At 67.7% G+C, this 202608-nt stretch carries 184 protein-coding genes, 5 tRNA genes and 1 riboswitch (1 of these 190 cut by a window edge); of the genes, 84 read left to right on the forward strand and 105 right to left on the reverse strand.

The genetic code is table 11. The features are described from left to right. On the forward strand, positions 1-282 hold the final stretch of the coding sequence (locus tag ODR01_RS02515) for an ankyrin repeat domain-containing protein (protein ID WP_316976010.1). The gene continues 612 nt to the left of window position 1, outside the view; the window shows 282 of its 894 coding nt (coding positions 613-894); its start codon lies off the left edge, out of view; it ends in the stop codon at positions 280-282. A 6-nt stretch (positions 283-288) separates the two neighbouring features. On the opposite strand, the gene ODR01_RS02520 is transcribed toward ODR01_RS02515, so the two are convergent. Beyond that, a complete protein-coding gene (locus tag ODR01_RS02520; protein WP_316976011.1) occupies positions 289-513 on the reverse strand; it encodes a DUF6471 domain-containing protein in 225 nt (74 codons plus the stop codon). Positions 514-676: 163 nt separating this feature from the next. Between ODR01_RS02520 and ODR01_RS02525 the strand changes: the two genes are divergently transcribed. Continuing rightward, positions 677-1579 (forward strand): IS1595 family transposase, encoded by a 903-nt coding sequence (locus ODR01_RS02525; RefSeq protein WP_316976012.1) that lies wholly within the window; start codon positions 677-679, stop codon positions 1577-1579. A 915-nt stretch (positions 1580-2494) separates the two neighbouring features. Here ODR01_RS02525 and ODR01_RS02530 read toward each other — a convergent pair. Continuing rightward, positions 2495-2770 carry a hypothetical protein gene (locus ODR01_RS02530; RefSeq protein ID WP_316976013.1) on the reverse strand — a complete coding sequence of 92 codons (276 nt, stop codon included), beginning with the start codon at positions 2768-2770 and terminating at the stop codon, positions 2495-2497. 548 nt (positions 2771-3318) lie between these two features. Here ODR01_RS02530 and ODR01_RS02535 point away from each other — a divergent pair. Together ODR01_RS02535 and ODR01_RS02540 are read left to right on the forward strand one after the other, a co-directional pair. Beyond that, positions 3319-4554 (forward strand): UbiH/UbiF/VisC/COQ6 family ubiquinone biosynthesis hydroxylase, encoded by a 1236-nt coding sequence (locus ODR01_RS02535; protein WP_316976014.1) that lies wholly within the window; start codon positions 3319-3321, stop codon positions 4552-4554. 21 nt (positions 4555-4575) lie between these two features. Beyond that, positions 4576-5415 carry an oxidoreductase gene (locus ODR01_RS02540; RefSeq protein WP_316976015.1) on the forward strand — a complete coding sequence of 280 codons (840 nt, stop codon included), beginning with the start codon at positions 4576-4578 and terminating at the stop codon, positions 5413-5415. A gap of 66 nt (positions 5416-5481) precedes the next feature. Here ODR01_RS02540 and ODR01_RS02545 read toward each other — a convergent pair whose 3' ends face one another. The 5 genes from ODR01_RS02545 to ODR01_RS02565 all read right to left on the reverse strand — a co-directional run bounded on the left by ODR01_RS02545 (position 5482) and on the right by ODR01_RS02565 (position 8271). Further along, positions 5482-5850, reverse strand: coding sequence for a DUF971 domain-containing protein (locus ODR01_RS02545; protein ID WP_316976016.1), 369 nt, complete (start codon positions 5848-5850; stop codon positions 5482-5484). Next, a complete protein-coding gene (locus ODR01_RS02550) occupies positions 5847-6059 on the reverse strand; it encodes a Trm112 family protein (protein WP_316976017.1) in 213 nt (70 codons plus the stop codon). The genes ODR01_RS02545 and ODR01_RS02550 overlap by 4 nt, the downstream gene beginning before the upstream one ends. Before the next feature lie 31 nt (positions 6060-6090). Then, the gene (locus ODR01_RS02555) at positions 6091-6762 is read right to left on the reverse strand and encodes an LON peptidase substrate-binding domain-containing protein (RefSeq protein ID WP_316976018.1); all 672 of its coding nucleotides are present in this window, start codon (positions 6760-6762) and stop codon (positions 6091-6093) included. Further along, positions 6759-7685 (reverse strand): co-chaperone YbbN, encoded by a 927-nt coding sequence (locus ODR01_RS02560; RefSeq protein WP_316976019.1) that lies wholly within the window; start codon positions 7683-7685, stop codon positions 6759-6761. The genes ODR01_RS02555 and ODR01_RS02560 overlap by 4 nt, the downstream gene beginning before the upstream one ends. Positions 7686-7779: 94 nt before the next feature. Further along, a complete protein-coding gene (locus ODR01_RS02565; RefSeq protein ID WP_316976020.1) occupies positions 7780-8271 on the reverse strand; it encodes a prolyl-tRNA synthetase associated domain-containing protein in 492 nt (163 codons plus the stop codon). A gap of 131 nt (positions 8272-8402) precedes the next feature. Here ODR01_RS02565 and ODR01_RS02570 point away from each other — a divergent pair. Together ODR01_RS02570 and ODR01_RS02575 are read left to right on the forward strand one after the other, a co-directional pair. Then, a tRNA-Gly gene (locus ODR01_RS02570) sits at positions 8403-8477 on the forward strand. Between the two features lie 148 nt (positions 8478-8625). Continuing rightward, a complete protein-coding gene (locus tag ODR01_RS02575) occupies positions 8626-9435 on the forward strand; it encodes a hypothetical protein (RefSeq protein WP_316976021.1) in 810 nt (269 codons plus the stop codon). Positions 9436-9619: 184 nt separating this feature from the next. On the opposite strand, the gene ODR01_RS02580 is transcribed toward ODR01_RS02575, so the two are convergent. Then, the gene (locus ODR01_RS02580) at positions 9620-9994 is read right to left on the reverse strand and encodes a hypothetical protein (protein WP_316976022.1); all 375 of its coding nucleotides are present in this window, start codon (positions 9992-9994) and stop codon (positions 9620-9622) included. 194 nt (positions 9995-10188) lie between these two features. Here ODR01_RS02580 and ODR01_RS02585 point away from each other — a divergent pair, with 194 nt between their 5' ends. Continuing rightward, positions 10189-15030 (forward strand): NAD-glutamate dehydrogenase, encoded by a 4842-nt coding sequence (locus tag ODR01_RS02585; protein WP_316976023.1) that lies wholly within the window; start codon positions 10189-10191, stop codon positions 15028-15030. A gap of 10 nt (positions 15031-15040) precedes the next feature. Then, complete coding sequence (locus ODR01_RS02590; RefSeq protein ID WP_316976024.1) at positions 15041-16372, forward strand: MFS transporter; 1332 nt, start codon at positions 15041-15043, stop codon at positions 16370-16372. Here ODR01_RS02590 and ODR01_RS02595 read toward each other — a convergent pair. From ODR01_RS02595 to ODR01_RS02615, 5 genes are all read right to left on the reverse strand, one after another. Continuing rightward, positions 16338-16742, reverse strand: a complete 405-nt coding sequence (locus ODR01_RS02595; RefSeq protein ID WP_316976025.1) for a response regulator — start codon at positions 16740-16742, stop codon at positions 16338-16340. The genes ODR01_RS02590 and ODR01_RS02595 overlap by 35 nt on opposite strands. After that, positions 16735-18480, reverse strand: a complete 1746-nt coding sequence (locus ODR01_RS02600) for a PAS domain-containing sensor histidine kinase (RefSeq protein WP_316976026.1) — start codon at positions 18478-18480, stop codon at positions 16735-16737. Before ODR01_RS02600 ends, ODR01_RS02595 begins: the two co-directional genes overlap by 8 nt. An 89-nt stretch (positions 18481-18569) precedes the next feature. After that, complete coding sequence (gene purH / locus ODR01_RS02605) at positions 18570-20141, reverse strand: bifunctional phosphoribosylaminoimidazolecarboxamide formyltransferase/IMP cyclohydrolase (RefSeq protein WP_316976027.1); 1572 nt, start codon at positions 20139-20141, stop codon at positions 18570-18572. Between the two features lie 47 nt (positions 20142-20188). After that, the gene (locus tag ODR01_RS02610) at positions 20189-22105 is read right to left on the reverse strand and encodes a polysaccharide biosynthesis protein (RefSeq protein ID WP_316976028.1); all 1917 of its coding nucleotides are present in this window, start codon (positions 22103-22105) and stop codon (positions 20189-20191) included. 154 nt (positions 22106-22259) lie between these two features. Further along, positions 22260-23276, reverse strand: a complete 1017-nt coding sequence (locus tag ODR01_RS02615) for an MraY family glycosyltransferase (RefSeq protein ID WP_316976029.1) — start codon at positions 23274-23276, stop codon at positions 22260-22262. A gap of 123 nt (positions 23277-23399) precedes the next feature. On the opposite strand from ODR01_RS02615, the gene ODR01_RS02620 reads away from it, so the two are divergent. After that, positions 23400-24683, forward strand: a complete 1284-nt coding sequence (locus ODR01_RS02620; RefSeq protein WP_316976030.1) for a nucleotide sugar dehydrogenase — start codon at positions 23400-23402, stop codon at positions 24681-24683. Between the two features lie 15 nt (positions 24684-24698). Here ODR01_RS02620 and ODR01_RS02625 read toward each other — a convergent pair whose 3' ends face one another. The 3 genes from ODR01_RS02625 to ODR01_RS02635 form a co-directional block, all read right to left on the reverse strand. After that, a complete protein-coding gene (locus ODR01_RS02625) occupies positions 24699-26354 on the reverse strand; it encodes a heparinase II/III family protein (protein WP_316976031.1) in 1656 nt (551 codons plus the stop codon). A 234-nt stretch (positions 26355-26588) separates the two neighbouring features. After that, entirely contained in the window at positions 26589-27935 is a 1347-nt protein-coding gene (locus ODR01_RS02630) for an RsmB/NOP family class I SAM-dependent RNA methyltransferase (RefSeq protein ID WP_316976032.1), read from the reverse strand. Further along, positions 27932-28597: a cyclase family protein gene (locus ODR01_RS02635; RefSeq protein ID WP_316976033.1), complete on the reverse strand. Its 666-nt coding sequence runs from the start codon at positions 28595-28597 to the stop codon at positions 27932-27934. The genes ODR01_RS02630 and ODR01_RS02635 overlap by 4 nt, the downstream gene beginning before the upstream one ends. Positions 28598-28825: 228 nt before the next feature. On the opposite strand from ODR01_RS02635, the gene ODR01_RS02640 reads away from it, so the two are divergent. Continuing rightward, positions 28826-30229, forward strand: coding sequence for a tetratricopeptide repeat protein (locus ODR01_RS02640; protein WP_316976034.1), 1404 nt, complete (start codon positions 28826-28828; stop codon positions 30227-30229). A 149-nt stretch (positions 30230-30378) separates the two neighbouring features. Here ODR01_RS02640 and acs read toward each other — a convergent pair whose 3' ends face one another. The 7 genes from acs to tsaD all read right to left on the reverse strand — a co-directional run bounded on the left by acs (position 30379) and on the right by tsaD (position 38178). Then, entirely contained in the window at positions 30379-32316 is a 1938-nt protein-coding gene (gene acs, locus ODR01_RS02645) for an acetate--CoA ligase (protein WP_316976035.1), read from the reverse strand. A gap of 252 nt (positions 32317-32568) precedes the next feature. Continuing rightward, positions 32569-33069 (reverse strand): hypothetical protein, encoded by a 501-nt coding sequence (locus ODR01_RS02650; RefSeq protein ID WP_316976036.1) that lies wholly within the window; start codon positions 33067-33069, stop codon positions 32569-32571. A gap of 103 nt (positions 33070-33172) precedes the next feature. Further along, on the reverse strand, positions 33173-33586 hold the full coding sequence (locus ODR01_RS02655) for an EVE domain-containing protein (protein ID WP_316976037.1): 414 nt from the start codon (positions 33584-33586) through the stop codon (positions 33173-33175). A gap of 21 nt (positions 33587-33607) precedes the next feature. Further along, positions 33608-34609 (reverse strand): NAD(P)H-dependent glycerol-3-phosphate dehydrogenase, encoded by a 1002-nt coding sequence (locus ODR01_RS02660; protein WP_316976038.1) that lies wholly within the window; start codon positions 34607-34609, stop codon positions 33608-33610. After that, on the reverse strand, positions 34606-35358 hold the full coding sequence (locus ODR01_RS02665; protein ID WP_316976039.1) for a creatininase family protein: 753 nt from the start codon (positions 35356-35358) through the stop codon (positions 34606-34608). Before ODR01_RS02665 ends, ODR01_RS02660 begins: the two co-directional genes overlap by 4 nt. Positions 35359-35547: 189 nt before the next feature. Continuing rightward, positions 35548-36810: a serine hydroxymethyltransferase gene (locus ODR01_RS02670; RefSeq protein ID WP_316976040.1), complete on the reverse strand. Its 1263-nt coding sequence runs from the start codon at positions 36808-36810 to the stop codon at positions 35548-35550. A 43-nt stretch (positions 36811-36853) separates the two neighbouring features. Further along, positions 36854-36939: riboswitch (ZMP/ZTP riboswitch) on the reverse strand. Between the two features lie 180 nt (positions 36940-37119). Beyond that, positions 37120-38178, reverse strand: a complete 1059-nt coding sequence (tsaD, locus tag ODR01_RS02675; RefSeq protein WP_316976041.1) for a tRNA (adenosine(37)-N6)-threonylcarbamoyltransferase complex transferase subunit TsaD — start codon at positions 38176-38178, stop codon at positions 37120-37122. Between the two features lie 92 nt (positions 38179-38270). Between tsaD and hemC the strand changes: the two genes are divergently transcribed. The 5 genes from hemC to ODR01_RS02700 all read left to right on the forward strand — a co-directional run bounded on the left by hemC (position 38271) and on the right by ODR01_RS02700 (position 43510). Next, entirely contained in the window at positions 38271-39212 is a 942-nt protein-coding gene (gene hemC, locus ODR01_RS02680) for a hydroxymethylbilane synthase (RefSeq protein ID WP_316976042.1), read from the forward strand. 3 nt (positions 39213-39215) lie between these two features. Beyond that, complete coding sequence (locus ODR01_RS02685) at positions 39216-41210, forward strand: uroporphyrinogen-III synthase (RefSeq protein WP_316976043.1); 1995 nt, start codon at positions 39216-39218, stop codon at positions 41208-41210. A gap of 5 nt (positions 41211-41215) precedes the next feature. Further along, positions 41216-42637 carry a heme biosynthesis protein HemY gene (locus ODR01_RS02690; RefSeq protein WP_316976044.1) on the forward strand — a complete coding sequence of 474 codons (1422 nt, stop codon included), beginning with the start codon at positions 41216-41218 and terminating at the stop codon, positions 42635-42637. Between the two features lie 17 nt (positions 42638-42654). Then, positions 42655-42729: transfer RNA gene (locus ODR01_RS02695), tRNA-Thr, on the forward strand. Positions 42730-42871: 142 nt separating this feature from the next. Continuing rightward, complete coding sequence (locus ODR01_RS02700) at positions 42872-43510, forward strand: SEL1-like repeat protein (protein WP_316976045.1); 639 nt, start codon at positions 42872-42874, stop codon at positions 43508-43510. A 116-nt stretch (positions 43511-43626) separates the two neighbouring features. Here the strand turns inward: ODR01_RS02700 and ODR01_RS02705 are convergent, their stop codons facing one another. From ODR01_RS02705 to ODR01_RS02740, 8 genes are all read right to left on the reverse strand, one after another. Beyond that, positions 43627-43875 (reverse strand): hypothetical protein, encoded by a 249-nt coding sequence (locus ODR01_RS02705; RefSeq protein WP_316976046.1) that lies wholly within the window; start codon positions 43873-43875, stop codon positions 43627-43629. A gap of 144 nt (positions 43876-44019) precedes the next feature. Then, positions 44020-44469, reverse strand: a complete 450-nt coding sequence (locus ODR01_RS02710; RefSeq protein WP_316976047.1) for an RT0821/Lpp0805 family surface protein — start codon at positions 44467-44469, stop codon at positions 44020-44022. Between the two features lie 28 nt (positions 44470-44497). After that, positions 44498-45457 (reverse strand): glucosaminidase domain-containing protein, encoded by a 960-nt coding sequence (locus ODR01_RS02715; RefSeq protein WP_316976048.1) that lies wholly within the window; start codon positions 45455-45457, stop codon positions 44498-44500. 204 nt (positions 45458-45661) lie between these two features. Continuing rightward, complete coding sequence (locus tag ODR01_RS02720; protein ID WP_316976049.1) at positions 45662-47155, reverse strand: sensor histidine kinase; 1494 nt, start codon at positions 47153-47155, stop codon at positions 45662-45664. 5 nt (positions 47156-47160) lie between these two features. Next, a complete protein-coding gene (locus ODR01_RS02725) occupies positions 47161-47916 on the reverse strand; it encodes a response regulator transcription factor (protein WP_316976050.1) in 756 nt (251 codons plus the stop codon). Beyond that, entirely contained in the window at positions 47913-48362 is a 450-nt protein-coding gene (locus ODR01_RS02730) for a hypothetical protein (RefSeq protein ID WP_316976051.1), read from the reverse strand. Before ODR01_RS02730 ends, ODR01_RS02725 begins: the two co-directional genes overlap by 4 nt. Before the next feature lie 151 nt (positions 48363-48513). Continuing rightward, entirely contained in the window at positions 48514-49278 is a 765-nt protein-coding gene (locus ODR01_RS02735) for a class I SAM-dependent methyltransferase (protein ID WP_316976052.1), read from the reverse strand. Between the two features lie 8 nt (positions 49279-49286). Continuing rightward, positions 49287-50189, reverse strand: coding sequence for a ChbG/HpnK family deacetylase (locus tag ODR01_RS02740; RefSeq protein ID WP_316976053.1), 903 nt, complete (start codon positions 50187-50189; stop codon positions 49287-49289). 122 nt (positions 50190-50311) lie between these two features. Here ODR01_RS02740 and ODR01_RS02745 point away from each other — a divergent pair, with 122 nt between their 5' ends. The 5 genes from ODR01_RS02745 (at position 50312) to ODR01_RS02765 (ending at position 53708) form a co-directional block, all read left to right on the forward strand. Next, complete coding sequence (locus ODR01_RS02745) at positions 50312-51334, forward strand: glycosyltransferase family 2 protein (protein ID WP_316976054.1); 1023 nt, start codon at positions 50312-50314, stop codon at positions 51332-51334. Between the two features lie 50 nt (positions 51335-51384). Beyond that, positions 51385-52749: a hypothetical protein gene (locus tag ODR01_RS02750; RefSeq protein WP_316976055.1), complete on the forward strand. Its 1365-nt coding sequence runs from the start codon at positions 51385-51387 to the stop codon at positions 52747-52749. Between the two features lie 87 nt (positions 52750-52836). Then, complete coding sequence (locus ODR01_RS02755; protein ID WP_316976056.1) at positions 52837-53031, forward strand: hypothetical protein; 195 nt, start codon at positions 52837-52839, stop codon at positions 53029-53031. A 79-nt stretch (positions 53032-53110) separates the two neighbouring features. Continuing rightward, a complete protein-coding gene (locus ODR01_RS02760) occupies positions 53111-53302 on the forward strand; it encodes a hypothetical protein (protein WP_316976057.1) in 192 nt (63 codons plus the stop codon). Between the two features lie 91 nt (positions 53303-53393). Beyond that, positions 53394-53708, forward strand: a complete 315-nt coding sequence (locus ODR01_RS02765) for a hypothetical protein (RefSeq protein WP_316976058.1) — start codon at positions 53394-53396, stop codon at positions 53706-53708. Between the two features lie 19 nt (positions 53709-53727). Here the strand turns inward: ODR01_RS02765 and ODR01_RS02770 are convergent, their stop codons facing one another. From ODR01_RS02770 to ODR01_RS02795, 6 genes are all read right to left on the reverse strand, one after another. After that, a complete protein-coding gene (locus tag ODR01_RS02770) occupies positions 53728-54453 on the reverse strand; it encodes an SDR family NAD(P)-dependent oxidoreductase (protein ID WP_316976059.1) in 726 nt (241 codons plus the stop codon). A gap of 89 nt (positions 54454-54542) precedes the next feature. Continuing rightward, positions 54543-55391 (reverse strand): universal stress protein, encoded by an 849-nt coding sequence (locus ODR01_RS02775; protein WP_316976060.1) that lies wholly within the window; start codon positions 55389-55391, stop codon positions 54543-54545. A gap of 692 nt (positions 55392-56083) precedes the next feature. Further along, positions 56084-57910 carry a sigma 54-interacting transcriptional regulator gene (locus tag ODR01_RS02780; RefSeq protein ID WP_316976061.1) on the reverse strand — a complete coding sequence of 609 codons (1827 nt, stop codon included), beginning with the start codon at positions 57908-57910 and terminating at the stop codon, positions 56084-56086. Beyond that, entirely contained in the window at positions 57903-58295 is a 393-nt protein-coding gene (locus ODR01_RS02785; protein WP_316976062.1) for a response regulator, read from the reverse strand. The genes ODR01_RS02780 and ODR01_RS02785 overlap by 8 nt, the downstream gene beginning before the upstream one ends. Further along, positions 58292-62302 carry a PAS domain S-box protein gene (locus ODR01_RS02790; RefSeq protein WP_316976063.1) on the reverse strand — a complete coding sequence of 1337 codons (4011 nt, stop codon included), beginning with the start codon at positions 62300-62302 and terminating at the stop codon, positions 58292-58294. The genes ODR01_RS02785 and ODR01_RS02790 overlap by 4 nt, the downstream gene beginning before the upstream one ends. Then, on the reverse strand, positions 62299-63528 hold the full coding sequence (locus ODR01_RS02795; RefSeq protein ID WP_316976064.1) for a tetratricopeptide repeat protein: 1230 nt from the start codon (positions 63526-63528) through the stop codon (positions 62299-62301). The genes ODR01_RS02790 and ODR01_RS02795 overlap by 4 nt, the downstream gene beginning before the upstream one ends. Positions 63529-63668: 140 nt before the next feature. On the opposite strand from ODR01_RS02795, the gene ODR01_RS02800 reads away from it, so the two are divergent. Continuing rightward, positions 63669-64679, forward strand: a complete 1011-nt coding sequence (locus tag ODR01_RS02800; protein ID WP_316976065.1) for a cobalamin biosynthesis protein CobD/CbiB — start codon at positions 63669-63671, stop codon at positions 64677-64679. A 13-nt stretch (positions 64680-64692) separates the two neighbouring features. On the opposite strand, the gene ODR01_RS02805 is transcribed toward ODR01_RS02800, so the two are convergent. From ODR01_RS02805 to ODR01_RS02825, 5 genes are all read right to left on the reverse strand, one after another. Beyond that, positions 64693-65376: a lipid-binding SYLF domain-containing protein gene (locus ODR01_RS02805; protein WP_316976066.1), complete on the reverse strand. Its 684-nt coding sequence runs from the start codon at positions 65374-65376 to the stop codon at positions 64693-64695. A gap of 76 nt (positions 65377-65452) precedes the next feature. Beyond that, on the reverse strand, positions 65453-66259 hold the full coding sequence (locus ODR01_RS02810; RefSeq protein WP_316976067.1) for an ABC transporter permease: 807 nt from the start codon (positions 66257-66259) through the stop codon (positions 65453-65455). Continuing rightward, on the reverse strand, positions 66256-67035 hold the full coding sequence (locus tag ODR01_RS02815; protein ID WP_316976068.1) for an ABC transporter ATP-binding protein: 780 nt from the start codon (positions 67033-67035) through the stop codon (positions 66256-66258). Before ODR01_RS02815 ends, ODR01_RS02810 begins: the two co-directional genes overlap by 4 nt. Positions 67036-67042: 7 nt before the next feature. Further along, positions 67043-68287: an EAL domain-containing protein gene (locus ODR01_RS02820; RefSeq protein WP_316976069.1), complete on the reverse strand. Its 1245-nt coding sequence runs from the start codon at positions 68285-68287 to the stop codon at positions 67043-67045. 3 nt (positions 68288-68290) lie between these two features. Continuing rightward, complete coding sequence (locus tag ODR01_RS02825; RefSeq protein ID WP_316976070.1) at positions 68291-69535, reverse strand: EAL domain-containing protein; 1245 nt, start codon at positions 69533-69535, stop codon at positions 68291-68293. Positions 69536-69763: 228 nt separating this feature from the next. Between ODR01_RS02825 and ODR01_RS02830 the strand changes: the two genes are divergently transcribed. The 3 genes from ODR01_RS02830 to ODR01_RS02840 all read left to right on the forward strand — a co-directional run bounded on the left by ODR01_RS02830 (position 69764) and on the right by ODR01_RS02840 (position 71988). After that, positions 69764-70525 carry a metallophosphoesterase gene (locus tag ODR01_RS02830; protein ID WP_316976071.1) on the forward strand — a complete coding sequence of 254 codons (762 nt, stop codon included), beginning with the start codon at positions 69764-69766 and terminating at the stop codon, positions 70523-70525. An 86-nt stretch (positions 70526-70611) separates the two neighbouring features. Next, positions 70612-71553 carry a UDP-glucuronic acid decarboxylase family protein gene (locus ODR01_RS02835; protein WP_316976072.1) on the forward strand — a complete coding sequence of 314 codons (942 nt, stop codon included), beginning with the start codon at positions 70612-70614 and terminating at the stop codon, positions 71551-71553. Positions 71554-71586: 33 nt separating this feature from the next. After that, entirely contained in the window at positions 71587-71988 is a 402-nt protein-coding gene (locus tag ODR01_RS02840) for a Crp/Fnr family transcriptional regulator (RefSeq protein WP_316976073.1), read from the forward strand. 67 nt (positions 71989-72055) lie between these two features. On the opposite strand, the gene ODR01_RS02845 is transcribed toward ODR01_RS02840, so the two are convergent. Further along, entirely contained in the window at positions 72056-72973 is a 918-nt protein-coding gene (locus tag ODR01_RS02845) for a hypothetical protein (protein WP_316976074.1), read from the reverse strand. 192 nt (positions 72974-73165) lie between these two features. Here ODR01_RS02845 and ODR01_RS02850 point away from each other — a divergent pair, with 192 nt between their 5' ends. The 3 genes from ODR01_RS02850 to ODR01_RS02860 are packed head-to-tail and all read left to right on the forward strand — an operon-like array spanning position 73166 to position 75292. Then, positions 73166-73708, forward strand: a complete 543-nt coding sequence (locus ODR01_RS02850; RefSeq protein ID WP_316976075.1) for an RNA polymerase sigma factor — start codon at positions 73166-73168, stop codon at positions 73706-73708. Then, a complete protein-coding gene (locus tag ODR01_RS02855; RefSeq protein ID WP_316976076.1) occupies positions 73695-74333 on the forward strand; it encodes an RT0821/Lpp0805 family surface protein in 639 nt (212 codons plus the stop codon). Before ODR01_RS02850 ends, ODR01_RS02855 begins: the two co-directional genes overlap by 14 nt. Further along, positions 74330-75292, forward strand: coding sequence for a hypothetical protein (locus ODR01_RS02860; RefSeq protein ID WP_316976077.1), 963 nt, complete (start codon positions 74330-74332; stop codon positions 75290-75292). Before ODR01_RS02855 ends, ODR01_RS02860 begins: the two co-directional genes overlap by 4 nt. Before the next feature lie 24 nt (positions 75293-75316). On the opposite strand, the gene ODR01_RS02865 is transcribed toward ODR01_RS02860, so the two are convergent. Then, positions 75317-75982, reverse strand: coding sequence for an ArsR/SmtB family transcription factor (locus ODR01_RS02865; RefSeq protein WP_316976078.1), 666 nt, complete (start codon positions 75980-75982; stop codon positions 75317-75319). A 90-nt stretch (positions 75983-76072) separates the two neighbouring features. Between ODR01_RS02865 and ODR01_RS02870 the strand changes: the two genes are divergently transcribed. Together ODR01_RS02870 and ODR01_RS02875 are read left to right on the forward strand one after the other, a co-directional pair. After that, entirely contained in the window at positions 76073-76426 is a 354-nt protein-coding gene (locus ODR01_RS02870; protein WP_316976079.1) for a DsrE/DsrF/TusD sulfur relay family protein, read from the forward strand. 3 nt (positions 76427-76429) lie between these two features. Beyond that, entirely contained in the window at positions 76430-77572 is a 1143-nt protein-coding gene (locus ODR01_RS02875; protein WP_316976080.1) for a cysteine desulfurase family protein, read from the forward strand. Positions 77573-77612: 40 nt separating this feature from the next. Here ODR01_RS02875 and ODR01_RS02880 read toward each other — a convergent pair. From ODR01_RS02880 to ODR01_RS02890, 3 genes are all read right to left on the reverse strand, one after another. Further along, positions 77613-77689, reverse strand: a tRNA-Arg gene (locus ODR01_RS02880). A gap of 72 nt (positions 77690-77761) precedes the next feature. Beyond that, entirely contained in the window at positions 77762-78754 is a 993-nt protein-coding gene (locus ODR01_RS02885; RefSeq protein WP_316976081.1) for an alpha/beta hydrolase, read from the reverse strand. Next, positions 78751-79710: an ABC transporter ATP-binding protein gene (locus ODR01_RS02890; protein WP_316976082.1), complete on the reverse strand. Its 960-nt coding sequence runs from the start codon at positions 79708-79710 to the stop codon at positions 78751-78753. The genes ODR01_RS02885 and ODR01_RS02890 overlap by 4 nt, the downstream gene beginning before the upstream one ends. Positions 79711-79831: 121 nt before the next feature. Here ODR01_RS02890 and ODR01_RS02895 point away from each other — a divergent pair, with 121 nt between their 5' ends. Both ODR01_RS02895 and polA read left to right on the forward strand, forming a co-directional pair. Beyond that, positions 79832-80011, forward strand: coding sequence for a zinc-finger domain-containing protein (locus ODR01_RS02895; protein WP_316976083.1), 180 nt, complete (start codon positions 79832-79834; stop codon positions 80009-80011). Positions 80012-80050: 39 nt separating this feature from the next. Continuing rightward, a complete protein-coding gene (gene polA / locus ODR01_RS02900) occupies positions 80051-82825 on the forward strand; it encodes a DNA polymerase I (protein WP_316976084.1) in 2775 nt (924 codons plus the stop codon). Positions 82826-82914: 89 nt separating this feature from the next. On the opposite strand, the gene ODR01_RS02905 is transcribed toward polA, so the two are convergent. Continuing rightward, positions 82915-83889, reverse strand: a complete 975-nt coding sequence (locus ODR01_RS02905; RefSeq protein ID WP_316976085.1) for an MBL fold metallo-hydrolase — start codon at positions 83887-83889, stop codon at positions 82915-82917. A 177-nt stretch (positions 83890-84066) separates the two neighbouring features. Between ODR01_RS02905 and ODR01_RS02910 the strand changes: the two genes are divergently transcribed. Together ODR01_RS02910 and ODR01_RS02915 are read left to right on the forward strand one after the other, a co-directional pair. Further along, positions 84067-84495: a VOC family protein gene (locus ODR01_RS02910; protein WP_316976086.1), complete on the forward strand. Its 429-nt coding sequence runs from the start codon at positions 84067-84069 to the stop codon at positions 84493-84495. 163 nt (positions 84496-84658) lie between these two features. Continuing rightward, complete coding sequence (locus tag ODR01_RS02915; protein WP_316976087.1) at positions 84659-87127, forward strand: hypothetical protein; 2469 nt, start codon at positions 84659-84661, stop codon at positions 87125-87127. Between the two features lie 54 nt (positions 87128-87181). On the opposite strand, the gene ODR01_RS02920 is transcribed toward ODR01_RS02915, so the two are convergent. The 5 genes from ODR01_RS02920 to ODR01_RS02940 form a co-directional block, all read right to left on the reverse strand. Then, a complete protein-coding gene (locus tag ODR01_RS02920) occupies positions 87182-87502 on the reverse strand; it encodes an HlyU family transcriptional regulator (RefSeq protein WP_316976088.1) in 321 nt (106 codons plus the stop codon). Positions 87503-87659: 157 nt separating this feature from the next. Next, complete coding sequence (gene mbfA / locus ODR01_RS02925) at positions 87660-88616, reverse strand: iron exporter MbfA (protein ID WP_316976089.1); 957 nt, start codon at positions 88614-88616, stop codon at positions 87660-87662. An 84-nt stretch (positions 88617-88700) separates the two neighbouring features. After that, complete coding sequence (locus ODR01_RS02930; protein WP_316976090.1) at positions 88701-89330, reverse strand: protein-methionine-sulfoxide reductase heme-binding subunit MsrQ; 630 nt, start codon at positions 89328-89330, stop codon at positions 88701-88703. 29 nt (positions 89331-89359) lie between these two features. Beyond that, positions 89360-90304 (reverse strand): protein-methionine-sulfoxide reductase catalytic subunit MsrP, encoded by a 945-nt coding sequence (gene msrP, locus ODR01_RS02935; RefSeq protein WP_316976091.1) that lies wholly within the window; start codon positions 90302-90304, stop codon positions 89360-89362. Between the two features lie 25 nt (positions 90305-90329). Further along, a complete protein-coding gene (locus ODR01_RS02940; RefSeq protein WP_316976092.1) occupies positions 90330-90839 on the reverse strand; it encodes a YHS domain-containing (seleno)protein in 510 nt (169 codons plus the stop codon). 293 nt (positions 90840-91132) lie between these two features. Here ODR01_RS02940 and ODR01_RS02945 point away from each other — a divergent pair, with 293 nt between their 5' ends. After that, positions 91133-91801, forward strand: a complete 669-nt coding sequence (locus ODR01_RS02945) for a glutathione S-transferase family protein (RefSeq protein ID WP_316976093.1) — start codon at positions 91133-91135, stop codon at positions 91799-91801. 5 nt (positions 91802-91806) lie between these two features. Here the strand turns inward: ODR01_RS02945 and ODR01_RS02950 are convergent, their stop codons facing one another. Next, positions 91807-92301 (reverse strand): hypothetical protein, encoded by a 495-nt coding sequence (locus ODR01_RS02950; protein WP_316976094.1) that lies wholly within the window; start codon positions 92299-92301, stop codon positions 91807-91809. Next, the gene (locus ODR01_RS02955; protein ID WP_316976095.1) at positions 92294-93061 is read right to left on the reverse strand and encodes a tetratricopeptide repeat protein; all 768 of its coding nucleotides are present in this window, start codon (positions 93059-93061) and stop codon (positions 92294-92296) included. The genes ODR01_RS02950 and ODR01_RS02955 overlap by 8 nt, the downstream gene beginning before the upstream one ends. 93 nt (positions 93062-93154) lie before the next feature. Here ODR01_RS02955 and ODR01_RS02960 point away from each other — a divergent pair, with 93 nt between their 5' ends. Next, on the forward strand, positions 93155-94042 hold the full coding sequence (locus ODR01_RS02960) for an SDR family oxidoreductase (protein ID WP_316976096.1): 888 nt from the start codon (positions 93155-93157) through the stop codon (positions 94040-94042). Here the strand turns inward: ODR01_RS02960 and ODR01_RS02965 are convergent. Beyond that, positions 94039-94668 (reverse strand): hypothetical protein, encoded by a 630-nt coding sequence (locus ODR01_RS02965; RefSeq protein WP_316976097.1) that lies wholly within the window; start codon positions 94666-94668, stop codon positions 94039-94041. The genes ODR01_RS02960 and ODR01_RS02965 overlap by 4 nt on opposite strands. A 170-nt stretch (positions 94669-94838) precedes the next feature. Continuing rightward, entirely contained in the window at positions 94839-95615 is a 777-nt protein-coding gene (locus ODR01_RS02970; protein ID WP_316976098.1) for an alpha/beta hydrolase, read from the reverse strand. Positions 95616-95647: 32 nt separating this feature from the next. On the opposite strand from ODR01_RS02970, the gene ODR01_RS02975 reads away from it, so the two are divergent. The 9 genes from ODR01_RS02975 (at position 95648) to ODR01_RS03015 (ending at position 107038) form a co-directional block, all read left to right on the forward strand. Then, the gene (locus ODR01_RS02975; protein ID WP_316976099.1) at positions 95648-96871 is read left to right on the forward strand and encodes a glycosyltransferase family 4 protein; all 1224 of its coding nucleotides are present in this window, start codon (positions 95648-95650) and stop codon (positions 96869-96871) included. Further along, positions 96871-97815 (forward strand): glycosyltransferase family 9 protein, encoded by a 945-nt coding sequence (locus ODR01_RS02980; protein WP_316976100.1) that lies wholly within the window; start codon positions 96871-96873, stop codon positions 97813-97815. Before ODR01_RS02975 ends, ODR01_RS02980 begins: the two co-directional genes overlap by 1 nt. A gap of 303 nt (positions 97816-98118) precedes the next feature. Continuing rightward, positions 98119-100068, forward strand: a complete 1950-nt coding sequence (gene thrS, locus ODR01_RS02985) for a threonine--tRNA ligase (protein ID WP_449441445.1) — start codon at positions 98119-98121, stop codon at positions 100066-100068. Between the two features lie 114 nt (positions 100069-100182). Beyond that, on the forward strand, positions 100183-100704 hold the full coding sequence (infC, locus tag ODR01_RS02990; protein ID WP_316976102.1) for a translation initiation factor IF-3: 522 nt from the start codon (positions 100183-100185) through the stop codon (positions 100702-100704). Positions 100705-100902: 198 nt separating this feature from the next. Beyond that, the gene (rpmI, locus tag ODR01_RS02995) at positions 100903-101100 is read left to right on the forward strand and encodes a 50S ribosomal protein L35 (RefSeq protein WP_316976103.1); all 198 of its coding nucleotides are present in this window, start codon (positions 100903-100905) and stop codon (positions 101098-101100) included. 13 nt (positions 101101-101113) lie between these two features. Further along, on the forward strand, positions 101114-101479 hold the full coding sequence (rplT, locus tag ODR01_RS03000) for a 50S ribosomal protein L20 (RefSeq protein ID WP_316976104.1): 366 nt from the start codon (positions 101114-101116) through the stop codon (positions 101477-101479). Between the two features lie 94 nt (positions 101480-101573). After that, positions 101574-102653, forward strand: a complete 1080-nt coding sequence (gene pheS / locus ODR01_RS03005) for a phenylalanine--tRNA ligase subunit alpha (RefSeq protein WP_316976105.1) — start codon at positions 101574-101576, stop codon at positions 102651-102653. Next, on the forward strand, positions 102650-105058 hold the full coding sequence (gene pheT, locus ODR01_RS03010) for a phenylalanine--tRNA ligase subunit beta (RefSeq protein WP_316976106.1): 2409 nt from the start codon (positions 102650-102652) through the stop codon (positions 105056-105058). Before pheS ends, pheT begins: the two co-directional genes overlap by 4 nt. 153 nt (positions 105059-105211) lie before the next feature. After that, positions 105212-107038 (forward strand): adenylate/guanylate cyclase domain-containing protein, encoded by a 1827-nt coding sequence (locus ODR01_RS03015; RefSeq protein WP_316976107.1) that lies wholly within the window; start codon positions 105212-105214, stop codon positions 107036-107038. A 21-nt stretch (positions 107039-107059) separates the two neighbouring features. On the opposite strand, the gene ODR01_RS03020 is transcribed toward ODR01_RS03015, so the two are convergent. Further along, positions 107060-107992 carry a complex I NDUFA9 subunit family protein gene (locus ODR01_RS03020; protein WP_316976108.1) on the reverse strand — a complete coding sequence of 311 codons (933 nt, stop codon included), beginning with the start codon at positions 107990-107992 and terminating at the stop codon, positions 107060-107062. Positions 107993-108195: 203 nt separating this feature from the next. Between ODR01_RS03020 and ODR01_RS03025 the strand changes: the two genes are divergently transcribed. The 9 genes from ODR01_RS03025 to ptsN all read left to right on the forward strand — a co-directional run bounded on the left by ODR01_RS03025 (position 108196) and on the right by ptsN (position 115498). Continuing rightward, positions 108196-108282, forward strand: a tRNA-Leu gene (locus ODR01_RS03025). Positions 108283-108317: 35 nt separating this feature from the next. Further along, positions 108318-108944, forward strand: coding sequence for a ribonuclease D (locus tag ODR01_RS03030; RefSeq protein ID WP_316976109.1), 627 nt, complete (start codon positions 108318-108320; stop codon positions 108942-108944). Between the two features lie 183 nt (positions 108945-109127). Further along, positions 109128-110123 carry a KpsF/GutQ family sugar-phosphate isomerase gene (locus ODR01_RS03035; RefSeq protein WP_394356800.1) on the forward strand — a complete coding sequence of 332 codons (996 nt, stop codon included), beginning with the start codon at positions 109128-109130 and terminating at the stop codon, positions 110121-110123. A gap of 9 nt (positions 110124-110132) precedes the next feature. Then, on the forward strand, positions 110133-110867 hold the full coding sequence (gene lptC, locus ODR01_RS03040; RefSeq protein WP_316976110.1) for an LPS export ABC transporter periplasmic protein LptC: 735 nt from the start codon (positions 110133-110135) through the stop codon (positions 110865-110867). Next, complete coding sequence (locus tag ODR01_RS03045) at positions 110864-111715, forward strand: LptA/OstA family protein (RefSeq protein WP_316976111.1); 852 nt, start codon at positions 110864-110866, stop codon at positions 111713-111715. Before lptC ends, ODR01_RS03045 begins: the two co-directional genes overlap by 4 nt. Before the next feature lie 13 nt (positions 111716-111728). After that, complete coding sequence (gene lptB, locus ODR01_RS03050) at positions 111729-112529, forward strand: LPS export ABC transporter ATP-binding protein (protein ID WP_316976112.1); 801 nt, start codon at positions 111729-111731, stop codon at positions 112527-112529. A gap of 153 nt (positions 112530-112682) precedes the next feature. Further along, the gene (gene rpoN / locus ODR01_RS03055) at positions 112683-114236 is read left to right on the forward strand and encodes an RNA polymerase factor sigma-54 (protein ID WP_316976113.1); all 1554 of its coding nucleotides are present in this window, start codon (positions 112683-112685) and stop codon (positions 114234-114236) included. Positions 114237-114442: 206 nt separating this feature from the next. Continuing rightward, positions 114443-115024, forward strand: a complete 582-nt coding sequence (gene hpf / locus ODR01_RS03060) for a ribosome hibernation-promoting factor, HPF/YfiA family (protein ID WP_316976114.1) — start codon at positions 114443-114445, stop codon at positions 115022-115024. A gap of 9 nt (positions 115025-115033) precedes the next feature. After that, entirely contained in the window at positions 115034-115498 is a 465-nt protein-coding gene (ptsN, locus tag ODR01_RS03065; protein ID WP_316976115.1) for a PTS IIA-like nitrogen regulatory protein PtsN, read from the forward strand. Between the two features lie 45 nt (positions 115499-115543). On the opposite strand, the gene ODR01_RS03070 is transcribed toward ptsN, so the two are convergent. From ODR01_RS03070 to ODR01_RS03120, 11 genes are all read right to left on the reverse strand, one after another. Further along, positions 115544-115783 carry a DUF1150 family protein gene (locus tag ODR01_RS03070; RefSeq protein ID WP_316976116.1) on the reverse strand — a complete coding sequence of 80 codons (240 nt, stop codon included), beginning with the start codon at positions 115781-115783 and terminating at the stop codon, positions 115544-115546. A gap of 94 nt (positions 115784-115877) precedes the next feature. Further along, complete coding sequence (locus tag ODR01_RS03075; protein WP_316976117.1) at positions 115878-116345, reverse strand: Hsp20 family protein; 468 nt, start codon at positions 116343-116345, stop codon at positions 115878-115880. Positions 116346-116496: 151 nt separating this feature from the next. Continuing rightward, entirely contained in the window at positions 116497-116835 is a 339-nt protein-coding gene (gene grxD / locus ODR01_RS03080; protein WP_316976118.1) for a Grx4 family monothiol glutaredoxin, read from the reverse strand. A gap of 25 nt (positions 116836-116860) precedes the next feature. Continuing rightward, on the reverse strand, positions 116861-117202 hold the full coding sequence (locus ODR01_RS03085) for a HesB/IscA family protein (protein ID WP_316976119.1): 342 nt from the start codon (positions 117200-117202) through the stop codon (positions 116861-116863). 18 nt (positions 117203-117220) lie between these two features. After that, positions 117221-117631 (reverse strand): DUF59 domain-containing protein, encoded by a 411-nt coding sequence (locus tag ODR01_RS03090; RefSeq protein WP_316976120.1) that lies wholly within the window; start codon positions 117629-117631, stop codon positions 117221-117223. Positions 117632-117651: 20 nt separating this feature from the next. After that, positions 117652-118119, reverse strand: a complete 468-nt coding sequence (gene sufU / locus ODR01_RS03095; RefSeq protein ID WP_316976121.1) for a Fe-S cluster assembly sulfur transfer protein SufU — start codon at positions 118117-118119, stop codon at positions 117652-117654. Then, positions 118116-119384, reverse strand: coding sequence for a cysteine desulfurase (locus ODR01_RS03100; protein ID WP_316976122.1), 1269 nt, complete (start codon positions 119382-119384; stop codon positions 118116-118118). Before ODR01_RS03100 ends, sufU begins: the two co-directional genes overlap by 4 nt. Beyond that, a complete protein-coding gene (sufD, locus tag ODR01_RS03105) occupies positions 119381-120712 on the reverse strand; it encodes a Fe-S cluster assembly protein SufD (RefSeq protein ID WP_316976123.1) in 1332 nt (443 codons plus the stop codon). Before sufD ends, ODR01_RS03100 begins: the two co-directional genes overlap by 4 nt. Before the next feature lie 11 nt (positions 120713-120723). Continuing rightward, positions 120724-121470, reverse strand: a complete 747-nt coding sequence (gene sufC / locus ODR01_RS03110) for a Fe-S cluster assembly ATPase SufC (protein WP_316976124.1) — start codon at positions 121468-121470, stop codon at positions 120724-120726. Positions 121471-121508: 38 nt separating this feature from the next. After that, positions 121509-122963 (reverse strand): Fe-S cluster assembly protein SufB, encoded by a 1455-nt coding sequence (sufB, locus tag ODR01_RS03115; RefSeq protein ID WP_316976125.1) that lies wholly within the window; start codon positions 122961-122963, stop codon positions 121509-121511. Beyond that, positions 122947-123456 (reverse strand): SUF system Fe-S cluster assembly regulator, encoded by a 510-nt coding sequence (locus tag ODR01_RS03120; RefSeq protein WP_316976126.1) that lies wholly within the window; start codon positions 123454-123456, stop codon positions 122947-122949. The genes sufB and ODR01_RS03120 overlap by 17 nt, the downstream gene beginning before the upstream one ends. Positions 123457-123645: 189 nt before the next feature. Between ODR01_RS03120 and ODR01_RS03125 the strand changes: the two genes are divergently transcribed. Both ODR01_RS03125 and ODR01_RS03130 read left to right on the forward strand, forming a co-directional pair. Further along, the gene (locus ODR01_RS03125) at positions 123646-125520 is read left to right on the forward strand and encodes a 2-oxoacid:acceptor oxidoreductase subunit alpha (protein ID WP_316976127.1); all 1875 of its coding nucleotides are present in this window, start codon (positions 123646-123648) and stop codon (positions 125518-125520) included. A 1-nt stretch (position 125521) separates the two neighbouring features. Then, positions 125522-126571, forward strand: a complete 1050-nt coding sequence (locus ODR01_RS03130) for a 2-oxoacid:ferredoxin oxidoreductase subunit beta (protein WP_316976128.1) — start codon at positions 125522-125524, stop codon at positions 126569-126571. Between the two features lie 20 nt (positions 126572-126591). On the opposite strand, the gene ODR01_RS03135 is transcribed toward ODR01_RS03130, so the two are convergent. The 4 genes from ODR01_RS03135 to ODR01_RS03150 all read right to left on the reverse strand — a co-directional run bounded on the left by ODR01_RS03135 (position 126592) and on the right by ODR01_RS03150 (position 132068). Then, positions 126592-128421 carry a cyclic nucleotide-binding domain-containing protein gene (locus ODR01_RS03135; RefSeq protein ID WP_316976129.1) on the reverse strand — a complete coding sequence of 610 codons (1830 nt, stop codon included), beginning with the start codon at positions 128419-128421 and terminating at the stop codon, positions 126592-126594. 187 nt (positions 128422-128608) lie between these two features. Further along, the gene (locus ODR01_RS03140; RefSeq protein ID WP_316976130.1) at positions 128609-130105 is read right to left on the reverse strand and encodes an ATP-binding response regulator; all 1497 of its coding nucleotides are present in this window, start codon (positions 130103-130105) and stop codon (positions 128609-128611) included. A 13-nt stretch (positions 130106-130118) separates the two neighbouring features. Then, a complete protein-coding gene (locus ODR01_RS03145; protein ID WP_316976131.1) occupies positions 130119-131165 on the reverse strand; it encodes a sensor histidine kinase in 1047 nt (348 codons plus the stop codon). Between the two features lie 270 nt (positions 131166-131435). Then, positions 131436-132068: a peroxiredoxin gene (locus tag ODR01_RS03150; RefSeq protein WP_316976132.1), complete on the reverse strand. Its 633-nt coding sequence runs from the start codon at positions 132066-132068 to the stop codon at positions 131436-131438. Between the two features lie 260 nt (positions 132069-132328). Between ODR01_RS03150 and ODR01_RS03155 the strand changes: the two genes are divergently transcribed. After that, the gene (locus ODR01_RS03155) at positions 132329-132760 is read left to right on the forward strand and encodes an NUDIX hydrolase (protein WP_316976133.1); all 432 of its coding nucleotides are present in this window, start codon (positions 132329-132331) and stop codon (positions 132758-132760) included. On the opposite strand, the gene ODR01_RS03160 is transcribed toward ODR01_RS03155, so the two are convergent. Further along, the gene (locus ODR01_RS03160; RefSeq protein WP_316976213.1) at positions 132757-133662 is read right to left on the reverse strand and encodes a DUF1194 domain-containing protein; all 906 of its coding nucleotides are present in this window, start codon (positions 133660-133662) and stop codon (positions 132757-132759) included. The genes ODR01_RS03155 and ODR01_RS03160 overlap by 4 nt on opposite strands. A 175-nt stretch (positions 133663-133837) precedes the next feature. Here ODR01_RS03160 and ODR01_RS03165 point away from each other — a divergent pair, with 175 nt between their 5' ends. The 3 genes from ODR01_RS03165 (at position 133838) to ODR01_RS03175 (ending at position 137668) form a co-directional block, all read left to right on the forward strand. Beyond that, on the forward strand, positions 133838-134782 hold the full coding sequence (locus tag ODR01_RS03165; protein ID WP_316976134.1) for a phosphoglycerate dehydrogenase: 945 nt from the start codon (positions 133838-133840) through the stop codon (positions 134780-134782). A 125-nt stretch (positions 134783-134907) separates the two neighbouring features. Beyond that, entirely contained in the window at positions 134908-135852 is a 945-nt protein-coding gene (locus ODR01_RS03170) for a TAXI family TRAP transporter solute-binding subunit (protein WP_316976135.1), read from the forward strand. 37 nt (positions 135853-135889) lie between these two features. Beyond that, the gene (locus tag ODR01_RS03175) at positions 135890-137668 is read left to right on the forward strand and encodes a TRAP transporter permease (RefSeq protein ID WP_316976136.1); all 1779 of its coding nucleotides are present in this window, start codon (positions 135890-135892) and stop codon (positions 137666-137668) included. An 85-nt stretch (positions 137669-137753) separates the two neighbouring features. Here ODR01_RS03175 and ODR01_RS03180 read toward each other — a convergent pair. Both ODR01_RS03180 and ODR01_RS03185 read right to left on the reverse strand, forming a co-directional pair. Further along, positions 137754-137829 (reverse strand) — tRNA-Ala (locus ODR01_RS03180). Positions 137830-137938: 109 nt separating this feature from the next. Next, a complete protein-coding gene (locus ODR01_RS03185) occupies positions 137939-138379 on the reverse strand; it encodes a TIGR02300 family protein (protein WP_316976137.1) in 441 nt (146 codons plus the stop codon). 185 nt (positions 138380-138564) lie between these two features. Between ODR01_RS03185 and aroA the strand changes: the two genes are divergently transcribed. The 13 genes from aroA (at position 138565) to ODR01_RS03250 (ending at position 150780) form a co-directional block, all read left to right on the forward strand. Then, on the forward strand, positions 138565-139914 hold the full coding sequence (gene aroA / locus ODR01_RS03190) for a 3-phosphoshikimate 1-carboxyvinyltransferase (RefSeq protein ID WP_316976138.1): 1350 nt from the start codon (positions 138565-138567) through the stop codon (positions 139912-139914). Continuing rightward, complete coding sequence (gene cmk / locus ODR01_RS03195) at positions 139911-140552, forward strand: (d)CMP kinase (RefSeq protein WP_316976139.1); 642 nt, start codon at positions 139911-139913, stop codon at positions 140550-140552. Before aroA ends, cmk begins: the two co-directional genes overlap by 4 nt. A gap of 153 nt (positions 140553-140705) precedes the next feature. After that, a complete protein-coding gene (gene rpsA, locus ODR01_RS03200) occupies positions 140706-142664 on the forward strand; it encodes a 30S ribosomal protein S1 (RefSeq protein WP_316976140.1) in 1959 nt (652 codons plus the stop codon). 102 nt (positions 142665-142766) lie between these two features. Next, the gene (gene sppA, locus ODR01_RS03205; protein ID WP_316976141.1) at positions 142767-143678 is read left to right on the forward strand and encodes a signal peptide peptidase SppA; all 912 of its coding nucleotides are present in this window, start codon (positions 142767-142769) and stop codon (positions 143676-143678) included. Between the two features lie 57 nt (positions 143679-143735). Continuing rightward, positions 143736-144014, forward strand: a complete 279-nt coding sequence (locus tag ODR01_RS03210; protein WP_316976142.1) for an integration host factor subunit beta — start codon at positions 143736-143738, stop codon at positions 144012-144014. Positions 144015-144063: 49 nt separating this feature from the next. Further along, positions 144064-144411, forward strand: coding sequence for a lipopolysaccharide assembly protein LapA domain-containing protein (locus tag ODR01_RS03215; RefSeq protein WP_316976143.1), 348 nt, complete (start codon positions 144064-144066; stop codon positions 144409-144411). A gap of 25 nt (positions 144412-144436) precedes the next feature. Beyond that, on the forward strand, positions 144437-145147 hold the full coding sequence (gene pyrF, locus ODR01_RS03220; protein ID WP_316976144.1) for an orotidine-5'-phosphate decarboxylase: 711 nt from the start codon (positions 144437-144439) through the stop codon (positions 145145-145147). Then, the gene (locus tag ODR01_RS03225) at positions 145147-145788 is read left to right on the forward strand and encodes a phosphoribosylanthranilate isomerase (protein ID WP_316976145.1); all 642 of its coding nucleotides are present in this window, start codon (positions 145147-145149) and stop codon (positions 145786-145788) included. Before pyrF ends, ODR01_RS03225 begins: the two co-directional genes overlap by 1 nt. A 140-nt stretch (positions 145789-145928) precedes the next feature. Continuing rightward, the gene (gene trpB / locus ODR01_RS03230) at positions 145929-147140 is read left to right on the forward strand and encodes a tryptophan synthase subunit beta (protein ID WP_316976146.1); all 1212 of its coding nucleotides are present in this window, start codon (positions 145929-145931) and stop codon (positions 147138-147140) included. Continuing rightward, the gene (trpA, locus tag ODR01_RS03235; RefSeq protein ID WP_316976147.1) at positions 147137-147985 is read left to right on the forward strand and encodes a tryptophan synthase subunit alpha; all 849 of its coding nucleotides are present in this window, start codon (positions 147137-147139) and stop codon (positions 147983-147985) included. The genes trpB and trpA overlap by 4 nt, the downstream gene beginning before the upstream one ends. Further along, the gene (gene accD / locus ODR01_RS03240; RefSeq protein WP_316976148.1) at positions 147982-148965 is read left to right on the forward strand and encodes an acetyl-CoA carboxylase, carboxyltransferase subunit beta; all 984 of its coding nucleotides are present in this window, start codon (positions 147982-147984) and stop codon (positions 148963-148965) included. Before trpA ends, accD begins: the two co-directional genes overlap by 4 nt. Beyond that, positions 148916-150238, forward strand: coding sequence for a bifunctional folylpolyglutamate synthase/dihydrofolate synthase (locus ODR01_RS03245; RefSeq protein WP_316976149.1), 1323 nt, complete (start codon positions 148916-148918; stop codon positions 150236-150238). Before accD ends, ODR01_RS03245 begins: the two co-directional genes overlap by 50 nt. 20 nt (positions 150239-150258) lie before the next feature. Continuing rightward, positions 150259-150780, forward strand: coding sequence for a GNAT family N-acetyltransferase (locus ODR01_RS03250; protein WP_316976150.1), 522 nt, complete (start codon positions 150259-150261; stop codon positions 150778-150780). Between the two features lie 69 nt (positions 150781-150849). Here the strand turns inward: ODR01_RS03250 and trxA are convergent, their stop codons facing one another. The 15 genes from trxA to ODR01_RS03325 form a co-directional block, all read right to left on the reverse strand. Continuing rightward, positions 150850-151167: a thioredoxin TrxA gene (trxA, locus tag ODR01_RS03255; RefSeq protein WP_316976151.1), complete on the reverse strand. Its 318-nt coding sequence runs from the start codon at positions 151165-151167 to the stop codon at positions 150850-150852. 108 nt (positions 151168-151275) lie between these two features. Further along, complete coding sequence (gene addA, locus ODR01_RS03260; RefSeq protein WP_316976152.1) at positions 151276-154716, reverse strand: double-strand break repair helicase AddA; 3441 nt, start codon at positions 154714-154716, stop codon at positions 151276-151278. After that, positions 154713-157727 (reverse strand): double-strand break repair protein AddB, encoded by a 3015-nt coding sequence (gene addB, locus ODR01_RS03265; RefSeq protein ID WP_316976153.1) that lies wholly within the window; start codon positions 157725-157727, stop codon positions 154713-154715. The genes addA and addB overlap by 4 nt, the downstream gene beginning before the upstream one ends. Further along, complete coding sequence (locus tag ODR01_RS03270) at positions 157724-158521, reverse strand: nucleotidyltransferase family protein (protein WP_316976154.1); 798 nt, start codon at positions 158519-158521, stop codon at positions 157724-157726. The genes addB and ODR01_RS03270 overlap by 4 nt, the downstream gene beginning before the upstream one ends. Beyond that, a complete protein-coding gene (locus ODR01_RS03275) occupies positions 158500-159576 on the reverse strand; it encodes an aminoglycoside phosphotransferase family protein (protein WP_316976155.1) in 1077 nt (358 codons plus the stop codon). Before ODR01_RS03275 ends, ODR01_RS03270 begins: the two co-directional genes overlap by 22 nt. Next, entirely contained in the window at positions 159569-160057 is a 489-nt protein-coding gene (tsaE, locus tag ODR01_RS03280; RefSeq protein WP_316976156.1) for a tRNA (adenosine(37)-N6)-threonylcarbamoyltransferase complex ATPase subunit type 1 TsaE, read from the reverse strand. Before tsaE ends, ODR01_RS03275 begins: the two co-directional genes overlap by 8 nt. A gap of 151 nt (positions 160058-160208) precedes the next feature. After that, the gene (locus ODR01_RS03285) at positions 160209-162413 is read right to left on the reverse strand and encodes a sensor histidine kinase (RefSeq protein ID WP_316976157.1); all 2205 of its coding nucleotides are present in this window, start codon (positions 162411-162413) and stop codon (positions 160209-160211) included. Between the two features lie 130 nt (positions 162414-162543). Further along, complete coding sequence (ahcY, locus tag ODR01_RS03290; protein ID WP_316976158.1) at positions 162544-163941, reverse strand: adenosylhomocysteinase; 1398 nt, start codon at positions 163939-163941, stop codon at positions 162544-162546. 126 nt (positions 163942-164067) lie between these two features. Beyond that, positions 164068-165831 carry a phosphoenolpyruvate--protein phosphotransferase gene (gene ptsP / locus ODR01_RS03295; protein ID WP_316976159.1) on the reverse strand — a complete coding sequence of 588 codons (1764 nt, stop codon included), beginning with the start codon at positions 165829-165831 and terminating at the stop codon, positions 164068-164070. A gap of 20 nt (positions 165832-165851) precedes the next feature. Then, positions 165852-166157 carry an HPr family phosphocarrier protein gene (locus ODR01_RS03300; protein ID WP_316976160.1) on the reverse strand — a complete coding sequence of 102 codons (306 nt, stop codon included), beginning with the start codon at positions 166155-166157 and terminating at the stop codon, positions 165852-165854. Continuing rightward, positions 166154-166561, reverse strand: coding sequence for a PTS sugar transporter subunit IIA (locus ODR01_RS03305; protein ID WP_316976161.1), 408 nt, complete (start codon positions 166559-166561; stop codon positions 166154-166156). The genes ODR01_RS03300 and ODR01_RS03305 overlap by 4 nt, the downstream gene beginning before the upstream one ends. Before the next feature lie 41 nt (positions 166562-166602). Further along, positions 166603-167565 carry an RNase adapter RapZ gene (gene rapZ, locus ODR01_RS03310; RefSeq protein WP_316976162.1) on the reverse strand — a complete coding sequence of 321 codons (963 nt, stop codon included), beginning with the start codon at positions 167563-167565 and terminating at the stop codon, positions 166603-166605. Between the two features lie 18 nt (positions 167566-167583). Beyond that, positions 167584-168018 carry an HPr kinase/phosphorylase gene (locus tag ODR01_RS03315; RefSeq protein ID WP_316976163.1) on the reverse strand — a complete coding sequence of 145 codons (435 nt, stop codon included), beginning with the start codon at positions 168016-168018 and terminating at the stop codon, positions 167584-167586. Between the two features lie 65 nt (positions 168019-168083). Next, positions 168084-169709, reverse strand: coding sequence for a stimulus-sensing domain-containing protein (locus ODR01_RS03320; RefSeq protein ID WP_316976164.1), 1626 nt, complete (start codon positions 169707-169709; stop codon positions 168084-168086). 7 nt (positions 169710-169716) lie between these two features. Beyond that, entirely contained in the window at positions 169717-170412 is a 696-nt protein-coding gene (locus ODR01_RS03325; protein WP_316976165.1) for a response regulator transcription factor, read from the reverse strand. Positions 170413-170858: 446 nt separating this feature from the next. Here ODR01_RS03325 and ODR01_RS03330 point away from each other — a divergent pair, with 446 nt between their 5' ends. The 5 genes from ODR01_RS03330 (at position 170859) to ODR01_RS03350 (ending at position 180275) form a co-directional block, all read left to right on the forward strand. After that, positions 170859-172466 (forward strand): phosphoenolpyruvate carboxykinase, encoded by a 1608-nt coding sequence (locus tag ODR01_RS03330; RefSeq protein ID WP_316976166.1) that lies wholly within the window; start codon positions 170859-170861, stop codon positions 172464-172466. 116 nt (positions 172467-172582) lie between these two features. Next, complete coding sequence (locus ODR01_RS03335; protein ID WP_316976167.1) at positions 172583-172939, forward strand: hypothetical protein; 357 nt, start codon at positions 172583-172585, stop codon at positions 172937-172939. Between the two features lie 350 nt (positions 172940-173289). Further along, positions 173290-177912 (forward strand): glutamate synthase large subunit, encoded by a 4623-nt coding sequence (gene gltB, locus ODR01_RS03340; RefSeq protein ID WP_316976168.1) that lies wholly within the window; start codon positions 173290-173292, stop codon positions 177910-177912. 6 nt (positions 177913-177918) lie between these two features. Continuing rightward, a complete protein-coding gene (locus ODR01_RS03345; protein ID WP_316976169.1) occupies positions 177919-179361 on the forward strand; it encodes a glutamate synthase subunit beta in 1443 nt (480 codons plus the stop codon). A gap of 101 nt (positions 179362-179462) precedes the next feature. Beyond that, positions 179463-180275, forward strand: coding sequence for an undecaprenyl-diphosphate phosphatase (locus ODR01_RS03350; RefSeq protein WP_316976170.1), 813 nt, complete (start codon positions 179463-179465; stop codon positions 180273-180275). A gap of 9 nt (positions 180276-180284) precedes the next feature. Here the strand turns inward: ODR01_RS03350 and ODR01_RS03355 are convergent, their stop codons facing one another. Genes ODR01_RS03355 through ODR01_RS03385 form a run of 7 tightly spaced genes read right to left on the reverse strand, consistent with a single transcriptional unit; the run spans position 180285 to position 188272 of the window. Next, a complete protein-coding gene (locus ODR01_RS03355; protein WP_316976171.1) occupies positions 180285-181220 on the reverse strand; it encodes a 2-hydroxyacid dehydrogenase in 936 nt (311 codons plus the stop codon). Positions 181221-181264: 44 nt separating this feature from the next. Further along, positions 181265-182890, reverse strand: coding sequence for an ABC transporter ATP-binding protein (locus ODR01_RS03360; RefSeq protein WP_316976172.1), 1626 nt, complete (start codon positions 182888-182890; stop codon positions 181265-181267). Beyond that, the gene (locus ODR01_RS03365; RefSeq protein ID WP_316976173.1) at positions 182887-184002 is read right to left on the reverse strand and encodes an ABC transporter permease; all 1116 of its coding nucleotides are present in this window, start codon (positions 184000-184002) and stop codon (positions 182887-182889) included. Before ODR01_RS03365 ends, ODR01_RS03360 begins: the two co-directional genes overlap by 4 nt. 4 nt (positions 184003-184006) lie before the next feature. Further along, positions 184007-185110: a microcin C ABC transporter permease YejB gene (locus ODR01_RS03370; protein ID WP_316976174.1), complete on the reverse strand. Its 1104-nt coding sequence runs from the start codon at positions 185108-185110 to the stop codon at positions 184007-184009. Positions 185111-185116: 6 nt separating this feature from the next. After that, positions 185117-186955: an extracellular solute-binding protein gene (locus ODR01_RS03375; protein ID WP_316976175.1), complete on the reverse strand. Its 1839-nt coding sequence runs from the start codon at positions 186953-186955 to the stop codon at positions 185117-185119. 4 nt (positions 186956-186959) lie between these two features. Further along, on the reverse strand, positions 186960-187745 hold the full coding sequence (hisN, locus tag ODR01_RS03380) for a histidinol-phosphatase (RefSeq protein ID WP_316976176.1): 786 nt from the start codon (positions 187743-187745) through the stop codon (positions 186960-186962). Beyond that, a complete protein-coding gene (locus tag ODR01_RS03385) occupies positions 187742-188272 on the reverse strand; it encodes a c-type cytochrome (RefSeq protein WP_316976177.1) in 531 nt (176 codons plus the stop codon). Before ODR01_RS03385 ends, hisN begins: the two co-directional genes overlap by 4 nt. Positions 188273-188454: 182 nt before the next feature. On the opposite strand from ODR01_RS03385, the gene ODR01_RS03390 reads away from it, so the two are divergent. Then, positions 188455-189219 carry a 3-deoxy-manno-octulosonate cytidylyltransferase gene (locus tag ODR01_RS03390; protein ID WP_316976178.1) on the forward strand — a complete coding sequence of 255 codons (765 nt, stop codon included), beginning with the start codon at positions 188455-188457 and terminating at the stop codon, positions 189217-189219. Between the two features lie 11 nt (positions 189220-189230). Further along, positions 189231-190100: a prephenate dehydratase gene (locus ODR01_RS03395; RefSeq protein WP_316976179.1), complete on the forward strand. Its 870-nt coding sequence runs from the start codon at positions 189231-189233 to the stop codon at positions 190098-190100. Positions 190101-190300: 200 nt separating this feature from the next. Here the strand turns inward: ODR01_RS03395 and ODR01_RS03400 are convergent, their stop codons facing one another. From ODR01_RS03400 to ODR01_RS03410, 3 genes are all read right to left on the reverse strand, one after another. Then, entirely contained in the window at positions 190301-191755 is a 1455-nt protein-coding gene (locus ODR01_RS03400; RefSeq protein WP_316976180.1) for an MFS transporter, read from the reverse strand. A gap of 113 nt (positions 191756-191868) precedes the next feature. After that, on the reverse strand, positions 191869-192183 hold the full coding sequence (locus ODR01_RS03405; RefSeq protein ID WP_316976181.1) for a putative quinol monooxygenase: 315 nt from the start codon (positions 192181-192183) through the stop codon (positions 191869-191871). A gap of 228 nt (positions 192184-192411) precedes the next feature. Continuing rightward, positions 192412-193353 carry a sigma-70 family RNA polymerase sigma factor gene (locus ODR01_RS03410; protein WP_316976182.1) on the reverse strand — a complete coding sequence of 314 codons (942 nt, stop codon included), beginning with the start codon at positions 193351-193353 and terminating at the stop codon, positions 192412-192414. A 237-nt stretch (positions 193354-193590) separates the two neighbouring features. On the opposite strand from ODR01_RS03410, the gene ODR01_RS03415 reads away from it, so the two are divergent. The 4 genes from ODR01_RS03415 to ODR01_RS03430 all read left to right on the forward strand — a co-directional run bounded on the left by ODR01_RS03415 (position 193591) and on the right by ODR01_RS03430 (position 196853). Continuing rightward, on the forward strand, positions 193591-194820 hold the full coding sequence (locus tag ODR01_RS03415; protein WP_316976183.1) for a BaiN/RdsA family NAD(P)/FAD-dependent oxidoreductase: 1230 nt from the start codon (positions 193591-193593) through the stop codon (positions 194818-194820). Positions 194821-194912: 92 nt separating this feature from the next. Continuing rightward, positions 194913-195539 (forward strand): TetR/AcrR family transcriptional regulator, encoded by a 627-nt coding sequence (locus ODR01_RS03420; protein ID WP_316976184.1) that lies wholly within the window; start codon positions 194913-194915, stop codon positions 195537-195539. A 24-nt stretch (positions 195540-195563) separates the two neighbouring features. Next, complete coding sequence (locus ODR01_RS03425; RefSeq protein ID WP_316976185.1) at positions 195564-196007, forward strand: SRPBCC family protein; 444 nt, start codon at positions 195564-195566, stop codon at positions 196005-196007. 36 nt (positions 196008-196043) lie between these two features. Then, on the forward strand, positions 196044-196853 hold the full coding sequence (locus tag ODR01_RS03430; protein WP_316976186.1) for a glutathione S-transferase family protein: 810 nt from the start codon (positions 196044-196046) through the stop codon (positions 196851-196853). Here ODR01_RS03430 and ODR01_RS03435 read toward each other — a convergent pair. From ODR01_RS03435 to ODR01_RS03445, 3 genes are all read right to left on the reverse strand, one after another. After that, entirely contained in the window at positions 196850-197752 is a 903-nt protein-coding gene (locus ODR01_RS03435) for a DUF6414 family protein (protein ID WP_316976187.1), read from the reverse strand. The genes ODR01_RS03430 and ODR01_RS03435 overlap by 4 nt on opposite strands. A gap of 67 nt (positions 197753-197819) precedes the next feature. Beyond that, a complete protein-coding gene (locus ODR01_RS03440; protein WP_316976188.1) occupies positions 197820-198314 on the reverse strand; it encodes a hypothetical protein in 495 nt (164 codons plus the stop codon). A gap of 397 nt (positions 198315-198711) precedes the next feature. Further along, positions 198712-199437: an SDR family oxidoreductase gene (locus ODR01_RS03445; protein ID WP_316976189.1), complete on the reverse strand. Its 726-nt coding sequence runs from the start codon at positions 199435-199437 to the stop codon at positions 198712-198714. Between the two features lie 146 nt (positions 199438-199583). On the opposite strand from ODR01_RS03445, the gene ODR01_RS03450 reads away from it, so the two are divergent. Further along, positions 199584-200474 carry an AraC family transcriptional regulator gene (locus ODR01_RS03450; protein WP_316976190.1) on the forward strand — a complete coding sequence of 297 codons (891 nt, stop codon included), beginning with the start codon at positions 199584-199586 and terminating at the stop codon, positions 200472-200474. Between the two features lie 116 nt (positions 200475-200590). Here the strand turns inward: ODR01_RS03450 and ODR01_RS03455 are convergent, their stop codons facing one another. Next, on the reverse strand, positions 200591-201919 hold the full coding sequence (locus ODR01_RS03455) for a hypothetical protein (protein ID WP_316976191.1): 1329 nt from the start codon (positions 201917-201919) through the stop codon (positions 200591-200593). Positions 201920-202608 lie beyond the last annotated feature (689 nt).

Here is a 202608-nt window from a genome sequence, read left to right on the forward strand (position 1 = left end):
TCGCCTGACCACGGGAACATAACTCCGCTCATGGCGGCCATAGCACGAAGCAAGTGGGACGTTGCTGAGTCGCTGATTGATAAAGGCGCAAGCGTAACGAAGTCTGATAGCGATGGGGCGTCTGTCATGGACTATTCGTCAGCATTCCAAGCGCCAGAAACCGTCGTTAAAAAAATTCGCGATGGAGGAGGGCGCTCCACAACGCCGCGGCTCAAATCTACAGGCCAAGGATTCTCCCGTGCAGGCCACCTCCGTGTTACATGGAAACGCGAACCCGCCTAATGAGGCTCACCCTAGCCGAACCTCTTGAACTTCCAGCGCCGCAAGTGCTTGAAGAAAAAACGCAGCCGTGAATTTCCCCCGGCTCACCTTGTTTCTCAGGTTTCGTTCATCCTCTTTCACGCCGATGGTGTCCAGTTTCTCGACTAGCTGGGCGTAGCCTACGCCTTGCCGGGCCATCTCGCCCCGGACTATTCCGCGTGCCTTGGATTCCCAATCTGTGCGTTCCGGCATATGTCATGCTCCATGATGATAGCGTCATCATATGCGATGCTTTTGCTATTGACAAGATGATAGTATGTCATTAGTTTTGGTGTTTAAGCACTAAGGATGATGACAAAGGGCACAACACTTCCTCCTATCCTCCAAGGCCCGCACCCTTAGCCTGGCTAAGGTGATGCGCCTTTCCGAGAAAGAGGCTTACGAGACGTTCAAGCAAATCCGTTGGTCCGCGAACGACGGCGAGCCGATTTGCCCGCGTTGCGGTTGCGTGGCCGTCTACCACTACCGGACCCGGCGCGTCTTCAAATGCGAAGCGTGCGAGGCGCAATTCAGCGTGACGACGGCAACAATCTTCGCCAGCCGCAAGCTGCCGATGCGCGACCTGCTGGCGGCTATTGCCATCTTCGTGAACGGGGCCAAGGGTATCAGCGCATTGCAACTGAGCCGTGACCTGGATTGCCAGTACAAGACGGCTTTCGTGCTGGCCCACAAGCTGCGGGAAGCGATGGGCGCTGGCATGCCTCGGACGGTTGGTGGTCATGTCGAAATCGACGGGGCCTATTTCGGCGGTTACGTGAAGCCTGAGAACCGCAAGGAAGATCGCAAGGACCGTCGCCTTTCCGAGAACCAATCCGGTAAGCGCCGCATCGTTGTCATCATGCGCGAGCGCAAGGGCCGTTCGTTGCCGTTCGTGTTCGACAGTGAGGCGGCTTCACTTCCCACGATCCAGGCGCGCGTCAAGCTCGGCACGACGGTTTATGCCGATGAGGCTAGTTGCTGGGATGACCTACACGCCCGGTTCATGGCCCATCGCATCAACCACTCGGTGGCGTTCAAGGACGAAGAGGCTTGCACCAATCAGGCGGAAAGCTACTTCTCCCGGCTGCGGCGGGCTGAGATCGGCACGCACCACCACATCAGCGGCCGGTATCTTCACTCCTACGCTCGCGAAATGGCGTGGCGCGAGGATAACCGGCGGCAGCCGAGCGGGACGCAATACGCCATGGTGGCGAGTGCCGCGCTCGGGCATCCGGTGTCGCGGGAGTGGAAGGGCTATTGGCAGCGGACGGCCAACTAAGAATAGCAACTACGTGTTGTGGCCTCGCCCACAAAACTGTCCATATCCGGTATTTTTCTTGACTCTTACAGCCATGAGTGATCTTTTGATTTTCGTGGACACGGCACTTCATGCCGAGACCCTGGACGCTCCTGAAGCCTTGTACCGGCGGGGCGTATGGGGCGCTTCGGGGGATAGGACCAGCCTATCGCCTTGGCATAGGAGGCCATTATGGCAGCCATGTCCCGTTTGCCCTGGGGGCGCGCCGTCTATGTACGGTCGTACTTCAGGGTTAGGTACAGAAAAAGGGAGCGTGTAAGCTCCCACTTCCGGAGGTGGCCGGGCTAGGACCACCTCAAACCATCTCTGAAACTCGGCGGCCCCTTTGGGGCCGTCCTTTTTTTAATCTTTGAGAGTTTAATCAAATTGGTTGGGAAGTCAACATGATTGTACAATCATGTACCAAGAGATACCATCTGGCGCATTATGGCGCCAAAATCGAAAGACAGCCGAACGCGATTCCTTGAGCCGCTAGCAACTGACGTCGCCGCCTTTCGTGAAGCAATGGGAATGGGCGTCACGGAAATTGGCCTAATCCGGGATGCAGTGCGTGCGTTCATCAATCTCAAGATCGGAAAAGATGACGAGTTACGGGAGAGATACGAGGCCGAGCGCAAGAGACTTATGGCACTCAAGATTCAACCCATTCGACTTGTGAAGCCAGATGATAGAACCAAGTCGTGAGTTTAGGACGTAACGCGCAAATTTTCCGTCACGCGTGACGGAAAATCTCCCAAATCTGATACTGCCCCGGCCCCTGATCCGACCTAACCGCGCCCTTGTCGCGCTGCATCCTGAGCGCCACGCCTACGCGCTTCGTCATCAACCGCAATAGCCGCTGATCGTCCTTGTCCAGCGTGCGGGACACTAGCAGTTTCAGTGCGATATCCCGCGTCGTGAGCGGTTCCGCCGCTTGCCTGAGTATGGCAGGATGATGCGGGACATCTGGCCTCGGTTGGCCCAATCCTTGGGCGGGCGAAACGCCTTGGGCCTGATGGCCTCGACCTGATGGGACGGACCGAATTGCAGAATGGTCGCGTCGATATGCTCAAGGTCGGCTAGAAGCTGGCGCAACTTGTCGTGTGTGGCTTCGATCTCGCCCGCGATGTCCGCACGGCGCTTCACAAGGCCGGTAAGCACGTAATCGGTCATGGTGATTCTCCCGTTGTGTGGGAGAACGGTAGCAAGGAAGGCAGGGTAGGCCGACAGGCTGCTTGGTGCGTTTGCTACCTAATGCCGGAAAATCCTGCAGGCGCGACAGGGAGTCTCCGATAAACTCCACCGGCTTCATCGCGGCGGTATATCCATATGGATAACGCGCCGCAAGGCCGAAACGAGGGCTTGCCGGTAGGGGGATTGACAAACGACCGACATAGGACTATAGTCTGTTCAAAGGCATTTACACCCGACCCTCTGACGATCTATCGGGCGTTCGGGGGATGGAAACGGCGGGCTGGCGGGGTCGGCAGCCATCAAGCCCTTGAAACGAAAGAAGAAAAGGGCAAAATGACGAGAAATGACGATGTTTTTTTCCGTAACAGCCCCGCCCAGCCGGTCGAAAGGCCTTTCTTATCAAGCCGTTGCACACGGCAAGCCGGAATCGGCCAGGGGCAGGAATCTCGTCATTTCAGGGCACCGTCGGCCGCCTGCGGCATGGCGGGGCTGGACAAACGCCCCATAAGCACAGACATGATGGCGTCATGACCGCCTCGCCCGCCTCCCCCGCCCCCCTCGAAACCGACGTGCTGATCGTCGGCGGCGGGCTCGTCGGCGGCGCGCTGGCCTGCGCGCTGGCCTCGGCCGGCATCGCCTCGGCGGTGATCGAGAAGGACGACCCGGCCAACCACCTCACGGCGGCCTTCGACGGCCGCGCGTTCGCCACCGCCTACGCCACCCGGCGCATGCTCGAAGCCCTCGGCCTGTGGCAACGCATCGCGCCCGAGGCCTCGCCCATCCTCGACATCCGGGTGTCGGAGGGGGGGTCCCCCTTCTTCCTGCACTTCGCCCACGGCGAGGGCGGGGACGAGCCCTTCGGCCATATGGTCGAGGCGCGCACCATGCGCCGCGCCATCCACGCCCGCATGGCCGAATGGCCGGCGATCCGCCTCATCGCCCCGGCCCGGGTGGTGTCGCTGGCCCGCCAACCCGGCGGCGTCGAGGCGGTGCTGGCCGATGGCAGGCGGCTTCGGGCCGCGCTGGCCGTGGCCGCCGACGGCCGCGGCTCGCGCCTGCGCGCCGAGGCCGGCATCCGCACCACCGGCTGGCCCTACGGCCAGCACGGCATCGTCTGCACGGTGGCCCACGAACGGGGGCACGGCAACGTGGCGCACGAGCATTTCCTGCCCTCCGGCCCGTTCGCCATCCTGCCTTTGACCGGCAACCGCTGCTCGCTGGTGTGGACCGAGCGCAGCGATCTGGCGCCCCACCTGATGGGCCTCCCCGAGGCCGACTTCGCCGCCGAGGCGGCGCGGCGCATCGGCGATTTCCTGGGTCATCTCGAGGTGGTCGGCCCGCGCTGGTCCTATCCCCTCGGCCTGCAGTTCGCCGAACGCGCGCACGACCGCCGCCTGGCCCTGGTTGGCGATGCGCTGCACGCCATGCACCCGATCGCCGGCCAGGGGCTCAACATGGGGCTGCGCGACGCCGCCACCCTGGCCGAGGTGCTGACCGACGCCCGCCGCCTCGGCCTCGATCTGGGCGACGGCGCGGCGCTGGCCCGCTACGACCGCTGGCGGCGCTTCGACAACTTCATGATGCTGGTGGCCACCGACGGCCTGACCCGCGTTTTCGCCAACGACATCCGGCCGCTGAAAGCGGCCCGCGACCTCGGGCTGGCCGTGGTCGGGCGCATCGCGCCCCTCAAGCGCCTCATCATGCGACACCACATGGGCACCCTGGGCGAGCTGCCGCGCCTGCTGCGCGGCGAGGCGTTGTAGCGACGATACAGAGGAGGAACGATGGCGGATAACCAGGATCGGGTCTGGCTCATCACCGGGGCCACCACCGGCTTCGGCCGTTCGCTGGCGCGGGAAGCCCTGGCCCGCGGCGGCCGGGTGGCGGCGACGGCGCGCGATCCCGGGCGGCTCGATGCGGCCCTGAAGGCAAGCGATCGCGTGCTCGGCCTCACCCTCGACGTCACCGCCGCCGGTGAGTGCCGCGACGCGGTGGCGGCGACGCTCACGGCCTGGGGGCGCATCGACGTGCTGGTCAACAATGCCGGCTACGGCTTGGTCGGTGCCGTCGAGGAGGTCAGCGACGCCGAGGCCCGGGCGGTCTTCGACACCAACGTCTTCGGCCTTCTCAACGTGCTGCGCGCCGCGCTGCCGGCGATGCGCCGGGCCGGCCGGGGCACCGTCGTCAACATCGGCTCGGTCGGCGGCCTGCTGGCCCGCTCGGGCATCGGCGTCTATGCGGCGACCAAGTTCGCGGTCGAGGGCATCAGCGAGGCCCTGCACCAGGAGCTGAAGCCGCTCGGCATCGGCGTGACGGTGGTCGAGCCGGGGCCCTTCCGCACCGATTTCTCCGGTCGCTCGCTCGTCGATTCCGCCGTCGTCCTGGAGGCCTATGCCGGGACGGCCGGCGAACGGCGGGCCGAGCTGCGCGGCAAGCACGGCGCCCAGCAGGGCGACCCCGACAAGGCGGCCCGCGTGATCATCGACGCCATCGACGCGCCGGCGCCGCCGTTCCACCTGGTGCTGGGCAATCCCGCCATGGCGCGGGCCACCGAAAAGCTGAAGGCGCTGCTCGAAGAAATCGAGCGCTGGCGCGGCCCCAGCGCGGCCACCGATTTCGACTGACGGGGAGACGCCCTTCTTCGGCCGCCATCGCCCGGCGAAGTCCGGGCAGGGGCCCTCGCCGAACGGTTACGGGTCGCGGCTGAGGCCGAGGGCGGCCAGGGCGTCGAGATAGGTCTGCCAGATCTCGTCGTGGCGCGCCCCGAGGTCGTAAAGGGTGTCCCACGAATAGATGCCGGTGTCGTGCAGGTCGTCGAAGGCGATGCGGATGGCGTAGTTGCCGACCGGCTCCAGCCGGGTGATCGCCACCAGCTTGCGGCCGGGGACGATGCGCTTGTCCTGGCCGTGGCCCTGCACCTCGGCCGACGGGCTTTCGACCCGAAGATATTCGGCCGGATAGCGGAAGCGCTGGCCGTCCTCGAAGTCGACTTCGAGCGCCCGCTCCTCCTTCTTGAGGCGGATCTCGGCCGGCCTGTGGCGCATGCCGAAGCCGCTCATGGGGCCTTGCTCCGGACGCCCACGGGATTGCCGTCGAGCGGCCGCGCCTCGTCGACCAGCATGATCGGGATGCCGTCGCGGATCGGATAGGCCAGCTGGGCCTGGTCGCTGATCAGCTCCTGGGCCTCGGCGTCATAGCGCAGCGGCCCCTTGGTCAGCGGGCAGACCAGGATTTCAAGCAGTTTGGGGTCGACGGTTCTCTGGCTCATGGAAACCTTTCCACTCCGACCGCGGGCGGATTCAATGGCGAAGCTTGGATGTCTCCTCATCGCCCGCGCGCGTCACGATTTCAAGCAGATTCAACAGGAACTCTCCGCGTTCCGCCAGGCCCCGGCATTCGAGCAGGGCCTGCTTCTCGGTCGGCTCCAGCGGGCAGACCATGGCCAGCGCGCTGACCAGGGTGTCGTCGGCGATCGCCTCCAGGGCCGGCCAGTCCGCCTCCATGCCGTTCTTGGCGAAGAAGGCGCGCACCGTGGCCAGCAGGCGCTCGCGCCCCGCCACATGGCCGGTCTCCTCGGCAAGATCGTCGGCGAACCGCCGGTAGTCGACGGCCGCCCGGCGATAGCCGCGCACCATCGCGAGCTCGCGGGTGACGACGAACCGGCTGATCCCGGAGAGCGTGATCAGGTAACGCCCGTCGTCGGTTTCGGAAAAGGACGTGATGCGCCCGGCGCAGCCGATATCGTAAATGGGGGCGTCGTCGGGCACCGGATGTTCGAAGGCGCCGCGCGGCTGGACCATGCCGATGGTGCGCAAGCCGGCCAGCGCGTCCTCGACCATGGTGAGGTAGCGCGGCTCGAAGATGTTGAGCGGCAGCTTGGCGCGCGGCAGCAACAGCGCGCCGCCCAGCGGGAAGATGGGAAGGTTTTCGGGCAGCGCCGGACCGCTGCTGTCGGGAATGCCGGCGGTCATGAGAAGAGGATCGATGACAGGCGCCGACGGCCCGTCGCCGTCAGCGGATGGGCCGGCCCCAGCGCGTCGAAAAGCTTGACCAGCTGCTTGCGCCCGGCGTCTTCGTTCCAGGCGCGGTCGCGCCGGATCAGTTCCAGCAGCTCCTCGATCGCCGCCTCCGCCTGGCCGCCGGCGTAAAGCGCCATCGCCAGGTCGAGGCGGGCCTGATGATCGTTGGGCTCGGCCTCCAGGCGCCGCTTGAAGGTGTCGACGTTCCCGGCGCCGCCGGCCTGCTCGGCCAGATCGAGCGCCGAAACCGCCGCCGCCACCTCGTTGTTCGCGGCCAGTTCGGCGGGCAGGCGGCCGACGGCCTGGCGGGCCTCCTTGAGGTCGCCGGTGGCGACCAGGCAGCGGATCATCCCGGCGACGGCCCCGGGGTGGGTCGGGTCGTGCGCCAGGACCTGGGCGAACACCTGGCTGGCGCCGGCCGGGTCGCCGGAATCCAGGGCGGCGCGGGCCATCTCCAGGGCCTCCTCGAGGGGCGGCTTGGCACCGCCGGTCAGGCGGTCGATGAAGCTTTTGATCTGGCTTTCCGGCACGGCGCCGGCGAAGCCGTCCACCGGGCGGCCCTGGCGGAAGCCGAACACCGAGGGGACCGAGCGGACGTTCATCTGCGCCGCCAGGTCCTGGTTCTCGTCGACGTTGATCTTGACCAGGCGCACCAGCCCGCCGGCCAGGCGCACCGCCTTTTCCAGGGCCGGGCCCAGGGTCTTGCAGGGGCCGCACCACGGTGCCCAGAAGTCGACGATGACAGGCGCCTCCATCGACGCCTCGATGACGTCGGCGACGAAGGTGGCGGTGCTGCCCTCCTTGACGAGATCGCCGTTGCCGCCCGTCGTGCCCGCGGCCGGCGTCGGCGCGCTGGGGTCAAGGATGAAGGCCATGGTCGTTTCTACCCCGCTTTTTTTGGAACCGGCTATTAAATGGCCGTTTCGGCGGGGTCCCGCAAGCCCCGTCGGCGCCCCCCGCGCCGCTCTTTCAGAGGTCGACGACCAAGGGCTCGTGGCCGCCGGCGCGGATGAAGGCCAAGAGGCCGTCGGCGGCGATGGACGTGGTGGCGGCATTGGTCAGCGGATGGAAATTGAGCGGCCCCGTCCCCTCCATCATCCCCCGTTCGAGGGCGACGCGTACCGCCCGCGCACCGTCGTTGATCAGCGCGAACGGCGTCACCTCGCCGGGGCCGACGCCCAGCGCCTCGCGCAGGCGTTCGGGCTTGGCGAAGGACAGCCGCCCCGAGCCGAGCCGGCCGCGCAGCGCCTTCATGTCAAGCGGCGTGTCCTCGCGGGCCACCACCAGCCACAGCAGGCCCTTGTGGTCGATCAGCAGCAGGTTCTTGCAATGGGCGCCGGCGATGTCGCCGCGCAGCCGCTTGGCTTCTTCCACCGTGAACACCGGCGGGTGGCGGTGGGTCTCGGTGGCGATGCCCAGCTCGGCCAGGCGGGCGAACAGGTCTTCGGGGCGGGCGGGCATGGCGGGACCTCCTGCGCGGGCGTGGATCGACGGGCCGCCGAGAGGGTTACCCGATTTGCCGGCGAAAGCAAAGTTGGGGCTTGCAAACGGGTCCTTTTTGCGTATGATCGCGCGCCCATGACGACCGGAGCGCGGGCGTAACTCAGCGGTAGAGTGCAACCTTGCCAAGGTTGAAGTCGGGAGTTCGAATCTCCTCGCCCGCTCCAGTCCTTCCCAACCCAATTCATCGATGACCGTCTGCGTCGGCGATGCCGTGCCTGGGCGTGGCGGGGCCTTTGCTGCGCCCCTAATCCGCTTGCCGGGACCGGCAGCCAAAGGGCAAGATGGGCATGGGGTTGCCGGGTGGGGTAAGGCATGGCCAAGGGGCGACTGTCGGGGGTCTTGCGCTCCCTGTTCGGCGGCGGCCGGACGGGGCGGGAAAGCGCCTCGCTGGAATCCGCCGTTCCCGCCTACGCGCCGGTCCGGGCCGTCGAGCAGGCCGGGGTGCTGAGCGAAGACGCGGGCCTGTTCGGCAAGGTCTATATCCTGAGCCTGGTCGAGTTCTTTGACGCCATCGGCGGGCGGGGCGGGCGTTTGGCCGACTCGCTCTTCGTCATCTGCGACACCGTCTTCGACAAACACATCGGCCCCGGCGACGGCTTCGCCAGGGTCGGCGACGACCGCTACGTCTTCCGCTTCGGCGGCCGCGACGACCGCCGGTCGCTGATGCGGGCCGCCGCCATCGTCGAGGACATCGGCAGCAAGCTGCTGGGCGAGCACTTCGTCAAGTCCGGCCGCTTCAAGGCCATGCTCGCCGCCGTCGGCATCGGCGATCTCGTCGGCGTAGACGGCGACATCGATCCGGCCCGCATCGACGCCGCGTTTGCCGCCGCCCGCGCGCTGCCGCCGCAGCCGGCGGCCCCCGAGGAACCGGCCTGGGTGCGCTTCAGCGAGGCCGGCCGGGTCGACGGCGGCCAATGGGCGGCGGTGCCGGGGGGAAGGGACCGGCCGGCCGAATGGTCGTCGCTCGCCTACACGCCGAAAAAACGGGAAGCCCGCTGGGAAGCCATCGAACCGCCGAAGAAGAAGGGCGGCGATCTGCGCTGGGAAGAGCTGCGCCGCGACCGCAGGGCGGACGAGGCTGCCCCGGCCTGGCAGCCCCTGGTGCGCGACAGGAAGGAATAGCCGAGCGTTCGGCGGGCGGAACGCCATTGCGTCCCGGCAGGCTTCGGAATAGGCTCGGGAGCCTCGCCCCCAACCCTTCGGTGCACGGGACGAAGACGTTCATGGGCATGGCTGATCGCACGTACCCCGAATGGATTGACGACAACCGCCTGGTGGCGGGGCGCACGGCGCCGGCCGATCCGTGTCAGATTTCCAGGATGGCGCTTTGCAGCGCGATGGCCAGGAAGGCGGCCAGCAGGAACAGCACAGCCAGACCCAACGCGAAAACGACGTTGCCCAGGGTATGCAGCGGGTGGCGGGTGCGCTCGACCGCCAGGCGTTCGGCGCTGCGGCGCTCGATGCCGGCCATCAGCGCCACGTACACCCGCCATCTCGCCGGGCCGATGCTGAAGCGCAGATTGACCGGCGCCCGGCCGGGCGGGACGGTGACGGCATCATGAAGGGCGTGGCGTTGTTCGGCTGTCAGGCTGCCGGCCACCCGCTCCGGCAGGCGGGAAACCAGCCAATTGTCATCGGGCTCCAGGAAACCGATACCGCCGGCGGAAGCTTGCGTTTCCATGACCGGTACTCCTCCATGCGCGGGCCCATCCTACTCCCGGGCCTGCCGTTTGTTGACTCCCATTTTCCCGTCGGAGGTGCCAACCGGGGGTCCCTCCGACCCGCCTCGCGCCGTCCCTTCGGCGCCCGTCGATCGGGCGCCGGGACCGCGCGCCGGCGGCCTTTTTCCCCCTGACACATAGAGGATGCGTCCACATGTCTCGCGGTGCCGACGAACAAAAAACGGATCTGATCAACGGACTGGTAGCCGAGGCGACGGAACGACTTGGCGCGGCGGAAGGGGCTGCCGTCGCCGGCTTCATTCGCCGCTATTACGATCGCGTGCCCCCCTCCGATATCGCCGAGCGCAGCCGGGCCAGCCTGTTCGGGGCGGCCCTGGCCCATTGGAAGTTCGGGGCGAAGCGGGCCCGCGGCCAGGCCAAGGTCCGGGTCTACAACCCGACGCTCGAGGACCACGGCTGGAAGTCCGACCACACGGTGATCGAGATCGTCAACGACGACATGCCGTTCCTGGTCGATTCGGTGACGGCGGAGTTGCGCCGGCGCGACATCGGCGTGCTGCTGATCGTCCATCCGATCCTGACGGTCAAGCGCAAGGGCGGCGCGCTGGCGGCCGTCGTCGCGCCCGGCAAGGCCGCCGCCGACGCGGCGCTGGAATCCTTCATGCATGTGGAGATCAGCCGCCAGGCTTCGGCGACGCTGAAGGACATCCAGGCCGGCCTCGAGGCGGTGCTGGCCGACGTGCGGGTCGCGGTGGCCGACTGGCACCCGATGCTGGACCGGGTGGCCGCCGCGGCCGACGAACTGGACCGCAAGCCGGGCCCGCTGGCGGCCGAGGAGGCCGCCGAGGCCCGCGACTTCCTGCGCTGGGTCCACGACCACAACTTCGCGCTGTTGGGCTATCGCGAGTTCACCGTCACCGGCGGCGGCGCCTCGACGCGCATCGCCATCGTTCCCGACTCCGGCCTCGGCATCCTGCGCGACACCGCCTTCAGGGTGTTCGACGAGTTCGCCGACCTCGACGGCCTGCGCCCCGAGATTCGCGCCTTCGTCAGCCGGCCGCAGGCCCTCATCATCAACAAGACCGACCGCGTTTCCACCGTGCACCGGCCGGTGTTCATGGATTCGATCACGGTGCGCCGCTTCGGGCCGAAGGGCCGGGTGATCGGCCAGCACCTGTTCGTCGGCCTGTTCTCGGCCGCCGCCTACAACCGCAGCCCGCGCTCGATTCCGCTGCTGCGCCACAAGCTCCAGCGGGTGATCGAACGGGCCGACCTGCCGCCGGCCAGCCATGACGGCAAGGCGCTGCTCAACATCCTGGAGACCTTCCCGCGCGACGAACTGTTCCAGGTCACCGAGGACCACCTGTTCTCCACCAGCCTCAGCGTGCTCAACCTCCAGGAGCGCCAGCGGGTGGCGCTGTTCCTGCGCCGCGACGACCTGGATCGCTTCATGTCGTGCCTGGTCTACGTGCCGCGCGACCGCTACGACACCGATCTGCGCCGGCGCATCCAGGCGATCCTGGAGGAGGCCTTCGCCGGCACCGCCGGCGACTGGTACACCCAGCTCGACGTGACGCCGCTGGCCCGCGTCCATATGTTCATCCGCACCCGGCCCGGCGCCATTCCCGACTACGACGCCGACGCCCTGGAGCGGCGCCTGGCGGCGGCCTCGCGCTCGTGGGCCGACCTGTTGCAGGAGGCGCTGATCGCCGCCCATGGCGAGGAGACGGGGCTGGCCCTTTACCGGCGCTACCAGCACGCCTTCAGCCCCGGCTATCGCGAGCGCTTCAACGCCGACTCGGCCATCGCCGACATCCGCCTGGTCGAGGCCACGCTGAAGGACGGCGACATCGGCATGAGCCTGCGCCGGCCGCTGGAAGCCGCCGAGTGCGAGATGCGCTTCAATCTTTACCATCCGGACAGCCCGATTCCGCTGTCCGACGCCCTGCCGATGCTGGAACACATGGGCCTGCGCGTGATCGACGAACTGCCCTACGCCATCCGCCCGGCCGGCACCACGGGCGTCATGATGCACGACTTCGGGCTGACCACGCGCGACGGCCGGCCGATCGACCTCGAGGCCATCCGCGAGAACTTCCAGGAGGCTTTCCTGAGGGTGTGGCGGGGCGAGGTGGAAAGCGACGGCTTCAACGGCCTGGTGGTGCGGGCCGGGCTGTCGTGGCGCGAGGTGGTCATTCTTCGCGCCTACTGCAAATACCTGCGCCAGACCGGCATCGCCTACTCGCAGGCCTACATGGAGCAGACGCTGCTCGAGAATCCGCGCCTGGCGGCGCTCGTCGTGCGCCTGTTCCTGGCCCGCTTCGACCCCAAGGGCGGGGCCGGTGCCGGCAAGCGGGAGGCGGCCATCCTGGGCGAGCTCAACGCCGGGCTGGAGACGGTGACCAACGCCGACCAGGACCGCATCCTGTGGCGCTTCGTCAACCTGGTGCAGGTGACGCTGCGCACCAACTACTTCCAGAAGGCCCCCGACGGCGGGCCCAAGCCCTACCTGTCGTTCAAGCTGGACAGCCGGGCCATCGAGGAACTGCCGCTGCCCCGGCCGCTCGTCGAGGTGTGGGTCTATTCGCCACGCACCGAGGCCATTCATCTGAGGGGCGGCAAGGTGGCGCGCGGCGGCATCCGCTGGTCGGACCGCCGCGAGGACTTCCGCACCGAGATCCTCGGCCTGATGAAGGCGCAGATGGCCAAGAACGCGGTGATCGTGCCGGTCGGCTCGAAGGGCGGCTTCGTCTTGAAGCAGCCGCCGGCGCCGGGCAACCGCGAGGCCACCCTGGCCGAGGGGATCGAGTGCTACAAGATCCTGATGCGCGGGCTCTTGGACATCACCGACAACCTCAAGGGCAGCGCCGTGGTGCCGCCCGTGGACGTGGTGCGGCTTGATCCCGACGATCCCTACCTGGTGGTGGCCGCCGACAAGGGGACGGCCAAGTTCTCCGACATCGCCAACGGGGTGTCGGCCGACTACGGCTTCTGGCTGGGCGACGCCTTCGCCTCGGGCGGCAGCCAGGGCTATGACCACAAGAACATGGGCATCACGGCGCGCGGCGCCTGGGAAGCGGTCAAACGCCACTTCCGCGAGATCGGCGTCAACACCCAGGAGCAGGACTTTACCGTGGTCGGCGTCGGCGACATGTCGGGCGACGTGTTCGGCAACGGCATGCTGCTGTCGCCCCACATCAAGCTGATCGGCGCCTTCAACCACCTGCACGTCCTGGTCGACCCCAATCCCGACCCGGCCAAGAGCCTGGCCGAGCGCCAGCGGCTCTACGACCTGCCCCGCTCGTCGTGGGGCGATTACGACGCCAGGCTGCTGTCGAAGGGCGGCGCCGTCTACGAGCGCAGCGCCAAGACGGTCAAGCTGTCGAAGGAGGCGCAGGCCCGCTTCGGCCTCCCGGGCGACACGGTGACGCCGAACCAGCTGATCAACGCCATGCTCAAGGCCGAGATCGACCTCTTGTGGTTCGGCGGCATCGGCACCTATGTCAAGGCGTCCACCGAATCCTCGCTCGACGCCGGGGACCGCGCCAACGACGCGGTCCGGGTCAGCGCTCCCGAACTGCGCTGCAAGGTGATCGGCGAGGGGGCGAACCTGGCCATCACCCAGCGCGGCCGCGTCGAGTTCGCGCTTCGGGGCGGGCGGCTCAACACCGACGCCATCGACAACTCGGCCGGCGTCGACACCTCTGACCACGAGGTTAACATCAAGGTCCTGCTGGGCGCCGTGGTCGACGCCGGCGACATGACCTTGAAGCAGCGCGACGCGCTGCTGGCCAGCATGACCGGCGAGGTGGCGCTGCTGGTGCTGCGCGACAACTATCTGCAGACGCAGGCGATCTCGCGGGCGACCAGCCAGGGCACCGAGTACCTGGACGACCAGGCCCGCCTGATGCGCCGTCTCGAACGCGAGGGCCGGCTGGACCGCGCCGTCGAGTTCCTGCCCGACGAGGAGGCGCTCAAGGAGCGCTTCGCCGCCAAGCAGGGGTTGACCCGGCCGGAGACGGCGGTGCTGATGGCACACGCCAAGATGTGGCTCTACGACGTGCTGCTGGCCTCCGACCTGCCGGACGATCCCCGGCTCTTGAACGATCTGGTGCGCTATTTCCCGGAACCCGCGCAGGGGCCCTATCGCAAGGCCATCGAAAGCCATCGCCTGCGGCGCGAGATCATCGCCACCAGCATCACCAACAGCATGGTGAACCGGGTGGGGGGCACCTTCATGATGCGGATCATGGAGGAAACTGGCATGCCGCCGGCCGAGGTGGCCCGGGCCTACACCATCGTGCGCAAGGTGTTCCTGATGCGCGACCTGTGGACGCGCATCGAGGCGCTGGACAACAAGGTGCCGGCGGCCGTGCAGATCGCCATGCTGCACGACATCAACCGGCTGCTCGAATCGGCCACCCTGTGGTTCCTGCACAACGGCGCCCGGCCGCTCGACATCAACACCCAGGTCGACGCCTTCCGCGGCGGCGTGGCGCGGTTGATGGAGCGTATTGACCAGGCCCTGCCCGAGGCTCACATGAAGGGCCTGATGGCCCGGGCCAAGCCGTTGATCGGCCAGGGCGTGCCCAAGGAGGTGGCGGTCGAGGTGGCGGCCCAGGTCAACCTGCTCTCGGCGCTCGACATCGTCTCGCTGGCCACCGCCCGCAAGATGGACGTCGTCGCCGCGTCCCGGCTCTACTTCTCGGTCGGCGGCCGCTTCCGGCTGGGCGACCTCCGGCGGGCGGCCGGGGGGCTGGCCTCGCAAACCCACTGGCAGAAGCTGGCCATCCGCGCCGTCGTCGACGAACTGTTCGCCCACCAGAAGGCGCTGGCCGCCCAGGTGCTCGACGTCGCCGCCAAGGAGAAGGACCCCGAAAAGGCCATCGAGAAGTGGTCCAGGCGCAACCCCGAGGTGTTCGCCCGCACCGAACAGATGCTGGCCGAGCTGTGGGCCGCCGAGGTCGACGACCTGGCGATGATCCAGGTCGCCAGCCGCCAGCTCCGGGCGCTCGCCGCCCCGGCCGGCGCGTAGCGGATACGGCGTGGCGGACGCCGTTCCCCAGGAAGACGGGCGCGGGGCATCCCCCCGCGCCCTGCTTTCCTGGTGCCTCTACGACTGGGCCAACTCCGCCTTTCCGACGGTGATCACTACCTTCGTCTTTGCCGCCTACTTCACCCGGGCGGTGGCCGCCGACGAGGTCGCCGGCACCTCGCAGTGGGGCGCCGCCATGAGCCTGTCGGGCTTGGCCATCGCGCTGGCCGGGCCGGTGCTGGGGGCCATCGCCGATCGCGGCGGGCGGCGCAAGCCGTGGATCGCCGCCTTCACCGCGCTGTGCGTGGCGCTCACCGCGCTCTTGTGGTTCGCCCGCCCCGACCCCTCCTTCGCCCTCTACACCCTGGTGCTGGTGGCCTCTGCCAACTTCGCCTTCGAGATGGGCGGTGTCTTCTATAACGCCATGCTGCCCGGCCTGGCGGCCGAGGGCCGCCTGGGGCGGCTTTCCGGCTGGGCCTGGGGGGTCGGCTACGCCGGCGGGCTGGCCTGTCTGGTGGTGGCGCTGGTCGGCTTCGTGCAGGCCGAAAATCCCCTGTTCGGCCTCGATCGCGACGCTGCCGAGCACGTGCGGGCGACGGCGCCGCTGGTGGCGCTGTGGTTCGCCCTCTTCTCGCTTCCCCTCTTCCTGTGGACGCCGGACGTTCCGGCTACCGGGGTCGGCCTTATCGAGGCGGCCAGGCGGGGCGTCGCCACCCTGGCCGGCACGCTCAGGCGCGTCGGCGAATACCGCATGGTCGCCCGCTTCCTGCTCGCCCACATGATCTATGCCGACGGCCTCAACACCCTGTTCGCCTTCGGCGGCATCTACGCGGCCGGCACCTTCGGCATGGAATTCGCCGACATCATCGTCTTCGGCATCGGGCTCAACGTCACCGCCGGGCTGGGGGCCGCCCTCTTCGCCTGGGCGGACGACGCGGTGGGGCCGAAGCGCACCATCCTGGTCGCGGTGGCCGGGCTGGCCGGCTTCGGCGCCGTGCTGGTGCTGATCGACTCCGTGACGCTGTTCTGGATTTTCGGGCTGGGGCTCGGCGTTTTCGTCGGCCCGGCCCAGGCGGCCAGCCGCTCGTTCATGGCGCGCCTGGCGCCGCCCCATCTCAGGGCCGAGATGTTCGGCCTCTACGCGCTGGCGGGCAAGGCCACCGCCTTCGTCGGTCCGGCTCTGCTGGCCTGGGTGACGGCGGCTTCCGGCAGCCAGCGCTGGGGCATGGCCACCATCCTCGGCTTCTTCGTCATCGGCGGCCTGCTGCTGCTGGCGGTAAAAGAGCCGGCGAACCGGCGCGATCCGGTTACCCCGCAAGGATCGCCAGGAGCTTTTCCTTAAGTTCGTTGTTGGAGTAGGGCTTGGTGATCAATCCGATGCCGTCCTGGTTCAACAGCGAAGGGTCGATGTAGGCCTGCGAGTAACCGGTGGTCAGCAGGACTTTCAGGCCGGGACGGCGGCGGCGCGCCTCGCGGGCCAGTTCGACCCCATTCATCGCGCGCGGCATCACCAGATCGCTGAACATGAGGTCGATTCCCGCCTCCTTCTCGAGGGCGTCGAGTGCGCTCGGCCCGTCCTCGGCTTCCCGGATGTCATAGCCGAACAGCCGCAGGACCCACACGGCGGCCTGGCGGACGGCGGGGTCGTCCTCGACCACCAGGATGGTGGCTTTCGCCGGACTTCCGGCGTTCTCTCGCTCTCGATTACGCATCGCTCGGTTCCTTGGCCGCCGTTGGAAGCATCAGGCAGACGCGGGTTCCCCGCCCCGGTTCGCTCTCAAGCGTGACGATTCCGCCAGACTGGCGGGCGAAACCGTAGACCATGCTGAGCCCTAAACCGCTGCCCTCGCCCACCTCGCGGGTGGTGAAGAATGGCTCGAAGGCGTGCTCCAGGACGTCCGGGGTCATTCCGCAGCCGGTATCGGTCAGGTTTATTTCCACATAATCGCCCGCCGGCGGGCTGTCAGCCCCCCCCGCCCCCGCGATTTCCTGCTCGACGTGCCGGCGGCCGGCCGCGATGGTCAGTCGGCCGCCGTCCGGCATCGCCGCCTTGGCGTTGAAGGCGATGTTGACAAGGGCGTTCTCCAGGCCGTGGGGATCGATCCTGACGGTGGGAAGGTCCCTTTCCAGCCGGGTCTCGACCTCGATGGTCTCGCCTAAGGAGCGGCGGATCAGGTCGAGCAGACCCTCGATCAGGGCGGCCGGCCGGACGATTTCGGGATTGAGGGTTTCCTTGCGCGAGAACGACAGCAGCTGGTGGGTCAGGCGCCCGCCCCTCCTCGCGGCCTCCATCGCATTCTCCAGGTAGATGTGGATGCGGTCGTCCTTGTCGAGCTGGCTTTGCGCCAAGTCGATGCTGCTCTGGATGATTTGCAGCAGGTTGTTGAAATCGTGCGCGGTGCCGCCGGCCAACTGGCCGACCACCTCCATCTTCTGGACATGGCGCAGCCGGCGCTCCATCGACTGGCGCTCGGTGATGTCGTGGAAGACCAGCAGAAGGCGGGGCTCGCCGCCGATCTCGATGGTCTCGCCAGCCAGAAGGACGGTACGCTCCTGCCCGCCTTTGGTCAAAAAGATGGCCTCGAAATCGCGGATAGAGCCGTCCCGCTTCAGGCGTTCGACGAAGATCGCCCGCTGCTCCAGGTCGGCCCAGTTGTGCAGTTCGACGGCGGTCTTGCCGATGGCCTCGCCGCGCGTGAACCCCCACAGCGACAGCCACATGGCGTTGGCGTCGAGAAGCCGGCCGTCGTCGATCTCGGAAATGGCCATGGCGGCGGGGCTGGCCTGGAAGGCCTTGGCAAAGCGAGCCTCGCTTTCGCGCACCGCCGCTTCGGCTTGCTTGCGGGCGGTGATGTCGCGGTCGATCCCCCGGTATCCGCGGAAGGCGCCCCGTTTGTCGAAGATCGGCACGCCGCTGGTTTCCATGAACACGCGGTGGCCGTCCCTGTGCAGGGTGACGTTCTCAAGCAGCGAGAACGAGCGGCGTTCCGACGTGATGGCGGCGAACTCCTTGGCCATGCGGGCGGCCTCATCGGGCGGCATCAGGTCGAACGGGGCCTTGCCGATCACCTCCTCGGGCGTGTAGCCCAGGAAATCGTGGACCCTCGAGCTGGCATAGGTATAGACGCCGGTCTCGTCGATTTCCCACACCCAGTCGGGATTCTCGGCGAAGGCTTTCAGCCGCTCACGGGATTCGGCCAAGGCCTCCTCGGCGCGGGCCTGGCGGGCTCCGAGGTGGTTGAAAAGCCAGAGCGGCGCGATCAGGGAGACGACCGACGCGCCCACCGCGACGGCGACGTAGCGCCAGTGTTCGTCGGCGGTTTCCGCGACGTAGCCGGGGTTAAGCCGGGCCAGAACGCGGTCTTCCAGCAGGAACTCCCAAAGGCCGGCAACGGCGAACACCGTCAGGACGATCAATCCACCAATGGCGTAGACCTGTCGAGACCGCATGGCGTCCCTACTCCACCGTCGCCCGGCGAGCAACCCAGGCGCACCTTTTGGTAGCACAGACGCCGGCCGGAGTCTCCGGCGCAGACGGCCTAGTGGCGGAAGTGGCGCATGCCGGTGAACACCATGGCAAGGCCTTTCTCGTCGGCCGCCTTGATGACCTCTTCGTCGCGCATCGAGCCACCCGGCTGGATCACCGCGGTGGCCCCCGCCTCGGCGGCGGCCAGCAGGCCGTCGGCGAAGGGGAAGAAGGCATCCGAAGCCACCACCGAGCCGATGGTGCGCGGTTGCGATTCTCCCGCCGCGGCCGAGGCCTCCTTCGACTTCCAGGCGGCGATGCGCGCCGAATCGACCCGGCTCATCTGCCCGGCGCCGCCGCCGACCAGGGCGCCGTCCTTGACGTAGACGATGGCGTTGGACTTGACGTGCTTGCAGATGGCGAAGGCGAACAGCAGGTCCTTCATCTCCTGGGCGCTTGGCGCCCGCTTGGTGACGACCTTGAGTTCGGCCGAGGTCACGGCGTCGTCGCGGGTCTGCAGCAGATAGCCGCCGGAGAGCGAGCGCAGCGTCATGCCGGGCGCCTTGGGGTCGGGCAGCCCGCCGGTCTCGAGCACCCGCAGGTTCTTCTTGGAGGCCAGCACGGTGCGGGCCTCGGCGCTGATCTCCGGCGCGATCACCACCTCGGCGAACAGCTTGGCGATTTCTTCCGCAGTGGCGCCGTCGAGCGGCCGGTTCAGCGCGACGATGCCGCCGAACGCGCTGACCGGGTCGCAGGCCAGGGCCTTGAGGTAGGCTTCCTTGACGCTGGCCCCGTGGGCGCAGCCGCAGGGGTTGGCGTGCTTGATGATGGCGCAGGCGGTTTCTTGGAACTCGGCCACCAGTTCGAAGGCGGCGTCGGTGTCGTTGTAGTTGTTGAAGCTCAATTCCTTGCCCTGCAACTGCCGGGCGGTGGCGACCCCCGGCCGCGCCTCGCCACTGACATAGAAGGCGGCCTGCTGGTGCGGGTTCTCGCCGTAGCGCAGTGTCTGCTTGAGTTCGCCGGCGAAGGCGGCGCGCTTCGGGAAGGGCTCGTTCAAGACACGCGCGAACCAGCCCGAGATGGCGGCGTCGTAAACGGCGGTGCGGGCATAGGCGGTGGCGGCCAGCTTCTTGCGGAATTCCAGCGTGGTGGCGCCTCCGTTGGCCTTCATCTCTTCCATGACGGCGGCGTAATCGGCGGCATCGACGACGACGGTGACGAAGGCGTGGTTCTTGGCGGCGGCGCGGATCATGCCGGGGCCGCCGATGTCGATGTTCTCGATGCAGGTCTCGTAGTCGGCGCCCTTGGCCACGGTGGCCTCGAACGGATAGAGGTTGACCGCCACCAGGTCGATGGGGGCGATGCCGTGCTCCTTCATCGCCGCCTCGTGCTTGGCGTTGCCGCGAATGGCCAGCAGGCCGCCGTGGATCTTGGGGTGCAGGGTCTTGACCCGGCCGTCCATGATCTCGGGGAACCCGGTGTGCGCCGACACCTCGGTCACCGGCACGCCGGCGTCGGCAAGCGCCTTGGCCGAGCCGCCGGTCGACAGGATCTCGACGCCGCTTGCGGCCAGGAATTTCCCGAACTCGATGAGCCCGGTCTTGTCGGAAACGGAAATCAGGGCGCGGCGGATGGGGCTCGACATGGGAATTCCTCCGGAATGTTCTCAATGATCTTGGCGGGCGGGGCGGGTCATTGGGCCGCCGCCTTCTCGGACACGGCGGACCCGCGGTATTCGGGAACCAGGGTGTGCACGACGGCGCCCACGGCGTCGGCATCGGCCCGTGCGCAGGCCTCGCCCAACACCTTGAGCGCCCGGCGGATCTCGTCGGCATCGGCGGTGCGGGGCGCGGCGGCCATGACGCCGGCGTATTCGGTCGCGACCAGGGCCTCGCCGGAGTGGAACAGCTCCTCGTACAGTTTCTCGCCTGGGCGCAGGCCGACGACCTCGATCTTGACGTCGACGTCGGGCCTTAGCCCGGCCAGGCGGATCATCTGGCGCGCCAAATCCAGGATCTTCACCGGCTGGCCCATCTCGAGCACGAAGATGCGTCCCGCGTGTTCGGCACGCGCCGCCCCCAGGGCGGAGGCTTCGAGCACCAGCTCGACGGCCTCGCGGATGGTCATGAAATAGCGCGTCATCTCGGGGTCGGTGATGGTCAGCGGGCCGCCGCCGGCCAGCTGGCGCTGGAACAGCGGCACCACCGAGCCGGTCGAGCCCAGCACGTTACCGAAGCGCACGGTGACGAACCGGGTGTCGCCGTCGGCACCTCGCCGGAGATCGAGGGATTGGCACACCTGCTCGGCGATGCGCTTGGTGGCGCCCATGACGTTGGTGGGGTTCACCGCCTTGTCGCTGGAAATCAGCACCATGACGGCCACCCCGGCGGCGCGGCAGGCCTCGGCGACGTTGGCGGTGCCGACGACGTTGGTCATCAGTCCTTCGAAGGGGTTGATCTCGACCAGCGGCACGTGCTTCAGCGCGGCGGCGTGGAACACCAGCTCGGGCCGGGTTTCGGCCATGAGCGAGTCCAGGCGGGCACGATCGCGCACGTCGGCGATGACGGCACGCCGGGCCAAGGTGGGGTGTTTCTCCCCAACCTCCAGATCGATCTGGTAGAGATGGTATTCGGAGCTGTCGAGCAGCACCACCTGGGCCGGCCCGAAGCCGCAGACCTGGCGCACCAGTTCGCTGCCGATGCTGCCGCCGGCGCCGGTGACCAGGACGCGCCGGCCGGCGATCAGGCCGCCCATGGCGTCGCGGTCGAGCGGCATCTGGGGGCGGCCCAGCAGATCCTCCACCGCGATCGGCTTGATCTCGACCCTGTCCTCGACACCGGCCTTGAAATCGGTGAGGCGGGGGATGCGGGCCAGCGTCATGCCCAGCGCGTGTGACTCATCCAAAAGCCGGCGCACCCGGGCGCCGTCCGTCCGCTCGTCGGTCAGCACCAGGCGCTGTGGGCGCCGCCCCCGTTCGGCCAGCCGGCCGACCACGGCGGTCAACTCGTCGGTGGTGCCGATCACCTCGATGCCATGGATGACGCGCCCGACCCGCGTGAAGTTGCGCTCGGCGAGGATGCCGACCACCTGGTAGGCGCCGTTGCGTTGCCGGGAAACGGCGCGGATGAACAATTCGGCGCCGTCGCCGGAGCCGACCAGCAGGACCGGGATGCGCTGCAACCCCTGCTGGTCGCGGCGCAGTTCGATGCGGCCGTCCTTATAGAGGCGATAAAGAAAGCGCGGCCCGCCCAGCAGCGCGATGAGGACGAACCAGTTGATGAAGGGCAGCGAACGCGGCAGGCCGTCCAGGCGCGTCCACATGAACATCACCGCCAGGAAGACCAGGATCACCAGGGTGGCCGCCCGGGTGACGGCCAGAAGCTCGTTCAGCGAGGCGTAGCGCCAGACGCCGCGATAGAGCCCCATCAACCGGAAAACGACGGCCGCGATCAGGGTGAAGGTCACCACCCCCTGGATCAGCAAGTCGGTCGGGTAATAAAGCAGAATGTCGCTGGCCCGCAGATAGAGCGAGACGACGAACGCCACCGCCGCCATCACGAGGTCGTGGGCATACGCGATCGTGGCCCGGGAGATGATCCTGGTCAGCATCGGGCGAACTTGTCGAGCTCCTCAAGGGCGGGACGGCGGCCGCTGCCGGCTGCCGTTTCGCGCAGACCTTCTACCACGGAGAAAGGCGGATGCCACGTGCGATTTTGGCGATTTCGCGGCGCGGCAAGCCGAACGGAAACGACGCCCGGAGGGATCAGGACGCCGGTCCGCGCGCGGCGCCGGCGCCCCGCTTAAGGAAGACCAGCAGGGCGGCGACGACAGGAACGGCCCCTGCCAGCGCCAAGCCCTCCCACCCCAGCGCGGCCGCCGCCGCCAGGCCGACGAGCAGGCCGTCGACGACAAGGACCGAGACCGACACCCGGGCGTGGCTGGCGCCCTCGCCCACCGCCCGCTGATAGAAATGCTCGCGGTGCGGCCGCCAGATCCTTTCGCGGCGCAGCACGCGGCGCCCCAGGGTCAGGGTGGCATCGGTCAGATAGTAGAGCGCCAAGATGAGGGCGGCGGCGGCCTGCCCGTGGGCGGCCATGGTCAGCAGCAGCCAGCCGATCGCGAAACCCAGCGGCACGCTGCCGACGTCGCCCAGGAAGATGCGGGCCGGCTGCCAATTCCACCACAGGAAGCCGACGGCCGCCGCCGCCAGGGTCAGGCCGAAGGCCGGCAGCGCCGGGCCGAGCCCGACCAGCGTCGCCACCACGGCGACGCCGGCTCCGGTGGTGGCCGCCTCGACGCCGCTCAGGCCATCGATGCCGTCCATGAAGTTGAAGAGGTTGATGTACCAGATCCACAGCAGGCCGGCGGCCGCGGTGTCGAGCGGCCCCGGCAGCAGGCCGCCGAAATAGGGCCCGGGCGGCGGGACGGCAATGAGGGCGACGGCGACGGCGGCGGCCTGTCCAAGCAGGCGCCACACCGGCGGCAGGCTCTTGAGGTCGTCAACCCAGGAGAGGGCGCCGAGAGCCAGCGCGAGGCCGCCAAGCACGAACACCGGCGCCGGCGGCGCGACGCCCCATGCCGCCGCTCCGATCCATGCCGCCACCAGCACAGGCACCACCGCGAGGCCGCCGCCGCGCGGCGTCGGCACCCGGTGGCTGCTGCGCTCGTTGGGATGGTCGAGGATGGCGCGCCGGCGCAGGGTGGCGAGGACCAGCCGGGTCCCCGCCAGAACGGCGGTCAGCACGGCAAGGCAAAGGGCGGCAAGGGCGAACGGCGACATGGGCCGGACTGTAGCGCGAAGCCGACGCTCCGCCACGGGGAAAATGCACCCCGGGACGGCGCCGGTTGACAGGCGTCGGCGGGGCCGATAGAGCTTTCGCGGTCCGCAACGAAAGAAACAACAATGACCAAACCCCGCATCGCCGTCATCGGCCTCGGTTACGTCGGCATTCCCCTGGCGGTCGCCCTGGCCCGTCATTTTCCGGTCGTCGGCTACGACATCAAGTCCCGGCGAGTGGCTGAACTCAAGGGCGGCATCGACCGTACCGGCGAGGTCGATTCCCCGGTGCTGCGGGCGTCGTCGCTCATGCTCACCGACCGCGCCGCTGACATGGCCGGCTGCGACGTCCTCATCGTCACCGTGCCGACGCCGGTCGACGCCGACAACCGGCCCGACCTCGGCGCCGTCCGCTCGGCCTGCGAGACGGTGGGAAGCGTGCTGGGCCAAGGGGCGATCGTCGTGCTGGAAAGCACCGTCTACCCAGGGGTGACCGAGGAGATCTGCGGGCCGATCCTGGAGAAGGCCTCGGGGCTTAAGTGCGGTCGCGATTTCTTCCTCGGCTATTCGCCGGAACGGGTCAATCCGGGCGATCGCACGCATACGGTCGAGCGCATCACCAAGGTGGTGTCGGGGCAGACCCCGGACGTGACCGAGCGTTTGGCCGCCGTCTACGGCGCCATCACCGAGGGCGGCGTGTTCCGGGCCCGCGACATCCGCACGGCGGAGGCGGCCAAGGTGATCGAGAACGCCCAGCGCGACATCAACATCGCCTTCATCAACGAGGTGACGCAGATCTTCCAGAAGGCCGGGCTTTCCGTCTTCGACGTGCTGGCGGCGGCCAACACCAAGTGGAACTTCCTCGATTTCAAGCCCGGCCTGGTCGGCGGACACTGCATCGGCATCGATCCCTTCTACCTGGCGCGCTGGGCACAGGACCTGGGGCACAACCCCGAGATCATCCTGGCCGGGCGACGGCTCAACGACGGCATGGGCGACTTCGTGGCGGAGCGCATCGACGAGCGCTTGGCCAAGCTGTTCCCGAACGGCAAGGCCGGCGAGATCCTGATTCTCGGCCTGACCTTCAAGGAAGACGTGCCCGACCTGCGCAACTCCAGGATCGTCGACATCGTCAGGGGGCTGACCGGCCGCGGGCACACCGTGCGTGTCCACGACCCCATGGCCGACCCCGAGGAGGCAAGGGAGTACTATGGCCTCGACCTGCTGACCTCGCTCGACGGCGTCAAGGATTGCGCCTGCGTGGTGGGTGCGGTGCGCCATCGCGCCTATTTGGCGTACACGCCCGACGTCCTGGGCCGGCTGGTGCGTCCGGGCGGGCTCGTCGCCGACGTCAAGGGCCTGTGGCGCGACCTCCCCATGCCCCAGGGGCTTCATCGCTGGCAGCTGTAAGGGGTCGGATGCCGGTCAGGCGCGGTTCAGCCGCCACTTGACCAGCGCGCCCTGGCCGTCAAGGCCGCCTGTCACCATGATCTGCCGGGTCCGGCGGGGCGTTCCGTCGCCCAGATAGACGCTGTCCTCGAGCGAAACGGCGCCGCCCTCGGCGCGGAATTTCCAGCCGTGACCGGCCGCGGTGCGCAACAGGACGCCCGTGCCTTCCGCCAGCAGGGAGGCCTGGATTCGCGGATGCAGGTGGAAGCGGATGGCGAAGGTCTTGCCGCCCGGCCCCGTCAGTTCGTCCTCGCCGCGCACGTCCTCGCCGTCGGCGGCCAGAAAGACGGCGCGGCGGTGGATCAGGCCGAACGGCCTGCGATAGCCGTCGTGGCTGGCTTCGATCAACAGGCTGCCGTCGAATTCCCGGCGCCCGGTGCTGACGTCGACCGGCCGTCGGCCGAGGCCGCCGCCGGGGACAAGATCGGCCGAGTTGACGTCGTCGACGACCAGCGCCGAGTGGGCGGCGGTGGCCCGAAGCGCGCCCTGCCAATGGGCCTCGGCCTCGGGATGGGCGCCGCAGTTGACGACGATGCGCTCGCGCCCGACGCTGAACTCGAAGCTGAGCGTACCGGCGTGGGCCTTGCGGTCGGCGCCCGGCGGCGGCGGCGGACCGGCGTCGACGATGACGACGGCGCGCCCGGCCGCCAACCGGTGAAAGCCGGTGTGCGGCGCGCTGGACAACGGTTTGCCCCGGGCCCTGGCCTGGGCGAACAGGGCATCCAGGCGTTCGCGCTCGCCCTCGTTGCCGCCGTTGAAGAGGGCCAGGCCGCCGTCGCCGTGGCGCAGCGCGCGCAACAAGGGCGGCATGCGGTCGATCGCCCCTTGCAGCCAGTCGGGGACGTCCTGGTCGCCGGCCAGCAGCAGGGCCCGAAGATCCAGGCAGTCGCCCAGAACGTCGGCCTGGATGGCCGGGCAGCGCTCGATATGGCCGCCGTCGGGCCAGACCTGGCGGGCGATCTCCTGTTCCAGGCCCCGCATCGTGGTCTCGAAGTGCCGCTCGAAGCCGGGCAGGCTGAGCGCCGCATAGCAAAGCCCCTTCAGCGCGCGCAGGCTGCGGGCGTTGGGCGGCCGGCGCTTGACCGTGCGCCGCAGGTGGCGGGTCTGGACGGCCAGCGAGCCCAGCAGGCGCGCCGTGAAGGCGGCGTCGGCGTCGGCGGCGAGGAAGCGGAAATGGCTGAGCCAGGCGACCAGGCGGTCGGCCAACACGTGCGGGGCCCAAGCCCCGGCCCGCCAGTGGCCATAGTGCGCGAGCCAGCCGTCGATGAGGGCGCGGGCGCGGGGAGCCGCATCCTCTCCGCCGTAGGCGCGAAGGTCCCGCAGCCAGACGAAGCCATGCAGGAAATCGCTGGCCGTCCCCGACAGTTCAGGCGGCAGCGCCTCGAACCCGGGAATGGCGAGGGTCTTGCCCGCGAAGGGGAAGCGGCCACCGGCGATCCGTGCCCCCTTCTCGCGATCGCCCGACCACAGATCGGGCGGCACCATCCGGAGCGCCCGCGGGGCGCGCCCGCCGAGGGTCAGGGGATAGAGCGGCAGCGAGAACAGCCACTCGGCGACGCCCCGCCTCGGGGTGCCGATCCACCGGGCGCGGCGCGATCCGCCGCCGACCCATGCGCTGTCCTTGATTGCCATCTGCTCCATTCCGCAAGCGGTACGGGCGGTCGTGTTCCCAGGCGCTGCGGATGGTGCCCCAATCGCCAAGGCTCGGCAAGGGGCGCCGGCAGGATTGCCCGCGGAAGGGGGTCAATCCCCCTCGAAGGCGGTCCGGTAGTCGCGCCTGCGGGCCGCGTTCCTTGAATGAAAAGGATCGGGGCGTGTGTTGCCGTCTTTCGGCCGGGGGGAGTAAAGGCCGATCGTCGGCGCCCCTTACAGGCGGCGCAGGCGGGCCGCGAAGAAGCCGTCCATGCCGCCTACGTGGTCCAGGTGGAAGGGGAACGTCCTCAGATCGCCGGCCTCCGTCACCAGTTCGGCCATGCCGCCCACCTCCTCGGCACCGACCGGCTGGCGCGCCACCGGCGCGCCGGCGCCGATCAGGGCGTCGATGCGCTGGGCCCCTTCCTCGGGTTGCAGCGAGCAGGCGCAATAGACGATCAGGCCGCCCGGCCGCACCATGGCGACGGCGGCTTCCAGCAGGGCTTGCTGTAGCGGGCCCAGGGCCTTGACGTCGTCTTCCGTGCGCAGCCAGGCGGCGTCGGGGTGGCGGCGCAGCGTGCCGGTGGCCGAGCACGGCACGTCGAGCAGGAGGGCGTCGGCCGGTTCCGCCGGCCGCCAGGCGATGGCGTCGGCGACCACCGTTTCGACGGCGAGTTCGAGGCGGGCCAGGTTGGCGCGCAGGCGGGAAACCCGGCCCTGGGCGCGATCCACCGCGATCACCCGGGCGCCGGCGGCGGCCAGCTGGGCGGACTTGCCGCCTGGCGCCGCGCAGAGGTCGAGCACCGTCTTGCCGGCCACCGGCCCAAGCAGGCGGGCGGGCAGCGCGGCGGCGGCGTCCTGCACCCACCAGGCGCCCTCGGCGAAGCCCGGCAGCGCCGGAATCGGGCCGTGCGGGTGGAGCCGCAGGCTGCCGGTGGGAAGCACGGTGCCGCCCAGCGCGCCCGCCCAATGTTCGGCGTCGCCCTTCACCGAGACATCGAGCGGCGGTTCCGCCAGATGGGCCTCGGCGATGCGCCGGCAGGTCGCCTCGCCATAGGCCGCCGACCATGAGTTCCACAGCCAGTCGGGGGTGTTGAGGCGCGCCGCGTCCTGGGCGTCGCGCAGGGCCAGGCCGCCCTGTGCCAGGCGGCGAAGCACGGCGTTGACGAGGCCGGCGTAGGTCGGCTGGCGGCGGGCCCGGGTCAGGCTGACGGCGGTGTCGACGGCGGCATGCGCCGGGGTCTCGAAGAACAGGATCTGGGCGGCGCCCAGGCGCAGGATATCGGTGACGGCGGCCGCCTTGGGGGGCAGCGACCGTTCCAGGAAGCTTCCCAGCAGGGCGTCGATCTGGCCCTTGCGGCGCAGCGCGGTGGCGGTCAGGTTGCGCACGAAGCCGCGGTCGCGCCCCTCCATGTGGGCGAGGTCGGTGTGCCCGTCCAGGGCCTCGTCGAGGCCGTGGCCGCGCCGGAGCACGGCGGTCAGCACGTCCAGCGCCACGGCGCGCGGATCGGCCGGCGGGCGGGGCTCGGGGCGTTTCTTTTGCGCCGGGCGCGGCCGGCGGTCGGGGGGCTTGGTCGTCAACGGGGGCCTTCCTTCACGGGCTCGGGTTCGATCAGGGCGACGCGGGCCGGCGCGCCGTCGCAGCCCTTGAGCTTGAGCGGCATGCAGATCAGCTCGTAGGGGCCGGCCTTGATTCCCCGCAAATCCAGCCCCTCGACCAGCACCACTTGGGCGCCCAGGAGTGAGCGGTGCGTCACCCGGCCGGGTTCCTGATAGCGCTCGATCGACAGGTAGTCGATGCCGATCAGTCGGATGCCGCGCCCGATCACCCACTCGGCGGCGGCCGGCGTCAGGGCCACGAAGTCTGTGCGGAAGCCCTGGGTGTAATCGTTCCACAGCTCCGAATTGCGGGTCTTGAGGATGAGCCGCGTGGTGCCGGGCGGGATGGCCTTGGCCTGAAGATCCTCGGGCCCGATCTCGGCAAGATCGGGAAAGTCGACCACCACGCACGGCCCCAGCAGGACGTCGAGCGGGATGGCGTCGATGCCATGGCCGTCGGCGATGAAGTGCCTGGGCGCGTCGACGTGGGTGGCGAAATGGACGTGGGTGTCGAGGCGGGACAGGTTGTTGGCGGCGCCCTCCTCCATCTTGCGCAGGCGCTCCAGCGTCGGCTCCGGGGTGTTGGGAAAGCGCGGGATATCGGGCGTGAAGGTCAGCGTGATGTCGTGAATGGTCCGGTTCAAGGCAGCCTCCCTCGCGGACCCCGCCGCGTCGGCCTCTCGGGGCATCCTTTATCGCGCCGCGGCGGCTTTGCCAACCCGGTGCGATCGCGCCGGCGAAGATCGGGCGCCCCTCGGCCGCCGATTTGCCGTTGCCTGGGGCCGCCGTTCGGGGCATTTTGCAGGGCCGGCCGGTTTCGGGGCGCGTCCAGCCGCCCGCTGGCCGGCCAACGGTGGAGAATCGAAGCCCCCATGGTGAGGGATCTTCTCGGAAAATTGCTGCGGCCCGCTTCGGGGGCCGAGGAGGCCTCCTCGGAGCTGCCGATGAAGCGCGTCGGGCCGGTGGCCGCCATCGCGCTCGTGGCCGAGATCGAGGGGCCGGGCGGCCGCGAGCTGACGGCGCGCGTCGCCGCCGCCCTCGATCCCTGCCCCGGCATCGAGGTCCGCCTTGCCAACAAGCGCCTTCGGCTGCCGTCCGACGGCAACCTCATCGAGCGCTTGGCGGCGGCCGGCGCCACCGGGCGCGCCTGGCTGGCCCAGGAAGGCGCCGATGTGATGATCTGGGGCGAGACGACCGGTCTTTCGGGGGGCGCGGTGCTGCGCTTCGTCCCGGCCCTGCTGGATGCCGAGGGCAAGACCGGCACTTTTGGTTTGGCGGACGCGCTGGAACTGCCGGCCAACTTCGGCAGCGAATTCGGCGAGATTCTGGGGGCGGCGACGGTGGCCGCCGCCGTTCCCATCAAGCTGGGCCGCGAGGAATCGCTGGGTTCCGTGCTGTCCAACGCCATCGCCCGGGTCAACGGTTTCGTCGAATCCCCGCCCATGGGCCTGACGGCGGCGCAGAGCGCGGCCATGCTGGCCTGCCTCGGCAACTGCTTCGCCGCCCTGTGGCGGGTCAACGCCAAGGACGCCCACCTGGAGCGCGCCCAGCGCATCTATGGCCTGGCGCTGCATTCCTGCGCCAGCCCCGAGCTGCGCCTGACGCGGGCCATGATCCAGAACCACTTGGCGGCGGTGCACGAGGCCAAGGCCGCCGGCGACGCCGACCCCGCCCACCTGGAAGAGGCGGCCAAGGCCTATCACGCGGTGGCCGCCGCCCTCGGCCCCGGGGAGCATCCGGGCGACTGGGCCTTCGCCCAGACCCGCCTCGGGCTGGTGCTCTATCGCCTGGCGCTCCGGCGCGACAGCGACGCCACCCGCATGCAGGCCTCGGTGAAAGCTTTCGAGGCGGCGCGCGAGGTGCTCGATCGCGACGAATCGCCCGACCGCTGGGCCGAGGTCACCAACCAGATGGGGGTGGCGCTGCTGGCCCTGGGCAGCCAGGTCACCGGCACCGACGCCTTGGAGCGCTCGGTGGCATGCTTCCGCGAGGCCCTGGGCGTGCGCCGCCGCGACGCCGCGCCGCTGTTGTGGGCGCAGACCGCCAACAACCTGGGCGCCGCCTCGTTCGCGCTCTCGCGCCGCAAGACGGTGCCCGGCCTGCTCGACGAGGCGGTGCGCTGCTTCGAGGGGGCGCGCGAGATCTACCTGAAATACCGCCAGCCCAAGGTGGTCGCCGTCATCGAGAAGAACCTGGCCCGGGTGCGCGAACGCCTGAGCAAGGGCGGCAAGGGCGGCGGCCATTCCCCCCGCCGCTCCCCCCGCCCGCGCGGATAGCTTGGGCGTTTTTCCTAATCGTCATGGCCGCACTTGTTGCGGCCATTCACGTCATTCTTTCCTGCGGATCCGGGGATGACGCACAAGGAGAGGTGAAACGGAAACGGCGGGACCCCGGGCCCCGCCGTCCGTCTTCATAGCGCCGAACCCTACTGGCGGTTCTGGCGGTTCTCGATCAGGTCCTCGACCACGGTGGGATCGGCCAGCGTCGAGGTGTCGCCCAGCGTGCCGAAGTCGTTCTCGGCGATCTTGCGCAGGATGCGGCGCATGATCTTGCCGGAACGGGTCTTGGGCAGGCTCGGCGCCCATTGCAGGAAATCGGGCGACGCGATGGGTCCGATCTCCTTGCGCACCCACTGGACCAGCTCCTTGCGCAGCTCCTCGGTCGCCGGCTCGCCGGCGTTGAGGGTCACGTAGGCGTAGATGCCCTGGCCCTTGATGTCGTGCGGGCAGCCCACCACGGCGGCCTCGGCCACCTTCGGATGGGCGACCAGCGCGCTTTCCACCTCGGCGGTGCCCATGCGATGCCCCGACACGTTGATGACGTCGTCGACGCGCCCGGTGATCCAGTAATAGCCGTCCTCGTCGCGCCGGCAGCCGTCGCCGGTGAAGTACTTGCCGGGATAGGTGGTGAAGTAGGTCTGCACGAAGCGGTTATGATCGCCATAGACGGTGCGCATCATGCCCGGCCAGGCGTCGACGATGCACAGATTGCCGGCGCCGGCGCCCTTGATCTCCTGCCCTTCGGCGTCGACCAGCAGGGGGACGATGCCGAAGAACGGCTTGGTCGCCGAGCCGGGCTTGGTCGCGATGGCGCCCGGCAGCGGGGTGATCAGGATGCCGCCGGTCTCGGTCTGCCACCAAGTGTCGACGATCGGGCAGCGCTCGTCGCCGACCACCTTGTGGTACCACATCCAGGCCTCGGGGTTGATCGGCTCGCCCACCGTGCCCAGGATGCGCAGGGATTTGCGGCTGGTCTTCTTGACCGGTCCGTCGCCTTCGCGCATCAGGGCGCGGATGGCGGTCGGCGCGGTGTAGAAGATGTTGACCTTGTGCTTGTCGATGACCTGCCAGAAGCGCGAGGCATCCGGGTAGGTCGGCACGCCCTCGAACATCACCGAGATGGCCCCGTTGGCGAGCGGCCCATAGACGATGTAGCTGTGCCCGGTCACCCAGCCGACGTCGGCGGTGCACCAGAAGACGTCGCCGTCCTTGTAGTCGAAGACGTACTGATGGGTCATCGAGGTATAGACCATGTAGCCGCCGGTGGTGTGCATCACCCCCTTCGGCTTGCCGGTCGAGCCCGAGGTGTAGAGGGTGAACAGCGGGTCCTCGGCGCTCATCTCGGCCGGCGGGCAGTCGGCCGAGACCTTGGCGCAGATCTCGTGATACCAGACATCGCGTCCCGCGGTCATCGGGACGTTGCCGCCGGTGTGCTTCACCACGACCACCGTCTTCACCGTCGGGCATTGGGCCACGGCCTTGTCGGCATTGGCCTTCAACGGTACCGGACGACCGCCGCGCAGGCCCTCGTCGGAGGTGATGAGCGCCACCGACTTGCCGTCCTGGATGCGGCCGGCCAGCGAATCCGGCGAGAAACCGCCGAACACCACCGAATGGATGGCGCCGATGCGCGCGCAGGCCAGCATGGCCACCGCCGCTTCGGGGATCATCGGCAGGTAGATGGTGACGATGTCGCCCTTGTTGATGCCCTGGGCCTTCAGCGCGTTGGCCAGGCGGCACACCCGCTCGTGCAGGTCCTTGTAGGTGATCGCCTCGCTCTTGTTGGGGTCGTCGGCTTCCCACAGGATGGCGGTCTGGTTGCCCCGCTTGGCGAGATGGCGGTCGAGGCAGTTGTAGGAGGCGTTCAGCGTGCCGTCATAGAACCACTTGATGTGGACGTCGGGCGCGTTGAAGCTGGCGTCCTTCACCTTGGTGAAGGGCTTGATCCAATCGATACGCTTGGCCTGCTCGGCCCAGAACCCCTCGGGGTCGGCGACGGAGCGCTTGTACATTTCCTCGTATTTGGCGCTGTCGGCCCAGGCCGACTTGGCGATGGTTTCGGAAACCGGAAATAGATCTGCCATGGATGTGTTGCCTCTTTTGTTGGTTAGGGTGCCCGTTGCTTGGGGGCGTCTTTTTTATTGGTACGGAAGCCGTACTGGCGTGCGAGACACGTCCGGGATCAAACGGAACGCCTGAAAATCGACCCCGAAGACTTATCTGAAAAACGCCCGCCAGACAAGTCCGACACGGAAAAATTGAGGCTGACTCCAAGCCCTATCCGGCTTCAATTGCGAAGGAAAATGACTTTCTCCTGAACGGGGACGGCCGCGGCTTCAGTCCGCCGGATCGAGGCCCGGCGGAATGAGACGCCATTCGGCCCACACCCGGCGATCGAAGGGCCTGCCGTTGCGGGTCTCGCCTTCGCGGAGCGCCTCTTCGGCGTGCTCGAAGCCGCGCTTGAGTTCGCCCCACATCTCGCGACCCAGGGGACGGAGCTCAGGGAGGTTGAGGCAGCGCAGCGAATACGACCACACCATGGCGCCGGTGGCGTCGGCCTGCTGGCGGATCTTGGCCAACTGCCGGGCCGCCCGGTTGATGCGCAGCTGCATCACGCCCAGTTCCTCGGACGGCTCCAGGGCCCGGCGCTGGAACAGCCCCGCGGGCAGGACGCCGTGGATTTCCATGTTGACGCGCACCACGGCGGCGCAGCCGACGATGACGCCGAGGTCGCGATCGCCGGTTCCCTGCAGCCCCCCGACGAAGCGGCGGACTTCCTTGGCGCTGCCTTTCAGCGCCCGCTCCTCGAGGTGTCCGGCCAGCCAGTTCCTGAACATCGGCGGTTCTCCATAATTTCGGGGACGCCATATTTAATTCACGGGAGGTTTCGCCGTTGCCTGGGCGAAAGAGGGTGAATTAAGTATGGTGTCCCCGAAATTTCTACGGCCTGATCCCGCCCATCTGGCACAGGAGCTTCCAGGCGGCATCGTCGATCGGCACCACCGACAGGCGCGACTGGCGGATCAGCGCCAGGTGGGAAAGCCGCGGCTCGGCCTTGATCTCGGCCAGCGTCACCGGCCGGGCCAGCGGGCGGACCGCCTTGAAGTCGACCATGCCGAAGCGGCCCGAGGGATCGGTGGGGTCGGGATAGTAGGTCTTGACCACCTCGACGATGCCGACGATACGTTTCTCGTCGACCGAATGGTAGAAGAAGGCGGCGTCGCCCACCGTCATCGCCTTCATGTTGCTGGCGGCCTGGTGGTTGCGCACGCCGTTCCACGGCTCGACGCCTTTTCGCACGTGGTCGTCCCATGACCACGCACTCGGTTCCGACTTCACCAGCCAATGGGCCATGTCGCTTTTCCCTTTCCCTGCTCAGCCGGCGGCCGGGGCTTCCGCCTTGAAGGGGCGGGCCAGCAGGCCGGCGATGGTGGCCTCGACGTCGGCGCCGCCGTTGAGAATGCCGTCCACCGCTTCGGATATGGGCATGTCGACGCCAAGACGGCGGGCCAGCGCCACCACCGAGGAGGCGGTGAACACGCCTTCGGCCACCGAATGGCGGGCTGCCAGCACGGCCCCCAGCGTCTCGCCCCGGCCCAAGGCCAAACCAAGCGAGAAGTTGCGCGACTGGGTGGCATTGCAGGTGAGCGTGATGTCGCCCAGGCCGCACAGGCCGAGAAAGGTTTCCGGCTCCGCCCCCTTGGCGACACCTAAGCGCACGATCTCGGCCAGCCCGCGGGTGATCAGCGCGGCCCGCGCGTTGTCGCCCAGCCCCCGCCCCTCGACGATGCCGCACGCGATGGCCAGCACGTTCTTGACGGCGCCTCCCACCTGGGCGCCGGCGACGTCGGTGGAATGATAGACGCGAAAGCGCGGCGTACGCAGAGCGGCGGCCAGCGTCTCGGCCAGCCCGGGCTCGGCGCAGGCCAGCGTCACCGCGGTCGGCAATTCGCGCGCCACCTCGGCGGCGAACGTCGGCCCCGACAGCACGGCGAACGGCAGGCCGGGCAGAGCTTCCCCCACCACCTCGGTCATCAGGGCGCCGCTGCCCTGCTCGATGCCCTTGGCGCAGATGACGACCGGTGGCCGGTGGCCGGTGGCGGGGGCCAGCGCCGCGCACAGGTGGCGCACCCGTTGCGCCGGCATCGCCAGCAGCAGGGCGTCGGCGGCGGCCGCCTGGGCGATGTCGACGGTGGCGCGGATCGACGCGTCGAGGCGCACGCCCGGCAGGTAGAGGGAATTCTCGTGGTCGCGGTTGATGCCCGCCGCGACCTCGGGCTCATAGGCCCACAGGCAAACCTCGCGCCCGGCCCTTCTCGCCGCCGCCGCCAGCGCCGTGCCCCAGGCGCCGGCGCCGATGACGCCGATGCGCCTCATGCCTCGGCCAGGAAGGCTTGATAGTCGGCGGCGACGGCGGCCACCGCCGCGTCGTACAGCCGCTGGCCGGCCTCGGGCGTCGCCAAGCCGGAGTTGGAACCGATGCGCCCGTCGGGGTAGCGCTGGCGGAAGGTGGCGGAATTGTAAAAGCCGCCGCGCGGCGCCACTGGCGGATCGAGGGGTGCCGACTTGATGTTGGCGGCATCGACGAACTGGGTGAGTGCCACCTCGGACGCGGCGGCGTGCGAGCCGTCGGCGGCGCCGAACAGTTCCCGGGCCAGCGCCCCCACCGGCTCGGGCTGCCACCAGTTCATGGCCTTGCAGCGCACCTGCGGGGCGTCCGCGAAACCGGCGCGGCGCATCTCGTTGTAGATCTCGAAGAACGCGGCCTGCAGCGAGGCGATGTTGCCGCCGTGGCCGTTGACGAAGAAGAAGCGCCGGAACCCGTGGGCGGTGAGCGAGCCCACGCAGTCGGAAAGGAGCGCGATCAGCGTCGAGGGCCGGAGCGTCATCGAGCCGGGGAAGCGCATGTGGTGTTCCGACATGCCGACGGCGATCGTCGGGCCGACGAGTGCGCCCGCCGCCGCGCCGACGCCCTTGGCGATGACCTCGGCGCAGATGGCGTCGGTGCCGATGACGCCGATGGGGCCGTGCTGCTCGGTGGCGCCGATGGGCAGGATGACGCCCGTGGATGTCTCAAGATAGCGCTCCACTTCCGGCCAGGTGCTCTGCTGAAGCTGCATCGGCATCGTTCCTTTTCCGCCTGGGGGTTCGCCCGGCTTTATCGCCCGCCCAGGCGCCTTGGCGCAAGCGGCTGGTGGTTCTTTGCGGGGGCGGGTGAGTGATAGGACCAAGAACAAAATATAGAGTCCAACACCTCCGTCGAACCATTGATTCCCGTGGCTCCCTCTCCCGCGGGTGGGCGAGGGCAAGGCTGACTACTCGATCCCGGGTACCGCGAACCGTGCGCAGATCTTGCCGCAAGTTCCTTTCAGACGGGCGATCACGGCGGCATCCGCGGGATGGCGCAGGGCCTCGACGATCATGGCGGCGAGGCTGCGCATCTCGGCTTCCTTCATGCCGCGGGTGGTCGCGGCGGGAGTGCCGAGGCGGATGCCGCTGGGCCGCAGCGGCGGGCGCGGATCGTCGGGAATGATCTGCTTGTTTGTGGTGATGCCGATGGCGTCGAGCACGTGCTCGGCGTCGGAACCGTCGAGCCCGACACTGGCGAGGGTGTCGATCACCACCATGTGGTTGTCGGTGCCGCCGGTGATCAGCCGCAGGCCTTCGGCCGTCAGGCTTTCCGCCAGCACCTTCGCGTTGGTGATGACTTGGCGGGCGTAGGCCTGGAAGTCAGGCGTCGCCGCCCGCTTCAGGGTCACGGCGACCCCGGCCACCACGTTCATGTGGGGCCCGCCCTGTAGGCCGGGGAAGACCGAGCTGTCGACCCGCTTGGCGTGATCGGCCCGGCACAGGATCATGCCGCCGCGCGGGCCGCGCAGCGATTTGTGAGTGGTGGTGGTCATGAAATCGAACCCGGCGTCCATCGGGTTCTTGAGCACGCCACCCGCGATCAGGCCGCCGATGTGGCTGACGTCGGCCATGGTCAGCGCGCCCACCTCGTCGGCGATTGCCTTGAAGGCGGCGTAGTCGAGATCGCGCGGGTACGAGCTGAAGCCGCACAGCACCATCTTCGGCCGGGTGGCGAGCGCGGTCTGGCGTAAGAGATCGAAGTCGATGGCGCCGTGGCGCGCCGGGTCGGTCTTGTAGCGCACGAAGTTGTAAAGCTTGCCCATATGCGAGACCGGGGCGCCGTGCGTGAGATGCCCGCCGTGCGACAGCTCCATCCCCAGCACGGTGTCGCCGGGCTTGAGGAAGCCGAGATAGACCGCCTGGTTCATCGGCGAGCCCGACAGCGGCTGCACGTTGGCATGCTCCGCTCGGAACACGGCGCGGGCCCGCTTGCGGGCGAGCTCCTCGATGGCGTCGGTGAAGTCCTGGCCGCCGTAGTAGCGCCGGCCCGGATAGCCTTCAGAATACTTGTTGGTGAATACCGAGCCAAGCAGCGCGAGCACCTCGGGATAGGTGTAGTTCTCGGACGGAATCATCTCGATGCCGCCCTGCTGGCGACGTTCCTCGCCGGCCAACGCCGCGGCGATGTCGGGATCGGTGGAGAGCAGGAGATCGCGATAGGGATGCATGGTCATTGCTCCTTCAGGACACAGAGTCGCCCCGGGCATCCGGTAATTGCGCCCAGGCGATCGGCTGAAGGTTCCTCCGCGCTTCCCCGTGGTCGCTTCCACGCTTGCTCGCCAGTCGCGCGGCGGTCGATGACCTCAAGGTCGGTCCTGAAGGTAATCCCGGGCCCCGGCCTTCGCAAGAAGGTGATGGCAGAGTTGCCAGCTCGGCGGTCGACACCCAGGCCCACGAATCTGAGCTATGGTGCCCCTCGGTGGGGAATCTCTCCGGCCCCTGATTCGACCGCACCGCGCCCTTGTTACCGGGTTCCCTTAAGCCTTCACCCCGGCGCCGGTGGCCGGCGGCGCGTCGGGGTCCAGCGGCCAGCGCGGGCGGGGTGCGAAGTCGAGGCCGTCGGCGAGCCCCAGGCGCAGGCGCTCCAGCCCGGCCCAGGCGATCATCACCCCGTTGTCGGTGCACAATCGCTGCGGCGGTGCCACCAGGCGCAGGCTTTCCGCCTTCGCCAGCTCGCCCAATCGGCCGCGCAGATAGGCGTTGGCGGCCACCCCGCCGGCCACCACCAGCGTCCCGATGGCGGGATGGGTTTGCCGCACCATGCGGATGGCATGGCCGCAGCGCTCGACCACCACGTCGCCGGCGGCGGCCTGGAAGGAGGCGCAGAGGTCGGCGATGTCGGCGGTCTCCAGCTTCCCCTCGGGCAGCGCCATCAGGGTCTGGCGCACCGCCGTCTTGAGCCCGGAGAACGAGAAGTGGCAGCCCGGCCGGCCGCGCATCGGCCTGGGCAGGGCAAAACGCGCGGCGTTGCCCGCCAGCGCCGCCTTCTCCACAGCCGGGCCGCCGGGATAGCCGAGGCCCAGCATCTTGGCCGTCTTGTCGAAGGCCTCGCCCAGGGAATCGTCGATGGTGGTGCCGAGCCGCCGATACGCCCCCACCCCCTCGACGGCCAGCAATTGGCAGTGGCCGCCCGAGACCAGCAGCAGCAGGTAGGGAAAGGCAACGTCGTCGGTGAGCCGCGCCGTCAGCGCGTGGCCCTCCAGGTGGTTGACGGCGGCGAACGGCAGGTCGTGCACGGCGGCGATGGCCTTGGCCGTCATGACGCCGACCATGACGCCGCCGATCAGCCCGGGGCCGGCGGCGGCGGCCACGCCGTCGAGATCGGCGAAGGTGACCCCCGACCGCCCCATGGCCTGGCCGACCACGTGATCGGCGTATTCCAGGTGGGCGCGGGCCGCGATCTCGGGCACCACGCCGCCGAACGGCTCGTGGGCCTCGAGTTGCGACAGCAGGGACTCGCCCAGGATGCGCCGGCCGTCGTTGACTACGGCGGCGGCCGTCTCGTCGCAGCTGGTTTCGATGCCGAGCACGATCATCCAAAAAAGCCTCTTTCAGGAAGCGGCCCCGGACTTTACTCTGTCGCCCACGCTGAGACCACCCGTTCCGACATCCACAGTTTCCGGTGTCCATGACCCCGTCCCCTACCTTAAGGATCGGCACCCGCGGCAGTCGTCTGGCGCTGGCCCAGACCGGGGGCGTGCGCGACCTTCTGATCGCCGCCCACCCCGCCCTGGCGGCACCAGGCGCCGTCGAGATCGTCGTCATCAGGACGACGGGCGACGCCGTGCAGGACCGGCCGCTGGCCGAGATCGGCGGCAAGGGCCTGTTCACGCGCGAAATCGACGAGGCCATGCTGGAAGGGCGCATCGACATCGCCGTGCATTCGGTCAAGGATGTGCCGACGTGGCTGCCGGAAGGCATCGAGATGCCCTGCATCCTGGCCCGCGAGGACCCGCGCGACGCCCTGATCTGCAATGCCGCGAAAAGCCTGTCGGAGCTGCCGGAAGGCGCCGTGGTCGGCACCGCGTCGCTCAGGCGTCAGGCCCAGGTGCTGGCCCGCCGGCCCGACCTGGTGGTCAGGGTGCTGCGCGGCAACGTCGAGACCCGGATCAAAAAGATCGCCGAGGGAGCCTTCGACGCCACGCTCCTGGCCATTGCCGGCTTGAAGCGCATCGGGCTGGCCGGGGCGGCCACCGCCATCCTGGAGCCCGAGGAAATGCTGCCGGCGGTCGGCCAGGGCGCCATCGGCGTGACGTGCCGGACCGCAGACGACAAGGCCACCGCCCTGCTGGCCGCCGTCCACGACGCCGGTACCGCCGCCTGCGTCGCCGCCGAGCGGGCGCTGTTGGCGATGCTGGATGGGTCGTGCCGCACCCCCATCGCCGCGTTCGCCGTCATTACGGAATCAAAACAGATGATGTTGCGCGGCCTTTTGGCCCGTCCCGACGGCAGCCGGCTTGTGACCGTCGCGTGTTGCGGAACCCCCGCCGAGGCGGTGATGTTGGGCGAAGGGGCCGGGCGCGACCTGTTGGCCCGATTCGCTTCCGACGGGCGTGAGCATCGGAGGTAGGCCATGCGCGTGCTGCTCACCCGCCCTCGCGAGGATGCCGAACCGCTGGCCGGGCGGCTCCATGGAATCGGCATAGAAACGATCATCGAGCCGCTGCTGGCCATCGAGATCGACCGCACCGCCGCCGTCGATCTGGAGGGCGTGCAGGCCATCCTGGCGACCAGCGCCAACGGCGTCAGGGCCCTGGCGGCGCTCTGCCCCCGGCGCGACCTTCCCGTCCTCGCGGTCGGCGACGCCACGGCGGCCACGGCCCGCGAAGCCGGCTTCCTGCATGTCGACAGCGCCGCCGGCGACGTCGAGGCCCTGGCGGCGCTGGCCATCGCCCTTTGCAGGCCCGAGCACGGCGCCCTGCTGCATGTCGCCGGCAGCCATCTGGCCGGCGACCTTAAGCGGCGGGTGGAGGCCGGCGGACTTTCCTATCGCCGGGCGGTGCTCTATGCGTCGCGGCCGGCCGAGCGTCTGTCGGCGGAAGCCGCCACGGCGCTGAAGGCCGGGGAAGTGGACGGCGTTCTCTTTTTCTCTCCCCGAACCGCCGAGACGTTTGTTACTCTGATTCGCGAGGCACGTCTGGTGAAGGCTTGCCGGAAGCTGGCCGCGTTCTGCCTCAGCGAGGCGGTGGCCGAGCGGGCGAGGGGTGTCGCCTGGCGGCGCGTCCTGGTGGCTTCCCGGCCCGACCTCGACTCGCTTCTCGGCCTGATGACCGACGGAACCCAAGGCCCCTGGGGGACCATGACGGAAACACCGAAGACGCCTGACGAAACCGCCGAAACTGCCGCCGCCCGGGACGCCGAAACCCCGGCTGCCGTCGAGCCCATGGCCGCCGCCCAGGCCGCCGCCGCTGCCGAATCGCCGCCGCCGGCCGAGGAAATCGCCGCCCCCGCCGCCGAACGCCGGCCGGCGCCCCGTGCGGCGTCGCGGGCCAGCCTGGTTCCGCTGGCCGTTCTGTCCTCGCTGCTGCTGCTGGCCGTCCTGGGCGGCATCGTCTACGCCGCGTGGCCGTTCTGGTCGCCCTATGTGGTGCGCTACGTGCAATCGATCCGGCCGAACGCCGTGCCCGATCCGCGCTTCGGCGAATTGGCCGGCCGGGTGCAGGCGCTCGAAGAGGCGCCCAGGGACGAGGCGGCGGCGGGCGACGCCGTGGCCGAGCTGGAGCGGGCGCGCTCCGGGATCGGCGACCAGATCGCCGCCCTGCTGGAGCGCGTCAACGGCCTGGAGAAGAGTCTCGAAGGCGTGCGCGCCATGGTCAAGGCGACCGGGCTGCCCGGTGAGGCCGCCGATGCCAGGAAAAGCCTCGATGAGCTTTCCGAGCGCATCGCCAAGCTGGAGCAGACCGAAGCCTCGACCCGCGTGAATGAAGGGCTGGAGCGCTTCGAGGCCGAGAAGGACCGCCTCACCCGCTCGCTCGCCGAGGTGACCCAGCGAATGGAAGGGCTGGAGGAACGCACGCAGTTGGCCGGCGCCCCACCCTCGGTGCGCGCCCTGGTGCTGGCGGCCGGCCAATTGCGCGAGGCGTTGCGCGCCAACGCCCCCTTCGCCGAGGAGTTGGCGGCGCTGCGCAAGACGGCCGGCGAGGAGCCCGATCTCGTCCAGCTTGTCAGTGATCTCACACCCCACGCGGCAACCGGCATTCCGGTCCTGGCCACCCTGATGGAGCGCTTCGACGCGACGGCCCGCAAGGCGGTGGCTGCCGAACGCCGCTTCGCCGGCGACGGCTGGCTGGCGGCGGCGGCCAACCGGCTGGCCTCGCTGGTGACCATCCGGCGCACCGCCGTCGAGGAGGCCGACACCACCACCGAGGCGCTCATCGCCCGGGCCGAGGCGGCGATGCAGGGCGGCGACCTGGCCGGCGCCGTGAAAGCGCTGGAAGGCCTTGAGGGCGCCGCCGCCGAGGCCATGGGCGACTGGCTGAAACAGGCGCGCCAGCGCCTGCTGGCCGAACGGGCCATGGCGGTGCTCCACGTCCACGCCGTGTCGCTGATCGCGCCGGCCGGCAAGTGACGGCGATGGCGCGCATCCTCGCCTATCTGATTGTCCTGGTCGCCTTGGTCGGCGCCGCCGTGTGGCTGGCCGACCATCCGGGCGACGTTTCCCTCGACTGGCAGGGCTGGCGGATCGAAACCTCGGTCGCCGTGCTCGGGCTCGCGGTGGCCGCCGTCGCCGCGCTCAGTGCGCTTCTTTATCGCGTGTGGCTGTTCCTGCGCCGCATGCCCCGTCGCGTCGCCGGGGCCAGACGCGAAAGCCGGCGGCGGCGCGGCTATCTGGCGCTGACCCGCGGCATGGTGGCGGTGGCGGCCGGCGACGCCGCCGAGGCGCGCCGCCAGATGAAACGGGCCGACGGCATGCTGGGCGACCCGCCGCTGACCATGCTGCTCTCCGCCCAGGCGCTCCAGTTGTCGGGCGACGAGAAGGCGGCCGAGAAATTCTTCAGCGCCATGCTGGCCCGCCCCGAGACCGAATTCCTCGGCCTGCGCGGGCTCTTGATGCAGGCCCTCAAGCGGGGCGACAGCGAAAAGGCGCTGGGCCTGGCCGAACGGGCCTACCGTCTGCAGCCGCGCAGCGAATGGGCGGCCTCGACGCTGTTCGACCTGGAGGCCAAGAGTGGCGCCTGGAAGGCGGCCAGGGACACGCTCTCCCGCGCCGCCAAGCAGGGTTTGGTGTCGGCCGACGCGAACAGGGAACGGGCGGCGGCGCTCGACTTCCAGCTGGCGCAGGATGCCCTGGCCCAGGGCCAGGAGCAGGTGGCGGCGAAGCTGCTGCGCCGGGTCGTCGACGCCCGGCCCGGCTTCACCCCGGCGGTCGTCCGCCTGGCCCGCCTTGACCTCGACGGCGGCCAGGGCGGCCGCGCCGCCTCGCTGATCGAGCGGGCCTGGGCGGTGGCGCCGCATCCCGATCTCGCGCCCCTCTACTGGCGGGCGCGCGGCGCCGACGCCGGGCTGGCCCGCGCCAAGGCCGCCCAGCGTCTGGCCCGCCAAAATCCGGACCATCCGGAAAGCCACCTCGCCATCGCCGAGGCGGCCCTCGATGCCCGCCTGTGGGGCGAGGCCCGGCGCCATCTCGGGCTGGCCGGGGGCGAGGCGCCGCCGGCCCGCGTCTGCCGGCTGATGGCCGAGCTGGAGGAATCCGAGAAAGGCGACGGGGCCGCCGCGCGGGCTTGGCTGGTCAGGGCCACGCTGGCCGACCCCGACCCTGCCTGGGTGTGCGGCGAATGCGGTCATGCGCGGGCCGAGTGGCAGATCCGCTGCGAGCACTGCGAGGCTTTCGCCAGCTTCCGCTGGCAGACCCCGCCGCACGTGGCGAGGCTGACCGACGGGACGGCGACGGCGCCGCTCGCCCTCGCTCCGGCGGCTGCGCCGGCCGTCGCCGAGCCGCCTGCCGACGCCATCGCCGGGACCGAGAGCGTTGACGCGTCCGGCCCAGCGCGCTAGAAGGGGCACCTTCCGGCGCCGCCTTAGCTCAGGGGTAGAGCAACTGATTCGTAATCAGTAGGTCCACAGTTCAAATCTGTGAGGCGGCACCATTCTTTTCAAAGGGTTAGCGAGCCTGCTCCTGGCCCTGTTTTTTTGTCTGGCGGCGATTGCCAGGCGGCCCGCCGATTCCAAATTCAGCTATTAGGGTTCGATGTCGCCATCCGCTCGGGATGGCCACGAAGGAGACGCGCGATGGCACGTTTCATCGTCCTGACGGCCTGTCTATTGATGATTGCGGGGTGCGAACGTGCGGCGCTGACGGCCCATCGGAACGACCTTCGGCTGTTTGCGGAGGATCTCAGAGTATCCATCGAGAAGGCGGCGGGAACGGAAGGGTCGATCGGCACGAGAGTAAGCTATGGATGCTATTCGGACCGCCCCTTCGACAAGCTGCCGCCGGCCGAATTGGCCGAAGCGATGAACGCCGGAGCGGCGTTTCAGCGGGTCATGGATCGCGATTCGGCCCTGACGCCGGCCGAGCGCCACGCCATCCTTCTAAAGTATGTCCGCAGAAACGTTCCCATGGCGCTCTACCTGGCCGGCGCCTTGACCCTGGAAAATGCCCAATCGCAGGATGACGAGGCGCTGGGCGCCGAGGCCATCCGCCGCTCGGCCATGCAAGGTTGCCCGCCGGCCCAAAGCATTCTCGCGTTTCTTTACTGGCGGGGCATCGGGCTTGAGAGAGACAACGGCAAGGCATACGGGTGGGCGGAGTCGGCGAGCTACGCCGGCCTCGATGCGGCAACGGAACTCCGCGCCGAAATCGCGCCCCACGCGACGCCGACCGAACTGGCGGACGCGAAGAAAATATCCGAGCCGTGGCGAAGATAGGCTTGACCGGCCGATGAGCGGCCGGACGACACCGGCCAAGCCCTGATTTTCTGGGGGAAAGCAACGGGGGCGGAGGACGCCGGCCGGCCGGCGCGGCGTCCCCGCGGGCGGGATCGTTACGGCTTGACCTTGACCTGATCTTCGTCGGAGAAGGCGCCGATGGCGGCGCCGGCGGCGCCGCCGACCAGCGTCGCGGCGACCACGCTGCCGCCGGCCAAAAGGCCGATGGCGGCGCCCCCGGCGGCACCGATGCCGGCGCCAGAGAGCGTCCGCTGGTTCTTGGAAGACAGGCCGGAACAGGCGGCGAGCGGCAGGATGAGGGCGAGGATGGCCAGGATGGCAATCGGCCGGCGGCCTCGAGTCATGACGTTTCTCCTTTGGTGGTTCTTGGGGCGCGATGGCTTGGAGGAAAAAGGGGTGCGACCCGGGTCGGGGGGGCCCGGGTCGCGCAACGGGACGTCATGGGGAGGGACAGGGAAGCCCAAGACGCCCGCCGGGAAGAAAACCGATCACCCGTTGCCTCCGGCGGCGGTGGCGGTGGTGAGGGTCCAGCCGCCGACGGCGCGCCGGCAGGCCGTGCGATAGGATTCGCGAATGCTGTCGAAGGCGATCCGCCGGATGGTGAAGGCGCGGCAGGTGCGCTCGCCGGCGCGGAAGCTGAACAGCGGCTGGACCCGGTAGGTGACGCCGCTGTCGGGATCGCGCCAGGCCACCGATTCCCCGTCCTGCGCGGTGTTCAGCGCCGCGGCCAGGCGGTGGCTGGCCGAAAGCGGCAGCCCGACCGGCATGGGACCGAAATCGCGGTTGTTGGCCGCAGCGCCGGTCTGTGCCGCCTCGGCGCCATGGACGGAGGGAACGCCGGCGGCCATCAGCATGAAGGCCACCGCCGCGCCAATGACGATGACCAGGACGCGGCCCGGGTAGTGGCGGGTATATTCGGCGAACGATCCCCAGAACATGGCATCCTCCTTCGGTCGGGCGCGGTCCTTAGGCGTCCGACTCCACGGCCGCCACGTTGGAGATGATCTGGTCGGCATCCAAGGCGTCGAAACGGTTGCCGCGGATGATCGTCCTCAGATCTCCCACATAGGCGTAGCCGCGCTCGGAATAGGCGATCAGGGTGGCCGCGAGGTCGAAACCGTCGGGCTGCCGGCCTTCGGCCCTGAGGGCGGCGCGCCGCTCGCGGAAGGCCTTGTAGGCCGGCTGGGTGTTCAGATTGTGGATATAGGCGCCGACCGAGGCCAGCAGGTGCGGAAAAGTCGCGACCCTCACGGGGGTGGTCTCTTCCAGCCCCTGCGGCTTGATGCCGCTATCGGCGGCCGTGGTCCGCTGGCCGAACAGGGCGTTACCTTCCCTGGCGAAGCGCGAGGTGCCCCAACCGCTTTCGATGGCGGCCTGGGCGAGCAGCAGGGACGGCGGCACCACGTCGAGGCGGCGGCGCAGGGTGTCGAGCCCACCGTCGGCCTTGTAGGTGGCGGAAAGCGCGTCCAGGCGGGCCTGGGCCTCCGGCGCCAGCGGCTTGCCGGCGTCCTTGCAGGCGACGGCGGCATCGACGAAGCGGCGATCGGCCAGGATGGCTTGGTTGGTTTGGTGGGCAAGCGGCAGGACGATGCCGACAAAGGCCTGTTTGCGGCGCTCGACGTCGCCAAGAGCGTCGAGATCGGGCGGCAGCGAGGCGGCCAGCGCCAGGGGTCTCTCTTGGTAAGCGCGATGCCCGGTGGCGGCCTGGCCGCCCGTGAACAACTCCTGCACGTCGTTGGAGCTGAGCGGGGTGACGAAAGGCCCGCCGAAAGGCGCGGCGGCGACCCGGGAGGAGGTCTCGCCGTCGCCGATCGGGCAGAAAGCCGCCGTCTTCTGGGGCTCGGTGCACGCCGCCAGGGCCAAGCCGCCGACGGCGGCGAGGACGAGGCCGAGGCGCGCGGGGAAGATCTCTCGGGTCAGACGCATGGTTTCTCCCTCTTTACGGGCCGCCTGCGGCACGACGGAACGCGGGCAAGCCAAAACCATGCCAAAAGATAGGGATCGCAAGGGAGACCGTGTTGCGACAAAAACGAGGCAATTCAAGGGCCTGTGTCACGAGAATGACACAGAGGCGGGCATTTTGGGGAAGGAAAGGGTCCTGCGCCCCCGGGCCAGCCCGCGTCGATCCGATTACCGGCCGGCCAGGGGCAGGCGGACGATCACCCGCAGGCCGCCCTGCCGGCGGTTTTCGGCTTGCACCGTGCCGTTCAGCGATTCGACGTTGCGCCTGACGATCCACAGCCCGATGCCGAAATGGGGGCTGCCAGCCTGTCCTGCCGGCCGGTCGGTGACGTAGCGCTCGAAGATGCGCTCCAGCTTGGCCGCCTCGACGCCGGGGCCGTCGTCCTCGATGAACACCTCGGCCATGCCGTCGCGATGGCTGGCGGCCACCCCGATCCATCCGCCCTGCGGCGAAAAGCTGTGGGCATTGTCGATGAGGTTCTCGAACACCGTCTCCAGCATGTCGGGCGTGGCGACCACCGAAAGCCCCGGCTCGATGGTGCGGCGCAGGGCCGGCCCGGTCTCCGCCCACGATTCGGCGTAACCGTCGATGAGCGAAGCCAGCAGATCGGAAAGGTCGACGGTGTCGCGGCCGGGTTCGATGGCTTCCGCCGTGATCTGATCGAGGCGGCGGGCCGCCGAGACCAGGGTATCCAGGCGTTCCACCGACTGCTCGATGAGGGCGACCGCGCGCCGGGCGTGGGCATCGTCGGTCAGCGCACGCTTGATCGGTTCGACCGACTGCGAGATGACGGCGACCGGGGCCTTCAGCGCATGGGCGTTTTCCTCGGCGGTCTGGCGGATGACGCGCGCCGAATCGCCCAACGCCGTTACCATGCGGTCGAACTCCTCGGCGACGCCGTCGAGTTCCGGCATGCGGTTGAGGTGGCGGAACGACACCCGGCCGCCCCGCCGGCGTCCGATGAGGCGGGCCAACTCCTCGAAGCGGCGAACGCTGCGCCAGGCGTCGGCGAACAGCCACACCACCACCAGCGCCATGACCAGATAGATGGCGGCGGCGGCCTGGACCTCGGGGCTGCGCCAGTAGGGGCGGCCGAGGGAGGACTGCAGGAAGGCGACGTTGCGATAGGCGGTGATCACCACCCAGCAGCCGGACGGGGCGGCGATGGGCGAAAGGGAGGCCAGCAGCTCCTCGCCGCCGGTCGGCGGTTTGAAGCGCAGGGCCAGCGGCAGGTTGCCCGCGCAGGTGTCGCGCAGCTTATCGAGGATGCCGGTGCCGAGCAGCAGGGCCTGCTCCTCCTCCAGATAGCCGGCCGGCACCGCCGGCCATGCCGACAGGAAGAAGAACCCCCGGCCGTTGCCCGCCGCCGGGCGGAACAGCACCTTCAGGCTGGCGTCGCCGGTCTGGCCCAGGGCGGCGACGCGCTCGTTCAAGGACTTCGCGGTCTCAGGCCCGAAGCGCTCGAGCAGGGGCCGGATGGCCTCGCCGACCAGGCGGCCCTGGTTGCGGACATTCTCCAGCAAAAGGCTGTTCTTGTCGGCGTCGGCGGCCCGGAACTGCAGGTAAAGGACGGCCGGCACCGCCAGGAAGATAACCAGCAGCACGCCGATCCGGGCGGCGAAGGTGCGCCGGAAGGGGGAACGGCGCTGTGCCTCGCCCATCCGCCCTACTCCCCGTGATCGCGCCAGCGGTAACCGAAGCCGGGATAGTTCTCGATGGCCTCGAAGGCGGAATCGATGTCGCGGAACTTCTGGCGGATGCGCTTGATGAAGGTGCGGACGTTCTGGCGATAGCCGTCGGGGCCCTGGCCGGCGGTAAAGCCCTCGCCGCGCACCAGGTCGTAGATGTCGCGATAGCGCACGTCGCGGCCAGCCCGCCCGGCCATCAGGGCGACGATGCGGAACTCGCTGACGGTCAGCGGCACCTCGGTGTCCTGCCAGAGGGCGCGATGCGATCCGCGGTGCAGCGTCAACGGCCCGACACGCGTCGCATCGGCGTCGCCCACGACCTCTTCGGCGGGCTGGGCGCGCTGCTTGGAGCCGGCGACGATCAGCTCGATGCGCCGTTTCAGGATGGCGAAGCTGCGCGACTTCTCGATGAAGTCGACGGCGCCCCCCAGAAGGGCCGCCTCCTCGTAAATCTGTTCGGTCAACACGGTCAGGAAGATCACCGGAACGGCCAGCGGCGCCTCGCGCAGGTGACGCAGCACCTCGATGCCGTTCATTCCCGGCATCTTCCAGTCGAGCAGCACCAGGTCGGCGTCGGCGTCGTCGTTCAGGGCCTCAAGCGCACTCGGGCCATCGGCGAAGGTGCGCACCTCATAGCCGGCATCGAGCAGGTTCTGGGCAACCGACTCGCGGAACAGATCGTCGTCGTCGATGACGACGATGCACGCCTTCACATCGTCCTCTCCGTCGTTCATCGGCGGCGGTCCATGATCTGCTTCAGGCAAATATTCAGCGCCGGGTCGCCCTTGACGCCGTCCGTCGTGCTGACGTCGTAGGCGAGCGCCCGGAAGTTCCGGCTTTCCATGTCCATGTAGAAGAAAAGATCGAGCGCGCAGGTGCCCTCCCGGTATCCCCAGACGGTGGCCGGCGGCTCCTCATGCAGGGTATCGGCAGTGCCGAGCAGGCGGGCCACCTCTTCCTCGCTTAAGCCCACCAGCTCGGGCAGGGTCAGGCTGGGAGCCGGCTTCGCGGGGGCCGGCTTTGCCGGTGCCGGTTTGACCGGCGGCGGGGTGAACGGCCTCAGGCCGGCCGGTGCCGGTTCGTCCGGCGCCGGTTCGGCGGCAGGCGGGCCGGCTGGCGGCGCGCCCAGCCGATCGAAGAGCGGCGCGCAGCCGCTCGCCATGAGCACGAGCAAACCCAAGGCCGAAACCAAACCCCCGCGCAGACGATATGACAAAGGATGGTGTCCCAATCATTGCAATACGGGAGCCAGGCCCGCATGCCCTCCCCCAACGAAGCTTGGCCATAAAAAACGATTTTGCAAGGGGATAATACGCATGGTTTCCAATTGGTTACAGGCCCTTGCCCGGCATCGGCCAAGCCACCATCGAGCGCCGATGGCCGGCGTGGCCGATGTTCCAGGCCAGCCGTTCGCTTCGCCATCCGCCCTCCGCCAGCAGGGCGGCCAGTCCGTCGGGCGTGTAGGAGGTGAAGCCCAGGCGCTGGCGGATCTTGCGGTAGTCCGACAGCCAGGTGCGGGCGAGGCCGGCCAGCGCCGCCAGCAGGAAGCCGTTGCCGGCGGCGAAGGTCAGCAGGGCGACGACGTCCTTGATCATGCCGGCCTCGGGTCCGACGATGTCGCCGATCACCAGGCGGCCGCCCGGCGACAGAAGCGGGCGCAGGGCGGCCAGCAACGCGGCCAGGGCAGCGCGGTCGAGATACTGGATCACCGAAATCAGCAGCACCAGATCGCAGCTTTCGGCCGGCAACGCCCGCCATCCGGCCTCGTCGAGCACCGCGACGCCGTCCATGCCCGCGAAGCGGCGGGCCAGCCCGGCGCGGCGGGCTGGCGCCTGTTCGAACAGCAGCACGCGCCCGCCCCGCTTGACCAGGGCGGGGGCCATCAGGGCGTCGCCGCAGCCGTAATCCATCAGGGTGAAGGGACCCGGCGGCAACAGGGGGGCGATGTCGGCAAACAGGCGCCGATAATGGGCCTCGACGTGCCGGCGGTTGACATAGATGGAATGTTCGGCGTCCCAGAAATCCAGCCAGCTGGCGACGCTGCCCGCCTCTTCGCCGTCGCCGATATCGGCCTGCCTCGCTTTTTCGTTCGCCATTTTCCCCCTCAGCCCTTCCCGTCCAGCCGTTCCGGCGGCACGAGGACGACCCGCGTCTCGTCGAGCAGCCGGGGCAGTCCGTGGCCGGCCAGGAAGGCGTATTCGTCCTCGCGCGGCGTGGTCAGCGGATCGGCGGCGATCAGCTGGGCGTCGACCGATCCGGGATGGCACATGATCAGCGTCCCCGGGCGGGCGGTCGCCAGCCAGGCCCGAAGCTGGTCGCCGAAGGGCCGGCGCTCGGCGGGGCCGCGCACGCCGGCGAAATGGGGGTTGCCGGGTACGCCCGCGGCTTGCCCGAGTCGGGCCCAGGCACCGCCGAGGGCGGAAATCACCAGTGCCCGGGGCACCGCGACGCCGGCCCGCGCGATGTCCGCCGCCGGCCGCACGCAATAGCGCACCCGGGTACGATGGGGGCGAAGGCGGCGGTCGTAAAGGTCGAGCAAGGCGCGGCGGACGACCGGCAGCTGATGGGCATGCTGATGGCCGTCGACAAAGGCGGGGGGGCCGCCCCACGCCGCCTCGAAGCCGTCGAGCTGGCGCTCCATCTCGGCCGCGATTTCGGCCCCGTCGAGGGCCCGCGCCATGGCCAGGCCCAGCATCTTCGGCAGCGACGGCAGGCGGCCCCGCGGCGCCGTACGCGGCATCGCGGCCAGCGGGGCCTGGTCGGTGAGCACCAGGTGGAGGCCGACCTCGAAACCCCCGTTGGCGCCGGCCAGCGCCTTCAGCTTTTCCGCTTCTTCCGGCCAGTACGGACTCGCCGCCATGCAGCTCGTCGCCGTCAGCCGGCTGCGGGCCAGCAGGTCGCGCACCGCCGCCCCGACGCCGGGCGCGATGCCGTAGTCGTCGGCACATAGCGCGACCTGCAACTCGCTCGCACTATCGGCGGCTGCAAAAGCCGGACGCCGATTCATCGATGAGTCTCCTTGGCGCGGACCGAAAGCCGTTCTATATACTGCGGCTTGCCCATTGGGCATACGGGCGACATCATCGCCCCAAAAAATGACGGATTTGCGGGGAACGAGACAAAGTTGCCATGGCGGCGCCTGAAAATGGGTCGGACCGGCCGGGGATGACGTCTCCGGTGCTGTCGGTGGTGGTGCCTTTCTACAACGAGGGAGACAACGTGGACTCCCTCTTTGCCCGCCTCGTGCCGGTGCTCGAGGAGACCGGCGAGCCGTGGGAGATCGTCTGCGTCAACGACGGCAGCGCCGACGACACCCTGGGCCGCCTGCTGGCGCGGCGGGCCGGTGAACCGCGCATCGCCATCGTCGACTTCTCGCGCAACTTCGGCAAGGAATGCGCCCTGTCGGCGGGCCTGAGCCAGGCCCGCGGGCGGGCGGTGGTCGTTCTCGACGCCGACCTTCAGCATCCGCCCGAGGCCATTCCCGCCCTTCTCGCCAAATGGCGGGAGGGCTACGAGATGGTCTACGCCATGCGCCACGCCCGCACCGGCCAGGGGCGCCTCTACCGTCTGGCAGCACGGACCTTCTATGCCGTCATGGGCCGGGTGTCCGACGTGAACCTGCCGGCCGAGGTCGGCGATTTCCGGCTGCTCGACCGCCGGGTGGTCGACGTCATCAACGCCATGCCCGAGCGCTCGCGCTTCATGAAGGGCATTTTCTCGTGGGTGGGCTTCCGCCAGACCGGCGTCGTCTATCACCAGGAGGCGCGCTCGAGCGGCGGCTCCAGGTGGCGGTTCCTGCCGCTGCTCAGATTCGCCATCGACGGGTTGACCGCCTTCTCGACCTTTCCGCTCACCGTGTGGGGCCTGATTGGCGCCGCCGTTTCGGGCATATCGTTCCTTTACATCCTGGTTCGCCTGATCCGCGTCGCCTTCCTGGGAATCGACGTCCCGGGTTATGAATCCCTGATCGTCGCCATTCTTTTCCTGGGCGGCGTGCAGCTGATCAGCCTGGGCGTTCTCGGCAGCTATCTCGGCCGGGTGTTCGAGGAAGTGAAACGGCGCCCGCTTTACATCGTGCGCCAGGTTTACGCCGGCCCGGCGGCCGCCTCCGAGGCGGAGCCCCGGCAACAGAGCGTGCAAAGAACATCATGATGCGGGCCACGGACTTTCCGCCCACGCAAGGGACCCTCCGGTGGCGGCGCATGGCGCCGCCGCTGCTGGCCATCGCCGTGGCGACCGGCATATTGATGGTGCCGGCGCTGTGGAACGGATCCGTCCTCTTTTACTGGGACAGCGTCGATTACGTCTATCTGCCGTTCACCGGCGAGCTGCCGATGTATCGCACCATGCCCTACGGGGTGTTCACCGGCATCGGCCGGCTGGCCGGCACGCTGTGGGCGGTGGCGGCGGCCCAGGCCTTTCTCGTCGCCTACATGCTGCACGAGGCCCTGACGGCGTTCGCGCCGCGCCCGGCGTGGCGTCTGTTGCCGCCGCTGGTGCTGCTGCTGTCGGTGGTTACGGCCCTGCCGTGGCGGGCCGGCCAGATCATGCCCGACGTCTTCACCGGCATGGCCATTCTCGGCATTGCCTCGTTGAGCTTCGAGCGCGGGCGCCTCAGCCGGCTGCGGCGCGCCGGCATCGCCGCCGTCACGGCCGGGGCCATCGCCATGCACACGACGCACATCGCGGTGGCGGCGGGCCTGGTGGTGGCGCTGGCCGGGCTCGGCTGGCTGCTGCGCCGCCGCTGGCCGGATCTCAAGCCACGCATCGGCCTGGCGGCGGCCACGGTGGCGATGGGGATCAGCCTGGTGGTCGGCATCCACTGGGTGACCGTCGGGCGGCCCTTCATCACCCAGCCGGCGGCCATGCTGATGCTGGCCCGTCTGGTTCAGGACGGCATCGCCAAGCGCTTCCTCGACGATCACTGCCCGGCCGGCTCGCCCTATCGGCTGTGCCGCTTCCGCGCCAGCCTGCCCAAAACCGCGAATTCCTTCCTGTGGGAAGGCAACACCATTCCCAACCGGCTCGGCGGCTGGAAGGCCATGGAAGGCGAGGCGACCGAGATTATCACCGAGTCGCTGGAGGAATATCCCCTCCTGCACATCGAGACGGCGGCCCGTCTGACCGCCGAGCAGGCCCTGATGTTCCGCACCGGCGACGGCATGGTGCGCGACGTTGGCTGGCTGATCAACGACACGCTCCGGCGCTATTACCCCGACGGCTATCGCGAATTCAAGGAATCGCAACAGAACGCCGGCATCGACTTCAAGACGATGAACGGCGTTCACGTGACGGTCCAGGCGGCGGCCCAGATTCTTCTGCTGGGCGTCCTTGTCGTGGCGTGGCGCCGGCGCGACCGGCTGTCCTTCGGACTGGCGGTGGCCATCCTGCTGACACTGCTGGGCAACGCCTTCGTGTGCGGCGCGCTGTCCAACCCGAACGACCGCTACCAGAACCGCATCGCCTGGTTGGCGGTGATGGTGGTGGCGGTGGGCGCGGCGCGCCTGCGCCGCTCCGACGAGGTCTCGCCGACCCACGGCCTTGCCGCTGGCGTTGGGACGTCTTGAGCGCCTGCCGCGATATCGCCCGATCGGTGCCACAGAAAAGACGGATTTGACGCTCAGGCTGCCCCCTTCGCACCCTGGGGGTTTTCAATGACTCAATACGATCCGGCCGCGATTGCCACGCAGCTCGTTCAGGAGCACGGCCTCGAGGAGGCCATCGCGGCAGCGACCGAAGGCATTCTGTACTCGCAGGAGGCGGGTGACTTCTACGCGCTCAGCGTCTGGCGGGAAGTGCGGCGCCATTTGCGCTCCCGCCATCGCGACGAGGACGAACGGTCGCACTGACCGACTTGGGCCTGCCCGGCCATGGCACATCCCTTGCTTGATGCAGGGACGTGGATGTCGTTTGGCAAGGAATGGCCGCGTGAACCAAGTTTCGACTGGCGAAGAGCGATGCAATCCGGATGGCGATCCGGAAAGCGTCGAGATCGACCGCCTGTTGCGCACCGCCGCCTATTACGAACGTCTTGGCTGCGTCAACGTGGCGATGGCGCTGAGGGCGCTGGCCCAGGCCAAAAGGCAGCGCGGCAAAGGCGGCGGCCTGACGGCGGCTTGAGGCGGCACCATAGGGGAATAACCGGGGTTGAAAGCCGGGACGGGCACCCTTTATCGTTGCGCGACTGAAGGAAACCGCGCAGGGATGAAAGATGTCGGATCGGCTGAAAACCCCCTCCGGCGGCGGGGTTCGGCCCGAGCCACGGTCGGCCGAGGACCATGGCGCCGGGTCGGATCGCCAGCAACCCGACAGGCCGCCGCAATCCCGCAAAATGCACTATGGCGTCCTGTTGTCCACCGCCCGCACGGTGGTCTCGATCGAGGCGTGGCTGGAGCCGAGGTGCGAAGGCGACTGGACGATCATTCTCGACGGGATCGACGAGGACAACTTTCTGAAAAAGCGCCTGCGCATCCTGTTCGAACTGGAATCGGACAAGCAAGCCTTCATTGCCGACTTCCGCCGGTAACCGAATCGGCGGCCGGACCCTACCCGCGGCTGCGGGCGTAACCGCCGTCGATGAGAATGTTCTGGCCGGTGATGTAGGTGTTCTCGGGGCCGGTCAGGAAAGCGACCAGGCCGGCGATCTCCTCGACGGTGCCGGTCCGCCGGACCGGAACGCGCGTCGCCAGTTCGGCCAGCGCCTTCTCGCCCAGGTTCTTGACCGACAGATCGGTGCGGATGAAGCCCGGCGCCACGCAGTTGGCCAGGATGCCCGCCTTGGCGACGTCGGCGGCCAGCGAGGCGGTCATGCCGTCGATGGCGAACTTGCTGGCCCCGTAGGCCGCGCGGTGTTCCTTGGCGGTGACCCCCCACAGGGATGAGATGTTGACGATCCGCCCCCACCCCTTGCCCTTCATCGCCGGGATGACCGCCTTGCACAGCAGGAACGGCGCCATCAGGTTGACCCGCAGGACGCGCTCGAAGTCTTCCAGCGCATAGGTTTCGAACGGACCGACCTTATTGGTACCGGCGTTGTTCACCAGGATGTCGAAGCCCTTGGCGCCGACGACGTCGGCAAACGCAATCGAGGCCTCGCGGTCGGCGAAGTCGACGGCCAGGTAGCGGCATCCCTCGGGCGGCGTGCCGTCGGGGCGGGTGCCGGTCACGGTCACCTCGGCCCCTCCGTCGCGCAGGCGTTCGGCGGTGGCGCGGCCGATGCCGCGGGTGCCGCCGGTGACCAGGGCGCTGAGGCCGGCGTGGGATGGGGCCATGGGTTCTCTCCTTCGTTGATGACGGCGGTGCCCATCATCGGCACTCGCGGCCCGAAGGTAAACCCTCGATCCCCTCTCCGGCCTCGCCGCTAATGGGCGATGAGCACGGGGATGTCGGCCTCGGCGAGGATCTGGCGGGTGGTGCCGCCGAAGATCATCTGTTGCAGGCGGCTGCGGGTGAAGGCGCCCTTGACCAGGAGGTCGGCCCCCAGCGCGTGGGCCTCGGCCAGCAGGGCGGTGCCGGCCGAACGCCCCTTGGCCGGCACGGTGCGGGCCGTCGCGTTGAGCCCTTCGCGCGCCATATGGGCCGCCACCTCCTCGCCGGAGGGGCCGGCCACCATGCCGCCCGAGGCGCCGCTGACCGACAGCACGTGAATGGACCGGGCGCCGCGCAGGATGGGCCAGCCGAGAGCCAGGGTACGGGCTGTTTCCGTGCTGCCGTTCCAGGCCACGACGACGGTTTCCCCCACCGTCTCGGGGACACGGCCGGAACTGACGACCACGGGCCGGCCGCTATAGAAGAGGGCCGCTTCGCAGGCGCCCATCCAATCGGGCGCCACCTCGGGCGGCGTGCGGCAGATGACAATAAGCCTGAACAGCCGGCCATAGCTGCCGACCACGGCGTCCCGCTCGCCCTCCTGCTCGCGCCACCACGCGGTCGGCTGATCCGAGCGCACGGCGATCTCGCGAAACGGTACGTTGCGCTCGTTCATGAAGGCGGCGAAGCGCCGGCGCGCGCGCTCGGCGTTTTGGTCCCAGAAGTCGCGGTACTGGCCGAGGAAGTGGGGCGGAACCGGCCCATGCGAGACCACGGGCAACGGGGCGCGCACGAACAGTCCCTCGATGTAGCTTCCGAAGCGCTGCGCGATCAGGAAGGTGGTTTCGATCGCGCCGGTGGCCGAGTCGTCGTCGACGAGGGGCAGGAGAATGGTCTTCATGGATGGAGGCCTCCTAGCCATGGCAAGACCGGGAGGCAATTCTACCAGACCGGGGCCGGTCGGGACAGTCGGCGAAGGCCCATGAAAAAAAAGCCCACGCAACACCCGCCGCGCGGACCGTCATCGGACAAACGAAAAATGAAGGGAAACACGGAGGCCATCCTGCACGGAGGGGTGGGGTTGGATGGTACGTATCGGGACGTTGCGCCCTATATTCCGCGTTTCCCTCGCCGAAAATACTAGCGGGTTCGCTCCCGGGCAAACATTCGGGAATTCCCTAACTGCAACCGGTCCGGCCGGAGGCGGCGGGGAAAGGGGCGGCGAAAAGCCCCCGGTCGGCGCAATAGCCGGCGGCAGGATCTTTGCAAAATGCGAAAGCGCGGTGCATTTTGCAAAAAACCGGGCGGACACCCTCCCTTCCGGGGCCCTGGGCGCCCCCGTATCCGCCATTCCTTCGACGGGAGCCGTGTGGCACGGCGGTTGCGAGGAGAGAGTCATCCTCCGGCGCCTCCCCGGAGGCGACGGTTCGAAAGAGCATACCGCATTTTTCGGAAGGGTGGGGAAAGCGGCCACAAGGCCGTATTTCCTGAACCTCACGGGTCCGGAGCCATCTTCCTCCTCCCCCTTTGCGCTCCGGGCCCGCCTTTTCCTTCCGCCGACGGTCGGTTCCGGATTGCCTGGAGGCTGGGCTGCTAATCGGCCGGGCGCTCTTCTTCCCAGCTTTGCTTCTTGCGATAGAGCGTCGAGGCGCTGACCCCCAGGAAGTGGGCGGCCTTCGGGATGTTGCCGCCGCAGATGCGGATGGCCCGCTCGATCGCGTCGCGCTCCACCTCGGCCAGCGGCCGGATGTGTTCCGGCGCGCCGGCGGCCGTGGCGGCGGGCCCCTCGGACGAGGCTGCCGGCGCCATGGCGGCGGATCGTTCGACGCTGGCCAGAAGCTTCACGGGGGACGGCAGCATGTCCGCCGTCACCGTGTCGCCGTCGTTCAGCACGACCGCGTTGCGAATCACGTTCTGCAGTTCCCGCACGTTGCCCGGCCAGGGATAGGCCGCAAGAACGGCTTCGCATTCCGAATCGAAACGGGCGAACCGCTTGCCCTCCTCGGCGGCATAGGCCTCCAGGTACTTGTGGGCGATCAGCGGGACGTCCCGTCCGCGCTCGCGCAGCGGCGGCATGTGGACCGGGATGACGTGGAGCCGGTAGAACAGGTCTTCGCGGAACCGCCCGGCCGCCACTTCCGCCAGCGGATCGCGGTTGGTCGCGCAGAGGAAGCGGACGTCCACCGCCTCGGTGCTCTCGCCGCCCACCTTCTGGAACGTTCCGGTCTGCACGAAACGCAGGAGCTTGGTCTGCAGGCTCAGGTCCAACTCGCACACTTCGTCGAGAAAAAGCGTGCCGCCGTCGGCCCGCTTGGCGGCGCCCTCGCGCTCGGCGATGGCGCCGGTGAAGGCGCCCCGAACGTGCCCGAAAATCTCGCTTTCCATCAGGTCCTTGGGGATGGCGCCGCAATTCAGCGCCACGAACGGCTTGTGGGCGCGCGGGCTTTTCTGGTGGATCGCCTCGGCGCACACTTCCTTGCCGGTGCCGCTCTCGCCGGAAATGAAGACGGTCGCCTTGCTGCCCGCCGCACTGTCGATGATCCGATAGATCGCCTGCATGGGCAGGGACGACCCGACGAAGCCGCAATAGGAGGTGCGGTCGAGATCCTGATAGGTCTCGACGATGCGGCTCAGGCGGTCGTGTTCCAGCGCGTTGCGCAGCGTGACCTGCAGGCGGGCCGCGTTGAACGGCTTGACAATGAAGTCATAGGCCCCCAGCCGCATGGCCTCGACGGCCACGTTGACCGATCCGTGGGCGGTGACGACGACGGTGACGCACGGCAGCCGGCGGCTGGAAACGCGGCGCAGGATGTCGATGCCGCCGATGTCCGGCAGCATGAGGTCGAGAAGGATGGCGTCGGGCGGCCTTCTCTCGATTTCCTCGAGCGCCGTCTTGCCTTTTTCGAAATGAACGACGTCGTAGTCCGAATCGGCGAGGAACGAGGTGACCACCCGGGCCTGGGCAGGGTCGTCCTCGATCAGCACCACCCGCCATTTCCGCACGGCCGGGCCAAAGGAATCGCGCGGCGCCGCCGGCGTGACCGGGACCGCGATGTCGGGCGCGGCCGCGATGGGCGAGTCCATCTCGCGACGCAGGCGGGCGATAAGGTCTTTGATCCGCTGCCGGCCGGCTTCGTTCGGCGGATCGCCCGGGGCCGCAGCGGCGCGCTCGCAGACCTCCTCCAGGTCGCGGCCCGCCTCGGAAACCGTGGGCGCCCCGAACATGCCTCCCGAGCCTGCCAGCTTGTGGGCGATCTCCTGCATGGAGCGGAGCGCCGGTTTCGCCGCCTCGGCCGTCGCCGCCTTCTCGAGGTCGCCGACCAGGGCGTCCAGCGCCTCGACACGCTCCGCGAGCTTGACGAAGAACTGCGATTGCAGGGCCGCGAAGCGTTCGGCGAAGCCGGGACCGGACTCAGCCATGGTGGTTGTTCCAGATCTCGCGTACCTGGTCGGCCAGGGCCATGGGGTCGAAGGGCTTGGCGATGACGCCTGCCGAGCCCAGATTCCGATAGTGTTCCAGTTCCGCCGGCATGGCCTTGGCCGTGCAGAAGGCGACCGGCGTCGCGCCGATCGCCGGATTGGCGCGCAGGTGCTGGAGCGTTGTCGGCCCATCCATTTCCGGCATCATGACGTCGAGCAGGATGAGGTCCGGCTTGAAGCGGGGCGCCATCTCGATGGCTTCCTTGCCCGAACCGCAGGTTTCGACGGTGAAGCCGCCGACGGTTTCGAGCGCGATACGGGCGACCGTCTGGATGTCGAGATCGTCTTCGACGATGAGAATTTTCTTCAGCGGCGGAACAGTCATGCCACGGTCCTTTCTGGATCCCGGGGGAAGGCATCATTGCCGACCAGCCGGCGGATGGTCTCCAGCAAATCGCGGTTGGTCACCCGCGCCTTGACCAGCGCGGCATCCACCTGGCGGGCCACGTCGTCGTCGATCGCATAGCCGGAAAAAATGATCACCGGCATGGTCTCCTGCCCTTCGCCCTTGAGCAGCGGCAACAACTCGATGCCCGAGCCGTCGGGCAGCTTGACGTCCAGAATTGCAAGGTCGAAGGTCTCGCGGTCAAGACAATTCCGCGCCTCCGCCACCGAGGAGGCGACGGTCAGCGCGACCCTGTCTTCCAGCAGGTCGCTGATCGTTTCGACGAGATCGTCGTCGTCCTCCACGTAGAGCAGCCGGGCCTTGCGCTGAGGCGCCGCGCTCGCCGCCTTCATCACGGCGCGCAGCAGCCGCTCCTCGTCGATCGGTTTGCTCAGCCAGTCGAGGACGCCCAGCGTCGCCGCCTCGATATGCTCGCGGGCGTCTCCGGCGCGGGCCGAAACGACGACGATGGGCATGTCGCGGACGGCGGGATTGCGGCGGACGTCGCGGATCAGCGCGATGCCGTCCTTGCCGGGGAGCATGATGTCCACCGTCATGGCGTCGAAGGGCCGCTCGGCCAGCAGGGCCTGGGCGGCTTCCGCCGTGTAGGCGATCTCGGCGCTCATCCCGCCCTGGACCAGGATCATGGCCAGGATCTTGGCGACGTCCGGGTCGTCCTCGCAGACCAGCACCCGTTTCCGGCCCGAGAGTGCCCCCGGATCCTCCGCTTCCGGCGGGGCCGCCGGCGACGCGGCGGCCCCGGTTGCGGAAACCGGAAGGTCGAAATGAAACGTCGAGCCGCCGCCCGGGGTGGCGTCGAAGCCGATGTGCCCGCCATGGCGCTCGACGATGGTCTTGGTGATGCTGAGGCCGAGCCCGGTGCCGCCGGCCTTGCGGGTGTCCGAGGAGTCGGCCTGGCTGAACCGCTGGAAGATGCGGTCGCGGAAGTTCTCCGGGATGCCGGGTCCGCGGTCGATGACGGCGACGCGCACCCATCCTTCCCGCCGGGAGACGGCAACGTCCACCGTCCCGCCGGCCGGCGAGAACTTGGCGGCGTTGGACAGCAGGTTGGTCATCACCTGGAGGATGCGGCCGCCGTCCACGTTGACGGTGGTGGCGGGAACGGGTTGGCGGACCACGTACTCCACACCGTATTCGCCGGCGAAGCTGACGTTGGCCTCGATGGCGGTATCGATGAGCTGGCCAAGGTCGGCCGGCTGCAAGCGGAACCCAATGCTGCCGGATTCGATCTTCTCGAGGTCGAGGATGTCGTTGACCAGCGCGATCAGACGCTGGCTGTTCTTGTAGGCGATGTCGATCAGTTCCCCGACCTTGCCGGGAAGCGGGCCCACCGCCCCGCCCACGACCAGGCCAAGGGCGCCGCGGATCGAGGTTAAGGGCGTGCGCAGCTCGTGGCTGACGGTCGACACGAACTCGTTCTTCATGCGCTCGATCTGTTTGCGTTCGGTAATGTCGCGCACGATGCCGGTGAACATCCGCCGGCCGCCCTGGTTGATCTCGCTGATGCCGATTTCGAGCGGGATGATGGCGCCGTCCTGGCGCCGGCCGCTGAACTCCCGGCCGCTGCCGATGACCTTGGCGACCCCGGTGCGGACATAGTTCTGGATGGCGTTGGCGTGGGCGCCTTCGGGCGACTCGGGCATCAGGACGGCAACGTTGCGCCCGATCAGCTCGTGCTTCGAGAATCCGAAAATACGTTCGACCGCCGGATTGACCGATTCGATGATGCCCGTCTCGTCGATGGTGATGATGCCGTCGACCATGGTGTCGACGACCGCCCTGATCCTCTCCTCGCTGTCGCGGAGCGCGTCTTCGGCGCGCTTGCGCGCCGTAATGTCGGTATGGGTGCCGACGGCGCGGATCGGCGTACCGTCGGCCCGCCTTTCCACCACCTTGCCGCGGTCGAGCACCCACAGCCATGCGCCGTCCTTGGTCAGCAGGCGGTGTTCGGCTTCGTAGACCGGCGTGCGGCCCTGCAGATGGGCGTTGAGCGCCGCCTCGACGGCCGCCTTGTCCTCCGGGTGGACCCGGCTCACCCAGAAATTACGGCGGGGTTCGAGGGCGCCCGGCGCGAAGCCGAGCATGGCTTCCAGGCGGGGGCTGAAATAGACGTCGCCGGTGATCACGTTCCAGTCCCACAGGCCGTCCTCGGTCCCTTCGAGGGCCAGTTTGAGGCGCTCCTCGCTGATTCTCAGCGCATTCCTGGCGTGGCGGCGGGAAATCTCGGCACCGATCCACTGGGCGAAAAGCTGGATCAACGAGAAATCGCTTTCGCCGAACGGGCGCTCGCGCGGCTCTGGGCCCGAGAAGTTGAGCGTCCCGTACCGCCGGCCGTCGACCATGATCGGAACCCCGATATAGGATTCCAGCCGGAAGGCCTGGTAGCAGGGGTGGTCGCGGATATGGCTTTCGCCGGCCCTGTCGAAGCCGGTCGGGCTGTTGGCGGCCAGCGTGTGGGCGCAATAGGTTTGGCCGAGCGAGAAGATGGCGCCGGCCGGCGGCGCTCCCTCGGGGCCGACGATGTGCTCGACGAAGTAGCTGTCGCCCTCGACGTGGCTGACGATGCCGATCGGCAGGTTGAAGGTCTCGGCCCCCAGGACCAGCAGGCGGCGAATCTTTTCGTCGAAGGCCAGCGACTGGTCGACCGTGATGTCCTGCAACTGGCCGCGCGAGCGCGCGTAATGCCGCAGCGTCTGCTCGGCCGTCTTCTGTTCGGTGACGTCGGTCAGCGTGCTGACGAAGCCGGTCACCCGGCCTTCGCCGTCCCGGTGCGAGGTCGTCTGTCCGATCACCCAGGTGGCATGGCCGCTGGCCTTGAGGAACCGATACTCGATGGCGAAGGCCTTGCCCTCGGCGGCGCACGCCTCCCAGGTGGCCAGAACGCGATGCCGGTCCTCGGGATGCAGCGCGTCCTGCCAGCCCGTCCCCAGCATACCCGTCTCGCTGAGTCCGGTGATCTCGGCGCACTTGTCGTTGGAATAGCGGCAGTTGCCCATGGGGTCGGTATAGAAGATGCCGACCGGCGACACCTGCGCCAGGGAATGGAACCGCCGCTCCGATTCCGCCAGCGCGACGACCGTTTTGCGGCGGCTGACGATCTCGTCGCGGAAGGCCCCGAGGGCGACGGCGATGGCGCCGATCTCGCCGGGAATGCGGCCCCGGTCAACCGGGATGTCGACGTTGCCCCGCACCAGTTCGGCCAGCGCGACCACCACCTGATTGATCGGGCGGGTGATGCTGCGTCCGAGCGCCAGCCCCAGGAAAACGCAAACGACCAGACCGAAGGTACCGACCCCGATCATGATCAGAATGTTCGTATGGGCCTGCGCCAGCGCCGCCGCCGCGGATGCCGTCGCGGCGTTCTCCACCTGATGGACCAGCCGCTCGACCTCCGAGGAGAGGTTTTTCTGCTCGATGGCGATCGACGGCAGCAGGCGGGCGGCCTCCGCCCGATTGGCGGTCTCCAGCAGGAAAAAGATGCGCTGGGCGGCGCTCCCGTAACGGTTCTGGGTAAGCTGGATGCCGTGCAAGGCTACGAGAAGCCCGCGGAATTCGTCCTGGAGCGCCGGTTCTGCGGATTGCCGAAGGGTCGTCTGGGTCATCAGGACGGCGACGCGAAGCTGGTCCTCGAGGCGAGTCCCCAGGACGGCGAAGCGGTGGGTCTGGGCGCTGAAATCGGCGACACTGGCTCCTGCGTCGGCGGTGCCGGTTTCGGCCAGCCGCATGGCTTTCTCGAAACTCACCGCCTGCTCAAGCTGGTTCACCGTGATCGACGTCAGAACGCCAAGCAGCGGCAATTCCTCGCGGGTCACGCCGGTCAAACGGTCGGCGACGCGCGACGTTGCCAGGATGGCGACGCCGGTCACCGACGCCGTGACCAGAAAACCGGCGACGACGAGGCCGACGATGCGGATCGATATTTTCATGGCGTCAGGGTCGGCAGGCTGGGTCCGCTTCCCTCCGCTGTCTGCCGCCGGGCCAGCGCGGCGTCGGCGAGCACACGGTTGGCGTCCTCCGGGCGCTTCAGCCGGCGCAGGACGTCGGCGTAGGCCCTGGCCGAGCGGGCCACTTCGACGTCGCCCGGCGCCAGGGCGGCCTGGCGGATGGCCAGCGCCCGCCGCAACAACGGCTCGGCCGCCGCCGGGTTCCCGCCGCGCAGCAGCAGTTGCGCCAGGTTGGAGAGATCGCCGGCCACCGCCTGGTGATCGCCGCCCAGGATCGTCTCGTCGATGGAAAGCGCCCGCCGGTAAAGCGCCTCGGCCTCCGCCGGCTGGCCCGCCGCGTAGCGCACGAAGGCCAGCCGGCTCAAGGCCTTCGCGACCTCGGGATGGGCGGCGCCACGCAGCCGTTCCGTCACCTCGACGGCGCGCCTCAGCAAGGTCTCCGCCTCGGCCACGGTCCCGTCCTGGAAGATGGCCGTCGCCTGCCGGGTCAACAACGTGGCGATGAGACCGTCCGAGCCCTCCGGCAGCAGAGCGAGGGCCCGGGCGAACAGCTTGGCGGCGGCGGCAAAGCGGAACTGGGCCATTTCCAGATCGCCGGCGAGGGTGGCGGCGCGCACCGCCGCAAGGTGGCGCTTCTCCGCCGCGTCGGCCATCCGGCGGCCGGCGGTCCCGAAGCGGGCGCCGGCCTTGTCCAGGGCGTCGATCGCCGCCTCGAAGTCGCCCCACTCGAGCGCGCGTGTTGCCGCCGCGACCATGACGTCGGTTTCGTCGGCCGGGTCGGCGGCGGCTGCGAGTTCGTCCAGGGTCGCCCGGCCGGCCGCGAGGTCGGCCCGGAAGGCGTCGATGCGCGCATCGACGGCGGCCGGCGCCAAACCGCGCTGGCGCAGGATCGAGCGCAACGCCGTCGGCGCGGCGTCTGCGGGCGGCGGCGCGGTATCGGGGGCCGGCGGCAAGGCCATGGCCGGCGGTTCGGCGGCGGGGATCTCGGTCGGCGCAGCGGCGACGGCGCGCGGCCGCGCCCACAGGTAGCCGACGACAATGCCAAGGCCGAGGACGGCGAACGTGGTGGCGATCAGGGCGGCGCCTTCGGGACTCGCCGCCGTCTTCCATAGCGCCGTCCATGCCGGGTGGTCCCTGACGGCGGTCCAATCCCACCCGCTCGCGAGGCTGCGCACCCAATCGACGGCGCGGCTGAAGAACTCCGCCATCGTCGCCCCTGCCCTTTCGCTAGGCGTTTGAAATACAACATAGAATATAACATCGTATCATCGCATGCCGGGGCGACCGTGGCAACCGGCTCGACGCGGCGGCCATTGACGGACGACGGCCGGCCACTCAAACTCGCGCCATGTTTTCCCTAGGTCTCCTCGGCGGTCCGCAGAGCTTCGATCCGCTTGTGCTGCTGGTGATTGCACTCGGCCTCGAGGCCGGGCTGGCCACGCTGCCGGGCTTCACCCGGCTGGCGGCGGTGCCGTCGCGGCTGGCCCGCCGGCTGGTTTCGGCGCTCGACGCCAAGCTCAACCGCGAACGGCGCAGCGAAATGGACCGCGCGCTGCGCGGCGCCATCGTTGCGCTGGGGCTGGCGGCGGCGGCGGCGGTGCTGGGTTGGGGCATCGCCTGGCTCGGCCAAAACCATCACTTCGGGTGGATCGTCGAACTCGCCCTGATGGTCGCCCTGATCGACCAGGGCCGGCGCTATGCGGGCGTCCGCGCCGTCGCCACGGCCTTTTCAGCCGGCCACCTGGAGGCGGCTAGGTTGGCCCTTGACGGGCTGGTGACGCTGGACCCCGGGCGCATGGACGAACACGGCGTGGCCCGCGCCGCCGTCGAATCGGCGGCGGAAGGGTTCTGCACCGGCGCCGTGGCGCCGGCCTTCTGGTATGCCCTGTTCGGCTTTCCCGGTCTGGCGGTGAGTTCGGCGGCGGCGGTGATGAACGAGGTGCTCGGCCATCGCACCCCGCGCTACCGGGCCTTCGGGATGGCGGCGGCCCGCCTCAACGACATCCTGATGCTGATCCCGGCGTGCCTGGCCGGCCTCTGCGTGGTTTTCGCTGCCGTCGTTGCGCCGACCGCCAGGCCCGGGCGGGCGTTCGCCACCATGGTCCGCGACGCCGGCCGGCATCGCTCGCGCCATCTCGGCTGGCCGGTGGCGGCCATGGCCGGCGGCCTCGACGTCGCCCTGGCGGGGCCGCGCCAGTACGCCGGGCTGGCGATCCCCGACCCCTGGATCGGCGGCGGCACCGCCCGCTTGGCCGGCCGCGACATCCGCCGCGCCCTCTACCTCTATGCGGTCGCCTGCCTGGTCAACGCCGGATGGGTGGCGGCGCTGGTGCTGGTGCGGCTCGGCTTGGCGTCGTGACGCTACCGGCCGCTCAGGGGGCGGCCAGCACCTGGCGCAGGGGGTCGGCCTGCGGATTGCTGAAATTCTGGCCGAACAGGATGGCGTCCGGCGTCGCGCCGGGGCCGTAATAGGCCTCGTTGTAGTCGTTGCGCCGGGCCAGCACGGAACCCTCGATGGAGCCCCCGGCGTAAAGGCCGGCGGCGTACGAGAACACCACCACGTCGGCGCCGAGGTTGGTGGTCACCGCGCCCTCCATGCCGCCGCCGACGGTGCCGACGGTGATGCCGAGGTCGGCGCCGACCTTGCCCTGATGCTTGACCACGGCCTGCACCGCCTTCTGGGTGCGCAGGATCAGGATGGTTTCCGCCACCTGGCCGCCGATCTGCAGGCCGACGCTGCCGGCCCCCAGGGTGTAGAAGGCCGGCGCGCTCCAGCCGCCCGACGGCTGGCGGGCCAGCATGACGCCGCTGCCGTATTCGGCGCCCAGGATGAAGCCGGCCCGGTAGGCGCCGGGAAGCACGACGACGCCCTGGGCCTTGGCCAGCAGATCGCGGAAGACGGCGGTCTGCGGCACTTGCCTCTGCTTGAAGGTGTCGACCGTCCAACGGGCCTTGTCGACCAACTCCTCGGCCTCGGCGGCCGGCGACGACGTGCGGCTGCAGGCCGCCGCCAGCAGGCCGGCCAGCAAAGCCAGGGCCAGAAGGGTTCTTTTCATCCCATTCTCCCAGTGGTTGTTGGTGGGGTGCCGGCAGACTAGCACGGCCCTCCGCCCGAAGGCCACCCGCCGGCGCCTATTCGCCCTGCTGGAGCAGCAGGCCATGCACCCGGGCCTGGCGGAACATGACCAGGAAAAAGGCGGTGCCGGCGACGAGGTAGAGAACGTTGAGGCCCACCGCCCAGGCGAACAGGCCGACATCGAAGACATGGTCGAAAAGAACCGCCCGCATGCCCTCGAACACATAGGCCGAGGGCAGCGACCACGACACCGGCTGCAACCAAGCCGGCAGCGCGGAAATCGGGTAATAGACGCCGCTCACCGGGGCCAGCAGGAAGATGCCCAGCCAGCACAGGCTTTCGACGCCCAGCCCGAAGCGCACCAGCAGGCCCGAGACGAACAGCCCGACCGCCCAGCCCAGGACCAGCAGGTTGACGAAGAAGGCCAGTAGCGGCAGCCCCATGGCGAACACCCAGACGTCGTAGAAGGGCCATGCCAGGAGGGCGGCCGGTCCGACGCTGAGGGCCGTGCGGATGAAGCTCATGACGACCAGCGAAAGGGCCATTTCGTAAGGCCGGAGCGGGGTGATGAAGATCTGCCCCAGGTTGCGCGCCCACATCTCCTCGATGAACGACACCGACAGGCCGAGGTTGGCGCGATAGAGCACGTCCCACAGCAGCACCGCTGAAATCAGCACGCCGGCCGCCTGGGCGACCCACGAACTGTGCGACACGAAGAAGTTGGTGATGAACCCCCACAACACCATCTGGACCAGCGGCCAGTAGGTAAGCTCGAGCACGCGCGGCCACGAGTGCCGATACATGTAAAGATGCCGGAGCACCATGGCGCCGATGCGGCGTGCCGAAAAGGCCGACGGCCTCATCGCCCGGCCTCCCGGGCGCGCTCTTCGGCGGCGGGCTGGCGGCGCCTGGCGATGTCGAGGAAGACCTCCTCCAGCGTGCTGCGGCCGTAGCGGGCGATGAGGTCCGCCGGCGAGCCCTGATCGACGATGACCCCGGTGCGCAGCATGAACACCTGGGTGCACAGGCGCTCGACCTCGGCCATGTTGTGGGAGGCCAGCAGCAGGGTGGCGCCGGTGCGCCGCTGGTAGTTCTCGAGGTAGCCGCGCACCCAGTCGCCGGTGTCGGGATCGAGCGAGGCGGTGGGCTCGTCGAGCAGCAGGAGTTGCGGTTGGTTCAACAGTGCCTTGGCCAGGGTGACGCGCGTCTTCTGGCCGGCCGACAGCGTTCCCGTCGGCTTGTCCAGGAAGGCCTCGATCTCGAGGTCGCGGGCCAGCGCGGCGATGCGGTCCTTGACGTTATCCAGGCCGTAGAGGTGGCCGTATACGGTCAGGTTCTCGCGCACCAGCAGGCGGCGCGGCAAATCGACGTAGGGCGAGGAGAAGTTCATGCGGGGCAGCATGCGATAGCGGTGGCGGATCATGTCGCCGCCGAAGATCGCGACCTCGCCCGAGGTGGGCAGCAGGAGGCCGAGCAGGATCGAGATGGTGGTCGTCTTGCCGGCGCCGTTGCCGCCCAAAAGCGCCGTCGTGCTGCCCGCCGTGACGGTGAACGAGATGCCGTCGACGGCCCGCACGTCGCCGAAGCATTTGACCAGGTTCGTCACCGCGACGACGGGCTCGGTGTCGGGGCCGCTCATGGCCGGGTCAGCTCCGTTCGATGCGCCGTTTCAGGCGCAGCAGTTCGCGCCGCCGGTTGTCCTCGGCGATGAGGGTTTCGACGTGGCGGCCCTGGAAGAAGCGGATGCCGACCGACTGGCCGAAATCCACCGCCTCGCGGTCGTCGCAGCGGCACATGACGACGCGCGACTGGCCGGCCCGCTTGACCATGGCGCGGACCCCTTCCTGCATCTCTTCGCCGCCGTCGGCCATCTCGGGGTCCCACAGCAGCTTGACGAAATCGGCGCCCAGCCGTTCGCGATCGAGCAGCGGCATGACCTGATGGGTCATGGCGTCGATGCAGATGCGATAGCCGCGCTGCTGGATGAAGTTGCGGGCGAACAGGAAGGCGCCGAGGTCGGCGAACACCTCGGCCTTGTCGATCTCGACCACCAGCGAGCCGCGGCGGCTGGCCGTGATGGCGTCGTCGAAGGCCAGGAAGTCGGGCGACAGGATGGTCGAGACGTTGAGGTTGAAGCTGATGTCGCCGGTAAACGTGATGTGGTCGGTCCTGGACAGCATGGCCAAGACGCGGCGGTCGAGGCTGCTGGTGAGATGCTGGAACAGCCAGCGGTTGCCAGCCAGGTTGACGTCCGGCAGCAGGGTCTCGCGCAGATCGTGGATGGAGATGAACAGTTCGCTGAAGGCGGGTTCCGGCACGCCCTTCGCCGTCACCCCGCAGATATACTGCCGGCGCACCAGGTTGGACAGATCGGCGCGCACCAGCGCCACCTCGACGCGGCTCAGCACCTCGGGCGTCAGCGGCGTGCCGCTCGACTGGCGGGCTTTCAGCGCCTGGCGGGCGTCGCGCGTGGCGCGGGCCGTTTCGGCGGTCTCGCCGTCGTCGTCGGTCAGGCTGCGGGCGAAGCGCAGGATTTTTTCGTATTCGCGGTCGACGGCGTACCAGACGCAGAAACTACGGGCCTCGTTGGCCTCGTCGGCCAGCATCGGATCGTCGCTGAAGAGATAGCGGATCTTTTGGATCGCCGCCTCGGTGTCGGCGTGCGCCTCGGCCCTGTAGATGAAGAACAGATCGGCGTTCTTGAGCGTGAACAACTGGCCGCTCAGGGCCTTGACCAGCGGCTCCAGGTTGGCGGCGGCGGCCCGCACGTGGGGCTCCCGGCGATTGAAGGGACGCAGGCCCGACAGGCGGACATGCACGGCCCGGCGCGCCGCCTTGTGCTTTTCCAGGCGCCGCACGTAGTCGAGCAGAAGGTTTTCTTGGCTGGGCATCCGCTACATCAATCCCTTGCTCGCCATGGCGTCCACCAGCTTGTCGACGAAGAACCCCTGGAAACGGTGGAGTCCCAGGTTCAGCCCCCAGCGGATGGCGTCCTCGCTTTCGGCCCGGGCCAGCACGAACTTGTCGGGGCCGATGTAGCCGATCATGTCGGCGAGCTCGGCATGCTGGTGGCTCCGCTGGTCGCGGCCGAGGTCGGGGCTCCAGTTGATCTTGATGAAGTCGGGTTCCAGCAGGCCGGGATCGAAGAACTGCAGCGCCATCGGGAACAGGCCGTCGACCAGCAGCCGGTAGCCGCGCTCGCGCAGCCACTGCCGGGCCTGGATGAAGGCGCCCATGTCGGCGACGATGTCGACCATCTGGATTTCGACGATCACCTTTTGCGTGTGGCCGCCGATCTGTTCGTCGAACACCCGGAACTCCGGCGACGTCACGCTGCCGACGTGCAGGTTGAGGCTGATGTCGTCCTTCAGCGTCGCGAAATTCATGCGGCCGATCACCGCCAGCATGCGCCGATCCAGGATGTCGGCCATGTAATGAAACAGCCACGGGCTGGCGAACAGGTCGATGTCCGGCGCGATCCGGTGCCGAAGCTCGGCCATCGCCACGTAGTGCTCCTTGAACAGGATGCGCCGGCCGCGGTCCGGCCGCACGTCGACGGCGGGTTGCTGACGCACCACGTCGGTCAGGCGCAGCGCCTGCAGGCGCTTCTCCAGGTGGACCAGCCGGGCGGCGTCGAGGGGGACCGCCGGCGGGTCACCGGCGCCCGGCCGGGCGGCCGCTTCCCGCTGGTCCTGGCGCAGTTCGTCCTCGCGCCTGGCGATGGCGTCCTCAAGATTGGTGAGGTCGGCCCATTCCGAAAGATCGTACCAGGTGGCGAAGCGATCCGCCCCGTCGACCGTCTCCTCGGCGGTCAGCGGGTCCTCGGCGAACAACGCACGGAGCTTGTAGATGGCGGTGTCGATGTCCTCGACGCGCACGTTGCGGCAGATCAGGGCGACATCGGAATTGGCGAGCACATAGAGCGTGGCGTCGAAATGGTTGATCAGGGTGTCGAACGAGCGCACGCCGATGCGCACGAAATGGGTCTTGCGGTACGGCGCCTGCAGCTCCGACAGATGGCACAGCACGGCGCAACACCCCGCCGGCGCGCGCTCCAGTCGCCGCAGGTGGCCGAGCAGCAGGCTTTCTTCGCTGACGCCGTTCGGGCTCGCTGCGGCGGGGATGCGGGGGTCGGCCATCCTCAACACTCACTCGTTCTGAACGGGGGCGTTCTGCCGGTTGATATACGCAAAATAGTCCGTACCTGTTAACACATGACGAAGAACCGCTTTTCCGGCGTGACACAGGCGATAGCCCAAGCCGCCGCCGCCGTCCAGGGCCGTCTTCGACCTCCGCTTCGCCTCGCCCGGTTTCGGACAAGGAGCCGCTTGAGGGGAGGATCGGACCGCGCGATGATAGTCGCATCGATGGGGCCTGTTCAACACGACGTCCGGACGAAGGCGAATCCCGAGCGGCCGCGCGTCCCCGAGGGGCGGCGCGTCTACGCCGTCGGCGACATCCATGGCCGCGACGATTTGCTGGCGCGCCTGCACGACCTGATCGCCGAGGACGCGGCCGCCGGCGGCGCCACCCGCAACAACCTGGTCTATCTCGGTGACTACATCGACCGCGGTCCGGCCTCGCGCCAGGTCATCGAGCGCTTGGCCGGCGAACCGTTGGCGGGTTTCGAGACGGTTTTCCTCAGGGGCAACCACGACGACTTCCTGCTCCGATTCCTCGACGACGGCGGGCCGGCCGACGCGTGGCTGATGAACGGCGGCATCGCCACCCTGGCCAGCTACGGTATCGAGATGGCGTTCCCGCCCGGCAACCCGGCCGAAATTGACGGCATCCGGCGCGACCTCGCGCGGCGCCTGGGGTCGGCGCACCTGGAATTCCTGCGCCGCCTTAAGCCCAGCCACGCCGTCGGCGACTACCTGTTCGTCCATGCCGGGGTGCGGCCGGGGGTCGGTCTGGCCGAGCAGACCCCCCTCGACCTGATGTGGATTCGCGGCGATTTCCTCGACTGGGACGGCCCTTTCGGCGCCATCGTCGTGCACGGCCACACCATCGCCCCCGTCCCCGTCTTCCGGCCGAACCGTATCGGCATCGATACCGGCGCCTATTCCTCGGGCCGCCTGACCTGCCTGGTGCTCGAAGGCGGCTCGCGACGCCTGCTGCAGACTTGAGGCGACATCGCCCTTTTGGCTTTCCCGGCCGGTCCCTTCCGATGTAGGGTCCGCTCAGGACAAGCCGGCCAATCGGCGGGGGGATCATGCATTCACGCAAACGGGTATTGGTGACCGGCGGCGCCGGGTTCCTGGGTTCGCACCTGTGCGAGCGGCTGCTGGCCGACGGGGCCGACGTGCTGTGCGTCGACAACTTCTTCACCGGGGTGAAGGAGAATATCGCGCCCCTGCTCAAGGACCCCTACTTCGAGCTGCTGCGCCACGACGTGACCTTTCCCCTCTACGTCGAGGTCGACGAGATCTACAATCTGGCCTGCCCAGCCTCGCCCGTGCATTACCAGTACGACCCGGTGCAGACCACCAAGACCAGCGTGCACGGCGCCATCAATATGCTGGGCCTCGCCAAGCGGACCGGCGCCAAGATCCTCCAGGCCTCGACCAGCGAGGTCTATGGCGATCCCGAGATCCACCCGCAGACCGAGGATTACCGCGGCAGCGTCAACCCGATCGGCCCGCGCGCCTGCTACGACGAGGGCAAGCGCTGCGCCGAAACGCTGTTCTTCGACTATCGCCGCCAGCTTGGCGTCAACATCCGGGTGGCCCGCATCTTCAACACCTATGGGCCGCGCATGCACCCGGACGACGGGCGGGTGGTTTCCAACTTCATCGTGCAGGCGCTCAAGGGCAACCCGATCACCGTTTACGGCGACGGCAACCAGACCCGCTCGTTCTGCTATGTCGACGACCTGGTCGACGGCCTGGTGCGCCTGATGGCGGCGCCCGACGAGGTCACCGGCCCCCTCAACCTCGGCAACCCGCGCGAGATGACCATCGGCCAACTGGCCGAAACGGTCGTCGCCATGGTGGGCTCGGGCTCGTCGGTCCAATACCGGCCGTTGCCGGCCGACGATCCGACCCAGCGCTGTCCGGACATCTCGCTGGCCAAGGAGAAACTGGGCTGGACGCCGAAGGTGGCGCTGGAGGACGGGCTGGCCCGCACCATCGATTATTTTCGCCGCACCCTCTAGGCCGGCGGCACCCGGGCGGCCAGGAGGGCGCGCATGACGGTCGGCAAAGGTTTCGAGAAGGTCGCCTTCGAGCCCGCTGCGCTGTTGTTCGACGAGGGGCAGCCGGGCGACGCCGCCTACCTTATCACCAGCGGCGACGTCGAGATCCGCGCCGGGGTGCGCACCGGCAGCCCGCGCATCCTGGCCCGCTGCGGCAAGGGTGCCGTGGTCGGCGAGATGGCGCTTTTGGACAAGCGGCCGCGCATGGCCGCCGGCGTGGCGCTGACCCGGGTCGAGGCCATCCGCATTTCGTGCCAGGAGTTCCTGGCCCGCCTGGATGCCGTCGACCCGGTCATGAAAAGCGTCATCGAGATCCTGGTCGGGCGCGTGCGCGACCTCTCCGACGAGGTGGCCGAACTCAAGCGCATGGATTGGCGGCCGAGCGGCGGGGCGTGACGGTTTTCCAAAAAAGAAGGCCCGCCGCGATGCGGCGGGCCGAACTGCAATGGCACGGAAGATGGGCTCACGGACCGGGAGAGACGGCCGGGGCCGACCCGGGGGTGACGTCGGTCCCGGTGCTGGCATCGACCGTGCCGTCGTCGGCTTCCTCGCCAGGCTCCTCATCGCCGGCGCCGGCGGCAACGGCTTCGGCGGCGGCCGAGAAACCGACCGCCGAGGTCGGCGACGCATTGGCCTTGGCCTGATCCGCCGCGTTCATGGCACCGGCGATTCCCTGCACCGAGGGGCCGCCGGGGTGCGACCAGCCGGCGCCGATCAGGCCGGCCTCCAGTTCGGTGACGTCAACGCCGAGGGTATCGGCCAGCGAATCGAGCGTGGCCTTGCCGACCGTGGCGCGATCCCGGCTGCGAGTCTGGGTCTGCGTCTGGGTTTGAGTCTGCGTCTGCGTACGGCTGCGGTCGCGAGCCGTTTCGCCCTTGGCGGCGCCGCGGCTGGCTTCGGGTCCGAAGGCCGACGGGCTGGCCGGACCGGCCTCGAAACCCTTGGCCTGGCCCGGCGCCGTGCCGCCGTGTCCGGGATTCGACGCGGACGCGCCGGCGGTTCCGCCACCGCTACGGCCGTTGGCGTTGCCGCGGCCGACCGAGCCCGGCTCGCTGGACGTGCCGCTCGCGGCGCTGCTGTCGGGACCGCCTGGGCTGTCGGCGCCGCCGCCGTTGCCGTTGCCGTTGCCGCCACTATTGCCGCTATTACCGCCACTATTGCCGTTGCCGTTGCCGCCGCCATTGCCGCCGCCGTTGCCGTCCTTGGCGAAGGCGGCCTTGTCGATCGGCAGGAAGCTTCCGGCATCGAGGCCGAACGGCGCCGCCGCCAGCGCGATGGCGAGGGCGCCGGCCACCGACGCCATGATGGCGGCGCGGCCGGCGAATCCGCCTGGCCGCAAGTCCGATACGTGCTGTCTTTCCATGGCGTTACCTCGGTTCATCTCTGTCCATCCCGTCGCTTCGGCCCTGGACCGGGCCATCCGGACGCATTCCGTCCTCGTGGCGACAACGGGCCGGGCGGTGAAAAATTCCGGCGTCGGTCGAGGATAATTTTTTTGGGCCGGGGCGGGAATAACCGGATAATTGGGCCGTTCTCAATCCAACGATGGCGGGGCGTGTGCGGGTTGGCAAGGGTGGACCAGATATTCCGGGACGGGCTGATCGAACTGTTGCCGCGGCTGCGGCGCTTCGCGCGCGCCCTGGCCGGCCGTCCCGACCAGGCCGACGACCTGGTGCAGGCGGCCCTGGAGAAGGCCCTGACGAAGTCCCAACAGTGGCGGGGCGGGACGCGGCTCGACAGCTGGATGTTTCGCATCGTCCAGACGACGTGGATCGATACCTGCCGCGCGGCATCGATCCGCGGGTCCCATCTCGAGGCGGTGGACCCAGAAACGGTGGCGGATTACGGCCCTTTGCGGCGTATCGAGGCGCGCCTCACCCTGGCCGCCGTCCGCCAGGCCATCCGCGCCCTGCCCGATCCGCAGCGCGCCGTCCTGGGGCTGGTCTGCGTCGAGGGGCTGTCCTACCGCGAGGCCGCCGACGTGCTCGGCATTCCGGTCGGCACGGTGATGAGCCGGCTGTCCCGCGCCCGCCTGTCGCTCGACCGCATGGTGGGGGCGGGGCCGGTGGCGGAACGGCCACAGGAAACGAACGAGGTCGGTCATGGAACGGTTTGAGCTGAGTACCCTGATGGCCTATGCCGACGGCGAACTGGATGCCGAAACCGCCCGCGAGGTCGAGGCCCATCTGGCCTCGTCGGCCGAGGACCGCGAAACGGTCCGGGCGATGAGGCGCAGCGCCACGCTGGCCCGCGCCGCGCTCAACGAGCCGCTCACCGAGGCGGTGCCCGAACGCCTCGTCGCGACGGTGACGGCGGGCCGGCGGCCTCGCGCCCTCCCGTCGTCCTGGCGCGCCCTGGCGGCGGCGCTGGCCGGCCTGATGATCGGCGTCGGCGGGACCATCGGCGGGCTTTATCTCGGCGACCGCTCCGCAGCCCCGGGGATGACGGTCGCCGACCTCAGCCTGCGCGAGGGCACCCTGCAACAGACCCTGGAGAAGAAAGTCAGCGGCACCGACGTCCGCTGGCAAAATCCCGACTCCGGGCATTCCGGCGTCATCGCGCCGGTCCGCACCATGCAGCGGGCCGATGGCACCTTTTGCCGCGAGTACCGGGAGACGGTGGTGATCGGGGGCGTCGTCGACCGCCGGTTCGGGGTCGCCTGCCGCCAGGCGGACGGCGTGTGGAAGGTTCGCTACGAGATCCTGCCGAAAGACGAAGACGCCATCAGCCGCGGATCATGACGCCCCCCCTTCCGACGCTGCCGGGACGCGTGCTGGCCATCGTCGCGGCGGCCTGCATCGTGGCCGCCTGCCAGAACGCCAGCGAAGGGTTCGAGAACCTGAAGGCCACGCTCACGTCGGCCAACCTGGCCTACGTCGAAACCCGCAGCGGCGGACCGGCGCTGCCGCCGGCGCCCCTGCCCGAATACGGCGTCGGCGACGCCTTCGCGTTCGACAACAACCGCGTCCACACCGTCGCCGCCGTCGACGGCGCCACGATCCGCTGGGACGCCGGGGCGGACTTCCGCTATGCCACCCTGCGCAACTTCGCCCTGCCCCGACTGTCCTGGTCGTGGAAGCGGAATGACGGAACCACCGCGTCGGGAACGGCAAAACCCGACGTCGCGCCCAAGGCGCTGTGGCCGCTCAAGGTCGGCAACCGCACGGCCTATTCCTCCAGCGATACCTATCGCGACGGCGACGACAAACCGTCGTCCTATCTGCAGGAGTGGAAATGCTGGGTGGCGGGCACCGAGACGGTGGCGGTGCCGGCCGGACGATTCGACACCTTCGAGATCGTCTGCGACCGTCGGTACGGCGGCCACTGGGCGCAACGCAGCCGCTGGTACTATGCCCCGGCGGCCGGCCATTACGTGCGGCGCATCCTGGATTTTTCGGGGGCCGATTCCCAGAAGATGGACCTTGTCGCCTATGGGCCCAGACCGCTGTCCCTGCCTGCCGCCGCCGCCCGCCTGCGGGCGGAGACGGTGCAGCGGGCCCTGGAAAAGACGAAAAGCGGCCAGACGGTGACGGCCAACGGTGGCGGCTATGCTGTCGCCGTCACGCCGCTGCGCACCGTCCGCACGCCGGCGGGCGCCTTCTGCCGCGACTACCGGCAGGAAATCTCGGTGCGCGGCCGCACCAGCCAACAGCAAGGCAGCGCCTGCCGCGACGGAAAGGGCATCTGGCAAAGCCGCTGAGGGAAAGATCCGGGGCGAACGCCGCTACGCCGCGGCGGCTTCGATCGGAAGGCCGGCCGCCCGCCACTCCGGCAGTCCATCCTCCAGGCGGTGCGCCTTGAAGCCGCGGGCGCGCAAAGCGGCGACGGCCTCGAACGAGAGCACGCAGTAGGGGCCGCGGCAATAGGCGACGACGTCCTGCGTGGGGTCGAGTTCGGCCAGCCGCGCCTCAAGCTGGTCCAGTGGCATGCTGACCGCTCCCGGCAGGTGGCCCATGGCGAACTCGTCGGCCGGACGGACGTCGAGCACGGTCACCGCCCCCTCGCGCAGGCGGCCGAGCAGTTCGTCGGGCGACACCGGCTCCAGGCTGTCGCGGTCCGCGAAATAGCCGCGCACGATGCTGTCCACCTCGGCGAGATTGCGTTCCGCCACGTGGCGCAGCGCCGAGAGCAATTGCAGTACCCCGTCGTCGGCCAGGTGGCAGAGCACAAACTTGCCGTCCCGGCGCGCCGCGACCAGGCCGGCCCGGCGCAACTGCTGCAAATGCTGCGAGGCGTTGGCGACGGACAGGCCGGTGCGCTCGGCCAGCGCCTCGACGCCCCGCTCTCCTTGCGCCAGGTGTTCGAGGATCTCCAGCCGGTGCGGATGCCCCAGCGCCCGGGCCACCGCCGCGAACTCGGCGAACAGGGCCTGCTTGGGGGTTGTTGACATCGCCGGCCTCCTATCGTTATATCATTCAAGAGATTAATTGAATGTATGGTCTCCGAGGAGGCTTGGCAAGGACCGGAAGGACGCCTGGCGATGAAGATCCTGCTGATTCTCAACGACCCGCCCTACGGCACCGAACACTGCTACAACGCGCTCAGGCTGGCCCACACCCTCATGAAGAAGGACCCCGAGGCCGAGATCACCGTCTTCCTGATGGCCGACTCGGTGGTCGCCGCCCGCAGGGGCCAGAAGACGCCTGACGGTTATTACAACATGGAGCGCATGGTCCGGCGGGTGGCCCTCGGCAAGGGCGGCGTGTTGATGTGCGGCACCTGCATGGACGCGCGCGGCATGACCGACGACGACCTCTTGGACGGCGCCCGTCGAAGCACCATGGACGAACTGGCGGCGGCGACGCTGGCCGCCGACAAGGTCCTGGTGTTCTAGGCCATGCGGCGGATCTATCTCGACCATAACGCCAGCACGCCGCTGGCGCCCGAGGTCGCCGCCGCCATGGAAGGCGCGATGGAGGAGGCGTTCGGCAATCCCTCCAGTCCCCATTGGGCGGGCGTCCCCGCCCGTCGGGGGATCGAGGAGGCCCGCCGGCAGGTCGCCGGCCTGCTCGGCTGCGACCCTGGCGAGGTGGTGTTCACCAGCGGCGGCAGCGAATCCAACAACATGGCGCTCAAGGGCGCCTTCTTCGCCAGCCAACGCCCGCGTCGGCACATCGTCACCACCAGCGTCGAGCATCCGGCCATCGTCGCCCCGCTGCGTTTCCTCGAACGCCTGGGCGCCGAGGTCACGTGGCTGGCGGTCGACGCCACGGGGCGCATCGATCCCGCCGACCTGGAGCGGGCCATCACCGCCGACACCATTCTGGTCAGCATCATGCACGCCAACAACGAGGTCGGCACCCTCCAGCCGATCGCCGAATGCGTCGCCATCGCGCGCCGCCACGGCATTCCGCTGCACACCGACGCCGCCCAATCCGTCGGCAAGATCCCGACGCGGGTCGATGATCTCGGCGTCGACTTGCTGACCATCGCCGGCCACAAGCTTTATGCGCCGAAGGGGATCGGCGCGCTTTACGTGCGGGCTGGGACCGCGCTGGAACCCCTGGTGCACGGTGCCGGCCATGAAGGCGGCCGCCGGGCGGGCACCGAAAGCGCCCTGCTGGCGGCGGCGCTGGGTGCGGCCTGCGTTCTTGCCGGCGATCTTTCGGTCATGGAGCGGGTGAAGGGGCTGCGGGATCGCTTCTGGCACGCGCTTCAGCAGCGTTTCGGCGACAAGGTCGCACTCAACGGCCATCCGGAATGGCGGCTGCCCAATACCCTCAACGTCTCCTTCGTCGGGCGCGTCGGCGCCGACATCCTGGCGGCGCTCGACGGCGTCGCCGCCTCGACCGGTTCGGCCTGCCATGCCGGGCGCATCGAACTGTCGCCGGTACTGAAAGCGATGGGGGTGGCCCCCGAAGTCGGCATGGGCGCGATCCGCTTCAGCCTCGGCCGCAAGACGACGGCGGAAGAAGTCGACGCGGTCGTCGAGGCGCTTTCGAGGCTGCCTTTGCTCGCCGCCGGGCGTCGCGCAAATTAACGAATGGCGGCGGGGCGTGACGGGGAAAAGCGGAAAGGATTGGCGCGCCCGGCAGGACTCGAACCTGCGACCTCATGCTCCGGAGGCATGCGCTCTATCCATCTGAGCTACGGGCGCCGCGGGGCGCGACATTACGCTAAGGCCGCGCGTCGGTAAAGTCATTATGGCCGACCTTCGGGAAGGGCCGAATCACGGGGCGGCGGCGGTCAGCACCTGGCGGGCGTGGGTATCGGCGCCGGATGGCAGCGGCCCCTGCGGATCGCCGATCCAGGCGGTGACGTCGGCCCACACGGCGGGGGCCTCGAGGTCGCGCAGCAGCATGTGAAAGCCCTTCTCGTAAAGGGCCGTCCGCTGGTGCCAGCGTTCGGCCGCCGGCAGGCTGCCCAGCATCCGGAAACTGGGCTCCTTGGGGATGATCTCGTCCTTCTCGCCATAGAGCACCAGGGTCCGGCCGGTCAGCCGCGGCGCCGCGGCCAGCGCCGCGTCCATCAGGTCGGCCAGCCCATGGATGGCGTCGACCCGGGTCTCCTTGATGACCAGCGGATCGCGCGACAGCGCGCGCAGCATCTCGATGTTGTCCGACGCCTTGAGGCCGAGCCCCCGGCCGCTGAGCTTGAGCCACGGCACCGTGTAGGAAGCCACGGCAAGGGCGGCGCGTTGATACCACGGCATGGATTCCCGCCCCCACACCGCCGGCGCCACCAGGACGACGCCGTCCACCGCCGGCGGCTCGGGTCCGGTCACCGCCACCATGGTGACGGCACCGCCCATGCTTTCGCCGAGGACATAGAGAGGAACGTCCGGGTGGGTCCGTCGCAGCAGCGCCGCCGCCGCTCCGAGGTCGCCGGTGAGCGCCGGGATGCCTGGCCACAGGCCGCGCATGGCGGTGGCCCCGAAGCCGCGCTGATCGTAGGCGTAGACGGCGACGCCCCTGCCGGCCAGGAAGGCGCCGATGCCGGCGAAGGCGTTCGAATAGTCGTTGAAGCCGTGCAGCGCCAGCACCACCGCCCGGGGTTGTCCCTCCGGGCGCCAGACGCGCAACGGCAATCTGGCGCCGTCGGCGGCGACGAACGCTTCGGTACCCAGCACGGGTTCGGCGACCGGCGGGCCGGCCGCCTCGATGCGCGGCGCGCAGGCGGCGACGACGAGCAGGGCGGCGGCGAGGGCGAGGCGGCGGATCACGGGGCGGTCGCACCCTGCCGGCGGGTCAAGGACAGGAAGATGTCCTCCAGTTCCGCCTCGCGCGTGGTGAGGTCGACCACGCGCAGCCCGGCCTCGCCGACGGCGGCCAGGATCTGGCCACTGTCGGTGCGACTCGGCGGATAGCGGAAGACCAGCCGGCGCCCGTTCATCAGTTCGGGATCGAAACGATGAAGCGCGGCGGGCACCGCCACGAGATCGACGTCCACCGTCACCGTCATCTCCTTGGCGTCGATGCGGTGCAGCAGTCCCTCGGTGGTGTCGCAGGCGATCACCCGGCCGGCGTCGATGATGGCGATGCGGTCGCACAGCGCCTGCGCCTCTTCCAGGTAGTGCGTGGTCAGCAGCACCGTGGTGCCGCGGATGTTGAGTTCGCGCACCGCCACCCACAGGCGGCGGCGAAGGTCGATGTCGACGCCGGCGGTCGGCTCGTCCAGCACCAGCACGTCGGGCGAATGGACCATCGCCTTGGCGACCAGCAGGCGCCGGCGCATGCCGCCCGAAAGGGTGCGGGTGTAGGCGTCGGCCTTGTCGCCCAGTCCGACCAGGTCCAGGATCTCGTCGCTGCGCCGTTTGGAGGGTGGCACGCCGTAAAGTCCGGCCTGCACCTCCAAAAGTTCGCGCGGCGTGAAGAAGGGATCGATGTTGAGTTCCTGCGGCACCACCCCGATGGCGCGCCGCGAGGCCCGCGATTCGGTGTCGATGTCGTGGCCGCTGATGGCGACCGTGCCTGAGGTCTTGATGACCAGCCCGGCCAGGATGTTGATCAGGGTCGACTTGCCGGCGCCGTTGGGGCCGAGCAGCCCGAAGAACGAGCCGCGCGGGATCGCCAGCGTGACGTCGACCAGCGCCGGGTGCGGCGGCCGATGGCGGCTGCCGCGGTAGGTCTTGCAAAGGGCGGTGGTTTCTACCGCGTTGGCGTTCGGGATCTCGGCCATGGAGCCTATATATGGGCTGGGAACGTGGGAATCCGAGGTGCGGCAATCCCGGCGTTGATTGTCCGTCGCCAATCGGTATCATCCCCTCCTCCAGTGGGTCAACGGTGTTGGGAGCTTGGGCATGGACGCGGACGAACCCATTTATGTGAACGACAAGCGGGTGGCCTGCGACGGCAACGGCGGCGCCTTGGGCCATCCCCGCATTTTCCTGACCATGGACCCCGACAAGGAAACGGTCTGCCCCTACTGCTCGCGCCGTTTCGTTTACGCCGGCGACTCCGAAACCAGCGTCGCCCGCTGAGGCGGGCGCCACCCCGGCCGCGTTCCCGAAGGAGGGTCGATGCAGCACGTCTTCCTGATCGACGGCTCGGGGTTCATCTTCCGCGCCTTCCACGCCCTGCCGCCGATGACCCGGCCGGACGGCACGCCGGTGAACGCCGTCTACGGCTTCACCACCATGATCCTGAAGCTGATCGAGGACACCGATGCCGACTACATCGCGGTGGTCTTCGACACCGCGAGGCGCACCTTCCGCAACGAGATCTATCCCGACTACAAGGCCCAGCGCCCGCCGCCGCCCGAGGCCCTGATCCCGCAGTTCGCCCTGGTGCGCGAGGCGGCCCGGGCCTTCAACGTCGCCCAGGTCGAGATGGAGGGCTACGAGGCGGATGATTTGATCGCCACCTACGCCTGCCTGGCCCACGAGAAGGGGGCCAAGGTCACCATCGTGTCGTCGGACAAGGACCTCATGCAGCTGGTCGGCGACGGCATCACCCTTTACGACGCCATGCGCAACCGCGTCATCGGCCCCGACGAGGTGCGCGAGAAGTTCGGCGTCGGCCCCGAGCGGGTGATCGACGTGCAGGCCCTGGCCGGCGATTCGTCGGACAACGTGCCCGGCATCCGCGGCATCGGGGTGAAGACCGCAGCCCAGCTGATCGCCGAGTTCGGCGACCTCGACACGCTGCTCGCCCGCGCCGCCGAGGTGAAGAGGCCGAAGTGCCGGGAAGCCCTGATCGAGCACGCCGAGATGGCCCGCGTATCGCGCCGCCTGGTCACGCTCTGCAAGGACGTGCCGGTGACGGCGCCGCTCGAAACCTTCGTCAAGCGCACGCCGGACGGCCCGGCCGCCATGGCTTTTTTGCGCGAGCAGGCCTTCCGTTCGCTGATCGCCAAGCTGGAGGGCCGCCTCATGGCCGGCAGCCCCGTGCCGGCCGCCGTCGGCGACGCGCCGGCGGTCATTCCGGTGCCGGTGGCCGCCCAGCCGCGCTACGAACTGGTCCAGGACGAGACCGCCCTGGCCTCGTGGATCGCCGCGGCGCACGCCACCGGCTTCGTCGCCTTCGACACCGAAACCACCTCGCTCGACGCCATGACGGCGAAGCTGGTCGGCGTCTCGCTCGCCGTCGAGCCCGGCCACGCCTGCTATATCCCGCTCGGCCACCAGGCGCCGGCCGCCCAGGGGGCGCTGGATTTCGGCGGCGACGCCGCCACCGCCCAATCGGAGATCCGCCAGATCCCGATGGCCCGCGCCATCGAGCTTTTGAAGCCGCTGCTGGAGGACGACTCGGTCCTCAAGATCGGCCAGAACATCAAGTACGACATGCAGGTGCTGGCCAACCTCGGCGTCGCGGTGGCCCCCATCGACGACACCATGCTGATCAGCTACGTGCTCGACGGCGCCCTGCACGGCCACGGCATGGACGAGCTGGCCGAACTCCTGCTCGACCACAAGACGATCCAGTTCAAGGACGTGGCCGGTACCGGCAAGAACAAGGTGACGTTCGACCGGGTGCCGCTCGAAGCGGCCCGCGACTACGCCGCCGAGGACGCCGACGTCACGCTCAAATTGTATAACGTGCTCAAGCCCCGCCTGATCGCCGAGCGCATGGTGACGGTCTACGAAACCATGGACCGCCCGCTGGTGCCGGTGCTGGAGCGCATGGAGCGCTGGGGCATCAAGGTCGACGCCACCGAACTGAAACGCCTGAGCGACGATTTCGCCGGCCGGCTGGTCGACCTCGAGGACAAGATCCACCAGCTGGTCGGCCGGCCCTTCAACGTCGCCTCGCCCAAGCAGCTGGGCGAGGTGCTGTTCGAGGACATGGGGCTGGCGGGCGGCAGGAAGGGCAAGACCGGGGCCTATTCGACCGACGCCGAGGTGCTGGAAGCCTTGGCCGCCGAAGGCCACGACCTGCCGGCGCGCGTCCTCGACTGGCGGCAATTGGCCAAGCTCAAGAGCACCTACACCGACACCCTGATCGGCCAGATCAATCCCCGGACCGGGCGCGTCCACACCAGCTATGCCATGGCCGCCACCTCGACCGGGCGGCTGGCCTCGACCGACCCCAACCTTCAGAACATCCCGATCCGCACCGAGGAGGGGCGCAAGATCCGCCGCGCCTTCATCGCCGAGCCGGGGTTCAAGCTCTTATCCGCCGACTATTCGCAGATCGAGCTTCGCCTGCTGGCCCACGTCGCCGGCATCGAGGCGCTGACGGAGGCCTTTCATAAGGGCCTCGACATCCACGCCATGACGGCTTCCCAGGTCTTCGGGGTGCCGATCGAGGGCATGGACCCGATGGTCCGGCGCAAGGCCAAGGCCATCAATTTCGGCATCATCTACGGCATCTCGGCCTTCGGCCTGGCCCGCCAGCTGGGCATTCCGCGGGGCGAGGCCGACGCCTACATCCAGGCCTATTTCGCCCGCTATCCCGGCATCCGCGACTACATGGAGAAGACCAAGGAAGAGGCCCGCACCAAGGGCGTCGTCGCCACGCTGTTCGGGCGGCGCTGCCCGACGCCGGGCATCGCCGACAAGAACCCGGCCATGCGCAACTTCGCCGAGCGGGCGGCCATCAACGCCCCCATCCAGGGCGGCGCCGCCGACATCATCAAGCGGGCCATGGTGAAACTGCCGGCCGCCCTGGAGGCCGCCAACCTGTCGGCCCGCATGCTTTTGCAGGTGCACGACGAACTGGTCTTCGAGGTGCCCGACGCCGAAACCGAGGCCACCGCCGCCGTCGTCAAGGCGGTGATGGAAGGCGCCGCGAAGCTCGACGTGCCGCTGGTGGTGGATACCGGCATCGCGCAAAGCTGGGACGAGGCGCATTAATTTCGGGGACACCATATTTAATTCAAGAAACGCCTTGTCGCCATTCAAGACAAGGGGGTGAATTAAATATGGTGTCCCCGAAATTTTCTTCACGAACATCCGGCCACGCAGGTGCCCTGGCCGTCGAATTCCATGGTCCTGCCGCTGAGCGGCAGGTGGACCGGGGCCTTGGTGGCCTTGATGAAGGTCTCGGTCTTGCTGCCCGGCTTGACCTTGCCCTTCTCGGTCGCCGCCTCGTTGGCGTGCGACGCGATCACCGATTTCGGCTGCACCAGGTCGTTGACCACATAGGCCGCCTCGGCGGGGCCGGTGCTGAAGATGCCGCCGATGTTCATCACCGCCAGGTTGGCCTTGAGGAACTGGCGCACCACGGTGTCCTGCTCGGCGGTCACCCCGGTGTCGCCTGAAAGATAGGCGACCAGGCCGTTGCTGAATTTCAGCACATAGCCGCCGGGCGGGCCGACATAGGCGGTAAGCCCCGACTCGGCCATGTGCCTGGCGATGTCGCCCTCCAGGAAGGCCGGGCCGATGCCGTTGGAATGGACCGCCGGCACGCTGTAGATGGAAACCCCGCCCAGGGTGCGCACGCCGCCGAAGCGCACCAGCAGCACCTGATCGGCGCTGCCGCCCGCCGCCGGCACCTTCTTGTTGAACCAGCTGTTCATCTCGCCGCCGACGAAGAACTTGGCCTTCTTGCCGACGACGATTTTCACCGTGGCGCTTTCCGGCGTCGCCTTCACCGACATGTCGGGCTTGTCGCAGGTCCCGGCGTCGGGGCCCGAGCCCCAGGCGTCGCCCAGGTGGTCGCCGTGCACATGGCTCAGCAGCACGCCGTCGATGCGGCCCAGCCGCTCGTCCTCCGCCCCGCGCACCGTGCGCCCGGCGTCATAGAGGATGCGCGTGCCGTCCGGGTCCTCGAAAATCATCGCCCTGTCGAAGGCGCAGAACTCGCCGGCATGGCTGCCCAAGGGCGTGACCTTGACGTTGGCCGAAAGGGCCGGCGTCGCCGCCAGCAGAACGAAGCCGACGACCGCCGCCGCCAGCGTACGGTATGCGTGGTGCATAGCTGGTCTCTCCCGTCTCTCGTGGCTCCCCGACAAGGCCCCATCGGAACCTCTTTCCCGATATTCGATCAGGCCCCGGCGATTTCAACAGACGGTTTCACGAACAGCCGAAGGGGTCCCGTATTCCGTGCGCGGGAAAAAAAGCCATATGAAGGAGAGCGGCAACGGGAGGCGGGAATGGCCGATCTGCTGGTCAACATCGACGTGGACGATCTGGGGCGCGCCGTCGCCTTCTACGGCGAGGCCTTCGGGCTCACCGTCGGGCGGCGCTTCGGCGCCTTCGCGGTCGAGATGCTGGGCGGCAACGCCCCCCTCTACCTGCTGGCCAGGCCGGAGGGCTCGCGGGTGTCATCCTCGGCGATGGCCTCGCGGCGCGCCTACGACCGCCACTGGACGCCGGTGCACCTCGACTTCGTGGTCCCCGACATCGAGGCGGCGGTGGCGAAAGCCGAGCGCGCCGGCGCCCGCCTGGAGGGCAAGGTCGGCACCCACCCGTGGGGCCGGCTGGCCACGCTGGCCGACCCCTTCGGCCACGGCTTCTGCCTGATCGAGTTTTTGGGCCAGGGCTACGACGAGATCGCCGACGGCGGGGAGCCGGGACTATAGCACGGTACTAAGCGCTCATTTTTGTCTGTTGGTTGAAAGGCGGCGGGCAAGAAGATGTTTCACAACCTGCGGTCAAGATTTTAAGATCTCTTTCTAACAAGAGGCTGAACAAAGATCTGCTAGCAGGCTGCTTAGCCGTGCCTGTGGAAAGGGAGGAAACCCGATGGCTCGCCTATATGGTTCCGTCCGGCTGCGTCCCACCCGTATTGGGTTTTTGGTGCGTCCCACACAAGAGAACCATCACGTTGTGCGGCGTTTCATGCGCCTGTGTTGTTGCTTGTGGGGTGGCGCATTCAATCCGATCATTCCGGTCGCTAAAGTACTACCTTCAGCATGGAGGGGGAACCGCCATGCTGAAATTACGGGACCGGGTCTTGCCGAAGCCTATGTACGGTTTTTCGAACCCGACGTTTTTGTGGAAGCCGAATCGGGATTGGCGAAAGAAACAGGCATTGTCGATGAAGTCCGAAGACTCGGCCGGGGACGCGTCGTTACCCTCGACAATTTTGTTGAGAGCAAGGAGGTTCATCGGCCCGATTTTGCATACGGCTTGAATATATTCGACCTGTACAAGCACCGGTATGAACAAGAGTTTCAGTTTGTTTCCCGCCACAGAAGGCCGTACGCGTCTTTCGCGCCACACGCTAGCCACGATGCATTTACCGAAGCTGTTTTTGGCATGTTCCCGGAGGCGAAGGACCTTGCATATATAAGCAAGGGATTCGCGGACGTTTTTGATCCGACCGAGCTAAAATGTACACCAAAGACATGTCAGAAATTTTTCGAAAATTCTTACATCTCCCCGCTTCAGGTTTCTCGGTATGGCGTTGAGTTTTCGCCGACAGGTCACACCGATCCAACCGTTTTCGTTTTTGATCCCACTAAGACCATCGATCTCATCGATTTTTGGAATCTCCGCCAGTTCCGCAGCCAAGTTCTGCCAATCCCGCTAAATTGGCTTGGCGACCTTTCTCGATTTGTGCGCCGACGGATTAAGGCCGACCACCGTCCTCTTCCGAATAACCGAAATGGCGTAATGATTCACACTACCGTGGAGTTTTCCCGCTCAATTTCTGATAATCACGCCGGAGCGTTGGCAAGAGAGCATTTGGCCAGCCTCGCCAAAGATTCCTGGGCGTTAAAGTCTTGGTATGACCCGATCTGGCGGCCACCATATCAATGGCGCCATGGGACAATTCAACCACGCAGAACAGAACTCACCTCGGATACCAAGGATTTCGAAGTAGATCCCTACGATGGCGACGGTCACGTTCGTGTGCCCGCTCTATATCCCAATTTTGCTGAACGCTATCATTTTGGCACCAACCACGCGCGTTGGTCGAACGTAGTGACATTCAGCCACTTTGGCCAGGAATCAGAATTCGCGCTTTCCTATCTTCCAAATGTTATGAACTCGGATACAGCACGTCTGACAATGGGAGGCTTTTCTGTTGTCACACGAGAAGGGATCGTGCTGCCACAGCGTTACAAATCGAGCACCAATTCTGTGCTCTTGAAACGACAACAGGACGCTATCTGCAGCTGGATGCGCTCGAAGGGATTTGCCGTACTGCCTTCGGCAGCCGGTCAGAACGCCAACCAAGTAATCAAGGCGGTTGGTAGTTTGCCAGAATGCAGCATTCTCGCTGACGAGAAGACACTGCGTCTTTTGGAGAAAATGTCTAGACGACAAAATAGGACTGCCGCAGTATCAGAATGGAAAGCGTTGCTTTCAAACCGAAAAAAGCTTTCGACATATTTCGATATAGATCTGGATATTTTTGCAAAGCGTAACGTTCTCAGACTCGGTGTTGTCGTTTCTTGTCCACACTGCGAGTTTGACAATTGGTATGGTTTGGACAAGATAGGTTATAATATTACATGTGAGAGATGCCTTGCGTCATTTGATTTTCCGCAAGGAAATTTCAACTTCCGTGAGAAAGCTTGGAGGTACCGTTCGATCGGTCCGTTCAGTCTGCCAAATTACGCGCAGGGAGCATATTCAACGGTGTTGACATTGAGGGCACTTAAGATGCTTCAACATTTCGATGCTGCCATAACGTATTCAACTGGTTTAGAACAAGAAAGTAAATTTGAAGCCGATTTTATTGCGTGGTATCAAGAGGGAAAAAAGTTCTGGATTGATCCAGAGCCTGAACTGATCATCGGAGAAAATAAGAGTTTCGGCGGATTTCGTGGTCAGGAAGGGGAAAATAAATGTGACGTGTTTGAGGAAGAAGATATTTTACGGTTTCGTCATCTTGCGAAAGCTTTTCCAGGCGCGCATTTTCTATTTTCTACCCTGAAACAGTCCTTAGGTGACGATGAGAAAGATCTCCTACGCTCTTTTGCTGAGTGGGGACGGAGACCCCTTAAGACGGGGCAGCCTCGCGCTTCGGTAATTGTGTTTACAAGTACCGAGCTTTTTGCGGAATGGGATCTTCAATCCTCTTGGAGCAAATTAGGTGGTCGCCACGCTGAGCTGTCGGACCCTGCTTACATCCATTTGGACGATCTTTTTACTTTAGGCGACCTCACCCAGCAGCTTTATCTTGGCATGCCAAGCTATGATGCGTGGAGACACGCACGTTTCCGGCGCCGCCAAGACCACCAAAAGAGGCAGCAAAACTGACGTGGACCCTAACTAACTAACGAAAAATAGGAAGTGACGGAGCGGTATCTCCCTTCATCCGAACATCTTATCCCCGCGCTCGTCGATGATCAGTTTGGCCTTTTCCACGGCCATGGCCGCGGCGTCGTCCTTGCTGCCGAAGGTGTCGGCGCGGATGAAGGAATGCTCCTTCGCGACGCCGGCGATGTCCTTGCGGATGACGCCGGCGGTCAGCCACTGGCCGCCCTGCCGACGCGGCACCGGGTGGATGCGATAGCCCTTGTAGTCGAGGCCTTCCGGGCCGACCGCAGGGGTTCCGCCCTCGCCGCCTTCCCCGCCGTCCGCCGTCCGTCCGCCGCCGAACAGGCCCTTCAGAAATCCGCCGATGCCCGCCATGCCCGTCCTCCCCGTCCTTTGCGGACAGTTTAGCGTCATTGAGAAAGGTTCACCAGTTCACCACAGAGGCACAGAGGAGGAAGGGGTGCGCGGGCTTGGCCCGCGCCTTTGGGATTCTCTGTGTCTCGGTGCCTCTGTGGTTCGCCCCTTTTTTAGCCTACGCGCTGCCGATGAGGATTCCCGTGGCGAAGACGATGAGGCCGCCAACCACCACTTCGAAGGCGGCCTGCAGGAACTTGGTGTCCATGTAGCGGGCGCGCACCCAGGCGATGACCCACAGCTCGATGAGCACGATGGCGACGGCAAAGGCGGTGGCCGCCCGGAATTCGGAAATCAGGTAGGGCAGCGTGTGGCCGATGCCGCCCACCGTCGTCATGGCGCCGGTGATCAGGCCGCGCATCCACGGCCGGCCGCGCCCGGTCAGCGAGCCATCGTCCGACATCGCCTCGGCGAAGCCCATGGAAACCCCGGCGCCGATCGAGGCGGCGAGCCCGACCAGGAAGGTCTCCCAGGTGTTGTGGGTGGCGAACGCGGCGGCGAACAGGGGGGCCAGGGTGGAGACCGAGCCGTCCATCAGCCCGGCCAGGCCCGGTTGCACCACCTGGAGGATGAACATGCGCCGGCGCGTTTCTTCCTCCTCCTTGGCGGCGTCGGTGGTGACGTGCAGCTCGGTGAGTTTCGAGGCCAGCGATTCGTGGCTGCGCTCGGCCGCCGCCAGGTCGCCCAGCAGCTTGCGCACGCTGGCGTCGCTGGTGCGCTCCAGCGCCCGCTCGTAGAAGCGGCGCGTTTCGTATTCCATAGTCTCGGCCTGCTTGCGCACCGTCTCCAGGCGCAGCGGCCGCACCCGCCATAGTGCCGGGCGCACGACGAAGCCCTTGACGTCCTGGCGGCGGATCAGCGGGATGTGCTCGCCGAACGCCGTGCGGTGCGCCTCGATGAGGCGGCGGCGGTGCAGGTTCTCTTCCTCCGCCATCTCGGCGAACACCTTGGCCGAGGCCGGGAAGTTGTCCTTGAGCCCGTCGGCGTAGTCGGCGTAGACGCGCGCGTCCTCTTCCTCGAGCGCGATGGCCAGCGCCAGGATTTCCTGTTCGCTCAACTCGGAAAAACGCTTCACGGATGCTTCCTCCCCCTGATTGCCGGTCACCGGCATGGTTCGGGGGGTTATATAGTGCCGCGCGCGCGGGCGGCGCAAGAAACCCTAGGCGGGCAGGGGGGTGCCGGCGCCCTTGGCGGCCCGCTTGCGCCAGCGGGCGAACAGCCGCCAGCCGAGCAGCAGCGCGAGGAGGACGGCATAGACCGCCGCCTCGCGATAGCCGGCCTTGATCATCAGGAAGTAGTGAATGACGCCGAGCACCCCGGCGGCGTATACGGCGCGGTGCAGGACCTGCCAGCGTTTGCCGCCCAGCCGCTTGATCCAGCCCTTGGTCGAGGTGGCGGCAAGCGGCACCAGCAGCGCGAAGGCGGCCATGCCGATGGTGATGTAGGTGCGCTTGGCGATATCGGCCCAGATCGCCTGCCAGTCGAAGAACTGATCGAGGCCGACGTAGGCCGAAAAGTGCAGGAACACATAGAAGAAGGCGAACAGCCCGATCATGCGGCGGAAGCGGGCCAACTGGGAGAGACCCGTGATCTCGCGCAGCGGCGTGACGGCCAGCGCGATCAGAAGGAAGCGCAGGCCCCAGTCGCCGAAATGGCGGATCGCCGCCTCGATGGGATTGGCGCCCAGCCCGCTGCTGGCCGCCAGCCACGCCGCCCAGGCCAGCGGGCCGAGGCAAAGGGCGAAGACGGCCGGCTTGACGATCCGGCGCAAACGCTGCTCGCGGGTCATGGCGATCCTTGGGCGCGGGCGGGAACGGCCTAATAGAACTTACGCAGGTCCATGCCGGCGTACAAGCCGGCGACCTGGTCGGCATAGCCGTTGAACATCAGGGTGTCGCGCCTAAGAAACTCGCCGATGCGCCGCTCCTTGGCCTGGCTCCAGCGCGGGTGGTCGACGGTCGGGTTGACGTTGGCATAGAAGCCATATTCGACCGGCCCCTGCTTGTTCCAGGTGGTCGGCGGTTCGGTCTCGGTGAAGGTGATCTTGACGATCGACTTGATCGACTTGAAGCCATACTTCCACGGCACCATCAGGCGCAGCGGCGCGCCGTTCTGGGGCAGCAGTTCCTCGCCGTAGAGGCCGACCGCCAGGATGGCCAGCGGGTGCATGGCCTCGTCCATGCGCAGGCCCTCGACATAGGGCCAGGGCAGGAGCGGCGTTTTCTGGCCGGGCATCTCCTCGGGCCGCACGACGGTTTCGAAGGCGACGTACTTGGCCTGACCGGTGGGGCCGTATTTCTTCAGCACGTCTCCCAGCGGCACGCCGACCCACGGGATGACCATCGACCACGCCTCGACGCAGCGCAGCCGGTAGATGCGCTCCTCCAAGGGCAAGCCCTTGATGACGTCCTCGTAGGCGTAGGTGCCGGGTTTCTCGCAATGGCCGCCGACGGCGACGGTCCACGGCTTCGGCTTGAAGTTTTTCGAATTGCGGGCCGGGTCGGTCTTGTCGCCACCGAATTCGTAGAAATTGTTGTAGCTGGTGATCGACATCTGCGAGGTCGGTTCCTCGTCGGTGGAAAACCTGCCCTTGGTTATGCCCTGAAGCGCCGCCTCGGCCGGGGCCGGCAGGAAATGCCCGGCGACCAGGCCGGCGCCGGCCACGGCGGCGGTCTTGAGGAAGCGGCGGCGCTCCTCGAACACGGCCTTGGGCGTGATCTCGGAGGATTTGACGTCGGAGGCCCTGGCGAAGCGGATCAGCATGGTCGGCGTTTCCTTGTGCGAAGCCTTACTTGGCAGCGAGGTCGGACTTGATCTTGGGCCAGTTGCCGTCGGCCTTCTGGATATTGCCGGGGATGTTCTTCGCCCAGCGCTCCTGCACCGACTTGGAATAGTTGAGGTAGAGCTTGCCGCCCTCGATGTGCCAGGCGTCGGGATCGATCTCGGCCGTGTAGCCTTCCGATACCGCCCAGGCGCAGAAGCCGCCGTACTGCGGGGCGTATTTCGCCGGATCGGCGGCGAAGGCGTCGCGGTGCTCGGCGCTGGCGAAGCGCCAGGTGACGCCCATCCAGTCGTGGCTGTACTCGGTCTTGCCGGGGACGGGCTTGCCGTCGGTGAAATAGGCGACCGGGTCGTAGCCCTCGATGGCCGCGCCCTCGGCGGTGTAGACCGTCATGCCGGCTATGGCTGGGGCCGCCGCACCAAGGGCGGCCACGCCGACGGCCGCCAACGCGAACAGGAAGATGCCGACCAGGAAAGCGGCAGGGGTGCGCCGCGCCATGGGGGTTGCTGGGGTCATGATCGTCTCTCCCGCCGGGGCATCCGGCTCTCGAGAATCCGCTGGCCGCACGCCGTTCTCCGGCTTGGGCCCTGGCGGACATCTGGTGACGTGCGGACCGTGGTGCGAATAACAAGCCCGTGAAGGGGCGGTGAGGGATCGCCCGGCGGTGCGGCGCGGCGAAATCGCCGCTTTCGTCTTGCGGCGCGGGCCGCCAGGGCCTAATTCCTTGGGGAGCCGGGCCGAAGGGGGTGGCCCGGGCGGTCCGTTGCGGGTTCGGAGCACGGACGGCGTTCTGGTTTCGGGGGGTCTCCTTGCGGGTGCTCTATCACCTCTGGTTGTCGCCGTTCTGCCGCAAGGTGCGGATCGTTCTCCATGAGAAGAGAATCGAATTCGACCTTCGGGCCGAACAGGTGTGGGAACGGCGCGAGGCGTTCCTGGCCTTGAACCCGGCCGGCGAGGTGCCGGTGCTGGTCGAGCCCGACGGCACCGCGCTGTGCGGCAGCGACGCCATCTGCGAGTGCGTGGACGAGATCACGCCCGAGCCGCCGCTGATCGGCCCGCATCCTTTCCTGAGGGCCGAGGTTCGCCGCTTGGTCGGCTGGTTCGATCAGAAGTTCAACCGCGAGGTCACCGAGAACCTGGTCGGCGAGAAGATGACCAAGCGATTCCTCGGCTTGGGCGAGCCCGACTCGGGGGCGATTCGCGCCGGCCACGCCAACGTCCACACCCACCTCGACTACATCGGCTTCCTGATGCGCCACCGCAAATGGCTGGCCGGCGATTACTTCTCGCTGGCCGACATCGCGGCGGCCGCCCACCTTTCCACCGTCGACTACCTGGGCGACGTGCCGTGGGAGGACCACCCCGAGGCCAAGGACTGGTACGCCCGCGTCAAGTCGCGGCCGAGCTTCCGGCCGCTGCTGGCCGATCACATTCCGGGGGCGCCGCCGCCCCGCCACTACGCCGACCTCGACTTCTGAGCGGTCTAGCGTCCGGAGGCGAGGCCGGGGAAGAGGACGGCAAGGGCGGGTGGGGCGGCGATCCGCCAGTGCGGATGAATGGCGGTCAGCGTCGCCTCGCGCAGCCGCCGCACCACTCCCGTTTCGACATGGATGAACGAGACGAACCGATAGAGCCCGCTGGTTTCCGAGACGGCGAGCCACAGGCCCTCGGCGCTCTCGACCAGATCGCCCGGCCGCGGGTGCGGACGGGGGGCCGCCTGTTCGGCCGGATGCGGATCGGCGACGAAGGCGAGTCTGGCGCCGCAATCGGTCAGCCGCTCCTCGGGGTCGATGAAATCGAGCCGATGACCGCCCTCGGCCGCCGGGGCGAGGGCCACCGTGTAGTCCTGAACGTATCCTTTGGCCGCGCGCTGCCCCTTGAGGCAGAGAGCGGAAGCGCCATCCTGCCGGCGCAGCACGGCATGGCCGGCCGGCACTTCGAAGGCCGGCCGCTCCTTGAGGCCGCCCGGCTCAGCCATTGCTGTTGCCGAGATCGAGGTTCTGGAGGTTCCCCTGGGCGGTGCTCGCCGCCGCCGTGCCCGGCGCCACTTCGATGACCTTGAGCCAGTCGGCGCGGGCGCCGGCGGCGTCGCCCTTGAGCCGGCGCAGGATGCCGCGCTCCAGCAGGGCGTCGGGGTTTAGCGAATCGAGGGCGAGCGCCCGCTCGAGATCGGCAGTGGTGGCGTCCAGTTCGTCGAGATAGCGATGCGCCGCGGCCCGGAAGGTGTAGGCCTCGACGAGGTCGGGGTCCAGCTCGAGCGCCTGCGTGAAATCGGCGATCGCCGTCCGGTAGGAGCGGAAGCCGGCGCGCGCCAAGCCGCGGTCGATCCACAACTCGGGGTGCTCGGGGTTGAGCTGCAGGGCCGCCGTCAGCACATCGTCGGCCCGCTCGGGGTTGTTGTCCTGCATCCAGCCCTGGGCGGCCTGGGCCAGCAGCTCGGCCTTGAATTTGGGGCCCGACTTCACGGCCTGGGCCAGCGCCTCGAAGCGCCGCGCCGCCTCGCCGTATTGCTGCAGATAGAACAGCGCCTTGGCCTGGCAATGCGAGGCGGCATTGCCGCCGCCCATGTCGCGCCAGGCGATGGCCTCGTCGAAGGCCTCCCCGGGGGCGGTCTCGGCCAGCGACATGCAGGCGGCATACTGGCGGGCCGCCTCGCGGTCGGTCTGCTCGGCCGCCGCCGCCGGCCCGGCCGTCAGGCAGGCGAGCCCCGCAAAACCCATGATCCAATCGCGCAACACGGCCCTGTTCCTCCATCGCCGGGGCCGATAGACTTCCGGCTTCCGGGCCGGAATGCAAGGGTCCTGATCGAGCGACGCGGAGTCCGCCCCGCCATGAATGCCGAAAGTCCCCGCCTGTTCTGTTTCGGCCTCGGCTATTCGGCCACCCACCTGGCCCGCCGCCTGCTGGCCCAAGGGTGGTCGGTGGCCGGCACCTGCCAGGGCGAGGAAAAGCGCCGCGACTTGGCCGCGCTTGGCATCGAGGCCCACCTTTTCGACCGCGAGCGGCCGCTCGTTGCCGCCGCCTCGGCGCTGGCCGGCGCCACCCATCTGTTAAGCTCGGTGCCTCCCGACGGGGCCGGCGATCCGGTGCTCGACGCGTTGGGTCCCGTCCTCGCCGGCGCTGGCTGGCGCTGGACGGGGTATCTCTCGACCACCGGGGTTTACGGCGACACCGGCGGCGCCGTGGTCGACGAAAAGGCGCTGCTCGCCCCCACCTCGGAGCGCGCCCGGCGGCGGGCCGCCGCCGAGGCCGTCTGGCTGGCGTTGCACCGCGACCGCGGGGTGCCGGTCCACGTTTTCCGGCTGGCCGGCATCTACGGGCCCGGCCGCAGCGCGCTCGACAGGATTCGCGAGGGCGCCGCCCAGCGGGTGATCAAGCCCGGCCACGCCTTCGGGCGCATCCACGTGGACGACATCGCCACCGTGCTGATGGCCTCGATGGCGAAGCCCGATCCCGGGGCGATCTATAACCTCTGCGACGACGAGCCGGCGGCGCCGGCCGAGGTCATCGCCTTCGCCTGCCGGCTGCTCGGCGTCGCGCCGCCGCCGCCGGTGGCGTTCGACGAGGCAGCGAAGACGATGTCGCCGATGGCGCTTTCCTTCTGGCGCGACAACCGCCGAGTCGACAACGGGCGGATCAAGCGCGACCTCGGAGTCGGGCTCGCCTATCCCAGCTACCGCGAGGGACTGGCGGCGATCCTGGCGGCGGAGGGCGTCTAGACCAGGATATCGACCAGCTTGGTGGGATCGGCCTGAAAGGTCGAGGCGGTGTTGAGGGACGGCAGCGACTCCCATTCGAGGTCGCTGAGGCAGGCCAGCCCCGCCGCCGTGATGTCGAGGCGGGCGATGTCCTTGTCGGTCTGGGCGGCGACCTCCTTGTCGGCCTTGGACAGCAGGGCGGATACCTTGGTCAAGGTGCTGTGAAGGGTGCCGAGCACCCGGGAAATGGCCTTCTGGTAAGGCTCCAGCGCCGGGTCGGCGTCGCCGGCCGCGACCGATCCGTCCGTGGTCTTGAGGCCATTGATGATCGTTTCGACGGCCGTCAGCACCTCTTTGCACTGGGCCGTCATGGCCGCCACGCGGTTGGGCAGGCCGGTCTGGGTGGCGGCATCGGCCTGGATCTGGACGACGTCGGCCAACTGGCCGGCGATCGTCAGCTTGCTTTCGGGATCGCTCGCCGCCTCCAGCGTCGCCATGGTCGGCAGCACCGCGCGGCCGCGGCTGTCGGTCGGAAAGGAATAGCCCGTGTAGAGCGAGGTGAAACTGCTGGAAGATGTGGAGTAGGGCGTGATGCCGTTGGCAGCACTCAGCAGGTAAAGGGCATAATCCCCGGAACTGGTCACCATTCGTTATCGCCTCCTGTCTCGGACCGTCGGCGGTCGGCAGGATTTGCCGGGGCCCGGCCCCCGCGCGGCAGGACTTGCCCGCCGGAGAAGGCCGATCGGCCGCACCCGGCCGCCGCCGCACCATTTGGCCGGGACTACCGCAAAAGCCGTGCCGGTCGGCCGGCCGGCCCCTATGTCAGGGAATCGAGCAGGGTTTCCAGCGTGCGCCCGAGGCGGTCCAGGTCGTGCGGCTGGGACAACCGATGATCGCCGGCCTTGACGAACTGGATCTCGACGTCGTCGCCCTCCAGCATCTGGCAGAGCTTGAGGCTGGTCTGCCAGGGCACGTCGGGGTCCTGCATGCCGTGGAGGATGCGCACCGGGCAGGTCAGCGGCATCTTGCGGCGCAGCACCAGATGCCGGCGGCCATCCTCGACGAGGGCCCGGGTAAAGGGGGTGGGCTCGGGGCCGTAGAGGCTGTGCACGTAGACGACGCCGTCCTTCTCAAGCGCCGCCTTCTGCTCGGGCGACAGGCCCTGCACCAGCAGGTCCTCGGTGAAATCCGGCGCCGGCGCGATGCCCAGCAGCCCGGCCACGCGCCCGGGCCGTGCCAGGGCCGTCAGCAGCATGATCCAGCCGCCCATCGAGGAACCGACCAGAACCTGCGGCCCCTCGGTCAGTTCGTCGAGCGCCGCCACCGCGTCCTCGGCCCAGCGGCCGATGGTCCCGTCGGTGAAGGCGCCGGAGGAGGCGCCGCAGCCGAAATAGTCGAAGCGCAGGCAGGCCTGGCCGCGCGCCTCGCACAGCGCTTCGACGTACATCGCCTTGCCGCTGGTCATGTCCGACATGAAGCCCGGCAGGAACACTACGCCGGGCGATTTTCCCGGCGTTTTGCGGTAGGCGATTGCCGCGCCGTCGGCGCGTGTTAATATCCGGGGCGCGGGGGGGGCGACGGTCGCGTCGTTCATGTCTCAAACCAATCTTGGATTGCTATTTCCGGATGATCGAGGAAGCGCAAGATAACACCGGCGCGCCGCCGGTGGAACAGGAGCCGGCTTCGCCGATGCCATCGGACGGGCGGCGGGTCACGGTGCTGCAGGTGCTGCCGGCGCTGGGCGCCGGCGGCGGCGTCGAGCGCGGCACCGTCGAGATCGCCAGGGCCATCGTCGAGGCGGGGGGCCGCTCGCTGGTTGCCTCGGCCGGCGGCCTTCTGGTCCACGACCTGACGCGGGCCAAGGCCGAGCATTTCGAGCTGCCGGTCGACAGCAAGAATCCCCTGGTCATGCGGGCCAACATCGCCCGTCTGGCCCGCCTGATCGTCGAGGAAAACGTCGACATCGTGCACGCCCGCTCGCGGGCCCCGGCCTGGAGCGCCTATTTCGCGGCGGCGCGGGCCGGCCGGCGCTTCGTCACCACCTTCCACGGCACCTACGGGGCCGGCAATCCGCTGAAGCGCAAGTACAACTCGATCATGACGCGGGGCGAGCGGGTGATCGCCATCTCGTCCTTCATCGCCGGCCATATCCGCCAGGTCTACGGCGTGCCGGCGGCGCGCATCCGGGTGATCCCGCGCGGCGTCGACCTCGAACGCTTCGACCCGGCGCGCGTCTCGGCCGAGCGGGTGGCGCAGCTGGCCGGTCAGTGGCGCCTGGGCGACGGCCTGCCGGTGGTCATGCTGCCCGGCCGCCTGACCCGCTGGAAGGGCCAGACGGTGTTCCTCGAAGCCATCGCCCGGCTGCGCCGCAAGGACATCCGCTGCGTGCTGGTCGGCTCCGACCAGGGGCGGGCCGATTACCGCCGCGAGCTGGAAGACATCATCAGCCGCCATGACTTGGACGAGGTGGTGCGCATCGTCGACCATTGCGCCGACATGCCGGCCGCCTACATGCTGACCGACGTGGTGGTCTCGGCCTCGACCGATCCCGAAGCCTTCGGCCGCGTGGTGCCCGAGGCCCAGGCCCTGGGCCGCCCGGTGATCGCCAGCGACCACGGCGGGGCGCGCGAAACCATCATCGAGGGCGAGACCGGCTGGCTGACGCCCCCCGGCGATGCCCAGGCCCTGGCCGCCACCCTCGAGCGGGTCCTGGCGATCGGCCCGGAGGCCCGCCAGGGGCTGGCCGAGCGGGCCATCGCCTACGTCCGCGGCAACTTCTCGAAGGACGCCATGTGCGACAAGACGCTCGACGTCTACAACGAGGTCCTCAATCTGAAGCCGGGCGAGTGATGGACGGGCAGCCCCGAATTCTGGTGGTCAAGCTGGGGGCGCTGGGCGACTTCGTGCAGGCGCTGGGCCCCTTCGCCGCCATCCGGCGCCACCACCCGGATGCCTGGATCACGCTACTGACCACCGCGCCCTACGCCGAGTTGGCTTATGCCAGCGGCTATTTCGACGAGATCTGGGTCGACCCGCGCTCGCGCCTGCCGCGCCGGCTTCTGGCCCTTCGCAAGTGGCTGCGCGGCACCAAGTTCCAACGTGTCTACGACCTTCAGACCTCGGATCGCAGCGCCTTCTATTTCCGTCTGTTCTGGCCGGGGCCCTATCCCGAATGGTCGGGCATCGCCAAGGGCTGTTCGCATCCGCACGCCAATCCAGGCCGCGACGCCATGCACACCCTGGACCGTCAGGCCGAGCAGTTGCGCATGGCGGGAATCGAGGACGTGCCGGCGCCCGATCTGTCGTGGGCCGCGCCCGACATCGCCAAGTTCAATCTTTCCGGCCGCTATGCCCTTCTGGCGGCGGGCGGGGCGGTGCATCGCCCGGCCAAGCGCTGGCCGACCGAACGCTTCGCCGAACTGGCCGGCTGGCTGGCCCGCCAGGGAATCACCCCGCTGCTGCTCGGCACCAAAGCCGAGGCGCGGGTCCTTCAAGCCATCGCGGCGGCCTGTCCCGAGGCCCGCTCGCTGGCCGGCGAGACCAGTTTCCTCGACATCGTCGGGCTGGCCCGGGGCGCGGTGTCGGCCATCGGCAACGATACCGGGCCGATGCACCTGATCGCCGTTGCCGGCTGCCCGTCGGTCGTCCTCTATTCGTCCGAATCCGATCCGGCGCTGTGCGCCCCCCGGGGATCGCGGGTGGTGATCCTGCGCCGTCCGACCCTGGAGCAATTGCCGTCGGGCGACGTCGAGAAGGTGTTGGCCGCCATGTGGCAGGAAGGGAGCGTATCTTAGGCGAGCGCCACCGTCGACGCGGATTTTCCGGCAAAAACCTTGACATGCCGCCCCGAATTGCGGACATAAGGGGCGCTTTCACCCGAACGGAAGACGGACGATGAGCGCGTTGATCGTGACGGCGGCGACGACCACTACCACGCCCCTGAGGGGGTCGTGACGTCCTGCCGTTGTGTCGAACGCGGACGCCCGAGCCCTCCAGCCCCCGGCTTGGAGGGTTTTTCGTTTGGGGCCGGGCATGATGGTTGAAGGTTGAAGGGAGCGTCCCTGTCCCCGGGGTTGCGGGGCGGGACTGAACGAACGATGGAACAGACAGCGGTGAATCAGGATAAACCGGTCCGCATCACGCTTCCGGACGGCAGCGTCAAACAATACGGCGGCCCGGTCACCGGGGCGCGAATCGCCGCCGACATCGGTCCCGGCCTGGCCAAGGCGGCGCTGGCCGCCCGGGTCGACGGCAAGCTGTGGGATCTGGCCCGCGAGATCGAGACGGATGCCTCCGTGGCCCTGGTGACCCGCAAGGACGAGGCGGCCCTCGAACTGGTCCGCCACGACGCCGCCCACGTCATGGCCCAGGCCGTGCAGGAACTGTTCCCCGGCACCCAGGTGACCATCGGCCCGGCCATCGAGAACGGCTTTTATTACGACTTCGCGCGCAAGGACCCGTTCACGCCCGAGGACCTTGAGAAGATCGAGAAGCGGATGGCCGAGATCGTCGATCGCGACCTGCCGCTGGTGCGGGAAGTCTGGGATCGCGACGCCGCGATCAAGACGTTCGAGGCGAAGGGCGAGAAGTACAAGGCCGAGATCATTCGCGACCTGCCCAAGGACGAGGTGGTCACCGTCTATCGCCAGGGCGACTGGTTCGACCTCTGCCGCGGCCCCCACCTGCCGTCCACCGGCAAGCTGGGCAAGGCCTTCAAGCTGATGAAGTTGGCCGGCGCCTACTGGCGCGGCAACTCGAAGAACGAGATGCTGCAGCGCATCTACGGCACCGCCTGGATCGAGGAGAAGGAGCTCAAGGCCTACCTCACCATGCTGGAGGAGGCCGAAAAGCGCGACCATCGGCGCCTGGGGCGCGAGATGGACCTCTTCCACCTCCAGGAGGAGGCCCAGGGGTCGGTCTTCTGGCATCCCCACGGCTGGACGCTCTATCGCAATCTCCAGAACTACATGCGCCAGCGGCTGGAGGCCTCCGGCTACGTCGAGGTCAACACCCCGCAACTGGTCGACCGCGCCCTGTGGGAAAAATCCGGCCACTGGGAGAAGTTCGCCCAGCACATGTTCACCTCGGAAGTCGAGGACAAGACGCTCGCCATCAAGCCGATGAACTGCCCCTGCCACGTGCAGATCTTCAATCAGGGCATGAAGAGCTATCGCGACCTGCCGCTGCGCATGGCCGAGTTCGGCTCTTGCCATCGCAACGAGCCGTCGGGCGCGCTGCACGGCTTGATGCGGGTGCGCGCCTTCACCCAGGACGACGCCCACATCTTCTGCACGGAAGACCAGATCACCAGCGAGACGCGCACCTTCTGCGACCTGCTGCTGTCGGTCTACAAGGACCTCGGCTTCGACGAGGTGCGGGTGAAGTTTTCCGACCGTCCGCCGGTCAGGGCCGGCTCGGACGAGACCTGGGACAAGGCCGAGGAGGCGCTTCGCGTGGCGACCGAGGCGGCCGGCCTGGAATGGACGCTCAACCCCGGCGAAGGCGCCTTCTACGGGCCCAAGCTGGAGTTCGTGCTGAGGGACGCCATCGGCCGCGACTGGCAGTGCGGCACGCTCCAGGTCGACTTCGTGCTGCCCGAGCGGCTGGGCGCCGAGTACGTCGGCGAGGACGGCGAGAAGCACCGCACCGTCATGCTGCACCGCGCCATCCTGGGCTCGTTCGAGCGCTTCATCGGCATCCTGATCGAAAACTATGCCGGCAAGTTCCCGCTGTGGTTGGCGCCGGTCAAGGCGGTGGTCGCCCCCATCACCAACGATGCCGACGGCTATGCCCGCGAGGTGGCGGCGGCCTTCAACGCGGCGGGAATCCGCTGTGAACTCGACCTGCGCAACGAGAAGATCAACTACAAGATCCGCGAACACAGCCTCGCCAAGGTGCCCGTGATTGCCGTGGTCGGCGCCCGCGAGGCCGAGCAGCGGACCGTGGCCCTGCGTCGCCTGGGCGGACAGGCCCAAGAAATTCTTGCACTGCAAGAGGCAGTCGCTAGACTTGGCCGGGAAGCGGCGAGCCCGCTTGTGCACGGCTAGCCGGCGAATGCGTGTGTCACGCGGTTTCCTTTCCGGGCCCAATGTTCCCGGGACGGAGGAGCGTGGCGTTTTGTTCATTGTTTGCCAAGGAGGCGTTACATAGCACGACCGCCCATGAACCAGCCGCCGGACCGCAAGGGCCCGCGGGTGAATGAAGAGATCAAGGTGCCGTCCATTCGGCTCGTCGATGCCGATGGGGAAATGGTCGGCGTCGTTTCCCTGCAGGAAGGCCTGCAGATGGCCGAGGAGGTGGGGCTCGATCTGGTCGAGGTGTCGCCCGCCGCCGAGCCGCCGGTCTGCAAGATCCTCGATTACGGGAAATTCAAGTACGCCGAGCAGAAGAAGCGGAACGAGGCGCGCAAGAAGCAGAAGGTCATCGAGATCAAGGAGCTCAAGATGCGTCCCGGCATCGAAGAGCACGATTATCAGACCAAGATGCGCAGCATGTTCCGGTTCCTCGACGAAGGGGACAAGGTCAAGATCACCATCCGCTTCAGGGGCCGCGAAATGGCCCACCAGGACCTGGGCGTGCGCGTTCTCGATCGTATCCAGCAGGATGTCGGCGACATCGCCAAGATCGAGCAGACCCCACGGACCGAGGGGCGGATGATGACCATGGTCATCGCGCCCAAGTGATTCGGCCCGGATGACGGGGCCGCCCACCCCGGGTGGGCGGCCTTCGCTTTCCGGGCGGTCTCGCCGCAGTCGGCAAAAGGTCACCTTGCAATCGCGGGGACGGGGGGCTATAACCCACGCCCTTGACACGCGAATTTCGAGCGGTCCGGCGGGGCATGCCCAGCCGCTCACGAACGCTCCAGAGAAAAGGATTGCGAAATGCCCAAGCTGAAGTCCAAGTCCAGCGCCAAGAAACGATTCCGTCTTACGGCGACCGGCAAGGTCCGCGGCAACGTGGCTTACAAGAGCCACTTCCTCAGCCGCCGGACCCAGAAGATGAAGCGCAAGGCGCGTGGAACTCACATCCTGGTGAGAGCCGACGCCCGCCTCGTCAAATCCTACCTGCCCTACGCCTGAGGAGACGCGAACCATGGCACGCGTAAAACGGGGTGTGACGACCCATGCCCGTCACAAGAAAATCATCGATCTGGCGCGCGGCTTCCGCGACCGCAACAGCAGCAGCTTCCGCATCGCCCTTGAGAAGGTCGAGAAGTCGCTGCAGTACGCCTACCGCGACCGACGCACCCGCAAGCGCGATTTCCGCCGCTTGTGGATCCAGCGCATCAACGCGGGCGCCCGTCTGTCCGGCCTGACCTACTCGCAGTTCATGAACGGCCTGTCGCTGGCGGGAATCGAGATCGACCGGAAGGTTCTGGCCGACCTCGCGGTCCGCGAGCCCTCGTCGTTTAAGGCGTTGGTCGAAAAGGCCCGGGCGGCGCTCCCCGCTACCGCTTGAATTCTCGCCCATCGTCGAGAATTTCCTGATCCGGGAGCCGCAGCCGGGGCCGCCCGACGGTCTCGTGTTGCTTGATGGATGGTGTTCTGCAGCCATGGAAGACATAGACGTTCTTCGCTCGGAACTGATCGCGACGGTGAATGGGGCGGCCGACCTCAAGGCGCTCGAAGAGGCCCGCATCACCGCGCTGGGCAAGAAGGGGCGCATCACCCAGCTGATGAAGGGCCTGGGCGCCATGGAGCCGGAGGCACGCAAGGCGGCCGGCGCCCGGCTCAACGCGGTGAAGGACGCCGTCGCCGAAGCGATCGAGGCGCGCAAGGGCGATCTGGCCGGCGCTGCCATCGACGCCAGGCTGATGGGAGAGCGGGTTGACGTGACGCTGCCGGTCCGCCCCGGGCAGGACGGCCGCATCCACCCGATCAGCCAGACCATCGACGAGGTCGTCGCCATCTTCGGCGAGATGGGCTTCGTCGTGGCCGAGGGACCGGACATCGAGGACGACTGGCACAACTTCACGGCGCTCAACATCCCGCCCGAGCATCCGGCCCGCCAGGAGCACGACACCTTCTACCTGCCCGGCGTCGGCGCCGATGGCGGGCGCATGGTGCTGCGCACCCATACCTCGCCGGTGCAGATCCGCACCATGAAGGGCACGCAGCCGCCGATTCGCATCATCTGCCCGGGTCGCACCTACCGCTGCGATTCGGACGCCACCCATTCGCCGATGTTCCATCAGGTCGAGGGCCTCGTGGTCGACGAGGCCACCCACATGGGCCACCTCAAGGGCTGCCTGATCGAGTTCTGCCGCGCCTATTTCGGGGTCGACGACCTGCCGGTGCGCTTCCGGCCCAGCTATTTCCCGTTCACCGAGCCCTCCGCCGAGGTCGACATCGGCTGCACCCGCGAGGGCGGCCAGTTCCGCATCGGGCGGGGCGACGATTGGCTGGAGATCCTGGGCTGCGGCATGGTCAACGCGGTGGTGCTGGAAAACTGCGGCATCGATTCCAGCCGCTACCAGGGCTTCGCCTTCGGTATGGGGCTGGAGCGCATCGCCATGCTGAAATACGGCATCCCGGACCTGCGCACCTTCTTCGAATCCGATCTGCGCTGGCTCAGGCATTACGGCTTCGCGGCGCTGGACGTGCCGAGCCTGGTGGGAGGGCTCAATCCATGAAGTTCACCCTGAGCTGGCTCAAGGAGTACCTGGACACCGAGGCCGGGGCCGATGAGGTGGCGGCGAAACTGACCGCCATCGGCATCGAGGTCGAGAGCGTCACCCAGCGCTCCAGGGGGCTCGAGGATTTCGTCGTCGCCCATGTGCTGGCGGCCGAACCCCATCCCAACGCCGACCGCCTCAAGGCCTGCACCGTCGATTTCGGCGAAGGCCCGATCAGCGTGGTGTGCGGGGCGATCAATGCCAGGGCCGGCATGAAGGCGGTGCTGGCGCGGCCCGGCCAGTACGTGCCCGGCATCCAGGTGACCCTCAAGAAGGCCTCCATCCGTGGCGTCGAGAGCAATGGCATGATGCTCTCCGAGGACGAGATGGGCCTGGGCAGCGACCATTCCGGTATCATCGAGCTGCCCGAGGACGCCCCCATCGGGGCGCGTGCCGTCGACGTCATGGGCCTGTCGGACCCGGTGTTCGATGTTTCCATCACCCCCAACCGTGGCGACTGCTTGGGCGTGCGCGGCATCGCGCGCGATCTGGCCGCCGCCGGCCTCGGCCGGCTCAAGCCCCTCGACGCGACGCCGGTGGCCGGCTCGTTCAAAAGCCCGATCGACGTCATCTTCGACTTTCCGGAGGACAAGCGGAACGCCTGCCCCTATTTCGTCGGCCGCTACCTGCGCGGCGTCAGGAACGTCGAAAGCCCGCGCTGGGTCAAGGAACGGCTGACCGCGGTCGGCCTGCGGCCCATCTCGGCGCTGGTCGACGTTACCAACCTTCTGACCATCGGCCTCAACCGGCCGCTCCATGTGTTTGACGCCGACAAGGTGCGGGGCCACATCCGGCCGCGCCTCGCCCGCCCCGGCGAGACCATCCTGGCGCTGAACGGCAAGGAATACACCGCCGACTCCGAGATGACGGTGATCGCCGACGACGAGGCGCCCGAGGCGTTGGGCGGCGTCATCGGCGCCGAACGGACCGGCTGCTCCGAGGAGACCGTCAACGTCTTCCTCGAATCCGCCTATTTCGACGCGGTGCGCACGGCCAGGACCGGCCGTACGCTCAACCTGCAGACCGATGCCCGTTTCCGCTTCGAGCGCGGCGGCGTCGATCCGGCCTTCCTTATCGACGGCATCGAGATCGCCACCCGCCTGATCCAGGAATGGTGCGGCGGCGAGGCCTCCGAGGTGGTGATCGCCGGGGCCGAGCCCGACTGGCGGCGCGATATCAAGCTCAGGCCCGTACGCATCCACACCCTGGGCGGCGTCGACGTCGCCAAGCCCGAGATCGAACGCATCCTCACGGCGCTCGGCTTTGGTCCGAAGGAAACCGGCGGCCATCTGACGGTTTCGGTGCCGTCCTGGCGCGGCGACATCGTCGGCGAGGCCTGCCTGGTCGAGGAAGTCATCCGCATCCACGGCTACGAACACATTCCGGTGGTGCCACTGGAACGAACCGCATCGCTGCCGCGGCCGGCCTGGACGCCCGAACAGAAGCGCCGGGTGACGGCCCGGCGCACCCTGGCGGCGCGTGGCATGGTCGAGGCGGTGACACTGTCGTTCCTGCCGGCGGCGACGGCGAAGCTCTTCGGCGGCGGCGCCGAGGCAGTCCGCCTGACCAATCCGATCAGCGCCGATCTCGACGCCATGCGCCCCTCGCTGCTGCCCAACCTGATCGCCGCGGCCGGGCGTAACGCCGACCGCGGCATCGCCGACGCGGCGCTGTTCGAGGTCGGCCCGCAGTTCGCCGGCGACAAGCCGGAAGACGAGGCCATCGTCGCCGCCGGCATCCGTTCGGGGCGCCGCGGCCCGCGCAACTGGGCGGAAGCGGCGCGTCCCGTCGACGTTTTCGACGCCAAGGCCGACGCCGTGGCGGCGCTGGCGGCGGCCGGCGCGCCGGTGGACAACCTTCAGGTTTCGGCCGAGGCCCCGGCCTGGTACCACCCGGGGCGCTCGGGCAGCCTGCGCCTGGGTTCGAAGGTGGTGCTGGCCTGGTTCGGCGAAATCCATCCCGGCGTCTTGGCCAAGATGGACGTGCGCGGGCCGGCGGTCGGCTTCGAGGCCTTCCTCGACAACATTCCGGCGCCGAAGCGCCGCAAGGGGGCGGCGAAACCCTATCTCGTCCTGTCGCCGTTCCAGCCCGTCGAGCGGGATTTCGCCTTTGTCATCGACGCGACGGTCGCGGCCGGCGACGTACTGAAGGCGGCGCGCAGCGCGCATCCCGATCTCATCGCCGAGATCCGCGTCTTCGACGTCTTCGCCGGGGGCGCCCTGGAGGCGGGAAAGAAGTCGCTCGCCATCAACGTCGTGCTCCAGCCCAAGGAAAAGACCCTGACCGACCAGGAGATCGAGGCGGTCGCCGCCCAGATCGTTTCCAAGGTTGAGAAGGCGACCGGCGGAAGCCTGCGGGCCTAGCGGGACGCAACCGGAGGGCGGGTCGCGCATCCGGCGGGATATCCCGCCGGCATTGACGTCCTGTTGTTTTTCCCGTGTTCCCGCTAATCTATGGCTCCCCTTCGGATGGAAGGGAGATCGGCCGGGCTGGGCTCCGGAGTCGTCAAGGCGCACATGAGCGAGATAGAAGCCAGTTACGAGGTCTGCATACTGGTCGGCAGCCGCTGGGAGATTCACGCCCGCTATCCGGTGACCGGCGCGGCGATGGCCATCGAGGAGGCAAAGCAGCTCGAGCACACTACGAAATCGGCCGTCAAGGTGGTGCGCGAGGTCTACGACAAGGAGAGCGGCCTCTACAAGCAGGTCACCGTCTACAAGGGCGCGCATGCGCCGGGGCCGAAAGCCGGCTCCCCGTCCGTCAAGGCCAGGCGGTACCGCGCGGCGGCGGCGCGGTCCGGCACTACGCAGGACGACGACGATCTGGACGGGTTGTTGTGGGAGGAGGACGGCACGGAGGTGCCTTCCGGCCCGGCCAAGCGGCGGCGCAGTCTTGTGGAAATCCTGTCGTATAAGGCGCGACCGCTTCCCCGCAAGCCAAAGCAGGTCACGGTGACCGGCCTGCTCGCCCGCGTCGCCGTCTTCATCCTGATTTCGCTGTTCGTAGCGGCGATGGCGACGGTCCTGTTGCCATCCCTGGCGCCGGCCCTGGCCCAGCGCAACATCACCTTCGTCGGCAACGGGCAGACCAGCGTGCTGTTCGTCGCCTTCGTCGCCTCGTTCCTGCTGACCTTCGCCCTTCTGGCGGCCATCGTGCTCACGGGGGTCGAGGTGGTCAGGCCGCGACGCGTCCGCCCGCCGGCGCCACCCAGGCCCCGCCGGCAGAAACATCTTTCGCGGCTGCCGGCCGACACCTCCCTGATCCCGGAGCCGCCGTCGCCCACGCTGCCGCCCGCCCCATCGCCCGAACTGAGTGTCGAGTGGCCGCCGGAAGCCAGCCTTCCGGGGGAGAGCGAAGAGAACCTCCTGGACGAGCCGGCGGAGGAACCCGAGGCCGCCCAGCCCCAGTTGTCGCCGGCCGGCCAGCAGCAGAAGATGCGCATGATGACGTTTCTGGCCGGGGCCATCGAAGCGATCAAGTCCTCGGGCCCCATCGACACCTTCTCGCGTTTCGGCATCAACCTCTACGTCGCCGGCGCTGTCGGCGCGCTGGCGACCACCCAGGCCATCGAAGGCGACGACGCCCGGATCATCCTGGCCGAGGGCGCCGTGACCCTGGGAACGCCGTGGGAGATGGCCCGCAAGTTCGCCGTGAACGCCGACAGCTACCTGATGCAGCCGCGCTATCTCGAAATGTACGAGGCGGGCCGGCGCTCGATGATGGCCTTCCTGGAAGGGGACGAGAATGGCCCGCGCCAATTGACGGGGGCGCTGGATGCCTGGCGCAATCCCGCCAAGCTGGAGGAACAGACGGGGCCGCTTGCCGTCATGTTCACCGACATCGTCGATTCGACCACCATGACCGTCACGGTGGGCGACGATGCCGCCCAGTACGTGGTGCGTACCCACAACCGCATCGTCCGCTCGGCGCTCACCAACTATTCGGGCCGCGAGGTCAAGCACACGGGTGACGGCATCATGGCGTCCTTCGCCACCGTATCGAACGCCGTCGAGGCGGCCATCGAGATGCTGCGCCGGGTGGCGGCCAACAACACGGCGGAGGGCGATATTCCGTTGCACCTGCGCATCGGCATCAACGCCGGCGAGCCGGTGATCGAGGACGACGACCTGTTCGGCATCACGGTGCAGCTGTCGGCGCGGCTGTGCGCGGCCGCCCAATCCGATCAGATCGTGGTGTCCGAGGTGGTGCGCGGCCTGTGCTCGGGCAAGGACATCACGTTCAACACCCTGGGCGAGCGCGTGATGAAGGGGTTCAGGGAACCGATCCCGCTCTACGAGGCGGTCTGGCGCAAGGAAGACGCGCCCGCTGCGCCCGGTCCGTAAGTGAAGGCCCCGCCCCGGCCCTTATAGCGCGCCCGCCGGGCGGTAGCGCGCCAGATAGGTGGGCAGGATGGCCTCGAGCGGCGTTGGCGCGATGCCCAGCGCGTCGAGGCTGAGGGCGGAGGACGCCACCACGTTGTCGCGCTTGAGCAGCTTCACCTGGTCGCGGGTCAGCAGCGGCCAGGGGGTCTTTTCCAGGAACCAGGCCTCGATCGAGGCCATGGCGAACGGCACCGGGACCAGGGGCCGGCGGCGGTGGATCTCGGCCAGCATCATCTCCATGAGCTGGCGGAAGGTATAGATCTTGGGCCCGCCCAGCTCGTATGTCTGGCCCCGCGTCTCGGGGCTGGCCAGAATCCGGCAAATGGCCTGGGCGACATCGCCGGCGTAGACCGGCTGGAGGCGGGTCGCGCCGCCCCCGATCAGCGGCAGCGCCGGCAGGCAGCGGGTCATCGCCGCGAACAGGTTGAAGAATCTGTCCTCGGGGCCGAATACGACGCTGGGGCGCACCACGGTCACCTCCGGGAAGGCGGTCCGGGCCATCGCCTCGCCGCTGGCCTTGGTGCGGGCGTAGGCCGATTCCGATTCGGCGTCGGCGCCGATGGCGGACACCTGGACCAGCCGGCCGAGGCCGGCGCGGGCGGCGGCGGCGGCGAGATAGGCCGGGCCGTCGGCATGCAGGCGCTGGAAGGTGCGCCGGCCCCGCTCGACCAGGATGCCGACCAGGTTGACGGCGGCGTCGGCCCCCTCGATGGCGGCGGCCACCGAGGCGGGGTTGGCGATGTTGGCCTGGACGATGACGACCTGACCGACATCGCCCATGGTCTTGAGGAAAAGGGCCGCATCGACGTCGCGCACGGCGGCGCGGATGATGAATCCCTCCTTCACCAGCCGCTTGACCAGGTGTCGGCCCAGAAAGCCCGATGCTCCGAAAACGGTGACGACCCGGCGGCTCATGTTGCTCTTCCTTTCCTGCCGTGATCCCGCCGGAATTGCCGGACGCTCTTGCCCGCCGGCATCACGCGGGATCGCCTGTCCGTTGGCTTACAATGGCCATGTCGCGGCCGTCAACCGCGACAGACGATAATCGCGGTTGACATCCGTCGCCGGGAAGGTTAACGACTGCCTCGCCGGGGAGTTCCCGGCCGTTCTGCAATCGTGCCCAGGTGGCGGAATTGGTAGACGCGCAGGTTTCAGGTACCTGTGGCCGAAAGGTCGTGGAAGTTCGAGTCTTCTCCTGGGCACCATCCCTTCTTTTCATCTCGCCGCAAGGACGCTCCGAGTGACGGCGACATCCCCCACCATCGAGGTTCATCGCGGCGATCTGCCGGCCGGCGTCGATTTCGGCCAGGTGGTGGCGGTCGACACCGAAACCATGGGGCTCAACCCGCATCGCGACCGGCTGTGCGTCGTCCAGCTGTCGGCCGGCGACGGCGTCTGCCATCTGGTCCATTTCCCCACCGCCAGCTACGACGCCCCGCGCCTCAAGGCGCTGATGGCCGATCCGGCGGTCACCAAGATCTTTCACTTCGCGCGCTTCGATCTGGCGGTGATGCGCCGGTACCTGGGCGTGGTCTGCCAGCCGGTCTACTGCACCAAGATCGCCGCCAAGCTGACCCGCACCTTCACCGACCGCCATGGTCTCAAGGACTTGTGCAAGGACCTGTTGGGCATCGAGCTCAGCAAGGAGCAGCAGTCCTCGGACTGGGGCGCCGAGACGCTGACGGCCGAGCAGGTGAAGTACGCCGCCCGCGACGTCCTCTACCTCCACGAACTGCGCACCCGTCTCGATCGGGTGCTGGCGCGGGAAGGGCGCACGGAGCTGGCCCAGGCCTGCTTCCAGTTCCTGCCCTTCCGGGCCGCGCTCGACCTCGGCGGCTGGGACGAACCGGATATTTTCCGCCATTGACACGGGACTTCGGCGAAGAGCCGTAAGGCTTTGGTTCGTTGACGATTCCGACCCCCGGGCGCATACTCTTGCGGTCCAGGCTGGATAAGCATTTTTTCACCCCGTCGTCGGGAAGGCGATCGAACGGACCGGGCGCGGCGGCGCCGGACCCGGAGGTGAAGAGCGAATTTGTGGAAAGAGGGAATGACGGGATCCAGGGCAACGGCAACGGCGATGGAGCAGGCGGTCAATCCGACCGTCGAATCGGGACGTCGGGTCCTGCGGGTCGAGGTCGAGGGCCTGGAGGCGCTGGCGCGCACCCTGGGAACCCCCTTCTGCGCGGCGGTGGATGTTCTCGAGCGGCTGCGCGGCCGGGTCGTCGTGACCGGCATGGGCAAAAGCGGGCACGTCGCCCGCAAGATCGCCGCGACGTTGGCCTCGATGGGAACGCCGGCCCTCTTCGTTCATCCGGCGGAAGCCAGCCACGGCGATCTGGGCATGGTCGTCGAGGGCGATGTGCTGCTGGCGCTTTCCAATTCTGGCGAGACCCCCGAACTGGCCGACCTCGTGGCCTTCGCCAAACGCTTCGGCATTCCCATCATCGCGATGACCGCCAGCGGCCGCAGCGCGCTGGCCAAGGCCGCCGAGGTGGCGCTGTTGCTGCCGGCGGCCGCCGAGGCCTGCCCCATGGGGCTGGCGCCGACCACCTCGACCACCATGATGATGGCGCTGGGCGACGCGCTTTCGGTCGCGCTCCTCGAACGCAAGGGGTTCTCGCGCGACGATTTTCACGTGCTGCATCCGGGTGGCAAGCTGGGGCGCCGCCTGCTCAAGGTGGCTGACCTCATGCACGGCGGCGATGAGTTGCCACTGGTCGATGCCGGCATGCCGATGGCCGACGCGCTCATCGTCATGACCGCCAAGAGCTTCGGGTGCATCGGCATCGTCGATGACGCCGGGATGCTGCTGGGGGTGGTCACGGACGGCGACCTGCGCCGGAACATGAGCCCCGATCTGCTGGGCCGCCGGGCTGGCGACATCATGACGGGCAGCCCCAAGACCATCCGGCCGGACGCCCTGGCCAGCGAGGCGGTGCTCTTGATGAATGCCCGGGCGATCACCAACCTGTTCGTCGTGCGCGACGGCGTGGCGGTGGGCATCCTGCACATTCACGACTGTCTGCGCGCCGGCGTCGTCTGAGACGGGGATATGGAAAGGACCAGCACCAGCAAGATCGCCGTTCTGAACGTGGCGAACTCGGCCGTCCAGCGGACCGAGGGCAAGGTGCGCGCCCACTTTACCCCCGAGGCGACCCGCCGCCTGGGGTCGGGCTACAGCCGTTTCGTCGGCATGATGAAGGTTCTGCTGCCGGTGGGGGCGGCCATCCTGGTCGCCCTGGTCATCGCCTGGCCTTACCTGCAACCGACCGACGGACAGTTCCGCATCGGCTTTTCCTCGCTCGTCGCCACCCAGGCGGAGCGGCCCAACATCGTCAATCCCCGGCTGATCGGCACGGACGAGAAGGACCAGCCGTTCTCGGTCACCGCCGACCTCGCCAAGGACTTCTACCTGCGCCAGGATTTCTGGGGGGAAACCTCGACCCCGGTCGAGTTGGAAATGCCCAAGGCCGACATCACCTTGAAGGACGGCTCGTGGCTGGTGTTGACGGCCAACACCGGCCTGCTGATGCCGAAGACCAAGATGCTGGAACTGAGCGGCGCCGTGAACCTGTTCCACGATTCCGGCTATGAACTGCGCACCACCCACGCCATGATCGACCTGCAGAAGGGCGCGGCCGTCAGCGACCGACCGGTCGACGGCCAGGGGCCGTTCGGCAACATCAACGCCGAGGGCTTGCGGCTGACCGACAAGGGCAAGGATATCGTGTTCACCGGCAAGGCGAGACTGGTGCTCTATCCCGATGCCGGGAAGGCGGTGGAATGACCCGAATCCGGCCGAGATTGGGGACGTGGCTCATCGTCGCATGGGCCGGCCTGCTCGTCGGCGCGGGGCCGGCCGCCGGCCAGGGCCTCAATTTTTCCAATCCCGATTCCGCGGTGCCGATCGAGGTGACGGCCGACGACGGCATCGAATGGCAGCAGGAAAAGCAGCTGTTCCTGGCACGCGGCAACGCGCGGGCCACCCGCGGCGAAGTTGCCGTCAACAGCGACCTGCTGCGCGCCTTCTATCGCAAGAAGGCCGAGGGCGGGACCGACATCTACCGGCTGGAGGCGGTGGGGGCGGTGCGCATCGTTTCGGCCGGCGAGACGGCCTTCGGCGAAAACGCCGTCTACGACGTCGACAAGGGCATCATGGTGCTGAGCGGCAAGGAAGTGAAGCTGGTGGCCGCCGAGGACACCATCACCGCCGATCAGCAGCTCGAATACTACGACGCCAAGCAGATGGCGGTCGCCCGCGGCCACGCCGTGGCCCAGCGGGCCGACCGCAAGATCCGCACCGACGTGCTGGTCGCCTATTTCCAGAGGGACGCCGCCGGCAAAAGCCGGGTCTACAGGGTCGACGCCTTCGACAACGTGCACATCACCACCGCGCAGGAACAGGTGTGGGCCGACCGCGGCGTCTATAACGTGGACAGCGCCATCGCCACGCTGAGCGGCAACGTCAAGCTGGTGCGCGGCGAAAACACCCTGGTTGGCTGCAGTGCCGAGGTGAACCTGAAAACCGGCATCAGCAAGCTCAAAAGCTGCGAAGGCCAGGGACGCGGCGTGCGCGGCCTGCTCAAGGCCGACGAGACGCCGGGCCTGAAGAACCGAACCCCGGGGACGAAGTAAGGACGCCGGAGCCATGGAAACCAGAACGCCCCCACCCGCCGCCGGTCCGACGGCCGTCATTCCCGGCGGCAAGCCCCGCCTGATCTCGGCCAACCGCGGGCTGGTCGCCAAGAACATGGGCAAGCGCTTCAAGAAGCGGCCGGTGGTGCGCGGCGTCAACCTGGAAATCCAGCGCGGCGAGGTGGTGGGTCTGCTGGGACCGAACGGGGCCGGCAAGACGACCTGCTTTTACATCATCACCGGCCTGATCTCGCCCGATTACGGCAACATCTATCTCGACAACCAGGATTTGACCGACCTGCCGATGTACCGGCGGGCCCGCCTGGGGATCGGCTATCTGCCGCAGGAGGCGTCGATCTTCCGCGGCCTGTCGGTGGAAGACAACATCCGTGCCGTGCTCGAGGTGGTGGAAAAGTCCCGCGACCGCCGCGAGGCCATCCTCGATTCGCTGCTGGCCGAATTCTCGATCACCCACTTGCGGCACACCCCGGCGCTGGCCCTCTCGGGCGGCGAGCGGCGGCGCGTCGAGATTGCGCGTACGCTGGCCTCCAATCCCCATTTCGTGCTGCTCGACGAACCGTTCGCCGGCATCGATCCCATCGCCGTCAACGACCTGCGCGAGCTGGTCTTTCATCTCAAGGATCGCGGGATCGGGGTGTTGATCACCGACCACAACGTGCGGGAAACTCTCGACGTCATCGATCGAGCCTATATCATTCATGATGGTATGGTGCTCATGGAAGGCGCGCCTGCGGATATCGTCGGCAACGAGGACGTGCGCCGGGTCTACCTCGGCGAACGCTTCACTCTTTGACGCTGCCGGGGGTCGCCTTCCAGGAGCTGCCTGAGACGTCGGGTTTGTCGCGATGATCCTGTCCCGGAACCGCTCAGATGGGGGCTCTCGTCCGGCGCCATGCGCCGGGCCGGGCCGCATTTCCGCGGCCGGCCGGCGTGGAGGAGGCGGGCGATGGCGCTGACCCCCCGCCTTGAGTTGCGCCAGAGCCAGGCGCTGGTGATGACGCCGCAGCTCCAGCAGGCGATCAAGCTGCTGCAGCTTTCCAACATGGAACTGAGCGCCTTTGTCGAGGAGGAACTGGCCAAGAACCCGCTGCTCGAGCGTGAGGAAGGCGAGGCCACGGGCGGTGCCGACGGGGCCGGCGACGCCGAAACCAGCCCCGACGGTGGCCAGGACGGCTCCGCTCCGGCCGGCGAGGACGGTGGGGGCGACGGCCTGGAAGGCATCGACTTCACCGAGACCCGCAGCGCGGCGACGACCGAAGACCTGGACGTCGATTACGACAACGTGTGGAACAACGACAGCGCCGGCGACGCCGGCGACGGCGGCCTCGCCGACACCGCGTTCGCCACCTGGGGCGGCGGTGCCGGCGGCAGTTTCGAGCCGACGTCGGGCGACCTCGAGCAGACCCTTTCCGAGGAAAAAACCCTGCGCGATCACCTGATCGGGCAGATGAACATGGAATTCCACGACCCGGCCGAGCGGGTGATCGGCCTGCAGCTGATCGATCGCCTCGATGACGCCGGCTATCTGGCCGAAAGCGTCGAGTCGGTGGCCGCCATCCTGGGCTGCGCCCCGGCCCGCGTGGAAGCCACGCTGGGCCGGCTTCAGCGGCTCGACCCGTCGGGCATCTTCGCCCGCGACCTGGCGGAATGCCTGGCCCTGCAACTTCGCGAGCGCGACCGCCTGGACCCCGCCATGCAGGCGCTGATCGCCAATCTCGAGCTGCTGGCCAAGCGCGATCTCGCCGGCCTGATGCGGGTCTGCGGGGTCGACCGCGAGGATCTCCTCGACATGGTCGCGGAACTGCGCGCCCTCAATCCCAAGCCGGCGCTCTCCTTCGACTCCGCGGTGGCGCCGCCGATCACGCCCGACATCCTCATGCGTCCCCAGCCGAACGGCGGCTGGTCGGTGGAACTCAACGCCGAGACCCTGCCCCGCCTGCTCGTCAACAACCGCTATCACGCGGTGGTCAGCAAGGCGGTGCGCACCAAGGAGGATCGCCACTACATTGACGACTGCTTCCAATCGGCCAACTGGCTGGTGAAGTCGCTGCATCAGCGGGCGACGACCATTCTCAAGGTGGCGGCCGAGATCGTCCGCCAGCAGGACGGCTTCTTCGCCCACGGGGTGCAGTTCCTGCGGCCCCTGGTGCTGCGCGACATCGCCGAAGCCATCGAAATGCACGAAAGCACGGTCAGCCGCGTCACCTCCAACAAGTTCATTGCCAGCCCCAGGGGCATCTACGAGCTGAAGTATTTTTTCACCGCCTCCATCGCCAGCTCGTCCGGCGGCCAAGCCCATTCGGCCGAGTCCGTGCGCTGCCGCATCCGCGAGCTGATCGAGGCCGAGAAGCCTGCCGCCGTCCTTTCCGACGACACCCTGGTCGAGATGTTGAGCAGGGAAGGCGTCGAGGTGGCCAGGCGAACGGTGGCCAAGTACCGCGAATCCCTGGGCATCGCCTCCTCGGTCCAGCGGCGGCGCAACAAGACCAGCGGATTGTGACGGTTTTTCAAGGCGTTGCCGGGCTCCCGCCGCGGCTATTGACTCCGATACCGGGGGTCACTAAGTTCCGGGCCTCTCCGATGAACACGGAGGCCGGGCGGTGGTGGGCCATTGCGACAAGCCGCGCTGGGAATTATCTAAAAAGCAGTAGCCAATTCCGGGTCCCCCGGGGCTGTGGGGCCACACACGGCAGGACAGCTTTCCTCATGGAAATTTCAGTCAAAGGCAAGAATCTTAACGTCGGCGACGCGCTTCGCGAATACGTCGTGAAGAACCTCACCTCCGACGTGAAGAAGTATTTCGACCGCGCCCTTCACGCGACCGTCATCTTTTCGCGGGAAGCGCACCTCAACCGGGCCGAGATCACCGTCCACGCCGGACGGGGACTGGTGATGCAGGGCGGTGCCGCGGCGGACGAAATCCATGCCGCTTTCGACAACGCGTTGGACCGCATCGCCAAGCAGCTGCGGCGCTACAAGCGCCGCCTGAACGACCACCACAAGGGCGTGGGCGGGGCCGAGGATGAAACCATCCAGGCTGCGCAGTACGTCCTGGCGGCAGAAGGCGAGGACGAGGAGATTCCCGCCGACGGCCAGCCGGTGGTCATCGCCGAAATGGCGGCCGAGATCGACACCATCACGGTCAGCGAGGCGGTGATGCGCATGGACCTCGCGGACTCCCCGGTGGTGATGTTCCGCAACCGGGCCCACGGCGGTCTCAACGTGGTGTATCGGCGGCCCGACGGCAACGTCGGCTGGATCGATCCCCGGGGAACGCGCGAAGGTTAAGGGGCGGTGATGGAGATTTCCGATCTGATCACGACCGAGAGCGTGATCCCACATCTGCATGCCACCAGCAAAAAACAGGCGCTGCAGGAACTGGCCAAACGTGCCGCCGGCGTTTCGGGCATGCACGAGCGGGCCATTTTCGACGTCCTGCTGGAGCGCGAGCGGCTGGGGACCACCGGGGTGGGCAACGGCATCGCCATTCCGCACGGCAAGTTGCCCAATCTCGACCGCCTGTACGGCCTGTTCGCCAAGATGGACAAGCCCATCGACTTCGATGCCATCGACGAGCAGCCGGTCGACCTGATCTTCCTGCTTCTGGCGCCCGAATCTGCCGGCGCCGACCACCTCAAGGCCCTGGCCCGGGTGTCGCGCCTGCTGCGCGACAAGAGCGGCTGCGAGAAGCTGCGCGGCACCGACAGCGCCGAGGCCCTCTACGCCATCCTCACCGAGTCGGCGACGTCGCACGCCGCCTGAGGCGGCGCCTTCCAGCCAAGCGATTCCGTGCGATCGTAAATCGCTCTAATGAACGCTGACCGGCTCCAGCTCGTTCTGGCGCACGGTGGCCAGTGCGAGGTCACGGTTGGGCACCACGGCCAAGTGCTGGCCGTTGGCGGCATGGATGGCATAGGCGTGGGCGCCGTTGACGACCACCGGCTTGACGTAAGCGACGTCCTCGACACCGAGGGTGGCGAAGTCGGCGAGAGTCAGGTCCCGCGACAGCGGCGCGCCGGATGAGTTGTTGCTTGTCTTGTCGTGCATGGCAATCTCCTTCGCGGCGCCTGGATGGTCCGGCACGCCGAGGGGTTGCGAATTGGAAGGCGAAGGCTCGAAGCGGGTTTCGGCCGGGACAGCGTCAGACCTCGGTGTCCATCTCGATGGTCTTGCGCTTGCCGACGGCTTTCTTCGACCCTCCGGCGTCGATCGGCACGGTGCGCGCTTTCGCTTCCGGCAGCTGGCGTTCCAGGTCGATGTGGAGCAGCCCGTTGTCGAGCGAGGCGCCCTTGACCTCGATGCCCTCGGCCAACACGAAGCTGCGCTGGAATTGCCGGGAAGCGATTCCCCGATGCAAGTAGACCCGCCCGGCATCCTCGTCATTCCCGCGGCCACGGATAATCAACTGGTTGTCCTCAATGGTGACGTTGAGCGTGTCCATCGAGAATCCAGCCACCGCGAGCGTGATGCGCAGGGCGTTCTCGCCGGTCTGTTCGATGTTATAGGGCGGATATCCGTCGTGCGACGTCTTGGCGACGCGATCGAGGATGCGCTCGAAATGATCGAACCCCAGCAGCAGCGGGCTGTCGAATACGGATACACGGGCCATAATAGGTCGTCCTCCTCCAGGTACGAGCGAGTCCGGTTTTTGCGGGCCCTCGTCGAGGCGCCCCGCCGGCGGCCATAAGGCACCGCCGGCAACCGCGTATTATTTCGGTCGGGATCGGCTGCAAGTCAATAGGGGGTAACGGCCCCGCCGGTTAGCCGCGCCGGAGCGAAACGCCCTTTTCCTTCATCAGGGTCACCAGCTCGCCCGATTCGACCATCTCGCGAAAGATGTCGGCGCCGCCGACGAACTCACCCTTGATGAAAAGCTGCGGCAGCGTCGGCCATTGGCTGAACGACTTGATGCCTTCGCGCAGCTCGGGGTCGGCCAGGACGTCGATGCCCTTGAAGGGCACGCCCAGGACCTGCAGCCCCTGGGCGACATGGGCGGAAAAACCGCATTGCGGGACTGCCGGCGTGCCCTTCATGAAAAGGGCGACGTCGTTCTCGGTGATCTCCCGGCGGATGCGCTCGGTGACGGGGGTCTCTGTCATGATCGTGGTCTCCTTGGCGCCGGGCTCAGACGTGGAAGGACTCGCCGCAGCCGCAGCGGGCCTTTTCGTTGGGGTTGCTGAAGACGAAGCCCGACTTCAGCTTGTCCTCGACGTAATCCATTCGGCTGCCCAGCAGATAGAGGGTTGCCTTGGGATCGACGTAGACGGTCACACCGCCGGCCTCGACCACCTCGTCGGCCGGCCCGGGGGCGGCGGCGAACTCGACGTGGTAGGACATGCCCGAGCATCCCTGCGCCTTGACGCCGATGCGCAGTGCCTGTCCCGAAGCGTCGTCGCGGTTCACCAGATGGCGGACGCGCTCGATGGCGGCGTCCGTCAGCGTCAGCAATTGGGGTCGTTCAGTCATCGTCAACTCGTTCTCCGTTCAGAAAAATCCCAGTTCGAGGCGGGCCGCTTCCGACATCATGTCCTTGTCCCACGGCGGGTCCCAGACCAACTCGACGGCCACGCTCTCCAATTCGGGAACCATGCCGCGCACGGAATGTTCGACGTGTCTCGGCATCTCGCCAGCCACCGGGCATCCCGGCGCGGTCAGGGTCATGCGGATGGTGGCGTGCTTGCCGGTCTCGTCGATGTCGATGCGATAGATAAGACCGAGCTCGTAAATATCCACCGGAATTTCCGGGTCGTAGACGGTGCGCAGGGCCGAGACGATGCGCCCCTCCAGCCCCTCGCGATCGCCCGACATCGACAGGGCTGGGGCTGCCTCGGCCGCCGCCGGGGCGCCTTCCACCTGCGAGGTCTCGCCCTTGTCGAACACGAAAGAATCCGTCATGGCGTTCTCCGATCCTTGGCTCACTCGGTGCTCACTTTGTCGGCCTCGTTGCCGATTGCCGCCTCCATGGTGTGCCAGCCCAGCGTCGCGCACTTGACGCGCATGGGATACTCGCGCACCCCGGCCAGCACCATCAGCCGCTCGAAGTCGTCGGCGTCGACGGCGGCATCGCCCTCGCTGTCGTGGGAACCGGTCAAGAGGTCGTGGAAGCGGTGGAACAGCGCATGGGCCTCGGCCACCGTCTTGCCCTTCAGCACTTCCGTCATCAGCGAGGTCGAAGCCATCGAGATGGCGCAGCCGCTGCCCTCGAAACCGACGTCCTCGACCTTGTCGTCCTTGAGCTTGAGGTGCACGGTCACGCGATCGCCGCACAGCGGGTTGTGGCCGTTGGCGTGGTGGTTGGCGCCGCTCGGGGCGCCGAAATTGCGGGGCGTCCTCCCATGATCCAGGATGACCTCCTGGTATAGTTCTCTGAGTTCCGAACTCACTTGAAGATCTCCTTGACCTTGTCGACCGCCTCGATCAGCAGGTTGACGTCGTGGCGCGTGTTATAAAGCGCGAACGAGGCCCTGACCGTGCCGGGAATGCCGTAGCGTTCCATCACCGGCTGGGCGCAATGGTGGCCGGCCCTGACGGCGACGCCGTGGTGGTCGAAAATGGTGCCGACGTCGTGCGGATGGGCGCCGTCGATCATGAACGACAGGATGGCCGCCTTGTTCTTGGCCTCGCCATAGATGCGCACGCCGGGGATCTGGCGCATGCGTGCCGTCGCCTCCTCAAGCAGGCTGTGCTCGTGGGCGGCGATGTTTTCCAGGCCGAGCCCGGTCACGTAATCGATGGCGGCGGCCAGCCCGGTGGCGCCCGAGATGTGGGGCGTGCCGGCCTCGAACTTGTTGGGGGGCGGCGCGAAGGTGGTCTTCTCGAAGCTGACCGTCTCGATCATGTCGCCGCCGCCCTGCCACGGCGGCATGGCCAGCAGGTGCGCCTTCTTGCCGTACAGCACGCCGATGCCGGAAGGCCCGTACACCTTGTGGCCGGAAAAGACGTAGAAGTCGCAATCCAGATCCTGGACGTCGACCTTCAAGTGCGGCGCCCCCTGAGCTCCGTCGATCAGCACCACCGCCCCCTGGGCGTGGGCCATCTCGATCATCTGCTTGACCGGCGGCAGGGTGCCCAGCGCGTTGGAGGCGTGGGTCACCGCCACCAGCTTGGTGCGCGGGCCCAACAGCCGCTCGTACTCCTCCATGATCAGCTCGCCGGCATCGTCGATGGGCACGGGGCGGATCTTGGCCCCCACGCGTTCGGCCAGCAGCTGCCACGGCACGATGTTGGAGTGGTGCTCGAGGTAGGTGAGGATGATTTCGTCGCCCTCACCGATGAACTTGTCGCCGTAGGCGTAGGCGACCAAGTTGACCCCCTCGGTGCCGCCGCGCACGAAGATGATCTCGCTGCTTTCGCGGGCGTTGAGGAAGGTCCTCACCTTGTCGCGCGCCACCTCGAAATTCTTGGTGGCCAGCGCGCTCAGCTCGTAGACGCCGCGATGGATGTTGGCGTACTCCGCCTCGTAGCAGCGCCTGACCGCGTCGATCACCTGCATCGGCTTCTGGGCGCTGGCGGCGCTGTCCAGGAAGGCGCGGCCGTGGATCACCGGGGTGGCCAGGATGGGAAAGTCCCGGCGCGCCGCCTCGGCATCGAAGGCCGGCACGAAAACGGACGACGGCCGTGCCGCGGCGAGGGGGGCAAAGGTGTTCATGCCAAGCTTCCTTCCTGGGCGGCCTGGTCCAGCCAGCCGCTCATCAGACCGTCGAGATGTTCGCGCACGGCGTCGACGGGAACCTCGTCGATCTGCTCCCTGACGAAGGCGCGGATCAACAGCCGCCGGGCCTCGGCCACCGGGATGCCGCGCGCCCTCAGGTAGAACAGCGAGTCCTCGTCGAGTTCGCCGGTGGTGGCGCCGTGGCTGCATTTCACGTCGTCGGCGTAGATTTCCAGCTCCGGCTTGGTGCTGACCTCGGCGCCGTCGGACAGAAGGACGGCGCGGCTCAGCTGATGGCCGTTGGTCTTTTGCGCATCCTTGGCGACCAGGATCTTGCCCTGGAAGACGCCCCGGGCCTTGCCGTCGAGCACACCCTTGTAGATCTCGCTGCTGGTGCAGTTGGGCTTGGCGTGGGTGATGAAGGTGGTGGTGTCGGCGTGCTGGCGGCCGTTGACCAGATAGGCGCCGTTGAGGTGGCAAAGGGCGCCCTCGCCGTCGAGCACCACCTCGATCTCGTTGCGCGAGAGGGCGGCGCCGACGGTCATGACGAAGCTGTCGTAGCGGCCGCCGGCCGCCACCCGGGCCTTCGAGAACGACAGATGGGTCGCCGCCCGCGAATCGGCCTGCACCTTGACGTGATCGAGCCACGCGTTGGCTTCGATGGCGATCTCGCCGACCGGGTTCGACCAGTAGGCGATGCCGTCGGCCGTCGCGATGTGGCTTTCCACCAACGTGGCGCGGCTGCCCTCGCCGATGACGATCAGGTTGCGCGGATGATGGGCCAGCGCGCCTTCCGTTCCGGCGGTGGCGACGAACACCAGATGGAGCGGTTGCTCGACCTGGGTTCCTGGCGCCACGCTGAGCACGGCGCCGTCGGCCAGGAACGCGGTGTTGAGGTTGACCAGCACGCGCCCGTCGGGAGCGGCCACCGCCCCCAGCCGGCCCTTAAGGGCCTCCGAATCGCCTTCCATGGTGCGGGCCACGGTCGAAAGCGCGACGCCGGCCGGCAGCGCGCTCGAATCCGACAGGTCCGGACGATGGCGGCCATTGACGAAGACCACCCGGTAGGCGCCGTCGATGACCGGCAGCAGCTCGCCGGCCACGGTTGCCTTGGCGTCGGCCTCGGCGGCCGGCCGCAGGGGGCTGTCGGCCAGGCTCTTGAGGTTGGTGTACTTCCACTGTTCGACGCGCGTCGACGGCAGGCCGCTTTCGGCGAAGCGGGCGAGCGCGTCTGCGCGCAGCGCCGCCAGCCATGGCGCGCCGCCCGGCAGGGCCGGCCTGGCGCCCTCGGCGTAGGCGAACGGGATGCTCCTGACATGGCTCATGGACGTTCCCCTCAGGCGGCGTTGGCGATGGCGGCGTAGCCTTCGCGTTCCAGTTCAAGCGCCAGTTCCTTGCCGCCCGAGCGCACGATCTTGCCGGCCGCCATGACGTGGACGAAGTCGGGCTGCACGTAATCGAGCAGGCGCTGGTAGTGGGTGATCAGCACGATCGCCCGGTCGGGGCCGCGCAGCGCGTTGATGCCCTCGGCGACGACGCGCAGCGCGTCGATGTCGAGCCCCGAGTCGGTCTCGTCCAGGATGGCCAGCTTGGGATCGAGCACCGCCATCTGCAGGATCTCGTTGCGCTTCTTCTCACCGCCCGAAAAGCCGACGTTGACGGCGCGGCGGATCATCTCGTCGCCCATGCCGAGCTTGGTCTGCTTATCGCGCAACAGCTTGAGGAACTGCATGGCGTCGACCGGCGGTAGCCCACGGTACTTGCGCACCGCGTTATAGGCGGTCTTGAGGAAGGTGACGTTATCGACGCCGGGGATCTCCACCGGGTACTGGAAGGCAAGGAACAGGCCCTCGCCGGCCCGCTCCTCGGCGGCCAGCTCCAGCAGGTCCTTGCCGTTCAGCGTGACGCCGCCGCCGGTGACCTCGTAGCCCTCGTGCCCAGCCAGCACGTAGGAAAGCGTGCTCTTGCCCGAGCCGTTCGGGCCCATGATGGCGTGCACCTCGCCGGCCTTGACCGAAAGGTTGACGCCCTTGAGGATCTGCTTGTCCTCGATCGAGGCGTGCAGGTTCTTGATTTCGAGCATTTTTCTATCCGTCCTTTCCAAAATTCCGGGCCCGGCGGTCAGCCGACGCTGCCTTCCAGGCTGATTCCGACCAGCTTCTGCGCCTCGACGGCGAACTCCATCGGCAGGACCTGGAGCACCTCGCGGCAGAAGCCGTTGACGATAAGCGACACCGCTTCCTCGGGCGTCAGGCCGCGTTGCCGGCAATAGAACAGCTGATCGGCGCTGATCCTGGACGTCGTCGCCTCGTGCTCGACGCGCGCCGAGCGGTTCTTGGATTCGATGTAGGGCACCGTGTGGGCGCCGCAGGTGTCGCCGATCAGCAAGCTGTCGCACTGGGTATGGTTGCGCGCGTTTTCGGCCTTGGGCTGGATGCGCACCAGGCCGCGATAGGTCTGATCGGCCTTGCCGGCCGAGATACCCTTGGACACGATGGTGCTGCGCGTGTTCTTGCCGATGTGGATCATCTTGGTGCCGGTGTCGGCCTGCTGGCGGTGGTTGGTGATGGCGATCGAATAGAACTCGCCCACCGAGTTGTCGCCCTGCAGGATGCAGCTCGGATACTTCCAGGTGATGGCCGAGCCGGTTTCCACCTGGGTCCACGAGATCTTCGAATTGCGGCCGCGGCAGGCGCCCCGCTTGGTGACGAAGTTGTAGATGCCACCCTTGCCTTCCTCGTCGCCCGGGTACCAGTTCTGCACGGTGGAGTACTTGATCTGGGCGTCGTCGTGGGCGACCAGTTCGACCACCGCGGCATGGAGCTGGTTCTCGTCGCGCATCGGCGCCGTGCAGCCTTCCAGATAGCTGACGTAGGCGCCCTCGTCGGCGACGATGAGGGTGCGCTCGAACTGCCCGGTCTGCGCCGCGTTGATGCGGAAATAGGTGGACAGCTCCATCGGGCAGCGCACGCCCTTGGGCACGTAGACGAACGAGCCGTCGGTGAACACCGCCGAATTCAGCGTGGCGAAGAAGTTGTCGGAATAGGGCACCACGCTGCCCAGGTACTTCTTCACCAGCTCGGGATGCTCGCGCACCGCTTCGGACATCGAGCAGAAGATGATGCCGTATTCCCCCAGCTTCTTCTTGAAGGTGGTGGCCACCGACACGCTGTCGAACACCGCGTCCACCGCGACGCCGGCCAGCATCTCCTGCTCCTTGAGCGGGATGCCCAGCTTGGCATAGGTCTCGAGCAGCTTGGGGTCGACCTCGTCGAGGCTCTTCAGTTCGTCCTTCTTGGGCGCCGAATAGTAATAGGCGTCCTGGTAGTCGATCTTGGGGTAATGGATCTTGGCCCAGGTCGGCTCGTCTTCCAGCGTCGTCCACAGGCGGAACGCCTTGAGGCGCCATTCGAGCAGCCACTCGGGCTCGCCCTTCTTGGCCGAGATGAACCGCACGGTGTCCTCGTTGAGGCCCTTGGGAACGGTGTCGGTCTCGATATCGGTGACGAAGCCGTACTTGTATTTCTGGTCGGTGACCGAGCGGACGGTTTCGACGGTATCAGAAACGGCGGGCATTGGACTCTCCTCGCGTCGGGGATGCGGCTTGCGACGCGGCGGCGACCGGCTTTTCGGCCGGCGGCGCTCCAGCGTCGATGAAATAGTCGAAAGGCGACATCATGTCGGCCAGCGTCAGGTTCTTCAGAGCGTCGACAATGGCGGCGTTGACCCGGTTCCAGCGGCCCGACATCAGGCACTGGCTTTCGCGCTCGCAGCTGTCGTGGTCACCTTCGACGCAGGCCGTCAGGCTCAGGCGGCCGTCCAGGACCTCCAGGGCCTCGACCACCGAAATCCGCTCGGGCGCCCGGGCCAGGGTGTAGCCGCCCTGGGCGCCGCGCTGGGAAACGGCAAGCCCGCCCTGGACCAGGGTCTTCAGCAGCTTGGCTACCGTCGGCAGCGTCAGTCCGGTGGCCGCCGCGATCTCGGGCGCGGTCTGCATGCGTTCGCCAGCCACCGCCAGGCGGACCATCACGACGATGCCGTAATCGGTCATCTTGTTAAGTTTGATCATGCCATCGATTCTTAATATAGTACCAATTCAGTCCTGATTGCAAAATAGGACAGGCCGGCTGGCGTTTCAAGCCCGTTTCGGGGAAAAGCGAAGCGGCGCTCCGTCTGTGGTTGGCGGCGGAGCACCGCTTACCTATATGCAGGCCATCAAGCAGGACGTTCAGTCCTCGACAGAGGGACAATGCCGATCATGGTTTCAGCGATCGCCGCCAAGGCGGAAGTGATCGCGGCCCCGCGCCGCGAAGTGGAATCGGTGGTGGTGCGCTTCGCCGGCGATTCCGGTGACGGCATCCAGCTCACCGGCAGCCAATTCACCATGTCGACCGCACTGGTCGGCAACGACCTGGCGACCTTCCCCGATTTCCCGGCGGAAATCCGCGCCCCGGTCGGCACCACCTTCGGGGTGTCGGCCTTCCAGATCAATTTCGGGGCGCGCCGCATCATGACGCCGGGCGATGCGCCGGACCTGCTGATCGCGCTGAACCCGGCGGCGCTCAAGGTCAATCTCGACGCCGTCAAGGCCGGCGGCACCATCGTCATCGACACCGGAACCTGCACCGCCCGCAACCTGCGCAAGGCGGGCTTTGCCGGCAATCCACTGGAGGATGGCACGCTCGCCCCCTTCAAGGTGACCGGCATCGACGTCTCGCGCCATACCGAAGAGGCGTTGACGCGCTTCGGTTTGTCCCAGAAGGACATGCTGCGCTGCAAGAACATGTGGGCGCTGGGTCTGGTCTATTGGATGTACGGCCGCAGCCGCCAGGCCACCGTCGACTGGCTCAATCGCAAGTTCGCCAAACGGCCCGAGATCGCCGAGGCCAACATCGCCGCGCTCAACGCCGGCCACGCCTTCGGCGAGACCGCCGAGATGGGGGGCGGCCTTTCCGGTTTCACGGTGCGGCCGGCCGCCCTCGATGCCGGCCTCTATCGCACGGTTTCGGGCAGCGAGGCCCTGGCCTGGGGTCTGGTCGCCGGCGCCCAGCTGGCCGGGCTGAAGATGGTATTCAGCTCGTATCCCATCACGCCGGCCTCCTCCATCCTGCACACCCTGGCGCCGCTGCGCGACTACGGGGTGACCACCTTCCAGGCCGAGGACGAGATCGCCGCCGTCTGTTCGGCGATCGGCGCCTCCTACGCCGGCGCGCTCGGCGTCACCTCCAGTTCGGGGCCGGGCATCGCGCTCAAGACGGAAGCCATCGGGCTCGCCATCGGCACCGAGCTGCCGCTGGTCGTCGTCGATTCGCAGCGGGCCGGGCCGTCGACGGGCATGCCGACCAAGACCGAGCAATCCGACCTTCACCAGGCGGTGTTCGGGCGCAACGCCGACAGCCCGGTGGCGGTGATCGCCGCGCGCTCGCCGTCCGACTGCTTCGAGGTCGCCATCGAGGCGGTGCGGCTGGCCACCAAATACATGACGCCGGTCATCCTGCTCACCGACGGCTTCGTCGCCAACGCCGCCGAGCCCTGGCGCATCCCCGACGTCGACACCCTGCCCAGCATGCCGGTTTTCTTCGCCACCGAGCTCGAGGGCTTCCGCCCGACCCGGCGCGACCCCGAAACCCAGGCCCGCGAATGGGTGCTGCCGGGAACTCCCGGCATGGAACACCGCATCGGCGGCCTGGAACGCGACTTCGACACCGGCAACATCTCGTACGATCCGGCCAACCATCAGAAGATGACCGACCTGCGCATCGGCAAGATCGCCGGCATCGCGCGCGACATTCCCGCCCAGGCGGTGGAAGCCGGCAACCCCGGCGGCCGCTTGGCGGTGGTCGGCTGGGGCTCGACCTTTGGGCCGATTTCGCGCGCGGTGGACAACCTGCGCGGCGCCGGGCTCGACGTGTCGCACATCCACCTGCGCTACATCTGGCCGCTGCCGGCCAACCTGGGCGACCTGCTGGCCGGCTTCGAGCACGTCCTGGTGCCCGAGATGAACGCCGGGCAGCTGATCACCCTGTTGCGCAGCCGCTATCTGATCGACGCCGAGGGCCTGAACAAGGTCAGCGGCCAACCCTTCAAGATTTCGGAAATCGAGGCGGCGGTGCGCGCCCGCCTGGAGGCCTGACATGAACGTCACCACGCCACCCAAGAAGCTGACCGACAAGGACTTCGCCTCCGACCAGGAAATCCGCTGGTGCCCGGGGTGCGGCGACTACGGGGTCCTGAAGGCCCTGCAGCGCACCCTGCCCGAACTGGGCGTGCCCCGCGAAAAACTGGTCTTCGTGTCGGGCATCGGCTGCTCGTCGCGCTTTCCCTATTACATGGCGACCTACGGCTTCCACACCATCCACGGCCGGGCGCCGGCGATCGCCACCGGCATCAAGCTGGCCAACCGCGACCTCGATGTGTGGGTCATCTCGGGCGACGGCGACGGCCTCAGCATCGGCGGCAACCATCTGCTGCACGCGCTCCGGCGCAACGTCGATCTCAACATCCTGCTCTTCAACAACGAGATCTACGGCCTGACCAAGGGCCAGGCGTCGCCGACCTCGCGGCCGGGCACGCGCTCGCCTTCCACTCCCGGCGGTTCCGTCGATTATCCGATTTCGGCGGCGCGCTTCGCGCTCGGCGCCGGCGCCCACTTCGTCGCCCGCTCGGTCGATACCCTGCAGCCGCATCTGATGGAGATGTTCCGCCGCGCCCACGCCCACCGCGGCACCTCGTTCGTCGAGATCTTCCAGAACTGCCTGGTCTACAACGATGGCGTCTTCGCCCACTTCACCGACCGCGAGGTGGCCGACGACGCCCAGATCAGGGTCAAGCACGGCGAGCCGCTGTTGTTCGGGGCGGCCCAGGACAGGGGGCTTCGCCTCAAGCCCGGCAGCCTGGAACTGGAGGTGGTGAAGGTGGGCGAGGGCGGCGTCGGCGTGGGCGACGTTCTGGTCCACGACGAAACCAGTCCGGTGCTGGCCATGATGCTGGCCTCCCTGACGCCGCCGGCCTTCCCGGTGGCGTTGGGCGTCCTCTATTGCAATCCCGGCGCCTGCTACGAGGATGCCCTGGCGGCCCAGGCCGGCCCCAAGGCCGCCGACGGGCCGAAGGCCAATCTCAACGCGCTGCTTCGGCGCGGCGCCACCTGGACGGTGCAGGAAGGCGGGCGGATTGCCGACGCCTGAGCCGGGCCGGCGAGCCGGTTCTAGACCGGCCCCTTGGCCTGGCCGCGCAGGCGTCGGATCAGGGCGTCGACCAGCAGCTTGAATTGGCGGTCGGAGGATTCCAGGGCGGCCAGGTGTTTTTGCAGATCGTCCTGGGAGATGACCGCCAGCGAGGTGCCGGGCCGGGTACGGGCCGAGGCGGCGCGCGGCAGGTCGTCGATCAGCGACATCTCGCCGATCACCTCGCCGCGGCCCAGGGTGGCGATCACCTCTTCGCGGCCGCCGCGCGCCCGGTAGATCTCCACCTGGCCTTCCGAAATCAGATAGGCCGCGTGGCCTTCATCGCCTTCCTCGAACAGGATCTGGCCGGCCTCCAGGTCGCTGGACGCCGCCACGTCCGGGACGGCCCGCGCCGCACCGCGTCCTTCCGCCGCCGGCCCGACGCCCAACATGCGGTCGAGCGACGAGGACAGCGCGCCGCGGACCTCCGACGGCAGCGTTTCCATGGCCAGGCGGGCGCGCAGCGCATGGATGACGGCGGCCAGCGCTTCGGGCGGCGTGCCTTCCGGCATCAGGTGGCGGACCGATTTCAGCTGGCCGATCAGCTGGGCCAGCGAGCGGCGGACGACGGCGACGTTCTTCTGGCCGGTCGGCGTCGGCATCAGGTCGAGCAGATAGCCCAGGCGCACCGCCCGATTGGGGAACAGGTCCAGCAGGTGCTCGATGGCCTCGCCCATGGAGAGCTCCTCGTGGCGGCCGAGCGCCATCTTGGAGCGCAGCGTCAGGGCCTCGGCTGTGGCGCTGCCGCCCAGCGTGCCGGCCGGATCGAGAAGGGTCGGCACCAGCGCCGTGAAGGCTTGGCGCTCGGCCTCGCCGCCTTCCTGGGTCAGCGGCTTGACGCTGCCAAGGACGCGCGCCACGCGGTCCAGCAGAATGCGCTGGGTGACCGGCAGCGCCGCCTGCCCCATGCGGGCGTGCAGCCGGTGCGCCGCCTCGCTGGCGAATTTAGGCAGCCGGCCGGAGCCGGTGGCGAGCGCGGTCAGGTGGCCGCAGGCCTCGGTTCCCTCGCGCAGGCCGCCCATCACCTCGGAAATCGCCGACGGGCCGTCGAGAAGCTCGGCGATCAGCTGGTCGATCAGCGCCAGGGCGTCGGCGTTGCCGCCACCCTCCAGGAGATCGAGCAGCTTGACGAGCCGGCCCCGCCAGTCGCCGCCTTCTCCCAGGATGGCGGCCATACAGGCCAGCACGGCGAAGGTCGGCACCTCGTCCAGCGCCCCGATGGGCAGGGCGGCCAAGCCCCGCTTGGCCACGGCGAGCCTTAGCTTCTCGCCCGCGCCGGAGTCATCGCGGGCTTGTTTGCGAAGCTGTTCGTGCAGCTCGAACAGGATTTCCGCTCGGTCGGCGGCCGATTTTGCCGTCGCCCCGGCCTGCGCCTTGGCCAGCAGATGAACGGCGTTGAGGAAAAAGCCCTCCCGCCGCTCCACCGCCGCCAGGTCGCCGGGCGACACCAGGAACTCGGCGGCCGTGATGCCGCGCTCGTCGAGATAGGCTCGCCCCAGCCGGCCGATTGCCAGGCGCGCCGCGTGACGCAGGCAGTCTTCGGGCGTTTCGCAGCAGGGCGCCGCGGCGATGGCATAAGGCTTGATGATCTTGGCCGAAACCGGGGCGGCTGCCTCGAAGATGACCTTTTCGGTGACCCAGCCGTCGCGCCTGGCGGTGATCCGCACCATGGGGTGTCGGCCGCCGGCCAGCAGCTTGTCGGCCAAGCCGCGGGCTTCCGTCTCGGCGCGGAAGATCTCGGCGATGATCCAGCGCGTGCCGTCCCCGGTCAGGACCTCATACGTCGTGCCCTTGAATCCCGGCAGGGCCATCGGATTTCCCTCAAGAGTCTTGACGTTTTAAGTCGCTTGTTGAGCCGTCGCGACTTTGCGCCACTATGCGAAATTCGGTGCCGCCGGTCCAGCGCCGACTCGACGCCCTTTTGCGAGCGCGGGACGGGCGTCCTCGTTTCGGATCGGCAACAACCGGGGAAAGGCGGGCAAGCCGCCCCGATGCGGGTCAGTGGACGCCGTGGCCGGCGATCAGCGGCAGATCGATCATGAAGATGGAGCCGACGCCGACCTCGCTTTTCACGTCGATGGCGCCGCCCAGCTTCTTGACGGTGCCGAAGACCACCGACAGGCCGAGGCCGGTCCCCTTGCCGAGCGGCTTGGTGGTGAAGAACGGCTCGAAGATCCTCTCCAGCGTCGCCGCGTCCATGCCCGATCCGTTGTCGGCCACCGCGATCCGCGCATAGGAGCCCGGCGGCAGGTCGCCACGGCCCTTCGTCGTGGCCGGATCGATCTCGATTTTCTCCAGCGTCACGTCGACGGCTCCGGCGGCCGGGGCGATCGCCTGGGCCGCGTTGACGATCAGATTGATGAGGATGGTGTCGATCTGCACCGGGGCCGCGCTGATAGGGCCGATGCCGCGCTCCAGGCGGTCGCGGATGGTGACGGAGGCGGGAATGGTCGCCCGCGCGATGACAAGCGCCGCGCGCATCACGTCGTGGAGGTCGAGCGGCTGGGCCGTGTAGGCGTCCTGGCGGCTGAACGCCAGGACCTGGGCGACCAACTGGCGGATTCGCAGCCCCGATTCCAAGACGGTCGTCAGCTGCCGGCGTCCGAGGTCTCGTTCCGGCAGCGATTCCCTGACGAGCTCGGTCAGGGTCAGGATCGGCACCAGCATGTTGTTGACGTCGTGGGCGATGCCGCCGGCCAGGGTGCCGATGGTCTCCAGGCGTTCCATGATCCGCTGGCGGCGCTCGCGCTCGATCTCCTCGGTGATGTCCTGGACGATGCCGATGATCCGCCCGACCTCGCGGCCGCCCGACCGGAAGGCCTTGCCGTGGGCCCTGAGCCAGCGGATGCCGTTGTCGGTGCGGGTACGGCGGAACTCAATCTCGCAGGGGGCGCCCTCGCTCATCAGGCGGTCGAATTCTTCGGCCACGGCCTGGCGGTCCTCGGGGAAGATCTCGCCCAAGAAATCGGCGAGCGCGGTCGAGGCCGCTTCGGATGGCACGCCGGTAATGCGCAGCGCATTGCCGTCGCGGTTGATTTTCCTGCCCATCCCGTCGAGTTCCCACGACCCCATCTCGGCGGCGTCGAGCGCGAAGCTGAGAAGCTCCCGGCTGTCGCGCAGGGCCCCCTCGACCTCGCGACGCTTGAGGGCCATCTGGATGGTGGCGTGCAACTCGCGTTCCGAGATCGGCTTGACCAGATATCCGAACGGCTTGGTGGCGCGGGCCCGTTCCAGCGTGGTGTCTTCGGAATAGGCGGTCAGATAGATGACCGGAATGCCGTCGATGCGGGCCGCCGTATCGATGCCGTCCATGTCGCCGTCGATGTGGATGTCCATGAGCACGACGTCCGGGGGCTGCCGCTCGATGGTCGAGAGGGCCTGGGCGCCGCTGGCGGCGATTCCGTCGACCGCATAGCCCAGCCGGACGAGCTGCTGCTTGAGGTGCAGCGCCACGATGCGCTCGTCTTCGACGATCATCACCTGGGTCGACTGCATCTGGCGGTCCTCCTCATGTTTCCATCGGGAAACGAATTTCGAACCGCGTCGGGTCGCGGCGCTGGATCGTCAGCTTGCCGCCAATCTGGTCGGCAAGGAGGGTCACAAGTTGAAGGCCGAGCGTCGCCGAGTTGTCTATATCGAGGCCGTCCGGCAGGCCGACGCCGTCGTCGCTGACCGAAAGGACGGCCCCGCCGCCCTCGCCGTTCGCCAGCCGGATGTCGATTTTGCCGCCGCGGCCTTGCGGGAAACCGTGCTTCAGCGTGTTGGATATCAGTTCGTTGACGATGAGCCCGCACGGAACCGCCGCATTGATGGGAAGACGGGCGTCGTCGGCATCGACGGAAACCGTGAAGCGGCTCGAATCGATTCCGTAGGAGCCGATCAGGGTTGGCACCAGGGAATCCAGGAAGGTGGCGAAGTCGACCTTGGCGAAGTCGTTCGACTGGTACAGCGTCCGATGGATGAGGGCCATGGAGAGCACGCGGTTCTGGCTTTCGCGCAACATGCCCAGGGCGACTTCGTCGCGGACGCCGGCGGTTTGCAGGCTGAGCAGGCTGTGAATGATCTGAAGGTTGTTCTTGACCCGGTGATGGATCTCGCCCAGCAAAAGGTCCTTTTCTTTGAGCGAGTCGCGAATGCGCTCCTCCTCGCGCTTGCGGTCCGAAATGTCGATGACGGCCGCCAGCACCACCATTCCCTCCTCGGTCTCGATGGGATTGAGGCCGATCTCGACCGGAAACGTGCTGCCGTCCTTGCGCAGGCCGAACAGATCGCGGCCGGCGCCCATCGGCCGCGACCCGGGCTCCCGGAAGAAGCCGGCCCGCATCGCCGAATGCCCTCCCCGCAATGGCTGTGGAACCAGCACCTCCACTTGCTGTCCCAACAATTCGGATCTGTCGTAGCCGAACAGGCGTTCGGCCTGGGCATTGACCATGTCGATGCGGCCGGCCTCGTTGGTCATCAGGATGGCGTACGGGGCATACTCGACGACCCGCCGGAAGCGCTCCTCGCTCTTGCGCAGCGCCTGTTCGATTTTTGCCAGAAGCTCACTTTCCATCGCCTGCTCCGCCCCTCGATGCTCCGAGTGTCGAATGGCATCAGCCCGCCGCAGACCCGGCCCAATAGCTTATCATATTACTACATTATTCAAGCCGGCTCGACATTAGGCAAGAATGCAAGCGTTCCGCCGGTTCCAATGGGATGACGGATTCCGGAGCCTGGGGCTTGGCGGTCAACATCCTACAAAAGAACTCGGATGATAGCTCGGCAGGCGGCGCAAAAAAAAGCGCCGCCACGATCGGCGGCGCCATTTCCCCGTCAAAGGGGGTTATCGCGGTTGCGGAACCAGCCGCAGATAGGGCTTCAACTCGCGCCAGCCGCCGGGGAACTTTTTCTTGGCGTCCTCGTTCGACACCGAGGGCACGATGATGACGTCTTCGCCCTGCGCCCAATTGGCCGGGGTCGCCACGCTGTGCTTGGCGGTGAGCTGCAGCGAATCGATGACCCGCAGCAGTTCCGCGAAATTGCGCCCCGTGCTGGCCGGGTAGGTCAGCGTCAGCTTGACCTTCTTGTCCGGGCCGATGACGAACACCGAGCGCACCGTCAGGGTGTCGTTGGCGTTCGGATGGATCATGTCGTAAAGGTCCGACACATGGCGGTCGCTGTCGGCGATCACCGGAAAGTTGAGCGCGTTGCCCTGCGTTTCCTTGATGTCGGCGGCCCAACGCTCGTGGGATTCGACGGGATCGACGCTAAGCCCGACGACCTTGACGTTGCGCTTGTCGAATTCCTTCTTGAGGCCAGCCAGCGAGCCCAGCTCGGTAGTGCAGACGGGCGTGAAATCCTTGGGATGGGAGAACAGCACCGCCCAGCTGTCGCCGATCCAGTCGTGAAACTTGATGGTGCCCTCGGTCGTGACGGCCGTGAAGTCGGGCGCGATGTCGCCCAATCGAATGGCCATGGGTAATTCCTCCTCGGTCTTGGGTGTCGCCATGACTGCCCCGGGCGCCACATCTGGGAATTGGCCGAGGGGATGTCGAGAGGGAAAGGCCAAAAACATCAAAAATTTTTGTACGATAGTTTTATTTAACATTATTTATTGTATAAATGTGGGGTGGGCCGGCAACGGCGACGACCCGAGCGGGTAGACGCCACGGCGGCGAGGGGGCATGATGCGCCGCCTCGTTCTTTGCTTTTCCTCGATTTGGCCGCCGGGACCCGATGCGCGATTCGCCCCCTCCCCCATGGTACTACCGCCAGTCCGGCGTCATCCCCTACCGGTACGGCGCCGATGGGCCCGAGGTGTTGCTGATCACCTCGCGCACCCGCAAGCGCTGGATTCTTCCCAAGGGGGTCGTCGAGCCGGGGCTGGACGCCGTCGCCTCGGCCGCCAACGAGGCCTTCGAGGAAGCGGGCGTCAAGGGCCGGCTGGCGGAGCCGAGCGTGGGCTCGTTCGCCTACGCGAAATGGGAAGGGATCTGCACCGTCGAGGTGTTCGCCATGACGGTCGAGGAGGTACTGGACGATTGGCCCGAGCGGGCCGAACGCACCCGCCGCTGGCTGCCGCTGGCCGAGGCCGCCGGCCTGGCCGACGACCCGGGAGCCAGCGACCTGATCCGCCGGCTGGGCGAGACATTGGCCGCCGGTGCCTAGTTTTCGTTGAAGTTGCGGCGGCGCTGTTCGAGCGATTGCTCGCCGATGTCGCAGGGCGGCGGCTGGCGCGACGCCGCCCGCAGGAAGCCCGCCGCCGGCAGGGTCGGGGCGAAAGGCGCCGTGGCCGCGGCCCGCAGGACGCGCGGCCTTGCCGGTTCCGCCGGCGCCCGCACGACGAGAGTGCCGCCGGCCGGCGCGATGCCGGCGATCTCGGAAACCAGTTTGCGGCGGACCGCCTCGGCGAAGGAGCCGAACCCCTCGGCCACCACCATGAAGGCGCCCGGCCCGCCGATGACGCAGTAGCGGTAGTAGAGGTCGAGGTCGGGGATCTGCCGCTGGCCGAACGGATTGGCGCGGTCGTTGATGATGGGAAGGCCGTTGACGGTGATGTGCGCCGCCACCGCGGCGTCGCGGGCCAGCGACACCAGCCGGCCCTCGTTGTTGGCGCCGTCGCCCGAAATGTCGATGACCCGGCGGGCGCCCTCGAAGCCGTTGCCGGCGAACATCGGTACCGCGAAGTCGATGGCGTGGCTGATCGAGGTATACATTCCCCGCGTGACCGGCGTCCGGCCGATCCTGTCGACCAGGCCCTGGGCGCTTTCGGCGTCGCGCACCTCGGCCCAGCCGGCGACCACCGTGCGGTGGCCGATGCCGGCCCACTCGACGTAGCTGACGGCGATGGCGCCGCGATAGCCCCCCTTGATGGCGCGGATGACGTCGGGATGGGTGAGCGCGCCGAGATAGCCTTCCCGCTGAAGAAGCGCCTCCTCGCTATCGACGCTTCCCGAGACGTCGACCGCCAGAACCAGTTCCAGGTCCACCGCCACGTCGGCCCGGACATCATCACCCGGTACCGCGACGGCCACCAGCGAGGCCGTGACGACCGAGCCCACCAACAGCATGCGACGCACTGCGATATTCCCTGCATTCGACGGAAACGCGTTTCCTTCAGATGGCCTCGCCTGAGCCTTTCGAAAAGGGGGGCTATACGGCCGGTCATCCCGGGCCGCCCTGGAATCCGTCTTTGCTGCGGCCTATGATCGCGCCGCGCCACCAAAAAAAGGAAACGTCCCTGCGATGATGCGAATTGCCGTCTGCGAACCGGCCTTCGGCCGGCATCCCGTCCTCAAGGCTGAACTTCTCGCCCTGTATCCCGATGCCACCCTCAATGAAGGCGGCCGGGTGTTGGCGGGCGATGCCCTGATCGGTTTTCTCAAGGGGCATCAGGGCGCGATCGTCGGGGCCCAGGCGATGAACGATGCCGTGTTCACGGCGGTGCCGGAACTGACGGTCGTTTCGAAATGGGGCGTCGGGCTCGATACCATCGATTTGGGCGCGATGGCCCGCCACGGCGTGCGGCTGGGCTGGACGGGCGGCGTGAACCGGCTGTCGGTGGCCGAACTGGCCCTGTCTTTCTTCATAAGCCTTCTGCGACAAGTGCCGGCGGCGAGCCGGGATGTCCGCGGCGGCCTATGGCGGCGGCGGATCGGCCGCCACCTCAGCGGCCGCACGGTCGGCATCGTCGGCTGCGGCCACATCGGCAAAGAGGTGGTCCGCCTGCTGGTCCCCTTCGGTTGCCGGGTTCTGGCCCACGACATCCGCGATTACCCCGCTTTCTACGCGGCTCATGGGGTCGAGGCGGTTGAGCTGGAGGATCTGCTGAAAACCGCGGACGTGGTGTCCCTGCACGTGCCGCTCGACGCCACGACGCGGGGCATGATCGATGCCGGGCGGCTGGCGCTGATGCGGCCGGACGCGGTGCTGGTCAATACGGCGCGCGGCGGCATCGTCGACGAATCTGCTCTCAGGGAGGCCCTGAGCGGTGGCCGCCTGGCGGCGGCGGCGTGCGATGCCTTTGCGACGGAACCGCCAACCGATGCCGATCTGCTGGCGCTGCCCAACTTCCTGGCGACACCGCACATCGGCGGCAGCGCGGAAGAGGCCATTCTGGCCATGGGCCGCGGTGCCATTGCTGGCCTTGCGGACAACGCCGTGCCCGATCCGGCAACCGGGAATATCTGAGGAAGCGTATGGGCGGCCGTTTCCCGGCTATCGTCGCGCGGAAGCTCTGTGATAATTTCCTCCGTCGCACGGCCGTACTTGGGGAGGTGCTCCGTGCCGACTGCAAAAAGGGGAGGATCGAAGGCATGAAGTACTGGATGTCGGCAATCGTGGTGGCGACCGTGGCTTTGGCGCCGTCCGCCCAGGCGGAGACGCGGGTTACCTACAAGTCGGCCAAGACCGCGTCGTCGTATTATCAGATGGCGGTCCAGGTCGCCGAATCGGTCAAGGCGGGTTCCGGCGGTGCGATGATCGTGACCGTCGAGGAGAGCCAGGGGTCCGAGCAGAATGTGCGCGAGGCGGCCAAACGGAAGGGCAACTACGTCTTCACCACCCCGCCCGGCCTGATCGACAGCGCCCTGGAAGGAAAGAAGCCGTTTTCCGCCGACGAGGCCTACAAATCCATCCGGGCCCTGTTTCCCGTTCCATCCCTGACCATGCACTGGGTGGTGCGCGCCGACACCGGTATCAAGGATTTCGCCGATCTGGAGGGCAAGTCGTTCATCATCGGCAAGGGCAGCTTCGGCGCTCGCCAGACCGAGGCGGTGTTCAAGGCCCTGGGCCTGGAAGGCAAGGTGAAATTTGTCGACGTCGAGCTCAACTCGGCCGTCCCGGCCCTGAAGAACCGTCAGATCGACGGTTTCGCCACCGCCGGCTCGTGGCCGGCGCCGAACGTGCAGGAGGCGGGGGCGAGCGTCGATATCCGCCTGTTGAGCCTGAGCGAGGCGCAGCTTGCCAAGGTATCCGGCACCAAACTGGTGATTCCGGCCGGCACCTACAAAGGCGTCGACACCGACGTGACCACCATTTCCATGCCGGTCGGGACCTATGCGACGACCGCCATGGACGACGCCACGGCCTATACGTTGACCAAGACGTTTTGGACCCAGCTTGACGCCATGACCAAGATGAATTCGTGGTGGCACGGCGTGAAGGCCGACATGATCGGCGCATTGGCCGGCAAACTCCATCCGGGTGCGCTGAAGTATTATGCCGAAGCGGGGATCCCCGTCCCGGCATCCCTCAAGTAGCTCTCGTCGCACGCAAAGCCAGGCGCAGAGGCCGTCCATGTCCCGATTGCTGACGTCAGGGGCGGTCTTTGCTCTGGCCGCAACTTCGGTCGTCTTTCACCTGTACCTGATCTTTTCGGGGCTGCTGCCCAATCTGGTGACCCGGCCCCTGCATTTGGCGCTGGCGTTGCCGTGGGTATTCGTCATCGGTGCCGAGGGCGGCCCGTTGCGCCGCTGGTTCGGTTACGTGCTTTGCACCGTCGGCATGGCGGCCTCCATTTGGATCGCCTGGAACCGGGATATGCTGGTGGACCAGTACGGTTCCCTGGAAGGACCTTTCCAGTACGGGTTGGCCATCGCCCTGATCGTCGTCGTTCTCGAAATGGCGCGCCGCCGCATCAAGGCGGCATTGCCCAGTGTCGCCCTGCTGGCCCTCGCCTATGGTCTTTTCGGTCATCTGATTCCCGGCCAGTTCGGCCATCCTGGCATGCCGCTCGACAGCTTCCTCGGCACCCTGGTGGTGGCGGGTGGCGGGCTGTGGGGGGAACTGACGGGCATTTCCGTCAACGTTGTCGCCGTCTTCGTCATTCTCGGGGCTTTCGTCAGCGCGTCCGAAGGTGGGCCCGGTTTCATGCTGCTGGCAATCCGGTTGGCCGGACGGATGCGGGCCGGGCCGGCCAAGGTCGCGGTCTTGTCGTCGGCGATGTTCGGGTCGATCTCGGGCTCGGCGTCGGCCAACGTGGCCTCGACCGGCGCGGTGACCCTTCCGGCGATGAAGAAGCTCGGCTATCCGCCGGCCTTTGCCGCCGCGGTCGAGGCTGTCGCCTCGTCGGGCGGCCAGATCATGCCGCCGCTGATGGGGGCCGGCGCCTTCCTGATGGTCGAAATGCTGCGGATCACCTACGTCGACGTCATGACCGCGGCTATCTTGCCGTCGATTCTTTTCTTCTGGGCGACATGGGTCGGGGTCGACCATTTCGCCAAGGGCCATGGTCTGCGCGGCATGGCGCCCGAAGAAACCCCGCCATGGGGTGACGTCATCCGGACGGCGCCCTTCTTCCTGGCGCCGTTTGGCGCGCTCTTGGCGATCCTGTTTTTCACCGGCTACACGGCGCAGTATGCCGCGGCAATCGCCACCGGCATCTCCATGCTATTGCTGGCGGCGGATCGGACCGGCCGCGTTTCCCTCGGCCGCTGGTGGCGGGAACTCCGGACGGCGGTCCTTGACGCCGCACGGCAGATTGCCACGGTTGCCGCCATCATCATCTGCGCGGGTTTGGTGATCGGCGTCCTCAACATGACCGGTCTCGGCGTCAAGGTGACTTCGGTGATCATCGCGTTGTCGGGCGGCACGCTGTGGATCGCCCTGCTCCTCACGGCCATTGCCTGTCTGATTCTCGGCATGGAGGTGCCGACGACCGCCGCCTACGTCATCTGCGTATCGGTTGCGGGGCCGGCCCTGCAGAACCTGGGGCTGCCGGCGTTGCACGCCCACCTTTTCATCTTCTGGTACGCCCTGCTCTCGACCATTACGCCGCCGGTCTGCGGCACCGTGTTCATCGCCGCGGCGATGGCCGACGCGCCATGGGTGGCGGTGGCCAATCGCGCCATGCGGTTGGGATTGGGGCTCTACGTCGTCCCCCTTGCCTTTATCGTCAACCCGGCCTTGATCCATCCCGAAATCAGCCTGCCGCTGGCGCTGCTGGCCATGGTCAAGATCGGGGCCGGCATCTGGTTGATGAGCGCCGCTGTTGCCGGGCATGGCCGGCGGTTGTGGGCGGCCCCATTGTATTTCGCCCTGGGCGCCGCGGTGATTTTCGTGGGCGGGGTGGGGTGATCGGCTCGTTCGGCGGCGGTCCGTCGAACCGCCCGATCCGGAATCAAAAGACCCGGCCGAAGCATCGGCCGGGTCTTTTAAAATTTGGTGGAGCCGGACGGAATCGAACCGACGACCTCTTGAATGCCATTCAAGCGCTCTCCCAACTGAGCTACGGCCCCATCTGGGATGCCCATCTGCCAGCGGCCCGCCTTGCGGCTCGACCTTGGCGTCGGGGGCCGCAAAATAGAAGGGAACCCCCCGCAGGGCAAGCGAAAAACAGTGGCGGAATCAACTTCTGTCTACGGCGTCCGTGTCGTTGACGTGATCCATCACTTCCGACATGTCGTCGTCGTCCTCGCCCAACTCGGAGGCATCCTCCAGCAGGGCGTCTTCTTCGGCTTCGGCCTTCAACGGCTCGATCCCGGCGTCGGCGTCGTCCAACACCTCCTCCTCGACCTCCTCGATGGCGTCGTCCTCGAAGGCCGGCACCTCGACGCCTGGCGCCAGATCGTCCTCCACCACCGCCGGGGCCGGGGCCTTGCTGACGGCGGGCACCGGGACGCCCCGTCGCGGCCGGACGACCGCGCGCGGCGTGAACGGTGTGCCGCACTTGGGACATGTCGGGGGATCGCGACGCATGTCATAGAAGCGGGCGCCGCAATTCTGGCAGAATCGCTTCATTCCCCATTCCGGTTTAGCCACGCGGAACCTCCTGGTAATCGGTCGCACTCACTTGGGTGCCAATTGCCATGAAAAAAAGCCCCTGTCAAAACCGAAAAAGTCTCTCTGCGGATTTTCCCCCCGCCGGCCACCGCTGTCGAGGCCTCAGCGGGCCTCTACCCCAGTGGGAGGAAGATGTGCTAGAGACAGGTCCCCGCCCCTTCCGGGCGGTGCCTGCAACCGCCAGATCAGGGATGGTCCGCCCCTTGAGTTCGCTGATTTCCCGCAAGGCGGCCGGCCTTTCCGGCCGCATCGCCGTCCCCGGCGACAAATCGGTGTCGCATCGGGCGCTGATGCTGGGCGCGCTCGCCGTCGGCGAAACCGCGATCGAGGGGCTGCTGGAAGCCGAAGACGTGCTTGGCACGGCGGCGGCGGTATCGGCTCTGGGCGCCGCCGCCCGGCGTGACGACGACGGCGTCTGGCGGGTCGCGGGGCGCGGCGTCGGCGGCTTGGCCGAGCCCGACCGCGTGCTCGACATGGGCAATTCGGGGACCGGGGCCCGGCTGCTCATGGGCATTCTGGCCACCCATCCCTTCACCACCTTCATGACCGGCGACGCCTCGTTGTGCCGGCGGCCGATGCGCCGCGTCACCGAACCCCTGGCCGCCTTCGGCGCCCGCTTCGTGACGCGCGCCGGCGGCCGCTTCCCGGCGGCCATCGTCGGCGCCGTCGACCCGCTGCCGGTGACCTATCGCTCGCCCGTGGCCTCGGCCCAGGTGAAATCGGCGGTGCTGCTGGCCGGCCTCAACGCGCCGGGCACCACCACCGTCATCGAGGGCCGGCCGACCCGCGATCATACCGAACTGATGCTCAGGCATTTCGGCGCCCGCCTGCGAATCGAGGACGCCGGCGACGGCGCCCGGGCCGTTTCGCTCTCCGGCCAGCCTGAACTGGCGGCTGCCCGCGTGCGCGTGCCCGGCGACATTTCCTCGGCGGCCTTCCCGCTGGTCGGCGCCGCCCTTATCGAGGGCTCGGCCCTGACGCTTACGGGCGTCGGCATCAATCCGCTGCGCACCGGCCTCATCGCCACCCTTGAGGAAATGGGCGCCGCCATCAGCCTCACCGACGTCCGCACCGAGGCGGGCGAGCCGGTGGCCGACCTGAAGGTCGCTGGCGGCCGGCTTAAGGGCGTCGACGTGCCGGCCGAGCGCGCGCCGACGATGATCGACGAATACCCCGTCCTGGCCATCGCCGCCGCCTGCGCCGAGGGCGCCACCCGCCTTTTCGGCGTGGGCGAATTGCGGGTCAAGGAAAGCGACCGTTTGGCCGCCATCGCCCGCGGGCTCGCCGCCTGCGGGGTCAAAGTCGAGGAAACCGCCGATTCGCTGGTCATTCACGGCACCGGCCGGCCGCCCAGGGGCGGGGCCCGGGTGGCCGTCGACCTCGATCACCGCATCGCCATGGCCTTCCTGGTGCTGGGGCTTTTGAGCGAAGAGCCTGTCGGCGTCGACGACGCCGGCCCGATCGCCACCAGTTTCCCCGGCTTCGTCGACCTGATGAACGGCCTCGGCGCGCGCATCGCGACGGAAGGAAGCAGGCCATGATCATTGCCATCGACGGCCCCGCCGCCTCGGGCAAGGGCACGCTCGCCCGCCGCCTGGCCGACCATCTGGGATACGCCCTGCTGGATACCGGCCTGCTCTATCGGGCGGTCGGCATGAAGGTGGTGCGCGCCGGCGGCGACGCCGCCGACGCCGAGGCCGCCGCCGAGGCCGCCCGCAATCTCGCGGCCGGCGAGCTCGAGGCGGCCGATCTGCGCAGCGACGCAGCCGCTTCCGCCGCCTCGAAGGTGGGCGCCATTCCCGCGGTCAGGGCCGCCCTGCTCGACTTCCAGCGCACCTTCGCCGCCCATCCGCCGGGCGCCGCCGGCGGCGCCGTTCTCGACGGCCGCGACATCGGCACCGTGGTGTGCCCCGACGCCGACGCCAAGCTGTTCGTCACCGCCTCGATCGAAGTTCGCGCCGAGCGGCGTCTTAAAGAGTTGCGGGCGCGCGGGCTCGAAGCTATACATAGCCGCGTTCTCCAGGAGATGAAGGAGCGGGATAGCCGCGACGCAAGCCGCGCGGTGGCACCATTGGAACCGGCCAAGGATGCGTTCGTCCTCGATACGAGCGCGCTCGATCCGGACGCCGTGTTCGCAGAGGCGCTCGCTTTCGTCAAGGCGCGGGGCAATCGCCGATAAAACCCCACATCATCGCAATGGAGTCGCGTTGCCGATCTAGGGCGTTCCGCGTTGGGACGCCGTGAAACGTTCAAGTCACTCAAATGGTGAAAGACCGCCGGATACAACCGGCCGGCCAGGATAATGGAAGAGTAGGAAAGGATTATCACTTTGATGGTTGCTGAAAGCGCAAACCTGCCGGGCGAGGGAATCGAGTCCGGCCTGAAAGAGAATTTCGCCGATCTGCTTGACGAGGCCATGGGGCCGGAAGGCTTCGAGGGCCGAGTCGTCACCGGGACGGTCATCGGCGTCGACAACGACATGGTGCTGATCGACGTCGGCCTCAAATCGGAAGGCCGGGTGCCGGCCAAAGAATTCGCCTCTCCCGGCCAGGAGTTCGACCTCAAGGCCGGCAGCAAGGTCGACGTCTTCGTCGAACGCTACGAGGATCGCGACGGCGTCGTCCGCCTGAGCCGCGAGAAGGCCCGCCGCGAAGAGGCGTGGACCGAACTCGAAAAGGCCTTCACCGATGGCCGCCGCGTCAACGGCGTCATCTTCCGCCGGGTCAAGGGCGGCTTCACCGTCGACCTGTCGGGCGCCGTGGCGTTCCTGCCGGGCAGCCAGGTCGACATCCGTCCGGTTCGCGACATCGCGCCCCTGATGGGCACGCCGCAACCCTTCCAGATCCTCAAGATGGAGCGCAACCGCTCGAACATCGTGGTGTCGCGCCGCGCCGTGCTCGAGGAAGCCCGCGCCGAGGCCCGCGCCGAGCTGGTGGCCAACCTCAAGGAAGGCCAGGTTCTCGACGGCGTGGTGAAGAACATCACCGATTACGGCGCCTTCGTCGATCTGGGCGGGGTGGATGGCCTGCTGCACGTCACCGACATCGCGTGGCGCCGCATCAACCATCCGAGCGAAGCCCTGCAGATCGGCCAGACGGTCAAGGTGCAGGTCATCCGCTTCAATGCCGAAACCCAGCGCATCTCGCTCGGCATGAAGCAGCTCGACGCCGATCCGTGGGAGGGCGTGCAGGCCAAGTACCAGCCGGGCAGCAAGTTCACCGGCCGCGTCACCAACATCACCGACTACGGCGCCTTCGTCGAACTGGAGCCGGGTGTCGAGGGTCTGGTCCACGTCTCCGAAATGAGCTGGACCAAGAAGAACGTGCACCCCGGCAAGATCGTCTCGACCAGCCAGGAAGTCGAGGTCATGGTGCTGGATGCCGACCCCGAGAAGCGGCGCATCAGCCTGGGCCTCAAGCAGTGCCTGACCAACCCGTGGGACGCCTTTGCGGCCGCCCATCCGGCCGGCTCCCTGGTCGAGGGCGAGGTCAAGAACATCACCGAGTTCGGCCTGTTCATCGGCCTGCCCGGCGAGATCGACGGCATGGCCCACCTTTCCGACCTGTCCTGGGAAAAGCCGGGCGAAAAAGCCCTGGCCGATTACAAGAAGGGCGACAAGGTGCAGGCCAAGGTGCTTGACGTCGACGTCGAGAAGGAACGCATCAGCCTGGGCGTCAAGCAGCTGACCAGCGATCCGTTCGAGTCGGGCGTCGTCGGTCTCAAGCGGGGCGACGTCGTCACCTGCACGGTCATCGCCGTTCAGGACGCCGGCATCGAGGTCAAGGTCGGCGATTCCGGCATGACCGGCTTCATCCGCAAGGCCGACCTGTCGCGCGACCGCAGCGAGCAGCGGCCCGACCGCTTCGCGGCGGACGAGAAGGTCGACGCCAAGATCACCCAGATCGACCACGGCGGACGTCGCCTCGGGTTGTCGATCAAGGCCCTGGAGATCCAGGAAGAGAAGCGGGCGATGGCCGAATACGGCTCGTCCGATGCCGGGGCCAGCCTGGGCGACATTCTCGGCGCGGCGATCCAGCAGAAGCGCGAAGAGGCCGAGCGCAAGCAGAAGGCCGAGGCCGAGCGCAAGAGCGGCGCCAAGAAGAAGGCCTCCGCCAAGTCCGAGGAGCCCAAGGCCGAGGAACCCACGGCCGAGGAGCCCAAGGCCGAGGAGGTCGCTGAGGCGGCGGCGGAAGCTGCGGTCGAGGCCGAGGCCGAGCCGAAGCCCAAGAAGACCAGGGCGAAGAAGGCCAAGGCCGAATCGGACGAAGCCGAGCCCGCGGCCGAAGAGTAACGGGAACGTGCGGGCGGTGGCGAAGGGCCGCCGCCCGCCGGTTCCGACGACAGTTCGACGGCGGTGCCCGACCGGGACCGCCCCGGTGGCAACGGAGGTCGAATGTCCCTGGATGCCGACCGTTTGATCGACAGGCGTCGCCTCAAGCGACGCCTGACCTTTTGGCGGCTGGCGGCGATCGTCGCCATCGTCGCCTTCATCGCCGCCGTGGCCGGTCGCTACGCCGACGGGGTGTCGGGCGGCTACGTGGCCAAGCTGACCGTCGAGGGTATCATCCTCGACGACGCTGCCCGCACCGACGCGCTCGCGGCCGTTGCCGGGGACGGCGACGCCAAGGCCCTGATCGTCTACATCGACAGCCCGGGCGGCAGCGTGGTCGGCGGCGAATCGCTGTTCCGCGGCCTGCGCGAGGTGGCCGCCGCCAAACCGGTAGTGGCGGTCATGGGCGATCTCGCCACCTCGGCCGGCTACATGGCGGCGATCGGGGCCGATCGCGTCTTCGCCAGGGCCGGCTCGGTCACCGGGTCCATCGGCGTCATCATGCAGTCGGCCGACATCACCGGGCTGCTCGACAAGCTGGGCATCAGGCCCGAGATCATCAAAAGCGCGCCGCTCAAGGCCCAGCCCAATCCCTTCGAGCCGTTCAGCCCGGCGGCCCGCGAGGCGACGCGCGTGGTGGTAGCCGACATCTTCGAGCTGTTCGTCGACATGGTGGTGGAACGCCGCGAAATGGCCCGCGAGCGGGTTCTCGGCCTGGCCGACGGCCGGGTCTTCACCGGCCGGCAGGCCAAGGCCAATGGCCTTGTCGACGACCTGGGCGGCGAGGCCGAGGCCCGCCAGTGGCTGACCGAGGCCAAGGGCATCGCCGAGGGGTTGCCGGTGCGCCCCGTCGAAATCGCCCGCGAGGACGGATGGTGGCGCGAACTTCTCGATGCGTCGGTTGGAAAAAGCGTGTTTTCTGAAAGACTTAGACTTGACGGGCTGGTTTCGGTTTGGCACCCTGAGGGGCGCTAGGCGGGCGGAGTCGCCTTCTCGCTCCGCCGGGGGACGCACCAGAAAAGGATTTGCGGTATGACGAAGTCGGAGTTGATCGCGCGCCTTGCCGAGGCCAACCCGCATCTGTACCACCGGGACATCGAGCGGATCGTCACCACCATTTTCGACGAGATCACGGCGGCCCTGGCCGACGGCGATCGGGTGGAATTGCGCGGGTTCGGCGCCTTTTCGGTCAAGGAGCGGGGCTCGCGCCTCGGCCGCAATCCGCGCACCGGCGATTCCGTCGACGTGCCGGCCAAGTACATTCCCTACTTCAAGACCGGCAAGCAGCTGCGTCAGATTCTGAATACCTGACCGGCCCTTCCGGCGGGCGCCCATCCGCCGAAGCTTGAAAGGACGCTCCGTGTCGAGGCTGCTCTCCTGGATCATCATGGTGCCAGTGGCGCTGGCGGTGATCAGTTTCGCGGTCAACAACCGGGCCGCCGTCACGGTCGACCTGTGGCCGGTGCCGTTCTCCGTCGAGGCGCCGCTGTTCGCCGTCGTGCTGGCCAGCCTGGTCGGCGGCGTGGTGGTGGGCGGCCTCATCGCCTGGCTGTCCGGCGGCCGCGCCCGTCACCGCGCGCGGGCCAACGCCCGGCGCGCCGCCGCCGCCGAGCAGGAACTTTCCACCCTGCGCCAGCGGCTGGGCGACATCGCCGGCGATGAGCCGGCGGCCGGGCCGGCGGTGCCGGCGCGGCTGGATTCCGCCTGATTTGGCTTCCCAGCGAGGGATCGACATGCCCCGTCCGACCAATCGCATCTTCGTCGCCGTCGATACCACCGATCCCGGGCGGGCGGCAGACCTGGCGGCCGACCTCGGCGGGCTGGTCGGCGGCCTCAAGCTGGGCAAGGAGTTCTTCACCGCCAACGGCCCGCAGGGCGCGCGCCGGGTGATCGACGCCGCCGGCTTGCCGCTGTTCCTCGACCTCAAGTTCCACGACATCCCCAACACGGTGGCCGCCGCGGTGCGGGCCGCGTTGCCGCTGCATCCCTTCATGCTCGACGTCCACGCCGCCGGCGGCCCCGCCATGATGCGCGCCGCCGCCGCGGCCGCCGCCGAGGCCGGGCCATCGCGCCCGCTGGTGCTGGGCGTCACCGTGCTGACCTCGCTCACCGACGACGATCTGGCGGCGATGGGGGTCGCCGGCAAGACCACCGAGCAGGTGGTCCGCCTGGCCCGCCTGGCCCAGGAATGCGGCCTCGACGGCGTCGTCTGCTCGGCCAAGGAAATCGTCGCCCTGCGCGGCGCCTGCGGCGCCGGCTTCAAGCTGGTGGTGCCGGGCATCCGTCCGGCCTGGGCCGCCGCCGACGACCAGCGGCGCATCGTCACGCCCGGCGAGGCCATGGCGCTGGGCGCCGACTTCCTGGTCATCGGCCGGCCGATCACCGGCGCCGCCGACCCCGCCGAGGCGGCGCGGCGCATCGCCGACGAGATCGGCCGCTCGTGATGGGTGTCGACGTCAAGATCTGCGGGCTGAGCACGCCCGAGGCTGTCAAAGCGGCCGCGGCGGGCGGCGCCCGCTACATCGGCTTCGTCTTCTTTCCGCCGTCGCCACGCTTCGTCAAGCCGGCCGTGGCCGCCGAACTGGGGGGATACGCCAACGGCGACATCGTCCGGGTCGGCCTGACGGTCGATGCCGACGACGCCGCGCTCGCCGATATTGTTGCTCATGCCCGCATCGATCGCCTGCAACTGCACGGCCGCGAAAGCCCCGAGCGGGTGGCCGAGGTGCGCCGCCGTTTCGGCCTGCCGGTGATCAAGGCATTGCCCATCGCCGGGCCGGACGACGTGGCCGCCGCGCGGACCTACGAAGAAGTGGCCGACATGCTGCTGTTCGACGCCCGGCCGCCGGCCGGGGCCGACCGTCCGGGCGGCAACGCCCTTTCCTTCGACTGGCGCCTGCTGGCCGCCGCGACGTGGCGACGGCCGTGGATGCTGGCTGGCGGCCTGACCGCCGCCAACCTGGCCGAGGCGGTGCGCCAGAGCGGGGCCGGGGCGGTCGACGTGTCCTCGGGGGTCGAAGACCAGCCGGGGGTCAAGAACGTGCTGAAAATCCAGGAATTTCTGCAAGCGGCGGGGCGCTGCTGAACGAACCGTGTCGGCCTCGCCGCCGGCGGCGAAACAAAGAACTCCGTTTTGCCGCGACTTTGTGGTTTATTACCGGCCCGCGGGAGGGGCCGGTTTCGCCCATTCCCGAGGACCACCCGGATCAACGCACGATGGACAGCATGGATAAGCCGAACACCTATCGCGGCGGGCCCAACGAGCACGGGCATTTCGGCATCTACGGCGGCCGCTACGTCGCCGAGACGCTGATGCCGCTCATCCTCGAGGTCGAGCGCGCCTACGAGGCGGCCAAGGCCGACCCCACCTTCGCCGCCGAGATGGACGGCTATTTCAAGACCTACGTGGGAAGGCCGAGCCCGCTCTACTTCGCGGAACGGATGACCGCCGAGTTCGGCGGCGCCCGCATCTATCTGAAGCGCGAGGACCTCAACCACACCGGGGCGCACAAGATCAACAACTGCGTCGGCCAGGCGCTGTTGGCCCGCCGCATGGGCAAGCGGCGCATCATCGCCGAAACCGGGGCCGGCCAGCACGGCGTCGCCACCGCCACCGTCTGCGCGCTGTTCAACCTTCCGTGCGTCGTCTACATGGGCAAGACCGACATCGAGCGCCAGGCGCCCAACGTCTTTCGCATGAAGATGCTGGGGGCCGAGGTGCGCCCCGTCACCTCGGGCTCGGCGACGCTGAAGGACGCCATGAACGAGGCGCTGCGCGACTGGGTCGCCAATGTCGAGGACACCTACTATCTGATCGGCACCACCGCCGGGCCGCACCCCTATCCATCGATGGTGCGCGATTTCCAGTCGGTGATCGGCGAAGAAGTGCGCCAGCAGATGCGGGAGGCCGAGGGCCGGCTGCCCGACACCCTTTTGGCCTGCATCGGCGGCGGCTCCAATTCCATGGGTCTCTTCCATCCCTTTCTCGACGAGCCAACCGTTCGCATCGTCGCCGTCGAGGCGGCCGGAGAAGGCATCGCCACCGGCAAGCACGCCGCCAGCCTGGCGGCGGGCAGGCCCGGCGTGCTGCACGGCAACCGCACCTACCTGCTGCAGGACGCCGACGGCCAGATCGAGGAGGCCCATTCGGTGTCGGCCGGCCTCGACTATCCCGGGATTGGTCCCGAGCACGCCTGGCTGCACGACGTCGGGCGCGTCGAATACGTTTCCATCACCGATGCCGAGGCCGTCGCCGCCTTCCATCAATGCACCCGGCTGGAGGGCATCATCCCGGCGCTGGAATCGGCCCACGCCGTCGCCCATGCCGTCAAGCTGGCGCCCACCCTGGGGCCCGACAACCTGCTGGTCGTCAACATGAGCGGGCGCGGCGACAAGGATCTCGACACCATCGCCCGGCTGGAAGGGACCACGCTATGAGCGGCGCTACCCGAATCGAGCGGCGGTTCGCCGATCTCAAGGCCAAGGGGCGGGCCGGCCTCGTCACCTTCCTGACGGCGGGCGACCCCGATCCCCGGGTGTCGGCGGAAATCCTGAAAGGTCTGCCGGCGGCGGGCGCCGACCTCATCGAATTGGGCATGCCGTTCAGCGACCCGATGGCCGACGGCCCGGCCATCCAGAACAGCTCGCTCCGCGCACTGGCGGCCGGCATGACGCTGGAAAAGACTCTGCGCCTGGTGGCCGATTTCCGGCGCGGCGACGACGCCACGCCGATCATCCTGATGGGCTACTTCAACCCCATCTATGCCTTCGGCGTCGAGCGTTTCCTGGCGGCGGCCCGGAAGGCCGGCGTCGACGGCCTGATCATCGTCGACTTGCCGCCGGAGGAAGAGGCGGACCTGTGCCTGCCCGCCCGCAAGGCGGGGCTGAACTTCATCTTCCTGACGGCGCCGACCACCGACGACGTGCGGCTGCCGCGCGTGTTGGAGAGGGCCAGCGGCTTCGTCTACTACGTGTCGATCACCGGCATCACCGGCACCGCCTCGGCCTCGGTCGCCAATATCGGCGCCGCCATGGCCCGCCTCAGGCGCCACACAGACCTGCCGATCGCCGTCGGCTTCGGCATCAAGACGGCCGCGCAGGCCGCCGAGGTGGCGGCGGTGGCCGATGCCGCGGTGGTCGGCTCGGCCCTGGTCAATTGCCTGGCCGCGAACCTGAATGCCGCCGGGGTTGCGGAACCGGGGCTGGTCACGGCCGTTTTGGGTATGGTGAGCGAACTGGCCGGTGGCGTCGCCGCCGGCCGCGTTCGGGAGGACGCGCGATGAACTGGCTGAAGAACTGGGTTCGTCCGAAACTGCGCGAGCTGGTCGGCCAGCGGGAGATCCCCGAGAACCTCTGGCACAAGTGCCCGAAGTGCGAGCAGATGATCTTCCATCGCGATCTCGCCGCCAATCTTCGGGTCTGCCCGCATTGCGGCCACCACATGCGGCTCTCGGTCACCGAGCGCCTCAAGATGCTGTTCGACGATGGCGCCTATCAGATCATCGAGCTGCCGGAAGCGGTCAATGACCCGCTGCGCTTTCGCGACAGCAAGCGCTATGCCGAGCGGCTGCGCGACGCCCGCAGCAAGAACGGCACCCAGGACGCACTTTCCGTGGCGCATGGCAAGATGGGCGGCATGAACGTGGTCATCGCCGCCTTCAACTTCGATTTCATGGGCGGCTCCATGGGCATCGCCGTCGGCGAGGGCCTGCTGGCGGCGGCCCGCCTCGCCGTGGTGCAGGACGCCCCGCTCATCGTGGTCCCGGCCTCGGGCGGCGCCCGCATGCAGGAAGGCATCCTGTCCCTGATGCAGATGGTGCGCACCACGCTGGCCGTCGAGGACGTGCGCGAGGCCGGCCTGCCCTATCTGGTGGTGCTGACCGATCCGACCACCGGCGGCGTTTCGGCCTCCTTCGCCATGCTGGGCGATATTACCGTGGCCGAGCCCGGCGCGGTCATCGGCTTCGCCGGCGCCCGGGTCATCGAGCAGACCATCCGCGCCAAGCTGCCCGAGGGCTTCCAGCGGGCCGAATACCTCTACGATCACGGCATGGTCGACATCGTGGTCAACCGCCACGAGCTGCGCGCCACCCTGATCCGCATCGTCGACCTGCTGCGCAACCGCCGCCCGCCGGGGGAACTGGTGACGCTGGGCGACGCCGAGGAGGCGGCCGCCCCGGCCAAGCCGGCCCGCACGGCGGTCGCCAAGGCCTTTGCCGCCAAGGCTAAGGCCAACAAGGAAAAGGAAACGTCGGCTGAGTAGCGACCCCGTCCTCGATCGTCTGACGCGGCTGCATCCCAAGCTTATCGATCTTTCCCTCGACCGCGTCGAGGCGCTGCTGGATCGGCTCGGCCGCCCGCACGAGCGGCTGCCGCCCGTCGTCCACGTTGCCGGCACCAACGGCAAGGGCTCGGTCATCGCCTTCCTGCGGGCGATCCTGGAGACGGCGGGCTATCGGGTGCACGCCTACATCTCGCCGCATCTGGTGCGCTTCAACGAGCGCATTCGCGTGGCCGGGCGGCTGATCGATGACGACCGCCTGACGGCGTTGCTGGAGGAGTGCGAGGCGGTCAACGCGGGCGCGCCGGTCACCTTCTTCGAGATCACAACGGCCGCCGCCATGCTGGCCTTCGCCCGCACGCCGGCCGATGTCACCCTGCTGGAAACCGGCCTCGGCGGCCGCCTGGATGCCACCAACCTGGTACCCCGGCCGCTGCTTAGCGTCATCACCCCGATTTCCATGGACCACATGCAGTATCTGGGCGACACCCTCGAGCAGATCGCCGCCGAGAAGGCCGGCATCATGAAGGCCGGCGTTCCCTGCCTGACGGCGGCGCAGGGCCGCAAGGTGGCCCGCGTGCTGGAACGGCGGGCCGCGGCGCTGGGTACGCCGCTGGTGAAAGAGGGGGCGGACTGGTTCGTGCTCGGCCGCGGCGAGGGGGTGCTCTTCTGCGAGGGCGACCGTTCGCTGGCGTTGCCCCGCCCCGGGTTGCCCGGCAAGCACCAGGTGCATAACGCCGGGCTGGCGGTAGCCTGCGCCCGACGGATGGCGGGATTTTCCATCCCCGAGGCGGCCATCGCCGCCGGCCTCGGCGCCGTCGAATGGCCGGCCCGCCTGCAACGCCTGACGAAGGGGTCGCTCCCCGCCTTGCTGCCCGAGGGCTGGGAACTGTGGCTGGACGGCGGCCACAATCCGGGGGCCGGCCGCGTGCTGGCCGAGCATTTCCGCCACTGGCGGGACCGCCCGCTGCACCTGGTATTCGGCATGCTCACCACCAAGGACCCGATCGGCTATCTGAAGCCGCTGGCCCCGGCGGTGACCCGGCTGCGCGCCGTCGCCATTCCCGGCGAGGCCAATTCGCTGGCGGCCGAGCAGGCGGCCGGGGCCGCCTCATCGGTGGCCATCGCGGCGGCGGCGGCGCCTTCCGTCGAGGCGGCGATCCGCCAGCTGGTCGAGGCCGATGCGCGCCCGGGGCGCATTCTCATCTGCGGTTCCCTATATCTTGCCGGAACGGTCCTTCGGGACAACGCCTGAGCGGAGACCCATTGCATCCGATGACGATAACGCTGATCACGCGCCGCCTGCACCTGCGGCCGCTGGAACCGACCGACGCCCGGCATTTCGCCCGCCTGTTCGGCGAGGACAGCGATGCCATCGCCATGACCGCCACCCTGCCCGATCCGTGCACCGTCGAAGAGGCCGGGAAATGGATCGCCAGAAGGATGCGCGATTCGCACGGCTTCGCCATCTGCCGGGCCGGCGACGGGGTATTCGTCGGGGCCATCGGCTTTGGCGAGGTGCTGGATCGCATCGAGATGGGCTATGGCATCGGCCGCCCGTTCTGGGGCAACGGGTTCGCCACCGAGGCGGTCCGCGAGGCGGTCCGCCATGCTAAGGCCGTCGGCGTCGGCGCGCTCGAGGCCTGCACCTTTCCCAGCAATCCGGCCTCGGCCCGCGTGCTCGAAAAAAACGGCTTCAAGAACATGGGCCGGATCACCCGCAACTATCCCCTGCGCGGCGGCCAGCGCGCGGTTTTTCGCCACGTCCTCGATCTGACCGGTCAGCCGAAACCCTAAGATTCGCCCGCAAACGCGAAGCCCCGCCGGATGGCGGGGCTTCGGACTTGCTTGCAGGAAGGGGAGCCGTCAGATGACCGACTCGACCCATTCCACCAGCTTGCTCTTGGGCAGGGCGCCGACCTTGGTGCCGGCGACTTGGCCGTCCTTGAAGATCATCAGGGTGGGGATCCCGCGCACCCCATAGTGCGAGGGCGTCGCCGGGTTCTGATCGATATTGATCTTGGCGACGGTCATGCGGTCGCTCATCTCGGTGGACAACTCCTCCAGCGAGGGGGCGATCTGCTTGCACGGACCGCACCATTCCGCCCAAAAGTCCACCAGAACCGGCTTCGACGACTGCAGGACATCGGTCTTAAACGAACCGTCGGTCACGTTCTTTGGCATCTATCCATTCCCATCAGGAGTTCTCGAACTTCTTGTATTGTCCCCCTGCGAACCTTGCCCCGCCCGAGGTTCGCCCGGCCCTGAATCTAGAGACCGGCCCCCGGACCGTCAAGGCGCGTGCGCATCGAGCAGGGCGTCGGGGAGCGGCATCAGGCGGGGTCCGTCGGTCCACAGAAGCGCGCAGCGGATGGGACGGTCGGGGTAGATCCGGCCGAGCGCTTGGCGATAGGCTGCCATCTGCCGAAGATAGATCGCCGGCACCGCCGCGACGTCGGCCGGCGGCGGCCGGTTGGTTTTGAAGTCGACGACCAGGACGGCCTCGGGCGTCACCACCAGACGGTCCACCTGGGCCGAGATGGTCCGGTCGCCGACGGTGCCGACCAGGGGCACCTCGGCCCGCCCGGCCGGGCCGAAGATGCCGCCGAATTCCGGATGCTCCAACACGGCCAGCGTTTCCGCCGCGATGGCCGCCTGCGTCGTCGGGTCGAGGCCGTGCACGCGCCGGGCCAGGAAGGCGGCGGCGGCGGCCGGACGCGCCGGCGGCGCCACCTGCGGCAGGGTCTGCAGCAGGGCGTGGATCAGACGGCCGCGCCGAAAGCGCAGGCCGTCGTCGCCTCCCAGCGGCGAGACCACCGGCGGTTCCTCGCCGTCGGGGTGGGACGGCGTGAGCGGACGCGGCGGGTCGGCCTCGGGCGGCGGCGGCCGAAGGACCCAGGCCGGGGGCGGGCCGGCGTCGGCGGGACGGGCCGCCGCCTCGTCGCGGCCGACGAGCGCCGCCGTCTGCGGGTCCGAAACCCGCCAGCCGGGCTCCTCGAAACCGACGTCGACGGCTTCGGCCTTTTCCTTCAGCGCCGCCACGATGCGGTCGTACCAGCAGCCCTCGCCGCGACCGCGCGTGGTCTCCCAGCCGCAAACGTAAAGCCGGTCGCGGGCCCGCGTCATCGCCACGTAGAACAGCCGGCGGTATTCCTCCGCCTGACGCCGGCGGGCCGCCTCGCGCAGCGCCCGGCAGGTGGTTTCCTCGTTGGCCCGGAAGGCCGGCCACAGGGCGGCCGGCGGCTCGGCCTCGTGCCACAGCACGCGGGCGTCGAGCCGGGGATCGGGAACGGTGCAGGTGTCGGGCAGGAACACCACGTTGGCCTGCAGGCCCTTGGCGCCGTGCACCGTCATCACCCGCACTTCGCCGCGTCCGTGTTCGAGGTCGCGCTTGATCTCGGTCCTGCCGGCTTCCAGCCAGTGCAGGAAGCCCTGCAACGAGGGCACGTGGTCGCGCTCGTACATCTGGGCCAGGGCAAGGAACTCGTCCAGGGGATCGCCGGCGTCGACGCCGAGCCGGCCGAGGATGTGCTGCCGGCCGCCGCCCGGCCCCAGCACGTCGGAAAAGAACTCGAACGGCGGCGCGAAGTCGGCTCGGTCGAGAAGTCGGCCGAGCCCGTCGCGCGCCGCCTCCCAGCCCGGCCGTTCGCCGGCCCGGCGCTTCAGCGCCTCCCACAGGGTACCGTCGCGCCGCCAAGCCAGGGCGAACAGGTCGTCGTCGTCAAGGCCATAGAGCGGCCCCTTGAGCACCTCGGCCAGCGACAGGTCGTCCTCGGGCAGCAGCAGAAAGCGGCCCAAAGCCATCAGGTCCATCACCGCCAACTGCTCGGTCAGCACCATGCGGTCGCTGCCGGCCACCGGAATGCCGCGCTCCTTGAGGCAGCGGATCATTGCCTCTGCGAAACGTTCCCGGCGGCGCACCAGGATCATGATGTCGCCCGGCTTGATCGGGCGGCCTTCCGATTCCAGAATTTCGCCGGCCTTCAGCCAGCCGTCGATGCGCTCGGCGATGCGCTCGGCCAGACGCACCGGCGGGCTGGCCGCCGGCAGATGGTCGAGCGGCGCGTCCCAGGGATCGGTTTCGGGGACGGGTTCCGGCTTGACCGTCGGCCAGATCTCGACGAGGCCGGCCTGGCCGTCGCGGTTCGACAGGTGGCGGATCGCCCGCCCGTGGAAGGTGACGCCGTCGGCCGCCGCGCTGCCGGCGAAGACCGCGTCGACGGCGCGCAACACCGTCCAGGTGGAGCGGAAGGACAGCGGCATCTCGACGGCCAGCCACGGCTGCCGGGCGGCCCCGGCGCGCGCGGCGAAGGCTTGGTGCATGCGCTCGAAGGCGGCGGGGTCGGCGCCCTGGAAGCTGTAGATCGACTGCTTCTCGTCGCCCACCGCGAACACGGTGCGCGGCGTGGCCCGTGCCCCGGCCCCGGCGAAGAACTCGGCGGCCAGGCCGGCCACCACGTCCCATTGCTCGGGGCTGGTGTCCTGGGCCTCATCGACCAGGATATGATCCAGCCCGCCATCCAGCTTGTAATGCACCCACGCCGCCCGGCCGTCGGCGCGAAGCAGGCTGCGCACCTTGAGCACGAGGTCGTCGTAGTCGAGCAGCGCCCGCCCGTCCTTGAGGGCGTCGTAGGTACCGAGCAGGGCTTCGGCGAAGGTGAGCAGCGCCTCGGTGGCCTGCGCCGTGGCCACCGCCTTCAGCCGCTCGGCCAGGGCGCCGATGCGCGCCTGCTCGGCCAGCAGGATGGGCAGGACCTCGGGGTCGGCGGCCCGCGCGCCCTTGGTGACGAGCCGGCTCTCGGCCCTGGGCTCGCCGGCCTTGGTCAGGAACACCTCGGCGTAGGCGCCCATCAGGCCGTCCGTCCGCGCCGCCGGATCGCCGATCCAGGCGCGGATGGCCGCGGCCTTTTCCCGGTCGCCGGCCGTTCCGCTGTCGAGGGCACGGCACGCCCGCGACAACGCTGCCGCGTCGAAGGCCCCGTCGGCGGCGGCCTCGACCAGCACCGAAGAGGCGGTGTCCCCGGCGGCGAGGCCAAGGACGGTGCGCACCGCCCCGCCCAGGGCGGCGACCGAGCCGTGGGCGGCGATGAGGTCGCGAAGCCGGCGCCGGTTGGCCGCCAGTTCGCGGATGACGCCGTCGATGCCGGCCTCGTCGGCCAGTTCGGCCAAATGGCGGACCGCCCCGGTCAGTTCCGGATCGCGGCCGTCGAAGGCGCCGACCAGGGTGGCGGCGCGGGCCTCGGCCAGCAGCTCGGCGCTGGTCCTCTCGTCGATGACCTGGAAATGCGGCGCCACCGCCGCCTCCAGCGGAAACTGGCCGAGCAGCGATTCGCAGAAGGCGTGGATGGTGCGGATCTTGAGGCCGCCCGGCGCGTCCAGAACCTGGGCGAACAGGCGCCGCGCCCGCACCGTCTGCGCCGCCTCGGGGGCCTGCCCCAAAAGCTTCAACAGGTCGTCGTCAAGGGCCGCGTCGGCCATCAGGGTCCAGGCGCCCAGGCGCTCGCGCAGACGGTTGGCCATCTCGGCGGCGGCGGCCTTGGTGAAGGTCAGGCAGAGGATGCGCCCGGGCGGCGTGCCGGCCAGCAGCAGCCGGCTGATGCGGTCGATCAGCACGCGGGTCTTGCCGGTGCCGGCGTTGGCCGACACCCACACCGAGCGGGACGGATCGGCGGCGGCGACCTGGGCGCCCAACGCGGTGCGGGTGTCGGTGGGGGCGGGGGCGCCGGGCGTCATTCGTCGCCTCCGCCGGCCAGCCATTCCTTGACCCGGGCCAGATGGTCGTAATCGCCGACGTCGCGCTCGAACATCGGGCGGCGGCGCGACAGGTAGGGGGTCCTGGGGTTGTCGAAAAGGGCGACCTTGCGAGCCAGGCCGGACATCGCCTCTTCGGCGATGGCGGCAACGCCTTCGTTCAGCACCCGCTCCTCACCGGGCAGCCGGCCGCCGGTGAGCCGAAGGTAGATCATCTCGGCCACCGACTTCGCGGGGATGCCGGCGAAGCCGCCGGCCGCCGCCATCGCTGCCTCCAGCGACAACTGCGGCGCCAAGCCGCATTCGACCTGCTTTCGCGACGGGACCTGGCCGGTCTTGTAGTCGATGATCGCCAGATCGCCCGTCGGCGTCAGGTCCAGGCGGTCGGCACGGCCGCTCAGAAGGAAGGGGCCGCCCGGCGCCGCCAGGACCAGCTCGCCCCGGGTCTCGGTGGCCAGCACGCGATGGCCGGCGGCGCGTCGGCGGCGCTCGAAGTCGATGAACCAGCGGGCCAGGCGCTCGAAGCGCGGCCACCAGAAGGCGCGAACCCCGGGCCGGGCCGTACGATCCCCGAACACCTGGCGGCCGATGGCGATCAGCCGGTCCTCGGCATCGGCCGGCAGCTCGCCGGGGACGGCGCGAATGAAGGCCTCCAGCGCGTCGTGGATGATGGTGCCGCGCTCGGCCGCCGCCGGATCGGCGTCGAGCGCGTCCAGCGGCGCCAGACCCAGGATGTGGCGCGCGAAGATGGCATAGGGGTCGCGAATCCACGCCTCGACCTGGGTGACCGATAGCCTGCGGGGCCGGGCCTCGGCGGGCGGCCGGGGGCGCGGCGGGACGACCGGGCGGGGTGGCCCGGCGGCATCCAGCCCCTCGAACCAGGCGATCCAGCGGCGGTCGGTCTCAAGCGTCCGGGCCAGCCCCGAACCGGCGGTGAGCGCATCCAGGCGGGCCAGCCAGCGCGATGGCACGGTCGGCGTTCCCTCGACCCGGCTGGCCCGGGTCAGGACGACGCGGGGCGCCGCGAAGGCCTGGGCGAAGTCGTGGGCCGAAAGGCCGATGCGGCGTTCCGGCAACGGCAACCCGAAGCTCTTCATCATCGGCCGGCTCATCCACGGCCCGGCCTGGGTTTCGGGCGGCCAGCAGCCCTCGTTGAGGCCGCCCAGCACGACGACGTCGGCCTGTTGCAGGCGGGCTTCCAGCGGTCCCCAGATGGCAAGGCGCGGATGGCGCCCGAAGCGGGGGCGCACCACGCGGCCCGCCATCAGGGCGTCGAAGAGGCCGGCGTATTGGCGGCCGGCCAGCGGCCCCAGGGAAGCTGCCGAGTCGGCCAGTTCGGCCAGGAAATGGGCGACGGCCTCGCCGGCCTCGCCGGCCCACAGGCGGGCGGCGCCGGGGGCCTCATCTGTGGCCGCCAGGGCCTCGACGCAGGCGACGTGGGCGGAAACCAGGGCGAGGGGATCGGCGGCGGTCTGGCGAAGCAGCGCATGGAGGGAAGCCGCCGCGTCCTCCAGGCTGGCGAGCAGGACGGCGAACCGGCTTGCCTGCCCGCCCAGCGCGGCGCGCAGACCGTCGATGCCGGGGGCCGGCCGGGGGCCGCGCAGGGCAGCGATTTCAAGCTCGCGGACGGCGGTCCGGAAGGCAACCGGGCGGCGGCCGCCGGCGGCCAGCGGATGCTTGAGCGCGGCCAACGTGGCGACCGGCGCAAAATCCTCGGCGACCATGGCCAGCGCCAGGCGCAGGAAGGCGGCGGGCGGCGTGTGGGCCAGCGGCTGGCCGGCCGAATCGTCGACGTCGATCGCCCAGCGCCGCAGTTCGGCGGCGACGCGGCGGGCCAGCGCGCGGTCGAGGGTGATCAGGGCGGCGGTCCGCCCGGCCGTTTCCAGGGTCTCGCGCAGGATCAGCGCGATGACGCCCGCTTCCTCGCGCGGGCCCGGGCAGTCGATGCGCGAGACGCCCTCCAGCGCGGCGGCGGAAAACGACGCCTGGCGGCGCCAGCGGTCGGTCAGACCGGCCGGCCTGAGGGCGATCTGGATCAGCCGGCGGCGTTCCGCCGCGGCCGGCCCATCGGCCGGGGAAGGCCGATCCGCCGGCGGCCACGGCTTCACCGCCTCGACAGACAGCCCCAGATGGGCCAGCAGCCGCACCATGCCGTACTGCGGATGGGTGGGATCGAGGGCGTCGCGGGTTTCCTCGTCCATGTCGGTGTCGAGCCCGGGCAGGACGACGCAGCCCCGCGGCAGTTCCGCCACCACCTTGAGCAGGTCGGCGGTGGCCGGGATGCTGCCGGTCGAGCCGGCGGCGATCACCGGGCCGGCCGGCGGATGGCGCCGCCAGGCGGCGGCCTGGGCGGCGAGCAGGCGGTTGCGGCGCTCGGCCGTGTCGACGGCGTCTTCGGCGGCCAGCACCCGCGGCCACTGCTCGCTCAAGATGGCCAGGAATTCCAGCGTGACCTGCCAGTGCTCGGCCAGTTCGTCGGGCACCAGCCCGGCCAGGGCGGCGAAATCCAGGCGTTCGGTATGGACCTGATCGAGCAGCCGGCCCAGTTCGGCGGCCAGGCGGGCCGCCTGCTCGGCCGAGGTGTCGCGGCCGGAGAGCGCCATGACCAGGCGGGTCAGCAGGATCTGGCGGCGCAGGCCGGAAAGGGCGGGCGGGATGTCGTCGCCGCCGGCGGCCCCGTCCTCGGACGGCATTTCCCCCAGCAGGTCGAAGGCGCCGGCGATGGCCAGCTCGTCCTCGTCGAGATCGCCCAGCGGCCGCATGCGGGGCAGCAGCGTCGGCCGCCCGCCGGTCAGCCGAAGAAAAGCTTCGCCCAGCGCCCGGCAGGCGCGGCGGGTGGGCAGAAGGACGATGGCGGCGGCAAGATCCTCGGGGCCGCCGCCGATGCGCTCGACCAAACCGGCGGCCAGGGCGTCGACGAAGGGCCTTCCGGCGGGGATGGTGAAGACCGCCGGCGGTCTGCCGCCCTCGCTCGGGACGCCCCGTTGGATCACCGGCGCTTCACCCCCGGATACCTCTCCTGCATGTAGGCCTCGGCGTCGGCCAGTCCTTCGGGGGTGCCGACGTGGAACCACTCGCCGTCATGGATCATGCCGTAAAGCCGGCGCTTTTCCATGGCCCGGTTGTAAAGGACGTTCAGCGGGAACCGCCCCTTGGGCGCGTTCTCGAACAGCCGCGGATGCAGGATCTGGATGCCGGTGAACAGGAAGGGCGACAACTCGCGCTCGGGTCGGGGGCTGAGCACGCCGGCCGGATCGACGATGAAATCGCCCATGCCGGTGTAGCCGTAGGCCTCGACGGTGGAGTGCAGGAGCAGCAGGCCGTCCATCCGCGATTCGTCCCAGGTTTCGGCCATGCGGCGCAGGGCCGAATGGGGACCGTTGAGCCACATGATGTCGGCGTTGACGACCAGGAACGGCTTGTCGCCCAGCAGCGGCAGGGCATTGGCGATGCCGCCCCCGGTTTCGAGGATCTCGGGCTCGCGGGAAAACACCACCGGGGGCGACTTGCGCCGCTTGACATGGCTCTCGATCAACTGGCCGAGATGGTGGACGTTGATGATCACCGTGCTCAGGCCTTCCTCGTCCAGGCGGTCGAGGCTGTAGTCGAGCAGCGCCCGGCCGCCGACCTGGATCAGGGGCTTGGGCAGGGTCTCGGTGATCGGACGCATGCGGGTGCCGAAGCCGGCGGCCAGGATCATGGCACGTTCCGGCAGGTTGGGATGGCGGGGCGCCGCCTCCTTTTGCGGTTTGCGGGGGTCGTTCTTCAAGCTGCCACCGGCGGGCATGACGGCTTCTCTCTTCTTTCCGATGGAATGTTGCGGGCGAACCAGGCGGCGACGGGCGCCAGGTCCGGGTGGTCGAGGGCGCGTTCCAGAAGCCGCCATAGCCGGGGAATGTGGCCCAGGTAGCGGGGCTTGCCGTCGCGCAGGCAAAGCCGGGTGAAGATGCCGATCACCTTGGCGTGACGCTGCGCCGCAAGGACGGCGAAGGCGGCGTCGAAGGCCGGTCGGTCGAGGTCGGGAAAGGCGGCGGCATAGCGACGGCGCAGGGCGTCGACAAGCCCGGGGTCGATGTCGCGCCGGGCGTCTTCCAGCAGCGACATCAGGTCATAGGCGGCCGGCCCCGCCAGGGCGTCCTGGAAGTCGAGCAGCCCGCAGGCGGCAACGCCGGGGCGCCCATCGAGCACCATCAGGTTGTCGACGTGGTAATCCCGGAGCACCAGGGTCGTCGGCTGGGCCCGCACCGCGGCGAAGGCCTCCAGCCAGGCCTGGCCATAGGCGTGGCGCACCGCCGCCGGGGTCGGCCGTCCCATGACGCTGGGCATGTACCAGTCGGTCAGCAGGAACGCCTCGGCCAGCAGGGTCTCGTCGTCGTAGGGTTTGAGCCCGGCCGGCACGGCGGCCCCGGGGGCCAGTCGGTGAAGGTGGACCAGGACGTCGACGGCCATCTCGTAAAGGGCCCGCTCGTTGCCGCCTGCCTGCGCGACGCCGGGGCTTCGCTCCGGCGAAGGCAGATCTCCGGCCAGGATGCGGGTGAAGGTGGCGTCCCCGAAATCCTCGATCAGCAGCAGGCCGGCGGCGGCGTCCTCGGCCAGGATGGCCGGCGCGCTGAGCCCGAGGGCATTGAGGTGCCGGGCCAGCCGGGCGAACGGTCGCACGTCCTCCTTCGGCGGCGGCGCGTCCATCAACAGGACCGGCTCGCCGTCCCGCCGCAGGCGTTCGTAGCGGCGGAACGAGGCATCGCCGGTCAGCGGCGTCCGGTCCGCCCTTTCCCAGCCGTGGGCGGCAAGAAAGGCGCGGATGACGGCTTCGCGACCGGTGGCGGGGACGGCGTCAGGCAAGGCCGGCCTCCTTCAGGCGGCGGGCCCAGCCAGCGCCGCCGGCCAGGCTTGCCCGCCGGGCGGTGGGTTCGTCGCCGGCAGCGAGCGCCACCTCCAGGCGGCCGGGCGGCAACAACGCGCCCAGACGGGCCGGCCATTCGATCAGCGAGATGCCGTCGGCGAAGGCTTCCTCGATGGCCAGCTCGTAGGCCTCCTCGGGGTCGGCCAGGCGAAAGAGGTCGAAATGATGGATGGCGCCGCCGGGAAGGTCGTAGGACTGGACCAGGGTGAAGGTCGGGCTCGGCACCTCTTCCAGGCCATCGCCGCGGGCCCGGATGAAGGCGCGGGCGAACACCGTCTTGCCGGCCCCGAGATCGCCTTCAAGGGCGATCACGTCGCCCGGCCGGGCCGACTTCGCCAGGGCGGCGGCCAGGGCCTCGGTCGCCGCCTCGTCGGGCAGGTCCATGTGCAGCAGGCGGGGCGGGCGTTCGGCTGTGGACATCGGAAACGGCATCTCCGGACGGCAGCCGATCCCGGATCGGGCCCGGAATCGGACGGCGCCATTCTTACCCGGTCGACGGGCCGCTTTCCAAGCCCAATCGGCGGCATGCGGAAGGTGGATCGAAACCATCGGCCTCGCCCCGCGGGATCGCTCAGGTTCCGGCCTGGGTCGCCCCGGTGGGCAGCCGGCAGATCACGGTGGTTCCGCGGCCGGGGGCGGAGCGGATCTCGACCCGTCCGGCGTGCAGTTCGACGAAGCGGGTGACCAGCGACAGGCCGAGGCCGGCGCCGCGGCCGTCGACCTCGGGGTCGGTGCCGTGGCCGAACGGCTGCACGGCGCGGCGGATCTGCTCCTCGCTCATGCCCGGGCCGGTGTCGCTGATCGAGATGACCACCTCGTCGTTGGCCTTCCGCGCGGTCAGGCCGACGCGGCCGCGGGCCGGGGCGAAGCGCACCGCGTTGCTCATCAGGTTGAAGAACACCTGGCGCAGCCGGCGCCCGTCGGCGACGATCCAGCCGATGTCGGGCGGGCAGTCGAATTCGACCTTGAGGCTCTTGAACCGCGAGCGCTCGCGGACCAGCTTCAGCGTCCCGGCGAGCAGGCCGTGGACGTCGACGGCGTCCAGTTCGAGCGACATGATGCCGGCCTCGATGCTGGCGAGATCCAGGGTGTCGCTGACCACCGTCATCAGGTTCTGCGAGGTTTCGAGAATGCCCTGGCAGTATTCCTTCTGGCGGCGGTTGAGCTCGCCGAAATACTCCTCGGCCAGAATCTCGGCGAAACCGATCAGGGTGGTCAGCGGCGTGCGGATCTCGTAGGACACGTTGGCGATGAACGCCGATTTCAGCCGGTTGGCCTCGTCGAGCGCTTCGGCCCGCTGGCGCAACGCCGCCTCGACCTGGGCGCTGTCGGTGACGTTGAGGAAGCTGACCAGCACGGCGCCGTCGGGCAGCGGCACCGTGGCGTACTCGATGACGGCCCCGTCGGTCCGGGCGAGCCGCCCGCCGCCGGGCTCGCGCTTCATCAGCCGGGCCGCCGTGACGACGGGGCGGCTGCCGCCGGCGCTCTCCTCGAGGCGGGCGTTCATGCGGAGCGCGAAATCGGCGAGGTGAATGCCCTGGGCGATGGCCTTGCCGTCCAATTCCCACAGATGGACGAAGGCGGGGTTGTTGAGCTTGAGCCGGCCGTCGCCGCCGAACACCGCGACCGCCTCGAACAGGTTGTCCAGGGTCTCGCGCTGCACCGCACTCAATTCGTTGATCGAGCGTTCGAGGGACAGGCGCTCCGACAGATCCTCGTAGGCGAAGACCAGGCCGCCCGTCGGGTGCGGCGCGCAAACGCGGCGCACCGTGCGGCCGTCGGGCAGGTGCATGAGGCTGACCTCCGGCTGGGTCACCAGGCGGAACAGGGCGACCTGTTCCTCGCGGAAAGCCGGATAGTCGGGGACCTCGGGGAGCAGGCGGTGCTCCCTCAGGAGATCGAGCAACTGGCCCAGGCGCGGCCGGCCGGCCAGCGCGTGGTCGTCCAGGCGCCACAGCCGGGCGAAGGTCGCGTTGTGGAATTCCAGGCGGGCGTCCGGGCCGAACACGGCGATGCCCACCGGCAGGACGTCCAGGAGTTTCGCCCACCCCTCCGAGACCCGCCGCCCCTCGGTTCCGGCGTCGGCGGGCAAGGCGAAGGCCGCCGTTCCGCGGCCGGCGGCCAGGGAAACTTCGGTGATCTCCAGGGAAGGGGGCGATTCGGGGTCGGCGCCCTGGGCGCTCGCCGCCGGGTTGGCGAAGGCGATCTCGCGATCGGGCCCGCGCAGCCATACCGGGAACGGCAGCGCTTCGCACAGGGTTTTGAGACCTTCGGCATCGGCGACGGCGGGCGCGGCGGCGCGCGGGATGGGGCTGCCGGCGTCCCTGATCCACAGGACGTCGGCGGCGACGTCGCCGTTGGTGCTGAAGGCGCGCACGCCGCTTACCTGGACCTGGCGGTTCCTGCCGACGACCGGCAGCGCCATGCCAAAGCCGGTGCCGTCGCGGCGCAGGATTTCGACGGCCTGGGCCAGCCGGGCGGCGTCGTCGTCGGCAAAGCGGCCGAGCACCTCTTCGTAGCCGCTCTCCACGCCGCCGGCGAGATTGAGCAGCACGGCAAGCCGGCTGGAAACCCTGACTGCGCCGCTCGCCGTCTCCCAGATCAGGAAACCGTCGGGCGAGGCGGCGACGACGTCCCAGGCAATGCGGGCGTCGGCCTCGCGGGCCTTGGCCTCGCGCCGCCGGCGCGACAGGCGCCGCCCCTGCCAGACAAGGATCGGCGCCACACAAGCGCCCAAGGCCGCCGCGCCGAGCGCGAAGACGATCCCGGCGTCCATCAGGGCGGGCTGACCGGGCGGCGCCCGGAACGAAGGGAAGGATCAATCGGCACGGGCGCGATCTTAGAGCATTCTCCCGCGTTATTGAATCCTTCTCGCGGCGTTCCTTTCGCGCCGCCCGCCGGTCGCGTCAGTAGCGGTAGTAATCCGGCTTGAAGGGCCCGGCTTCGCCGACGCCGATGTACTTGGCCTGGCGGGGCGTGAGTGCGGTCAGCGAGACGCCCAGTTTGGCCAGATGCAGCGTGGCCACCTTCTCGTCCAGGGCCTTGGGCAGCACATAGACCTGGCGCTCGTACTTGCCGGGGTTGGTCCACAGCTCCATCTGGGCCAGCACCTGGTTGGTGAACGACGCGCTCATCACGAAGCTGGGGTGGCCGGTGGCGCAGCCCAGGTTCACCAGCCGCCCCTCGGCCAGCAGGATGATGCGCTTGCCGTCGGGGAACTCGATCTCGTCGACCTGCGGCTTGATGGGGTTCCACTTGAAATTGCGCAGGCTCGCCACCTGGATCTCGGAATCGAAGTGGCCGATGTTGCAGACGATGGCCCTGTCCTTCATGGCCCGCATATGGTCGAGCGTGATGACGTCGACGTTGCCCGTGCAGGTGACGAAGATGTCGCCCTTGGGCGCCGCCTGTTCCATGGTCACCACCTCGTAGCCCTCCATCGCCGCCTGCAGCGCGCAGATGGGGTCGACTTCGGTAACCAGGATGCGGCAGCCCGCGCTGCGCAGGCTTTCGGACGATCCCTTGCCGACGTCGCCGTAGCCGCAGACGACGGCCACCTTGCCGGCCATCATGACGTCGGTGGCCCGCCGGATGCCGTCGACCAGGCTTTCCCGGCAGCCGTACTTGTTGTCGAACTTCGACTTGGTGACCGAGTCGTTGACATTGATGGCCGGGAACTGCAGCCGCCCTTCCGCCGCCATCTGGTAGAGGCGGTGCACGCCGGTGGTGGTTTCCTCGGTGACGCCGCGAATCGCCTTGGCGATCGCGCTGTACCAGCCGGGCTTCTCGGCCACGCGTTTCTTGATGGCGGCGAACAGCACTTCCTCTTCCTCGCTGCCGGGATTGGTGAGGACCGAAAGGTCCTTCTCCGCCTGCATGCCGAGGTGGATCAGCAGCGTGGCGTCGCCGCCGTCGTCGAGGATCATGTTGGGGGTGCCGCCGTCCGCCCACTCGAAGATGCGGTGGGTGAAGTCCCAGTATTCGGGAAGCGATTCGCCCTTGTAGGCGTAAACCGGGGTGCCGGTGGCGGCGATCGCCGCCGCCGCGTGGTCCTGGGTCGAATAGATGTTGCACGACGCCCAGCGCACGTCGGCGCCCAGTGCCTTGAGCGATTCGATCAGCACCGCCGTCTGGATGGTCATGTGCAGCGAGCCGGCGATGCGCGCGCCCTTGAGCGGCTGCCGGCCGGCGTATTCCTCGCGCACCGCCATCAGTCCGGGCATTTCGGTTTCGGCGAGGTCGATTTCCTTGCGGCCCCAATCGGCCAGCTTGATGTCGGCGACTTTATAGTCAACGGAACCCATGGGGAATCACTCCAAACCTGTTGATCGCGCGAGCCGGCCCGTTCGCCGGGGACGGCGGGACGACGAGGGGATGAAGGTTATAAAGAAATCTTTATATGTTTTTCAAGCGAAGAAGCGTGTCGGCGCTCAGGCCAACGCGTTGAAATCGTCGAGCAGGGCGGCGATGCGCCCGCTGTCCACCTGGTCCATGATGATGCGGGCCCGCTGGGTGGCGGCGTCGAGATCGAGCGCGCGGATGCGCTTCTTGACCCGCGGCACGTTGGCGGGCGCCATCGACAGGTTGCGAAAGCCGAGGCCGAGCAGCAGGGCGGTGAAGCGGGGGTCGCCCGCCATCTCGCCGCAGATGCTGACCGGGATGGCGGCCCGCATGGCCGCTTCCGCCGCCCCTTGCATGAGGCGGAGCACGGCGGGGTGCAGCGGATCGAAAAGGGGCGCTACCTGTTCGTCGGCGCGGTCGGTGGCCAGCGTGTACATGATGAGGTCGTTGGTCCCGATGGCGAAGAAATCGCAGATGCGGCTCAGCGCGTCGGCGGCCAGCGCGGCGGCGGGCACCTCGATCATGACGCCGCAAGGGGGCAGCGGACGCGGGACCTTGATCCCCTCGCGCTTGAGCCGGCGGGCCACCCGCTCCAGCAGGGTGCGGGCCCGGCGGACCTCCGAGCAGGTCGTCACCATCGGCAGCAGGATGCGGATCGGTCCGTGCGCCGCGGCGCGCAGGATGGCCCGGAACTGGGCTTCCAGGATGTCGATCCTGGACAGCGACAGGCGGATGCCGCGCAAACCCAGGGGCGAGGCCACGCTTTGCCCGAAATTGCCGACCAGGGTGTCGGAAATCTTCTCGCCGCCGATGTCCAGCGTGCGGATGGTCACCGGCCGGCCGTTCATCGCCTCGACGATCCCGCGCAGGGCCTGATACTGGTCTTCCTCGCCGGGAATGTCGTCGCGGTTCATGAACATGAACTCGGTGCGCAGAAGGCCGATGCCGATGGCGCCCGACTGCTTGACCATGCCCATCTCGATGGGCAACTCGACGTTGGCCTGCAGCATGATGGCGGTGCCGTTGCGCGTCACGGCGGGCTGGCGGCGCAGGCGCACCAACAGGCGCTTTTCGGCGGTCCGCTCCTCGCGGCGCTTGGCGTAGACGGCCAGCGTGGCGGGCGTCGGGTTGACGACGATGTGGCCGCTCGTGCCGTCGATGACCAGGGTGTCGCCGGTGCGCACATACTTCAGCAGGTTGGACACGCCCAGCACGGTGGGGATCGAAAGCGCGCGGGCCATGATCGCGGTATGGCCCTCGGCGCCGCCCAGGACGGCGACGGCGCCGGCGATGCGGTGCGGCTGCAGCCGGGCGGTGTCGGCCGGGGTCAGTTCGCCACCGACCACGATGCTGCCCTTGGGCAGCCCCGAAACCGGCGTTTCCGGGGCCCGGGTCAGGTTGCGGATGAGGCGCGAGCCGACGTCGCGGATGTCGGCGATGCGGGCCGTGATGTAGGCGTCGCCGATGGCCGCGAAGCTCTCGCCGATGGCGGCGACCTCGGCCTCGACGGCGGCCTCGGCGTTAAGCCGCCGGCCGGCGATCCGCGCCTCGACGCCGCGCACCAGGCGCGAGTCGGCCAGCATTTGCAGATAGGCGTCGAACAGCATGACGATTTCGTCGCTGGCCGAGCCGGGGATCTCGCGGGCCTTGTCCTGGAGCTTGCGGATCTGCCGGCGGGTTCTGGCGATGGCGTCGCGGAATCGGCCGCGCTCCGCCTCGACGTCGCGCGCCGCGATGCGGTAGTGGGGGATGCGGACGGCGCCGTCGTCGTGCACCCGGGCAACGCCGATGCCGATTCCCGAAGAGACCCCGAGCCCCTTGAGATGCTTCTCCTTGGATGTCTTTCCAGCCATCGTGGGCGACCCGGCGGCCCCTATTCCTCGAACTTGGCGTCGACCAGGCCGCACAGGGCGGCGGCGGCCTCGGCCGCCTCGGGCCCGCGGGTGGCGATGACGATCTCGCTGCCCGGTCCCGCCGCCAGCATCATCAGGCCCAGGATGGAATGGCCGGATACGGTCTGGCATCCCTTGGTCACGGTGACGTCGGCCTCGAAGCCGGCGACCAGCTTGACGAACTTGCTGGCGGCCCGGGCATGCAGGCCGCGCTCGTTGCGGATGACCACCGGATTGACGATGAACGCCTCGTCCTGCGGGCCGGGGCTGAGCCGCCGGGGGGTCATGACTTTTCCTGGGTCAGCAACTGCGAGGCGATGTTGATGTACTTGCGCCCGGCTTCCTGGGCGCTGACCACCGCCTTGGTCAGCGGCTCGCTGGTGCGCACGCTGGCCAGCTTGATGAGCATCGGCAGATTGACGCCGGCGATCACCTCGACGTGGGTCTTGTCCATGATCGAGATGGCGAGATTGGAGGGCGTGCCGCCGAACATGTCGGTCAGCACGACGACGCCTTCGCCCTCGTCGGCCTTCACCGCGCTTTCCATGATCTGGGCACGGCGCTCCTCCATGTCGTCGTCGGGGCCGATGCCGATCGCCGCGACATTGGTCTGCGGGCCAACGACATGTTCCAGCGCGGCCACCAGTTCTTCGGCCAGCCGACCGTGGGTCACGAGCACCATTCCGATCATGTGTCGAGCGGTCCTTGCATCCGAGTTGCCGTTCTTCCTTATTACGCCTTGGCCGGAACGTCCAGTTTTCGATGAACGGCCGGCAGGTCCAGTTCCCGATGACTCAGGTGGACTCCGATTCCCTGCTCTTCCAGCCATTTCGCCAGGCGTTCGGCCACGAACACCGAACGGTGACGGCCGCCGGTACAGCCGATGGCGATCGTCAGATAGCTTTTTCCTTCCGCCGCGTAGCGCGGCAGCAGAGGCCCGAGAAGCCGGCAGAGATTCCCGAAGAAGCCGGCGAAGTCGGTGTCCCCGGTAATGAATTCGGCGACCGTGCCGTCGCGTCCGGTCAGCGGCCGCAACGCGGGATCATAATGGGGATTGGCCAGGAAACGCACGTCGAAAACGAGATCGGCCTCGCGCGGGATGCCCTGGCGGAAGGCGAACGAGGTGACGAACACCGACAGCGCCGGCTTGTCGCCCAGGCCGAAATGCCCTTCGAGAAGGCGCTTGAGGTCGCCCAGCGGCAGGCGCGTGGTGTCGATGACGAGGTCGCTGGATTCGCGCGTCGGGGCCAAAAGCTGCCGCTCGTGGGCGATGCCGTCCTGGACCGGGCGGTCGACGGCCAGCGGGTGGCGGTGCCGGGTTTCGACGTAGCGGCGGCTCAGTTCGTCGTCGTCGCAGTCGAGGAACAGCACCTTGACCGAAAGGTTGGCGTCGGCCCGCAGCCGGCCGAGTTCGCGGGCGAAGGTTTCGGCGCCGAAGTCGCGCGTGCGGATATCGATTCCGATGGCCAGCGCGCCGTGGAACCCGGGGGCGTCCACGCTGCGCTGGCTCGGCAGCACGAGGTTGCCGAGAAGCGACAGGGGCAGGTTGTCGACCGCCTCGTAGCCGAGATCCTCCAGCGCCTTCAAGGCCGACGTCTTGCCGGCCCCCGACATGCCGGTGACCAGCAGCACCTCGCGCGTCTTGGCCCGATCGCGGGCGGGCGTCGCCCGACGGTCATCGACGGAAACGGGCATGACCGGTCTTTCCCTGGATCACGAAACCCACGATACCGACCCTTTCAGCGCCGCCACGGCGAAGCGTATCTTGGCGGCGGCCGACGGTTCGAACGGCCATACCCGCAACAGCGGCACGGCCACTCCCATATAATCACAGATGGCGGATTCGGGAACCCGTTCGACCTCGTCCCGCCCGACCATGTCGACGACAAGGCCGACCGCCGCCTCGGCCAGGTGCGCCATGCGCAGGATGCCGACGCCCCGGACTTCCAGGAGGCCGGCGATGGCGGCGGGGGCGCGGGCGATCAGGGCGCCGTCGCGCCGGGCGAGGTCCACCCGATCGTCGGCGACCAGGTGGCCGCCCTCATCGATGAGGCGCGCCGCCAGATCCGACTTGCCGCTTCCCGGCTCCCCGCGGATGAGCACGCCAAGGCCGTCCACCGCGACGCAGGAGGCATGAACCTGTTCCATGGGGTCGCAGGGTGGAGCCGGCGCCGGGGCCTGTCAATCGTCTGGCGTGGCCTGGGCGGCCGCCGTCAAAGGATGGGCAGCCAGACGACGAAACGGGCACCCCGCGTATTGCCGGCCTCGTCGAGGCGGTTCTCGGCCCAGACGCGGCCGCCGTGCGTCTCGACGATCTGCTTTGAGATGCTGAGCCCAAGGCCGGAATGGGTGCCGTACTTTTCGCCGACCGGGCGTTCCGAATAGAACCGCTCGAAAATGTCGCGCTCCTTGCCCGCCGGAATGCCCGGCCCCTCGTCGACGATCTCGATCTCGACGGCGCCGGGCCGCTCTTGCGCCCGCACGGCGATCTTGCCGCCGGGCGGGCTGAACGACACCGCGTTGGCGATCAGGTTGCGGAACACCTGTACCAGCCGCCCCTCGATTCCCCTGACCCGGAACTCGCGCTCGCCCGGGATGTCGAGCGCGATGTCCGGACCGCCGGCGCCGGTGGTCCGCTGGATGTCGACCACCACGCCCAGGAGGCCGCTCAGGTTGACGGCCTCCAGTTCGGCCCGCGACAGTTCGGCGTCCAGGCGCGAGGCGTCCGAGATGTCGGTGATCAGCCGGTCCAGGCGGCGGACGTCGTCCTGGATGATTCCCATCAGCTTGCGCTGCTGGGCGGGGTCGCTCACCCGCGATATCGTCTCGACGGCGGAATGAAGGCTGGTCAGCGGATTCTTGATCTCATGGGCGACGTCGGCGGCGAAGCCCTCGATGGCGTCCATGCGCTGCCACAGGGCCTCGGTCATCTCGTTCAGCACCTGGGCCAGCTCGCCGATCTCGTCGTCGCGGCCGGGGAAGGTGGGGATGACGACGCTGCGGTTGCGGGCGTGGCGCACGCTTTCCGCGGCGTCGGCAAGACGGCGGATCGGCCGGGCGATGGTGCTGGCCAGGTACAGCGACAGCAGCACGGTGACGCTGAGGGCCACGGCGAAGACCTTGAGGATGTCGAGTCGCACGTCGTAGAGGGCGTTGTCGATGCCGCGCGAATCGGTCGACAGCATGAGGGCGCCCAGGACCTGCTTGTAGCGCTGCACCGGCGCGGCGGCGGTGAGCATCATGCCGCGCTCGGTGGTCCGCACGGCGTGGGTGACGTCGCCGTTGAGCGCGCCGACCACTTCGCGGTAGTCGGCCGCCTGCTGGATGGAATTCTCGCGGTATGCGGGCAGCGGCTCGAAGCCGGGAATGAGGGTGACGATGAAATCGTAGAAGGCGAGCAGCTCTTCGATGACGCCGGACTTGTCGTCCGGCGGCGGCAGCTCCTCGACCTGGACCATGCCGCCCGGCCCGAAAAGCATGCGGCTGTCGACGATGAGCACGCCGTCGGCGCCGAACAGCCGCGCCCGGGTGTCCGTCGGCTCGACCAGGCGGCGGACCATCTGGCGGGCGTCGGCGGGCGACAGCGCCTGGTGGCCGACGGCCGGCTCCGACGAGCCGGTGATGACCGAGCCTTCGCCGATGGCGGCGGCCGACATCTCGGCTTGCTTGCCCAGCGCGGCCAGTTCGGCGGCGATCAGGTTTTTGCGATACTCGCCCAGATACAGCAGGCCCGCCACCAGAACGCCCAACGCCACCAGGTTGAGGGCCAGGATCCGCCCGGTGATGGGCGAAAGGGCGCGTCGGCGCGGTCTGCTGCTGTCCGTCCCCCACGAGGCCACGGCGTCGTCAACCTTGCCGGTAGCGGTAGCCGACGCCGTAGAGGGTTTCGATTTCGGTGAAGTCGGGGTCGATGTCCTTGAACTTCTTGCGCAGCCGCTTGATGTGGCTGTCGATGGTGCGGTCGTCGACGTAGATGTTTTCGCCGTAGGCGGCGTCGATCAGCTGGTCGCGGGTCTTGACGTGACCCGGCCGGCGCGCCAGGGCCTGGAGCAACAGGAACTCGGTGACGGTCAGGTTGACCGGCTTGCTGTGCCACGTGCACATGTGGCGCACCGCGTCCATGTTCAGCGGCCCGCGCTCGAAGCAATCCTCGCCGCCGCCGGCCGGCACGTCCTCGCTGTCGAAACGGCGCAGGACGGCGCGGATGCGCTCGATGAGAAGGCGCTGGGAGAACGGCTTCTTGATGTAGTCGTCGGCGCCCATCCGAAGGCCCAGCATCTCGTCGATCTCGTCGTCCTTCGAGGTCAGGAAGATGACCGGCAGGCTGCCCTTCTGGCGGAGTCGCTCCAGCAATTCCATGCCGTTCATGCGCGGCATCTTGATGTCGAGCACCGCCAGGTCGACCGGCCGGCGTTCGATACCGTCCAGGGCTTCGTAGCCGTCGCGGTAGGTGTGCACGACGAAGCCCTCCGCCTCCAGGGCCATGGAAACCGAGGTCAGGATGTTGCGGTCGTCATCGACCAAGGCGACGGTATGCGGCATGGCAGCCCCCTCTCTGCGATCGGTGCCGATCCCAAGGGCTTCTGGACGATTGGGACAGCGCGTGACGAGATATGGATGGTGTGTTTGTGGCGAAATTATAGCGGAATCAATACCCTTGTGGTATGGCCGAGCGGCATCGCCGGAGATCCGGCCGGCCCGGGCCGGCGGGGAGCGATTCCGAAATACCGGAAGAAGCGCTGGCATTTTTTATCGGCTGACATGATATTTCTAATGCGTTGTCCCGAGATTTTGCGTAAATAGCCGGGATCGGACTTGCGCATGCCGGCCGTCACGACGGCCGGCTGAGCTGAGACGCTCATCGAAGAACAAGAAATTTGACATTGCGCATGGACTCAGCAGCGCCGGCCTTCCCTTGGGGAAGACGGCCAACGAAAAACGACGCTTGGGGCGCAGGGTTTCCCCCTCAAGAGCAGGAGAACGAAACAGTGCAGGAATTTGGACCTTTCGTCAGCCCTTACGGCTTGAAGAACCATGGAATTCAGAACTTCGGCATGGCGTTCTGGAATTTCCCCACGCCGGCCCTTTACGAACAGGCGGTGCGCCGCGGCGAGGCCACCCTGGCCCATGGCGGGGCCCTGGTCACCCGAACCGGCCACCACACCGGGCGCTCGCCCAACGACAAGTTCGTCGTCGACGAGCCGGAGAGCCGGGATTCGGTCTGGTGGGGCAACGTCAACCGCCCGATGACCGAGGCGCAGTTCGACGGCTTGCATCGCCGCATGCTCGCCTATCTCCAGGGGCGGGACATCTTCATCCAGGACTGCTTCGCGGTGGCCGATCCGGAACTGCGTTTCCCGATCCGCGTGATTACCGAAACCGCCTGGCACAATCTGTTCGCCCGCAACATGTTCTTCTGGGCGTCCCGCGAGGACATCAAGACCTTCAAGCCGGAATTCACCGTCATCCAGGCCCCGCGCTTCCACGCCGAGCCGGAGACCGACGGCACCCGTTCGGGCGTCTTCATCGTCATTCACTTCGCCAAGCGCCTCGTTCTCATCGGCGGCACCAGCTATGCCGGCGAGATCAAGAAGTCGATCTTCAGCATCCTCAACTACATGCTGCCGGCGAAGGGCATCCTGCCCATGCATTGCTCGGCCAACCAGGGGCCGAACGGCGAGACCGCCATTTTCTTCGGCCTGTCGGGAACCGGCAAGACGACGCTGTCGGCCGACAGTTCGCGCACCCTGATCGGCGATGACGAGCACGGCTGGGGCCCGAAGGGCGTCTTCAACTTCGAGCACGGCTGCTACGCCAAGGTCATCAATCTCAGCGCCCAGGCGGAACCCGAGATCTACGCCACCACCAGGCGGTTCGGCACTATTCTCGAAAACGTGATGATGCATATGGACGAGCGCCGTCTCGACCTCGACGACGGCTCGCTGACCGAGAACACGCGGGCGTCCTATCCGCTGTCGCACATCCCCAACGCCTCGCCCAGCGGAGTCGGCGGCCATCCGAAGAACATCGTCATGCTGACCTGCGACGCCTTCGGCGTCATGCCGCCGGTCAGCAAGCTCACGCCCGAGCAGGCGATGTACCACTTCCTTTCGGGATACACCGCCAAGCTGGCCGGCACCGAGGCGGGGGTGAAGGAGCCGCAGGACGTCTTCTCGACCTGTTTCGGCGCCCCCTTCCTGCCGCGCAAGCCCACCGTCTATGCCGACCTGCTCGGCAAGAAGATGGCCGAGCACAAGGCCACCTGCTGGCTGGTCAACACCGGCTGGAGCGGCGGCGGCGTCGGCGTCGGCGCGCGCATCAAGATCGCCCACACCCGGGCCATGGTGAACGCCATTCTGGACGGCAAGCTGGACGGCGTGCCGATGACCAAGGACCCGAATTTCGGGGTCATGGTCCCGCAGTCCTGCCCGGACGTGCCGGCCGAGATCCTGTCGGCCCGCAACACCTGGAAGGACAAGGCCGCCTATGACGCCACCGCCCGCGACCTGACCCGCCGCTTCGCCAAGAACTTCCAGCAGTTCGAGGACCAAGTGGACGAAAAGGTCCGCGCGATCGCCATCCGCCCCGCCGACTGAACCGATCGCACCCAGTCGACGGCAGGGATCCAAAAGCCGGGTCGGACTTGTCCGACCCGGCTTTTTCCTATTCAATCGCCCTGATGTCCGTCGGCCGGACGGCTGGTGAGGGTCGGATGGAAGGGATCGGAACCGTATTCGGCGTCATCGCGCTGCTGGTCGCCCTGGCGGCGCTGTGGTTCGTCAACGACGTGGTCAGACGGATCGAACGCCAGAACCAGCAATTTGTGGAAACCCATCTTCGCGCCGTACGCGAGGCCATCGACGGCTGCATGGCAAAGGTGGGCGGGCTGGAGCGCAAAGCGGACGAATCGGCGGACCGCATCGCCGATTTCCAGAAGAAGGCCGAGGCGCTGGGCAAGGTCCAGAGCGAACACCATGGCCGGTTGGAGGCGCTGCACGACGGGCTGGAGCGGATCGGCCGGGAGCAGGCCCCGAACCCGCGGCAAGCCGGCGGCCGGCGCGCCGATTGATTGTTCCCCGCGGGCGGCGCCGGGGATGGGCCGCACCCAACCGGAAAATGTGACGGCTGTCTTCCCTTTAAATCATCGGTGATGATACCATTTGTCGGTTAGGGACCCGGCGGAGCGGTGCGCCGTGCGGGAGGGACTCCCTGGGTCGAAGCCACCTTTCGAACAACCGACGCCAAGACAGCGACCGGAATGCTCCCGGAAGGTTGAAACCTGGACCTCCGGAGAGCGGCGCCCTGGGCAAGGGGGGACGGCCGCGCACGGAAATGACCGAAGCGCGATTTTTGGCTTGGTGGAATCGACCGACACATGTAAAGAGCACCGCCGGCAGTGGACGTAACGGAGTGAGCGCGATGACTTTTTCCGGCTTCCCCGAAAGACAAGGGCTGTACGATCCCCGCAACGAGCATGATTCGTGCGGTGTCGGGTTTGTCGTCGACATTAAAAATCGCAAAAGCCACGCCATCGTCAGCGACGGTCTGCAGATCCTGGTCAACCTCGACCACCGGGGCGCGGTCGGCGCCGATCCCAAGGCCAGCGACGGCGCCGGCATTCTGACGCAGATCCCGGACCGCTTCTTCCGCGAGGAGTGCGCCAAGCTCGGCTTCGATCTGCCGCCGGCCGGCGACTATGCCGTCGGCATGCTGTTCCTGAGCCAGAACGCCAAGACCCGGACCCGCCACGAGGCCACCATCAAGCGGATCTTCGAGGCCGAAGGCCAGAAGGTGCTGGGCTGGCGCGACGTGCCGATCGATCCTTCCTGCCTGGGCTACAGCGTCAAGCGAAACCAACCCCACATCCGCCAGGTCTTCGTCGCCCGCGGCAAGAACTGTCCCGACCAGGACGCCTTCGAGCGCAAGCTGTTCGTCGCCCGCAAGCAGGCCCACCACGCCATTTGGGACTACGAGGAGGATCGTACCGAATCGCGCCTCTACATTCCCAGCTTCTCGTCGCGCACGGTGCTCTACAAGGGCATGCTGATGGCCAACGCCATCGACGTCTTCTATCCCGATCTCAAGGACCCGCGTTTCGAATCGGCCCTGGCCCTGGTCCATCAGCGGTTTTCGACCAACACCTTCCCGTCGTGGGAACTGGCGCAGCCGTTCCGCTATCTTTGCCACAACGGCGAGATCAACACGCTGCGCGGCAACATCAACTGGATGCTGGCCCGGCGCCACAACATGAAGTCGGAGATCCTGGGCGACGACCTGGAGAAGCTGTGGCCGTTGATCGGCGACGGCAACTCGGACTCGGCCACCTTCGACAACTCGCTCGAACTGCTGGTCGCCGGCGGCTATTCGCTGGCCCACGCCATGATGCTGATGATCCCCGAGGCGTGGGACAACAACCCGCTGATGAGCAAGAAGCGCAAGGCCTTCTACGAATACTACGCGGCCCTCATCGAGCCGTGGGACGGCCCCGCCGCCGTCGCCTTCACCGACGGCCGCCAGATCGGCGCCACGCTGGACCGCAACGGCCTCAGGCCGGCCCGTTACGTGGTGACCGACGACGACAAGGTGATCATGGCTTCCGAGGTCGGCGTGCTGCCGGTGCCCGAGGAGCGGATCGTCAAGAAGTGGCGGCTGCAGCCGGGCAAGATGTTCCTGATCGATCTGGAGCAGGGGCGCATCGTCGACGACGACGAGATCAAGGACCAGCTGGCCACGGCCAAGCCCTACCTGCAGTGGCTCAAGTCCACCCAGATCCATGTCGAGGATCTACCCACCGAGGTGGCGGCGATGGCACCCGACGCCGGCATCCTGCTCGACCGCCAGCAGGCCTTCGGCTACACGCAGGAGGACATCAAGTTCTTCCTGGCGCCGATGGCGGTGGGCGGCCAGGATCCGGTCGGTTCGATGGGCCGCGACATCCCGCTGGCCGTGCTGTCGCGCCGCTCGAAGTCACTGTTCGACTACTTCAAGCAGAACTTCGCGCAGGTGACCAACCCGCCCATCGATCCCATCCGCGAGCAACTGGTCATGTCGCTGGTGTCGCTGATCGGCCCCCGGCCCAATCTGCTCGATCTGGAAAGCGGCGGCGCCCACAAGCGCCTCGAGGTGCGCTCGCCGATCCTCTCCAACGTCGACCTGGAACGGATCCGCCACATCCACGAGAAGGTGGACAACGCGTTTCGCACCTACACCGTGGACATCTGCTATCTGGCCGACCTCGGCGCCCCCGGCATGGAAGAGGCGGTGCGCCGGATCTGCCTGGACGCCCAGAACAAGGTGCTGGCCGGCTACAACATCATCATCCTGTCGGACCGCCTGATGGACGCCGACCACGTGGCCGTTCCGTCGCTGCTGGCCGTCGCCGCGGTGCACCACCACCTCATCCGCGAGGGGCTGCGCACCGAGGTCGGACTGGTGGTGGAAACCGGCGAGGTCCGCCAGGTTCACGACTTCTGTCTGCTGGGCGGCTATGGCGCCGAGGCGATCAACCCCTACCTGGCGTTCGAGACGCTGTCGGCGCTGCGGCCGGAGCTGCCGGACACCCTGGACGAGGAGGAGATCCACCACCGCTACGTCAAGGCCATCGAGAAGGGCGTGCTGAAGGTGATGTCGAAGATGGGCATCTCGACCTTCCAGTCCTATTGCGGGGCCCAGATCTTCGACGCCGTCGGGCTGTCGCAGGATTTCGTCGACGCCTATTTCACCGGCACCGCGTCGCGCATCGGCGGCATCGGGCTGACCGAGATTGCCGAAGAGACGGTGCGCCGTCACCGCGACGCCTATGGCAACGCCACCATCCTCAAGGACGCGCTGGACGTCGGCGGCGAAATGGCGTTCCGCCTGCGCGGCGAAGACCACATCTGGACGCCGGAGACCATCTCCAAGCTCCAGCACGCGGTGCGCGCCAACGACCGCGCGCTGTACCGCGAGTACGCCGACCTGGTGAACCAGCAGAGCCAGCGCCTGATGAACCTGCGCGGGCTGCTGGAGCTGAAGCCGGCCGACAAGCCGGTACCGCTCGACGAGGTCGAGCCGGTGTCCGAGATCGTCAAGCGCTTCTGCACCGGCGCCATGTCGTTCGGCTCCATTTCGTACGAGGCCCACACCACGCTGGCCATCGCCATGAATCGGCTGGGCGGCCGCTCCAACACCGGCGAGGGCGGCGAGGAGCCGGAGCGATTCCAGAAGCTTCCCAACGGCGATTCGCTGCGTTCGGCCATCAAGCAGGTGGCCTCGGGGCGCTTCGGCGTGACCGCCGAATACCTGGTCAACGCCGACGACATGCAGATCAAGATGGCCCAGGGCGCCAAGCCCGGCGAGGGCGGCCAGCTGCCCGGCCACAAGGTCGACTCGACGATCGCCCACGTCCGCCATTCGACGCCGGGCGTCGGCCTGATCTCGCCGCCGCCGCACCACGACATCTATTCGATCGAGGATCTGAAACAGCTCATCTTCGACCTCAAGAACGTCAACCCCGAGGGCACGGTCAGCGTCAAGCTGGTCTCCGAGGTTGGGGTCGGCACCGTCGCCGCCGGCGTCGCCAAGGCGAAGGCCGACGGCGTGCTGATTTCCGGCCACGAGGGCGGCACCGGCGCCAGCCCGCTGACCTCGATCATGCATGCCGGCAGCCCGTGGGAAGTCGGCTTGGCCGAGACCCAGCAGACGCTGGTGCTCAACAATCTGCGCGGCCGCATCGCCGTGCAGGTGGACGGCGGCTTGCGAAGCGGCCGGGACGTCGCCATCGGCGCCCTGCTCGGCGCCGACCAGTTCGGCTTCGCCACCGGCGCCCTGATCAGCCAGGGCTGCCTGATGATGCGCAAGTGCCATCTGAACACCTGCCCGACCGGCATCGCCACCCAGGACCCGAACCTGCGCAAGCGGTTCATCGGCAAGCCCGAGCACGTGGTCAATTTCCTGGTCTTCATCGCCGAGGAATTCCGCGAGATCATGGCGATGATGGGCTTCCGCACGGTCAACGAGATGATCGGGCGCGTCGATCGCCTGGATACCCGCAAGGCTTCCGACCACTGGAAGGCCCACGGCCTCGACCTGGGACGCCTGCTCCACTATCCCGAGGCTGGCCCCGACGTGGCCCGCTACAAGTGCGAGGACCAGGACCACCAGCTGGGAGGGGCTCTCGACCGGCTGCTGATCGAGAAGGCCATGCCGGCCCTGGAGAAGCGGGAGCCGGTGATCATCGAAACGGCGGTGCGCAACGTCAACCGCACCATCGGCGCCATGCTGTCGGGCGAGGTGGCGAAACGGTACGGCCACAAGGGCCTGCCCGAAGACACCATCGTCATCAAGGCGAAGGGCACGGCCGGCCAGAGCCTGGGCGCCTGGCTGGCGCACGGGATCACCATCGAGCTCGAGGGCGACGCCAACGACTATGTCGGCAAGGGCCTGAGCGGCGGCCGGCTGGTGGTGCGGCCGCCGTCCGACAGCCGGCTCAAGCCGGAGGACAATATCATCATCGGCAATACCGTCCTCTACGGGGCGATTTCCGGTGAATGCTATTTCCGTGGCGTTGCCGGCGAGCGGTTCTGCGTGCGCAACTCGGGCGCCATCGCGGTGGTCGAGGGTGCCGGCGATCACGGCTGCGAATACATGACCGGCGGCGTCGCCGTCGTTCTCGGCAAGACCGGCCGCAACTTCGCCGCCGGCATGAGCGGCGGCGTGGCCTACGTTTTCGACGAGGACGGCACCTTCGAGCGCCGCTGCAACACCGAGATGGTGACGCTCGAATCCATTCCCGAAGACGAGATGCTGCCCGACACCATCAGCCGCGAACACCTGTTCGCCGACATGCTGGGCGACGACGCGCCGCGCCTGAAGTGGATTCTCAAGCGTCATCTGAACTATACCGGCAGCGAGCGTGCCCGCGAGATCCTGGAGAACTGGGAGGATAGCCTGCCCAAGTTCGTCAAGGTTCTGCCCACCGACTACCGGGAGGCGCTCCAGAAGATCCGAATGGGAGGGTTGCGACCGAGAGAGAGGGCGGGCGACAGCCCCCAGGAGAAGTGATCACTCATGGGTAAGCCAACTGGATTTGTCGAGTTTCGACGGCAGGACCATGCCTACGAGCCGGCCAGCGACCGCATCCGCCATTTCGAGGAGTTCATCCTCCCGATGGAGGACAGCGACGCCAGCCGCCAGGGTGCGCGCTGCATGGATTGCGGCATCCCCTTTTGTCACTCGGGATGTCCGGTCAACAACATCATCCCCGAGTGGAACGATCTGGTGTACCGGAACCGTTGGCGCGAGGCGTCCGACGTCCTGCACTCGACCAACAACTTCCCGGAATTCACCGGCCGCGTCTGCCCGGCGCCGTGCGAGCAGGCCTGCACGCTGAACCTGAACAGCGAGCCGGTCACCATCAAGACCATCGAGTGCTCGATCGTCGACAAGGCCTGGAAGGAAGGATGGATTCGGCCGCTGATCCCGACCCACCGTTCCGGCAAGCGGGTGGCCGTGGTCGGTTCCGGCCCGTCCGGCATGGCCTGCGCCCAGCAGCTGGCCCGGGCCGGCCATCGCGTCATCGTCTTCGAGAAGAACGCCAGGGCCGGCGGGCTGCTGCGCTATGGCATTCCCGACTTCAAGATGAACAAGCGGCTGATCGACCGCCGCATGGGCCAGATGCAGGCCGAGGGCGTGCGCTTCCTGCCCGGCGTCCACGTCGGAGTCACCTTTCCGGCCGAGCAGCTGCTCAAGGACTATGACGCGGTAGTGCTGGCCGGCGGTTCCGAAAAGCCGCGCGACCTGCCGGTACCGGGCCGCGAGCTGCGCGGCATCCACTACGCCATGGAGTTCCTGACCCAGCAGAACAAGCGGATCGCCCACGAATACCTGCGCAACCTGGAGCCCATCACCGCCCAGGACAAGCGGGTGATCGTGCTGGGCGGCGGCGATACCGGGTCGGACTGCATCGGCACCTCGGTCCGTCAGGGCGCCCGCTGGGTGACCCAATTCGAGATCCTGCCGCAGCCGCCGGCCCAGGAAAACAAGCTGATGACCTGGCCCAACTGGCCGTTGAAGCTGATGACCTCGTCCTCCCAGGAAGAGGGCTGCCGGCGCGAGTGGACGGTGGCCACCAAGCGCTTCCTGGGCGAGGACGGTCGCGTCACCGGGCTCGAGGCGGTGCGCGTCGAATGGCGCAAGGACGACAGCGGCCGCATGGTCATGGAAGAGGTGCCGGGCAGCACCTTCGTGGTCAAGGCCGACCTCGTGCTGCTGGCCATGGGCTTCGTCCATCCGGTCCACGAGGGGATGCTCAAGGAAATCGGCATCGGCCTCAACGCCCGGGGCAATGTCGACGCCAACACCCAGGACTATCGCACCAGCGTGGACAAGGTGTTCGCCGCCGGCGACATGCGGCGCGGCCAGTCCCTGGTGGTGTGGGCGATCCGCGAGGGGCGCCAGTGCGCCCGCGCCGTCGACGAATACCTGATGGGGACCACCGTTCTTCCCCGCTAGGCCACGCGGTCGCCCCGTCTCGCGCCTTCCCAAGCCAAATGAGGCTTGGGGAGAAACGCGCGGGATGCTATAAATCCGCAACATGTCGGGGCATGAAGACCGTGGATATTCTACATGTTGCGGTGTTGGCCCTCGTCCAGGGGGTTACTGAATTCCTGCCGGTCGGTTCGTCGGCCGATCTGGCGGTGGTATCCCCGCTAGCCGGATGGCTGAACCGGGGGCCGGCCATCGAACTGGCTGTCCATCTGGGCGTGCTGGGCGCCGTGGCGGCCTATCTGTGGCGCGACCTGTGGGCGATGGCGGTGGGGGTTTTCCGCTATTTCACCGGCCGGCGCGGCGGCGCCAGCGGGGTGCGTCTGGCCTTTCAGTTGGCGATCGCCACCCTTCCCCTCATCGCCGCCGGCTTTTTGTTCGAGCGCTATCTGCCGGGCGGCATCGCCAGCGTGCGGGTGGTGGGGTGGTCGATGCTGGGCTTCGGCATCGCCCTTTTCATGGCCGACCATTCCGGCATGACCATCCGCCGGGTCGAACACCTGGCGCTCAGCGACGCCGTGGTCATCGGCATCGCCCAGATGGCGGCTCTGGTGCCCGGGGCCGGCCGCCCGGTCGTCACCATGCTGGCTGCCCGCCTGCTGGGGTTCGAGCGGATCGACGCCGCGCGTTTCTCGATGCTGCTGTCCATTCCGGCCCTGCTCGGCCTCGTCGTCGTCAAGGGGATCGGCCTGGTGTCGTTGCCGGACGGCCAGATCTCCGGCGCCGCCGTCATGGCCGCCCTTCTCAGCTTCGTGGCGGCGCTGATCGCCATTGCTGTGCTGATGGCCTGGCTTCGGCGCTCCACCTTCGCGCCCTTTGTCATCTACCGCGTGGCGGTGGGCATCGCCCTGCTCGCTCTCGGCTACGGCTGGGGCCTCTGACGTCTCTTTTCAGTATCCGCGCGTGACGTCCACCAGGTGGCGCGGCATCCCTCCTGACAGCAGCCGCCTGACGTCGACGGCGATTTCAGCCGCCGCCGTGCGCGGCGTCGTATGGCTGGCGACGTGGGGCGTGACGATGACCTTGGGGTGGTGCCAGAACGGATGGTCCGCTTTCAAGGGCTCGTGGCGGAAGGCGTCGAGCAGGGCCATCGAGAGGTGGCCCGAATCGAGGGCCGCCAGCAGGTCGGCCTCGATGATGTGGCCGCCCCGGGCCAGGCTGATCAGGAAGGCCCCCCGCGGCAACGCCGCCAGGGTCTCGGCGTTGACGATGCCCCGCGTTTCGGGGGTCAGCGGCAACAGCACGACCAGGATCTCGGTGCGCTTCAGGAAATCCGAAAGCCGCCCGGCGCCGGCGAAGGTCTCGACGCCGGCCAGCGATTTCGCAAGCGCGTCCCAGCCGGCGACCGCGAAGCCCAGGGAGGCGAGCTTAAGCGCGGCGTCGCTGCCCAGCACGCCAAGTCCCATGATGCCGACCCGTCTTTCCGCCGCCTCGGGATAGGCCACCGGATGCCACTCGGCCCGTCCCTGCAGGGCGGCGTAGCGGTGCAGCCCGCGGTGGAAGTGCAGCACCCAGTGGATGGCGAAGTGGGTCATGTCGACGCCGAGCAGCGGGTCGACCATGCGGGCCAGCGGGATGTGGCGGGGAAAGGTGGGATCGCCGAGCAGGGAATCGACGCCGGCCCACAACGACAGCACGGCCTTGAGGTTGGGCAGCCCGGCCAGCACGCCCGGCGCCGGGACCGCGATGACGGCAATCTCGATGTCGGCCGGATCGCCGACGGCGTCGGGCCACACCCGGATGTCCTGGTCGGGCAGATGGCCCTTCAGCAGCGGCAGGTAGTCCTCGGCGTCGCCGGCGTGCGTGCTCATGAACAGAATGGCCATGCGGCGTTTCTCCCCGTCTTGCGATGATGGCGTCGGGGGCGACTTTAGGTGGCGACGACGCCGCTGTCATCGGCCTTGAGGTCGAAGGCGGCGGCCATCAGGGCGCGCGTGTAGGGCTGCTTGGGATCGGCGAACACGGCGTCGGCCCGTCCCGACTCGACCACTTGGCCGCGGCGCATGACGATGACGTCGTGGGCCAGCGCGCGCACCACCTTGAGGTCGTGGCTGATGAACACGTAGGCGATGCCGTGGCGCCGCTGAAGGTCGCGCAGCAGGTCGACGATCTGCGCCTGCACCGACATGTCGAGCGCGCTGGTCGGTTCGTCGAGCACGATGAACTCGGGGCGCAGGGCCAGCGCGCGGGCGATCGAGATGCGCTGGCGCTGGCCGCCCGAGAACTCGTGGGGATAGCGGTCCTGCATGTCGGCCTTGAGCCCCACCTCTTCGAGCGCCCCGCCGATCAGGGCGCGGCGCTCGTCCCGCGAACCGCCGAGGCCGTGAACCAGCAGCCCCTCCTCGATGATCTGGCCGATCGAAAGGCGTGGGCTCAGGCTGCCGTAAGGGTCCTGGAAAACCATCTGCATGTGCCGGCGCAGCGGCCGCAGCGCCTTCCATGAACGGCCCTGCAGGTTCTCGCCCTTGAAGACGATGGCGCCCTCGCTCCTTTCCAGGCGCAGAAGGGCCCGGCCCAGCGTGCTTTTGCCCGAGCCGCTTTCGCCGACCACGCCCAGTGTCTGGCCGGCCCTGACCGACAGAGTGATCCCGTCCACCGCCTTGACGTGATCGACGGTGCGGCGCAGCAGGCCTTTGCGGATGGGGAACCACACCTTGGCATCGTCGGCCCGCATGATTTCGGCCGCCGCGCCGTCGGCCGGCTGCGGCCGCCCGGAAGGCTCGGCGGCGAGAAGGCGCTGCGTATAGGGATGGGCCGGGCGCGAGAAGATGTCCTCGGCCTTGCCCTGCTCGACGATCTCGCCGTCGTTCATCACGCACACCCGCTCGGCCATGTGGCGCACGATGCCCAGATCGTGGGTGATCAGCAGCAGCGCCATGCCGAGCTTGGCCTGCAATTCCCGGAGAAGCTTGAGGATCTGGGCCTGCACGGTGACGTCGAGCGCGGTGGTCGGTTCGTCGGCGATCAAAAGGTCGGGCTCGTTGGCCAGCGCCATGGCGATCATGACGCGCTGCTGCTGGCCGCCCGAGAACTCGTGAGGCAGGGCGTCGAGGCGGGCGATTCCCTCCTCCAGGCCGACCAGGCGGAGCAGCTCCTCGACCCGCTCGTGGGCCTGGCGCCGGCTCATCATCTTGTGGACGAACAGCACCTCGCTGATCTGCCGCTCGATGCTGTGCAGCGGGTTGAGCGAGGACAGCGGCTCCTGGAAGATCATGGCGATGCGGTTGCCGCGCAGCGCCCGCAGGCGGGCCCGGCCGGCCCCCAGCAGCTCCTCGCCGGCGAAGACGACGCTGCCCGCCGGGTGGTGGGCCTGCGGATAGGGCAGCAACTGAAGGACCGACAGCGCCGTCACCGACTTGCCCGAGCCGCTCTCGCCGACCAGGGCGACGCTTTCGCCCTTGTTCACGGAAAACGAGATGCCGCGCACGGCCTTGACCTCGCGCTCGCCGCGGCCGAACGAGGTGTGGAGGTCGGTGACGTCGAGCAGCGGGCTCATGAGGCGGCCTTTGCGCTATCGGGGGTGGCCGGGCGGCCGCTGGCGTCCTCCTTGGCGGGCGGGGCGGCGAAAACCTTGCGGGGATCGAAGGCGTCGCGCACGGCCTCGCCGATGAAGATCAGGAGGCTCAGCATGACGGCGATCGAGAAGAAGCCGGTTAACCCCAGCCACGGGGCCTGCAGGTTGGCCTTGCCTTGGGCCAGCAGTTCGCCCAGCGAGGCCGAGCCGGCCGGCAGGCCGAAGCCGATGAAGTCGAGCGCCGTCAGCGTGGTGACCGAGCCCGCCAGGATGAAAGGCAGGAAGGTCATGGTCGCCACCATGGCGTTGGGCAGGATGTGCTTGAACATGATCTTGAGGTTGGAAACGCCCAAGGCGCGGGCGGCGCGTACGTAGTCGAGATTGCGGGCGCGCAGAAATTCGGCCCGCACCACGTCGACCAGCGCCATCCAGGAAAACAACAGCATGATACCCAAAAGCCACCAGAAATTGGGCTCCACCACGCTGGCCAGGATGATCAGCAGGTAAAGCGTCGGCAGCCCGGACCAGATCTCGATGAAGCGCTGGAACAGCAGATCGGTCCAGCCGCCGAAGTAACCCTGCGCGGCGCCGGCCGCCACGCCGATTACCGTGGAACCGAGAGACAGCACCAGGCCGAACAGCACCGAGATGCGAAAGCCGTATATCAGGCGGGCGACGACGTCGCGGGCCTGATCATCGGTCCCCAGCCAGTGCTCGGCGCTGGGCGGCGAGGGCGCGGGCATCGGCAGGTCCCAGGCGACGGTCTGGTGATCGTACTTGATCAGGGGCCAGATCATCCAACCCTTGGCGTCGATGAGGCCGCGCACGTAAGGATCCTTGTAGTCGGTTGCCGTTTCGAAGTCGCCTCCGAACGTGGTTTCGGGGTAGGCCTTGAAGATCGGCGTGTACACGGAGCCGTCGAAGTAGACCAGAAACGGCTTGTCGTTGGCGACGAATTCGGCGCACAGGCTGACCACGAAAATGGCCAGGAAGATCCACAGCGACCAGAAGCCGCGGCGGTTGGCGCGGAAATTGTGCAGTCGTCGCCGGGTGATCGGGGAAAGGCGCGACCGGGATACGGCGGCGGCGTTCATGGCGCTAGGCTCCGCGCCGTTCAAAGTCGATGCGGGGATCGACAATGGTATAGGTGATGTCGCCGATCAGTTTCATCAGCAGGCCGAGGAGCGAGAAGAAGAAAAGCGTGCCGAACATGATCGGGTAGTCGCGATTGAGCGCCGCCTCGAAACCGAGCAGGCCGAGCCCGTCGAGCGAGAAGACCACCTCGATGAGCAGCGACGAGGTGAAGAGGATCGAGAGGAACGCTCCCGGAAACCCGGCGATGACGATCAGCATGGCGTTTCTGAAGACGTGGCCGTAAAGCACCCGGCGTTCGGCCAGGCCCTTCGAGCGGGCGGTCGTCACGTACTGCTGGTTGATCTGATCGAGAAAAGAGTTCTTGGTCAGCATCGTCAGCGTGGCGAAGCCGCCGATCGACATGGCGATGACGGGCAGCGTGATGTGCCAGAAATAGTCGGCGATGCGGGCCGGCCAGCTCAGGCTCTCCCAGTTGTCCGAGGTCAGTCCGCGCAGCGGGAACCAGTCGAGATAGGTGCCGCCGGCGAAGACGACAATCAGCAACACCGCGAACAGAAACGACGGTACCGCGTAACCGACGATGATGGCGGCGCTGGTCCAGACGTCGAACGGGGTGCCGTCGCGCCGGGCTTTCGCAATGCCGAGAGGAATCGAAATCAGGTAGGTGAGCAGCGTCGTCCATACCCCGAGCGAGATCGATACCGGCATCTTTTCCAGCACCACGTCGATCACCGGGCGACCGCGGAAATAGCTCTCGCCAAAATCGAATGCCACATAGCTCTTCATCATCAGCCAAAAACGCTCGCCGGCCGGTTTGTCGAGGCCGTATTGACGTTCCAGGGACTTGATGAATTCCGGGTCGAGGCCTTGGGCACCGCGATACCGGCTCTGTTCGTCCCCGCCGGCGCGCGACGGCGCGCCGGGCGCCAGGTCGCTGCTGGCGCGGCTGATCCGGCTGGTCGCCGCTCCGCCCTGCCCGGTCAACTGCGCGATCACCTGTTCGACGGGTCCGCCGGGTACCACCTGCACGATGGCGAAGTTGACGACCATGATGCCGAACAGGGTCGGAACGATCAGCAGCAGACGGCGCAGGATATAGGCCAGCATCGGGGCTTACTCCTCCGTTTGTTCCTGGCGGCGCCGTTCTGCCAGCGCCCTGTCCTTTTCGGGATCGATCCACCAGTAGTACGGGCTGGGCCCGTTCAAAGGCGTGACGGCGGGGCGGCCGAACTTGTCCCAGAAAAGAAATCGGTCGTACGGCGCGATGAGTTGGGGAATGACGTAGTGCCCCCACAGCAGGACGCGATCGAGCGCCCGCGTCCTCTGGATCAGGCTCTCGCGGGTTGGCGCCGCGATCACCAGGTCGATCAGTTCGTCGATCACCGGGTCCTTGATGCCGGCGATATTGCGGCTGCCTGGCCGCTCGGCCGCCTCCGATCCCCAGTACTCGCGCTGCTCGTTGCCCGGCGACAGCGACTGGGCATTGTTCATGATCATCATGTCGAAATCCGTGGCTCGGAACCGATTGATGTACTGCGCCGCGTCGACCAAGCGCAGCCGGACATCGATGCCCAGGCGCTTCAGGTTGCGCACGAACGGCAGCAGCACGCGCTCCTGCGCCTGGTCGCCGTAGAGGAACTCGAAGCCGAAGGGCTCGCCGGTTTCGGCATTGACCAGCCGGAGATCACGTACCACCCAGCCGGCCTCGGCCAGTTTTGCGAAGGCGATCTTCAGGTTCTCGCGTGGCCAGCCGCTGCCGTCGGTTTTCGGCACCGTGTAGACCTCTGTGAAGACCTCGTCGGGCACGCGACCGCGATAGCGTTCCAGGATCTCCAGTTCCTCGCCTTGTGGCAGACCCGAGGCCGCCAGTTCGGTCGGCGCGAAATAGCTCGCCGGCTGCTCGTACTGGCCATAGTAGATGTTCTTGTTCGTCCACTGGAAGTCGAAGGCGTAGGCCAGCGCCTGGCGCACCCGGCGATCGCCGAAGATCGGCCGGCGGGTGTTCATGTAGAACGCCTGCATGCCGCCGCTGCTCTTGTCGAGGAACCTCTCCTTCTTGAGAAACCCGTCGCGCACCGCGGCGACATCGTAGGCTATGGCCCACTCCTTGGCCGAATTCTCGGAGAAAAAGTCGATTCGCCCGGCCTTCAGGGCTTCCCGGGTGACCGTGCGGTCGCGAAAATAGACGAATCGGATGCGGTCATAGTTGTACTGGCCGCGCATGACCGGCAGGTCTTTCCCCCAGTAGTCCTTGACCCGCTCGACCTCGACGAAGCGGCCGGTTTCGAAGCGGGAAACCTTGTAGGGGCCGCTGCCCAGCGGCGGCTCCAGGGTTGCCGCGCCGAAGTCGCGATCCTTCCAGTAGTGCTTCGGCAGCACCGGCATCTCGCCCAGGATCAGCGGCAGTTCGCGGTTGTCGCCGGGCGCGAACGTGAACTTGACGGTCCGCTCGTCGAGCACGGCGACATTGGACACGCTCTGGTAATAGAACCGGTACAGCGGAGCGCCCTTCTCGACCAAAGTACGGAAGGAAAATTCGACGTCCTCGGCGGTGATCGGTCGGCCGTCATGCCAGCGCGCCTCCGGGCGCAGGTGAAAGACGATCCAGGAGCGATCCTCCGGCACTTCGAAGGATTCGGCGAGCAGGCCGTACTTGGTGAACGGCTCGTCGGCGCTTGCCACCATCAGGGTATCGAAGGCCAATCCGACGGCACTGGCCGGCGTGCCTCTGGCGTTGAAGGGATTGAAGGTATCGAACGTGCCCGATACGCCGTCCAGGCGCACGGTGCCGCCCTTGGGGGCGTCGGGATTGACGTAGTCGAAATGGGTGAAGTTGGGGCTGTACTTGGGTTCCCCATGCATGGCGATGCCGTGCCTTTTGATCGGTTCTGCGGCGCCGGCCGCGAGGGGGGCGGCGACGAGGAGGGCGACGAGGGCGGCGATCAGGCGCATCCCGTCAACCGGCAAGCAGCCGCCCGGCGGCGGCATGCAGCGCCGCATCGCCGGCGGCCAGCACCCGGCCGTCCGATTCAAGCGACAGCGGCGCGCCCCGCCAATCGGTGACGACGCCGCCGGCCCCCTCGATCACCGGCACCAGCGCCATGTAGTCGTAGGGCTGCATGTTGGCCTCGGCCACCAGGTCGAGACTGCCCGAGGCCAGCAGCCCGTAGGAATGGCAATCCCCGCCATAGACGGCGTGGCGCACGCCTTTTCTCAGGCGGGCGAAGGCCTCGGCGTCGGCGCCGGTGAACATTTCGGGCGTCGTCGTCGCCAGCCACGCGGCGGCCGGCGCGACGCCGGCGCGGGCCTTGATCGGCTTGCCGTTCAGCGTGCTCGGCCGGCCGGTCATGCCCACCCAGCGCTCGTTCAGGGCCGGGCAGTTGATGATGCCCACCAGCGGCCGGCCCAAATGCAGCAGCGCGATCAGGTTGCCGAACAGCGGCTTGCCGATGACGAAGGACTTGGTGCCGTCGATGGGGTCGAGCACCCACACGTACTCGGCGTCCAGGCGGGCCCGCCCGTGTTCCTCGCCGAAGATGCCGTGGTCGGGGCATTCGGCTTCGAGGATGGCGCGCATGGCCATTTCGGCCTCGCGGTCGGCGACGGTGACCGGCGAGGCGTCGGCCTTGGCGTCGATGGCCAGCGCCCCCCGGAAGTACCGCATGGCAACCGCGCCGGCCGCGTCGGCCAGCCGGCCGGCCAGCGCCAAAAGGTCGTCCTGCGGGCGGGGGGCTGCGGTCATGGAAGGGGCGCGGGCGAATCGGCCAGCGTACGCAGATAGGCGATGAGGGCGGCGCGCTCCTCGGCCTTCTTGAAGCCGGCGAAGGTCATCTTGGTACCCGGCGCGAAGGCCTTGGGACTGGCGATGAAATGGTTGAGGTCGTCGTAGCTCCACTCACCGCCCTTCTCTTTGAGCGCGTTCGAATAGCTGAACGCCTCGGAATGGGCCTTGGGGCCGCCGACCACGTTCCACAGATTGGGGCCGACCTTGTTGGCGCCGCCCTTTTCGCCGGTGTGGCAGGCCGTGCATTTCTTGAACAGCGTTTCGCCCTGATCGACGGGGGCGGAGGCCAGCAGGGGTTTGATGTCCTCGATGGGGGCGTCCTTCGCCTGGGCGGCCCCGGACGGCGCGGCGGCGGTTGGCGTCCCGCTGGATGGCGGGGGTTCTCTCACCGGGACGACCATGTTGCCGATCATGTTGCTGCCCCACACCAGCCACACGGTGACCAGCACGGCGGCGCCAAATTTCTGAAGAAACGTGAATCCCATCAAACAACCCTTGTTTGTTGGCTCGGCACCCGACGCGCGGGAAACTTAGCCTCAATAACCGCACACATGCAACCGCCCCCGCGGAAAAGGTGTTCCCGGGGCGGTCTGCGGCGGTATATGGTGCGGCGGCGGCAGGACTGCCATCGAATTGCGGCGAAATCACCCTTGCGGATGGTGTTTCCATGACTTCACCGGCCAATCCCATCGTCGTCATCCCGGCCCGCATGCAATCGACACGCCTACCGGGTAAGCCACTGGCCGACATCCACGGCGAACCGATGATCGTTCACGTCTGGCGGCGCGGCGTCGAGGCCGACGTCGGCCCCGTCATCGTCGCCTGCGCCGAGCCCGAAATCGCCGACGCCATCAAGGCGGCCGGCGGCGCCGCCGTGCTGACCCGGCCCGATCATCGGTCGGGCTCGGATCGGGTGTTCGAGGCCTTGCAGAAGGCCGATCCCGACGGCCGCTTCGACGCCATCGTCAACGTCCAGGGCGACCTGCCCACCATCGAGGCCAGCGCGGTGTGCGCCTCGTTGCGGCCGCTCGACGATCCAGCCGTCGACATCGCCACGCTGGCCGCCGTCATCGCCGAGCCGGGCGACCGCACCAATCCCAACGTGGTCAAGGCGGTGATCGGCCTCGCTCCCGGCCAGACGGTCGGGCGCGCCCACTATTTCAGCCGCGCCACCGTGCCGGCCGGCGACGGGCCGCTCTATCACCACATCGGGCTTTACGCCTACCGGCGCGAGGCGTTGGAGCGCTTCGTCAAGTTGCCGCAGGGAATTCTCGAGGCCCGCGAGCGGCTGGAACAGCTCCGCGCGCTCGAGCACGGCATGCGCATCGACGTGGCCCTCGTTGACACGGTGCCGCTCGGTGTCGATACTCCGGCCGACCTCGAGCGCGCCCGCGGCATGCTGGCCCCGGGCCGCCGTCCTTCTCGTTTCTGAATGGACCCCACATGAAAAACGACTCGCAGAAGATCATCGCCTTCCAGGGCATGCCCGGCGCTTATTCCGACCTCGCCTGCCGGACCACGCGACCCGAAATGGACACCCTGCCCTGCCGGTCGTTCGAGGACACCTTCGCGGCGTTGCGCGACGGCCATGCGGCGCTGGCGATGATCCCCATCGAGAACTCCATCGCCGGGCGGGTGGCCGACATCCACCACCTGATGCCCAATTCCGGCCTGCACATCATCGGCGAGCATTTCCAGCCCATCGACCATCACCTGCTGGCCATCGAGGGCGCGCACCTTTCCGACATCACCCACGTGCACAGCCACATCCACGCGCTGAATCAGTGCCGCAAGTTCATCGCCGAGCAGGGCATCGAGCCGGTGGTCAGCGTCGATACCGCCGGCGCCGCCCAGCAGATCGCCAAGCGGGGCGACAAGACGCAGGCGGTGATCGCCTCGGAACTGGCCGGCGAGATCAACGGCCTGGTGTCGCTCAAGGCCGGCATCGAGGACGACGACCACAACACCACCCGCTTCCTCATCATGTCGCGCGACGCCATCGTGCCGCACCCCAAGGCCGGGCCGTGCCTGACCAGCTTCATCTTCCGGGTGCGCAACGTGCCGGCGGCGCTGTTCAAGGCGATGGGCGGCTTTGCCACCAACGGCGTCAACATGACCAAGCTGGAAAGCTACATGGCCGGCCACCAGTTCGTGGCCGCCCAGTTCTATGCCGACATCGAAGGCCATCCCGAGCACCGCAACGTGCGCCTCGCCATGGAGGAACTGGCTTTCTTCACCCGCGAGGTGAAGATCCTCGGCACCTATCCGGCTCATCCCTACCGGCTGCAGAACACCAACGACACCCGCGACTGAGGCCGTTCGAATCCGATCCGGGATCGACCCGCGCATCCTCGTGTTTCTTGAAGTCGTGGGCCGGCCTTCGTCCGCCCGCTGTCTGGGGTGGCCAGACCGTTAATCGCAGGCCTCATTTTGCTCCGGACCGCCGCACGGCAACTTTGTTTTGGACCGATGCGTTCTGTACGCATCGGTCCAAGGCTCACCGCCGCGGGACATCAGTCGCCAAAGGCAGCTTCGGCGACAGTCTCCGGATTTCGGCGTCCCCCGAGTCTGCGGACGGAGACGAGGCCCAGAACAGGCGCCACAAGGAAAATGCCGAACAGCGATAGGGCGGCGCTTGAGGCACCTTCCGCGCCACCCGGCTCGCTGAGCCCGCCGAGATTGGCCACCATGCCCGCGGCCGCGGCACTGAATGCGGTCGCATAGAGCTGAACGGTGGTGATCGAGCCTGCTGCCAGTCCCTGCTCCGACACCGGCGTCTCCTTGAAGACGTTCGTCACAAGGTGCGGCCAGGCGACACCGATACCCAGTCCGACCAGAAGCAGGCCGGCGCATATAGGGATCAGTTGCAATCTGACGCTGCCCGGCACCGGAACAAAGAAAAGCAGGACCGCGAGACCGGCCAGGACAATGACGGGACCGGTACGGATTGCGCGGGTTCCCGCCTCGCCGGCCCGACCCGCGCTCAGCATGGAGCCGAGCGTCCAGCCCATCGCCATCAGCGCGGCAAGATAACCGGCGATCAAAGGCGACTGACCGTGCAGGACCTGGAGGAAATAAGGGACGAAAATGTCGGTCTGCATCCCCGTTACCAGGAGGGCGATCGTTGCGTAGAGCGCAACAAGTCGTCCGTCGGTATCGAGCGCTCCCTTCGGCAAAAGACGGGCACGCGCGCCTCGTTCCGCGCGTACAAGCAGCACCGCCATCAGTCCAGCAACCGCCAATCCTGTTGCATTCCACAAGGGATTGGCGCTGACGCTCCCCGCGGAGACCGCAACCACGGAGGCAGTCAGAAGGACGAGTTGCGGCAGCGGCAGCGGCGAGGGCTCGGCCTCGTCGCGGCTTCCCCTTGGAAGTACCGAGATGGCGATCGTCCCGAAGATCACCGAGAGCGGAACCAGAGACCAGAACGCCGCCCGCCATATGCTCAGTTCCGCAAACACACCGCCAACGGCGGGCCCCATCAATGTCGAAATGCCCCACATCGCCGAGATCAGGCCGATGGCACGCGACCACAGCGCCTCGGGATAGACGAGGCGGATGACAGCGTAAGCCAAGGCCAACAGAAATCCGCCGCCGAGACCTTGCACGAAGCGCCCGGTAAGGAGCACGGGAAAAGCTGGCGCGACTGCACAGATCAGCGCTCCCGCCATAAACAAGGCGGTGGCGGATGCGTAGGCGCGTCCCGGACCCACGCGCTCAAGCAGGCGCGATGACAGCGCCGAACCGAGGATCGAGGCAACCACGAACAATGTTGTGCTCCAAGCGTAGTATTCGAGCCCGCCGATGTCTCTGACGACGGATGGCAGTATCGTCGTCACAATGTAGATGTTGACGGCGTGCAGCGTGACGCCGCCCGCCAGAATGACGGAGTAGGCAGCATTCCTGCCGCTGAGGAGTGCTTTCCACCCCGAGCGAACCTCGCCAGTTTCATGTTCAACCGTGCTCATGGGAAACCTCAAGCAGCGATGCTGCAGTTTGAGTGGTTGGGAATTGAAGGAAGTTTGCTTCTTCGTCGAGGAATCGGCGGGTGGCAATCCACCCGCGGATCCTTGTCGATCAGCTATGCGGCGGCGCCCTTGATCCACTGTGGCGTTGCCGTGTGGAACTCAGACGGCGTGGCAAGCAGAGCGGCCGTTTCCCGTTCGTAGTCGGCGAACCAGGGCTGCTTTACGAAGTCCTGACCGCTGTCCTGATCGGCGGCCAGCTGAAAAACGGCGATCGCATCAGGATCGTTGTCGTCATAGCAGTAGCAGTAGGTGATCTGGCCGTTGCTGCCAGCGACGTAGTCGCGCGCATATTTCTCCCAGACGCGCCTGACCTCGTCGCGCTTGCCGGGCTTTGCGTGATGCCTGATGAAAAGTGCGCCTTTGCTCATTGATATTCTCCTCGAACTGCGCGGCCGACGACCGCTGTTGGCGGGCTCGGGGCCCATACCTCTGTGACGTTTGAGAGGGGGCTTTTGTGACGCGTGAAAAAGAAATCGCTGACGGCACATCGTGGCGACTGGCGGAGATGCGGCTTTGGAAGAAAGCCGGCATGACCATCTGCCCGCGCCGGGGCAGGCTTGGCTTGCGATTGACGCGCGGCCCTATCGACCAGCGAGTCAGTGAATTGAGACGCCGCCCAAGCCGGTGAGCTTGTCGGGATTGCGCACGATGAAGATTTCTGTGACCCGGTCCGAACGGTCGAAGGCAAACGAGACCGTTGCAACGACCTCGCCTCCTTGCTTCAGTACCAGCCCCCGGCCTCCATTGAGCTCGGCGAAGCTCCATTCGTATGTTGCCCACCACTCGCTCAGGCGCTTCGTCAGGAACGCCAGCACGGCTTCGCCTTCCAGGATGTCAGGCACTGCCGCGGCCTTGCCGCCGCCGTCGGCGGTCAGGCGCACATCGCTTGCGAGCATCGCGGCAAGGCTGCCAGGCCGCCCCGTGCGGATGGCGTCCTCGAAGGCCGCCAGCAATTCCCCCTGTCTTTCCCGCGTCGGCTGGTATCTGACCTGGTCGTTACCGATACGCGTTTTGGCGCGCGACACGAGCTTGCGGCACGCCGGCTCGCTCATATCCAGCGATCCCGCGACGTCGGCATACGACATTTCGAATATCTCGTAGAGCAGATAGGCTGCCCTTTCCTTCGGCGTCAACCGCTCGAGCATCAGCAGAAAGGCCGTCGAGAGAGAGGATGAAAGCTCCATTTGCGCCGCCGCCTCGCTGTCGATGAAAGTGTGGACCGGCTCGGGCAGCCAGTTGCCGACATAGTCCACACGGCTGCGGTAGGCAGCACGAAGCATGTCGATGGCACGACGTGTGCAGGCGGTGGTCAACCAGGCACCCGGCGATCCGACGGCCGCGATGTCGGTTTCCTGCCAGCGAAGGAACGTGTCCTGAACCGCATCTTCGGCTTCGGCGCGCGAACCGAGGATCCGGTAGGCGACGCCGAGCAGCCGTGATCGCGCGTGCTCGAATATCTCGATATGTGTCGCCGTTGGGTTTTCGGGCACGCCTATCGGCTTGGGCGGCCCGGACGGTCGCTTAGTGTTGCGCGTCATCGACGACATTCATCGCATATTGCGTTTCACCCATGCCATATATGACGATCCAACAGAACGGTTTGTGACACCGTCCGCGACTATTTCAACGCCCGGGCATGACTAGCGAACGGAACAAAGGTCACTGGCGGGCGTCACCGGGCACCCCCGCACGGCTTTGCGCTCCAGGCCCGGTTGACAATGGGCGCCCCCGACATCGCCCTTGCCCTTTGTGCCCGCACCACCGATAACCTCGCCATGGACGATCCGACACCCTTTCCCACCGTCGCGGTCATCGGCGGCGGGCCGGCGGGACTGATCGCGGCGGAACGGCTGAGCCGGGCCGGCTTGCCGGTCACGCTTTACGATCGCATGCCGACCCCGGGCCGCAAGTTCCTGATGGCCGGGCGGGGAGGCCTCAACCTCACCCATTCAGAGCCGCTCGAGACGTTTCTCGGCCGCTACGGAACCGCACGGGCGTTCCTCGCCCCGGCCATCGAAGCCTTCCCGCCGGCCGCCCTAAGGGACTGGGCCGCCGGATTGGGCCAGCCCACCTTCGTCGGCTCCAGTGGACGCGTCTTCCCGGCGGCCATGAAATCCACTCCCCTGCTGCGCGCCTGGCTGGCCAGGCTGCAATCGCAGGGGGTGCAATTTTGCCTGCATTGGGATTGGCTGGGGTGGGACGAGGCGGGCCGTCTGCGGTTCCGCCGCCGCGATGGGGCCGAGGAGACGGCCGGCCCGGCGGCGACCGTTCTCGCGCTCGGCGGCGCCAGCTGGCCGCGCCTGGGTTCCAACGGCGCCTGGGTCGAGATCCTCTCCGCGCGCGGCATCGCCGTCGCCCCCCTGCGCCCCGCCAACTGCGGTTTCGAAGTCGGCTGGAGCGAGGTCTTCAAACAGAGGTTCCAGGGCCAGCCCTTGAAGAACGTGGCGCTCTCGTTTAACGGCCGGACGGTGCGGGGCGAGGCCATGGTGACGGCCTATGGCCTCGAAGGCGGCGCCGTCTATGCCCTGGCTTCCGGTCTGCGCGACGCCATCGCCACCCACGGCCGTGCAGTGCTGCACATCAACCTCTGTCCCGACCGCACGGCGGCCGACCTGCGGGCCCGGCTCGGCAGGCCGCGCGGCAAGCATTCCATGAGCGACTTCCTGCGCCGGGCCTTGGGCCTGCCGCCGATTGCCATCAACCTGATGCGCGAGGCGGTGGGGACTTCATTGCCCGAGAGCCCCGATGCGCTGGCGGACCTTGCCCGCGCCGTGCCGATCAAGCTCAAGGCGCCAGCCCCGCTGGAGCGCGCCATTTCCACCGCCGGCGGCATCGCGCTCACCGAACTGGACGGCAATTTCATGCTGAGGCGCCTGCCCGGCGTGTTCGCGGCCGGCGAAATGCTGGACTGGGAAGCCCCGACCGGAGGCTACCTGCTGCAAGGCACCTTCGCCTCGGGAGCGGCCGCGGCGCGCGGCGTCGGGGCTTGGCTGCGCCCACAATAGGCCCTCGCCCGCACCGCCTCCGGTGAGCGCCTCACTTTTTCATTTGACTGCATACCAACTAGTCGGTATGGTTAGTTGATGAGGAGAACGATATGACCAACCACGCAGCAAAACCGGACGCCCGATCGAAGCTGCTCGATGCCGCGCTGGTGGTGATCCGCACCAAAGGCTATTCCGCCACCACGGTCGACGAGCTCTGCGCGACCGCCGGAGTCACCAAGGGCGCCTTCTTCCATCACTTCAAGAGCAAGGATGCGCTCGGCGTCGCCGCCGCGGAGCATTGGTCGGAAATCACCGGCGCTCTGTTCGCCAAAGCGCCATATCACAATCATGCCGATCCGCTCGATCGTGTCCTCGGCTATGTCGCGTTTCGCAAGGCGCTGCTGCAAGGCGGCGTGCCCGAGTTCACCTGTCTCGTCGGCACCATGGTGCAGGAAACCTATGAAACCAGTCCGGCCATCCGCGATGCCTGCGAGCGCAGCATCAGCGGCCATGCCGCGACGCTGGAAGCCGACATCGAAGCGGCGATGCGGGATCGGCGCCTGTCGCCCCCCTGGACCGCCAAGTCGCTGGCGCTCCACACCCAGGCCGTTCTCCAGGGGGCGTTCATTCTCGCCAAGGCCAAGGGCGGCGCGGAGATTGCCGCCGACAGCATCGATCATCTCACCCGGTATCTGGAGCTGCTTTTCAGTTCGGAGACCATCGACCCCCAAACCTGACATCAGACCAAGAGGAGAAAGACCATGCCCAATACGATCCGACTCCACCGGGTCATCGCCGCCAAGCCGGAGAAGGTCTATCGCGCGTTTGTGGAAAGTGATGCCGTGGCGAGCTGGCTGCCGCCTTACGGGTACCTCTGCACGGTCCATGAACTGGATGCGAAAGTGGGCGGCAGACACAGAATGTCCTTCCGCAACTTCACGACGGGCAACGGCCACTCGTTTGGCGGCACCTATCTCGAACTCGTGCCGGGAGAGCGCCTTGTCTACACCGACGCGTTCGACGACCCGAATCTGCCGGACGAGATGCGGGTTACCGTGACGCTGAAGGCCGTTTCGGTGGGCACCGAAATCCATATCGAACAGGAAGGCGTGCCCGACGTAATCCCGCCCGATGCCTGTTACCTTGGATGGCAGGATTCGCTTCGCAAGCTCGCCAAGCTCGTGGAGCCCGAAATCAACGAATAGCCGGAACCCCCGCGCCGCCAGTGGAGGAGCCTTCCCATGACCCCCACCATCACCGCCTTTGAACGCTCGCCCGATGGCGGCCAGGGTCTGGCGCGCGACATGCGCGTCCGCTGGGCGTTCGAGGAAGTGGGCCAGCCCTACGAGGTTCGTCTTCTTTCGTTCAAGGCGATGAAGGAACCGGCGCATCTGGCGCTTCATCCCTTCGGGCAGATTCCGACCTACGAAGAGGGCGATCTCGCCCTCTTCGAGTCGGGGGCGATCGTGTTCCATATCGCGGAGCGCCATGCCGGCCTGCTGCCGGACGACGCCGATGCGCGGGCCAGCGCCATCGCTTGGATGTTCGCCGCGCTGACCACGATGGAGCCGCCGATCGTCGAGCGCGAAATGGCTCTGATCCTGGAGCGCGACGAGGCCTGGCACGAACGGCGCCTGCGTCGCCTCGAGGAAAGCGTCCGCAAGCGGCTGGGCGAACTTTCCGGCCGCCTTGGCGACGCCGACTGGCTCGACGGCGGGTTCAGCGCCGGCGACCTTCTGATGGTGTCGGTGCTGCTCCGGCTGAAGGGATCGGGCCTGCTGGAGGAGGTTCCGAACCTTTCGGCCCTACGTCGCCCGCGGCGAAGCCCGCCCCGCCTACACGCGCGCCTTCGCCGCCCAACGGGCGGTCTTCACCGCCGCATCGGCCGGCTGACGAAGGCCCACTCGGGGCCGGGAGAGGAACGGCAGCTCGGCGTGGCAGGTGGCGGGAAGCAGACGCTCCGGGCGTTGGCGACCGGTCCCGGTCCCAATTCAAGCGAGAATGCTGCCACGGGGCGGGCTCAAGGAACTCGGACTGAACAGGCCGACTAAATGCAAATAGACATCGCCATCACCCGGATAGCAGGCCCATCGATGTAAAATTGGCATACTTTTTCGACTGCCGATTTTGCAGTGCGCATCTGAGCGCGATAGTTCACTCCGTCCTCTCCATCACCAACCAGCTTTTCTATTATGTTAAGAATGGATGATATGATGGTTCGCTGAACGATGCTGATGCGATCTCCAGTTCCTACGTGCCGATACACCCTGCCAATCACCCTAAAACGGCCATCAGTAAGCTTCGCTTTGACCGAAAGCGCATCTAGATCGCTTAAATCAACATCAACAACACCGATTTGTCGTGCGGTGTCTGGGTCAATCATCACCATTTCTAGTTGACCAGACCTCAAATAGTCACCTTCTAACTCCGACAAAACATTAGATACCAACTTTTCGTATTTTGGTATTTCCTGCATAACTTTATTATTAAATATTTGAGCATTAAACTTTGTTCCAAAAGTCTGCAAAAGTTGCGCAATTAGCGGTGAAGAAACCTTTGCCGCTTCAATGATGCTGAAAAAATCTATCGGCCTAAGCACCGCGTCCAGTTCAATGAACTGGTCTCTATTTGGCGCCACTGCGATATCAGTTTCACGCCCAATATGACCTGCCTCGTTCAAGGCATCAACCAAGGTCATATGCAGCCCACCAAGAGTGTACCTGCGGGCGGTCTTTTCTGAAATGGATACTCCTCTTTCTCCCTCGGCTGAAAACGAAAGAGGGGAAATTAAATCTTGCAGGAATTTCAGTCCAAGGGAGACGGTTCCCTTTCCCTTCACACTCTTCTCATGTGACACCTCGGTTTCGAGAGAAACCCCTTTGAACACGTAGGCAGCACAGTTCAGGACCATCTTCTCATTCAAGTAGACCGGCTCAATGTAAAAGCCCATCGCACCTCTCCCCCATCCACACGCCCCGGAGGATTGTCCAAGGCAGGTAGAGTTACAGCTCTGCGATTTAGACCGTTCGTCCCAGGCCTTGCGGGTTCTCGTCTTTGGCACTTACAGTTATATTCGTCAGTCCCTTCGCGATACGATCCTCGATCGCAGACACCTTGACCGTTTCCTCGTGCCCAACGCGCAACACTATTTCCTCACGGACCCCTTTGCTGTCATGGCGCCGGACAATCAGCTCAAGCGGACGATCGGGTTTATCGCCTTTCCGTATCCCCTCTGATCTTGCTTTGATGATGGTTGCGATAAGATCGATGATGCTCTTGGCAAGGGTCAGTCCAGCAGTGGTCACGGCCAAGCATACGAGTAACTCAGGACCGCTTTCGTGTTCCTCGAACACCATTCCGGCTTCATCCGGAAGTGTTCTTAGATAATCATCAATAATAACATATGCGTTAGGGGAGTGTTCTCGGTGGTAACAGCCGGATGGAGCCCGAATTTTAATAGAAATTGGGATATCATTCAAGCTATGGGGCTTCCTTTGCTCGAAGCTCCGCATCCGATTTCCGAACGTCGTCTCCCATTTTGAGGTCATGGCTTTACCCGATCACAGATTGAACGATATTCGTAGCGGGACAAGCTTCAACTCCGAAGGCGATACTACCAAAGCGTGAGCAGCCGCTCAACGAAGTCCTATGTTGGTGTGACGTCTCAAATGCAAATCGGTTCAACTGGGTCTATTCCGGGACCGCCCTGCGTGCTTCCGAGCGGTCGGATCAGGTCGAGCCGGGCATCTGAATCAACAACTGCTTTCCTGTTCTGTGATCATACTCATGGATGACGGGAACGGCCGCGCAGCAGTCGCGATGGGGGGCTCGGAGCCGTCATCGGAGGCCGGTCCGGCTCCGCCCGACGCCCGCGCGGCGGCGGGCGGAGCGCCCGAACCGCAACCCTCCTTACATGTCCGCCGCGGTCGGCCGGACGATGATTTCGTTCACGTCGACGCCGTCGGGCTGTTCGAGGGCGAAGCGAATGGCGCGGGCGATCGCGTCGGGGGCGAGGGACTTCCTGCGCCATTCCTTAAGACCCGCCGCCACGTCGGGGGCCGAGATGTCGTGCCCCAGCTCGGTCGCGGTCACGCCGGGCGAGATGACCGTCGTGCGGATATCGTCGTGCTCCTGGCGCAGGCCTTCCGAGATCGCCCACACCGCATACTTGGTGGCGCAATAGACGGCGCCGGTCGGCAGAACGAAATGCGCGCCGACCGATGCGACGTTCACCACATGCCCCGACTTCTGGGCGACGAAACGCGGCAGCACCGCCGCGATGCCGTTAAGCACGCCATGGATGTTGACGTCGATCATCTTCTTCCACTCGTCCCGTTTCAGTTCCGCCAGGCGGGAAAGCGGCATGACGCCCGCGTTGTTGACCAGGGCGTCGATGCGCCCGAAGCGCTCCTCCGCCGCGTCCGCGAAGGCGTCGAAGTTGGCGGCGTCGGTCACGTCGAGTTCCCGCCAAGCGACGGTATCGCCAAGCTCCTCGGCGAGCGCCCGCAGGCGGTCGGCGCGCCGCGCGCCGATGAAAAGCTTCGCGCCCGTCGACGCCAGCTCGCGAACGGCGGCCTCGCCGATTCCGCTCGACGCGCCGGTGATAAGGACGGTTCGGTCTTTCAATCCAGTCATGGGGTTGCTCCTTCCGGTTCCGATGGACGGTAGATGGGGCGATCCAGGGAACGGGCGGTAGCCCGATCTCCCGCAGGGTTTGCCCGATCCTCCGAAATCGTGTGGAAAGAATTGCTCTCATTCCAAAAAGTGTGCGATGAATCGCCATGGACAAAACGCGAGAGCTCGCCCACCAGATCCTGCGTCACGCGCGCGAACCCGGATTGAGCGGAACGGCCGTCCAACGCCTTTCGCTGATCAGGGCCGATGTGCCGACCGTGCCGACGCCCTCGGTTTACGAGGCGTCGTTATGCCTGATCGCCCAGGGGTCGAAGCGCGTTTCGCTCGGCGAACGAAGCGTCGTCTACGACGCATCGCACTATCTGCTGGTGTCGGTGGACCTGCCGCTGGTCGGCCATGTGTTGGAGGCGACCCCGGCCGAACCGTATCTGTGCTGCAAGATCGATCTCGACCCAACCGTCCTCGCAGATCTTCTGGCGACGCAGTCGCGAACGGCGCCGTCGGCCGAACTGTCCCCCCTGGCCGTCTACCCGGCCGATCCGGACCTTTTCGATGCGGCCTGCCGCCTCGTCCGGCTGCTCGACCGACCCGAACACATCGCGACGCTGGCGCCGCTGATCGAGCGCGAAATCCTCTACCGGCTCCTGATGGGTCCGCACGGGCCGACGCTCCGGCGCATGGCGGCCGGCGACAGCCGTTTGGGCAGGATCGGCCGCGCCATCGCCTGGATCCGTACCTACTATCGCGAGCCGCTGCGGATCGACGACATCGCCTCCGCCGCGCATATGAGCCCTTCGTCCCTGCACGAGCATTTCAAGGCCGTCACCACCCTGACGCCGCTCGAATTCCAAAAGCAGCTCCGGCTTCAGGAGGCGCGGCGATTGATGCTGGCCAAAGGCGCGACGGCGGGCGCGGCGAGCTTCTCGGTCGGCTACCAAAGTCCATCGCAGTTCAGCCGCGAATACCGCCGCCTCTTCGGCGCGCCGCCGCGCCGGGACGTGGACCGACTTCAAAGGGTGGACCTCGCCGCCAATTGAGGAAGGGGTCGCTCCGAAATGGCGATCGGATCCGGCACGCCCCTGCGGGCGCGACGAAGCGCTGTCTTGCGCCCCTATGGCCCTTTTGAAACGCGGTCCACGGACACCCAATAATCTCACGCGGCAGCGATATCGAAATCCTGTTCGGGATCTTCTCGCTCCAGCCGGCCGTGATTCATGAGCAGCGTGTCGATGGTCTTCGACGACACGTCGAAGTGATCGGCCACCTCGTGCCGACGCTCCTCGTCGTCATAGTCACCGGCCAGCATCTCGTCCACCACCTCAAACGGGCTAAGGAACTCCCCTGCGAAGGCCCGTTGCGCTTTCTGGCGATATGTGTAGGCGCGGGTAGCCGGATGAAGTGGGGCAGGTTCTCCGATAAGCCGATCGCCGATCAGCCTCGCGAGATCGAACCGTCGCCCGGTATGCCATTTCGACCGCAATACGAGACGGGATGATGCCTGGCGTCTATCCAATACGAAGGAAAGGCTGCCTCCTCCTGAATCTCGATCATTTAACACCGCTGCTCTCGTCCCCGCCATTTCAGCGAGGCGAGAGTCTACGATTGGACCGGTTTCGAGACGCTCCTGCGCGCGCAAAGCCCGCGCTGCGTCGACGCCAAGACGCCATGCTGGAATAAGTGCTCCGCGCGGTAAAGGCGTGTCTGCGTCAAGTCTCACGGCATCGCGCGACGATGCGTCATGCCCCCGGCTCTGGGCCAGTTCCTCAAACTCCGTTGCCGTCAGCGGCGTACGCTCTTGCGCTCCAACATGTGCACGATTTGCAGCGGCTTCGCCAATCGCTGCCATGCCGAGTTGGTCGGCATCCGCAAGCAGTCGTTCGACTGTGTCGTCCTCAATCAAGTCGGGGTCACGGCCGAGCAGTGCCTCCAAGCGGCGACGTTCCGATATTGCCGGATCGGCGCGCTCAGCCAGCACATCGGCCCAAAGCCGATCAAGATTGGTCTGTGCGATACCCCCATTACGCAAACGGCCGAGAATCTGGGGCACATAGGTGTCTACTGCCTCTTCCCAGAGGGACGACGGGACGACCACCGCTGAGGATCCGACATAGCGAAAAGGCTTCGCATCTGGCCTGATTGAAGGCTCCGAAATCAATGCCGTTCTGACGCCGTCGGAAAATATCGTGATATTCGGCCAGACATAGCCTTCACCGATCGAGGGCATGCGGTGGGCCAGCGCCCAATCGGCGACTTTCGAACGCGGCTCCCAACGTAGCCGCCACCAATTCCAGGCAAACCATTCTCCCGCGTGATAGCCCGAGACAAGTGGTCCTGGCCGATACCCTTTCAAATAGAAGTCGAAGCCTTCCGTCAGAGATGCATGAAGTGTCCGAATTGTGAATAGCCCAAAGGCCGCCCGTTCTTCAGGCGTACCCTCGTCCAGCCGTTCCGATGCCAGCGTGATTTCCAAGGCTACCGGCATCGCCGTCTCCACTCATTGAGGACATATTCACGCATGTACCGGTCATCGTCACCGAGCCGGTAACCATGATACTCGGCCTCGCGTTCAGGTCGGCACTTCGCTTCATAGACCTCGCCGGCCCCATCCACCGCCCACACGTACTTTGGCAGGCCGCCGGCCGGGAACTGGCTGACCATCCCATGCCGAATACCGTCTAGGAATAGCTTTGAGGCTTCCTCGCGCAAGACGGGGCGAAGTTCGTCGCATGGCGACTTTGACGGCCTCGGATTGTGGGAAGGCACAAAGCCATAATCTCCCGGCCGGAGCTTATGGAGCCCTGATCCGACATAGCGAACACGAGCCATCAGGGCCGACTTGGCGGCGTCATCCAAAAAGTCGTCAGGCGCAACCCTATGGTCCGGCCGATTGCCCTCTCTTCTCCTGTTCGGCATGGATTCAAACTTCGGTTGCAAGAGGCATGCTGGCAGCTACGTGATGTTGGATATTACCGCCGTTTTGCCAAATTCCAAATCTTCATCGACAATCCGTTCCGTACTGGTCGGATGGTGTGCTTCGCCCAGCCCTGGCCCCTCCGGGTTGACTCCCGTTCCGTAATAGGTATATATTCCATAAATATCTTTTTCATCCTGAACGAGGAGTCTATGCCATGCCGAAGCCGGCCTACGGGCTCACCTTCCGCCAGGAGCGGT

Source organism: Shumkonia mesophila, assembly GCF_026163695.1.
Classification (GTDB): domain Bacteria; phylum Pseudomonadota; class Alphaproteobacteria; order Rhodospirillales; family Shumkoniaceae; genus Shumkonia; species Shumkonia mesophila.

Bases quoted from the DNA above. Each gene is read 5' to 3' on its own strand.
- ODR01_RS02520 (WP_316976011.1), bottom strand. From the start codon at position 513: ATGCCGGAACGCACAGATTGGGAATCCAAGGCACGCGGAATAGTCCGG.
- ODR01_RS02525 (WP_316976012.1), top strand. From the start codon at position 677: ATGCGCCTTTCCGAGAAAGAGGCTTACGAGACGTTCAAGCAAATCCGT.
- ODR01_RS02530 (WP_316976013.1), bottom strand. From the start codon at position 2,770: ATGACCGATTACGTGCTTACCGGCCTTGTGAAGCGCCGTGCGGACATC.
- ODR01_RS02535 (WP_316976014.1), top strand. From the start codon at position 3,319: ATGACCGCCTCGCCCGCCTCCCCCGCCCCCCTCGAAACCGACGTGCTG.
- ODR01_RS02540 (WP_316976015.1), top strand. From the start codon at position 4,576: ATGGCGGATAACCAGGATCGGGTCTGGCTCATCACCGGGGCCACCACC.
- ODR01_RS02545 (WP_316976016.1), bottom strand. From the start codon at position 5,850: ATGAGCGGCTTCGGCATGCGCCACAGGCCGGCCGAGATCCGCCTCAAG.
- ODR01_RS02550 (WP_316976017.1), bottom strand. From the start codon at position 6,059: ATGAGCCAGAGAACCGTCGACCCCAAACTGCTTGAAATCCTGGTCTGC.
- ODR01_RS02555 (WP_316976018.1), bottom strand. From the start codon at position 6,762: ATGACCGCCGGCATTCCCGACAGCAGCGGTCCGGCGCTGCCCGAAAAC.
- ODR01_RS02560 (WP_316976019.1), bottom strand. From the start codon at position 7,685: ATGGCCTTCATCCTTGACCCCAGCGCGCCGACGCCGGCCGCGGGCACG.
- ODR01_RS02565 (WP_316976020.1), bottom strand. From the start codon at position 8,271: ATGCCCGCCCGCCCCGAAGACCTGTTCGCCCGCCTGGCCGAGCTGGGC.
- ODR01_RS02575 (WP_316976021.1), top strand. From the start codon at position 8,626: ATGGCCAAGGGGCGACTGTCGGGGGTCTTGCGCTCCCTGTTCGGCGGC.
- ODR01_RS02580 (WP_316976022.1), bottom strand. From the start codon at position 9,994: ATGGAAACGCAAGCTTCCGCCGGCGGTATCGGTTTCCTGGAGCCCGAT.
- ODR01_RS02585 (WP_316976023.1), top strand. From the start codon at position 10,189: ATGTCTCGCGGTGCCGACGAACAAAAAACGGATCTGATCAACGGACTG.
- ODR01_RS02595 (WP_316976025.1), bottom strand. From the start codon at position 16,742: ATGCGTAATCGAGAGCGAGAGAACGCCGGAAGTCCGGCGAAAGCCACC.
- ODR01_RS02600 (WP_316976026.1), bottom strand. From the start codon at position 18,480: ATGCGGTCTCGACAGGTCTACGCCATTGGTGGATTGATCGTCCTGACG.
- purH (WP_316976027.1), bottom strand. From the start codon at position 20,141: ATGTCGAGCCCCATCCGCCGCGCCCTGATTTCCGTTTCCGACAAGACC.
- ODR01_RS02610 (WP_316976028.1), bottom strand. From the start codon at position 22,105: ATGCTGACCAGGATCATCTCCCGGGCCACGATCGCGTATGCCCACGAC.
- ODR01_RS02615 (WP_316976029.1), bottom strand. From the start codon at position 23,276: ATGTCGCCGTTCGCCCTTGCCGCCCTTTGCCTTGCCGTGCTGACCGCC.
- ODR01_RS02620 (WP_316976030.1), top strand. From the start codon at position 23,400: ATGACCAAACCCCGCATCGCCGTCATCGGCCTCGGTTACGTCGGCATT.
- ODR01_RS02625 (WP_316976031.1), bottom strand. From the start codon at position 26,354: ATGGCAATCAAGGACAGCGCATGGGTCGGCGGCGGATCGCGCCGCGCC.
- ODR01_RS02640 (WP_316976034.1), top strand. From the start codon at position 28,826: ATGGTGAGGGATCTTCTCGGAAAATTGCTGCGGCCCGCTTCGGGGGCC.
- acs (WP_316976035.1), bottom strand. From the start codon at position 32,316: ATGGCAGATCTATTTCCGGTTTCCGAAACCATCGCCAAGTCGGCCTGG.
- ODR01_RS02650 (WP_316976036.1), bottom strand. From the start codon at position 33,069: ATGTTCAGGAACTGGCTGGCCGGACACCTCGAGGAGCGGGCGCTGAAA.
- ODR01_RS02655 (WP_316976037.1), bottom strand. From the start codon at position 33,586: ATGGCCCATTGGCTGGTGAAGTCGGAACCGAGTGCGTGGTCATGGGAC.
- ODR01_RS02660 (WP_316976038.1), bottom strand. From the start codon at position 34,609: ATGAGGCGCATCGGCGTCATCGGCGCCGGCGCCTGGGGCACGGCGCTG.
- ODR01_RS02665 (WP_316976039.1), bottom strand. From the start codon at position 35,358: ATGCCGATGCAGCTTCAGCAGAGCACCTGGCCGGAAGTGGAGCGCTAT.
- ODR01_RS02670 (WP_316976040.1), bottom strand. From the start codon at position 36,810: ATGCATCCCTATCGCGATCTCCTGCTCTCCACCGATCCCGACATCGCC.
- tsaD (WP_316976041.1), bottom strand. From the start codon at position 38,178: ATGATCGTGCTCGGCATCGAAACCAGCTGCGACGAGACGGCCGCCGCC.
- hemC (WP_316976042.1), top strand. From the start codon at position 38,271: ATGACCCCGTCCCCTACCTTAAGGATCGGCACCCGCGGCAGTCGTCTG.
- ODR01_RS02685 (WP_316976043.1), top strand. From the start codon at position 39,216: ATGCGCGTGCTGCTCACCCGCCCTCGCGAGGATGCCGAACCGCTGGCC.
- ODR01_RS02690 (WP_316976044.1), top strand. From the start codon at position 41,216: ATGGCGCGCATCCTCGCCTATCTGATTGTCCTGGTCGCCTTGGTCGGC.
- ODR01_RS02700 (WP_316976045.1), top strand. From the start codon at position 42,872: ATGGCACGTTTCATCGTCCTGACGGCCTGTCTATTGATGATTGCGGGG.
- ODR01_RS02705 (WP_316976046.1), bottom strand. From the start codon at position 43,875: ATGACTCGAGGCCGCCGGCCGATTGCCATCCTGGCCATCCTCGCCCTC.
- ODR01_RS02710 (WP_316976047.1), bottom strand. From the start codon at position 44,469: ATGTTCTGGGGATCGTTCGCCGAATATACCCGCCACTACCCGGGCCGC.
- ODR01_RS02715 (WP_316976048.1), bottom strand. From the start codon at position 45,457: ATGCGTCTGACCCGAGAGATCTTCCCCGCGCGCCTCGGCCTCGTCCTC.
- ODR01_RS02720 (WP_316976049.1), bottom strand. From the start codon at position 47,155: ATGGGCGAGGCACAGCGCCGTTCCCCCTTCCGGCGCACCTTCGCCGCC.
- ODR01_RS02725 (WP_316976050.1), bottom strand. From the start codon at position 47,916: ATGAACGACGGAGAGGACGATGTGAAGGCGTGCATCGTCGTCATCGAC.
- ODR01_RS02735 (WP_316976052.1), bottom strand. From the start codon at position 49,278: ATGGCGAACGAAAAAGCGAGGCAGGCCGATATCGGCGACGGCGAAGAG.
- ODR01_RS02740 (WP_316976053.1), bottom strand. From the start codon at position 50,189: ATGAATCGGCGTCCGGCTTTTGCAGCCGCCGATAGTGCGAGCGAGTTG.
- ODR01_RS02745 (WP_316976054.1), top strand. From the start codon at position 50,312: ATGGCGGCGCCTGAAAATGGGTCGGACCGGCCGGGGATGACGTCTCCG.
- ODR01_RS02750 (WP_316976055.1), top strand. From the start codon at position 51,385: ATGGCGCCGCCGCTGCTGGCCATCGCCGTGGCGACCGGCATATTGATG.
- ODR01_RS02755 (WP_316976056.1), top strand. From the start codon at position 52,837: ATGACTCAATACGATCCGGCCGCGATTGCCACGCAGCTCGTTCAGGAG.
- ODR01_RS02765 (WP_316976058.1), top strand. From the start codon at position 53,394: ATGTCGGATCGGCTGAAAACCCCCTCCGGCGGCGGGGTTCGGCCCGAG.
- ODR01_RS02770 (WP_316976059.1), bottom strand. From the start codon at position 54,453: ATGGCCCCATCCCACGCCGGCCTCAGCGCCCTGGTCACCGGCGGCACC.
- ODR01_RS02775 (WP_316976060.1), bottom strand. From the start codon at position 55,391: ATGAAGACCATTCTCCTGCCCCTCGTCGACGACGACTCGGCCACCGGC.
- ODR01_RS02780 (WP_316976061.1), bottom strand. From the start codon at position 57,910: ATGGCTGAGTCCGGTCCCGGCTTCGCCGAACGCTTCGCGGCCCTGCAA.
- ODR01_RS02785 (WP_316976062.1), bottom strand. From the start codon at position 58,295: ATGACTGTTCCGCCGCTGAAGAAAATTCTCATCGTCGAAGACGATCTC.
- ODR01_RS02790 (WP_316976063.1), bottom strand. From the start codon at position 62,302: ATGAAAATATCGATCCGCATCGTCGGCCTCGTCGTCGCCGGTTTTCTG.
- ODR01_RS02795 (WP_316976064.1), bottom strand. From the start codon at position 63,528: ATGGCGGAGTTCTTCAGCCGCGCCGTCGATTGGGTGCGCAGCCTCGCG.
- ODR01_RS02800 (WP_316976065.1), top strand. From the start codon at position 63,669: ATGTTTTCCCTAGGTCTCCTCGGCGGTCCGCAGAGCTTCGATCCGCTT.
- ODR01_RS02805 (WP_316976066.1), bottom strand. From the start codon at position 65,376: ATGAAAAGAACCCTTCTGGCCCTGGCTTTGCTGGCCGGCCTGCTGGCG.
- ODR01_RS02810 (WP_316976067.1), bottom strand. From the start codon at position 66,259: ATGAGGCCGTCGGCCTTTTCGGCACGCCGCATCGGCGCCATGGTGCTC.
- ODR01_RS02815 (WP_316976068.1), bottom strand. From the start codon at position 67,035: ATGAGCGGCCCCGACACCGAGCCCGTCGTCGCGGTGACGAACCTGGTC.
- ODR01_RS02820 (WP_316976069.1), bottom strand. From the start codon at position 68,287: ATGCCCAGCCAAGAAAACCTTCTGCTCGACTACGTGCGGCGCCTGGAA.
- ODR01_RS02825 (WP_316976070.1), bottom strand. From the start codon at position 69,535: ATGGCCGACCCCCGCATCCCCGCCGCAGCGAGCCCGAACGGCGTCAGC.
- ODR01_RS02830 (WP_316976071.1), top strand. From the start codon at position 69,764: ATGGGGCCTGTTCAACACGACGTCCGGACGAAGGCGAATCCCGAGCGG.
- ODR01_RS02835 (WP_316976072.1), top strand. From the start codon at position 70,612: ATGCATTCACGCAAACGGGTATTGGTGACCGGCGGCGCCGGGTTCCTG.
- ODR01_RS02840 (WP_316976073.1), top strand. From the start codon at position 71,587: ATGACGGTCGGCAAAGGTTTCGAGAAGGTCGCCTTCGAGCCCGCTGCG.
- ODR01_RS02845 (WP_316976074.1), bottom strand. From the start codon at position 72,973: ATGAACCGAGGTAACGCCATGGAAAGACAGCACGTATCGGACTTGCGG.
- ODR01_RS02855 (WP_316976076.1), top strand. From the start codon at position 73,695: ATGGAACGGTTTGAGCTGAGTACCCTGATGGCCTATGCCGACGGCGAA.
- ODR01_RS02860 (WP_316976077.1), top strand. From the start codon at position 74,330: ATGACGCCCCCCCTTCCGACGCTGCCGGGACGCGTGCTGGCCATCGTC.
- ODR01_RS02865 (WP_316976078.1), bottom strand. From the start codon at position 75,982: ATGTCAACAACCCCCAAGCAGGCCCTGTTCGCCGAGTTCGCGGCGGTG.
- ODR01_RS02870 (WP_316976079.1), top strand. From the start codon at position 76,073: ATGAAGATCCTGCTGATTCTCAACGACCCGCCCTACGGCACCGAACAC.
- ODR01_RS02875 (WP_316976080.1), top strand. From the start codon at position 76,430: ATGCGGCGGATCTATCTCGACCATAACGCCAGCACGCCGCTGGCGCCC.
- ODR01_RS02890 (WP_316976082.1), bottom strand. From the start codon at position 79,710: ATGGCCGAGATCCCGAACGCCAACGCGGTAGAAACCACCGCCCTTTGC.
- ODR01_RS02895 (WP_316976083.1), top strand. From the start codon at position 79,832: ATGGACGCGGACGAACCCATTTATGTGAACGACAAGCGGGTGGCCTGC.
- polA (WP_316976084.1), top strand. From the start codon at position 80,051: ATGCAGCACGTCTTCCTGATCGACGGCTCGGGGTTCATCTTCCGCGCC.
- ODR01_RS02905 (WP_316976085.1), bottom strand. From the start codon at position 83,889: ATGCACCACGCATACCGTACGCTGGCGGCGGCGGTCGTCGGCTTCGTT.
- ODR01_RS02910 (WP_316976086.1), top strand. From the start codon at position 84,067: ATGGCCGATCTGCTGGTCAACATCGACGTGGACGATCTGGGGCGCGCC.
- ODR01_RS02915 (WP_316976087.1), top strand. From the start codon at position 84,659: ATGGCTCGCCTATATGGTTCCGTCCGGCTGCGTCCCACCCGTATTGGG.
- ODR01_RS02920 (WP_316976088.1), bottom strand. From the start codon at position 87,502: ATGGCGGGCATCGGCGGATTTCTGAAGGGCCTGTTCGGCGGCGGACGG.
- ODR01_RS02930 (WP_316976090.1), bottom strand. From the start codon at position 89,330: ATGACCCGCGAGCAGCGTTTGCGCCGGATCGTCAAGCCGGCCGTCTTC.
- msrP (WP_316976091.1), bottom strand. From the start codon at position 90,304: ATGCTGATCCGCTTCGCCAGGGCCTCCGACGTCAAATCCTCCGAGATC.
- ODR01_RS02940 (WP_316976092.1), bottom strand. From the start codon at position 90,839: ATGACCCCAGCAACCCCCATGGCGCGGCGCACCCCTGCCGCTTTCCTG.
- ODR01_RS02950 (WP_316976094.1), bottom strand. From the start codon at position 92,301: ATGGCTGAGCCGGGCGGCCTCAAGGAGCGGCCGGCCTTCGAAGTGCCG.
- ODR01_RS02960 (WP_316976096.1), top strand. From the start codon at position 93,155: ATGAATGCCGAAAGTCCCCGCCTGTTCTGTTTCGGCCTCGGCTATTCG.
- ODR01_RS02965 (WP_316976097.1), bottom strand. From the start codon at position 94,668: ATGGTGACCAGTTCCGGGGATTATGCCCTTTACCTGCTGAGTGCTGCC.
- ODR01_RS02970 (WP_316976098.1), bottom strand. From the start codon at position 95,615: ATGAACGACGCGACCGTCGCCCCCCCCGCGCCCCGGATATTAACACGC.
- ODR01_RS02975 (WP_316976099.1), top strand. From the start codon at position 95,648: ATGATCGAGGAAGCGCAAGATAACACCGGCGCGCCGCCGGTGGAACAG.
- ODR01_RS02980 (WP_316976100.1), top strand. From the start codon at position 96,871: ATGGACGGGCAGCCCCGAATTCTGGTGGTCAAGCTGGGGGCGCTGGGC.
- thrS (WP_449441445.1), top strand. From the start codon at position 98,119: ATGGAACAGACAGCGGTGAATCAGGATAAACCGGTCCGCATCACGCTT.
- infC (WP_316976102.1), top strand. From the start codon at position 100,183: ATGAACCAGCCGCCGGACCGCAAGGGCCCGCGGGTGAATGAAGAGATC.
- rpmI (WP_316976103.1), top strand. From the start codon at position 100,903: ATGCCCAAGCTGAAGTCCAAGTCCAGCGCCAAGAAACGATTCCGTCTT.
- rplT (WP_316976104.1), top strand. From the start codon at position 101,114: ATGGCACGCGTAAAACGGGGTGTGACGACCCATGCCCGTCACAAGAAA.
- pheS (WP_316976105.1), top strand. From the start codon at position 101,574: ATGGAAGACATAGACGTTCTTCGCTCGGAACTGATCGCGACGGTGAAT.
- pheT (WP_316976106.1), top strand. From the start codon at position 102,650: ATGAAGTTCACCCTGAGCTGGCTCAAGGAGTACCTGGACACCGAGGCC.
- ODR01_RS03015 (WP_316976107.1), top strand. From the start codon at position 105,212: ATGAGCGAGATAGAAGCCAGTTACGAGGTCTGCATACTGGTCGGCAGC.
- ODR01_RS03020 (WP_316976108.1), bottom strand. From the start codon at position 107,992: ATGAGCCGCCGGGTCGTCACCGTTTTCGGAGCATCGGGCTTTCTGGGC.
- ODR01_RS03035 (WP_394356800.1), top strand. From the start codon at position 109,128: ATGACGGGATCCAGGGCAACGGCAACGGCGATGGAGCAGGCGGTCAAT.
- lptC (WP_316976110.1), top strand. From the start codon at position 110,133: ATGGAAAGGACCAGCACCAGCAAGATCGCCGTTCTGAACGTGGCGAAC.
- ODR01_RS03045 (WP_316976111.1), top strand. From the start codon at position 110,864: ATGACCCGAATCCGGCCGAGATTGGGGACGTGGCTCATCGTCGCATGG.
- lptB (WP_316976112.1), top strand. From the start codon at position 111,729: ATGGAAACCAGAACGCCCCCACCCGCCGCCGGTCCGACGGCCGTCATT.
- rpoN (WP_316976113.1), top strand. From the start codon at position 112,683: ATGGCGCTGACCCCCCGCCTTGAGTTGCGCCAGAGCCAGGCGCTGGTG.
- hpf (WP_316976114.1), top strand. From the start codon at position 114,443: ATGGAAATTTCAGTCAAAGGCAAGAATCTTAACGTCGGCGACGCGCTT.
- ptsN (WP_316976115.1), top strand. From the start codon at position 115,034: ATGGAGATTTCCGATCTGATCACGACCGAGAGCGTGATCCCACATCTG.
- ODR01_RS03070 (WP_316976116.1), bottom strand. From the start codon at position 115,783: ATGCACGACAAGACAAGCAACAACTCATCCGGCGCGCCGCTGTCGCGG.
- ODR01_RS03075 (WP_316976117.1), bottom strand. From the start codon at position 116,345: ATGGCCCGTGTATCCGTATTCGACAGCCCGCTGCTGCTGGGGTTCGAT.
- grxD (WP_316976118.1), bottom strand. From the start codon at position 116,835: ATGACAGAGACCCCCGTCACCGAGCGCATCCGCCGGGAGATCACCGAG.
- ODR01_RS03085 (WP_316976119.1), bottom strand. From the start codon at position 117,202: ATGACTGAACGACCCCAATTGCTGACGCTGACGGACGCCGCCATCGAG.
- ODR01_RS03090 (WP_316976120.1), bottom strand. From the start codon at position 117,631: ATGACGGATTCTTTCGTGTTCGACAAGGGCGAGACCTCGCAGGTGGAA.
- ODR01_RS03100 (WP_316976122.1), bottom strand. From the start codon at position 119,384: ATGAACACCTTTGCCCCCCTCGCCGCGGCACGGCCGTCGTCCGTTTTC.
- sufD (WP_316976123.1), bottom strand. From the start codon at position 120,712: ATGAGCCATGTCAGGAGCATCCCGTTCGCCTACGCCGAGGGCGCCAGG.
- sufC (WP_316976124.1), bottom strand. From the start codon at position 121,470: ATGCTCGAAATCAAGAACCTGCACGCCTCGATCGAGGACAAGCAGATC.
- sufB (WP_316976125.1), bottom strand. From the start codon at position 122,963: ATGCCCGCCGTTTCTGATACCGTCGAAACCGTCCGCTCGGTCACCGAC.
- ODR01_RS03120 (WP_316976126.1), bottom strand. From the start codon at position 123,456: ATGATCAAACTTAACAAGATGACCGATTACGGCATCGTCGTGATGGTC.
- ODR01_RS03125 (WP_316976127.1), top strand. From the start codon at position 123,646: ATGGTTTCAGCGATCGCCGCCAAGGCGGAAGTGATCGCGGCCCCGCGC.
- ODR01_RS03130 (WP_316976128.1), top strand. From the start codon at position 125,522: ATGAACGTCACCACGCCACCCAAGAAGCTGACCGACAAGGACTTCGCC.
- ODR01_RS03135 (WP_316976129.1), bottom strand. From the start codon at position 128,421: ATGGCCCTGCCGGGATTCAAGGGCACGACGTATGAGGTCCTGACCGGG.
- ODR01_RS03140 (WP_316976130.1), bottom strand. From the start codon at position 130,105: ATGCAGTCGACCCAGGTGATGATCGTCGAAGACGAGCGCATCGTGGCG.
- ODR01_RS03145 (WP_316976131.1), bottom strand. From the start codon at position 131,165: ATGGAAAGTGAGCTTCTGGCAAAAATCGAACAGGCGCTGCGCAAGAGC.
- ODR01_RS03150 (WP_316976132.1), bottom strand. From the start codon at position 132,068: ATGGCCATTCGATTGGGCGACATCGCGCCCGACTTCACGGCCGTCACG.
- ODR01_RS03155 (WP_316976133.1), top strand. From the start codon at position 132,329: ATGCGCGATTCGCCCCCTCCCCCATGGTACTACCGCCAGTCCGGCGTC.
- ODR01_RS03160 (WP_316976213.1), bottom strand. From the start codon at position 133,662: ATGCTGTTGGTGGGCTCGGTCGTCACGGCCTCGCTGGTGGCCGTCGCG.
- ODR01_RS03165 (WP_316976134.1), top strand. From the start codon at position 133,838: ATGATGCGAATTGCCGTCTGCGAACCGGCCTTCGGCCGGCATCCCGTC.
- ODR01_RS03170 (WP_316976135.1), top strand. From the start codon at position 134,908: ATGAAGTACTGGATGTCGGCAATCGTGGTGGCGACCGTGGCTTTGGCG.
- ODR01_RS03175 (WP_316976136.1), top strand. From the start codon at position 135,890: ATGTCCCGATTGCTGACGTCAGGGGCGGTCTTTGCTCTGGCCGCAACT.
- aroA (WP_316976138.1), top strand. From the start codon at position 138,565: ATGGTCCGCCCCTTGAGTTCGCTGATTTCCCGCAAGGCGGCCGGCCTT.
- cmk (WP_316976139.1), top strand. From the start codon at position 139,911: ATGATCATTGCCATCGACGGCCCCGCCGCCTCGGGCAAGGGCACGCTC.
- rpsA (WP_316976140.1), top strand. From the start codon at position 140,706: ATGGTTGCTGAAAGCGCAAACCTGCCGGGCGAGGGAATCGAGTCCGGC.
- sppA (WP_316976141.1), top strand. From the start codon at position 142,767: ATGTCCCTGGATGCCGACCGTTTGATCGACAGGCGTCGCCTCAAGCGA.
- ODR01_RS03210 (WP_316976142.1), top strand. From the start codon at position 143,736: ATGACGAAGTCGGAGTTGATCGCGCGCCTTGCCGAGGCCAACCCGCAT.
- pyrF (WP_316976144.1), top strand. From the start codon at position 144,437: ATGCCCCGTCCGACCAATCGCATCTTCGTCGCCGTCGATACCACCGAT.
- ODR01_RS03225 (WP_316976145.1), top strand. From the start codon at position 145,147: ATGGGTGTCGACGTCAAGATCTGCGGGCTGAGCACGCCCGAGGCTGTC.
- trpB (WP_316976146.1), top strand. From the start codon at position 145,929: ATGGATAAGCCGAACACCTATCGCGGCGGGCCCAACGAGCACGGGCAT.
- trpA (WP_316976147.1), top strand. From the start codon at position 147,137: ATGAGCGGCGCTACCCGAATCGAGCGGCGGTTCGCCGATCTCAAGGCC.
- accD (WP_316976148.1), top strand. From the start codon at position 147,982: ATGAACTGGCTGAAGAACTGGGTTCGTCCGAAACTGCGCGAGCTGGTC.
- ODR01_RS03250 (WP_316976150.1), top strand. From the start codon at position 150,259: ATGACGATAACGCTGATCACGCGCCGCCTGCACCTGCGGCCGCTGGAA.
- trxA (WP_316976151.1), bottom strand. From the start codon at position 151,167: ATGCCAAAGAACGTGACCGACGGTTCGTTTAAGACCGATGTCCTGCAG.
- addA (WP_316976152.1), bottom strand. From the start codon at position 154,716: ATGACGCCCGGCGCCCCCGCCCCCACCGACACCCGCACCGCGTTGGGC.
- ODR01_RS03270 (WP_316976154.1), bottom strand. From the start codon at position 158,521: ATGCCCGCCGGTGGCAGCTTGAAGAACGACCCCCGCAAACCGCAAAAG.
- tsaE (WP_316976156.1), bottom strand. From the start codon at position 160,057: ATGTCCACAGCCGAACGCCCGCCCCGCCTGCTGCACATGGACCTGCCC.
- ODR01_RS03285 (WP_316976157.1), bottom strand. From the start codon at position 162,413: ATGGACGCCGGGATCGTCTTCGCGCTCGGCGCGGCGGCCTTGGGCGCT.
- ahcY (WP_316976158.1), bottom strand. From the start codon at position 163,941: ATGGGTTCCGTTGACTATAAAGTCGCCGACATCAAGCTGGCCGATTGG.
- ptsP (WP_316976159.1), bottom strand. From the start codon at position 165,831: ATGGCTGGAAAGACATCCAAGGAGAAGCATCTCAAGGGGCTCGGGGTC.
- ODR01_RS03300 (WP_316976160.1), bottom strand. From the start codon at position 166,157: ATGACCCCCCGGCGGCTCAGCCCCGGCCCGCAGGACGAGGCGTTCATC.
- ODR01_RS03305 (WP_316976161.1), bottom strand. From the start codon at position 166,561: ATGATCGGAATGGTGCTCGTGACCCACGGTCGGCTGGCCGAAGAACTG.
- rapZ (WP_316976162.1), bottom strand. From the start codon at position 167,565: ATGCCCGTTTCCGTCGATGACCGTCGGGCGACGCCCGCCCGCGATCGG.
- ODR01_RS03315 (WP_316976163.1), bottom strand. From the start codon at position 168,018: ATGGAACAGGTTCATGCCTCCTGCGTCGCGGTGGACGGCCTTGGCGTG.
- ODR01_RS03325 (WP_316976165.1), bottom strand. From the start codon at position 170,412: ATGCCGCATACCGTCGCCTTGGTCGATGACGACCGCAACATCCTGACC.
- ODR01_RS03335 (WP_316976167.1), top strand. From the start codon at position 172,583: ATGGAAGGGATCGGAACCGTATTCGGCGTCATCGCGCTGCTGGTCGCC.
- gltB (WP_316976168.1), top strand. From the start codon at position 173,290: ATGACTTTTTCCGGCTTCCCCGAAAGACAAGGGCTGTACGATCCCCGC.
- ODR01_RS03345 (WP_316976169.1), top strand. From the start codon at position 177,919: ATGGGTAAGCCAACTGGATTTGTCGAGTTTCGACGGCAGGACCATGCC.
- ODR01_RS03355 (WP_316976171.1), bottom strand. From the start codon at position 181,220: ATGGCCATTCTGTTCATGAGCACGCACGCCGGCGACGCCGAGGACTAC.
- ODR01_RS03360 (WP_316976172.1), bottom strand. From the start codon at position 182,890: ATGAGCCCGCTGCTCGACGTCACCGACCTCCACACCTCGTTCGGCCGC.
- ODR01_RS03365 (WP_316976173.1), bottom strand. From the start codon at position 184,002: ATGAACGCCGCCGCCGTATCCCGGTCGCGCCTTTCCCCGATCACCCGG.
- ODR01_RS03370 (WP_316976174.1), bottom strand. From the start codon at position 185,110: ATGCTGGCCTATATCCTGCGCCGTCTGCTGCTGATCGTTCCGACCCTG.
- ODR01_RS03375 (WP_316976175.1), bottom strand. From the start codon at position 186,955: ATGCGCCTGATCGCCGCCCTCGTCGCCCTCCTCGTCGCCGCCCCCCTC.
- hisN (WP_316976176.1), bottom strand. From the start codon at position 187,745: ATGACCGCAGCCCCCCGCCCGCAGGACGACCTTTTGGCGCTGGCCGGC.
- ODR01_RS03385 (WP_316976177.1), bottom strand. From the start codon at position 188,272: ATGGGATTCACGTTTCTTCAGAAATTTGGCGCCGCCGTGCTGGTCACC.
- ODR01_RS03390 (WP_316976178.1), top strand. From the start codon at position 188,455: ATGACTTCACCGGCCAATCCCATCGTCGTCATCCCGGCCCGCATGCAA.
- ODR01_RS03395 (WP_316976179.1), top strand. From the start codon at position 189,231: ATGAAAAACGACTCGCAGAAGATCATCGCCTTCCAGGGCATGCCCGGC.
- ODR01_RS03400 (WP_316976180.1), bottom strand. From the start codon at position 191,755: ATGAGCACGGTTGAACATGAAACTGGCGAGGTTCGCTCGGGGTGGAAA.
- ODR01_RS03405 (WP_316976181.1), bottom strand. From the start codon at position 192,183: ATGAGCAAAGGCGCACTTTTCATCAGGCATCACGCAAAGCCCGGCAAG.
- ODR01_RS03410 (WP_316976182.1), bottom strand. From the start codon at position 193,353: ATGACGCGCAACACTAAGCGACCGTCCGGGCCGCCCAAGCCGATAGGC.
- ODR01_RS03415 (WP_316976183.1), top strand. From the start codon at position 193,591: ATGGACGATCCGACACCCTTTCCCACCGTCGCGGTCATCGGCGGCGGG.
- ODR01_RS03420 (WP_316976184.1), top strand. From the start codon at position 194,913: ATGACCAACCACGCAGCAAAACCGGACGCCCGATCGAAGCTGCTCGAT.
- ODR01_RS03425 (WP_316976185.1), top strand. From the start codon at position 195,564: ATGCCCAATACGATCCGACTCCACCGGGTCATCGCCGCCAAGCCGGAG.
- ODR01_RS03430 (WP_316976186.1), top strand. From the start codon at position 196,044: ATGACCCCCACCATCACCGCCTTTGAACGCTCGCCCGATGGCGGCCAG.
- ODR01_RS03435 (WP_316976187.1), bottom strand. From the start codon at position 197,752: ATGGGCTTTTACATTGAGCCGGTCTACTTGAATGAGAAGATGGTCCTG.
- ODR01_RS03440 (WP_316976188.1), bottom strand. From the start codon at position 198,314: ATGCGGAGCTTCGAGCAAAGGAAGCCCCATAGCTTGAATGATATCCCA.
- ODR01_RS03445 (WP_316976189.1), bottom strand. From the start codon at position 199,437: ATGACTGGATTGAAAGACCGAACCGTCCTTATCACCGGCGCGTCGAGC.
- ODR01_RS03450 (WP_316976190.1), top strand. From the start codon at position 199,584: ATGGACAAAACGCGAGAGCTCGCCCACCAGATCCTGCGTCACGCGCGC.
- ODR01_RS03455 (WP_316976191.1), bottom strand. From the start codon at position 201,919: ATGCCGGTAGCCTTGGAAATCACGCTGGCATCGGAACGGCTGGACGAG.